This window comes from Methylocella tundrae (assembly GCF_038024855.1).
In the GTDB taxonomy this organism is placed as follows: Bacteria; Pseudomonadota; Alphaproteobacteria; order Rhizobiales; family Beijerinckiaceae; genus Methylocapsa; species Methylocapsa tundrae.
In genome coordinates this window covers 397057-622489 of sequence record NZ_CP139089.1, presented here as the reverse complement: position 1 = coordinate 622489, position 225433 = coordinate 397057, and the positions used below count along the sequence as shown (strand labels likewise).

At 62.0% G+C, this 225433-nt stretch carries 215 protein-coding genes, 3 tRNA genes, 1 pseudogene and 1 riboswitch (1 of these 220 cut by a window edge); of the genes and pseudogenes, 133 read left to right on the top strand and 86 right to left on the bottom strand.

The window, feature by feature from the left end; all coding sequences use genetic code 11:
* The first annotated feature begins 285 nt into the window (after window positions 1-285).
* Entirely contained in the window at window positions 286-828 is a 543-nt protein-coding gene (locus tag SIN04_RS05370; RefSeq protein ID WP_134486954.1) for a hypothetical protein, read from the top strand.
* Between the two features lie 19 nt (window positions 829-847).
* Here SIN04_RS05370 and SIN04_RS05365 read toward each other — a convergent pair whose 3' ends face one another.
* Window positions 848-1822: a glycine--tRNA ligase subunit alpha gene (locus tag SIN04_RS05365; RefSeq protein ID WP_134486950.1), complete on the bottom strand. Its 975-nt coding sequence runs from the start codon at window positions 1820-1822 to the stop codon at window positions 848-850.
* Between the two features lie 304 nt (window positions 1823-2126).
* On the opposite strand from SIN04_RS05365, the gene SIN04_RS05360 reads away from it, so the two are divergent.
* Window positions 2127-2435: a hypothetical protein gene (locus SIN04_RS05360; protein WP_134486947.1), complete on the top strand. Its 309-nt coding sequence runs from the start codon at window positions 2127-2129 to the stop codon at window positions 2433-2435.
* 139 nt (window positions 2436-2574) lie between these two features.
* Window positions 2575-2802, top strand: a complete 228-nt coding sequence (locus SIN04_RS05355) for a hypothetical protein (RefSeq protein ID WP_134486943.1) — start codon at window positions 2575-2577, stop codon at window positions 2800-2802.
* Window positions 2803-2871: 69 nt separating this feature from the next.
* Here SIN04_RS05355 and SIN04_RS05350 read toward each other — a convergent pair whose 3' ends face one another.
* Both SIN04_RS05350 and SIN04_RS05345 read right to left on the bottom strand, forming a co-directional pair.
* Entirely contained in the window at window positions 2872-3645 is a 774-nt protein-coding gene (locus SIN04_RS05350; protein ID WP_134486940.1) for a tRNA1(Val) (adenine(37)-N6)-methyltransferase, read from the bottom strand.
* Window positions 3638-3862: a DUF2007 domain-containing protein gene (locus tag SIN04_RS05345; RefSeq protein WP_134486937.1), complete on the bottom strand. Its 225-nt coding sequence runs from the start codon at window positions 3860-3862 to the stop codon at window positions 3638-3640. The genes SIN04_RS05350 and SIN04_RS05345 overlap by 8 nt, the downstream gene beginning before the upstream one ends.
* Before the next feature lie 163 nt (window positions 3863-4025).
* Between SIN04_RS05345 and SIN04_RS05340 the strand changes: the two genes are divergently transcribed.
* The 4 genes from SIN04_RS05340 to SIN04_RS05325 all read left to right on the top strand — a co-directional run bounded on the left by SIN04_RS05340 (window position 4026) and on the right by SIN04_RS05325 (window position 9714).
* Window positions 4026-5036: a polyprenyl synthetase family protein gene (locus SIN04_RS05340; protein WP_134486933.1), complete on the top strand. Its 1011-nt coding sequence runs from the start codon at window positions 4026-4028 to the stop codon at window positions 5034-5036.
* 139 nt (window positions 5037-5175) lie between these two features.
* Window positions 5176-6447: a cell wall hydrolase gene (locus tag SIN04_RS05335; RefSeq protein WP_134486930.1), complete on the top strand. Its 1272-nt coding sequence runs from the start codon at window positions 5176-5178 to the stop codon at window positions 6445-6447.
* A 277-nt stretch (window positions 6448-6724) separates the two neighbouring features.
* Entirely contained in the window at window positions 6725-8602 is a 1878-nt protein-coding gene (locus tag SIN04_RS05330; RefSeq protein WP_134486927.1) for a tetratricopeptide repeat protein, read from the top strand.
* A gap of 236 nt (window positions 8603-8838) precedes the next feature.
* Window positions 8839-9714: a 4-(cytidine 5'-diphospho)-2-C-methyl-D-erythritol kinase gene (locus SIN04_RS05325; RefSeq protein WP_134486924.1), complete on the top strand. Its 876-nt coding sequence runs from the start codon at window positions 8839-8841 to the stop codon at window positions 9712-9714.
* Between the two features lie 83 nt (window positions 9715-9797).
* Here SIN04_RS05325 and SIN04_RS05320 read toward each other — a convergent pair whose 3' ends face one another.
* Window positions 9798-10448 (bottom strand): c-type cytochrome, encoded by a 651-nt coding sequence (locus SIN04_RS05320; RefSeq protein ID WP_341264271.1) that lies wholly within the window; start codon window positions 10446-10448, stop codon window positions 9798-9800.
* A 400-nt stretch (window positions 10449-10848) separates the two neighbouring features.
* Between SIN04_RS05320 and SIN04_RS05315 the strand changes: the two genes are divergently transcribed.
* From SIN04_RS05315 to SIN04_RS05305, 3 genes are all read left to right on the top strand, one after another.
* Window positions 10849-11496, top strand: coding sequence for a c-type cytochrome (locus tag SIN04_RS05315; RefSeq protein ID WP_134486921.1), 648 nt, complete (start codon window positions 10849-10851; stop codon window positions 11494-11496).
* Between the two features lie 60 nt (window positions 11497-11556).
* Entirely contained in the window at window positions 11557-12168 is a 612-nt protein-coding gene (locus SIN04_RS05310; RefSeq protein WP_134486918.1) for a c-type cytochrome, read from the top strand.
* Window positions 12169-12391: 223 nt separating this feature from the next.
* Window positions 12392-12465: transfer RNA gene (locus tag SIN04_RS05305), tRNA-Gly, on the top strand.
* Between the two features lie 77 nt (window positions 12466-12542).
* On the opposite strand, the gene SIN04_RS05300 is transcribed toward SIN04_RS05305, so the two are convergent.
* The 5 genes from SIN04_RS05300 to zwf all read right to left on the bottom strand — a co-directional run bounded on the left by SIN04_RS05300 (window position 12543) and on the right by zwf (window position 17960).
* Window positions 12543-12827, bottom strand: a complete 285-nt coding sequence (locus tag SIN04_RS05300) for a hypothetical protein (RefSeq protein ID WP_134486915.1) — start codon at window positions 12825-12827, stop codon at window positions 12543-12545.
* Between the two features lie 208 nt (window positions 12828-13035).
* Window positions 13036-13704: a class II aldolase/adducin family protein gene (locus tag SIN04_RS05295; protein ID WP_134486912.1), complete on the bottom strand. Its 669-nt coding sequence runs from the start codon at window positions 13702-13704 to the stop codon at window positions 13036-13038.
* A 115-nt stretch (window positions 13705-13819) separates the two neighbouring features.
* Entirely contained in the window at window positions 13820-14467 is a 648-nt protein-coding gene (gene eda / locus SIN04_RS05290; RefSeq protein ID WP_134486909.1) for a bifunctional 4-hydroxy-2-oxoglutarate aldolase/2-dehydro-3-deoxy-phosphogluconate aldolase, read from the bottom strand.
* Window positions 14468-14604: 137 nt separating this feature from the next.
* Complete coding sequence (edd, locus tag SIN04_RS05285; protein ID WP_134486906.1) at window positions 14605-16416, bottom strand: phosphogluconate dehydratase; 1812 nt, start codon at window positions 16414-16416, stop codon at window positions 14605-14607.
* Window positions 16417-16487: 71 nt separating this feature from the next.
* Window positions 16488-17960 carry a glucose-6-phosphate dehydrogenase gene (gene zwf, locus SIN04_RS05280; protein ID WP_134486903.1) on the bottom strand — a complete coding sequence of 491 codons (1473 nt, stop codon included), beginning with the start codon at window positions 17958-17960 and terminating at the stop codon, window positions 16488-16490.
* Here zwf and SIN04_RS05275 point away from each other — a divergent pair.
* From SIN04_RS05275 to SIN04_RS05225, 11 genes are all read left to right on the top strand, one after another.
* Window positions 17947-18270 (top strand): hypothetical protein, encoded by a 324-nt coding sequence (locus tag SIN04_RS05275; protein WP_134486900.1) that lies wholly within the window; start codon window positions 17947-17949, stop codon window positions 18268-18270. The two genes, zwf and SIN04_RS05275, sit on opposite strands and share 14 nt — an antisense overlap.
* A gap of 47 nt (window positions 18271-18317) precedes the next feature.
* Complete coding sequence (locus tag SIN04_RS05270) at window positions 18318-19799, top strand: leucyl aminopeptidase family protein (protein ID WP_341264270.1); 1482 nt, start codon at window positions 18318-18320, stop codon at window positions 19797-19799.
* Between the two features lie 15 nt (window positions 19800-19814).
* A complete protein-coding gene (locus tag SIN04_RS05265; RefSeq protein ID WP_134486894.1) occupies window positions 19815-20678 on the top strand; it encodes an NlpC/P60 family protein in 864 nt (287 codons plus the stop codon).
* A gap of 186 nt (window positions 20679-20864) precedes the next feature.
* The gene (locus SIN04_RS05260; RefSeq protein WP_134486890.1) at window positions 20865-21089 is read left to right on the top strand and encodes a hypothetical protein; all 225 of its coding nucleotides are present in this window, start codon (window positions 20865-20867) and stop codon (window positions 21087-21089) included.
* Window positions 21090-21348: 259 nt separating this feature from the next.
* Entirely contained in the window at window positions 21349-21837 is a 489-nt protein-coding gene (locus tag SIN04_RS05255) for a hypothetical protein (RefSeq protein ID WP_134486887.1), read from the top strand.
* A gap of 113 nt (window positions 21838-21950) precedes the next feature.
* Complete coding sequence (gene def / locus SIN04_RS05250; protein WP_134486884.1) at window positions 21951-22538, top strand: peptide deformylase; 588 nt, start codon at window positions 21951-21953, stop codon at window positions 22536-22538.
* Between the two features lie 153 nt (window positions 22539-22691).
* On the top strand, window positions 22692-23633 hold the full coding sequence (gene fmt, locus SIN04_RS05245) for a methionyl-tRNA formyltransferase (RefSeq protein WP_134492295.1): 942 nt from the start codon (window positions 22692-22694) through the stop codon (window positions 23631-23633).
* Window positions 23620-24378, top strand: coding sequence for a tRNA pseudouridine(38-40) synthase TruA (truA, locus tag SIN04_RS05240; RefSeq protein ID WP_134486881.1), 759 nt, complete (start codon window positions 23620-23622; stop codon window positions 24376-24378). The genes fmt and truA overlap by 14 nt, the downstream gene beginning before the upstream one ends.
* Before the next feature lie 340 nt (window positions 24379-24718).
* A complete protein-coding gene (locus SIN04_RS05235) occupies window positions 24719-25039 on the top strand; it encodes a PepSY domain-containing protein (RefSeq protein WP_134486878.1) in 321 nt (106 codons plus the stop codon).
* Between the two features lie 71 nt (window positions 25040-25110).
* Complete coding sequence (locus tag SIN04_RS05230; RefSeq protein WP_134486875.1) at window positions 25111-25887, top strand: hypothetical protein; 777 nt, start codon at window positions 25111-25113, stop codon at window positions 25885-25887.
* Between the two features lie 42 nt (window positions 25888-25929).
* The gene (locus tag SIN04_RS05225; protein ID WP_166795852.1) at window positions 25930-26490 is read left to right on the top strand and encodes a DUF2380 domain-containing protein; all 561 of its coding nucleotides are present in this window, start codon (window positions 25930-25932) and stop codon (window positions 26488-26490) included.
* A gap of 58 nt (window positions 26491-26548) precedes the next feature.
* Here the strand turns inward: SIN04_RS05225 and pgeF are convergent, their stop codons facing one another.
* Genes pgeF through lgt form a run of 3 tightly spaced genes read right to left on the bottom strand, consistent with a single transcriptional unit; the run spans window position 26549 to window position 29236 of the window.
* Window positions 26549-27325 (bottom strand): peptidoglycan editing factor PgeF, encoded by a 777-nt coding sequence (pgeF, locus tag SIN04_RS05220; protein WP_134486868.1) that lies wholly within the window; start codon window positions 27323-27325, stop codon window positions 26549-26551.
* Window positions 27318-28421, bottom strand: coding sequence for a class I SAM-dependent methyltransferase (locus SIN04_RS05215; protein ID WP_341264269.1), 1104 nt, complete (start codon window positions 28419-28421; stop codon window positions 27318-27320). The genes pgeF and SIN04_RS05215 overlap by 8 nt, the downstream gene beginning before the upstream one ends.
* Window positions 28418-29236: a prolipoprotein diacylglyceryl transferase gene (gene lgt / locus SIN04_RS05210; protein WP_134486862.1), complete on the bottom strand. Its 819-nt coding sequence runs from the start codon at window positions 29234-29236 to the stop codon at window positions 28418-28420. The genes SIN04_RS05215 and lgt overlap by 4 nt, the downstream gene beginning before the upstream one ends.
* Before the next feature lie 368 nt (window positions 29237-29604).
* On the opposite strand from lgt, the gene SIN04_RS05205 reads away from it, so the two are divergent.
* The 6 genes from SIN04_RS05205 (at window position 29605) to SIN04_RS05180 (ending at window position 34373) form a co-directional block, all read left to right on the top strand.
* Window positions 29605-29871: an accessory factor UbiK family protein gene (locus SIN04_RS05205; RefSeq protein ID WP_134486859.1), complete on the top strand. Its 267-nt coding sequence runs from the start codon at window positions 29605-29607 to the stop codon at window positions 29869-29871.
* Window positions 29872-30244: 373 nt separating this feature from the next.
* Window positions 30245-30745 (top strand): YbjN domain-containing protein, encoded by a 501-nt coding sequence (locus tag SIN04_RS05200; RefSeq protein ID WP_134486856.1) that lies wholly within the window; start codon window positions 30245-30247, stop codon window positions 30743-30745.
* 1 nt (window position 30746) lies between these two features.
* Window positions 30747-31568, top strand: a complete 822-nt coding sequence (proC, locus tag SIN04_RS05195; RefSeq protein ID WP_134486853.1) for a pyrroline-5-carboxylate reductase — start codon at window positions 30747-30749, stop codon at window positions 31566-31568.
* A 2-nt stretch (window positions 31569-31570) separates the two neighbouring features.
* On the top strand, window positions 31571-32023 hold the full coding sequence (locus tag SIN04_RS05190) for a hypothetical protein (RefSeq protein ID WP_134486851.1): 453 nt from the start codon (window positions 31571-31573) through the stop codon (window positions 32021-32023).
* A 279-nt stretch (window positions 32024-32302) separates the two neighbouring features.
* Window positions 32303-33043, top strand: a complete 741-nt coding sequence (locus tag SIN04_RS05185; RefSeq protein ID WP_134486848.1) for a TetR/AcrR family transcriptional regulator — start codon at window positions 32303-32305, stop codon at window positions 33041-33043.
* A 313-nt stretch (window positions 33044-33356) separates the two neighbouring features.
* Window positions 33357-34373, top strand: coding sequence for a C39 family peptidase (locus SIN04_RS05180; protein ID WP_134486845.1), 1017 nt, complete (start codon window positions 33357-33359; stop codon window positions 34371-34373).
* A gap of 1 nt (window position 34374) precedes the next feature.
* On the opposite strand, the gene SIN04_RS05175 is transcribed toward SIN04_RS05180, so the two are convergent.
* The gene (locus SIN04_RS05175; protein ID WP_166795851.1) at window positions 34375-34896 is read right to left on the bottom strand and encodes an FxsA family protein; all 522 of its coding nucleotides are present in this window, start codon (window positions 34894-34896) and stop codon (window positions 34375-34377) included.
* Window positions 34897-35038: 142 nt separating this feature from the next.
* Here SIN04_RS05175 and SIN04_RS05170 point away from each other — a divergent pair, with 142 nt between their 5' ends.
* From SIN04_RS05170 to SIN04_RS05125, 11 genes are all read left to right on the top strand, one after another.
* Complete coding sequence (locus tag SIN04_RS05170; RefSeq protein ID WP_341264268.1) at window positions 35039-35773, top strand: Tim44/TimA family putative adaptor protein; 735 nt, start codon at window positions 35039-35041, stop codon at window positions 35771-35773.
* A 27-nt stretch (window positions 35774-35800) separates the two neighbouring features.
* Window positions 35801-36862 carry a murein transglycosylase A gene (locus SIN04_RS05165; protein ID WP_341264267.1) on the top strand — a complete coding sequence of 354 codons (1062 nt, stop codon included), beginning with the start codon at window positions 35801-35803 and terminating at the stop codon, window positions 36860-36862.
* Window positions 36859-37467 (top strand): Smr/MutS family protein, encoded by a 609-nt coding sequence (locus SIN04_RS05160; RefSeq protein WP_134486837.1) that lies wholly within the window; start codon window positions 36859-36861, stop codon window positions 37465-37467. Before SIN04_RS05165 ends, SIN04_RS05160 begins: the two co-directional genes overlap by 4 nt.
* A 78-nt stretch (window positions 37468-37545) precedes the next feature.
* Entirely contained in the window at window positions 37546-37965 is a 420-nt protein-coding gene (locus SIN04_RS05155; RefSeq protein ID WP_134486834.1) for a metallopeptidase family protein, read from the top strand.
* A gap of 159 nt (window positions 37966-38124) precedes the next feature.
* Window positions 38125-38730 carry a 3-isopropylmalate dehydratase small subunit gene (gene leuD, locus SIN04_RS05150; RefSeq protein ID WP_134486830.1) on the top strand — a complete coding sequence of 202 codons (606 nt, stop codon included), beginning with the start codon at window positions 38125-38127 and terminating at the stop codon, window positions 38728-38730.
* Window positions 38731-38963: 233 nt separating this feature from the next.
* Entirely contained in the window at window positions 38964-39041 is a 78-nt protein-coding gene (gene pqqA, locus SIN04_RS20230; RefSeq protein WP_134492293.1) for a pyrroloquinoline quinone precursor peptide PqqA, read from the top strand.
* A gap of 43 nt (window positions 39042-39084) precedes the next feature.
* Window positions 39085-39984, top strand: coding sequence for a pyrroloquinoline quinone biosynthesis protein PqqB (gene pqqB, locus SIN04_RS05145; RefSeq protein ID WP_134486827.1), 900 nt, complete (start codon window positions 39085-39087; stop codon window positions 39982-39984).
* On the top strand, window positions 39981-40745 hold the full coding sequence (gene pqqC / locus SIN04_RS05140; RefSeq protein WP_134486824.1) for a pyrroloquinoline-quinone synthase PqqC: 765 nt from the start codon (window positions 39981-39983) through the stop codon (window positions 40743-40745). Before pqqB ends, pqqC begins: the two co-directional genes overlap by 4 nt.
* On the top strand, window positions 40742-41026 hold the full coding sequence (gene pqqD, locus SIN04_RS05135) for a pyrroloquinoline quinone biosynthesis peptide chaperone PqqD (protein ID WP_423135994.1): 285 nt from the start codon (window positions 40742-40744) through the stop codon (window positions 41024-41026). Before pqqC ends, pqqD begins: the two co-directional genes overlap by 4 nt.
* Entirely contained in the window at window positions 41023-42144 is a 1122-nt protein-coding gene (gene pqqE / locus SIN04_RS05130; protein ID WP_134486821.1) for a pyrroloquinoline quinone biosynthesis protein PqqE, read from the top strand. The genes pqqD and pqqE overlap by 4 nt, the downstream gene beginning before the upstream one ends.
* Before the next feature lie 206 nt (window positions 42145-42350).
* Window positions 42351-45869, top strand: coding sequence for an indolepyruvate ferredoxin oxidoreductase family protein (locus SIN04_RS05125; RefSeq protein ID WP_341264266.1), 3519 nt, complete (start codon window positions 42351-42353; stop codon window positions 45867-45869).
* Between the two features lie 134 nt (window positions 45870-46003).
* Here the strand turns inward: SIN04_RS05125 and SIN04_RS05120 are convergent, their stop codons facing one another.
* From SIN04_RS05120 to SIN04_RS05110, 3 genes are all read right to left on the bottom strand, one after another.
* Complete coding sequence (locus SIN04_RS05120) at window positions 46004-47434, bottom strand: homospermidine synthase (protein WP_134486818.1); 1431 nt, start codon at window positions 47432-47434, stop codon at window positions 46004-46006.
* Window positions 47435-47625: 191 nt separating this feature from the next.
* Window positions 47626-48213, bottom strand: coding sequence for a GNAT family N-acetyltransferase (locus tag SIN04_RS05115; RefSeq protein WP_134486815.1), 588 nt, complete (start codon window positions 48211-48213; stop codon window positions 47626-47628).
* Window positions 48214-48366: 153 nt separating this feature from the next.
* On the bottom strand, window positions 48367-49497 hold the full coding sequence (locus tag SIN04_RS05110; protein ID WP_134486813.1) for a type III PLP-dependent enzyme: 1131 nt from the start codon (window positions 49495-49497) through the stop codon (window positions 48367-48369).
* Window positions 49498-50251: 754 nt separating this feature from the next.
* Here SIN04_RS05110 and SIN04_RS05105 point away from each other — a divergent pair.
* The 3 genes from SIN04_RS05105 to SIN04_RS05095 are packed head-to-tail and all read left to right on the top strand — an operon-like array spanning window position 50252 to window position 53243.
* On the top strand, window positions 50252-51823 hold the full coding sequence (locus SIN04_RS05105; protein ID WP_134486810.1) for a glucan biosynthesis protein: 1572 nt from the start codon (window positions 50252-50254) through the stop codon (window positions 51821-51823).
* Between the two features lie 27 nt (window positions 51824-51850).
* Window positions 51851-52306, top strand: a complete 456-nt coding sequence (locus SIN04_RS05100) for a GNAT family N-acetyltransferase (RefSeq protein ID WP_134486807.1) — start codon at window positions 51851-51853, stop codon at window positions 52304-52306.
* A 22-nt stretch (window positions 52307-52328) separates the two neighbouring features.
* Entirely contained in the window at window positions 52329-53243 is a 915-nt protein-coding gene (locus SIN04_RS05095) for an FkbM family methyltransferase (protein ID WP_341264265.1), read from the top strand.
* 58 nt (window positions 53244-53301) lie between these two features.
* Here SIN04_RS05095 and SIN04_RS05090 read toward each other — a convergent pair whose 3' ends face one another.
* On the bottom strand, window positions 53302-54108 hold the full coding sequence (locus SIN04_RS05090) for a creatininase family protein (RefSeq protein WP_134486801.1): 807 nt from the start codon (window positions 54106-54108) through the stop codon (window positions 53302-53304).
* Window positions 54109-54273: 165 nt separating this feature from the next.
* Here SIN04_RS05090 and SIN04_RS05085 point away from each other — a divergent pair, with 165 nt between their 5' ends.
* From SIN04_RS05085 to SIN04_RS05065, 5 genes are all read left to right on the top strand, one after another.
* Window positions 54274-55239, top strand: coding sequence for an ABC transporter substrate-binding protein (locus tag SIN04_RS05085; protein WP_134492289.1), 966 nt, complete (start codon window positions 54274-54276; stop codon window positions 55237-55239).
* A gap of 31 nt (window positions 55240-55270) precedes the next feature.
* A complete protein-coding gene (locus tag SIN04_RS05080; protein WP_341264264.1) occupies window positions 55271-56032 on the top strand; it encodes an ABC transporter ATP-binding protein in 762 nt (253 codons plus the stop codon).
* Window positions 56029-56811 carry an ABC transporter permease gene (locus tag SIN04_RS05075; protein WP_134486795.1) on the top strand — a complete coding sequence of 261 codons (783 nt, stop codon included), beginning with the start codon at window positions 56029-56031 and terminating at the stop codon, window positions 56809-56811. The genes SIN04_RS05080 and SIN04_RS05075 overlap by 4 nt, the downstream gene beginning before the upstream one ends.
* A 60-nt stretch (window positions 56812-56871) precedes the next feature.
* A complete protein-coding gene (locus SIN04_RS05070) occupies window positions 56872-57873 on the top strand; it encodes an adenosine kinase (RefSeq protein WP_134486792.1) in 1002 nt (333 codons plus the stop codon).
* 242 nt (window positions 57874-58115) lie between these two features.
* On the top strand, window positions 58116-58832 hold the full coding sequence (locus SIN04_RS05065) for a DUF1796 family putative cysteine peptidase (protein ID WP_341264263.1): 717 nt from the start codon (window positions 58116-58118) through the stop codon (window positions 58830-58832).
* Window positions 58833-58839: 7 nt separating this feature from the next.
* On the opposite strand, the gene hemA is transcribed toward SIN04_RS05065, so the two are convergent.
* Window positions 58840-60153 (bottom strand): 5-aminolevulinate synthase, encoded by a 1314-nt coding sequence (hemA, locus tag SIN04_RS05060; protein WP_134486786.1) that lies wholly within the window; start codon window positions 60151-60153, stop codon window positions 58840-58842.
* Window positions 60154-60474: 321 nt separating this feature from the next.
* Here hemA and SIN04_RS05055 point away from each other — a divergent pair, with 321 nt between their 5' ends.
* Window positions 60475-61485, top strand: a complete 1011-nt coding sequence (locus tag SIN04_RS05055) for an NAD-dependent epimerase/dehydratase family protein (RefSeq protein WP_134486783.1) — start codon at window positions 60475-60477, stop codon at window positions 61483-61485.
* A 58-nt stretch (window positions 61486-61543) separates the two neighbouring features.
* On the opposite strand, the gene SIN04_RS05050 is transcribed toward SIN04_RS05055, so the two are convergent.
* On the bottom strand, window positions 61544-62245 hold the full coding sequence (locus SIN04_RS05050; RefSeq protein WP_134486780.1) for a hypothetical protein: 702 nt from the start codon (window positions 62243-62245) through the stop codon (window positions 61544-61546).
* A gap of 487 nt (window positions 62246-62732) precedes the next feature.
* Between SIN04_RS05050 and SIN04_RS05045 the strand changes: the two genes are divergently transcribed.
* The 11 genes from SIN04_RS05045 (at window position 62733) to SIN04_RS04995 (ending at window position 70892) form a co-directional block, all read left to right on the top strand.
* A complete protein-coding gene (locus SIN04_RS05045; RefSeq protein WP_134486777.1) occupies window positions 62733-63872 on the top strand; it encodes an ABC transporter substrate-binding protein in 1140 nt (379 codons plus the stop codon).
* Window positions 63873-63898: 26 nt separating this feature from the next.
* The gene (locus SIN04_RS05040; RefSeq protein ID WP_341264262.1) at window positions 63899-64777 is read left to right on the top strand and encodes a branched-chain amino acid ABC transporter permease; all 879 of its coding nucleotides are present in this window, start codon (window positions 63899-63901) and stop codon (window positions 64775-64777) included.
* 296 nt (window positions 64778-65073) lie between these two features.
* A complete protein-coding gene (locus SIN04_RS05035; protein ID WP_341264261.1) occupies window positions 65074-65412 on the top strand; it encodes a hypothetical protein in 339 nt (112 codons plus the stop codon).
* A gap of 194 nt (window positions 65413-65606) precedes the next feature.
* Window positions 65607-66026 (top strand): helix-turn-helix domain-containing protein, encoded by a 420-nt coding sequence (locus SIN04_RS05030; RefSeq protein ID WP_244605678.1) that lies wholly within the window; start codon window positions 65607-65609, stop codon window positions 66024-66026.
* Window positions 66023-66313 carry a helix-turn-helix domain-containing protein gene (locus SIN04_RS05025; protein WP_134486771.1) on the top strand — a complete coding sequence of 97 codons (291 nt, stop codon included), beginning with the start codon at window positions 66023-66025 and terminating at the stop codon, window positions 66311-66313. Before SIN04_RS05030 ends, SIN04_RS05025 begins: the two co-directional genes overlap by 4 nt.
* A gap of 193 nt (window positions 66314-66506) precedes the next feature.
* A complete protein-coding gene (locus tag SIN04_RS05020; protein ID WP_174512954.1) occupies window positions 66507-66770 on the top strand; it encodes a DUF1488 domain-containing protein in 264 nt (87 codons plus the stop codon).
* Window positions 66771-66799: 29 nt separating this feature from the next.
* On the top strand, window positions 66800-67021 hold the full coding sequence (locus SIN04_RS05015) for a hypothetical protein (protein ID WP_134486765.1): 222 nt from the start codon (window positions 66800-66802) through the stop codon (window positions 67019-67021).
* A 183-nt stretch (window positions 67022-67204) separates the two neighbouring features.
* Complete coding sequence (locus SIN04_RS05010; protein WP_341264260.1) at window positions 67205-68056, top strand: branched-chain amino acid ABC transporter permease; 852 nt, start codon at window positions 67205-67207, stop codon at window positions 68054-68056.
* A complete protein-coding gene (locus SIN04_RS05005) occupies window positions 68053-68847 on the top strand; it encodes an ABC transporter ATP-binding protein (RefSeq protein ID WP_341264259.1) in 795 nt (264 codons plus the stop codon). Before SIN04_RS05010 ends, SIN04_RS05005 begins: the two co-directional genes overlap by 4 nt.
* The gene (locus SIN04_RS05000) at window positions 68844-69560 is read left to right on the top strand and encodes an ABC transporter ATP-binding protein (RefSeq protein WP_341264258.1); all 717 of its coding nucleotides are present in this window, start codon (window positions 68844-68846) and stop codon (window positions 69558-69560) included. The genes SIN04_RS05005 and SIN04_RS05000 overlap by 4 nt, the downstream gene beginning before the upstream one ends.
* Before the next feature lie 93 nt (window positions 69561-69653).
* Window positions 69654-70892, top strand: a complete 1239-nt coding sequence (locus SIN04_RS04995) for an MgtC/SapB family protein (protein ID WP_134486756.1) — start codon at window positions 69654-69656, stop codon at window positions 70890-70892.
* Window positions 70893-70941: 49 nt separating this feature from the next.
* On the opposite strand, the gene ppk2 is transcribed toward SIN04_RS04995, so the two are convergent.
* The 3 genes from ppk2 to lepA form a co-directional block, all read right to left on the bottom strand.
* The gene (gene ppk2 / locus SIN04_RS04990; RefSeq protein ID WP_134486753.1) at window positions 70942-71757 is read right to left on the bottom strand and encodes a polyphosphate kinase 2; all 816 of its coding nucleotides are present in this window, start codon (window positions 71755-71757) and stop codon (window positions 70942-70944) included.
* 11 nt (window positions 71758-71768) lie between these two features.
* Window positions 71769-72245, bottom strand: a complete 477-nt coding sequence (locus SIN04_RS04985) for a hypothetical protein (protein ID WP_134486750.1) — start codon at window positions 72243-72245, stop codon at window positions 71769-71771.
* 96 nt (window positions 72246-72341) lie between these two features.
* Complete coding sequence (lepA, locus tag SIN04_RS04980; RefSeq protein WP_134486748.1) at window positions 72342-74147, bottom strand: translation elongation factor 4; 1806 nt, start codon at window positions 74145-74147, stop codon at window positions 72342-72344.
* A 197-nt stretch (window positions 74148-74344) separates the two neighbouring features.
* Between lepA and SIN04_RS04975 the strand changes: the two genes are divergently transcribed.
* The gene (locus SIN04_RS04975; RefSeq protein WP_341264257.1) at window positions 74345-75409 is read left to right on the top strand and encodes an SDR family oxidoreductase; all 1065 of its coding nucleotides are present in this window, start codon (window positions 74345-74347) and stop codon (window positions 75407-75409) included.
* A 40-nt stretch (window positions 75410-75449) separates the two neighbouring features.
* Here the strand turns inward: SIN04_RS04975 and SIN04_RS04970 are convergent, their stop codons facing one another.
* Both SIN04_RS04970 and SIN04_RS04965 read right to left on the bottom strand, forming a co-directional pair.
* Window positions 75450-76451: a tyrosine recombinase XerC gene (locus SIN04_RS04970; protein WP_341264256.1), complete on the bottom strand. Its 1002-nt coding sequence runs from the start codon at window positions 76449-76451 to the stop codon at window positions 75450-75452.
* Window positions 76452-76593: 142 nt separating this feature from the next.
* Window positions 76594-76911 (bottom strand): DUF1476 domain-containing protein, encoded by a 318-nt coding sequence (locus SIN04_RS04965; RefSeq protein ID WP_134486745.1) that lies wholly within the window; start codon window positions 76909-76911, stop codon window positions 76594-76596.
* Window positions 76912-77325: 414 nt separating this feature from the next.
* Between SIN04_RS04965 and purC the strand changes: the two genes are divergently transcribed.
* From purC to grxD, 6 genes are all read left to right on the top strand, one after another.
* Entirely contained in the window at window positions 77326-78120 is a 795-nt protein-coding gene (gene purC / locus SIN04_RS04960; protein WP_134486742.1) for a phosphoribosylaminoimidazolesuccinocarboxamide synthase, read from the top strand.
* Between the two features lie 329 nt (window positions 78121-78449).
* Window positions 78450-78689, top strand: coding sequence for a phosphoribosylformylglycinamidine synthase subunit PurS (gene purS, locus SIN04_RS04955; protein ID WP_134486739.1), 240 nt, complete (start codon window positions 78450-78452; stop codon window positions 78687-78689).
* Window positions 78690-78767: 78 nt separating this feature from the next.
* Window positions 78768-79472, top strand: a complete 705-nt coding sequence (purQ, locus tag SIN04_RS04950) for a phosphoribosylformylglycinamidine synthase subunit PurQ (protein WP_134486736.1) — start codon at window positions 78768-78770, stop codon at window positions 79470-79472.
* Between the two features lie 147 nt (window positions 79473-79619).
* Window positions 79620-81833 (top strand): phosphoribosylformylglycinamidine synthase subunit PurL, encoded by a 2214-nt coding sequence (purL, locus tag SIN04_RS04945; protein ID WP_341264255.1) that lies wholly within the window; start codon window positions 79620-79622, stop codon window positions 81831-81833.
* 112 nt (window positions 81834-81945) lie between these two features.
* Entirely contained in the window at window positions 81946-82179 is a 234-nt protein-coding gene (locus tag SIN04_RS04940; RefSeq protein WP_134486733.1) for a BolA/IbaG family iron-sulfur metabolism protein, read from the top strand.
* A gap of 52 nt (window positions 82180-82231) precedes the next feature.
* Window positions 82232-82570, top strand: a complete 339-nt coding sequence (gene grxD / locus SIN04_RS04935) for a Grx4 family monothiol glutaredoxin (RefSeq protein ID WP_134486730.1) — start codon at window positions 82232-82234, stop codon at window positions 82568-82570.
* 147 nt (window positions 82571-82717) lie between these two features.
* Here the strand turns inward: grxD and tlpA are convergent, their stop codons facing one another.
* Window positions 82718-83392 carry a thiol:disulfide interchange protein TlpA gene (gene tlpA / locus SIN04_RS04930; RefSeq protein ID WP_134486727.1) on the bottom strand — a complete coding sequence of 225 codons (675 nt, stop codon included), beginning with the start codon at window positions 83390-83392 and terminating at the stop codon, window positions 82718-82720.
* Window positions 83393-83448: 56 nt separating this feature from the next.
* Here tlpA and argH point away from each other — a divergent pair, with 56 nt between their 5' ends.
* Together argH and SIN04_RS04920 are read left to right on the top strand one after the other, a co-directional pair.
* The gene (argH, locus tag SIN04_RS04925) at window positions 83449-84888 is read left to right on the top strand and encodes an argininosuccinate lyase (protein WP_134486725.1); all 1440 of its coding nucleotides are present in this window, start codon (window positions 83449-83451) and stop codon (window positions 84886-84888) included.
* Window positions 84872-85546, top strand: a complete 675-nt coding sequence (locus SIN04_RS04920) for an alpha/beta hydrolase (RefSeq protein WP_341264254.1) — start codon at window positions 84872-84874, stop codon at window positions 85544-85546. Before argH ends, SIN04_RS04920 begins: the two co-directional genes overlap by 17 nt.
* A 22-nt stretch (window positions 85547-85568) precedes the next feature.
* Here SIN04_RS04920 and SIN04_RS04915 read toward each other — a convergent pair whose 3' ends face one another.
* Window positions 85569-86495, bottom strand: coding sequence for a LysR family transcriptional regulator (locus SIN04_RS04915; protein ID WP_134486723.1), 927 nt, complete (start codon window positions 86493-86495; stop codon window positions 85569-85571).
* A gap of 102 nt (window positions 86496-86597) precedes the next feature.
* Between SIN04_RS04915 and SIN04_RS04910 the strand changes: the two genes are divergently transcribed.
* From SIN04_RS04910 to SIN04_RS04815, 20 genes are all read left to right on the top strand, one after another.
* Window positions 86598-87656, top strand: a complete 1059-nt coding sequence (locus SIN04_RS04910; protein WP_341264253.1) for a class 1 fructose-bisphosphatase — start codon at window positions 86598-86600, stop codon at window positions 87654-87656.
* A 124-nt stretch (window positions 87657-87780) separates the two neighbouring features.
* On the top strand, window positions 87781-88695 hold the full coding sequence (locus tag SIN04_RS04905) for a phosphoribulokinase (protein WP_134486712.1): 915 nt from the start codon (window positions 87781-87783) through the stop codon (window positions 88693-88695).
* A complete protein-coding gene (tkt, locus tag SIN04_RS04900; protein ID WP_134486709.1) occupies window positions 88670-90682 on the top strand; it encodes a transketolase in 2013 nt (670 codons plus the stop codon). Before SIN04_RS04905 ends, tkt begins: the two co-directional genes overlap by 26 nt.
* Window positions 90683-90857: 175 nt before the next feature.
* Window positions 90858-91943: a class II fructose-bisphosphate aldolase gene (fba, locus tag SIN04_RS04895; RefSeq protein ID WP_134486706.1), complete on the top strand. Its 1086-nt coding sequence runs from the start codon at window positions 90858-90860 to the stop codon at window positions 91941-91943.
* A 25-nt stretch (window positions 91944-91968) separates the two neighbouring features.
* Complete coding sequence (locus SIN04_RS04890; protein ID WP_134486703.1) at window positions 91969-93426, top strand: form I ribulose bisphosphate carboxylase large subunit; 1458 nt, start codon at window positions 91969-91971, stop codon at window positions 93424-93426.
* Window positions 93427-93440: 14 nt separating this feature from the next.
* Window positions 93441-93860, top strand: a complete 420-nt coding sequence (locus SIN04_RS04885) for a ribulose bisphosphate carboxylase small subunit (RefSeq protein ID WP_134486700.1) — start codon at window positions 93441-93443, stop codon at window positions 93858-93860.
* A 242-nt stretch (window positions 93861-94102) separates the two neighbouring features.
* Window positions 94103-95023 carry a CbbX protein gene (cbbX, locus tag SIN04_RS04880; RefSeq protein ID WP_134486696.1) on the top strand — a complete coding sequence of 307 codons (921 nt, stop codon included), beginning with the start codon at window positions 94103-94105 and terminating at the stop codon, window positions 95021-95023.
* Window positions 95024-95037: 14 nt separating this feature from the next.
* A complete protein-coding gene (rpe, locus tag SIN04_RS04875; RefSeq protein WP_134486693.1) occupies window positions 95038-95721 on the top strand; it encodes a ribulose-phosphate 3-epimerase in 684 nt (227 codons plus the stop codon).
* A gap of 180 nt (window positions 95722-95901) precedes the next feature.
* Complete coding sequence (gene rpmH, locus SIN04_RS04870; protein WP_012590238.1) at window positions 95902-96036, top strand: 50S ribosomal protein L34; 135 nt, start codon at window positions 95902-95904, stop codon at window positions 96034-96036.
* Window positions 96037-96137: 101 nt separating this feature from the next.
* Window positions 96138-96620 (top strand): ribonuclease P protein component, encoded by a 483-nt coding sequence (rnpA, locus tag SIN04_RS20225; RefSeq protein ID WP_134486690.1) that lies wholly within the window; start codon window positions 96138-96140, stop codon window positions 96618-96620.
* A gap of 112 nt (window positions 96621-96732) precedes the next feature.
* Window positions 96733-98550 carry a membrane protein insertase YidC gene (yidC, locus tag SIN04_RS04860; protein ID WP_341264252.1) on the top strand — a complete coding sequence of 606 codons (1818 nt, stop codon included), beginning with the start codon at window positions 96733-96735 and terminating at the stop codon, window positions 98548-98550.
* A complete protein-coding gene (gene yihA, locus SIN04_RS04855; protein WP_341264251.1) occupies window positions 98550-99230 on the top strand; it encodes a ribosome biogenesis GTP-binding protein YihA/YsxC in 681 nt (226 codons plus the stop codon). The genes yidC and yihA overlap by 1 nt, the downstream gene beginning before the upstream one ends.
* Before the next feature lie 75 nt (window positions 99231-99305).
* Window positions 99306-100190 (top strand): acetylglutamate kinase, encoded by an 885-nt coding sequence (gene argB, locus SIN04_RS04850; protein WP_174511532.1) that lies wholly within the window; start codon window positions 99306-99308, stop codon window positions 100188-100190.
* Window positions 100191-100216: 26 nt separating this feature from the next.
* On the top strand, window positions 100217-100960 hold the full coding sequence (locus SIN04_RS04845) for a pyrimidine 5'-nucleotidase (RefSeq protein ID WP_134492285.1): 744 nt from the start codon (window positions 100217-100219) through the stop codon (window positions 100958-100960).
* 104 nt (window positions 100961-101064) lie between these two features.
* Window positions 101065-101922, top strand: coding sequence for a 2,3,4,5-tetrahydropyridine-2,6-dicarboxylate N-succinyltransferase (gene dapD / locus SIN04_RS04840; protein ID WP_341264250.1), 858 nt, complete (start codon window positions 101065-101067; stop codon window positions 101920-101922).
* A complete protein-coding gene (locus tag SIN04_RS04835) occupies window positions 101922-102413 on the top strand; it encodes a hypothetical protein (RefSeq protein WP_341264249.1) in 492 nt (163 codons plus the stop codon). The genes dapD and SIN04_RS04835 overlap by 1 nt, the downstream gene beginning before the upstream one ends.
* Window positions 102414-102518: 105 nt before the next feature.
* A complete protein-coding gene (locus SIN04_RS04830; protein ID WP_134486684.1) occupies window positions 102519-103391 on the top strand; it encodes a chorismate mutase in 873 nt (290 codons plus the stop codon).
* Between the two features lie 22 nt (window positions 103392-103413).
* Window positions 103414-104565, top strand: a complete 1152-nt coding sequence (gene hisC, locus SIN04_RS04825) for a histidinol-phosphate transaminase (protein ID WP_244605675.1) — start codon at window positions 103414-103416, stop codon at window positions 104563-104565.
* Window positions 104558-105508: a prephenate/arogenate dehydrogenase family protein gene (locus SIN04_RS04820; RefSeq protein ID WP_244605674.1), complete on the top strand. Its 951-nt coding sequence runs from the start codon at window positions 104558-104560 to the stop codon at window positions 105506-105508. The genes hisC and SIN04_RS04820 overlap by 8 nt, the downstream gene beginning before the upstream one ends.
* Before the next feature lie 130 nt (window positions 105509-105638).
* Window positions 105639-106187 carry an invasion associated locus B family protein gene (locus SIN04_RS04815; RefSeq protein ID WP_166795848.1) on the top strand — a complete coding sequence of 183 codons (549 nt, stop codon included), beginning with the start codon at window positions 105639-105641 and terminating at the stop codon, window positions 106185-106187.
* 146 nt (window positions 106188-106333) lie between these two features.
* Here the strand turns inward: SIN04_RS04815 and SIN04_RS04810 are convergent, their stop codons facing one another.
* From SIN04_RS04810 to SIN04_RS04730, 17 genes are all read right to left on the bottom strand, one after another.
* Window positions 106334-107563: an alpha/beta hydrolase family esterase gene (locus tag SIN04_RS04810; protein ID WP_134486659.1), complete on the bottom strand. Its 1230-nt coding sequence runs from the start codon at window positions 107561-107563 to the stop codon at window positions 106334-106336.
* Window positions 107564-107635: 72 nt separating this feature from the next.
* Entirely contained in the window at window positions 107636-108055 is a 420-nt protein-coding gene (locus SIN04_RS04805) for a CopG family transcriptional regulator (protein ID WP_134486656.1), read from the bottom strand.
* A 706-nt stretch (window positions 108056-108761) separates the two neighbouring features.
* Window positions 108762-110309 (bottom strand): aminomethyl-transferring glycine dehydrogenase subunit GcvPB, encoded by a 1548-nt coding sequence (gene gcvPB, locus SIN04_RS04800; protein ID WP_134486654.1) that lies wholly within the window; start codon window positions 110307-110309, stop codon window positions 108762-108764.
* Window positions 110303-111649 carry an aminomethyl-transferring glycine dehydrogenase subunit GcvPA gene (gcvPA, locus tag SIN04_RS04795; RefSeq protein WP_134486652.1) on the bottom strand — a complete coding sequence of 449 codons (1347 nt, stop codon included), beginning with the start codon at window positions 111647-111649 and terminating at the stop codon, window positions 110303-110305. The genes gcvPB and gcvPA overlap by 7 nt, the downstream gene beginning before the upstream one ends.
* A gap of 56 nt (window positions 111650-111705) precedes the next feature.
* Window positions 111706-112083, bottom strand: coding sequence for a glycine cleavage system protein GcvH (gene gcvH, locus SIN04_RS04790; RefSeq protein WP_134486649.1), 378 nt, complete (start codon window positions 112081-112083; stop codon window positions 111706-111708).
* Complete coding sequence (gene gcvT, locus SIN04_RS04785) at window positions 112083-113216, bottom strand: glycine cleavage system aminomethyltransferase GcvT (RefSeq protein ID WP_134486646.1); 1134 nt, start codon at window positions 113214-113216, stop codon at window positions 112083-112085. Before gcvT ends, gcvH begins: the two co-directional genes overlap by 1 nt.
* A gap of 186 nt (window positions 113217-113402) precedes the next feature.
* Window positions 113403-113500, bottom strand: a riboswitch (glycine riboswitch).
* Window positions 113501-113638: 138 nt separating this feature from the next.
* On the bottom strand, window positions 113639-114277 hold the full coding sequence (locus SIN04_RS04780; RefSeq protein WP_134486643.1) for a hypothetical protein: 639 nt from the start codon (window positions 114275-114277) through the stop codon (window positions 113639-113641).
* Between the two features lie 102 nt (window positions 114278-114379).
* Window positions 114380-115696 (bottom strand): glycosyltransferase family 2 protein, encoded by a 1317-nt coding sequence (locus SIN04_RS04775; protein ID WP_341264248.1) that lies wholly within the window; start codon window positions 115694-115696, stop codon window positions 114380-114382.
* Window positions 115697-116097: 401 nt separating this feature from the next.
* Window positions 116098-116886 (bottom strand): SDR family NAD(P)-dependent oxidoreductase, encoded by a 789-nt coding sequence (locus SIN04_RS04770; protein WP_134486637.1) that lies wholly within the window; start codon window positions 116884-116886, stop codon window positions 116098-116100.
* 1 nt (window position 116887) lies between these two features.
* Window positions 116888-117334: a MaoC family dehydratase gene (locus SIN04_RS04765; protein ID WP_134486634.1), complete on the bottom strand. Its 447-nt coding sequence runs from the start codon at window positions 117332-117334 to the stop codon at window positions 116888-116890.
* Window positions 117327-117782 (bottom strand): hypothetical protein, encoded by a 456-nt coding sequence (locus tag SIN04_RS04760; protein ID WP_134486632.1) that lies wholly within the window; start codon window positions 117780-117782, stop codon window positions 117327-117329. The genes SIN04_RS04765 and SIN04_RS04760 overlap by 8 nt, the downstream gene beginning before the upstream one ends.
* Window positions 117779-119002 carry a beta-ketoacyl-[acyl-carrier-protein] synthase family protein gene (locus SIN04_RS04755; protein WP_134486629.1) on the bottom strand — a complete coding sequence of 408 codons (1224 nt, stop codon included), beginning with the start codon at window positions 119000-119002 and terminating at the stop codon, window positions 117779-117781. Before SIN04_RS04755 ends, SIN04_RS04760 begins: the two co-directional genes overlap by 4 nt.
* Window position 119003: 1 nt before the next feature.
* On the bottom strand, window positions 119004-119273 hold the full coding sequence (locus SIN04_RS04750; protein ID WP_134486626.1) for an acyl carrier protein: 270 nt from the start codon (window positions 119271-119273) through the stop codon (window positions 119004-119006).
* 367 nt (window positions 119274-119640) lie between these two features.
* A complete protein-coding gene (locus tag SIN04_RS04745) occupies window positions 119641-120126 on the bottom strand; it encodes a L,D-transpeptidase (protein ID WP_134486623.1) in 486 nt (161 codons plus the stop codon).
* Window positions 120127-120410: 284 nt separating this feature from the next.
* Window positions 120411-122348: an acetate--CoA ligase gene (gene acs / locus SIN04_RS04740; RefSeq protein ID WP_134486620.1), complete on the bottom strand. Its 1938-nt coding sequence runs from the start codon at window positions 122346-122348 to the stop codon at window positions 120411-120413.
* Window positions 122349-122463: 115 nt separating this feature from the next.
* The gene (locus tag SIN04_RS04735; RefSeq protein ID WP_341264247.1) at window positions 122464-123156 is read right to left on the bottom strand and encodes an invasion associated locus B family protein; all 693 of its coding nucleotides are present in this window, start codon (window positions 123154-123156) and stop codon (window positions 122464-122466) included.
* 309 nt (window positions 123157-123465) lie between these two features.
* Complete coding sequence (locus SIN04_RS04730) at window positions 123466-124194, bottom strand: DUF1223 domain-containing protein (protein ID WP_244605673.1); 729 nt, start codon at window positions 124192-124194, stop codon at window positions 123466-123468.
* A 352-nt stretch (window positions 124195-124546) separates the two neighbouring features.
* On the opposite strand from SIN04_RS04730, the gene SIN04_RS04725 reads away from it, so the two are divergent.
* Genes SIN04_RS04725 through SIN04_RS04715 form a run of 3 tightly spaced genes read left to right on the top strand, consistent with a single transcriptional unit; the run spans window position 124547 to window position 126659 of the window.
* The gene (locus tag SIN04_RS04725) at window positions 124547-125101 is read left to right on the top strand and encodes a LemA family protein (RefSeq protein ID WP_134492279.1); all 555 of its coding nucleotides are present in this window, start codon (window positions 124547-124549) and stop codon (window positions 125099-125101) included.
* Entirely contained in the window at window positions 125098-126051 is a 954-nt protein-coding gene (locus tag SIN04_RS04720) for a TPM domain-containing protein (protein WP_341264246.1), read from the top strand. The genes SIN04_RS04725 and SIN04_RS04720 overlap by 4 nt, the downstream gene beginning before the upstream one ends.
* Window positions 126051-126659, top strand: a complete 609-nt coding sequence (locus SIN04_RS04715) for a TPM domain-containing protein (protein WP_134486614.1) — start codon at window positions 126051-126053, stop codon at window positions 126657-126659. The genes SIN04_RS04720 and SIN04_RS04715 overlap by 1 nt, the downstream gene beginning before the upstream one ends.
* 33 nt (window positions 126660-126692) lie before the next feature.
* On the opposite strand, the gene SIN04_RS04710 is transcribed toward SIN04_RS04715, so the two are convergent.
* Both SIN04_RS04710 and cpdR read right to left on the bottom strand, forming a co-directional pair.
* Window positions 126693-127922: a lytic murein transglycosylase gene (locus SIN04_RS04710; RefSeq protein ID WP_423135993.1), complete on the bottom strand. Its 1230-nt coding sequence runs from the start codon at window positions 127920-127922 to the stop codon at window positions 126693-126695.
* Between the two features lie 41 nt (window positions 127923-127963).
* Window positions 127964-128362 carry a cell cycle two-component system response regulator CpdR gene (cpdR, locus tag SIN04_RS04705; protein WP_174511552.1) on the bottom strand — a complete coding sequence of 133 codons (399 nt, stop codon included), beginning with the start codon at window positions 128360-128362 and terminating at the stop codon, window positions 127964-127966.
* 278 nt (window positions 128363-128640) lie between these two features.
* Between cpdR and SIN04_RS04700 the strand changes: the two genes are divergently transcribed.
* On the top strand, window positions 128641-129594 hold the full coding sequence (locus tag SIN04_RS04700; RefSeq protein ID WP_134486608.1) for an N-formylglutamate amidohydrolase: 954 nt from the start codon (window positions 128641-128643) through the stop codon (window positions 129592-129594).
* A gap of 260 nt (window positions 129595-129854) precedes the next feature.
* On the opposite strand, the gene SIN04_RS04695 is transcribed toward SIN04_RS04700, so the two are convergent.
* Window positions 129855-130421, bottom strand: coding sequence for an invasion associated locus B family protein (locus SIN04_RS04695; RefSeq protein WP_244605672.1), 567 nt, complete (start codon window positions 130419-130421; stop codon window positions 129855-129857).
* Window positions 130422-130764: 343 nt separating this feature from the next.
* Between SIN04_RS04695 and coxB the strand changes: the two genes are divergently transcribed.
* The 6 genes from coxB to SIN04_RS04665 all read left to right on the top strand — a co-directional run bounded on the left by coxB (window position 130765) and on the right by SIN04_RS04665 (window position 136352).
* Window positions 130765-131655, top strand: a complete 891-nt coding sequence (coxB, locus tag SIN04_RS04690) for a cytochrome c oxidase subunit II (RefSeq protein ID WP_134486605.1) — start codon at window positions 130765-130767, stop codon at window positions 131653-131655.
* Window positions 131656-131691: 36 nt separating this feature from the next.
* Window positions 131692-133356 (top strand): cytochrome c oxidase subunit I, encoded by a 1665-nt coding sequence (gene ctaD, locus SIN04_RS04685; protein ID WP_134486602.1) that lies wholly within the window; start codon window positions 131692-131694, stop codon window positions 133354-133356.
* Window positions 133357-133560: 204 nt separating this feature from the next.
* A complete protein-coding gene (locus SIN04_RS04680) occupies window positions 133561-134511 on the top strand; it encodes a heme o synthase (RefSeq protein WP_134486599.1) in 951 nt (316 codons plus the stop codon).
* 4 nt (window positions 134512-134515) lie between these two features.
* Window positions 134516-134683, top strand: coding sequence for a hypothetical protein (locus tag SIN04_RS04675; RefSeq protein ID WP_166795847.1), 168 nt, complete (start codon window positions 134516-134518; stop codon window positions 134681-134683).
* Window positions 134684-134693: 10 nt separating this feature from the next.
* Complete coding sequence (locus SIN04_RS04670; protein ID WP_134486596.1) at window positions 134694-135305, top strand: cytochrome c oxidase assembly protein; 612 nt, start codon at window positions 134694-134696, stop codon at window positions 135303-135305.
* Between the two features lie 180 nt (window positions 135306-135485).
* Entirely contained in the window at window positions 135486-136352 is an 867-nt protein-coding gene (locus tag SIN04_RS04665; RefSeq protein ID WP_134486593.1) for a cytochrome c oxidase subunit 3, read from the top strand.
* Window positions 136353-136405: 53 nt separating this feature from the next.
* Here SIN04_RS04665 and SIN04_RS04660 read toward each other — a convergent pair whose 3' ends face one another.
* From SIN04_RS04660 to SIN04_RS04640, 5 genes are all read right to left on the bottom strand, one after another.
* Window positions 136406-136894 carry a cupin domain-containing protein gene (locus SIN04_RS04660; protein ID WP_134486590.1) on the bottom strand — a complete coding sequence of 163 codons (489 nt, stop codon included), beginning with the start codon at window positions 136892-136894 and terminating at the stop codon, window positions 136406-136408.
* Window positions 136895-137188: 294 nt separating this feature from the next.
* The gene (locus SIN04_RS04655; RefSeq protein ID WP_341264245.1) at window positions 137189-138304 is read right to left on the bottom strand and encodes a RuBisCO large subunit C-terminal-like domain-containing protein; all 1116 of its coding nucleotides are present in this window, start codon (window positions 138302-138304) and stop codon (window positions 137189-137191) included.
* Window positions 138305-138520: 216 nt separating this feature from the next.
* Complete coding sequence (locus SIN04_RS04650) at window positions 138521-141379, bottom strand: condensation domain-containing protein (RefSeq protein WP_341264244.1); 2859 nt, start codon at window positions 141377-141379, stop codon at window positions 138521-138523.
* Complete coding sequence (locus SIN04_RS04645) at window positions 141376-149484, bottom strand: non-ribosomal peptide synthetase/type I polyketide synthase (RefSeq protein WP_134486582.1); 8109 nt, start codon at window positions 149482-149484, stop codon at window positions 141376-141378. Before SIN04_RS04645 ends, SIN04_RS04650 begins: the two co-directional genes overlap by 4 nt.
* Before the next feature lie 10 nt (window positions 149485-149494).
* On the bottom strand, window positions 149495-151429 hold the full coding sequence (locus SIN04_RS04640; protein WP_166795846.1) for a non-ribosomal peptide synthetase: 1935 nt from the start codon (window positions 151427-151429) through the stop codon (window positions 149495-149497).
* A gap of 924 nt (window positions 151430-152353) precedes the next feature.
* Between SIN04_RS04640 and SIN04_RS04635 the strand changes: the two genes are divergently transcribed.
* The 6 genes from SIN04_RS04635 (at window position 152354) to SIN04_RS04610 (ending at window position 160020) form a co-directional block, all read left to right on the top strand.
* Window positions 152354-152731 (top strand): DUF983 domain-containing protein, encoded by a 378-nt coding sequence (locus tag SIN04_RS04635; protein WP_134486575.1) that lies wholly within the window; start codon window positions 152354-152356, stop codon window positions 152729-152731.
* A complete protein-coding gene (locus SIN04_RS04630) occupies window positions 152728-153462 on the top strand; it encodes an SURF1 family protein (protein ID WP_244605671.1) in 735 nt (244 codons plus the stop codon). The genes SIN04_RS04635 and SIN04_RS04630 overlap by 4 nt, the downstream gene beginning before the upstream one ends.
* 151 nt (window positions 153463-153613) lie before the next feature.
* Window positions 153614-155047, top strand: coding sequence for a threonine synthase (thrC, locus tag SIN04_RS04625; RefSeq protein WP_341264243.1), 1434 nt, complete (start codon window positions 153614-153616; stop codon window positions 155045-155047).
* Window positions 155044-156312 (top strand): pitrilysin family protein, encoded by a 1269-nt coding sequence (locus tag SIN04_RS04620; protein ID WP_341264242.1) that lies wholly within the window; start codon window positions 155044-155046, stop codon window positions 156310-156312. Before thrC ends, SIN04_RS04620 begins: the two co-directional genes overlap by 4 nt.
* 13 nt (window positions 156313-156325) lie before the next feature.
* On the top strand, window positions 156326-156937 hold the full coding sequence (locus SIN04_RS04615) for a GNAT family N-acetyltransferase (RefSeq protein ID WP_134486566.1): 612 nt from the start codon (window positions 156326-156328) through the stop codon (window positions 156935-156937).
* A 209-nt stretch (window positions 156938-157146) separates the two neighbouring features.
* Window positions 157147-160020 (top strand): EAL domain-containing protein, encoded by a 2874-nt coding sequence (locus tag SIN04_RS04610; RefSeq protein WP_423136012.1) that lies wholly within the window; start codon window positions 157147-157149, stop codon window positions 160018-160020.
* A gap of 143 nt (window positions 160021-160163) precedes the next feature.
* Here SIN04_RS04610 and SIN04_RS04605 read toward each other — a convergent pair whose 3' ends face one another.
* Both SIN04_RS04605 and SIN04_RS04600 read right to left on the bottom strand, forming a co-directional pair.
* Window positions 160164-160373, bottom strand: a complete 210-nt coding sequence (locus tag SIN04_RS04605) for a hypothetical protein (protein ID WP_134486564.1) — start codon at window positions 160371-160373, stop codon at window positions 160164-160166.
* An 89-nt stretch (window positions 160374-160462) separates the two neighbouring features.
* Entirely contained in the window at window positions 160463-161071 is a 609-nt protein-coding gene (locus SIN04_RS04600) for a YqgE/AlgH family protein (protein ID WP_423135992.1), read from the bottom strand.
* Between the two features lie 2 nt (window positions 161072-161073).
* Here SIN04_RS04600 and SIN04_RS04595 point away from each other — a divergent pair, with 2 nt between their 5' ends.
* Together SIN04_RS04595 and SIN04_RS04590 are read left to right on the top strand one after the other, a co-directional pair.
* The gene (locus SIN04_RS04595) at window positions 161074-162201 is read left to right on the top strand and encodes a protein-disulfide reductase DsbD domain-containing protein (protein WP_341264241.1); all 1128 of its coding nucleotides are present in this window, start codon (window positions 161074-161076) and stop codon (window positions 162199-162201) included.
* 69 nt (window positions 162202-162270) lie between these two features.
* Window positions 162271-162756: a peroxiredoxin gene (locus SIN04_RS04590; protein ID WP_134486555.1), complete on the top strand. Its 486-nt coding sequence runs from the start codon at window positions 162271-162273 to the stop codon at window positions 162754-162756.
* Between the two features lie 30 nt (window positions 162757-162786).
* Here the strand turns inward: SIN04_RS04590 and rnhA are convergent, their stop codons facing one another.
* The 4 genes from rnhA to SIN04_RS04570 all read right to left on the bottom strand — a co-directional run bounded on the left by rnhA (window position 162787) and on the right by SIN04_RS04570 (window position 166026).
* Entirely contained in the window at window positions 162787-163251 is a 465-nt protein-coding gene (gene rnhA / locus SIN04_RS04585) for a ribonuclease HI (RefSeq protein WP_134486552.1), read from the bottom strand.
* The gene (gene thrB / locus SIN04_RS04580; RefSeq protein ID WP_134486549.1) at window positions 163248-164213 is read right to left on the bottom strand and encodes a homoserine kinase; all 966 of its coding nucleotides are present in this window, start codon (window positions 164211-164213) and stop codon (window positions 163248-163250) included. Before thrB ends, rnhA begins: the two co-directional genes overlap by 4 nt.
* A 132-nt stretch (window positions 164214-164345) precedes the next feature.
* Complete coding sequence (locus SIN04_RS04575) at window positions 164346-165080, bottom strand: DUF502 domain-containing protein (RefSeq protein ID WP_134486546.1); 735 nt, start codon at window positions 165078-165080, stop codon at window positions 164346-164348.
* Window positions 165081-165597: 517 nt separating this feature from the next.
* Window positions 165598-166026: a hypothetical protein gene (locus SIN04_RS04570; protein WP_134486543.1), complete on the bottom strand. Its 429-nt coding sequence runs from the start codon at window positions 166024-166026 to the stop codon at window positions 165598-165600.
* A 463-nt stretch (window positions 166027-166489) separates the two neighbouring features.
* Here SIN04_RS04570 and SIN04_RS04565 point away from each other — a divergent pair, with 463 nt between their 5' ends.
* Window positions 166490-168199 (top strand): MFS transporter, encoded by a 1710-nt coding sequence (locus tag SIN04_RS04565; RefSeq protein WP_244605670.1) that lies wholly within the window; start codon window positions 166490-166492, stop codon window positions 168197-168199.
* A gap of 102 nt (window positions 168200-168301) precedes the next feature.
* Here the strand turns inward: SIN04_RS04565 and SIN04_RS04560 are convergent, their stop codons facing one another.
* Complete coding sequence (locus SIN04_RS04560) at window positions 168302-168610, bottom strand: hypothetical protein (protein ID WP_166795844.1); 309 nt, start codon at window positions 168608-168610, stop codon at window positions 168302-168304.
* A 365-nt stretch (window positions 168611-168975) separates the two neighbouring features.
* Between SIN04_RS04560 and SIN04_RS04555 the strand changes: the two genes are divergently transcribed.
* Together SIN04_RS04555 and SIN04_RS04550 are read left to right on the top strand one after the other, a co-directional pair.
* Window positions 168976-169051: transfer RNA gene (locus SIN04_RS04555), tRNA-Thr, on the top strand.
* 235 nt (window positions 169052-169286) lie between these two features.
* Window positions 169287-170114, top strand: coding sequence for a hypothetical protein (locus SIN04_RS04550; protein ID WP_134486540.1), 828 nt, complete (start codon window positions 169287-169289; stop codon window positions 170112-170114).
* Between the two features lie 976 nt (window positions 170115-171090).
* On the opposite strand, the gene SIN04_RS04545 is transcribed toward SIN04_RS04550, so the two are convergent.
* Window positions 171091-171378, bottom strand: a complete 288-nt coding sequence (locus SIN04_RS04545) for a hypothetical protein (RefSeq protein ID WP_134486538.1) — start codon at window positions 171376-171378, stop codon at window positions 171091-171093.
* A 318-nt stretch (window positions 171379-171696) separates the two neighbouring features.
* Here SIN04_RS04545 and SIN04_RS04540 point away from each other — a divergent pair, with 318 nt between their 5' ends.
* The 3 genes from SIN04_RS04540 (at window position 171697) to SIN04_RS04530 (ending at window position 173586) form a co-directional block, all read left to right on the top strand.
* Window positions 171697-171951 carry a hypothetical protein gene (locus SIN04_RS04540; RefSeq protein ID WP_244605669.1) on the top strand — a complete coding sequence of 85 codons (255 nt, stop codon included), beginning with the start codon at window positions 171697-171699 and terminating at the stop codon, window positions 171949-171951.
* Between the two features lie 651 nt (window positions 171952-172602).
* On the top strand, window positions 172603-172812 hold the full coding sequence (locus SIN04_RS04535; protein WP_134486535.1) for a hypothetical protein: 210 nt from the start codon (window positions 172603-172605) through the stop codon (window positions 172810-172812).
* Between the two features lie 354 nt (window positions 172813-173166).
* Window positions 173167-173586 (top strand): CBS domain-containing protein, encoded by a 420-nt coding sequence (locus SIN04_RS04530; RefSeq protein ID WP_134486532.1) that lies wholly within the window; start codon window positions 173167-173169, stop codon window positions 173584-173586.
* A gap of 207 nt (window positions 173587-173793) precedes the next feature.
* On the opposite strand, the gene SIN04_RS04525 is transcribed toward SIN04_RS04530, so the two are convergent.
* The 4 genes from SIN04_RS04525 to SIN04_RS04510 form a co-directional block, all read right to left on the bottom strand.
* The gene (locus SIN04_RS04525) at window positions 173794-173985 is read right to left on the bottom strand and encodes a hypothetical protein (protein WP_134486529.1); all 192 of its coding nucleotides are present in this window, start codon (window positions 173983-173985) and stop codon (window positions 173794-173796) included.
* A gap of 1124 nt (window positions 173986-175109) precedes the next feature.
* On the bottom strand, window positions 175110-176216 hold the full coding sequence (gene ampH / locus SIN04_RS04520) for a D-alanyl-D-alanine-carboxypeptidase/endopeptidase AmpH (RefSeq protein ID WP_134486526.1): 1107 nt from the start codon (window positions 176214-176216) through the stop codon (window positions 175110-175112).
* A gap of 121 nt (window positions 176217-176337) precedes the next feature.
* Window positions 176338-177120, bottom strand: coding sequence for an SDR family NAD(P)-dependent oxidoreductase (locus tag SIN04_RS04515; protein ID WP_134486523.1), 783 nt, complete (start codon window positions 177118-177120; stop codon window positions 176338-176340).
* Complete coding sequence (locus SIN04_RS04510) at window positions 177117-178007, bottom strand: ChbG/HpnK family deacetylase (RefSeq protein ID WP_134486520.1); 891 nt, start codon at window positions 178005-178007, stop codon at window positions 177117-177119. Before SIN04_RS04510 ends, SIN04_RS04515 begins: the two co-directional genes overlap by 4 nt.
* A gap of 259 nt (window positions 178008-178266) precedes the next feature.
* Between SIN04_RS04510 and SIN04_RS04505 the strand changes: the two genes are divergently transcribed.
* Together SIN04_RS04505 and murJ are read left to right on the top strand one after the other, a co-directional pair.
* Window positions 178267-179271: a glycosyltransferase family 2 protein gene (locus tag SIN04_RS04505; RefSeq protein WP_134486517.1), complete on the top strand. Its 1005-nt coding sequence runs from the start codon at window positions 178267-178269 to the stop codon at window positions 179269-179271.
* Between the two features lie 7 nt (window positions 179272-179278).
* On the top strand, window positions 179279-180847 hold the full coding sequence (gene murJ / locus SIN04_RS04500; RefSeq protein WP_134486514.1) for a murein biosynthesis integral membrane protein MurJ: 1569 nt from the start codon (window positions 179279-179281) through the stop codon (window positions 180845-180847).
* 48 nt (window positions 180848-180895) lie between these two features.
* Here the strand turns inward: murJ and SIN04_RS04495 are convergent, their stop codons facing one another.
* Complete coding sequence (locus tag SIN04_RS04495; RefSeq protein ID WP_134486511.1) at window positions 180896-182278, bottom strand: M20/M25/M40 family metallo-hydrolase; 1383 nt, start codon at window positions 182276-182278, stop codon at window positions 180896-180898.
* Between the two features lie 132 nt (window positions 182279-182410).
* On the opposite strand from SIN04_RS04495, the gene SIN04_RS04490 reads away from it, so the two are divergent.
* The 5 genes from SIN04_RS04490 (at window position 182411) to SIN04_RS04470 (ending at window position 187287) form a co-directional block, all read left to right on the top strand.
* The gene (locus tag SIN04_RS04490) at window positions 182411-182749 is read left to right on the top strand and encodes a DUF1491 family protein (protein WP_134486508.1); all 339 of its coding nucleotides are present in this window, start codon (window positions 182411-182413) and stop codon (window positions 182747-182749) included.
* 96 nt (window positions 182750-182845) lie between these two features.
* Complete coding sequence (locus SIN04_RS04485; protein ID WP_134486505.1) at window positions 182846-183250, top strand: lysozyme inhibitor LprI family protein; 405 nt, start codon at window positions 182846-182848, stop codon at window positions 183248-183250.
* Window positions 183251-183332: 82 nt separating this feature from the next.
* Window positions 183333-183779, top strand: a complete 447-nt coding sequence (locus SIN04_RS04480) for an acyl-CoA thioesterase (RefSeq protein WP_423136011.1) — start codon at window positions 183333-183335, stop codon at window positions 183777-183779.
* A 108-nt stretch (window positions 183780-183887) separates the two neighbouring features.
* Window positions 183888-184286, top strand: coding sequence for a hypothetical protein (locus tag SIN04_RS04475; RefSeq protein WP_341264240.1), 399 nt, complete (start codon window positions 183888-183890; stop codon window positions 184284-184286).
* A 724-nt stretch (window positions 184287-185010) separates the two neighbouring features.
* On the top strand, window positions 185011-187287 hold the full coding sequence (locus tag SIN04_RS04470) for a polysaccharide biosynthesis tyrosine autokinase (RefSeq protein WP_134486502.1): 2277 nt from the start codon (window positions 185011-185013) through the stop codon (window positions 187285-187287).
* Window positions 187288-187543: 256 nt separating this feature from the next.
* Here SIN04_RS04470 and SIN04_RS04465 read toward each other — a convergent pair.
* A tRNA-Tyr gene (locus SIN04_RS04465) sits at window positions 187544-187628 on the bottom strand.
* Between the two features lie 267 nt (window positions 187629-187895).
* On the opposite strand from SIN04_RS04465, the gene rlmB reads away from it, so the two are divergent.
* Window positions 187896-188708 carry a 23S rRNA (guanosine(2251)-2'-O)-methyltransferase RlmB gene (rlmB, locus tag SIN04_RS04460; RefSeq protein WP_134486500.1) on the top strand — a complete coding sequence of 271 codons (813 nt, stop codon included), beginning with the start codon at window positions 187896-187898 and terminating at the stop codon, window positions 188706-188708.
* Window positions 188709-188750: 42 nt separating this feature from the next.
* Here the strand turns inward: rlmB and yidD are convergent.
* Window positions 188751-189053: pseudogene (yidD, locus tag SIN04_RS04455) on the bottom strand (membrane protein insertion efficiency factor YidD); the annotation flags it as partial.
* A 119-nt stretch (window positions 189054-189172) separates the two neighbouring features.
* On the opposite strand from yidD, the gene SIN04_RS04450 reads away from it, so the two are divergent.
* On the top strand, window positions 189173-190012 hold the full coding sequence (locus SIN04_RS04450; RefSeq protein WP_166795843.1) for a MipA/OmpV family protein: 840 nt from the start codon (window positions 189173-189175) through the stop codon (window positions 190010-190012).
* 68 nt (window positions 190013-190080) lie between these two features.
* Here the strand turns inward: SIN04_RS04450 and SIN04_RS04445 are convergent, their stop codons facing one another.
* Entirely contained in the window at window positions 190081-190524 is a 444-nt protein-coding gene (locus tag SIN04_RS04445) for an iron-sulfur cluster assembly scaffold protein (protein WP_134486494.1), read from the bottom strand.
* Window positions 190525-190748: 224 nt separating this feature from the next.
* Between SIN04_RS04445 and folE the strand changes: the two genes are divergently transcribed.
* The 3 genes from folE to SIN04_RS04430 all read left to right on the top strand — a co-directional run bounded on the left by folE (window position 190749) and on the right by SIN04_RS04430 (window position 193547).
* A complete protein-coding gene (gene folE / locus SIN04_RS04440) occupies window positions 190749-191390 on the top strand; it encodes a GTP cyclohydrolase I FolE (RefSeq protein ID WP_134486491.1) in 642 nt (213 codons plus the stop codon).
* 132 nt (window positions 191391-191522) lie between these two features.
* Window positions 191523-191972 (top strand): phosphoribosyl-AMP cyclohydrolase, encoded by a 450-nt coding sequence (hisI, locus tag SIN04_RS04435; protein ID WP_134486488.1) that lies wholly within the window; start codon window positions 191523-191525, stop codon window positions 191970-191972.
* 555 nt (window positions 191973-192527) lie between these two features.
* A complete protein-coding gene (locus SIN04_RS04430) occupies window positions 192528-193547 on the top strand; it encodes a patatin-like phospholipase family protein (RefSeq protein ID WP_134492261.1) in 1020 nt (339 codons plus the stop codon).
* A 12-nt stretch (window positions 193548-193559) separates the two neighbouring features.
* Here SIN04_RS04430 and SIN04_RS04425 read toward each other — a convergent pair whose 3' ends face one another.
* From SIN04_RS04425 to SIN04_RS04410, 4 genes are all read right to left on the bottom strand, one after another.
* Window positions 193560-194033, bottom strand: a complete 474-nt coding sequence (locus SIN04_RS04425) for an HXXEE domain-containing protein (protein WP_134486485.1) — start codon at window positions 194031-194033, stop codon at window positions 193560-193562.
* A gap of 108 nt (window positions 194034-194141) precedes the next feature.
* Window positions 194142-194573, bottom strand: a complete 432-nt coding sequence (locus SIN04_RS04420) for a CBS domain-containing protein (RefSeq protein WP_134486482.1) — start codon at window positions 194571-194573, stop codon at window positions 194142-194144.
* A 349-nt stretch (window positions 194574-194922) separates the two neighbouring features.
* Entirely contained in the window at window positions 194923-195651 is a 729-nt protein-coding gene (locus SIN04_RS04415) for a carbonic anhydrase (RefSeq protein ID WP_134486479.1), read from the bottom strand.
* A 309-nt stretch (window positions 195652-195960) separates the two neighbouring features.
* The gene (locus tag SIN04_RS04410) at window positions 195961-196182 is read right to left on the bottom strand and encodes a hypothetical protein (protein ID WP_134486477.1); all 222 of its coding nucleotides are present in this window, start codon (window positions 196180-196182) and stop codon (window positions 195961-195963) included.
* Window positions 196183-196353: 171 nt separating this feature from the next.
* Here SIN04_RS04410 and SIN04_RS04405 point away from each other — a divergent pair, with 171 nt between their 5' ends.
* Window positions 196354-197277, top strand: coding sequence for a cation diffusion facilitator family transporter (locus SIN04_RS04405; protein WP_134486475.1), 924 nt, complete (start codon window positions 196354-196356; stop codon window positions 197275-197277).
* A gap of 52 nt (window positions 197278-197329) precedes the next feature.
* On the opposite strand, the gene SIN04_RS04400 is transcribed toward SIN04_RS04405, so the two are convergent.
* Window positions 197330-199144 (bottom strand): ABC-F family ATP-binding cassette domain-containing protein, encoded by a 1815-nt coding sequence (locus tag SIN04_RS04400; RefSeq protein ID WP_134486473.1) that lies wholly within the window; start codon window positions 199142-199144, stop codon window positions 197330-197332.
* Window positions 199145-199568: 424 nt separating this feature from the next.
* Here SIN04_RS04400 and SIN04_RS04395 point away from each other — a divergent pair, with 424 nt between their 5' ends.
* Both SIN04_RS04395 and SIN04_RS04390 read left to right on the top strand, forming a co-directional pair.
* Window positions 199569-201290: an adenylate/guanylate cyclase domain-containing protein gene (locus SIN04_RS04395; protein WP_166795842.1), complete on the top strand. Its 1722-nt coding sequence runs from the start codon at window positions 199569-199571 to the stop codon at window positions 201288-201290.
* Between the two features lies 1 nt (window position 201291).
* Complete coding sequence (locus SIN04_RS04390; protein WP_134486469.1) at window positions 201292-202008, top strand: Crp/Fnr family transcriptional regulator; 717 nt, start codon at window positions 201292-201294, stop codon at window positions 202006-202008.
* Window positions 202009-202113: 105 nt separating this feature from the next.
* Here SIN04_RS04390 and SIN04_RS04385 read toward each other — a convergent pair whose 3' ends face one another.
* From SIN04_RS04385 to leuS, 8 genes are all read right to left on the bottom strand, one after another.
* Window positions 202114-202515 (bottom strand): F0F1 ATP synthase subunit epsilon, encoded by a 402-nt coding sequence (locus SIN04_RS04385; protein ID WP_134486468.1) that lies wholly within the window; start codon window positions 202513-202515, stop codon window positions 202114-202116.
* A gap of 101 nt (window positions 202516-202616) precedes the next feature.
* Entirely contained in the window at window positions 202617-204068 is a 1452-nt protein-coding gene (gene atpD, locus SIN04_RS04380) for a F0F1 ATP synthase subunit beta (protein WP_134486466.1), read from the bottom strand.
* Between the two features lie 27 nt (window positions 204069-204095).
* Entirely contained in the window at window positions 204096-204974 is an 879-nt protein-coding gene (locus SIN04_RS04375; RefSeq protein ID WP_134486464.1) for a F0F1 ATP synthase subunit gamma, read from the bottom strand.
* A 54-nt stretch (window positions 204975-205028) separates the two neighbouring features.
* Complete coding sequence (atpA, locus tag SIN04_RS04370; RefSeq protein ID WP_134486462.1) at window positions 205029-206558, bottom strand: F0F1 ATP synthase subunit alpha; 1530 nt, start codon at window positions 206556-206558, stop codon at window positions 205029-205031.
* Window positions 206558-207121, bottom strand: coding sequence for a F0F1 ATP synthase subunit delta (locus SIN04_RS04365; RefSeq protein ID WP_134486460.1), 564 nt, complete (start codon window positions 207119-207121; stop codon window positions 206558-206560). Before SIN04_RS04365 ends, atpA begins: the two co-directional genes overlap by 1 nt.
* A 273-nt stretch (window positions 207122-207394) precedes the next feature.
* The gene (holA, locus tag SIN04_RS04360; RefSeq protein WP_341264239.1) at window positions 207395-208417 is read right to left on the bottom strand and encodes a DNA polymerase III subunit delta; all 1023 of its coding nucleotides are present in this window, start codon (window positions 208415-208417) and stop codon (window positions 207395-207397) included.
* A gap of 51 nt (window positions 208418-208468) precedes the next feature.
* The gene (lptE, locus tag SIN04_RS04355; protein WP_244605667.1) at window positions 208469-209008 is read right to left on the bottom strand and encodes an LPS assembly lipoprotein LptE; all 540 of its coding nucleotides are present in this window, start codon (window positions 209006-209008) and stop codon (window positions 208469-208471) included.
* The gene (gene leuS, locus SIN04_RS04350; RefSeq protein WP_134486458.1) at window positions 208995-211622 is read right to left on the bottom strand and encodes a leucine--tRNA ligase; all 2628 of its coding nucleotides are present in this window, start codon (window positions 211620-211622) and stop codon (window positions 208995-208997) included. The genes lptE and leuS overlap by 14 nt, the downstream gene beginning before the upstream one ends.
* A 244-nt stretch (window positions 211623-211866) precedes the next feature.
* On the opposite strand from leuS, the gene SIN04_RS04345 reads away from it, so the two are divergent.
* Window positions 211867-212496, top strand: a complete 630-nt coding sequence (locus tag SIN04_RS04345) for a YggS family pyridoxal phosphate-dependent enzyme (protein ID WP_244605929.1) — start codon at window positions 211867-211869, stop codon at window positions 212494-212496.
* A gap of 19 nt (window positions 212497-212515) precedes the next feature.
* Here SIN04_RS04345 and SIN04_RS04340 read toward each other — a convergent pair whose 3' ends face one another.
* Window positions 212516-213121: a L,D-transpeptidase family protein gene (locus SIN04_RS04340; RefSeq protein ID WP_134486454.1), complete on the bottom strand. Its 606-nt coding sequence runs from the start codon at window positions 213119-213121 to the stop codon at window positions 212516-212518.
* A 193-nt stretch (window positions 213122-213314) separates the two neighbouring features.
* Here SIN04_RS04340 and SIN04_RS04335 point away from each other — a divergent pair, with 193 nt between their 5' ends.
* The gene (locus SIN04_RS04335) at window positions 213315-214001 is read left to right on the top strand and encodes a response regulator transcription factor (protein WP_134486452.1); all 687 of its coding nucleotides are present in this window, start codon (window positions 213315-213317) and stop codon (window positions 213999-214001) included.
* A gap of 36 nt (window positions 214002-214037) precedes the next feature.
* A complete protein-coding gene (locus SIN04_RS04330) occupies window positions 214038-214520 on the top strand; it encodes a cyclic nucleotide-binding domain-containing protein (protein ID WP_134486450.1) in 483 nt (160 codons plus the stop codon).
* Between the two features lie 82 nt (window positions 214521-214602).
* Here SIN04_RS04330 and xth read toward each other — a convergent pair whose 3' ends face one another.
* Window positions 214603-215412 (bottom strand): exodeoxyribonuclease III, encoded by an 810-nt coding sequence (gene xth / locus SIN04_RS04325; protein WP_134486448.1) that lies wholly within the window; start codon window positions 215410-215412, stop codon window positions 214603-214605.
* 265 nt (window positions 215413-215677) lie between these two features.
* Window positions 215678-216379, bottom strand: a complete 702-nt coding sequence (locus SIN04_RS04320) for an outer-membrane lipoprotein carrier protein LolA (protein WP_134486446.1) — start codon at window positions 216377-216379, stop codon at window positions 215678-215680.
* 318 nt (window positions 216380-216697) lie between these two features.
* On the opposite strand from SIN04_RS04320, the gene metB reads away from it, so the two are divergent.
* Window positions 216698-217855: a cystathionine gamma-synthase gene (metB, locus tag SIN04_RS04315; protein ID WP_134486444.1), complete on the top strand. Its 1158-nt coding sequence runs from the start codon at window positions 216698-216700 to the stop codon at window positions 217853-217855.
* A 76-nt stretch (window positions 217856-217931) separates the two neighbouring features.
* On the opposite strand, the gene SIN04_RS04310 is transcribed toward metB, so the two are convergent.
* Window positions 217932-220595 carry a DNA translocase FtsK gene (locus SIN04_RS04310; RefSeq protein WP_341264238.1) on the bottom strand — a complete coding sequence of 888 codons (2664 nt, stop codon included), beginning with the start codon at window positions 220593-220595 and terminating at the stop codon, window positions 217932-217934.
* Window positions 220596-220874: 279 nt separating this feature from the next.
* On the opposite strand from SIN04_RS04310, the gene rpmB reads away from it, so the two are divergent.
* Window positions 220875-221165: a 50S ribosomal protein L28 gene (rpmB, locus tag SIN04_RS04305; protein ID WP_134486442.1), complete on the top strand. Its 291-nt coding sequence runs from the start codon at window positions 220875-220877 to the stop codon at window positions 221163-221165.
* Between the two features lie 428 nt (window positions 221166-221593).
* The gene (locus tag SIN04_RS04300; protein ID WP_134486440.1) at window positions 221594-221836 is read left to right on the top strand and encodes a hypothetical protein; all 243 of its coding nucleotides are present in this window, start codon (window positions 221594-221596) and stop codon (window positions 221834-221836) included.
* 14 nt (window positions 221837-221850) lie between these two features.
* On the opposite strand, the gene SIN04_RS04295 is transcribed toward SIN04_RS04300, so the two are convergent.
* Window positions 221851-222648, bottom strand: a complete 798-nt coding sequence (locus tag SIN04_RS04295) for a M48 family metallopeptidase (protein ID WP_134486439.1) — start codon at window positions 222646-222648, stop codon at window positions 221851-221853.
* Window positions 222649-222723: 75 nt separating this feature from the next.
* Window positions 222724-224013 carry a polyhydroxyalkanoate depolymerase gene (locus SIN04_RS04290; RefSeq protein ID WP_134486437.1) on the bottom strand — a complete coding sequence of 430 codons (1290 nt, stop codon included), beginning with the start codon at window positions 224011-224013 and terminating at the stop codon, window positions 222724-222726.
* A gap of 434 nt (window positions 224014-224447) precedes the next feature.
* Here SIN04_RS04290 and SIN04_RS04285 point away from each other — a divergent pair, with 434 nt between their 5' ends.
* Window positions 224448-225433, top strand: partial view of an ActS/PrrB/RegB family redox-sensitive histidine kinase gene (locus tag SIN04_RS04285; RefSeq protein ID WP_134486435.1) — the 5' portion only. Its footprint extends 355 nt past the window's final position; 986 of the gene's 1341 nt are visible here — the first part of the coding sequence; its start codon is at window positions 224448-224450; its stop codon lies off the right edge, out of view.

Here is a 225433-nt window from a genome sequence, read left to right as displayed (position 1 = left end):
ATTTCCTCGGAAAACAATTCAAGAAGGAGGTCGGGCATGATCTCGTTTCGGTTTGGGGTCAGTCTTCGCGACCTCGACCGGAGGAAACCAGCCGGGCATGCGTCCGCCGCTCGAACCGTTGACTAAGCTCTGAATTTCGCTTCGCCAAGCGGAAATTTGGTCTCAGAGCACCCCGCACCGGGAGTGCTTTGGAGTTGATCACGCAGATTGTGCATTCAATTCGGGCGCCCCGAGGGAACATGGAAAGCGTCCAGGCGTTGCCATAGCTCCTATGGAGGCATTGCTATGAATACTCCAAGATTTCTTGCGCTTTCCGGCGCGGCCTTGATTGCCTTGACCTCGGGCGTTTCCGCGGGTCCCATGAGCATAGCGACCAGCGGTGTGGTGGCGCCGACGCAGTCTCAGCTCGAAACGGTCGCCTACCGCCGCCATTACCGCCATTACGCCCATCGGCGCCATTACCATCACTACGCCTATCGGCGCCACTACTACGGCGTGAATCCCGGCGCGGCTATCGCGGGCGCGGCGCTCGGCGCACTTTCGCTCGGCGTGACAGCAGCGACGCTTGGCGACTGCGGCTTTTATGGCTGCGGATATGGCTATGGCGGCCCATATTACGGCGGCTACTATGGCGGCGGGCCCTATTATGGCGGCGGCTATTACGGCGGACGCTATGCGGGATGGGGCGGCGGAATGCGCACCGGCCGCAGCGTCGGCTTTGGCCATGCGGGCGGTTTCCATGGCGGCGGATTTCATGGCGGTGGGTTCCACGGCGGCGGCGGAGGCTTCCATGGCGGAGGTTTTCATGGCGGCGGCATGCACCGCTGACCCCTTGCCGCGCGCCTGATCAGTCCTGAACGAGACCATCTCCGCCGCCGGCCGCCGTCTTGAGCCAGGCGGCGCCGCAGGCCTTGGCGAGTTCGCGAACGCGCAAAATGTAACTCTGCCGCTCGGTGACGGAGATGACCCCGCGCGCATCGAGCAGATTGAAGAGATGCGAGGCCTTGAGGCATTGGTCATAGGCGGGCAAAGCCATCAGATGGCGCCCGCCCTGATCGCCCGCTTTCAGCAGAGCCGCGCATTCGGCTTCGGCGTCGCGGAAATGCTGGAAGAGAAGCTCGACATTGGCCGCTTCGAAATTATAGCGCGAGTATTCTTCCTCGGCCTGCTTGAAGACATCGCCGTAAGTGACCTTGCTGTCTCCTTCGCCGCCGTTGAAATTGAGATCAAAAATGCTTTCGACGCCCTGCACATACATGGCGAGGCGCTCCAGCCCATAGGTCAATTCACCTGAAACCGGAGCGCATTCGATCCCTGCGACCTGCTGAAAATAGGTAAATTGCGAGACCTCCATGCCGTCGCACCAGCACTCCCAGCCAAGGCCCCAGGCGCCGAGCGTCGGGCTTTCCCAATCATCCTCGACGAAGCGTATGTCGTGCAGGCGCAGATTGACGCCAATCGCCTCGAGCGAACGCAGATAGAGCGACTGAAGATCGGGCGGCGACGGCTTCAGGATCACCTGAAACTGGTAGTAATGCTGCAGCCGGTTGGGGTTTTCGCCGTAACGCCCATCCTTTGGCCGGCGCGAGGGCTGCACATAGGCCGCCTTCCACGGCCGCGGACCGAGCGAGCGCAGGGTCGTGCCCGGATGAAATGTCCCGGCGCCGACTTCCATGTCGTAAGGCTGCAGGATGACGCAGCCCTGCGCCGCCCAGAATTGCTGCAGGGTCAGCAGGAGGCCTTGAAACGAACGTGATGGAGCGAGCGCTTGGGGCGCCGCTTTTTGGGTGGATAAGGAGGTTTCGTGCGCAAGGTCGGTCATGAGGCGCCTTGTATCGCTACTCGGGATCGCATGGAAGAGCGATTGCGCCAGCGACGCGTCGACGGAACGATAAGCTCAAAAGGTCAAGATGGCGGTTCAGACAGCATGATGATCGAAGTCACGGTCGCGCCTGGGCAATTGTCAAGGCTATGTCATAATACTTTAAGTTGAAAAACAAAATGCCTGTAAAAACAAGTTTCCCATTGCGTGATGCTAACTTTCAATGCACGCTTTCATGGGAGATGATTGTTGCAAGTCAACTGGTCTCTTGATCCTCCAACGCTTGCGCTTCCGGGAGGGATAAATGAAATTTCATTGCCTATTGGCTTCCGCCGCCCTCGCCGCTTCAGTGTTTTTCATAGGCGACGTCGCCGTCCAGGCTGTTCCGGCCTCCGGTCTTTCACAGGCCGGGTCCAGCATCCGCGCTTTGGAAACGCCCGTCGCTCAGCAAGGCGTCGAAAAGGCCTATTACTACCGTCGCTATTACCATCGGCGCTATTACCACCCTTATTATCGCCATTACTATCGGCGCCATTACTATCGCCCTTATTATCGCAGACATTATTACCATCCATACTATCATCGCTACCGCTATTATCGTCCGTTTTACTGATAGACAGGCCAGAGTGCTTTCCGCCTGAATGAAATCATTGGAGCGATTGAAATCGCTCCAATATCAGAAGTTTGAGCATATTCTTGTCGATCAGATTAAAACGATCTGATCGGAATATGCTGTGGATAGGGATGAAAACATGCGTAGATTTGCAAAGATTTTGTGGGTCGCAGGAGCGCTTTGCGGCTTCGGTTTTGGCCTTGCGGGGCTGGCGCAGGCAATGCCGATGGCGGCCAGCGGGATCACGACCGCCGGGAGCCCGGCCTCCGCCGCCGTGGAAAAAGCGCATTATTATCACCGTCACTATAACTATCACCACCATTACTATCATCACCATCACCACTACTATCATCGCAGGGGTTGGTGACGAGGGAGGCTCATCAAAGGAGGCGTCTCCGCCGGAGGCGCCTTCGCGATCAATAAACCCCCGGAGTTGCTACCAATCAATCGCCGCGTCGCCGCGGTGAATTGCTTCGGCAATCGCCGTGAATCGCGATCCTTCGTGTAGCGTCAGCGCCGGCGCGATCGACAAGGGCGCGCGGCTGCCCTTTTTCGCGCGCAGAAGAATGCGGATCGCCGGCGCGCCCTCGCGCGCATGCACGGGCAAGACGGTGACGCCCCCCGCGCGTCCCTCAAGGCTCGCAAGAATCGCGGCGAGATTTTCCGGCCGGTGAATAAGGATGAATGATCCGCCGGGCCGGGCGAGCGCGAGGCAGGCGGCGATCCATGCCTCGAGCGCGCCCGCGCCCTCGCCCGGCATCACATGGGCGCGGCGTTTGCCCTCGTCGGGCGATGGGCGCGACCGGCGCGCATCGAAAAAAGGCGGATTGGAGATCACAAGTCCCGCGCTTTCATCGGCGAGGCCGGCGGCCCGGCGGCTTCGCGGAGAAAGCGCATCGGCTTCGAAGACCTGCCCGCGATCCGGCATTCCGTTGAGAACGAGATTTTCCCGCGCGAGATCCGCGGTCCGCGGATCATTCTCGATCAGACCGACTTTCGCGCCTCGCCGCGTCAAGGCGAGCGCGAGGCCGGCGGCTCCGACGCCCGAACCCACGTCAAGCGCCAAATCGGCATATTCCGCTGGCGCCGCGGCGGCGAGCAAGATCGCGTCGGTGCCGGCGCGATGGCCGCGCTCAGGCTGGCGCAGGAAGAGCCGCCCGCCCAGAAATGCGTCCGGCTCGCCTGAGGGGGCCTGCGCCGGTTCATCCATCGGATAATTCCTCGGAGAGCCCCCCCTCGGCCAACGCCGCGCGGGCCTCCGCCGCATCGTCCTCCAGGACCAGAACACGCCGCGGCAGAAAGCCCAGCGATCCCTCCAGCGCGCTCATATGCTGATCGGCGATGAAGATATCGATGCCGGCTTCACGAAGGATTGCTTCGACCAGAGAAATCAGCACAAGGTCGTTGGTGCGCAGCAGTTCGACCAATAGGCCTCCTTGAAATCACGTGTGCGCGCAAGACGCCGGAGCGCGGCTACAAGACCTCGCATGCGGCAAAAGAACCGGCAAGATGGTTCGCGCGGCTGTCACGAGTTGAAAAGTGTCGGGGAGCGCCCTAATAAGCGCAGGCGGATCCGCGGAGTGTTGGATATTGGGCGTTGTCATTCCTTTAGAAGAAAAAGCAGAGCCCGGCATCGAGCCGCTTCTTGGCCTTGTCGGCGCGGACATGGACCGCGTCAACCAGACCATCCTCAGCCGCTCGGCTTCCGACGTGTCGATGATACCGGAAGTCGCGAACCACCTGATTTCCTCCGGCGGCAAGCGCCTTCGCCCCATGCTCACGCTGGCGACCGCCGGCTTATGCGGCTACCAGGGCTCCGGCCACATCAAGCTCGCCGCCTCGGTGGAGTTCATGCACACGGCGACGCTTCTGCATGATGACGTTGTCGACGAGAGCGACATGCGGCGCGGCAAGCTCGCGGCGCGCATGCTCTGGGGCAACGAGGCAAGCGTCCTCGTCGGCGATTTCCTGCTCGGCCAAGCCTTCAAGATGATGGTCGAGGTCGGCTCCTTGCCCTGCCTTGACGTCTTGTCCTCCGCCGCCGCCGTGATCGCGGAAGGCGAAGTCATGCAATTATCCGCCGCGAAGGATACGCAGACGAGCGAAGATGACTACCTCGCGGTGATCCGCGCCAAGACCGCCGCCTTGTTCGGCGCGGCTTCCGAGGTCGGGCCCTTGCTGGCGGGGCGCCCAAAGGCTGAAATCGCCGCCTGCCGCGGCTATGGCCTCAATCTCGGCATCGCCTTTCAGCTGATCGACGATGCGCTCGATTATGGCGGCACCTCAGCCAAGCTCGGCAAGAATGTTGGCGACGACTTCCGCGAAGGAAAGATCACCCTGCCGGTGGTGCTCTCCTTTCGCCGCGGCACGACGGAACAGCGCGAGTTCTGGCGCCGCACGCTGGAAAAGGGCGAGATCGAGGACGCCGATCTCGAAGCCGCGATCGCCACCATGCACAAGCACCGAGCCCTCGAAGATACGGTTGAACGGGCGCGCCATTATGGCGCGATGGCGCGCGACGCGCTGGAGCTCTTTCCGTCGTCTCCCTGGAAATTCGCGCTGAGCGATGTCGTCGACTTTTGCGTCAACCGCGCTTTTTAAACGGCCTGCTCCATTCTGGTACGGCGCCGCCCGTTCAGCGGTAATGGTTTCTCAAGCGTAACCGAGAATATTCAAATCGAGTGGCGGAATTGGCGCTTCGCAAGACGCCGCGAGAGCTCGGGATGAGCGTGAGACGCGTATGGGTGGGTCACGGTTCGGTTGGGCGGTGGGCGCGATCGCCCCTTGGTGGCTAGGCGTCGCGCTCGCGCTATCAATGCCTGCCGACGCGGAACAGGAAGCCGTCTCCGGCGCTTCGCTCGCGGCTTTGTCCCTGCGCGCCCCGGCTCCTCCGCAAGAGTTGATACCCCCTCAAATTCCCGGACTGGCTGGCGCGCTCCGCCAGAGGCCGGCCGCTGACTCAACTGGACGAGCAGACGCTTTCGGCTCGATGCCGCGCCTGCTGCGCGAGGCGAGCCTTGTCGTCGGCGAGGCGGACCGTTCCGAGCGCCTTCCCGACGAGATTGAGCCGCGCTCTGATCTTAAGCGCAATGCCGGGAAATTCCCGACGCTCGACCGCAGCCGCAGGGCGGATCCGGTCGTCGGGCTTCGTCCGACCTTCGACACGCGCCTGCGCCAACGCGGCGGCCTCGCCAATCTGCGGGCGCACGATCTCCTGTTCGAACACGATGAAGCGTGGCCGGTCAGCGGCTTTGACGTATCAGAAGGCGATTTCGCCGGGCCGGACAGCGTCTCAGCCTTCGAGCCCTGGCCCGATGGCGAAACCCCAACGACCGCGCCCTCAGCCGCCGACGCCTCCCCGCGTCAGAACGGCGGCTCCCAGACGATGCGCCCTGCGGCGCTCACCGAGCGTCTGATGCAAGGCGCGACGCCCGAGGTCCGCCGCGCCGAGGCGCTCGCGTCAACGACGCCTGCTCCGGCTGATTCGACGCCGGTTGAGGTCGCCGCCATCGCAGCGCCGCCTCAGGTCGAAGCTCCAGACGACAGCACCGCGTCCTACGTCCCGTCGCGGCCCGGCTTTGCCGCTCTGATCGGCCACGATCGCGCCGCGCAGGAGCAACGCTGCCTTGCCGAAGCCATCTATTTCGAAGCGCGCGGCGAATCCGACGAAGGACAAGCCGCGGTAGCGCAAGTCGTCATGAACCGCGTCTCAAGCGGCCTTTATCCGCCGACGATCTGCGGCGTCGTCTTCCAGAACCGGCATCGCCGCAACGCCTGCCAGTTCTCCTTCGCCTGCGAAGGCAGGGCGCTGCGCATCACCGAAGCAGATGCCTGGCGCAGGGCCGTAAGGATCGCGGGGGAAGTCACCGCCGGCACGACCTATGTGTCAGACGTCGGAGGCGCGACCCATTATCACGCCAATTATGTCAGGCCGCGCTGGGCCAGAAGTCTTGAAAAAATGGATGTGATCGGGCATCATATATTTTACAAGCTCAGGCCGGGCCAGACTTGACGCTGATTTGGCATTCTGACCGTTTTAGCCTCAAGGCATGGCTCTAGACTTCAGCCGCTGGACGTCAATACGCGCGCTTTTTATCGGCGACGCGAAAAAAATCAGCCGATCGGCTGTGAATTTGCTGGCGCCATTCTTTCGCCGATCGCGAAAACGTGGCCGGACGAGCAAATCCACGCACTTGCTTGGCCGACGCAAAACGGCCATGTTCGGCGTGAGAACTCACCCTGAACTCATCCCCCTCGGGGCGCCGCCTCTGGTACGGAAAAACGATCGCATGTCGCTTACGCACACATCAGTACGCAGAGAGTGTAACGAGGCCATTGCTGGCCAGCCTGCCGCCGCTCATTTCGCTCAGCGCGCCGCCACCAAGGCGCTGAACTGGCGCGGCGTAGCCCTTGGCGGTTTCGTTCTGGCGGTTCTCACGAGCTTTTTCTTGCCGGTGACCCTCGCCAGCGCCGAAGCGCGAGCGCGCGAGAATCTGGCCATCGCAGCGCCGTTCGAAGTCGGCGAGAGTCCGGCGGGCAATTACCTCGCGGCGCTTGTCGCCGGCGCCGAACGCGACACCGTCGCAGCGGCGACGTTCTTCCGTGAGGCTCTGCGATTCGATCCGCATAATCCGAAACTGATCGAGCGCGCCTTTGTCGCCTCCCTGTCAAACGGCAATATGGACGACGCCTTCAGCCTGGCGCAGCGTCTTGTCACGCGTGAGCCCGACAACAGCCTCGCCCATCTCGCGCTCGGCGTCGAAGCGATCAAGAATAAGCAGTTCGCCGCCGCGCGCGCGCATTTTGGCAGAGGCGGCGCCGGACAGCAGCGCGATATCACCGCGACGCTGCTCACCGCCTGGTGCTACCTTGGCGAGGGCAATCCCAAAAAAGCGCTGGAGCTGGTCGACCGCTTGCGCGACGAGAATTTTGCGGTGTTCCGCGACTATCATGCAGGCCTTATCGCGAATGTCGCCAATAATATCCCCGAAGCGACGCGACGGCTGAAGGCCGCTTACGAGGCGGACAAGAATACGCTGCGCCTCGTCGATACTTACGCCCGCTTTGTCGCCAAGCGGGGCGATCCCGCCCAAGCGACCAAGATCTATGAGGCTTTCGACCAGATCCTGCCGAGTCATCCGATCGTTGTCGCGGCGCTTGCCGACCTCAAGGCGGGCAAGCCCCTCGATTTGCTGGTCAAGAACGCGGAACAGGGCTCTGCCGAAGTCCTTTATGGCCTGGGCGCCGCCGGCGGGCGGCAGGGCGATGAGCTCGCTGCGATGATCTATCTGCGGCTGTCGCTCTACCTTGCGCCACAAAACAGCCTCGCCATCATCAGCCTCGCGGACATATACGAGCGCATCAAACAAAACGAGCAGGCGATCGACGTCTATGCGCTGGTTCCGGCAAAGGATCCGCTGCGCACCACCGCCGACGTTCAGACCGGCCTCATCCTTGAGACGCTGGGGCGCACGGACGAATCGGCGACGTTCCTGAAGCGCATCGTCGATGAGCATCCGGACAATGGCGACGCTCTCTCGGCGCTCGGCAATCTGCAGCGCGCGCACAAGCAATATGCCGAAGCGATCGCGACCTATACGCGAGCGATCGACCAGGCCAATAAAACCGGGAAAGCGAGCTGGGCGCTTTACTATTTCCGGGGCATTTCCTACGAGCGCGACAAGAAATGGCCGCTCGCCGAGGCCGATTTCAAACAGGCTTTGACGCTTTACCCTGATCAGCCGCTCGTTTTGAATTACCTCGGCTACAGCTGGGTGGATCAGGGCGTCAATCTCGATGAAGCCTTCACCATGCTGCACAAGGCAGTCGAACTGCAACCGACCGACGGCTACATCGTCGACAGTCTCGGCTGGGCCAATTACAAGCTGGGCCGCTACGACGAGGCAGTGAAGGAGCTGGAGCGCGCCATCGACCTTAAATCATCGGATCCGGTCATCAACGATCATCTCGGCGACGCCTATTGGCGCGTGGGACGCAAGCTCGAAGCGCACTTTCAATGGAATCACGCGCGCGATCTCGGCCCCGAACCGGATGATAAGGAAAAGATCCTCGACAAGATCGAGCATGGCCTGCCGGACGATCCAAAGCCCGCCGCGGCGGAGGCCACTCCGAAGGAGCAAGAGCCCAAAAAGGAAAATGGCGGCTGAGGGCGCGAAGCCTTCTCTTTGACCGCCAAAGTCGGAAGCCCGCGTCCCGGGCGCCTCGGGATTGCGTGAGGGCGCCGAGGCTATTGACCACGAGTTGCCTTGCTAGAGCATATTCCGATCGGATCGGTTCAATCTGATCGATAAGAACATGTTCAAGCTTTTCAAACCCGGTCAGTTTCCCTCGCGCCTTGCTCCGACTGACGCTTTCACAACGAAATCCATTGCAGCGAAATCCATTGCCTAGACTTCTCAGAGAACGCGCGCCCGCGAAAATCAATCTCACTCTGCACATCCTCGGCCGTCGCGAGGACGGCTGGCATAGGCTAGAGAGCTTTGTCGCTTTTTCCCGCACGGGCGACCAGTTGTCCTTTGTCGAGGATCAGCCCCTGGCGCTATCGATCGAAGGTCCTACCGCCCCCGCGGCGGGAAACATCGCCGACAATCTCGTGCTGCGCGCGGCGCGGCATTTCGCTGAGAATTTTCCGGGCGCAAAACTCGGCGCGTTCCATCTTGTCAAACGCCTGCCGGTCGCAGCCGGGATTGGCGGCGGCTCGTCGGACGCCGCGGCGGCCCTCCGGCTTCTCGCCCGCGCCAATGGCGTTTCGCTCGACGATGAAAGATTGATCGCGGCCGCGCGCAAGACCGGCGCGGACGTTCCCGTGTGTCTTGCAGCGCGCGCCCGTATGATGCGGGGGCTTGGCGAAGAACTCGGACCTTTGCTGAAGCTGCCGCCGCTCATTGGCCTGATCGTCAATCCCGGCGCGCCGCTCGAGACCAGACATGTATTCGCGCGCATGAATATCCCGCCGGGCGGCTCGACTGCCTTCGGCGGACATCCCGAGCTTTCTTCCGGCATGCATGTCGAGGATTTGGTCGGCGCCTTGGGCAAGGGCCGCAACGACATGGAATCGGCGGCTTGCCGCCTCGCTCCCATCATCGGCGACGTGCTCGCGGTCTTGAGCGCCGCGCCCGGATGCCGCCTCGCGCGGATGTCGGGATCGGGGGCGACCTGCTTCGCCCTTTTCAAGGATTGCAAATCCGCCGCGCGCGCGAAAAAAGCAATTCTTCGTGCGCATCCGGGCTGGTGGGTCAAGAGCTGCGTCTTGAACTGAGGCAAGCCGACCGGCTTTTCGAGGTCTTTCCGGGGCATGCGGAGCCGCCCGTGACGGCCTTCGCGATGAGCCAAGGATAAGGATTACTCCAGATAACTGAGATAGGCGGCGACGGCTGCTATTTGCGCCTGCGTCAGCTTGTGTGCAATCGGCTCCATGATAGCTGATGTGTCTGGATGCGCTGGATCCTGACCTCGCTCTTTGGTCCAGTTCGTCAGCTTGTTGAAGATGTAGTCATTGAGCTGGCCGGCTAGGCGGGGAAACGACCCGTCGCCTTTAGCCTCCGGACCGTGACAGGAAGCGCATGGGGGAACATCGGCGCTGGGAAGTCCGTCCTCGAAGATCGTTTTACCCTCGGCGACAAGCTCCTTCGGAGCGCCGCCCAATGGTTTGGGATTGAGTTCCTTGAACCGCTCGGCCAGGCTATCGATCATCGACGGGCTCAACACATGGGCCACGTTGAACATAACGGGGTTCGTGCGCCTGCGCTCGATAAAGGCCCGCAACTGATTCTCGATGTACTCGGGCTGCTGACCGGCAAGCCGCGGCATGGGATAAGCTCCGCGAAAACCCTGCCCTGACACCCCATGACATGTTCTGCAATAATCAAACTTGGCCTGGAGCTCCTGCGCCGGAATGGTGTCCTTATGGGTTTCTTCCGCGTGACCAGCTGTTGTGAAAGCAATTGCGAGAATTGCGGCGCGCCACGGGGACATTGAGCTTATGATTTTCATGATCCGGCCTCCAACAGTCTCACGCCGCGACATGACTGACGCGCTGATCGAGACCGAGGCGCCAGCTTGGGGCGCCGGCCGCTGACAAAGGCCTCCCTCTTCCGCGCTGGCGCCTCGAACATCTTTTTCAGTCATAACCGAGAGCGGCCCAACTGAAAAACTGAACTTCCCCACCAATTCGCTTTTACGCTCGGAAAACAGTTCTTCTTAGTGGACGGCGGTGAAACAAGAATTATTCTACATCAAAGGGCATTGTAGAAGGATACGATAATTGTTAGCGCGCGCAATTACCTTCGGCTCTATCGCGCCACAGCAAGCTGACGCCGCTTAAGTCCGGTTTCCACTGATGGCGGGAAGGTCAGTTGGCCAATAATATAGAGCAAGGGGCGGAGGCCGGGTCATGAAGGTCATTAGCTTACGATTGGCGTTTCAAACAGCAATCCTTGCATTGGTGTTCGCCGCGCCGGGTCGCGCGGAAGCGAAAGGCCCGACCGACTCTTCGCCGCAAGGGCTGCAGGCGAAGCTGACATATTGCAAAACCTGCCACGGACTGTCGGCGGAGGGCTACCGCGGATATTATCCCATGCCGCGACTCGCGGGGCAGCAGCCGGTATACATCGAGAATCAGTTGCGGGCCTTTATCGAGCGCAGGCGCACGAACCCCGTCATGTTCAACGTAGCCCATGTGTTGAGCCCGGAGATGGTCGCGGCCCTGGCCGCGCATCTCAAGGAGCTCAATCCCGCTCCATACGGCGGCGCTCCGAAGGGATCTCTAGCCTTGGGAAAGACAATCTTTGAGCAAGGATTACCTGAGTCCAACGTTCCTGCGTGCTCCGCTTGCCACGGTCCGGAGGGCAACGGTAAAGACGAAATTCCCCGGTTGGCGGGTCAGCTCTTCTGGTACACCGAAAAAACAATGACGAACTGGACCAAAGAGCGAGGTCACGGCTCTGTGAAAGACACATCGGCCATTATGGTGCCGACCACGCACGACTTGAGCCAATCACAGATTGCCGCCGTCGCGGCTTACGTAAGCTACCTGAAGTGAATCCGATCGTTTTATAGGGCGCCGGTTTCGATGAATGCATGAAGCGCGAGAACTCGGATCATGAAGCTCATCAGGTCAAAACTAGCAATTCTGGCGATCGTTTCCGTTGCTGCCGGTCCGCTGTCGGCGGATGAGTCCCTGCCCGTGCGAAATTGCACCTGGTGCCACGGGTCCTCGGCGCAAGGATTTATGATGGCGCCACGACTGGCCGGACAGAGAGATCAATACATTGAAAATCAGCTTCTGAGCTTTCGCGACCATATCCGGGATAATCCGCTTTCGAGGCAATATATGTGGGGCGCCGCGGCAAACCTCAGTCCCCAGACCGTGCATGATTTATCAGCTTATTTTTCGACCTTGCCGACCCTGCCCGCCAATGATGGAGATCGGCAGCTGGCAGCCGCGGGAAGAACGATCTACGAGCAGGGAATCGCCGAATCCAACATCGTGTCCTGCCTCGTCTGTCATGGCCCAAATGCAGAAGGGGTCAGAGAAATTCCCCGTTTGGGAGGACTATCCTATTCCTACCTAAAAAGAAGGCTCGAGCAGTGGGGCGAAGGGTTTCACGCAGCCGCTGGCCCGATGCCGCACATTGCAAGCACATTGTCTCCAAACGAAATTGACGCCCTCGCCTCATACCTGAGCTTCGTCGGATCCGCTTCCGTGGAATGATTGTGCGGCGACATCTTTTTCCGCGCGCGTTTTGGCGTTGAGGAGTCGGATCGCAGAAGGCGCCCCTTGGCCGCCCGAGCCCTTATCTTCTGGTCGCTGCTGTTTTGATGCGCCGAACAGGGCTCTTTCGATGGCCGCTCCGGTTGGCGTCGGCCGAGTTTCAAACGTGCCGCGCGCCATCGCCATTGAAATGGCGATGGCTGTGGGCTAAGGTTTCGCCGTCGCGGGCGTAGTTCAATGGCAGAACGGAAGCTTCCCAAGCTTCATACGAGGGTTCGATTCCCTTCGCCCGCTCCACGCCTTCCGCGAGGCGGCTTGATAGCCGGCAGCCGTTCCCCCAACGCCACCCATTGCCAGAAGCACGAGTATCCGCGTCAGTGTGACGACTGGGCGCTCGCTTCAGTGTCGGGGCTGGCTTTAACGCGAAGCACGGCCGGGTCATCAAGATCGCGCCCGGTTTGGATCCTGAAAGCCTCCGCGAGCAAAAATGCGTCGCGCTCGATCGCGCCGGAGGGCGCCATCCGAACGGCGCCGATGCGTTCAAGCGTAATCGTATCTTGCGCTGAAGCCGCGCCGATCATGGCCTGAAGACCCAGCGCCGCGAAGAGGTGAGCGAGCAACCGAGGTTTGATCTTCATGTCGTAAATATTCAAAGTCACGGCACGATCTCCTTTCACGCGTCGCTGGGCTTTGCCCAAGCGCGCTTCTGTCCTGGCGACTGATCGCCAGAGACGCAGCGCTCCCGCGAGGGCCGCGCCAACAAATTTCGAGGATGATATTTTTAGCTTGCGGTAAGCTTGCGCTGCACAATGCTGTTTTGCAACGCACCAAATTGTCTCAGGGGGATGCTGCCCCAGCCTGGCTTTCTCAAGCGCTTTTGGGGTTTCGCCTGCGCCGCAGGCCGTAGTCCCTGAATTTCTCGACCGTTCTCGCAACCTCGGCATCGCTGAGAATATGCGGCGTCCCAATTTGCAGCGCCGCCGCATATTGCCGGGCAAGCGTCTCCAATTCGACCGCCAGCCACAGCGCCTCGCTGAGATCAGGACCTGTCGCGATCATGCCGTGATTGGCGAGCAGCGCGCAGGCGCGGTCCTCAATCGCTTCCAGAACCGCGACAGAGAGTTCCGGCGTGCCATAGCTTTCATAACGCGCGCACCGGATCGTCGGGCCGCCCGCCGCAGCGATCATGTAATGCGCCGCCGGAATTTCCATGCGGCACATGGCGAAGGCCGTGCAATAGACCGGATGTGCGTGCACGACCGCGTTGACCTCGGGCCGATGGCCCAGAATATCGCGATGGAACCGCCACTCGGAGGAAGCGACGAGATCGTGCTCGTAGACGCCATCCATCGTCATGAAGACGATGTCGTCGGCGCTCATCTCATCATACGGCAGGCCGGACGGCGTGATCAAAAGCCCGTCGGTCCAGCGAACCGAAATATTGCCCGCGGTTCCCTGATTGACCCCCAGCCGCGCCAGGCTGCGGCAGCCGTCGATGATGGATTGTCGAACGGCGAATTCTCTGGTTTTCGCCAATTTCCCTCTCTCAACGCAAATCACGCTATGATCTGGGGGCCCATTTCTGAACTGGCCTTGCGGCAAAGGAGAACACGAGGGCCGAACGAGCCGGCCTTCTCAAGGCGATGATACTCTAAACGGGAGCCCGAAGCGCGCAAGCTTCCTTCGCCAGACGCTCGACGGCGGCGTAATCGCCGGCGTTGATCAGCGCGGGCGCGACCATCCATGAGCCGCCGACGCAAGCGACATTGCTGAGCTCGAGATAAGCCTTGGCTTTCTCCGGATTGATGCCTCCGGTCGGGCAAAAGACAAGATCCGGCAAGGGCCCGGCAAGCGACGAGAGATATTTCACGCCGCCCGCGGCTTCGGCCGGGAAGAACTTCATACAGCGAAACCCATGCTCATGAAGCGTCATCGCTTCGGACGCGGTGGCGACGCCGGGGAGCCAGGGAATCGGCGATTTCCGCGCCGCCTTCAAAAGTCGCCGCGTCATTCCAGGGCTGACGAGAAAGGCCGCGCCCGCGTCGATCGCCGCCTCCATCTGATCCGCGTCTGTGACCGTCCCGGCGCCAATGATCGCTTCCGGGAAGGCGCGCGTCAGCATCTCGATGGATTTCAGCGCCGCCTTGGTGCGTAGCGTAATTTCGAGCACGGTGAGGCCGCCGCCGATCAATGATTTCGCCTGGGCCAACGCATCCGCCGCATCGGCGACCTGCATGACGGGGATCACCGGCGCTTGCTTCATCAAAGCCAGGGTGGCATCGGTGTGTTGGTATTGCATAGATCCGCGCCCCTCCGCAGCGATGAATCATTTTCAGGCGAAGCACACTTCTGGTTCGCGTCAAGAAAATGCGATCGAACCGAGAGATAAAGATTTTTCTGATTTTGTGAATCGGAAAATCGCGGGTCGGCGCCGCGTCAGCTGATGCTGCTCGCGCCGAGTTCAGGCCCGCTCGCAACCATGCGAAACATATGGAAAAGTTCGCGGCCATATCCATGCTGATATGAGTCAAGATCGCAGGTCACGAGTTCGCGCTGCTCGAATTCCTCGGGGGAAACATCAGCGCTCAAGAGTCCCGCGACGGCGTCGAGAGTGATGATGTCGCCGTCGCGCAATTTCGCGATCGGTCCGCCCGCTTGCGCCTCCGGCGTCACATGGATCGCCGCCGGGACTTTTCCCGAGGCTCCCGACATGCGCCCGTCGGTGACGAGCGCGACCTTGTGGCCATGCGCCATTACCGACGCCAGAATTGGCGTCAGCTTGTGCAGTTCCGGCATTCCGATCGCCTTGACGCCCTGAAAGCGCACCACCGCGATGAAATCCCGATTGAGCTCGCCGCGCTTGAACGCCGCCTCGACCTCCTCCTGCGCATGAAAGATCAGCGCTGGCGCGCGCACGATATGGCGCTCGGGCGCGACCGAGCTGATCTTGATCACCGCGCGGCCGAGATTACCGTCCAGCACTTTGAGGCCGCCATCGGCCGAAAAGGGGTTCGCCAAGGGGCGCAACACTGACCCGTCGTGGCTCTCAACCGGCGCGTCGCGGAACCTGAGTTCGCCGTCTTCGAGATAAGGCTCTTTTGCATAGTCCGCGAGCGGCGTTCCCGTGACTGTGTTCGCATCGGGATGCAACAGCCCTCCCTTCAGCAATTCACCGATGAGATAGCCCGTGCCGCCAGCGGCGCTGAAGTGGTTCACGTCGGCCGTTCCATTAGGATAGATGCGCGTCAGCAAAGGAACGATCTTCGAAAGCTCGCCGAAATCCTCAAGCGTCAGGATCATTCCGCCCGCGCGCGCCATGGCGACGAGATGGATCACATGATTGGTTGAGCCGCCGGTCGCATGGAGAGCGACGACGCCGTTCACGAAAGCGCGCTCGTCGAGGATCTTCGAGGCGGGCGTATAGTCATTCCCGAGCGCTGTGATGGCGAGAGCGCGCTTGGCGGCGGCGCGGGTGAGCGCATCGCGCAGCGGCGTATTCGGGTTAACGAAGGAGGCGCCGGGCAAATGCAGTCCCATCGCCTCCATCAGCATCTGGTTGGAATTGGCCGTTCCATAGAAGGTGCAGGTTCCGGGCGCATGATAGGAGGCGGCTTCGGCGTCCAAAAGTTCGGCGCGTGACACCTTTCCTTCCGCGTAGAGCTGGCGGATCTTCGATTTTTCGTCATTGGGAATGCCGGACGGCATCGGGCCTGCGGGAATGAACACGGCCGGCAGATGGCCATAGGCTTGCGCCGCGATGACAAGGCCCGGCACGATCTTGTCGCAGATGCCGAGAAACACGGCGGCGTCGAACATGTCATGTGAGAGGGCGATCGAGGCCGAGAGCGCGATGACGTCGCGCGAGAACAGCGACAACTCCATGCCGGCGCGGCCCTGCGTGACACCGTCGCACATGGCGGGAACGCCGCCCGCGACCTGCGCGACGCCGCCCGCCTCCCGCGCCGCCTGTTTGATGATCGCAGGAAAACCTTCATAAGGCTGATGCGCCGAGAGCATGTCATTGTAGGCGGTGACGATGGCAAGGTTCGGCGCGATGTCGGCGCGCAGCTCCTGCTTGTCGTGGACGCCGCAAGCCGCAAAGCCATGCGCGAGATTGGCGCAGCCGAGCGCCCCGCGGCGCGGCCCCTTGCGCGCCATCGCCTCCATGCGCGCGAGATAGGCCTCTCTTGTCGGCCGGCTGCGTTCGACGATGCGCGCCGTCACGCTGGCGACTGTCTGATGAACCATAGCGCCTCTCGATCTTTTCTGCCGTGCATGAAATCGGGCCGCGGGGAGCGCGCTCCGGCAAGCCAAGAAGCTTAACTCGTCTCCTCGTACCAGCTTCTTCCATCCCGCTCAACGAGGGCGGTGGCGGAGGCCGGCCCCCACGTGCCGGCAAGATAGAAACGCGGCTCCAATGGCGATTGGTTCCATGCCTCACGGATCGGATCGATCCAGCGCCACGCCGCCTCGACTTCGTCCCGGCGCATGAACAAGGTCGCATTGCCGCGGATAACGTCCATCAGCAGGCGTTCATAGGCTTCCGGCGCGTAGATCTTGAACGCTTTGGCGAAGTTCATGTCGAGCGGCACATGGCGCATGCGCATCCCGCCGGCCCCCGGCTCCTTCAGCATCAGCCAAAGCTTGATCCCCTCATCAGGCTGGAGCCGGACAACGAGCCGCGTCGGCAAGATCTTCACATCCGCCCCGAAGATCGAATGGGGCACGTTGCGGAACGACACGATAAGCTCGGACACCCTCTTTGGCAGGCGCTTTCCGGTGCGCAAATAGAATGGCGTGCCGGCCCAACGCCAATTGGCGACATTCACCTTCAGCGCGACGAAAGTTTCGATCTCCGTCGCCGGATTGCCGACCTCCTCCGGGTATCCTGGGACGGCTCCCGCGGCGCTGGCGCCGGCGCGATATTGACCCCTGACGGTCAGCGTCTCGGCGTTGCTTGCGTCGATCGGCGCCAGCGCCTTCAGTACTTTGAGCTTTTCGTCGCGCACGGCGTCGGCCTCCATCGAGGCGGGCGGCTCCATGGCGACGAGGCAAAGAAGCTGGAGGAGATGGTTCTGCACCATATCGCGCAAAGCGCCGGAGGATTCATAATAGGCGCCGCGGCCTTCGACGCCGATCGCCTCGGCGACGGTAATCTCGACATGGTCGATATGGGCCGCGTTCCACAAGGGCTCGAACAGAGCGTTGGCGAAACGCAGCGCCATCAGGTTCTGCACGGTTTCCTTGCCGAGGTAATGATCGATTCGATAGATCTGACTTTCGGCGAAGACCGCGCCGATGGCGTCATTGATCTTCGCCGCCGAGGCGGCGTCGCGGCCGATCGGCTTTTCGACGATGATGCGGGAGCTTGGCGTAATCAGCCCGTAGGCGGCGAGCTGGGCGGAGATGGCGCCGAACCTGTCCGGCCCGGTCGCCAGATAAAAGGCCCGGATCGGCGTCGAATTTTCCGGAAATTTCATGCCGAGGACGTCCCATCCGGCGTCCGTTCCAATATCGAGGCTGACATAATCAACTATGCGCAGAAAAGCGTCGACGGCCTCCGCTTTGGTGCCTTCGGGCGCATATTGGCGCAGGGCCTTGGCGATCGTCTGCCGGAAAGCCTCCCCGTCATAATCGTGGCGCGAGGCGCCGATGATGCGCGTCGGCTCGGAGAATTGCCCGTCGAGGAAGCGCCTGAACAAGGCGGGAAATAGCTTGCGGTAAGCGAGATCGCCCGTCCCGCCAAAGACGACGAGATCAAAAGGATCGACCTTTACAATGCGCGAAACCATCGCTTGCCTTTCCTCCATCGTTGACGCGAACACTGCAAGATCCGGTCCGCAGGGCCGATATGATTTCCTTATCTCCGGCAAGCGTCTATCGTCGCCGCAGGCATCATTTCCGGCTAATGGACGCCGGTTCCCGGATCAAAATGATGCGAAATCAATAAATTCCGAGCGCGAGTGCGTTGGCGGACAAGGTGCAAACCTGCCCGGCGGGCGAACGCGCGCCAGAGATGCCCAAGGATTCGGCGTCATCGCACCGACTCGCCGAGCTTTTGCTTTGCAAGCCGCGCCGCGAAACGCTAACCCTGAAACGTGACGATGGCGCCGCCCTTCGACGATTTTGCGGCTTTGGGGAGTTTTTCAATGTCTCTTCTTCGTGAACCTTCGGCAGAGGCTACGCCGATCTGGTTCGTCACGACCGAGACATGGCCGGAGATTCGCGCCGGCCTGCCTCCCGCGGCGGCGGCTTTCGCAGACGCCAATGGCTTTGAGCCAAAGCCCGGGCGCAGTCAAATCCTGCCGAGCGAGGCCGGCGCGATCGCCGCCGTGCTGTTTGGCATTGAGGGCCATGGCGCGCGCGCAAAAGACCTGCTTTTGCCGGGAAAGCTGGCGACCTTGCTTCCGCCGGGACTCTACCGTTTCGCCAACGGCCCGCATGATTCCACACTCGCCGCGCTGTCCTGGCTGCTGTCCGCCTATCGATTCGACCGCTATAAAGCTAATCCGTCCAAGCTGCCGCAGCTCGCAGCGCCAGACGGGATCGACATTGCCCGCATTGAGCGCATCGCCAAGGCCGTGGCTTTCGGGCGCGACCTCATCAGCACGCCCGCCAATGATCTTGGCCCCGCGGCGCTGGAGGCCGCGGCTTTGAGCGTCGCGGCGCAGTTTCAGGCGAGCGCGTCAGTGACGCGCGGCGAAACTTTGCTGGCGGCGAGGCTGCCGCTCATTCACGCCGTCGGCCGCGCCGCCGAAGAGGCCCCGCGCCTCGTCGATTTCAGCTGGGGTGATCCGGCCTATCCGAAGCTCACTCTTGTGGGGAAAGGAGTCTGCTTCGATTCAGGCGGCCTCGACATCAAGCCTTCGGCGGGCATGCTTTTGATGAAGAAAGACATGGGCGGCGCGGCGACGGCCTTGGCGCTCGCCTCGATGATCATGGAGGCGGGATTGAAGCTGCGCCTTCGCGTGCTGCTGCCGATCGTCGAAAACGCCATCGCCGGCAACGCTTTCCGGCCGGGCGACATCTACCCGAGCCGCAAGGGTCTTTCGGTCGAGATCGGCAACACGGACGCGGAAGGACGCCTCATTCTCGCCGACGCGCTGGCGCTGGCCGATGAAGACGCGCCGGACCTCCTCATTGATTTCGCGACCTTGACCGGCGCGGCGCGGGTCGCGCTCGGCCCCGATCTGCCGCCCTTCTATACGGCGGACGAGCAGCTTGCGGCGGAGATTGCCCGCTTCGGTGCCTTGAGCCAGGACCCCGTGTGGCGGCTACCGCTTTGGGACGCCTACGACAAAATGCTCGATAGCAAGGTCGCTGACATCAACAATGTCGGCGGCGGGCCCTTCGCCGGCTCGATCACGGCGGCGCTGTTTCTGCGGCGTTTCGTGGAGCGCGCCAAATCCTGGGTCCATTTCGATGTTTACGGCTGGGCCCCGGCGCAACAATCCGGCCGGCCCGAGGGCGCCGAGATCCAGTCCGCGCGGCTGCTCTATGATCTGGTCGAGGCGCGCTTTGGCGCCCCGGAAGGAGACAGCCCGAGGATCGTCCATCACATCGTCGCCCATATAGACGAGAGCGAGGAAGAATTCGAAGAAGAGATCGGCCACGATGACAAATCGCCGTAACGCTTCGACTTGCTTATGCCCATTCTCGATCGCCGCCTGACCCCTGCCCGCCCCGACCTCGCCGCCGCGCATCTGCGCGGAAAAGTCGAGGCGGACGACTTCGTCGAAGGCCGGCGCGTCACAATCCGCGCGGGACTCGCGGATCTGCGCCCCGAGCCCGCCAATGACGTCTCGATCGACACGCAGGCGCTCTATGGCGAAACCGCGATGCTCTATGAGGACAGCGAGGGGTTCGGCTGGCTTCAGCTCGAGCGCGATGGTTATGTCGGCTATGTTTCGATGGTCGCGGTCGGGGAGTTTGATGCGCCGCCCACCCATCGGGTAAAGGTCAACCGCAGCTTCATTTATCCAGCACCGAACATGAAGCTTCCCATCATCGACGCCCTCCCGCTGGGCGGGAGAGTCAGCGCCGGCGAAACGAGCGGGTCTTTCGTCGCGCTCCAGGGCGGCGGCTTTATGTTCGCCGATCATCTCAGGCCTTTGAACGAGCCTGACCGCGACTTCGTGGCCGTCGCCGAGCGTCTTTTACATGCGCCCTATCTCTGGGGCGGCAAATCGAGCCTTGGCGTCGATTGCTCGGGCCTCGTGCAGATCGCGCTCGACGCGGCGGGCGTAAAATCGCCGCGCGACACGGATTTGCAGGAAAAGGCGCTTGGGGTTCCGCTGGCCGTAAGTGACGATCTCAAAGGTCTCGCGCGCGGCGATCTTGTCTTCTGGCGCGGACATGTCGGCGTCATGCGCGACGCGCAAACGCTTCTGCACGCCAATGCGCATCATATGCAGGTCGCAAGCGAACCCCTCGCAGAAGCGCGGGCGAGAATCGCGGCGGGGACCGGCGCCGCGATTACATCGATCCGGCGGCTGGAGCCGGCCGGCTGACAGGGCCGAGGCCTCGAGATATGGCCGGCTCCGCGCTGGCCTCTGCAAAGTCTGAGCTTAGTCCATTATTGCCGCGGGAAACATAATGTAGTGCAATTATAATACATTATCGCCAAGCTGCTGGATATCTATGTATCTCTCGTGGTCTTGAGACAGGGTCTTCTCAAGATCTGAGGAGATATCAAAATGAAAATGATCAAACTCTCTATCGCCGCGCTGGCTCTGGTGTCGTCTCTTTCAGCCGCTTCAGCCAAAGATGCTTACGTGGAGCATGCCAATAAAGCGGCTACACTGATGACGGGCCGCTCCATCGGCGCCGATAGCGCCGCCAAAGAGGCGCCCGACCCTCTGCATCAGCAGATTTTCCACCGCGGCTGCACGCAGAATTACGGCACTGGCTATTGCGATTGATCGCGCCTCCGCGAATCAATCGGACATTCCCCCAAATAGCGCTGGTCCCGTCCCTGGTTCTGGGACGGGCTGGCTCTTCGTTCAGCGCCGCACGATGGCGCTTCTTTCCTGGTCTTGGGCCCGAACAGAGGTTTTGGCCGCACGGACAGTTGTTCGAGCAGTGAGGAAACCGCAGCGAGCGACGCGGCGTTATCGTGCTAGACGCATGGTGCGACTCATCGCGGAACTGGAGATGCGGACGATGCGCTGGGGACAACATATGGCAATCGTCTTGGCGTTCGTGGCGCCCGCGGTGACGGTCGGGTCCCCTTCGATGGCCTCGCCCCGCGCGCGTCACATAAGCACGCATCATGTCGAAGTCCGTAGCGTCGTCGGCGGCAAATACGCCTCGCACGGCATGCGCGGGCGGCTCACAACGGTTCGGCGGCATGGCCACTTTGCCGAACTGGTCGGTGATCCGGGCAGCGGATATGGCTTTTACCCCTTGCCCTGGGCCTATCGCGCCGGCGCGTGGCGCGCGCGGCAAAGACGGGCGATGGCCTCCGCCGAGGCCATTGGCGTCGCCGTCGCAAGCACGGCCATTTACAGCTATGGCTTCCCCTATGGCGACGATTACGGTTTTGGTCATCACCACGGGGTGTTTAATCCCATTGACGGCTATGGCACGCCCTTTTTCGCGGGCTACTACGGCCCCGCCGGCGGCGCCGGCCAGGAACGCGGACCATTCGGAAACCCGTACAACAAATAGATAATCGATCCCCGATTTCGCGTAACGACTCGAAATCAAGGAATCCCCGGCTGGCGGGCCACTCGCTTCATTAGCAAATTGATTTTCAAGCTCCGCCGCCTTATTTCTTTGTCATGTCGCTTCGCCCCATCATCATTCTGCCCGATCAACGTCTGCGCCTCGTCGCCAAGCCGGTCGTCGCCGTCGACCACGGCGTTCGCACGCTGATGGACGATATGCTCGAGACCATGTATGACGCGCCCGGCATCGGCCTGGCCGCGACGCAAATCGCCGTCGATCAGCGCGTCATCGTGCTCGACGTCGCCAAGCGCAAGGACGAGGGGACGGCGCGGGAACCTATGTGCTTCGCCAATCCCGAAATCCTCTGGGCCTCGGAGGAACTCTCTGTCTATGAAGAGGGCTGCCTCTCGATTCCCGAATATTACGAGGAGGTCGAGCGCCCTGCCCGCGTGCGCGTCGGCTATTTCGACCGGGAGGGACGGCGCTGCGAAATCGAAGCCGACGGCCTTCTGGCGACCTGCCTGCAGCATGAGATCGATCATCTCGACGGCGTGCTGTTCATCGACCATATTTCGCGGCTGAAGCGCGAGCGCGTCGTCAAGAAATTCACCAAAGCGGCCAAGCTGGAGGCGCCCGAACGCAAACGCGCGCCAAAGCCAGAGCGCGCAGCGAGCGCCTCAAGCGGCGGCGAGATCAGATAAAGGCCTCAAAGATCGAGGCGCATTGAACGTCATCCGCGTCATTCTGAGCAAGGCCAAGCCAAGACACGAGCCAGATACGCTTGCTAAAGCTTCTTCACTTCGAAACGGACTTTCCCTCCATCATCCCGGGCTCACCCTTTGCGCATCGTCTTCATGGGAACGCCGGAGTTTGCGGTTCCCGTCCTCACCGAGATCGTCGGCCAGGGCCATCAGGTTGCCGCTGTCTATACGCGCGCGCCAAAACCCGGCGGACGGCGCGGCCTCGAGCCGACGCTCTCCCCGGTCCATGCGGCCGCGCTACGCTTTGGACTTCCCGTTCTAACGCCATCGAGCCTACGCACCGAGGACGCCGCTGCGACCCTCACGGCGCTCGAGCCGGACGCCATCGTCGTCGTCGCCTACGGGCTCATACTTCCGAAAGCCATTCTGGAGATTGCGCCGCGCGCGTGCCTCAATCTGCATGCCTCCCTGCTGCCGCGCTGGCGCGGCGCGGCGCCAATCCAGCGCGCCATCATGGCCGGAGACGATGAGACCGGCGTCATGGTGATGGCGATGGAGGAAGGTCTCGATACCGGCCCCGTGGCGATGGTCGAACGCATCGAAATCGGCCCGGAGGCGACGGCGGACGAAATCCATGACAGGCTCTCCCTGATTGGCGCCGATCTGATGGTGCGCGCGCTAGCGGCCCAAAATCGCGGCAGCCTGCATTTTACGCCTCAAGCCGAAGAAGGCGTCACTTACGCGAAGAAAATTGAAAAGACCGAGGCGCGGATCGATTGGGAGAGGCCGGCCGCCGAGGTGCATAATCTGATCCGCGCGCTCGCGCCTTTTCCGGGCGCCTTCTTCGAGGCCGATCTCGGCAAGGGTTCCGAGCGCATCAAGATTTTGCGCGCCCATCTCGTTGATGGATCAGGCGAACCCGGCGAAGCGCTTGATGATGCGCTGACCATCGCCTGCGGCGAAGGCGCGATCGCAATCATTGAGCTTCAACGCTCGGGCAAGGCGCCGATGTCGGCCGCCGATTTTTTACGTGGCGCGCGCCTTTCGGCAGGAAGCCGGCTCGCGGTGCAAAAAAGCTCCGATGCCGCGCTATAAGCTCATCATCGAATATGATGGCGGGCCTTTTGTCGGCTGGCAGAGACAGGCCAATGGCCTTGCCGTGCAGGAGGCGATCGAGACCGCGCTGCATGCGCTGACCGGCGACAGGGGGGCGATTCGCGGCGCGGGGCGCACCGACGCCGGCGTTCACGCCAGAGGCCAGGTCGCCCATGCCGATCTGACGAAAGACTGGCGTCCTGACGTCTTGCGCGATGCGCTCAATGCCTATCTGCGTCCCTGCCCTGTCGCGATCCTTGCCGCGGAGCGGGTCGCCCACAGCTTCGATGCGCGTTTCTCGGCGGTGCGGCGGCATTATCTTTACAAAATCACCAATCGCCGCGCGCCGCTGACATTGGAGGCCGGCCAAAGCTGGCTGGTCAAAAGGAGGCTTGACGCAGGCGCCATGCATGAGGCCGCGCAAATGCTGCTCGGCTACCATGATTTTACGACCTTTCGAGACTCAGAATGCCAGGCGCAAAGTCCGTTGCGAACGCTCGAACGGTTCGACGTCATGCGCACGCACGAGGAAATTCACATCTTCGCGGCGGCGCGATCCTTCCTGCATTCGCAGGTGCGCTCGATGGTCGGCTCGCTGGAGCATGTCGGCTCCGGCAAATGGAGCATCCATGACCTCGTCGCCGCGCTGGAGGCGCGCGATCGCCGCCGCTGCGGCATGGTGGCGCCGCCCGATGGGCTCTATCTCATGCAGGTCGATTACGCGGACGAAAACCCGGCGGATTAAGCAAACGGCATTGATGCGCCACAGCGCTCTTGCGCGATTTACATGATGTACATCATTTCATATGGAAACATCGCGGCCGCCTTTAGAAAACTGGCGCCTGAACCTGCGGGAATAGCGCAGCGCGCCGTTCATTCTTTCGCGTGGTCGAGGGCGCAACAAAGACGATCGAAATAATGCGAAGAATTAAGGGCGGCCACAGCGCGATGAACGCAAGGGCGTCCGGCTTTTCCGTCAGTACATTGCAGACCGCGGCGCCGAACATTCTATTCATATTACGTTCAGTTCGTCCCTGTCATGCTCTCAACGTTGAAAGTTATGATCGGCGAATCTGGAGACACATATGATTATAAATATCTTGCGGCGCGGCGGCCTCGGCTGCGCGGCTTTGAGCCTCGTTGCATTGGTTTCATCGCCGGCATTTGCCTACACTGGCGAGAAGCTGGCCGGGGAAGCAAAAGTGACCATCGATCAGGCCCGCGCGATTGCCTTGAAAGCGCATCCGGGCAAGATAACGGATGAGGAACTCGAACGGGAGTCCGGTGGGACTGGCCTTCGCTATTCATTCGATATCAAAAGCGGCGGCATTGTACAGGAGGTCGGCGTGGATGCTAAAACCGGCCAGCTATTGGAGAACGCCAAGGAAGGTCCACACCCCGACTGAGATACAACTTAATGCGCCTGAGCGGGCCGACTGTCTGCTCGCAGCCTGGCTGACAAAACGGGGCCCGTCGCGTGAATCGTATTCCTTCGGCTGGATTGAGCAAGGTTCCTGAAGTCACCCTCGTCTTCTGGATCATCAAGATTCTCGCGACGACTCTCGGCGAAACGGGCGGCGACGCGGTATCCATGACGATGAATCTGGGCTATGCGGTCAGCAGCGTCATTTTCATCGGCATCTTTGCCGTCGCCGTCGCCGCCCAGATTGCCGCGAGATCCTTCCATCCGTTCCTGTACTGGGCCGTGATCGTCGCCACCACGACCGCGGGCACGACGATGGCGGATTTTGCCGACCGCTCGCTCGGCGTTGGCTATGCCGGAGGAGCGTCGGTCCTGTTTGTGCTGCTTATGGCTTCGCTCGCTGTGTGGCGCTGGTCCGCCGGGTCCGTTTCAGTTGACGTCATCACTTCGCCGAAAGTTGAAATGTTTTATTGGGGGACCATCCTGTTCTCGCAGACCCTGGGCACGGCGCTGGGCGACTGGATGGCCGACACGACCGGGCTCGGCTATGAAGGCGGGGCGCTCGTATTCGGCGCTGGCCTGTTGTTCATCGCATGGGCGTATTTCTATACGAATGTGTCGCGCACGCTGCTGTTCTGGGCCGCATTCATCCTGACGCGGCCACTCGGCGCAACGGTAGGCGATCTGCTCGACAAGCCACTGGCCGACGGCGGGCTCGCCTTCAGCCGCCTTTATGCTTCGGCTATTCTCGCGGCCGTTATCATCGCCTGCATCCTGTTTCTCCCGCAAAAGGCCGGCAAGCATCCGGAAGCGCGCGAGCAGAGCATATGAATGGGTGATTCTTGGGTTGAGGCCGATCATGGGAGAAAGCGAATGGATGGATTGCGGGATCGGATCGCCGGCGCCTGTCACAAGGCAACGCGCGAGGCCACGCGGACGTCAGCCATTTTGGCTCGATGGACGCTCATAGCTTTCGCGCTCGCCTCTAGCGATAGCGCGGTCGCGGCGGAGCGGAGCGACCCCACCGCCGTCGGGGTGGCTGAGTTCAGCTATGTGGACACTTCTGGGGAAGAACGCGATCAGCGCGCGGACCATGCGGCGCGCATCGCCGCGTTTTCGGAGACGCTTCGCGCTTCTCTTACTGACGGCGGCTCCCGCGTCGTGGCGCCGCTCACCTGCCGCGAAGTCCCCTGCTCAACGCCTGAAAGTCTCATCGAGAGCGCGCGTCAGGCGCGCGCCAGAATTCTGATCTATGGCGGCATCCATAAAATGAGCACGCTCGTGCAATGGGAGCAGCTCAATGTCGTCGACGTCGATGACGGAAAGCCTGTCTTGGCGCGCCTTCTGACCTTTCGCGGCGATAATGACGAGGCTTGGCGAAAAGCCGCGCTCTACACCGAAAATCTGGTTAATGAGATGATCTCGACGCGCTGATGGCGCGGCTCGACCCGAATGCGGGTCCAAAAAGTCAGCAACTTTACGGCGTCATGCCCTAAACCAGCGCGATCGCCGAAATCTGGCGGCCGTAGTCGGGCTCCTGCCTGTGCACCGACCGCCGGTAGGAAAAGAACTGCTCGGGCTCGGCGTATGTGTCGCGGCCAAGATCCTCGAAGGCGCCGACGCCGGCCTGCCGCAGGCGCAGGGCGATAAAGGCCGGGAGGTCGAACATGAAGCGGCCCCAGTTCTGCGACGGCCTGAAGAAGTCCGCATAGGCTTGGGCGGTCTCGACAAAACGATCGTAAAACTCCGGCCCGACCTCATAGCTGTTCTGGCCGATCGCCGGTCCCAGAGCCGCGATGATCGAGGACCGCGATGCGCCAAGGCCTTCCATGGCGAAGAGGGTCGCTTCGAGCACGCCGGTCAGCGCGCCCTTCCAGCCCGCATGGGCGGCGCCGATCACCCGCGCTTTGGCGTCGGCGAAAAGGATCATGCCACAATCGGCCCCGGTCACGCCAAGCGCGACGCCTGGCGTCGAGGTCACAAGGCCGTCGCAATGCGGACGCCCTTCAACGGGGCCCGAAATGACAAGGACATCCGGCGAATGGACCTGGTAGGGTACGATGAGCCTCTCCGCATCGACGCGCAGAACCGCCGCCATCCGGCGCCGGTTTTCCGCCACCGTTTCCGGCGCGTCCCTCGATCCCACTCCGCCATTGAGGCTGGCGTAGACCCCACTCGATACGCCGCCCCTGCGCGTGAAAAACCCATGCGAGACGCCGGCGATCTGCAACACAGGGGCGAACAGGGCATCTGCTTTCAACTCATCCATTGCTTGCCTCTTCGAAGCCCGGCGGCGGATCGAACTCGCGCCGGGTCACGGCGAGGACTTTGAAAAGTCGCGCCATGTCGGTCGCGCGATCGAGGCCCGGCCCCTCCCCCGCAAGGCGTTCCCGCGCCGCGTCGATGGCCGCGCTTTGCGCCGGACTCGCATGATGCTTCAGCATCGCCGCGCGCTCGAATATGCCAAGGCGGGTCAAAAACCGGCCCTGCTCCACGGGGCCATGTACGGCGGCGCCCGCCCCCCGCGCGGAGCGCATAAGGCCGGAGAAATTGACATGGGTTGTAAGGTCCGCCTCGCCGGGATCAGCCAAAGGATCGACGAATTGATGCGCGCGCATGGCCTGCAGCGTTTCGCCGCGCGCCGGCTCCGTGTAGCCATAGTCGATCGCGAGCAGCGCGCCGCCCTGGGTCACGATCCGCACCGCAAGCTGCGTCATCAGGCGCGCGGCGGCGACGCCGACCTCCAGAATGTCGTCGGGCTCGCCGCGGGCGGCGATCGCAGTTTCATGGGCCACTCCAAGGCCAAAGGCGAGACGCCCATCCTCGTCGAGGCCAATGAGCCTTTCGCGCCAGCCGCCATCCCGATGAACGTAATGCCGCACCGGAAGAGCGTCGAAGAATTCATTGGCGATGAAAATGGCCGGCCCCGGAGGAACCTCGTCGACGCTCGCATGCCAGACGACCTTGACCCCACGCCCTTCCAGCGCCGCGCGCTGGGCTTCGCGCAGCGGCAGGCTGATCTCGACCAGGTGAACTTCGAGCGCGGCGAGAAAATCAGGCGCGACCTTCACGGCGCGCAACGCGTCGGCCATCAATGTGCCGCGGCCAGGACCAAGTTCAACAAGACGGACGGCCTCAGGCGCCCCCATGAGGCGCCAGACTTCGACGCACCAGAGTCCGAGCAGTTCGCCGAACATCTGGCTGATCTCCGGCGACGTGATGAAGTCGCCCTTGGCGCCGATCGCCTCTTTCGATCTGTAATAGCCATGAACGGGATGGCTCAGCGCCAGCGTCATATACCGTTCGAGGCTGATCGGACCACCTTCGAGGATCAATTCGCTGAGGATGGTTTCGAGCGCGGTCATGCGAGCGCCGCCTTCTGACGGGCCGTCCGCAGGATCAAGACAACCCCCACAGCGATCAGGGGCAGCGACAGCAGCATTCCCATGGTTGCTCCTCCGAATAGAAAGCCGAGCTGAGGATCGGGCTCACGAAAAAATTCGCAAATAATCCGCGCGACGCCGTAACCCACCGCGAAAATGCCGGTGACGAGGCCCGGGCGACGCAGCGCGCCAAGCCGCACGGCGATAAATAAGATAAGGAACAGAACCACGCCCTCAAGCGCCGCTTCATAGAGCTGGCTCGGATGGCGAGGCACGGGGCCGGCGCCGGGGAACGCCATCGCCCAGGGAACGTTGCTCGAGCGGCCCCAAAGCTCCGGCTTGATGAAATTGGCGATGCGGCCGAGGAAAAGCCCGATCGGAACGACGGCGCTGACCACATCGCCGAGGCGCAGCACAAGAATGCCGCGACGGCGCGCGAGGACGTAGACCGCGACCACCGTTCCCGCGAAGCCGCCATGAAAAGACATCCCGCCCTGCCAGACTTTGAAAACATCAACTGGATGGTCGAGATAAAAGGCCGGATTGTAAAACAGCACGTAGCCGAGACGCCCGCCGAGGATGACGCCGATGGCGGCGTAGACGAGAAGATCGTCGATGCAGGTGGCGTCGGGACGTGGCGAGGGCCCCCAAAGTGACGGCCGCCGAACGAGATATTGCGCATAAGCCCAACCGATGACGAGCCCGGAGATATAGGCGAGGGCGTACCAGCGGATCGGAAAAGGCCCGATCGAAATCAGCACCGGATCAATGACGGGATAGGCGATAACAAATGGCATCTGCGCTCCGAAGTCGTGGCGTGATGCGACGTCGGCGCCGCCGCGTCAAGCTGCACGCCGGTCCCGCGGCAAAATCGTAACGACCCCATGTCAGGGGCTGCAAGCCGTGCTAGATCGTGATTCTGCCGGAGAGCCGGCGGCGGCCGCTGTTGGCGCCGGACGCTAGAGTGTGACGCCGAAAAGCGGAACCGGCTTTGTGACGACTCATGCTCTAACCTATTGATGAGAGACGGACTGAGACTTTTGACGCAATCGCATTGTGATTCCGGCCAAACTCATCCGGCTCCAGGACAAGCCGCAGGACGTCACGGCTTCGAAGTCGAGGCTGGCCGCCTTCACGCCGGAGCGCGGCCGATCGGAGGACAAAAATGGCTCAGAACAAGGTTTTCGAGGATTTGACCCGCCTGATGGCGGATGCGACAGAGATGGCGCAGGGCGTGCGGCGCGAGGCCGAGACCGCCATGAAGAGCCAGCTCGAACGGCTGCTCGCGACGATGGACGTCGTGACGCGCGAGGAATTCGAGGCGGTTAAGCAAATGGCGGCCAAAGCGCGCGACGAAAACGAAAGGCTGAGCGCACGACTCGCGGCTTTCGAGGCTGAACTCGCTCAAAAAGCCAAAGCAGCGGGCAATTAGAGCGTCGCGGCCCGCATTTTTATCGGCGCGCCCAGAAGCTCGCGCAAGAGTTGCTTTCGGGACAAAATCGGTCTTTTCGCGGCCGAATCGCGATTTTAAGGGCGTCTAAAGCGCCAAAAGACGGATTCTTATCTTTCGCGAAACTGCTGGGGCGCTGCCCTGGGGCTTGCTAGGCAGGGGACAACCACCCCCCGCCCAGTTGCGCAGGGACGCCACCTTGTGATTCCTTCGTGTTCAGTGATCGAACGGGGTTTTTGAGTCGGCGCCGCGGCGCCAAGCCACCGCTCAATGTTTGAATGCGCGTCGCCGCGCCGTGCCGTCGCGTCCGGGAGTGTAAATGCTCCCTGGCCGCATTGTCTTCAAAGGCCCTGGAATGTCGCTTTTGCAATTCGAAGCCGTCCGCTCGGAACATCCCGTGGATCTCATCGAGAGGCTGGCCGCGCATAATCAGTGGCCTTTCGACCGCGACGAAGAGGATGAAATCTCCATTACCGTCGCGGGCAGCTGGACCGATTATAATGTCGCCTTCACCTGGCTCGAGGATCTTGAGGCGCTGCATGTCGCCTGCGCGTTCGACCTCAAGGCGCCGTCGGCGCGCAAGGCCGAAGTCGTTGCGCTGATCTCGCTCATCAACGAGCAATTGTGGCTTGGCCATTTCGACATCTGGCCGGACGATGGCGTCGTCATGTTCCGCCACGCGATTGTTCTGTCCGGCGGCGCCGAGCTCAATGGCCACCAGTGCCAGACCGTCCTGACCAGCGCGGTGCGCGCTTGCGAGCGCTATTACCAGGCGTTTCAATTCGTCGTCTGGGCCGGCAAGAACGGCCGCGAAGCGATCGAGACGGTCATGCTCGAGACCAAGGGCGAAGCCTAGAATGACGATGACGCAGAAGCCCCGCTTTCCCGCCTCTCTGGTTCTCGCCGGCGCCGGAAAGATGGGCGGAGCTTTGCTGCGCGCCTGGCTCGATCGGGGCTTTGACCCCGCTGGGCTTTATGTCCTCGATCCGAACGCGAGCGAAGATATCGCGGAGCTTTCAGCAAAGAGCGGCTTTGCGCTGAACGCGCCGGCGCAGGCGCCGGAGGTGCTCGTCCTTGCGATCAAGCCGCAGGCTCTCGATGAGGCGAGATCGCTCGCAGCGCTCGCGGGGCCGCAAACGCTGGTCATCTCGATTCTCGCCGGCAAGACGATCGCCAATCTCGCGGCGCGGCTGCCGGACGCCGGGGCGATCATCCGCGCCATGCCGAACCTTCCCGCATCCGTCGGTCGCGGCGTCACCGGGCTCGCCGCCAGTGCGGGACTGACCGAAGCGCAGCGCGGCGCCGCCGAAGCCCTTATCGGCGCGACCGGAGCGTTCGAATGGGTCGACAACGAGCGCCTGATCGACGCCATCACCGCCATCTCCGGCTCGGGGCCAGCCTATGTGTTCTATCTCGTCGAATGTCTTGCCGAGGCGGGCGCGGCTCTTGGCCTGCCTGCGGAGGTCGCCGCGCGGCTGGCGCGCGCGACTGTTGCCGGCGCCGGCGAATTATTGTTCCAAAGCGAGAGTTCTGCCGCCCTCCTGCGCGAAAGCGTCACCTCGCGCGGAGGAACGACCGCCGCGGCCCTCGAAGTGCTGATGGCGGACGATGCGCTGGCTCCTTTAATCCTGCGCGCCGTCAAGAAAGCGCGAGACCGGGCCGAGGCGCTCTCCGGCTAGCCATGACGCCAAATCCCGCCTTGGCTCTTCGGTTTGCGATCGTCTTCACGACTATGCTGACCACAGGGCTGACGCTCTTCGCGTCCTCTGGCGTGAGCGTCGCGGCGGATGCGTTTCTCAGCTTGCGCGCGGCGACGCCAGGCGCCTTCAATTACGCGCGGCTATCCGACATCCAGGTTTTTCTGGACGCCAGTCCGACCCGCTGCAGCGTGCTGCTGACTGATGGTCTGGAGATCAAGGCCTTTCAGAAATGCGCCTCGATCACCGAGCATCTGGAACAGATCGGGTTGGTGACATTCCCGAACGCTTTTGGCTCGGTTCTGCTCGCGCCCTCATTCGTCTCGAGTCTCATCGCCACCAATAATGGCGGATGCCGGCTGAACCTCAGAAACGGCAGATGGGTTCCTGTCAGCCTCTCCTGCGACGCCGTTCATGACAAGCTGTCGCATCCCTGACTTTCCCTTTCTGACCGAGACATTGAATGGCGCGAACCACGGCTTCGCTCCCGCATCAAAATGATGCGGCAAGCGTCTGAACTGATGGCATGTCTTGAAGTTATGCAAAAAGAGAGCGCCGCCGGCGCAAAGCGCCGCGCGGACGGGGCGAGCCCTTGGAAGCGGCGTCCACACCCGCTAGACTGATCTTGGGGAGCGCAAGGCTCTCGGGTAAAGCCGCTGACCATCCGACTGCTCGCTTTGCGGGACAGCAGTTCGGCGTTCAGCCGGGAGGCGACGATGATCGATCATAAAGAAGACGTCGGGAAGAGCGGCGCTGGCGACAAGAGCGCCAAAGATATCAAGACGACGCCGAAGGATCCGAAAGACGCCATTCTCGAAGCGCTGGTGGAGCTCGCCGGCGAACGCGAGTGGAACGACATCACGATTTCCGACATCGCCGCCAGGGCCAATGTCTCTCTCTCGACCTTCCGCGATTTTTTCCCCGCGAAGGGCGCGATCCTTCCGCTTTTCTTCCGCAAGATCGACAAGGCGGTTCTCGAAAGCGGCGGCGACGAGCTGGTTGGCGAGCCCGCCAAGGAACGTTTGTTCGACGTGTTGATGCGCCGTCTGGACGTTTTGAGACCCTATAAGCTCGGGGTGGAGGGGATTTTTGACTGGACGCGCGGCGATCCCATCGCCGCCGCGGCGGTCAATCGTCTTACCGTCAATTCGATGCGCTTCATGCTGGAAGCGGCTGGAATTGATACGGAAGGCCCTGTCGGCGCCATCAAGCTGCAAGGGCTGGCGCTCGCCTGGGCGCGCATCCTGCCGATCTGGTTTCGCGATGACGACGCGGGACTCGCCCCGACGATGGCGGCGCTCGACCGCGAATTGACCCAAGGCGAACGGCTCGTCGCCCGCGCGGAGGATCTGAACCGTCTCGCCACGCCGCTGCTGACGCTGACGCGTTCTCTCTTCGAGCGGCGTCGCCCAAGTCCGACGCGCGCCCACCCAATGAAGGAGGACGCCGACGGCTAAGGGACGCGGAAAAATTTCGCCGAAGGCCCGCGAACGCAGTCCCTTTAGATCACGATATGGGCGCACTTTTAGGGTCGCGGCGTCCCGTTTCGCTGGATCGGGCGCCTTGTGCCCAACCGCACGGCGCTTTCGAGCGCAAGCGCCTAGCTTTGCCGCGTCCGCTGTTCCAGCACGGCCTGGAATGGCGCGAACAATGCAAAGTCCGCGGATGCGCTGCTTCTCCTGACGTCAAAGCATCAACGCCGACGCGGATCATTCTGAAGCGGAAGCGTCCGGCCGGCGGGGCGGCGCATGACGTCACGGAGGAAGTGCGATGGCGAGCTTTGAACTTCCGAACGGGGACGGACAGAATTTCCTCACGAACTCCAACGGAGAGCGCGTTGTCTGGCTGCACGTCGGCTCTCAGATCCTGATGGATTTCGTGACGCCGGCCGGCGCATCATCGCCTGACCGACGCAATGTCATCTCGCCCTTGCCGAGCGTTTCCGTTGCAGTTACAGCTAGATCCACAGCAACACTCAGCTTTTCCATCAAGGCGAGCGCGGCTCAAGCTCTGACGCTCGAGGGTCATGACGCCAATGGAGACATCAAGGCGAAGCTGGCGGTGTTCGCTGGGGATTTCAAGAATCAGCCGGGCATGGAGATAGATCTGCTCGCGAATGCCTGCCGCGGGTCGGACCCTGTCAAAATCGCCAAAATTCAGCATCTTCTGATGGGTTTTGACGACAACATCTTCGATCAGAACAATAGCGCAAATAAAAAGAAGTTCGGACCCATGATGTGCGGCGCGGTCGCCAAGGGGCGCTCGCAAGAACTGTTCGGCGACACCAGCCTGCTCTTGTACGAAAAGCCCTATCATGAGCCGCTTGACGCCGTCACGGAGCGCTACGACGTCAAGTATAAGTCAGACACGATCGCGAGAGTAAGGCTTGCAATCAAGGCTTTGTTGGCGAAAGGCGTGCCTGTTCGCGTCGGCGTTCTTGATTCTCCGGTCGGCATGCATGTGGAACATCACAAGATCATCGCCTGGTATGCTGGAGGACATACCGTCGTCATCGTCGGCTGCGACAAGTCGGCGTCGGAATTTCTCTATATCGACCCTTGGGGCGGTGGTTCGAAGATGAAATATGAGGGCGGCATCGCCGGCGCCGCTCCCTCCGTCGAATGTCCCTATATGGGCATGTTCATCGCACAATCGAACGGAACGCGACGGGTCGAGGCTGTCGATACGGACGAACCTAACGTTCTCGTCCAGAAATGGACGACCTACGGATCGTTCAGCAGCGTTGGCGGCAATTATCTTGAGATCGTCTCCGGACCGCCTATCTGAGCTACGCGCCCTGCGGCGGCCGCGGCCGCGCTTTCGTCGCTCTCAATTTAGGCTGAGGCGCCGCGGCCCCAGGGTTGTCCAGTCGCGACCATTCCTGCGGATCGAGATCGACGAGCGCCGGACCGGCTTTGCGCCCGCCCTGGCCACGGCTCGTGCCGCCTTTTTGAATTCTGTCGCTCAACCACCCCCGCACCGAGGGCGCGGCCAAAGCAAGGCCAAAGAAGTCCGACACAAATCCGGGAAGAATCAACAAAATCGAGCCGACGCCGACGAGCGTGCCGTCCACCACGGCCTCACGCGACAGGCCGGCTTCCTCATGCGAGCGCGTCGCCATCGCCCGGCGCAGCCTGAAAGCGGTGGAAAGACCGAGGCGCCGCAGCATCGCGACGCCGACAAGGCTGGTCAGCAGGCAAAGGAACATCGCCCCGCCGAAGCCGGCCGCATGCGCGACGACGGCAAAGGCGACGATCTCGGCGACGAGCCAAAGAGCCATATAAAGCGGAAGCCGGGCGCTGAGGCGCATTCGAAAGCCGTTCAAGTGAGTGGAAGGTCCGCCGCCGCCCGATCTGGACTTTAGCGATCCGCCTTCCCAGATACGAATATATGATAAGGATAGACTGGCGGCGCAACTGGCCGCGACCGGACCTGGGGCGTCAAGCGCAACGATGCAAAATTCTTTTGATTTGACGACGATCATTTTCGCTTTCCTCGCCGCTTTCATCGTGTGGAAGCTGCGCAGCATTCTCGGCACGCGCACAGGCGAGGAGAAGCCGCCGAGAAACCCCTTCATAAATGACGCGCGCGGCGCCGCGCCGCGAGCGGCGGGCGATTCCGAGGCAAAAATCATTTCGCTGCCGGGAGCAGCGGCGCCGAACGCCGCGCCGCCCTCGACGGTTACCCCAACCGATACGGCCGAGCGCTGGAGGCCCTATGCCGAGCCGGGCTCCAAAGCATGGGTGGGCCTCGACGCCATAGCAGCGGCCGATCCGTCTTTTGCGATCAAGCAGTTCCTCGACGGCGCCAAAGCCGCTTATGAAATGATCGTGACGAGCTTCGCCGATGGCGACCGGCAGGTTCTGCAAAATCTTCTCGCCAAGGACGTCTACGACAGCTTCGCCGCGGCCTTGAGCGAGCGCGAAAAGCGCGGCGAAAAGGTCGAGACCACTTTTGTCGCCATCGACAATGGCGGCATTGGCGACGCCGCCCTGCGTGGCCGCATTGCCGAGATCGCGGTGCGCTTCTCCGCCCAGATGATTACCGCGACGCGCGATTCGACCGGCGCCGTGATCGAGGGCAGCGCGGACAAGGTTGTCGAAATCAATGACACATGGAGCTTCGCGCGCGATGTCGGCTCGCGCGATCCGAATTGGAAGGTCGTCTCGACCGGAGCCGGGCATTGACGGGCGCCTGATTATCGCTTCGCGCTCATGCCAACAGGAGCGTCCCTCAATTACGGCTTCTCGCCTCTCGCCTTCGCTGATCTGCGCGGATTCGCGGAGGACGACCATGCTGACGCTTTCGCCGTTTTTCAACGCTCCTGCGTCCGCGTCATCGAGGGACGGCCGAGCTTGCGCAAAGCCGTCGCGCCCTCGCCCGCGCTCATCGAGATCTGCCGGCGCGCCCTCGCGCCGCGCTCGATCGGGAGGCGCGAAGCACGACAGTTTTTCGAGCGGCATTTTCGACCGTTCAGGGTCACACCGCCGCACAACCCCGCGCCTTCCGGTTTCTTCACCGGCTATTATGAACCGATCGTCAACGGATCTTTGAGTCCTTCGGCCGATTTTGCCGCGCCGCTTCTATCGGCTCCCGGGCCTTTGTCTGCACGCTTCCCTTTGCCGGATCGCGCAGCGATCGAAGCCGGAGCGATTGCTGATGGGGCGCGCCCGATCGTCTGGCTGCGCGACCGCGTCGAGGTGTTTTTGATTCAGGTGCAGGGCTCCGCCCGCGTGCGTCTTGAAGACGGGCGATCGCTGCGCCTCGTCTATGCTGGCCGCAATGGGTGGCCCTATACGTCGATCGGGCGAATCCTGATCGACACCCGCGAGATCGCCCAGGACTCCATGTCGCTCGCCGCGCTGAAACAATGGATTCGCGCGCATGGGCAACGTCCGGGCGAAGAAGGCGCCGAACTGATGCGCCGCAATCAATCCTATGTTTTCTTCGCTCTCGCGCCGGACCTCGATGCCGAGGCGGGACCGATCGGCGGCGCGGGGCTGAGCCTTACCCCTTTGCGGTCACTCGCGATCGACCGGGACATCTATCCTTATGGCGCCCCGATCTGGGTCGACGCCGACATCCCCGGGGCTCTGCCCGAAGGACGCCTGCGACGCCTGATGATTGCGCAGGACACCGGCTCTGCTATTGTTGGACCGGCGCGCGCGGACATTTTCTTCGGATCAGGAGATGAAGCGGGCGCGCGCGCCGGCGCCGTTCGACATGCCGGCGAATTCATTGTTTTTCTTCCCGTCGAAGAGGGTTCGCTCCGGTGAAGGAAAGCGCTTCGTCTTTCGGCAAGGGCCGGCTGCGCCTGTTGAGCGCCGAAGAAATCTCGCTCTGGCTGGCGGTGACCAAATCGGTCTCGCCACGGCCCTCCAGCGTTCTTCCTCAGGCGCCTGCTCCGCCAGCCGCGAACGGCGCCGGCGTCAAAGCGCAGGCTCCCCTCCAGCTGGCGAGCAAGCCCCCGCCGAAACAGCCGCTCGCCGAGCGGGCCAAAGCCCCGCCGCTGGCGCCGCTGGAGCGCAGGCTTCGGCAAAAACTCTCACGCGGACGCGTGGCGCCGGACGCAGTGATCGATCTGCATGGCCTTCGCCGTCAGGAGGCTTTCGTCGCCCTGCATCAGTTCCTGACGCGAGCGCAGCGCGATGGCGCCAAACTCGTTCTCGTCGTGACCGGCAAAGGCGGACGCAGCCTCCCGGCCGACAGCGGCGCATTTGACGATGACTCGTCTGGCGTCCTGCGCAGGAGCGTGCCGCAATGGTTGCGCGGTCACGAATATCACACGATCGTCGTCGGATTCGAGGAAGCGTCGCGGCCGCATGGCGGCGCAGGAGCGCTTTATGTGCGCATCAAGCGCCGCCGCCCCCTGCACGAGTAAGCTGCCTCTTTCCGCGAGGATATCACCGCATTATACTGTAAATATTAAATATTCCTGTCCCAACGATGAGAGCTGCCGATGACTTCCCGCAATCTCGACTGGACAAATATTGCCGCGCCCTCGATCGAAGACTTCGATCTGATAGCAAGGGACGCGTTCGCCGAACTGCCGGAAGAGTTTCGCCGTCTGTGTGAAGGCGTCATCATCCGGGTCGAGGATTTTCCCGACGAGGAGACCCTGAAAGACATGGATTGCGAGACCGAGTTCGACCTGCTCGGGCTTTTTCGCGGCCGCGGCCTCGCGCAGGGCGCCTCCACGCTCCAGACTGGGCAGTTTCCCAATATGGTCTGGCTCTACCGCCGCCCGATCCTCGATTTCTGGGCTGACCAGGAGGATACGCTAGGGGCAATCATCACCCATGTGCTGGTGCACGAGATCGGGCACCATTTTGGGTTGTCGGACGCGGATATGGAGGCGATTGAGGAGTCGATGCGCTGAAGCGTCAGATTTCGGGCCGCTGGCGTTTGCCTGCCGCAGAACGCTTTGATAAGAGCTTCGGATAAACGCTGGACGCCCGCGCGCCAGGCGGGAAAGCGCAGCAAATCCTTCGGCGCGCCCTCATGGAGGCGCCGCCCGCAGGCGATCAGGACGAACACAATGGAAAAATTCACTTCCCTCAGCGGCGTCGCGGCGCCGCTGAAAATCACCAATGTCGACACCGACATGATCATTCCGAAACAATATCTGAAGACCATCAAGCGGACCGGCCTCGGCAGCGGACTGTTCGCGGAATTGCGCTATAATGAAGATGGTTCAGAAAATCCGGATTTCGTGCTGAACAAGTCCGCTTATCGCAACGCGAAGATCCTGGTCGCCGAGGATAACTTCGGCTGCGGCTCATCGCGCGAGCATGCGCCTTGGGCTTTGCTCGATTTCGGCATCCGCTGCGTGATTTCGACAAGCTTCGCAGATATTTTCTACAATAATTGCTTCAAAAACGGCATTCTGCCGATCGTCGTCGCACCGGAAGACCTTGAAAAGCTGATGGATGACGCCGAGCGAGGCGCCAACGCCACTCTGTCCATCGACCTCGAATCGCAGGAGATTCGCGGACCGGACGGCGGCGTGGTCAAATTCGACATCGACCCCTTCCGCAAGCATTGCCTGATGAACGGGCTGGACGACATCGGCCTTACCCTCGAGAAGGCCGCCCACATCGAATCCTATGAAAAAAACTCCGCCGCGGCGCGCGGATGGCTCTGAAAGGCTCCATCGGGCGCGGCTATGGTTTTCATCGAATATAACGTCGCGCCCAGGAAATGAGCTTTAATCCCCTCAATATCAAAGGGTTGGCGCCCAAAAACCGCAGATGTCAAAAAAAAATGCGTGGCGAGATGCCACACGCGATGTTATATGCGTCTGGAACGGGCTGAGACCTGTTCAAGGTAGGAAACTTTAACTCGGCTCAATGCCCGGCAATTCTAAGGAGGCTTAATATGGCTTGGTCAACCCCCGTCATCACAGAAGTTTGCGTCGGCATGGAAGTCACCAGCTACGCTTCTGCTGAAATCTGAAGCTTGAAGCTGAAGCTTCTGTAAACGCTGATCGGCTCGCGCCTTGCGCATTCTCGTTCTCGGCTCGGCGGCGGGCGGTGGCTTTCCGCAATGGAACTGCAACTGTCCCGTCTGCCAACTTGCATGGAGCGGCGATAAACGCGTCAAGGCGCGCAGCCAGTCCAGTTTGGCGGTGAGCGCTGACGGCGAGCGTTGGGTTCTTCTCAACGCCTCGCCTGATCTCCGCCAGCAAATCATCAATTCTCCGGCGCTGCATCCGCGCGGCGCCAGCAGGCAATCGCCGATTTCGGCGGTCTTTGTCACCAATGGCGACATCGATCATCTCGCTGGTCTTTTGACGCTGCGCGAACAACAGGCTTTTACGCTGTTCGGCAGCCACGCGACCTTGGCGCAAGTGGCGAACTCGAGTGTTTTCGGGGTTTTGAATAAAGCCCTGGTCCAAACCCGCGCCGTGGATCTCGAGTCCACCGTCGATACGGGCATCGGATTAAAAATCACGCCCTTCGCCGTGCCCGGCAAGATCCCGCTTTATCTCGAGGAAGACGTCGTGGACGTCGGCGCCGAAGGCGAATCGACCGTTGGCCTCGAAATCAGCGACGGAGCGAAGAGCTTCTTTTACGTTCCCGGCTGCTCCGACGTGAATGAGCGCGTCTTCAAGCGGTTGCAGGGCGCCGATCTCGTTTTCTTCGACGGCACGACCTATACGGACGATGAAATGGTGGCCCTCGGCCTTTCGCCGAAGACGGCTCACCGCATGGGCCATGTCGCGCTGAGCGGAGAAAACGGCTCGCTGGCGCGTTTCGCCTCTAGCGGAATCGCCAGAAAAATCTATGTGCACATCAATAATACGAATCCCATTCTTATCGAGGATTCGAAAGAGCGCGAAAGCGTCGAAAAGGCAGGGTGGGAGGTCGCCTATGATGGCATGGAGGTCAAGCTATGACGGATGATTCGGCAAAACTGACCGCCGAAGAATTGGAAGCGCGGCTGCGCCAGGTCGGCGCGGAACGCTACCATAATCTGCATCGCTTCCATCGCCGCCTGCACAGCGGCGGCTGCGCCTATGAAGAGGTGCAGGCCTGGGCGCTGAACCGCTACTATTATCAATCCATGATTCCGATCAAGGATGCGACCGTGCTGACGCGTCTCTCCAATGCGGAAGACCGCCGGCAATGGCGCAAACGGATCGAGGACCATGACGGCCTGCGCGAAGGCGACGGCGGCATCGAGCGCTGGCTGAAGCTCACCGACAGCCTCGGATTTTCACGCGACTATGTGATCTCGACGGAGGGCATTCTGCCCGGAACGCGCTTCGCTGTTGAAGCCTATGTCGAATTTTGCCGGACCCGCAGCGTGACCGAAGCCGTCGCCTCGTCTTTGACGGAATTGTTCTCGCCAAACATCATTGGCGAGCGTGTCGCCGGCATGCTGGCGCATTATAGCTTCGTCAGCTCCGAGACGCTCGCCTATTTCTCGCAACGTCCCCCGCAGGCCAAGCGCGACGCAGAATTCGCCCTGAATTTCGCCGTTCAGCACGCCAAAACGCGCGCCGATCAGGACCTCGTCGTCAAGGCGCTCGAGTTCAAATGCTCGGTGCTGTGGGCGCAGCTTGACTCTTTGTGGAGCGCCTATGTGGAAGGTGCGGTCCCTCCCGGCGCTTGGGAGCCCGGCTCAGTCGCCAAGGCGCGCGGAGAAGCGGCGTGAACGAAACGGCGCAGACGAGCGGCCTGATCCCGCGCATGCCGCGCGGCGTAAGATTGAAGCAGGATGAGACTCGGGGCGAATGGCTGCTGCTCGCCCCCGAGAGGGTTGTGAAGATTGACGCGATCGCGGTGGCGATCCTGCAGCGCGTCGATGGCGAGACGACGATCGAGACGATCGTCGATGATCTGGCGGCGGCTTACGCAGCCGATCGTGCGCGAATCGATGCCGATGTGCGCGCCCTTTTGAATGGTCTTGCCGCCAAACGCATGGTGGACCTATGAATGCTCCGGTCAAAACGCCAAATCCTGTCGGCCTTCTCGCCGAACTGACGCATCGCTGCCCGCTCGGCTGCCCTTACTGCTCCAACCCGCTGGAACTCGACGCGCGCGCGGACGAGATCGACACGGCGGCGTGGAAGAAGGTGTTTTCGGAAGCCGCGGCTCTCGGCGTCCTGCACGCGCATCTGTCCGGCGGCGAGCCCGCCGCGCGGCGTGATCTTCTGGAAATCGTCGCGCATTGCGCGTCTGTTGGCCTCTATACCAATCTCATCACGTCGGGCATCGGCCTGACGCGGGAGCGCGTCAAGGCGCTTGCCGACGCGGGGCTCGATCACGCCCAGCTCTCTATCCAGGATTCGATCGGGAAATCCGCCGATCGCATCGCCGGCTATGAGGGCGCCTTCGCGCGCAAGCAGGCGGCTGCCGGCTGGATTATCGAGGCTGGTCTGCCGCTCACGGTCAACGCCGTCATTCATCGCGCCAATATTTCCCGCGCCGGCGAGATGGTGAAACTTGCCGTAGCGCTCGGCGCAAGGCGCGTCGAGATCGCTCATACGCAGTATTACGGCTGGGGCATGGTCAACCGGGCGGCGCTGATGCCGACGAAAGCGCAGGCGGACGCTGCGATAGCCGAAGTTGAGGCGCTGCGTGAGACCTACGCTGGCGTCATCGTCATCGACCATGTGATTCCAGACTACCACGCGCAATATCCCAAGGCCTGCATGGGTGGCTGGGCCAAACGGACGCTGAACGTCACGCCCAGCGGCAAGGCTTTGCCTTGTCATGCCGCGGAAACGATTCCAGGACTGGAATTCTGGAATGTGCGCGATCATTCCCTTGAGGACATCTGGTTCCGATCGCCGGCGTTCAACGCGTTTCGCGGCACGGAGTGGATGCAGGAGCCCTGCCGCTCCTGCCCCCGCAAGGAGATCGACTTCGGCGGCTGCCGCTGCCAGGCGCTCGCCCTCACCGGCGATGCGCGCGCCGCTGATCCCGTCTGCCACCTCTCGCCCCATCATGACAAGGTGGCCGCGATTGCCGCACACGCCAGCGAGGAAGAAGCCGCCACCGAGGCTCCTTACGTCTATCGCGCCATAAAATCGCCCCTGCCAGCGGAATAAGCTTCCTCGCTGGCCGGTTTCCGCCGGCGCGGCGCGCATCAGCGGTGGAAAACTCGGCAAAGCCGCTTCGATCAGCGCCTCATAGGGACCCGAGGCTTTGCGCCCTTACGTGACAATGCTCTAGAATCTTGGCAAGCGCACTGTCCCGGCCTATAGGTTGGACGATGCAGTTTGGCTGGCGGGCCCCCGGCAGGAGAAAAAGAGCGATGGCGGAGGTGGTGAAAGGCCCGCTCGATCGCATCGTGGAGCCGAAGCTCATTTCTGCCGCCGACGTCTCCCTCGCCGATAAATATGACCTCGCGAGACAAAGAGTGTTTGTCTCGGGTCCGCAGGCGATCGTCCGGCTTTTGCTCATGCAAAGGGAACTCGACCGCCGCGCCGGATTGAAGACGGCGGGGTTCATCTCAGGCTATCCCGGTTCTCCCCTCGGCGGCCTCGACCATAATTTCCTGCGCGCGAAAAGCGTGCTGGAGCCGAACGACATTCTGTTTCAGCCGGGCCTCAACGAGGATCTCGCCGCCACAGCCATCTGGGGCTCGCAGCAAGCCGAGATGCGCGGCGAAGGCGCTTTCGACGGCGTTTTCGGGCTCTGGTACGGCAAAGGCCCCGGAGTCGACCGCAGCGGCGATGTGTTTCGGCACGTCAATCTCGCTGGCGCGTCCAAATATGGCGGGGTTCTCGCCCTGATGGGCGACGATCATACGGCCGAGTCCTCAACGACCGCGCATCAGTCGGAGTTCAACTTCATCAACGCCATGATGCCTATTCTCTCGCCGGCGGGCGTGCAGGAGATCATTGATTACGGGCTTTTTGGCTATGCGATGAGCCGCTACGCCGGCGTATGGGTCGGCGTGAAGCTCGTGAAGGAGACCGTCGAATCGACCGCCTCGATCGAGGCTTCGATCGACCGCGCAAGGCCCGTCACGCCGGCTGATTTTGTCATGCCGCCCGGCGGCCTCAACATTCGCGCACGCGATCCGGTCCTCGAACAGGAACGAAGACTGCACAATTTCAAGCGCGACGCAGTGCTCGCCTGGGTTCGGGCAAACCGCCTGAACAGGATCATCACTTCGGGCGGGACCAATGCAAAAATTGGCGTGATCGCCGCGGGCAAATCCTATCTCGACGTGCGCCAGGCGATGGACGAACTCGGCCTCGACGAAGTCGGCGCCAATGCGCTTGGCCTGCGCATCCTCAAGATCGGCTGCGTCTGGCCGCTCGAGCCCATCGCCTTGAGGCAATTCGCGCAAGGACTCGATCTCATCATCGTCGTCGAGGAGAAGCGTTCGCTGATCGAGGCGCAGTTGCGCGAAGAACTCTACGGATCGCCAAACCAGCCGACGCTGATCGGTAAAAAGGATGAAAACGGCCGCTGGCTGTTTCCAGCCGCTGGCGCTCTTGACGCGAATGACATCGCCATCGCCATCGGGCGTCGCCTGCTGCGCGCCAATCGGAGCGAGAGGCTCGAGCAGCGCCTCGAGGCGCTTGAGCGCGCGCAGGCGATGCTCGGCTCCGGCGAGACGCTTCCGGCGCGCTCACCCTATTTCTGCTCTGGCTGTCCCCATAATAGTTCGACGCAGGTGCCGGACGGCATGCGCGCTTATGCCGGCATCGGCTGCCACTATATGGTCCAGTCGATGGACCGCGCCACCGAGGGGGTTACCCAGATGGGCGGCGAAGGCGCCAATTGGGTCGGCGAAGCGCCTTTCTCTAAACGCCCGCATGTTTTCCAGAATCTTGGCGACGGCACCTACAATCATTCCGGCATTCTCGCCTTGCGCTTCGCCGTCACGGCGCGCGCCAACATCACCTATAAAATCCTCTTCAACAGCACGATCGCCATGACGGGCGGCCAGCGGCTCGAAGGCGACCTTTCGGTGGACCGCATCGCGCGGCAGGTCGCCGCCGAAAACGTCGCCCGCATCATCGTCGTGACGGATGATCCAGAGAAATATCCGGCCAACCTCAAATGGCCCCCCGGTCTTTCCGTCCGCCATCGCCGCGAACTTGACGAGGCGCAGCGCGAACTCGCCGCCGTTTCGGGCGTCACCGTGCTGATTTATGATCAGACATGCGCCACCGAGAAGCGCCGGCGCCGCAAGCGCGGCGAATATGCCGATCCCGAAAAGCGCGTCATCATCAACGAACTCGTCTGCGAGGGCTGCGGCGATTGCGGCGTGAAATCGAATTGCGTGTCCATTCAGCCTCTCGAAACTGAATTCGGGCGCAAGCGTGTCATTGATCAATCAAGCTGCAACAAGGATTTTTCCTGCGCTGAAGGCTTTTGTCCTTCCTTCGTGACCGTTCACGGCGCCACGCTCAAAAAAGCGTCGGGGCGGCAGGATTTCGACGCCCCGGCTCCGCCGCGTCCGCGGTTGCCCGCGATCGGGCCGCGTCCTTATGGCATTCTCGTCACCGGAGTCGGCGGTACGGGAGTCGTGACCATCGGCGCCATTCTCGGCATGGCCGCGCATATCGAAGGCAAGGGCTGCGGCGTCATCGACATGGCAGGGCTCGCGCAAAAGGGCGGCGCCGTGATGAGCCATGTCAAGATCGCCCAAAATCCCGCCGACATTCACGCCATTCGCGTCGCCGCCGGCGAAGCCGATCTCATTCTCGGCTGCGATCTTGTCGTGTCGGGGTCGGCTCAGGCGCGCGCCGCCATCCGCAGAGGCGAGGCTGGCGTCGTCATCAACACCGCCGAAATCTACCCCGGCGAGTTTACGCGCGACGCCGATTTCACTCTGCCAAGCGCGGCGATCAAACGCGCCATCGAGCAGGCCGCCGGCGATGGCGCGCACTTCATCAACGCCACCGGAATGGCGACAGCGCTGCTCGGCAATTCGATCGCGGCCAATATGTTCATGCTCGGCTACGCATGGCAGCACGGTTTTGTGCCCCTTGACGACGCATCGCTGCTTCGCGCCATCGAACTGAACGGCGAAGCGGTCGAGATGAACAGCCAGGCGTTTTTGTGGGGGCGCCGCGCCGCCGCGGATATGGAGGCTGTCGCAGCCTTCATCGGCGGGCTGGGTCGGAGCCCGCTGGCTCCAAAGGCGACGCAAACGCTCGAAGAACTCATCGCGTCGCGCGCCGCTTTTCTTTCGGCTTACGAGAACGCCGCTTACGCCAGGCGTTACCTGTCCACGGTGTCCTTCATCAAAGACGCTGAGCGCGAACGGACCCCTGGAAGCCTGGAATTGACGCAAGCGGTCGCGCGCGCTCTTTTCAAACTGATGGCTGTCAAGGACGAATATGAGGTCGCGCGGCTCTATACGGACGGGAGCTTTGCAAAGCAGGTCGCCCAAACCTTCGAGGGCGATCTCAGATTCGAATTCCATCTCGCGCCTCCCATTCTCGGCCGAAAGAACGCCAGAGGCGAAGCGGTCAAGACGAGCTTTGGCCCCTGGATGATGACGGCGTTCAAAGCGCTCGCACGGCTGAAGTTCTTGCGCGCAACGCCGTTTGATATCTTCGGCTATACGGCGGAGCGTCGGCTGGAGCGCAAACTCATCGCCGATTATGAAATATTGCTCAATGAGATCGTCGAAAGGCTATCGCCCGACAATCACACGCTCGCCGTCGCGCTGGCGGAGGTTCCGCAGAAGATCCGCGGCTTCGGGCATGTGAAGCTGCGCAGTCTCGAAGCCGCGAAGAACGAAAGCCATGCCCTGCTCGACCAGTTTCGACAGGAAACGAGATCGATGAAAATCGCGGCGGAATAGACCGGACCCGTCCGGCGCCTCAAGCCCTCATAGCGAAGAGGCCCCAAAGGGGCCTCTCTACCCACGGGGCGGGCTTGCTCCGTTGGCTCACACCTTCAAGACGCGCCCTTGGGGCGCTTCTCGGGATGTGCTTTTTACCGCACGATGACGTTCTTGAATTGCCACGGGCTATCCGTGTCGAGGTCTTCGGCGAACAAAACGCCCCTGTCCTTCAGCGGCGTCCAATCGGTATATTCGCCGACGACAGGCCCGAGATAGGGGCGCTGAACTTCAAGGCAACGCTGAAAATCGAGTTCGTCCGCCTCGACAATGCCAGCGCGCGGATTCTCCAGCGCCCAGACCATGCCGGCGAGGACAGCCGAGCTTACCTGCAGCCCGGTGGCGTTCTGATAGGGCGCAACGCGGCGCGTTTCCTCGACCGAGAGCTGCGAGCCATACCAATAGGCGTTTTTCGCATGACCATAGAGAAGCACGCCGAGTTCATCGATGCCGTCGACGATCTCGTCCTCCTCCAGAATGTGCGATTCCTCCTGTGCGCGCCATTGCGCGCCCGCCATCTCATCGAGCGATAAAACGGCGTCGTCAGCCGGGCGATAGGCATAGTGGCAGGTCGGCCGGTAAACCACCTCGCCGGCTTCGCGCACGGTAAAATAGTCGGCGATCGAAATCGATTCATTATGCGTAATCAGCCAGCCATGCTGCGCTTTCGCCGTCGGCGTCCAGGAGCGCACCCGCGTGCCGGCGCCGGGACGCATCAGATAGATCGCGCAATCGGGGCCGAAAGCGTGCCGCTTGCCCTCTGGGGGCAAATGCTTCTCATGCGTGCCCCAGCCGAGTTCGGCTGGCTGCAGGCCTTCCGAGATGAAGCCTTCGACCGACCAGGTGTTGACGAAAACCCCCATCGGCTTGGGCGAACGCGCGCGCTGCGTGTCGCGCTCGGCGATGTGGATGCCTTCGACTCCGACCTGGCGGGCGAGGTCCGCCCAGTGCTGACGTGTCGTCGGAGCCTCGGCCTCTATTCCGCAATCAGCGGCGACATTCAAAAGCGCCTGCTTGACGAACCAGGACACCATGCCAGGATTGGCGCCGCAGCAGGAAATCGCCGTGGGTCCGGGACCGATCGCCCTGCGTAAATCAAGCACCGCCTCGCGCAGCGCATAGTTCGAGCGTTCGGACTGCGTCAGCCGCGTGTCGGTATAAAATCCAACCCAGGGCTCGGCGACCGTGTCGATATAGAGCGCGCCGACCTCATGGCAAAGACGCATGATCGCAGCTGAGGAGACGTCGACGGAGAGATTGACGAGAAAAGCCTGGCCCTCGCCCTCGGTGAGCAAGGGCTTCAGGAGATCGACGAAGTTTCCCCGCGTGACGGCTTCCTTCACGAAAGCGATGCCGCGCTCATCGAGCAGATGACGGTCCTTGTCTTCGGGGTCGATGACGGTGAAGCGCGCCTTGTCGAAGGTGAAATGCCGCTCGATCAGGGGCAATATTCCGCGCCCGATCGAGCCGAAGCCGATCAGGACGATCGGACCTGTAATCGCGCCATGCACGGGCCATTGCGACATTCATTTATCTCCAGATAGAGTTGAGGATGCAAACGCGCCTCTCCTCGCGACTATGCAACGCGGACAGCCAAGTCAAGGATAAGGACTCACGGCGCCGAGACCGGGGACCAAGTTACAGCCGCTCATCGCAGCCGGAAGCCGACTGAAGATGAAAGCACACTCCCGTGTCGCCCTCATGACCAGGAATCCGATCAGGCGGCCTCGCGCAGACCCACGCCGGCGGCAGGACCCGTCGGCGTGACGAGACCTTTCGCGCGCCGCAACGCGCCCGCGACGAGTTCGAGGCCGAGGAACCGAGCCTCATCGACCGGCCCCGGCAGGATGAGGTTTTGCGTGTGGCGGCGCGAAAATCCGAACGCTTCGTAATAGGGCGCGTCTCCAACCAGCAGCACCGCGCTATGTCCCGAAACGAAAGCGCGAAACAGCGCTTCAGCCATCAGCCTGCGGCCGAATCCGCGTGAGCGATGCGATGCCGCGATCGCGAGCGGCCCCAGCAGCAGGGCGTCGACGCCGCCGGCGTCGACATGCCACAGACGCAGCGTCCCGATCAGCGCGTCGGCGTCCTTCATGACCAGCGCCAGCCCGTCGGCGGGCGCCCGACCTTCACGCAGCCGCTCGGCGGTTTTTTCGAATCGCGCCGGGCCGAAAGCTACGTCAAGCAACGCCTCCCGCGCAAAAAAATCGGCGCCGGCTTCGTCGGCGATATAGATCTGAGGTTCGCTGACGCGTCCGATAACGACAGGCGCCTCAGCTACGAAATGGTTCAGGATCAAGGTCATCAGAGCCTCCGCCGGCTGCGCCGGGATGCGCGACGACCCTCGCACCGTGCAGGCGTTTCAAGCGCCTGCCGGCCGTACGGGACAAAGAAAGTGGATGCGGCGGGAGAGAACGCGTTCCTCGCGCCCGTTTCAGGCTAGCAGCTTAAAGCCCGTTCAAATCACATAGGATTTGAGCGGCGGAAAGCCGTTGAAGCCGACGGTGGAATAGGTCGTCGTATAGGCGCCCGTTCCCTCGATCAAAACTTTCGCTCCGATCTCAAGGCTGACGGGAAGGTCGTAAGGATCCTTCTCGTAGAGAACGTCAACCGAATCGCAGCTCGGCCCGGCCAGAACGCAAGGCTCCGTCGCATCGCCGTCGAAGGGCGTGCGGATCGGATAACGGATCATCTCGTCCATCGTCTCGGCGAGCCCATTGAACTTGCCGATGTCGAGATAGACCCACTTCACCGTGTCGGCGTCGGACTTCTTCGAGATCAGCACAACCTCCGCCTCGATCACGCCGGCGTTGCCGACCATGCCGCGACCCGGCTCGATGATCGTCTCTGGAATGTGATTGCCAAAATGGGTGCGCAGAGACTGCATGATCGACTGCGCATAGGCGTTCACCGCCGGGACATTCTTCAGATATTTGGTCGGAAATCCGCCGCCGAGATTGACCATCTGCAACGCGACGCCGCGATCAGCGAGATCGCGGAAGATCATGGAGGCGGCCTTCAGCGCGCCATCCCACTGGCCCGGATTGCGCTGCTGCGATCCGACATGGAACGACAGGCCATAGGCCTGAAGGCCGAGGCGATGCGCGTGCTCCAGCACCCGCGGCGCCAGTTCGACGTCGCAGCCAAATTTACGCGACAGCGGCCATTCGGCGCCGGCGCCGTCGCAGAGCAGCCGGCAGAACACTTTGGAACCGGGCGCAACGCGGGCGATCTTCTCGACTTCGGCTTCGCAATCGACGGCGAAGAGACGAACGCCAAGTTCAAAAGCGCGCGCAATATCGCGTTCTTTCTTGATCGTGTTGCCGTAGCTGATGCGGTCCGGCGTCGCGCCGCTTGCGAGCGCCTGCTCGATCTCGGCGACGGAGGCCGCGTCGAAGCACGAGCCGAGATTCGCAAGCAGCTCGAGCACGCGCGGATCGGGGTTCGCCTTCACAGCGTAAAAGACGCGCGTATCCGGCAGGGCGTGCACGAAAGACATATAGTTCTCGCGCACGACATCGAGGTCGAGCACAAGGCACGGCCCGTCTTCGCGGCGGTTGCGGAGAAATTCGAGGATACGATCGGTCATCGCGGCATCCCTTCGAAGGGTGCGGGCATTCCGCACCGAAACGAACAAACTTCGGGGTGAAAGGCGATGCTGAAGATCCGTCCGCGCTTTGGAGACGCGAAAGGTTCAGTTGACCCGCCATTCGCGACCGACTCCGTTTCCACGAGGCAAGACCTCGCGGAGCGTCGCCGATCCGATGCTGCGCCGTTGGACAATCACACCACGGGCCGAGCGCAAAAACGCCGTCCAGAGTGTTCATGGCCTTCGCTTGGAGTGGGAAATCCCCTCCGCACGCCCGGCAAGATAGACTAGCCTCTTCGGTAAGCCAGCTTTGGAGGCTGGCAGAGACGAAAAAGCCCGGTCCGTCGTTGCTTTAAGTCGCGTCCCCCGTTTGGCGGGGTTCGCCGGTTCGCCTCCGGCTGTCGGTCCTTTTCAGGCGGTTAACCGGCCTCTTGTCCGGATCCCCGCCAACCGACACACGACCACAGGCACGTGCGAAAATGGGCAAAGGCAGAAATAGGGAGATTCGCGCGGAACACAAGCATTTTTTTCTAAATTGATTGAAAGGAATGCGCATTTCCGCCGCGAAATTGCAATCCATAGGGTTCTGCCGCGGGAAACCGCTATTTGCCGGTTTTCAAATTCGAAATCCGCTGTGCCGGATGCCTTATATGCCTTGCTGCGGGGCCAAAAGCCCATTACCCCCATGAAAACTAAAATCCCCCCAATCAATCGTCCGCCGCGCGATCCGCGACCTTTCAAAGCCTGATTGCTCATGACCGATCTCACCCGCCGCACGCTCGTCAAAGGCCTCGTCGCGTCGAGCGCATTGACCACGCATATGAAATCCGCCACCGCGCAACCGGGCCAGCCGGCCGCGCCGCCGCCATCGAAATTCGATTTCGAGGACGTCCTGCGCCGCGCGCGCGATCTCGCGACCGCCCCCTTCGACGCCGCCGTCGCGCCGCTGCCGGAAGCACTGAGCAAGCTCGATTTCGACGCCTGGCGCGACATCCGCTTCCGGCCGGACAAGGCCTTTCTCGCCGGCAACGGCAGCCAGTTCCGGCTGCAGCTTTTCCATCTTGGCCATCTGTTCAAACGGCCGGTGACGATCAATACGATCAGGGACGGGATCCCGACTCCGATCCCTTTCACCACCAGCCTTTTCGACTATGGCCGCACCAAGCCCGAGAAGCCACTGCCGGTCAATCTCGGCTTCGCCGGGTTTCGCCTGCATTATCCGCTGAATTCGCCCAAGGTTTTCGACGAGACGATCGCCTTCCTCGGCGCCAGCTATTTCCGTTTTCTCGGCCGGGGCCAACGCTACGGCATGTCGGCGCGGGCGCTCGCAATCGGAGCGGGAACCGACGAAGAGGAGTTCCCCTTCTTCCGCGAATTCTGGATAGAGACGCCAGAACCCAACGCCGACCGGGCGACGATCTACGGCCTGCTCGACAGCCCTTCGACCACGGGGGCCTTCCGGTTCGACGTCTACCCGGGGGCCGATACGGCCATCGAGGTCTCGTCCACCCTGTTTCCCCGCAACGCCAACGTCAAATTCGGCCTCGCTCCGCTGACCTCGATGTTCTTTCTTGGCGAGAATGATCACCGCTTCAACGATGATTTTCGTCCTGAACTGCATGATTCGGACGGGCTGCTGATTCACTCCGGCACCGGCGAATGGATCTGGCGTCCGCTGCGCAATCCGGCAAAGCCCGAGAGCTCATCCTTTTTCGATCACGACATCAAAGGTTTCGGCCTGCTCCAGCGCGACCGCGATTTCGAGCATTATCAGGATCTCGATCTCGCCTATGAACTGCGGCCAAGCTATTTCGTCGAGCCGCGCGACAGCTGGGGCGAGGGCCATATCGATCTCGTCGAGCTGCCGACCGAACACGAGACCAACGACAATATCGTCGCCTCCTTCACGCCGAAAGACTCTCCAGAGCCGAACAAGCCCTTCAGCTACGGCTACCGTCTGACCGCGAGCCTCAATCTTTCGCGGCTTTCCCCGAACGCGCGAGCGCTCAACACCTATCAGACGACTGCGGCGGCGCTCGGCTCGGCGGAGCCTGTGACGCCTGGCTCGCGCCGCTTCATCATCGATTTCGTCGGCGGCGATCTGCCCTATTATTCAGCGGACCCGTCCCTCGTCGAAGTCGTTCCTTCAACGAGCCAGGGCAAGATCGTGCGCTCTTTCATCGTGCCGAATCCTCACACCAAGGGTTTCCGGGCGGCGCTCGACGTGCAGTTAGAGGCCGGTCAGTCGACGGATCTTCGCGCCTTTCTGCGCACGGGCTCGCGGGCGCTGACCGAGACATGGACTTACCCGTGGCGAGCCGAATAGGCTGCGGCAAGATTTGGAGACGACGGGATGATGGTGCGCCCGGCGACGCCCGCGGACCTGCCCACGATCGAGGCGATCGAGAACGCGGTTTTCGATGGCGATCGGCTGTCGCGCCGGAGCCTGCGCTATTTTCTGACCGTCAAGACGTCGCTGATGCTAGTGCTGGCTTCGAGCGACCATATCCGCGGCTATAGCCTTATCGGTTTCCGCAAGGGTTCGCTGAAGGCCCGGCTCTATTCCATCGCACTCGATCCGGCCGAGCATGGCCGCGGCCTCGGCCGCTTCCTGCTGCACGCCAGCGAACGCGCCGCTAAGGCCCATGGCGCTGATTTTATGCGGCTCGAAGTGCGCATCGACAACGCCGCCGCGATCGCTCTTTACGAAAAGAACGGCTATCGCGTCTTCGACCGCATCGAGGACTATTATGAGGATGGCGGCGAGGCCCTGCGATTCCAGAAGCCGCTGCCGCCGGATGGCAATTAGAAAGCGTGCCTGGCCTTGACGATTGGCGTTGAGCAATCATTGCCCAAATGTTACGACGAATTTCATTGATTGGAGGGGCGGAGCATTGCAACCCAATTGGCAAATGAATGCGTCTTCCAAAGCATCCAGCAGCGATTTGCTTGGCCGGTTTCGGGAAATCGTCTCCGATCCGATCAATCTTCTCATCGAACGCGTTCCGCAAGCCGGTTTTGTTGAAGATAATCTCGTCTGCCTACATAATGGAAATCGAGTTCAATTTTCTGGGAAGGACGCCTATTACGAAGGCTTCAGCGACATTCTTGTCATTAATCGGGGCGTTCACGAACCCCTCGAGGAATTTGCTTTCCAGGAATGTTTGAAGGTGCTTCCCCAATTTCCCTCGATGCTAGAACTCGGGGCTTATTGGGCGCACTATTCAATGTGGTTGAAGAAGAAGCGTCCCGGCGCCGCAGTGACAATGGTCGAGCCTGACGCAGACAATCTGCGCGTTGGATCGGCGAATTTCAAATTGAACAATTATCAAGGCGAGTTCAGGCAGGCCTTTGTTGGTAAAGATCACTTCGAGGTGGATGCTTTTCTTGAAAGCCGCGACGCGAGCCATCTCGACATCCTGCATTCCGACATTCAAGGCTTTGAAGTCGAGATGCTTGATGGCGCTTCGAGATCGCTGTCGCAGAACAAGGTAAATTACCTTTTCATCTCGACCCATTCTCAAGAATTGCACTATGAAGTCGCCAATAAATTGAAGTCGCTGAATTATCGGATCGAAATCTCAAGCGATTTCGAGTTCGAAACGACGTCCTATGACGGGCTTGTGTTCGCCTCTAGCCCATTGGTCGCGCCGGTGCTCGATGACCATCTGCCGTTCGGCCGTTGCGACATTCCTGGCCTCGCGCCAGCTGATTTAGTCGCCCGGCTGCGTCGCTTCCTACCGTAAGATTTACATTCTATCCTACTGGAATAAATTCCGCAGGGGCTGGCTGAAGCGGGTCCAATTACCCCCTCGGTCCCGGCTTCAGCCGCGACAGGTCGAAACCCTCGATATCCTGCAAAAGCTCGATGAAAGCCGTCGCGCCATAATCGGCATAGGCATCGCCTTTGCGCGCCGTGGCGGCGCTGGCGTCGCCCATCGCGCCCGATTCGGAAAGGTCCTGGCTCATCCAGCCAAAGCCGGTCGGCCGGCCCGCGCGCAGCCAGTTGAAATCGCTTTCGATCGCGATGCTGCCGGAGGTGAAATCACCTGCTTCTTCAAAGCGCACGAGGTCTGGACGAAAGCTCAACATGAGGGAGGTTTCGATGTCGCCGCCGTGAATGCCATGCAGTTTTTCTTCGTCCGAAAAGAGCCCGTCCGGCGCGCCGAAACGATGCCAGGTGGCCATCACGACAAACATGCCGAGCCTTGCGCGAAGGTCATGCGCGATAATGTCGAGAATCGAGACATTGCCGCCGTGGGAATTCAGCAGCACCAGCTTGCGGCAGCCGGCGCGATAAACGCATTCGGCGAGTTCCGTCCAGGCCTTGATGACGGTCGTCGCCGAGAGCGTGAGGGCGCCTGGAAAATCGCTGTGCTCGATGGAGCAGCCTGAGGTCTGAACGGGCAGAAAAAGAACCGGCAGTTCGGCGGGCAGACGCGCGAGAACTTGCGCGATATAGCCTTCCATGATGAAGGAATCGACGCCGACCGGCAGATGCGGGCCATGCTGCTCGATCGCGGCGAGGGGAAGCACCGCGATGACGTCGTCCATATCGGCCTCGTCAAAGTCGGTCCAGCTCATCTCCGACCAGAACCGCGTGTGCAGCATCGCGTTGGTGATCCTTTTGGCGCGGCGGCGGGCTCAGGGCCCAGAGCTTGCATATTTTCGAGGCGCAAGCAAATAAGCAAGCGCGCCGCGCTTCTCGCGACGCCAAGCGCTCAAGAAAGCCCTCCGTTGAGACAGATTCTTTCTCTCTTTCTTGGCTTTGCTTCGATGCTGACGGCCGCGATCCCGGCCGCCGCGCTCGATAAGGTCACTTTCGCGACCAACTGGCTCGCCGAAGCCGAACATGGCGGCTTCTATCAGGCGCTCGCCGACGGCACCTATGCGAAATACGGTCTCGACGTCACGATCCTGCAAGGCGGCCCCCAGACCAACAACAGGCTGCTGCTGGCGGCCGGAAAGATCGAGTTCAATCTCGGCGCCAATCTGATCCAGACTTTCGACGCGGCCTCCGAAAATATCCCCATCGTCGCGGTCGCCTCGATGTTTCAAAAGGATCCCTTCATTTTGATGTCGCATCCGGGCGTCGGCCTCGACCGCATGGAGGATCTTCCGAAAGCGACCGCCTTCATCGGCAAGGACGCGTTCGTCTCCGTCTATCAGTGGCTGAAGACCGCCTCTGGCTTCAGGGAAGACAAGGTCCAGCCCTATGCGTTCAACGCCGCGCCCTTCATCCGTGACAAGAACTCGATTCAGCAAGGCTATGCGACGTCAGAACCTTTTGAGATCGAGCGCGAAGGCGGATTCAAGCCGAATGTCTTTCTCATCGCCGACTATGGCTATGATTCCTATTCGACCCTGATCGAAACCCGGCGCGATCTGATCGAGAAAAACCCTGACCTCGTGCAGCGATTCGTCGACGCCTCGATCATCGGGTGGATGCATTACATCTATGGCGACAACGCCAAGGCCAATGCGCTGATCCGTCGCGACAACCCGGACATCAGCGCGGACCTTCTCGCCTATTCGGTCGCCAGGATGAGGGAGATCGGCATCGTCGATTCGGGCGCGGCTCTAAAACTCGGCGTCGGCGCGATGAGGAAACAGCGCATCGACAGTTTCTTCGCAAAAATGGTCGCGGCCGGGCTTTTCAAACAAAATCTCGACTACGACCGGGCCTATACGTTGCAATTCGTCAACAAGGGCGTGGGGCTCGATCTCAGGCCGCATCCATGAGTCCTCCACGGTTGCGTTCGCCATGCTGAAGATGAGCGGATCTCGCGCGCTCGTCTCCCTGCGCGGCGTCGGCAAACGCTTCGCCAATGGCGTGACGGCTCTCGAAGGCGTCGATCTCGAAATCCGCGGCGGCGAACTCCTGACCCTGCTCGGGCCATCCGGCTGCGGCAAGTCGACGATCTTGCGGCTGATCGCGGGGCTTGACGCGGTAAGCTCCGGTCAATTGATCCGGCGCTTTGAGGATGTCGCAGCCGCCGTAGGCTTCGTCTTCCAGGACCCGACCCTGATGCCCTGGGGCAGCGTCTTCGACAACGTCTATTTGCCGCTGCGCCTTCGCGGCCAGAGCCGCCGGGCGGCCGCGCCGGCGGTCAGCGAGGCCTTGGAGCTCGTCGGCCTCGCCGATGTCAAGACTGCCTATCCGCGCGAATTGTCGGGCGGCATGCGCATGCGCGTCTCCATCGCGCGCGCGCTCGTGCTGCGGCCTCTGCTTTTGCTGATGGACGAGCCCTTCGCCGCGCTCGATGAAATTTCGCGTTTCCAGCTGAACGATGAACTGCTGCGTCTCAAGGAGGAGAGCGGCGCGACGATCGTCTTCGTCACGCATTCGATCTATGAAAGCGCCTATCTTTCGACCCGCATCGCAGTCATGGGGCGAAAACCCGGCCGCATCACGGCCGAAATCGCCAACGACGCGCCGCGCGACGACTTTCGCTCGAGTCCGGCCTTTGCCCTGCTCTGCCAGCGGACCTCAGAAGCATTGCAGCGGGCGATGCACGATGGAGCCGCGTCATGAGAGCGCCCGACTGGCGCCGCCGCCTCGGGCCGCCCGCTGCGGTTCTCGCGGCGGCGCTGATCGTCTGGGAGGCGCTGGTGCACCTTTACGATGTGCCGCCCTATATTCTGCCGGCGCCGACGCTGGTGCTGACGACGCTCGCGACGGATCGCGCGATTCTTTTTCCGGCGCTGCTTGTCACACTTTCGACGACGCTCGAAGCGCTGGCGTTGGCGGTCGTCGGCGGCGTCCTTCTGGCCGCCCTTTTTGCCCAATCGAAATGGGTCGAGCGGGCCTTTTTGCCGGTCGCGATCATTTTGCAGGTGACGCCGATCATCGCCATCGCGCCTTTGCTTCTCATCTATCTCGACGCCGCGAGCGCCGTGCGCGTCTGCGCTTTCCTCGTCGCCTTTTTTCCCATCCTTTCAAATACCGCTTTCGGCCTTGCGTCGGTCGATCGTAATCTTGTCGATCTTTTCACGCTCTATCGCGCCTCGCGCTGGCGCACGCTGTATTTGCTGCGAATGCCCGCCGCCCTGCCCTATTTCCTCAGCGGATTGCGCATCGGCGGCGGCCTTGCGCTCGTCGGCGCGATCGCCGCGGAGCTGGCGGCCGGCGCCGCCGGCAAGGGCGCCGGCCTCGCCTTTCGCATCATTGAGGCCGGCTACCGGCTGAACATTCCGCGCATGTTCGCGGCCCTCTTTCTGATCTCGCTGACCGGCGTCGCCATCTTCGCCATGCTGTCGGCACTCTCGGGCGCCATGCTCGCCCGCTGGCATGAAAGCGCGCTTGATCGGTAGACTCCCGCGCCGCATCGGCTAAATTTCAAAGCCGCAACCCGAACCTAAAGAAAGCCGCTCATGACCTCCTGCCCTTATCACGTTCTTGGCCTCGGCAACGCCATCGTGGATGTCATCAGCCGCGCCGACGATGATTTTCTCATCGCGCAGGGCTTGCGCAAGGGCGGCATGACCCTGATCGACGAAGCGCGCGCCGAACAGCTTTTCGAGGCGATGGGGCCGGCGACGATCGTTTCGGGCGGCTCAGCCGCCAATACGATCATCGGCCTTGCGAGCCTTGGCTGCGAGACGGCCTTCATCGGCAAGGTCAAGGCCGACGACCTCGGCGGCCTGTTCGCCCATGACATCCGCGCCGCCAAGGTCGGATTTTCCACGCCGCCGGCTGATGCGGGAACGGCGAGCGCGCGCTGCCTCATCGTCGTGACGCCTGACGGCCAGCGCACCATGAGCACCTTTCTCGGCGCCTGTCAGGACCTGGCGGAAGAAGACGTCGACGAGGATCTCGTCAGACAGTCGGCCGTGACCTATCTCGAAGGCTATCTTTGGGATCCGCCAGCCGCCAAGGCAGCCTTCGTCAAGGCCTCGAAAATCGCCCGCGCCGCCGGACGGGAAGTCGCCCTGTCGCTGTCCGATTCGTTTTGCGTCGACCGCTATCGCGACGAATTTCTGGGGCTGATGCGCTCGGGCGCCGTGCAGATTATTTTCGCCAATGAAAGCGAATTGCATTCTCTCTATGAGACCGCCGATTTCGGCGCCGCTCTCGCGCAGCTCCAAAGCGAGAATGTGCTCGGCGTCGTGACGCGGTCGGAGCAAGGCTGCGTCATCGTCAAAGGCGCAGAGATTTTGACCGCGCCCGCCTTTCCGGTCGAAACAGTCGTCGACACCACAGGCGCCGGCGATCTTTTCGCGGCGGGATTTCTGGCGGGCTACACAAAGGAGCGCGATCTTGTCAGCTGCGCAAAACTCGGCGCTCTCGCGGCCGCCGAGATCATCCAGCACCTCGGCGCAAGGCCGCAGACGGACCTGGCCCAGCTCGCCGCCCAGAATGGGCTCGCGCCCTAGGGCGCTTTCCGATCGAATGGAGTCATTCGATCGATCAGAAATCGCTCCAGATTCAAAAACTTGAGCATATCCTTGTCGATCAGATCGAACCGATCTGATCGGAATATGCTCTAGCACAGGGCTTTTGTTTTACCGCATGATGTTTGTACGAAAAACCTGCAACACTTCGGCGTCATGTGTCAGGATTTGACGCAAACTGATTCCGTTGAGGCCAAGAAAGTGGTTCCTGCCGGTGCGAAGGGATGATGCGTCCTTTATGGCGACCCCTCCTTCCCTCCGCGCCGCGCCTGGTCGTCGATCGCATTATCAGCCTCGGCGCGCTGTGCGAAGTCGCGTTTCAGGGGCGCCGGCTCGGCCGCTCCGGCCGGGCTTATCCATTCGACTGGTGGATCACGCCGCTGCCAAGCGTCTCGATTGTGCTCGATCAAGGCGCGGCGGCCTGCTTCGCGCCCGAACAAATCATGAAGGTTCCCAATTACGGCGGAGAGCCAGCGCTCTATTCCTATCTCTCCCGCACGGTCCATCTGCATGAATATGGCAAGAATGTAGATTTTCTAGCGCTCGACGTCGAAACGATCGCGGAGAGGTTACAGGAAAAATATACGGCGCTTCACGCGCGCCTGCTGGCCGACTGCGCGACCGGAACAACCCTGTTCGTGCGCCAGCGGCTGCATGAGCATGACCCAACCGGACAGGATCTGGAGGATTCGCTTGAACGCCTTTGCGCGCAACTGGCCGCGATCGCAATCGACTGGCGCTTGCTGCTGCTCGATTATGAGCCCGTACGGCCGAGAGAGAGGCTGATCCAGGCTCATGCGCCAAGGCTGAGGGACGCCAACGACCTCGGCTCGGAAAAGGGCTGGAGCGCCCTCTTCCGCGCTTGCCGCATCGTCTGCCGGCGATCAGCGAGGCAATTTTCGTGGAACGATTTGCAGGAATCGTTCCGGGACCGGAGTTGACGGGCGCCTATTCGGCCGCGCGCTTGAATTCCGGGAAGGTGCATTGCGGGTCGACAGCGACCTTCTCGCGCCGGAATTCGACGACTTTCGGCTCTTCGACGAAGGGCAATTTCAGAGTCTGCCAGACGTCGACCAGAGCCTCGACGAGATCGGCGATGTGGGCGTCCGTATGCAGCGGGCTCGGCGTGATTCGCAGCCTCTCGGTTCCCTTCGCCACCGTCGGATAATTGATCGGCTGGATATATATCGAATGGCGATCAAGCAGCATGTCGGTGGCGGCCTTGCAAAGCTCTGCGTCGCCGACGAGGACTGGCACGATATGCGATGAATTCGGCATCACCGGCAGGCCCGCGGCGCTCAGCGCGTGCTTGGTCAGCATTGATTGGCGCTGATGCCGCGCGCGAAGTTCGGCGCCCTCCGCCCGCTTCAGCAGGCTGACGGCGGTCTTGGCGGCGACCGCGATGGACGGCGGCAGTGAGGTCGTGAAAATAAAGGACGGCGCATAGGAGCGCACAGCGTCGATGATCGCCGAATCGCCGGTGATATAGCCGCCGAGCGTGCCAAATCCTTTGGCGAGAGTGCCCTCGATGACGTCGATCCGCGCCATTGCGCCGTCACGCTCGCTGATGCCGCCGCCGCGTGCGCCATAAAGGCCAACCGCATGGACTTCGTCCATATAGGTCATGGCGTTGTAACGCTTTGCGAGATCGGCGATTTCATTGATCGGCGCAATATCGCCATTCATCGAATAGAGGCTCTCGAAGACGATGAGCTTGGCGCGCTCGCGCCCGGCCTCCGCCAGGAGCTCCTCGAGATGGGCGAGATCGTTGTGGCGGAAAATCCTGCGCTCCGCCTTCGAGCGGCGCACGCCTTCGATCATCGAATTATGGTTGAGCTGATCGGAAAGAATGAGACAGTCCGGCAGAATGTCGCCGATCGTTGAAATGGCGGCGAGATTTGAAATCCAGCCGGAGGTAAAGACGAGACCGGCCTCTTTGCCATGCAGGTCGGCGAGCTCGGCCTCGAGTTCGACGATTGGATGATTGTTGCCGGAGATATTGCGGGTTCCACCGGAGCCGACCCCATGCGCCGCAGCCGCGGCGCTCATGGCCTCGATCACTTTCGGATGGCGGCCCATGCACAGATAATCGTTGGAGCACCAGACCACGACGTCGACGATGGAATTCTCGGGTCCTTCTCCGCGTCGCCACAATGCGCGGGGAAAAGCTTCGGCGTCTCTCGCCAGATCGGCAAAAACGCGATAGCGCCTTTCACCCTTCAGCTTCGAAATCGCGTCATCGAAGAAGCGCCGATACTCCATTAGATCATTCCCTTGTGATCCGGCGCAATGCCGGATGGGCGGAAAAACCTCCGCTCAAGGCTCTATTGTGACAAAGTTCCTAGCGCAGGGCTTTGTAATTCCTTCGTAGTCTTCCGGGAAAGCATTTTTCAAGCGACAGATGGTCTCAGCGATGCTGCTGGCGTCCGAAATCCGCGATTTCGCCGTCAATTCGAAGTGAATGCGGGCCTGGATTGGCAATTGCGTACGAAACATGCGAGGGGATCACTCGTCATTCGGTCTTTTGCTTTAGTCAGCTTCTAGCAGGCCGTCAAATCCGTTTCGCCTCCAGCTTGTTGCACCATGCGCATTCTCGTAACCGGCAGCGCCGGATTCATTGGTTTCCATACCGCCGCCCGCCTTCTCGCCGACGGCCACGACGTCGTCGGCGTCGATGGCTTCACACCCTATTACGACCCGAAGCTCAAGCTGAAGCGGCATGAGATTTTGCAGCGGAGCCCCCGTTTTCGCGGCCATGCGATCCTGCTTGAAGACTTCGCGGCGCTTAAAGACGTTTATGGCGCCGGCTTCGACGCCGTCTATCATTTCGCCGCGCAGGCGGGGGTGAGGTACAGCCTCGACAATCCGCGCGCCTATGTCGACGCCAATCTCGTGGGAGCGTTCAACCTCCTGGAACTGATGCGCCAGTCGCCGCCGCGTCACGCGCTGATGGCTTCGACCTCATCGGTCTACGGGGCCAACGCCTCGATACCCTTCCGGGAAACCGATCGCACGGATCATCCCCTGACGCTTTACGCAGCATCAAAAAAGGCAAATGAGGAGATGGCGCACGCCTATGCGCATCTGTTCAAGATTCCGGTCACAATGCTGCGGTTCTTCACCGTCTATGGGCCTTGGGGACGTCCGGACATGGCGCTCTTCAAGTTTGCCGCGGCCCTCTTCGAAGGGCGTCCGATCGACGTTTATAATCACGGCAAAATGAAGCGGGATTTCACCTATGTCGATGATCTCGTGGAAGCCATGATTCGGCTGCTCGCGCATAGTCCTCCCGCCGTCGACGCGAGGCCTTCCCCGACGCCTGGGATAGACAGCCTGTCGCCCGTCGCGCCCTGGCGGGTCGTCAATATCGGGGCGCAAAGCCCTGTCGGACTGATGGATTTCATCGCCGCCATCGAGACGGCGACGGGCCTGCGCGCGACCTGCAATTTTCTGGAGATGCAGCAGGGCGACGTGCCCTTGACCTTCGCCGATACCGAGCTGCTGTTTCAGCTGACCGGCTTCAGGCCGACGACGCCTCTGGCTGACGGCGTCGAAGCCTTCATCGCCTGGTATCGCGCCTATTTTGGGCTCTGAGCCAAAAAAACGGCCGGGATAAACCGGCCGCTGCGCATTTCTTTCAGGCCCTTGACGGTCAGGGCGTGACCGATCCCCTCGCCCGCCCGCCCGGCACCTTGCACGAGCAACCGTTGCCGACAAAGGAGGTGTGATAGAGTTGGCAGGTCTTCACCGGCGTTGTGCAGAAGTCGCCGGCATTGCCGGTCGCGACGCTGCGCCCCGTCACGAGAGGAGCGGTCGTCACCACCTGTCCGGGAGTTGTGTAATACCCCGGCGCATAGGAATAGTTGCCATAAGCGTAGCCCGGATAGCCATAGGCGTAGCCGGGGTAATAGCCGTAAGTATCGTAAGGGTAGCCATAGTCCCAGGTGCTGGCCAGGCCGTAGCCAAGACCAAGACCGAGCAGGCCCGCGCCCAATCCATAGCCCCAGCCGTTATAACCCCAGCCGCCGTTCCAGCCGCGATTCCAGCCGCCGTTCCAGCCGCGGTTCCAGCCGCCGCCCCGCCAGCCGGCTCCACGCCATCCGCCGCCATGCCAGCCGCCGCCATGCCAGCCGCCGCCGCCAAACCCGCCGCCACGAAAACCGGCGCCATGGAAGCCGCCGCCAAACCCGCCGCCGCGAAAGCCGCCGCCATGGAAACCACCGCCAAACCCGCCGCCGTGGAAACCACCACCGCCGAATCCGCCGTGGCCGCCGCCGAAGGCCGAGGCCGGACCGCTGATGACAAGCGCGCCGCAAAGAGCAGCGGCGCTCGTCAATGCACCTAAGCGTTTCATTACGTTCTCCTTTGGAAATTGGCCCTCTGGCAACTAACTCCTGACAGAACACCATAGTTCCGCCGTCTTTCAGTCACGGTTAAGCGATCGCCTGGGGATTTTCGCCGATTTTCTGCAAGGCGCCGCGCGGGCTCGCGGACGCAGATGACCAGAGCATGTTCCGATCGGATTGTTTTATGCTGATCGAGGGGGATGTGCTCACGCTTTTGAATTTGCAGGAACATCCAGTCGACCGAATGGTCTCATCCGTCCGAGGCGCCCAAGGCATGGCGCCCCAAGGCGTGGCGCCCAAAAGTGGAAACCGGTTTTCGGGCCACATCATGCTCGAACCTATTGATGAAAGACGGATTTGGGAGGTTGGATCGAATCATGGCGCGGCGGGTGCATCCAAAGCCATCCGATCCGGCCCTAGGAATCGGCCCGGCTTCGGTTTAGACCGTTGCGACGACTCCGCCGTTCGTCCCACTCACGCCCGCGATCACGCCCGATGCATCGACTCATCAGATCCTTGTTCCGCTTTTGCGCCATCGCCGGCTGTCTTGCTCTCCCACAGCTCTCGCTGGCTGAGGGCTCGGACCCGGTGATTATCGGCGCGATCGAGATTTTGAGCGGCCCCAACGCCAAATATGGCGTCTCGATCAAGCAGGGATTCGATCTCGGGGTCGAGGAAGCCAATCGCGCAGGCGGCATACATGGGCGCCCCCTAGCGATCGCGTACCAGGATTCGGCCGGGAGCAAGGAGCAGGCGATCAACGCCGCGCGCCAGTTGCTCGGCCGCGCGAGGGTTCCGCTGCTGTTGGGGCCGACCCTGTCGACCGAGATGTTCGCCGTCGCGCCGCTCGCCATCGAGCGCAAGACCCCGATCATCGGCACCTCGACGACGGCGAACGGCATCACCGCCATCGGCCCTTATGTGTTTCGCACCTCGCTGCCGGAGGCCGACGTCATCCCCGTGACGCTGCGCACCGCGCGTGAAAAATTCGGCGTCAAAAAGGTCGCGGTGCTTTATGGCCGCGACGACGCTTTCACCAAATCGGCCTATGACGTCATGAAGGCGGCGCTGGCGGATCTGAACATCGAGGTTCTGACGACCGAAACCTTCGGCGCCAAGGATACGGATTTCTCCGCTCAACTGACCAAGATCAAGAGCCTCAACCCCGACGCGATCGTCGTCTCGGCGCTGGCGGACGCAGGCGCTGGCATATTGCTCGCCAAGCAGGCGCTGGGTTTTCCGGCCTCCGTGCGGGTTATCGGCGGCAATGGCATGAACTCGCCCAAGGTGCTCGAAATCGCCGGCGCCGCCGCCGACGGGCTGCTCGTCGGCAGTCCATGGTTCGTCGGCAAAAGCGATCCGTTGAATGAAAAATTCATCACCGACTATCGCGCCAAATACGGCGCCGATCCCGATCAGTTCGCGGCGCAGGCGTTCGACACTTTGAAAATCGTGGCGAGCGCGCTGAATGCAGCAAAGGATTTGACCGGCGATTCCATTCGCGAGGCTCTTCTGAAAACCAGAATTGATGGCGTTATGGGCGCCTTCGCCTTTACGCCGGAGCGCGATCCGGCAGTGACGTCCGGCGTCCTCGTTCTCGAAGTCGCGCAAGGCAAATTCACGATCTTGAAATAGCGGCGCAAAGAGCCACGCGGACCAGCATGCTCCTTCAGCAGATCATCAATGGCTTCGTCGCGGGATCAGCCTATGCGCTATTCGCCCTCGGCTTCACCCTGATGTTCGGCGTGCTCGGGGTCGTCAATTTGACCTATGGCTTTTACTTCTCCGCCGCCGCCTATATCGCCCTCTTTGCGACGATCAAAGGCGCGCCGCTCGCGATCGCCCTGCCGGCGGCGGCAATCGCGACCGGGCTCATCGCCGTCGTCGTCGATTTTCTGCTGCTCTCGCGTTTGCGCAAAGTCCGCGCGCCCGAGCTTGCCTCGCTGATGGTCACCCTCGGCGCAACGCTTTTCCTCTATTCGGGAATGACGGCGCTGTTTGGCTCCGAGATTCGCCGCTTTCCCATCGGCCTCGTCGATAGCGCGCCATGGACTTTCCAGGGCGCAAGCGTCTCTCTGGCGCAACTCCTTATCGTCGGCACGGTCGCCGCCCTCGCTCTCGGTCTCGTCCTGCTGCTGCGGATGACGCGGACCGGCCTCGCCATGCGCGCCCTCGCCGAAAACCCAGACGCAGCGGAACTCATGGGAATCGACACCCGCGCGATCATGAGCCAGGTCTCCTTCGTCTCGGGCGCGCTCGCCGGCGCCGCGGGCGTTCTGATCGCGCTCGAATATAACGCCATCACGCCCTATATGGGCGAAGCCATGACGCTCAAGGGCTTCGCCGTCATCATTCTCGGCGGTCTCGGCGACATCGGCGGCGCGCTGGTCGCCGGACTGCTCATCGGCGTCCTTGAGGCGCTGACGGCCGGCTATGTCTCCTCCGTTTACAAGGAGGCGGTCGGCTTTTTGCTCCTTGTGCTGACCTTGTGGATACGCCCGCTTGGCCTCTTCGGCCGGCCCAGCGCGAGACGCGCCTGACGCATCCGGATCGCCGCTCAAATTCTCTTCCACGACTGAGCGGAACGGCGGAATTCCTTTGCTTCCCTTTCGGATCATCGGCCGGTGAAATCTAATCGGCGCATGGCTTTGACCTCTGGCCTCCGCAATCAAATGTGATATTTCTTCATCTGTCGCAGCCGGGCCGTGTTTTTCGCACAGACCTGCGGCTGCCAAAGAGTTAGCCCCCATGCGCGCAATCAACATTCTGGTCACGGCCGTTATGCTCGGCGTGACGTCGGTTCCAGTGAGCCCGGCCTTCGCGCGCGGCCATGGGCATGGCGGCCACGGCCATCATGGCGGACACCACCATGGCGGTCATCGCCACGGCGGCTGGCGTCATCACGGCGGAGGATGGCATCATGGAGGCGGGCGTCACGGCGGCCATTGGGGGCACGGCGGATGGGGGCGCGGCGGATGGGGCCACGGTGGATGGGGCCACGGTGGATGGGGCTATGCACAAGGCCGAGGGTACGGCTATGGCGGATGCGCCCGGCGATGGGTGCTCGGCCCCTATGGCTGGCATTGGGCGCGGCGCTGCTGGTGAATCAGAGGCGAGCGGCTCGCTAAACCGGCGCTCGCCAGCGCGCCCGCAGATGATCCGCGCGAGCAACTGACACTCGAACGCCGAAGGCGATGCAAGGCAAGAACCTCGTTCGGGGGCGCGCGAAACCCGAACTTGAGGCGCGAGAACTGCGGCTGCGATCAGGTCAAGCCGAAACGCAGTCTTTCCGCCCCTTGATTTACCCCCCGTAGCGTATTATTTACACTTCACAGGTAATCTAACCCTTCATTGCCAATGAGGCGCAGCTTGACAGCAGAACAGCTTCGCGCCGCTCGCGCCATGCTCCGCATGGAACAGTCGGCCCTGGCGGCCGCCTCCGGCGTGTCAGTCGAAACCGTCAAGCGCCTTGAACGCATGCAAGGGCATTTGTCGGAAACCCGAGTCGCGACGATCAAAGCTTTGCGCGATGCTCTTGAAGCGGCGGGCGTCGAGTTTCTGGGCGAAAACGGCGGAGGCGTTGGCGTCAGGCTCAAAGTTCGTTCGGAGGCGGTCGCCGACCTCACGCGGCGGATCGAGGCTCTGCAAGCCGATATGACGCCGGAGCCGAGCAACGAGAAGCCCAGCCCCAGGAAGGCGATGAAGCAGTTGCGGCGCGCGCGCGACCAGAATGAATTAACGGACCTAAAGAACCGGCGCGCGACATCGCGCAGAGAGGCAAGCAAATGACCCCCGATCAATGTAGGATGGCTCGAGCCGGGCTTTCGCTTGGCGCGCGCGAACTGGCCGAAGCCGCCCGCGTCTCCGTAAACACGATAACGCGATTTGAAGCCGGCCAAGGCATTCAGGCCATGACGCTGGGGCTGATCCAGAAAGCGCTCGAAATGAAGGGCGTCGAGTTCACTTCCGACAGTTCGGGCGTCGGCGCGTGGCTCCGCAAGCAACCGGCCGCCACGACGACGCCCTTGGCCGCAGCCTCGGCGTCTCTCGACGTCCCGGCCGACGTCCCGGCGTGATCGAGCGTCGCGCCGCTGGAAACACCGGCGCGGCGTCTAATCGGTGCTTTCACGCCTCCGCGTTTCATGTTTGAGTGAATCGCGGGCGCAAATTGATCATCTAAAACAATTAAGGCCGTTCGCCGCGCTGACTGGGGATCAGCGGCGCAGTCTGACGACTCTCATCGCGCCTGCGCATTTCTGGAGGAAGCCGATGACGCTCCATTTCCCCAACGCCAGCCGCAGTTACGATCCCGTCAAGCGATGCGTCAGCTTTTGGGGTCATGAATCCACATTCGAAATCGCCTTTCATTTGGATGAGGAGGCGCTCGAACGGATTAGCCCCCAGGTGCGACGGAACGAAGCTTCCTTGTTGGAGGCGTTCGACGTCAATCGTGTCCAGATCGAGCGGGCCGCCCTCAGCGCCTATGCACGGCGCCGCCAGAGCTTCTGTCATCTTACGGCATCTGATTTCTAACGACCGCCGCAGCTTTCACCGGGGGGACAATGAACAAAGGCCTCGAAATCGAATTGCTGCCGCTCGATGAAAACCATGTCCGCGCCAAGCTCACATGGCGTGAACAGGACGTTGGCGGGAGCGTGCTGGCGGTCGAGGTCACTGTCCGGAACGAGCGGATCAAGCCGAAAGCTGACGAGAGGCTCAAGACCGACGCGCGCGCTCTCGCGGTGCGGTTGGCCCGAGCGTTCGCAGACACGATCGAAAGCTGAAATTCTGGTCGCCCGAAACGCCTGGCGGAGCCAGCGCTTCGCGAGGAATAGCGGCAAATTTTTTCCCCGTCGCCCGGATGCGATCCTCGTGTCAGCGAGAGTGAGTCTTGACGCCTTCGCGAGAGCTTGATCTTGTCCGCGCCAGGGAGCACCGGATGAAGATTGATCTCGACATGTCGCAATATGACTGGCTTTGACCTTAGCGATTTTCTCTGGACGTATCAGAGCCTCATCGCTTCGCTCGGCGTCAATGGGCTGCTGGCGCTCAGCATGTATGTTGTGCTGGCGATCGGGCAATTGTCGCTCGGCCAGGCCGCTTTCATGGGGATCGGGGCCTATGCTTCGGCCCTTCTCACTTTGCATTCCGGCCTGCCCTTCCCTCTCGTGCTCGCCGCCGCCATGCTGATTCCCGCGGCGATCGCTCTCGCGATCGGCGTGCCGACCTTGCGGCTATCCGGCGTCTATCTCGCGCTAGCGACGATCGGTCTTGGCGAAATTCTGCGCATTTTCCTCATTCAATCCGATGTAACAGGCGGCGCGCTCGGCCTTTCCGGCATTCCCGTCAAGGCTGATTTCCCGCTCATCTACGGGTGCCTTGGATCGGCGCTGCTGGCGCTGGTTTTGATCACGCGCTCCCGCGTCGGCCGCGCTTTGGAAGCCATCCGCGAGGATGAGATCGCGGCCTCCGTCAGCGGCATCCCTCTTGCGCGCTACAAGATGGCCGCTCTCGTCGCCTCGGCCATGCTCGCCGGCCTCGCCGGCGCGCTCAACGCCCATGCGTCCTCTTTCATCAGTCCGAACGACTATGGCTTTGACGCGGCGGTGACGATCTTGAGCTATGCGCTTCTCGGCGGCGTCGGTTCGCCCTTTGGTCCGCTCGCCGGCGCGATGGTGCTTACGCTACTGCCTGAAGTCTTGCGTCCGCTGCAGGACTTTCGGCTCGTCATCAACGGCCTCATCATCGTCATCGCCGTTCTTTATATGCCGCACGGCATTCTTCCCTGGCGCGCGAGACGCATTGGAGCGCGCGCTTGACCGCCGCCCTTCTGCAGATCGAGGCGTTGACGCTGCGCTATGGCGGCCTCACGGCCATCGACAACCTCGACCTTACCCTCGAGGCCGGCAGCCTCGACGCGCTGATCGGTCCGAACGGCGCCGGCAAGACGAGCTTCTTCAACCTCGTCACCGGGCTTAACAAACAACAGGCCGGGACGATCCGGCTCGACGGCGCGCGAATCGATTCGCTCTCCCCGGATCGCCGCGCGCGGCGCGGGCTGGCCCGCACCTTTCAGAATCTTCGCCTGTTCACGCAAATGACGGCGCTGGAAAATGTGCTGACCGGCATGCATCTGCATGTCGCCGAATCGCTGTTCGAGATTTTGACGCGGCTCGGGCGGTTTCGATCGCAAGAGCGCGCCGCTCTGCGCGAAGCAAAAGAGCTGCTCTCTTTCGTCGGGCTCGCCGCCGCGGCGCATAGGCCCGCGGGCGCCTTGTCTTATGGCGATCAGCGCCGGCTCGAGATTGCGCGCGCCCTTGCCTCCACGCCGAAGCTGCTGCTTCTTGATGAGCCAGCCGCCGGCATGAATCCGGCTGAGACCGCCGCACTCAAAGACCTGCTCTTGCAGATCAAGGCGCGCGGCGTTTCCATGCTGCTCGTCGAGCATGATATGAGCCTCGTCATGCGATTGTGCGACAAGATCACGGTCTTGAATTTCGGCCGCAAGATCGCTGAGGGCGCGCCCGCGGCGGTGCGCGCGGATGCGGCCGTCATCGAAGCTTATCTTGGCGTCCAAGGCGCCGGCGAATTGCGTGGGGCCGGCACATGAGCGCCGTATTGCTTGACGCGCGCGGCCTTGAGATCGGCTATGGCGCCAGCGCCGTCGTCAAGGGCGTTGATCTTGCCGTCGGCGCCGGCCAGATCGTCTGCCTCATCGGCGCCAACGGCGCCGGCAAGACCACCATCCTGCGTGGCGTCTCCGGACTTCTGAAAATCCGCGCCGGCTCCGTCACATTCGACGGCGAGGCTTTGACCAATCGTCCGGCTCATGTCATCGCGCGAAAAAAAATTGCGCATGTCCCTGAAGGCCGGCAGATTTTCGCGCAGATGAGCGTCGCGGAAAATCTTCTCGCGGGTGCCTATCTCGAACGCGACGCAGCCGAAATCGAAAGGCGGCGCGAAAAAGCGCTCGCCCGCTTTCCCCGGCTGAAAGAGCGCCTCTCTCAGAGCGCGGGGCTTTTGTCCGGCGGCGAACAGCAGATGCTGGCGATCGCCCGCGCTTTGATGGCCTGCCCGAAGCTGCTGCTCCTCGACGAGCCATCGATGGGGCTCGCGCCGCTCTTCGTCGAAGAGATTTTTTCCATCATCAAATCGTTGAAAGACGAAGGCCGCACCATTCTCCTCGTCGAGCAGAACGCCCACGCCGCGCTGGAGATCGCGGACCATGCCTATGTGCTGGAGAACGGGCGGATCAAATTGCAGGGCTCCGGCCGCGAAATGCTGGAGCATGACGACATCTCCGCCGCCTATCTCGGAGGGTGAAGAAGAGACAGGCGATCGATCGCGACCAGTAATCACCGCGTGCGCTTTGCGCCTCTGCGCTCTACAAGAAACTGTGAGGTATGAGAAAGTCGCATGCTCTGGCTTCCACCGCCCCTGTCCGGTTTTGCCGTCGCCGTTGCTCTCGGGCTGCTGATCGGCATTGAACGCGAGCGCAGTAAAGGCGCCGGTCCGTCGAGGGGGCCCGCCGGCATCCGGACCTTCACTGTCACGGCTTTGCTCGGCGCCGTCGCTTTTCATATCGGCGGCTTGCTTCTGCTGGCGATCGTAACGGGGTGCGTCGCCTCTCTCGTCGCGGTGTCCTATCTGCGGACGCCGGTCGGCGACCCCGGCCTCACGACCGAGGTCGCACTCGCCTTCATGCCCCTGCTCGGCGCGCTCGCGGTGACGGACGAGGCCCTCGCCGCCACCGTCGGCGTCGTCATCGCCATTCTTCTCGCCGCCAAGGCCCCTATCCACAGCTTTGCGACGACAATTCTCAGCAGGACCGAAGTCAACGACATGCTTGTCTTCGCTGCGGCGACGCTGGTGGTCTTTCCGCAGCTCCCGAACCGCTATATGGGGCCTTTTGAGTCGCTCAATCCGCGATCAATCTGGCTGCTTGTCATCCTTGTCCTCGCGGTCGGCGCCCTCGGCCATATCGCGCAGCGGGCCCTTGGCGCGCGCTTCGGTCTGCCCCTCGCTGGGCTGGCTTCGGGCTTCGCATCAAGCGCGGCCGCGATCGGCGCGATGGCTGGCATCGCCGCAAAAGATCCCGCATTGATGAGGCCCGCCGCCGCGGGCGCCGTTCTCTCTACGGTTGCGACTTTCACCGTGATGGGAGCGGTCGTTGCGGCGGTAAGCCTGCCAACCCTTCGCGCGCTCGCTCCGGCGCTCATCGCGGGAGGGTGCGCCGCCGTGATTTACGGCGCGATCTTCACGATGCGAGCCCTCCACGACGGCGAAGCGCAAAATCACGAACCCGCAGCCGCGTTCAGCATCAAGGCCGCCGTCCTGCTCGCGGCCACGATGTCGGTCATGCTTGTCACCGCGGCGGGGCTGAGAAATTGGCTCGGGGAAACAGGGATTCTCATCGGAGTGGTGGCCGCGGGCCTTGTCGACAGCCAAAGCGCTGCCATTTCGGTCGCCTCGCTCGCAGCGGCCGGCAAGCTTGCGCCCGCCGATGCGGCGCTGCCGATCGTCCTCGCCATGACAAGCAACACGGCGAGCAAAATCGTGCTCGCCTTGACCCTTGGGACGCGTCCCTTCGCCGAACGCGTCGTGCCCGGTCTGGTCTTCGCGATCGTTGCGACATGGGCGGGACTTCTGGCGTGACGGCTCGCAGGAAAACGCGATCGCCTCGGAGCCGCAGCCGGCGCCAGTGTCAGAATGCCTCCTCAACCCATCTGAATGGATAGTCCGGCTCCTTGTAGCCTTCCGGCTTCTGACGTTCCGGAAGCTCGACTTTCTTGCGTTCCACGTCCTCATAAGGGATATGGGCGAGAAGATGCTTGATGACGTTGAGGCGCATGCGCTTCTTGTTATCGGAGTTGGCGGCGTACCACGGCGCCCAGGGCGTATCGGTCGCAGCGAACATGGCGTCCCGCGCACGCGAATAATCGTACCAGCGGCTGTAGGATTTGAGATCCATCTCCGACAGCTTCCAGATCTTCCGCCCGTCCGTGATGCGCTGTTCGAGGCGGCGCGTCTGCTCCTCCGGGCTCACCTCAAGCCAGTATTTGAGCAGATAGATTCCAGACTGCACCATCAGCTTTTCGAAGGCGGGCGTCAGGTTCAGAAACTGCTCAGTCTGCTCTTTCGTGCAAAAACCCATGACGCGCTCGACGCCCGCGCGATTGTACCAGCTGCGGTCGAAGATCATGACTTCTCCAGCCGCCGGCAGATGGGTTACAAAGCGCTGGATATGCATTTGCGATTTTTCGCGCTCGGTCGGCGCAGGGAGAGCGATGATCTTGAAGACCCGCGGGCTGACGCGTTCGGTCAAGGCCCGGATGACGCCGCCCTTGCCGGCGCCGTCGCGTCCTTCGAAAACGATACAGACCTTCTTGCCTTCGCGCTTCACCCATTCCTGCAGCTTGACAATCTCGACGGAAAGCTTTGCAAGCTCCGCCTCGTATTGCCTGCGCTTCAGCTTGCCCGCGCCGTTCTGCGTCTCGGCGTCCTGCTCGGCCTCGGTCATGGCTTGCACTCTTACTTCCAGGTCAGGAACATTCCGACGTCGCCCGGAAAGCCCTCCGGCCATTCAATGATCATTGCCTTCAGCCCGTAGCCCAGGGGCTGGAGCTTGTCCTTCCAGATCTGGTGCACTTGAAGCGGCAAACCGATCAGCGTCTCGGGCCAGCCCTCCTCGGTGTTGTTGATCGCCCGGCCGTGGTCGGTGCAAAGTTCGGAAGGGAATCGTCCGATCAGCATTTCGCGCTCGCCACGCTCTGCCGCGAGCTTCACGCGACGCATGAAGGCGCTGATTTTTTCAGGCGTCAGGTCGATCGGCCTGGAAAGCCTTTCGATCAAATCCTTCTTCGCCTGATCGGCAGCCTGCATCGCGACATAGGATTGCGACGCCTTGGCCGATTCGACCTCGGCGACGTAAGCCTTGAGGTCGGCGACGGACATGAAGAGCTCATCGTCGACAAGTGGCCGCGCGGCGGTCGTTTCTTTCTCGCTCATGGTCGCCCTCCCTTTTTATGTAAAGGCTAGCGCGACACTCTACGCTTCAAATTGATCGGCATCAAAAAGTTTCGCCGCGAGCAGCGAGGCCAACCCTCAGCTATCCATCTTCAGTGCGGCGATGAAGGCCTCCTGCGGGATCTCGACCTTGCCGAACTGGCGCATCTTCTTCTTGCCGGCCTTTTGCTTGTCGAGCAGCTTGCGTTTACGCGTGGCGTCGCCGCCATAGCACTTGGCCGTCACATCCTTGCGCAGCGCCTTCACTGTCTCGCGCGCGATGATCTTGCCGCCGATCGCCGCCTGGATCGGGATCTGGAACATATGCTGAGGGATCAGCTCCTTCAGCTTTTCGACCATCGCCCGTCCGCGCATTTCGGCGCGCTCGCGATGCACCAGCATGGAGAGTGCGTCGACCGGCTCGGCGTTGACGAGGATCGACATTTTGACGAGATCGCCGGGACGATAGTCGGTGATCGCGTAGTCGAAGCTGGCGTAGCCTTTCGAGATCGACTTCAGCCGGTCGTAGAAGTCGAACACCACTTCATTAAGCGGCAGGTCGTAGACCGCCATCGCGCGCTTGCCGACATAATTGAGGTCAACCTGCAGGCCGCGCCGCTCCTGGCAGAGTTTCAACACCGCGCCGAGGTAATCGTCGGGCGTTAGAATCGTCGCGCGGATCCATGGCTCTTCGATCGTTTCGATCTTGGTTGGATCGGGCATATCGGCCGGGTTATGCAATTCGACGATTTCGCCGTCGCGCTGCACGATCCTGTAGATGACGGAGGGCGCGGTCGCGATGAGATCGAGATTGAACTCGCGCTCGAGGCGCTCCTGAATGATTTCGAGGTGCAGCAGGCCGAGGAAACCACAGCGAAAGCCAAAGCCGAGCGCGGCCGAGCTTTCCATCTCGTAGGAAAAGCTGGCGTCGTTCAGCCGAAGCCGTCCCATTGCGGCGCGCAGATCCTCGAAATCGGCGGCGTCGACAGGGAATAAACCACAGAAGACAACGGGCTGCGCCGGTTTGAAGCCGGGCAGCGCCTCGACGCAGGGCCCGCGCTCGTCGGTAATGGTGTCGCCCACGCGCGTGTCCGCCACCTGCTTGATCTGCGCGGTGATGAAGCCGACCTCGCCCGGGCCGAGCTCCGCCCTATCCTGCATCTTCGGACGGAACACGCCGATCCGATCGACCTCATAATGAGCGTCGGCGCCCATCATCTTGATTTTCTGATGTTTCCTCAGCGTGCCGTCGATGACGCGCACGAGCACCACGACGCCGAGATAGGCGTCATACCAGCTATCGACCAGCAAAGCCTTCAAAGGCGCCGTCTCATCGCCCTTCGGCGGCGGCAGGCGGGTGACGATGGCCTCCAGCACGAGGTCGATGCCGATGCCGGTCTTGGCCGAGATCAGTACGGCGTTCGAAGCGTCGAGCCCGATCACATCCTCGATCTGCTGCTTGATCCGCTCAGGCTCGGCGGCGGGCAGGTCGATTTTGTTCAGGACCGGCACGATCTCGTGGCCCGCGTCGAGCGCGTGATAGACGTTGGCGAGCGTTTGCGCCTCGACGCCCTGGCTGGCGTCGACGACAAGGAGCGAACCTTCGCAGGCGGCGAGCGAGCGCGAGACCTCATAGGCGAAGTCGACGTGGCCCGGCGTATCCATGAGGTTCAATATATAGGTCTTGCCGTCCTTCGACTTATACTCAAGCCGGACCGTCTGCGCCTTGATGGTGATGCCACGCTCGCGCTCAATATCCATGGAATCGAGCACCTGCTCGACCATGTCTCGCTCGGCGACGGTTCCGGTCGCCTGTATGAGGCGGTCGGCCAGCGTCGATTTGCCATGGTCGATATGGGCGACGATGGAGAAATTGCGGATGTTTTCGATGGCGTGCGTTGTCATCCCTGCGAGATAGCAGGCGGAGGCCGTGAAGAAAAGGCGACATGTCGCTTTGCCCGCCGCGACGTGATCCTCGCAGCTGCGGGAATGCGCCGCAGCGAACTGCCGCGTTCCCGGTCTGGAGCGAAAGCTTGCCGATGCTTACATACTCCGCCGGGCGCTCGCCTTGAGCCGGCGCGGGACACCGGAGACACTTTGACATGACAAGGCAGGCGCTTGTGGTCGGGGCCAGCGGCATCGTGGGCAATACGCTTGCCCGGCATTTAGCCGGAAAGGGCTGGAAGACCTATGGGCTGGCGCGGCGTCCGCCTTCCGGCCTGCAAGGGGTCGTTCCCCTCGCCGCCGATCTTCAGGATAAGGCGTCGCTGCGGGCCGCTCTGGAATCGTTGCGTCCCACTCATGTCTTTCTCGCGACCTGGCTGCGCCAGCCGACCGAAGCGGAGAACATCAAGGTCAACAGCGCCATGACGCGCAATCTGCTCGACACGCTCTCGCCGACGGGGTCGGTGCGCCATGTCGCGCTGGTGACCGGGCTGAAGCACTACCTCGGTCCTTTCGAGGCTTACGGGAAGGGAGCGTTGCCTGCGACGCCGTTCCGGGAGGAGCAGCCGCGCCTCAATGTCGAAAATTTCTATTACGCCCAGGAGGACGAGCTTTTCGCCGCGGCGCAACGCGACGGCTTCGGCTGGAGCGTGCATCGGCCGCATACGGTGATCGGCTACGCGCTCGGCAATGCGATGAACATGGGAACAACCCTCGCGGCCTACGCCACGATCTGCCGCGAAACGGGGAGGCCCTTCCGCTTCCCCGGCTCGGCCGCGCAATGGAACGGGCTGAGCGACGTGACGGACGCCCGCCAGCTCGCCAGACATCTCGAATGGGCCGCGACGACCGAAGCGGCGCGCGACCAGGCGTTCAACATCGTCAATGGCGACATCTTCCGCTGGAACTGGATGTGGCCGCGGCTCGCCAACTGGTTCGGCCTCGATCCGGCGCCCTTCGACGGCGAGCGCATCCCGTTAGAGGTCCAGCTTGCCGACGCAGCGCCGATCTGGGCGGAGATCGCCCGCAAGCATGGCCTCGTCGAATCCGACCTCTCGGTCGTCGCTTCAGCTTGGCATACCGACGCCGATCTCGGCCGCCCGATCGAGGTCGTCACCGATATGACGAAGAGCCGCAAGCTCGGCTTTCTCGACTACCAGGCGACTGATGATTCTTTTTTCGACCTCTTTGCGCGCCTGCGCGCGGATCGGGTCATTCCATGAAAACGGAAAGGACACATCGGTTTCGCCGCCGCAGCGCCGTTCAGCCTCCGCGCGGATGCGCCGAGCGATAGGCCTCGACGAGCCGGGCGCTGTCGACCGCCGTGTAAATCTGCGTCGTGGAGAGCGAGGCGTGGCCGAGCAATTCCTGGATGGCGCGAAGATCGCCGCCACGCCCGAGGAGATGGGTGGCGAAGGAATGGCGCAGCGCATGCGGCGTCGCCGTATCCGGCAGGCCGAGCGCGCCGCGCAGCCGCTCGACCGCGAGCTGGATGATGCGCGGGGACAGCGGCCCTCCCTTCGCGCCCACGAACAAATGCCGGTCCGGCGGAAGGTTATAAGGACATAGATCGAGATAGGTTTCGATCCCGCGCCGCACAGGCGCGATGATCGGCGTGTCGCGAGTCTTCTTGCCTTTGCCGACGACTCTCAGCACGTCCAGCGCGCCGACTGGCGCATCCGATCGCTTGATCGACAGGGCCTCGGAAATGCGCAGCCCCGCGCCATAGAGTAGCCCGAGAACGGCGGCGTCGCGCGCCAGAATCCAGGCGGGACGATTTTCTCCTGCCCGCGCATCGACCCCGGTCAGCGCGCGCGCGGCGCTCGCCGTCAAGGGCTTTGGCAGCCGGCGCGAGGTTTTGGGCGCGCGCACCGCCGTGAAGGCCGCGCTCTGCCCGTGTCCGTTACGCTCTAGATAGCGCGTGAAATTGCGAAGGCCCGCGAGCTGCCGCAAAAGGGAGCGGCTGCCGACGCCCGCCTCCCGGCGCGAGGCCATGAAGGCGCGCAGATCGCCCGGCGCAAGATCGCGAATCATCGTAAGCGACGGAACTGCGCCGAAGTGAATGGCGGCGAAGGCCAGAAATTGGCGAAGGTCGCGAGTGTACGCTTCGAGCGTCAGATCAGCGATCCGGCGCTCGCCCGCCAAATGCGCGAGCCAGGCGCGGGCAAGCGCCAAAAGCTCTGCGTCCGCGTGAGCGAAGAGCGCCAAATGATCGGGCAAAGCCGTCGGAACAAGGCCGATATCGGGGGTTTTTGCGCGGGACATGGCGGGCAGTCTCGCCCCGCAAGAGCTAACAATTGCTTAGGAAGCGGCGCGAACCTCGCGCGGACGCTAAGCAATCAATCGTAAGCTTTTGTTTTGCAGGATGATATCGGTCCGAAAGGCCCGTAACTTTCGTCGTCAGACTCTAGGCGCCTTTGACCTCGGCGATCGCGGCGACGAGCAATTCTTCGAGTTTGCGGCGGATCTGGTGGTCGGATAGCTGGACTCCGGCTTTGTCGAAGTCGGCGCGAACCTTCCTGAAAAACTCCTCAGCGCCTTGGGCGATGTCGGTCTGAACCACCGCGTTGGCGTAAGCTTCGGCCTCCGCGCCGGTCTTGCCGAGCATTCCGGCCGCCCAGAGCCCGAACCACTTGTTACGGCGGGCGATTGCCTTGAACTTCAGCGCCTCGTCATGCACAAGCTGAGCTTCGAAAGCCTGTTCGCGCTTGTCGAATGTCGTCATGAAATCCCATCCAATTCCGGCGAATGCCGACTTTCGCTCTTTTGCCTTGGTTAATTTTAGCATGATTTCTTGAAAAGGCCATTGTCGCATAGGCAATATGACGGCGCTTGAAGCGGGAGCGGGGTTGATTTCTTCTCTGTATCCGACGGCGGATGTCTGCTAGAACGGCCGGCGTCGGCCTCATGTGGGGGAATCATTTTTCAGCGTGATCTCAGTGCGTTGACTCAAAGCTGCGCGCGCGGGCCGCTTTTCGACGGGTTTGCCGCTTGGCTTGTCTCCGGGACAGAAAAGCGTGTAAGACCCTGCGGACCTGCGGCTTAGCCTCGACCCAACTTCACTCCTCCGCGGCTGAACAGCGCTCGATCAGCTGTTTGGACGCGGGCCCCAGGACGTTCACAGGAGCCACGGCCGCCAATGGATCCTCTCAAGCCACGGTTAATCCCAATGAATCGCCGCCGGCGCATCTATGAAGGCAAGGCCAAGGTCCTCTATGAAGGACCCGAACCCGGCACGCTCATCCAGCATTTCAAGGATGACGCAACCGCATTCAACGCCAAGAAGCATGAGGTCATTGACGGCAAAGGCGTCCTCAATAACAGAATCTCCGAGTTCATTTTTCAAAATCTGAACGACATCGGCGTGCCGACCCATTTCATCCGCCGCCTCAACATGCGCGAGCAGCTGATTCGCGAAGTCGAGATCATTCCGCTCGAAGTCGTCGTCCGCAACGTCGCCGCGGGCTCCCTTGCGACGCGCCTCGGCATCGAGGAAGGCACCCAGCTGCCGCGGTCGATCATCGAATTCTATTACAAGAACGACGAGCTCAACGATCCGATGGTGACGGAAGAGCACATTACCGCTTTCGGCTGGGCGAGCCCGCAGGAGATCGACGACATCATGGCGCTCGCCATAAGGGTCAATGATTTCCTGACCGGCCTGTTCCTCGGCGTCGGCATCCGCCTCGTCGACTTCAAGATGGAATGCGGCCGACTGTGGGAAGGCGATATGATGCGCATCGCCGTCGCGGACGAGATTTCGCCCGATTCCTGTCGGCTGTGGGACATTAAATCGAACGATAAGCTCGATAAAGACCGCTTCCGCCGCGATCTCGGCGGTCTCGTCGAGGCCTATACGGAAGTTGCGCGCAGGCTCGGCATCCTGCAGGAGAATGAACAACCTCGCGCGGCCGGACCGAAGCTCGTTCGCTAGCCGCCTCAAGAAAGCTGCCGGACGAAATGAAACGTCGAGATCTTCGATGAGGAGGCGGCCGGAACGCGCGCTTTTCAATCCCGCCTTCGGCTCCAAAGCCACCGGCAAAGCCCTTGCGGAGAGTCCCTAACCTCTCTCGCAGCGGCGCTCGCGGAAGCCTTTGCGGATGAATTCTCGCGCAAAAGCCAATCCCGAGAACAAAGATTTGCGGCTCGCCGCAAATCGAACTATCCGGAGGCTTCGGCCTCCGTTTTTGTTTCGCAGGAATTGCCCGCGCCGCGCTGGAGCAAGCGGATCGGCAGGACTTAAGCTTAAAGGGATAGACAGCAATGAAAGCCCGGGTCGTCGTCACTCTCAGAAACGGGATCCTCGATCCGCAAGGCAAGGCCATTGAAGGCGCGCTGAAGGCGCTCCATGTCAATGGGATCAAAAGCGTGCGGCAAGGCAAGATCTTCGACGTGGAACTCGACGCCGCCGATCATGGCGCGGCCGAAGCTGTGCTGCGGGAGGCCTGCGAAAAGCTTCTCGCCAATCAGGTGGTCGAAGATTATCAGGTCGAAATCCCCTAGGGCCTTGCCCTGCGCCGCGAAAGGCAAGCCCTCCGCGCGGCAGCCAGTCCGCAATTTGACGAGGAGTTCATCGGCTCCATGAACGCCGCCATTATTCTATTTCCCGGCTCGAATCGCGAAGGCGACGCCCTGCGCGCTCTCGCCTCGCATGGCGCGGCCAAAGTCGTCTGGCACGGCGACCGCGAACTGCCACAGGGGACCGACCTTGTCGTGCTGCCGGGTGGCTTTTCCTATGGCGACTATCTGCGTTGCGGCGCCATTGCGGCGCATTCGCCGGTTATGGGCGCCGTGCGCGCTCATGCCGAGCGCGGCGGCCTTGTGCTTGGCATCTGCAACGGCTTCCAGATTCTCGTCGAGTTCGGCCTCCTTCCCGGAGTTTTGATGCGCAATGCGCAGCTGCGCTTCATTTGCCGCATGCAGCATGTGCGCGTGGAGCGCAGCGATACGGCCTTTGCGTCAAGATACAAGCAGGGTCAGGCGATCAAGATCGCCATCGCCCACGGCGAAGGCAATTACGAGGCGGACGCAGAGACGATTCGCCGCCTCGAGGGAGATGGCCGCGTCGCGTTCCGCTATTGCGACGCCCAAGGCAAGCTCAGCAAGAGCGCCAATCCAAACGGTTCGACCAACGCCATCGCCGGCGTCTATTCCGAGCGCTTCAATGTCCTCGGCCTCATGCCTCACCCTGAGAATCTGATTGACCCACTGGTTGGCGGCACGGATGGCAAGGGGCTGTTCGAGAGCCTGGCGGCGTTCAAGGCCGCCGCGCCCGCCGCTGTCTAGCGAGCGGATTTGCGCGTTAACTTGTTCAATGGAGCGCCGCTGCTTAAGGAGGGCGGCTTCCTATCACTCGTGGGGCGGATCCTTCGCCTCGACCGCCGTCTCTGGCGGCCCTCCCTCCCAAGGGATCTCAATGACATAAGGCGGCCCATGTCGAGCCACAGCGAAGAACCACCCATCACCCCGGAACTGGTCGCCTCGCACGGCCTGAAGCCGGACGAATATGAGAAGATCCTCGCCTTGATCGGCCGGGTGCCGACCTTCACCGAGCTCGGCATTTTCTCGGCGATGTGGAACGAGCATTGTTCCTATAAGTCGTCGCGGCTGCATCTGCGCGGCCTCCCGACCAGGGCGCCATGGGTCATCCAGGGCCCCGGCGAGAACGCCGGCGTCATCGACATTGGCGACGGCGAGGCCTGCGTCTTCAAGATGGAGAGCCACAACCATCCCTCCTATATCGAGCCGTTTCAGGGCGCGGCGACGGGAGTCGGCGGCATTTTGCGCGATGTCTTCACCATGGGCGCGCGGCCGGTCGCCTGTCTGAACCTGTTGCGATTCGGCGCACCGGAGCATCCGAAGACGCGCCATCTCGTCGCCGGAGTCGTGGCCGGCATCGGCTCCTACGGCAATAGCTTCGGCGTGCCGACGGTCGGGGGCGCGACCGCTTTTCATAAGGGCTATGACGGTAACATCCTCGTCAATGCAATGGCCGTCGGCATCGCCCGCTCGGACGAAATTTTTTACGCAAAAGCGACGGGCGTCGGCAATCCGATTGTCTATCTCGGCTCCAAAACCGGACGCGACGGCATTCATGGCGCAACCATGGCCTCGGCCTCCTTTGAGGAAGACGCCGAGGCGAAGCGCCCGACCGTGCAGGTCGGCGATCCCTTCACCGAGAAGCTGCTGCTAGAGGCCTGCCTCGAGCTGATGCGCACCGGCGCCGTCATCGCCATTCAGGACATGGGCGCGGCCGGGCTCACCTCCTCGGCGGTCGAAATGGGGGCGAAGGGCGATCTTGGCGTCGAACTCGACCTTGACGCCCTGCCCTGCCGCGAAACCGGCATGAGCGCCTATGAAATGCTGCTCTCGGAAAGCCAGGAGCGGATGCTGATGGTGCTCGATCCGGCCAAGGAGGAAGAAGCGAAAGCCGCGTTCGTTAAATGGGGCCTCGACTTCGCCATCGTCGGCAAAACGACCGACACGCTTCGCTTCGTCGTCAAGCATGGCGGCGAAGTCAAAGCCGACCTGCCGATCAAGCAGCTTGGCGACGCCGCCCCGCTCTATGACCGCCCCCATGTTTCCAGCGCCGCGCGCGAGCGCATAGACCCCGCCCAGATCGTGCCGCCGATCTCCAACGCGGAAGCTCTGCTGCGCCTCATCGCGACGCCGGACCTTTGCTCGAAGCGTTGGGTCTACGAGCAATATGACCATCTCATTCTCGGCAATAGCGTGCAGACTCCGGGCGGTGACGCGGCGGTGATCCGTCTTGGCGACGGCCCCAAGGGCCTGGCGCTGACGACGGATGTGACGCCGCGCTATTGCGAGGCCGATCCCTTCGAAGGGGGCAAACAGGCGGTGGCGGAGGCCTGGCGCAACCTTACGGCCGTCGGCGCGCTGCCGCGCGCGGTGACGGATAATCTCAATTTCGGCAATCCCGAAAAGCCGGAGATCATGGGTCAGTTCGTCGATTGCCTCAAAGGCATTGGCGAGGCCTGCCGCGCGCTGGATTTCCCGATCGTCTCGGGCAATGTCTCGCTCTACAACGAGAGCAGCGGCAAGGCCATTCCGCCGACGCCCTCGATCGGCGGCGTCGGTGTCCTCAGCGACGTGGGGCGGACCGCGACAATAGCGTTCAAACGGCCGGGCGAGCAGATTTTCCTGATCGGAACGACGCTCGGCTGGCTCGGCCAATCTCTTTATTTGCGTGAAATCTGCGGGCGCGAGGAAGGCGCGCCGCCGCCCGTTGATCTCGGAGAGGAAAAGCGCAACGGCGATTTCGTGCGCAATCTCATCGCGCAGGGCGTGGTCGTCGCCGTTCACGACGCCTCGGACGGCGGCCTCGCCGTGGCGCTGGCGGAGATGGCGATGGCGGGAGGCGTCGGCGCCGCGATCGAAGCGCCGGCCGACGTCGCCGCTCATGCCTTCTGGTTCGGGGAGGATCAGGCGCGCTACATTGTCGCGGCGCAGACCAGCCAGGTCGAAACCGTCCTCGCTGCGGCGCTGGAAGCCGGCGTCCCGTGTCGGCGCATCGGCGAAACCGGGGGGCCAACATTGACCCTCGGCGGCGAGACCGCCATATTGTTGAGTGATCTGGTGGGGAACTATGAAGAATGGCTCCCTGAATATATGGCTGGCGCGTTATAGACATCTTCGCGTTCATACGATCGCGTTTGGCGACGCGGGCCGGTACTGATTTTGCTTGAAGCGCTTTATTCGCAGCGGCGCTTCACGCCACGCTATCTAGGACGCAACGCTCATGCCCATGGAACCTTCCGAAATCGAAAAGCTCATCAAGACCGGCATTCCGGACGCGGTCATCGACCTCACCGATCTCGTCGGCGACAAGGACCATTGGGCGGCGACGATCACCTCTTCCGAATTCATCGGCAAGACCAAGCTGCAGCAGCATCAGATCGTCTATAAAGCCCTCGGCGCCTCGATGGGCGGCCCGCTTCATGCATTGCAACTCACCACTCAAGCGCCAAAATAGAGCGCATAAATTCGCTGCGGCAATGACGGCGTTCACGTGAAAGGAATTGGCCATGGCCATCAAGGAAGAAATCCAGTCGACGATCGAAAATAATGACGTGGTTTTATTCATGAAAGGCACGCGGAACTTTCCGCAATGCGGATTTTCCGGCCAGATCGTCCAGATCCTGTCTTATCTCGACGTCCCCTTCAAGGACGTGAATTGCCTCGAAACGGACGAAATCCGTCAGGGAATCAAGGAGTTCTCCGACTGGCCGACGATTCCGCAGCTTTATATCAAAGGTGAATTCATCGGCGGCGCCGACATCACCCGCGAAATGTTCCAGAGCGGCGAACTCGCAAGCTACCTCAGCAGCAAGGGCATTGAGGTCAAGCAGCCGGCCAAAGCCTGAACCGGCGCCGGCTTTCGCCGGCGAACCCGGCGCGTCAGCGGAATTGTCGCAATTCAGCCATCGCGGCTGTCGCAAATCCGCCGTCGCTCGCCGGGGAAATGCTCTTGCGCGAGCGCGCCGGTTTTTTTTGCGGCGGAGAGAAGCGCGCTAGCTTTTTGCGGCGGACAGAAGCGCGAGAGCGTCGGGCGAATCCCATTGCGCGGGTCCGGCCATCACGCCGAGGTCGCACCCATTTTCATCAACAAGAATGGTCGTCGGCAGGCCGAGCGCCTTTCCATCCGCCTTCAGGGTCTGGAAAATATCGGCCGTGTTGTCGGCGTAGAAGCTGAGATTTTTGACGCCGATTTCGTTCAGGAAGGCCTTGGGCCGGTCCAGCTTCGCCGTGTCTATGTTGACGGCGACGACGGTGAAATCCCTGGAGCCGAGCTTGCCCTGCAGCCGGTCGAGCGCCGGCATTTCCTGCCGGCATGGCACGCACCATGTCGCCCAGAGATTCAAAAGCGTCGTTTTGCCCTTGAAATCGGAAAGCCGCGCCGGCGCGCCGTCAGCGGCGGCGAAATTAAGCTCCGGCAGCGGCCGCGGCTGCGTGGAAACGCTGAAGGCGGCGACCTCCCCATGCGCGAGCGGCGCCAGAACCGCGGCTCGAGCGCGGGCGCCCGGACAGGCGGCGCTCTCCACTTCCTTGCCGCCGGGCCCTTTCATCGCGTAAAGGACAGCCAGAACGGCGGCCGCTATCACCCCCGCCGTAATGACAAGACGGCGATTGGCGCTGGGACGATGGACATTGCGGTCCGGATCTCGTTGCGAAACAGGTTCACTCATGCGGTAAGTCTTTCAAGCCGTCTTCCAAGCTGATTTCTTCTAAAGAGCGGGACACGATGAGCAATAAAATGTGGGGCGGCCGGTTCGCCAGCGGTCCGGACGCGATCATGGAGGAAATCAACGCCTCGATCGGTTTCGACTACAAGCTCGCGCTGCAGGATATAGAGGGATCGAAGGCGCATGTCGCGATGCTGGCGCAGGCGAATATCGTCACGAAGGACGACGCCGACGCGATCGCCAAGGGACTAACCGCAATCAAGGATGAAATCGAGAGCGGAACATTCACATTTTCGCGCGCCCTCGAAGACATTCACATGAACATAGAATCGCGCCTTTCGGCGCTGATCGGCCCCGCGGCGGGCCGCCTGCATACGGCGCGCTCGCGCAATGATCAGGTCGCGCTCGACTTCCGCCTCTGGGTGCGCGACACGATCGACGCTCTCAGCGGCCAAATTCGCCAGCTGCAACTGGCGCTGGCCGAGAAAGCTCTCGCCCATGCGGGCAGCGTCATGCCCGGCTTCACCCATATGCAGTCGGCGCAGCCCGTCACCTTCGGCCATCATCTGCTCGCCTATGTCGAGATGTTCGCGCGCGATCGATCGCGCCTCACGGACGCCCGCGCGCGCCTCAATGAATGCCCGCTCGGCGCGGCGGCGCTGGCCGGCACGTCGTTTCCCATCGACCGCGACGCCACCGCCCGCGCCCTTCGGTTCGACCGGCCGACCGCCAATTCCCTCGACAGCGTGTCCGACCGCGATTTTGTGCTGGAAACGCTGAGCGCGGCGGCGATCTGCGCCGTTCATCTCTCCCGTTTCGCCGAGGAGATCGTGCTCTGGTCGACGCCGCAATTCAGCTTCGCGGCGCTGTCGGACAAATTCTCGACAGGCTCCTCGATCATGCCGCAAAAGCGCAATCCCGACGCCGCCGAGCTGGTGCGCGGCAAGGCGGGGCGCATCATCGGCGCCCTTGCCGGGCTGCTGGTCGTCATGAAAGGCCTGCCGCTGACCTATTCGAAGGACATGCAGGAGGACAAGGAAGGCACGTTCGACGCGCTGCAATCCTTATCGCTCTGTCTTGCCGCGATGACCGGGATGGTCGCCGACCTTGAGCCCAATGAAAAGCGGATGAAGGCCGCGGCCGGCGCCGGATATGCGACGGCGACGGACCTTGCCGACTGGCTGGTCAAGGCTTTGGGCCTGCCGTTCCGCGAAGCCCATCACGTCACGGGCCGGCTCGTCGCCATCGCCGCCGCGCAGAACAAGGGTCTCGAAAAACTGACCCTCGACGAGATGCTGACGGTCGAGCCGCGCATCACACACGAGGTTTTCGATGTGCTCGGCGTCGAAAAATCCGTCCGCAGCCGGGTCAGCTACGGCGGCACGGCGCCGGCGAACGTCAAGGCGCAGGCGAAGCGCTGGCTCGCGAAGCTGAAGAAGGAAACCGCCGCAGCCGAAGCCGAGGCGTCAGAGACCCGAGCCAATGACGATCGCTCTTGACGGGCCGCGAGTCCCGCCCCTCGCGGGGGGCCGTCCGGAAAGCCTTGTCGTGCTTTTGCATGGGATCGGCGCCAATGGCGATGATCTGATCGATCTTGCGCAGTACTGGGGCATGCTGCTGCCGCGCACAGAGTTCATTTCCCTGAACGCGCCGTTTCCATGCGATTTCGCGCCGGATCGGCTGCAATGGTTCAGCGTCGCCGACCGCGCGCCGGCGAAGCTGCTGGAAGGCGCCCGAACGGCGGCGAAGCTTCTCGACCCCTGTCTCGATACGCTTCTTGCCGAACGAGGCCTCGCGCCGGAGCGGCTTGCCCTCGTCGGTTTCTCACAGGGCGCAATGATGGCGCTCCATGTCGGCCTCAGGCGCAAGGAGCAGATCGGGGCGATCGTCGCCTTTTCCGGCGCGCTGCGCGACGGCGCGGCGCTGCGCGCCGAAATCGGCGGGAAGCCTCCGGTGCTGCTGATCCACGGCGAGGCCGACGACATCATTCCCTTCGCTTCGATGGCGGAGGCGAGAGCTGTTCTCGAGGCGCTGGGCGTTCCCGTCGCCGTGTTGGCGCGGCCAGGGCTTGGCCACGGCATCGATGAAGAAGGGCTCGTCGCCGGCGGCTCGTTTTTGCGCGAGCGCCTTTCGCCAGGAACGAGCGAGAGGCAATAAAAAGTCTGGAACTTTTGGGGATTTATTCCCTCGGCAGAGCGATCTTCGGCAGAAAGCCGCGTCCGTCGGAAACGACGAAATCCCACATGGTTTTCGCCGCGGGCGACAGCTCCCGGCCGCCGTGACGAACGGCGAACCATTGGCGCATGATCGGCATGCCGACGACGTCCAGAATGGCAAGGCGCCCTTCGGCCACTTCCGCCTCTACCGTATGCGCGGAGATCAGCGTCAGCCCGAGACCCGCCATCACCGCCTGCTTGACCGTCTCGTTCGAGCCGATCTCGATGTGAACGCGCGGCGGCGATGGCGCGAGCCCGCCAAAGAACGTATCAAAAACATTGCGCGTGCCCGAGCCTTCCTCGCGGATGATGAATCCCTCGTGGCAGAGCTCCGCCTTGTCTATGCCGGCGCGTTTTGCCATACTGTGCTCGGGCGGAGCAATGACGACCTGGGGATGAGGGCCGAAGACTTTGCTGAAGACCGGAAAATCGGCCGGAGGGCTGCCCATTAGCGCCATGTCGATCGCGTAGTCCCGGAGCGCAGCAACGATCGTGGCTCTGTTCCCGACCGTGACGGCAATTTCTATGCGCGGATTCCCGCGCGCGAACGCGGCGATCAGGCGCGGCGCGAAATATTTGGCGGTGGAGGCGACGCCAATTGTCACGCGTCCGGCATGCTTGTCTTTGTGCGCCGATAGCGTCGCTTTCAGTTCGGCCAGGGCCAGATCGATGCGCGTCGCGATTTTGACCACCTCCTGCCCGGCGTCGGTCAAGCGCAGCCGCCCCCCGGTGCGGTCGAACAGGGCGACGCCGACGTCATCTTCGAGAAGCTTGATCCGCGACGTCAACGCCGCCGCGGTCACGTTAAGATCGTCGGCCGCCGCGGCGATGGTTCCACTTTCAGCGACGGCGACGATGGTTTCGAGATGCTTGAGAGTAAGGCGGCGCATCGTCCCTCTTGAGATTTTCTGTTAGTGGGGCGGACTATATTCACTTTTATTTCTGATGGCTTTCGGCGATAAGGCTGAAAATTAAATGAGGAAAAGGGCGACATGCCAAGGATTTCCGGGGCGCAGGATTTCGAAGCCTATCTAAAGCAGAGCGTCGTGGCGAACCCGCGTTTGGACGCCGCTGCGAAAGCGCTCTCGGAGATCGCCGCCACCGCGGTCAAACTGTCGGACCTTATCGGGCTTGGCCAGCTCTATGGCCGCCTCGGCGCCAGCCGCGACAGCACCAACACCGACGGCGACGTGCAAAAAGAGCTCGACGTTCTCGCCGATGAGATGTTCGTCGAGGCCATGCGTCGCGCGCCGGTCTATGGCGTCGTATCCGAAGAGCTGAGCGAGGCCGTGCTTCTCGACCCCACGGCCTCCATCGTGGTCTCGATGGATCCTCTCGACGGTTCATCGAATATCGACGCGAATGTATCGATCGGAACGATCTTCTCCGTGCTTCCGACGCTGCCGGACGCGAGCAGCCTCGAAGAGCATTTTTTGCAGCCGGGAAGCGCTCAGATCGCCGCCGGCTTCGTTATCTACGGCCCACAGACGTCAATCGTCTTCGCACTCGGCGACGGCCCTGTCGAGATCTTTACGCTGGATCGCAGCGACGGCCGCTTCTTCCATGCGGTGACCGTCGGACCAATCCCCAAGGAATCGTCCGAATATGCTGTCAACGCTTCAAATTACCGCCATTGGGAGCCCTCGATACGCGCCTTTATCGAGGATTGCGCCCGCGGCGTCGAAGGACCCATGAAGCGTAATTACAACATGCGCTGGGTCGCCGCCCTCGTCGCCGAAGCCTATCGCATCCTCTTGCGCGGCGGCGTCTTTCTCTACCCCGCCGATCAGCGGCCCGGCTATGCCGACGGGCGGCTCCGCCTGCTTTATGAAGGCGCGCCGATCGCTTTCCTCATCGAACGGGCCGGCGGCGTCGCGACCGATGGCGTCAACCCGCTTCTCGACATCGTTCCAAGCGCGATCCATCAGCGGACTCCCCTGGTTTTTGGGTCGGCCGATCCGACGCGTCTTGTCGCGCGCTACCGCTCGGATCCGAAGGTCTCGGCCGAGCGCGCGCCGCTTTTCGGGGGACGAGGCCTCATTCGCGGCTAGCGCCTGGCGCTGGCTTTCTCTCATCGCATTTTCTTTGTGTGAACCGCCATAAGGGTTCAATTGAAAGTGCTCTGGATCATTCGCGGTTTAGACTCCGGCGTCCGGTTGAAGAAAGCTGAAGGCCATGTCGGCAAGATATCCGATCATTTCGGTCACCGGTTCATCAGGCGCGGGAACGACCTCCGTCAAGCGCACCTTCGAGCAGATTTTCCGGCGCGAAGGCATCAACGCGGCCTATATCGAGGGCGACGCCTTTCACCGCTATGATCGCGACGAAATGCGCCAGGTGATGGCCGACGAGGAAGCGAAGGGCAACCACCACTTCAGCCATTTCGGGGCGAGCGCCAATCTGCTCGAAGAGCTCGAGAATGTCTTCGCCACCTATAGCGCGCGCGGGACCGCCAAGACGCGACATTATGTGCATGACGAAGCCGAGGCCGCGCTTTATGGGAGCCCGCCCGGCGTCTTTACCGAGTGGAAGCCGTTGCAGGCGCACAGCGATCTTCTCTTCTATGAAGGTCTGCATGGCGCGGTCGTCACCGAAAAGGTAAATATAGCGCGGCACGCGGATCTGAAGATCGGCGTCGTTCCGGTGATCAATCTCGAATGGATTCAGAAAATCCATCGCGACCGCGCCGATCGCGGCTATACGACCGAAGCGGTAATGGACACGATCCTGCGCCGGATGCCAGATTATACGCGCTACATCTGTCCACAATTTACCGAGACGGACATCAATTTTCAGCGCGTTCCGACGGTCGACACCTCTAACCCCTTCGTCGCGCGGTGGATTCCAACAGCCGACGAATCGATGGTCATCATCCGTTTCGCGAAGCCGACCGGCATAGATTTTCCGTATCTGCATTCGATGATCCGCGACAGTTTCATGTCGCGCGCCAATTCGATCGTGATCCCCGGCAACAAGCTCGATCTAGCGATGCAGCTCATCCTGACCCCCTTCATCCTCCAGCTCGTCGAGCGGCGAAGGCGGCTAACTCATGGACGTAAATTTGATGAACGTGCTAGCGAGAGTTTCTAACAGCGCGACGCACGCGGAGATGGCCAACGCCATTCGCGCGCTGTCGATGGACGCGGTGGAGAAAGCCAATTCCGGTCACCCCGGCATGCCGATGGGCATGGCCGACGTCGCGACTGTTCTCTTCGCCCAATTCATGAAATTCGATCCCGCGGATCCGGCCTGGCCCGACCGCGACCGTTTCGTGCTGTCCGCCGGACACGGCTCGATGCTGCTCTATTCGCTGCTTTATCTGCTCGGCTATCCCGACATGAACCGGACGGAGATCGAGCGCTTTCGCCAGCTCAATTCAAGGACGCCCGGCCATCCCGAATATGGTCATACGCCGGGTGTCGAGACGACAACCGGCCCGCTCGGCCAGGGCCTTGCGACAGCGGTCGGCATGGCGATCGCCGAAAAACTGCTCGCCGCCCGCTACGGCGCCGGCATCGCCGACCATCGCACCTACGTCATCACCGGCGATGGCTGCCTGATGGAGGGGATCAGCCACGAAGCGATCGCGCTCGCCGGCCATCTTAAATTATCCAAGCTGATCGTTTTGTGGGACGATAACGGCATCACCATCGACGGCAAGGTCTCGCTCGCCGACTCGGTCGATCAGCTTACGCGGTTCGAGGCGGCGGGATGGAGCGCCTCGCGGATCGATGGGCACGACCCGAAGGCCATCGCAGCCGCCCTCGAAGCTGCGCAATCCTCCAAGAAGCCGGTGCTGATCGCGTGCCGGACGACAATCGGCTATGGCGCGCCGACGAAAGCCGGCACCCATGCCGTGCATGGGGCGGCGCTCGGCAAGGACGAAGTGGCGGGCGCCCGCGCCGCCCTCGGCTGGACTGCGGCGCCCTTTGAAATCCCGGACAACATCCAGAAAGCCTGGAGCGAGGCGGCAGGCTACGCCGCCGGCGCTCATGCCGACTGGACCGCCCGATACGCCAAGCTCGACGCCGCGACGAAGGCGCGTTACGACGCCGATCTCAGCGGCGCGATCGAGCCAGCCGTTGTGGCCGCCGTCGAATCGTTCAAGAAAGCCGCGAGCGAAAGCGGCGCGCCGCAGGCGACGCGCATCTCCTCGCAGAAGCTGCTCGACTGGCTGAGCCCGGCGCAGCCCAATCTGATCGGCGGATCAGCCGATCTGACCGGCTCCAATAATACCAGGGCCGCCGACATGAAGCCGGTGACGCCCGATGATTTTACCGGCCGCTACATTCACTACGGAATTCGCGAATTCGGCATGGCGGCGGCCATGAACGGCATCGCTCTCCACGGCGGCTTTATTCCTTATGGCGGAACCTTTCTGGTTTTCGCCGATTACAGCCGGCCCGCGATCCGCCTCGCCGCCTTGATGGGGATTCGCGTCATCCATGTCCTGACCCATGATTCGATCGGACTTGGCGAAGACGGGCCGACGCATCAGCCGGTCGAACACCTGGCCGCTCTGCGCGCAATCCCGAACCTCCTTGTGTTTCGCCCCGCCGACGCGGTCGAGACGGCGGAAGCCTGGGAGCTCGCTCTTCAGGCCAGGTCATCGCCGTCCGTTCTCGCGCTCACGCGGCAGAACCTGCCAATCGTTCGCCGCGCGCATACGACCGAGAATCTATCCGCCGCCGGCGGCTATGTTTTACGCGCGCCGGAAGGAGAGCGTGACATTACCTTATTCGCGACGGGCTCTGAAGTTTCGCTCGCGGTCGAGGCCGCCGAGCAGCTCGCCAATGAAGGCGTCCGCGCGGCGGTCGTCTCCCTGCCCTGTTTCGAGCTCTTCGCCAAGGCGCCGGCCGCCTATCGCGCCAGCGTCATCGGAACGGCGCCGCGCATCGCGATCGAGGCGGCGGTGCGTCAGAGCTGGGACATCGTGCTTGGACCGGAGGACGGCTTCATCGGCATGTCGAGTTTCGGGGCTAGTGCTCCGGCGGGCGAACTGTTCAAAAAGTTCGGCATTACGGTCGAAGCCATCATCGCCGAAGCGCGGGCCCGGCTGGCGCCGCGCAAGCGGTGATGATCCTGCCAAAGCTGCGCTGAAAGCAGCGGGATCGATCGGTTCGGCGAAGGGAGAGAAAACGGCGGTCGCGACAACGCAGCGCGATCGCCGGGGCATCGATCAGGATGGCTGGAGCGCCGGGAGAAGCCCGGCGACGAGGCCCCAAACTTCAAAGTGCGAGGGAGAATCATCCATGGCCCGAATTACGCTTCGTCAATTGCTCGACCACGCGGCCGAGCACGACTACGGCGTTCCCGCCTTCAACATCAACAATATGGAGCAGGGGCTTGCAATCGTCGAGGCGGCCGCCTCGGTCGACGCGCCCGTCATCATTCAGGCGAGCCGCGGCGCGCGCGCCTACGCCAATGACATCATGCTCGCCAAGATGATCGAAGCCTTGATCGAAATGTATCCCGACATTCCGATCTGCATGCACCAGGATCACGGCAACGGCGAAGCGACCTGCCTCAGCGCGATCCAGTATGGCTTCTCCTCTGTCATGATGGACGGCTCGCTCGAAGCCGACGCCAAGACGCCCGCCTCCTATGACTACAACGTCGCGATTACCGCGAAAGTCGCTGAATTCGCCCATCTCGTCGGCGCCTCGGTCGAAGGCGAGCTCGGCGTTCTGGGCTCGCTCGAGCATGGAACGGGCGAACAGGAAGACGGTCATGGCGCGGAAGGCCAGCTCAGCCGCGAGCAGCTTCTGACAGACCCCGATCAGGCCGTCGATTTCGTGCTGCGCACAAAAGTGGACGCGCTGGCGATTGCGATGGGAACCTCGCATGGCGCCTATAAATTCTCGCGCAAGCCCGACGGCGACATCCTTTCGATGAAGGTGATCGAAGAGATCCACGCGAAATTGCCGAACACCCATCTCGTCATGCATGGATCGTCGTCGGTGCCGCAGGATCTGCAGGATATTTTCAACGCCAATGGCGGCGCCATGCGACAGACCTTCGGCGTGCCCGTCGAAGAAATCGTGCGCGGCATCAAACATGGCGTGCGCAAGGTCAATATCGACACCGACTGCCGTCTCGCGATGACCGGGCAGCTGCGCCGCATCGCGACCGAACACAAGGACGAGTTCGATCCGCGCAAATTCCTGAAGCCGGCGATGGACGCCATGCGAGCGGTCTGCAAGCTGCGTCTCGAACAGTTCGGAACGGCCGGGAACGCGTCGAAGATCAAGGTGCTGCCGATGTCCGCGATGGCCAAACGCTACGCTTCCGGCAGCCTCGACCCGCGCGCGCAACTGCAACGCTCCGCCGCGGAGTAAGCGACGCCATCAAACGGAGAGTCACATGGCAGCCATAAAAGACCCTGTTCCCCGTTCGCGCTATTCAGCGGGCGTCATGGAATATCGCGAGATGGGCTATTGGCAGCCGGATTATGTCCCGAACGATACGGACATCATCGCCTGCTTTCGTGTGACGCCGCAGGATGGGGTCGATCCGATAGAGGCGTCGGCAGCTGTCGCGGGCGAATCTTCGACCGCGACCTGGACCGTCGTGTGGACAGACCGTTTGACGGCTTCCGACAAATACCGGGCGAAATGCTATCGGGTCGATCCCGTGCCCCATGCGCCCGGCTCCTATTTCGCTTTCATCGCCTATGAGCTCGACCTTTTCGAGCCGGGCTCGATCTCCAATCTCTCCGCCTCGATCATCGGCAATGTGTTCGGCTTCAAGCCGCTGAAGGCGCTGCGCCTCGAGGACATGCGCTTCCCCGTCGCCTATGTGAAAACCTTTCAGGGCCCCGCGACCGGCATTGTCGTCGAGCGCGAGCGCCTCGATAAATTCGGCCGCCCGCTCCTCGGCGCAACGGTCAAACCGAAGCTCGGACTTTCGGGACGCAATTACGGCCGCGTCGTCTACGAGGCGCTGAAGGGCGGTCTCGACTTTACGAAGGACGATGAAAACATCAACTCGCAGCCCTTCATGCATTGGCGCGAGCGTTTCCTTTATTGCATGGAGGCGGTGAACCGCGCGCAGGCCGCGACCGGCGAAGTCAAAGGCACCTATCTCAACGTCACAGCCGCGACCATGGAGGACATGTATGAGCGCGCGGAGTTTGCGAAGGAGCTCGGCTCCGTCATCATCATGATCGATCTCGTGATCGGCTATACGGCGATCCAGTCGATGGCCAAATGGGCGCGCAGGAACGACATGATCCTGCATCTCCACCGCGCCGGCCATTCAACCTATACGCGGCAGAAGATTCATGGCGTCTCCTTCCGCGTCATCGCCAAATGGATGCGTCTTGCGGGAGTCGATCACATCCATGCCGGCACGGTCGTCGGCAAGCTCGAAGGCGATCCCAATACGACGCGCGGCTATTATGACATCTGCCGCGAGGACTATAATCCGCAGCGGCTGGAGCATGGGATTTTCTTCGATCAGCACTGGGCGTCGCTGAACAAGCTGATGCCTGTCGCATCGGGCGGCATTCACGCCGGGCAGATGCACCAGCTCATCGATCTTCTTGGCGAAGACGTCGTGCTGCAGTTCGGCGGCGGCACGATCGGCCATCCTATGGGGATCGCCGCGGGCGCGACCGCCAACCGCGTCGCGCTCGAGGCGATGATCTTCGCGCGCAACGCCGGGCGCGACACCCTCGCGGAAGGCCCGGCCATTCTGGAAGAAGCGGCGCGCGGCTGCACGCCGCTGCGGCAGGCGCTCGATGTCTGGAAGGACGTCACCTTCAATTATACGTCAACGGATTCGCCGGATTTCGTTCCGACCGTCACCCCGGCAGAATAGGACGGATTGTTCTGATGCGCATCACGCAAGGTTGTTTCTCGTTTCTTCCAGATCTCACCGACGATCAAATCAGAACCCAGGTCCAATATTGCATCGACAAGGGCTGGGCGGTAAACCTCGAATACACGGATGATCCGCATCCCCGGAACACCTATTGGGAAATGTGGGATCTGCCGATGTTCGACATCAAGGACGCCGCCGGCGTGATGCTCGAGCTCGAAGCCTGCCGCAAGGCGCATGCCGAGCGCTACTACATCCGGCTTTCGGGCTTTGACTCATCGCACGGGTGGGAGAGCGTGCGCATCTCGTTTATTGTGAATCGGCCGAGGAACGAGCCGGGCTTCCGCCTTGTTCGCACCGAAGGCCCCGGCCGCAACCAGATCTATTCGACGCAATCCTACGCCGTCGACCGGCCGGAGTCGGAGCGTTATTAGCGCATGATCCAATGAAAGCCCCGAACGAGGAGCGCCGGCGCCGTCCTTTGACGCCCCTCGGGGCGCTTACCCGGGAAAGGACGTAATTTTTACTTTAGAGCCTTTGTTCTAACGCATGATGTGGGTCCAAAAACTCTGCGACTTTTCGGCATCATGCGCCAAGTCCCACATAGACCCAGCTGGACTCGTTGACGCTCCAACGGCGTCGGCGGAGGGGCGACATGCGATGATGCGAGGCAGCCATGGCTTCAAGCGATAATGCGACGGAGGACGCCTCTGTCTCCTCCCCTGCGACCATCGATCTTCGCGCCGAACTGCGTGAGACGCATGTGCAGGAAGTGCTCGATCAGCTCGATCGGGAGCTGGTCGGCCTCGCGCCAGTCAAGGAGCGCATCCGCCAGATTTGCGCGCTGCTCGTCGTCGACCGCGTGCGGCGGCGTCTTGGCTTCGTCGCGGAAACGCCAACGCTGCATATGTCCTTCACCGGCAATCCCGGCACCGGAAAAACCACCGTGGCGCTGCGCATGGCGGAAATCCTGCACAAACTCGGCTATGTGCGCAAAGGTCATCTTGTCTCGGTAACGAGAGACGATCTCGTCGGCCAGTATATCGGCCATACGGCTCCGAAGACGAAGGAAGTCCTCAAGAGAGCCATGGGCGGCGTGCTCTTCATCGACGAAGCCTATTACCTCTACCGTCAGGAGAATGAGCGCGACTACGGCCAAGAGGCAATCGAGATTCTGCTCCAGGTGATGGAGAATCAGCGCGAAGACTTCGTCGTGATCCTCGCCGGCTACGCCACGCGCATGGACCAGTTCTTCCGCTCAAACCCCGGATTTCGCTCGCGCATCGCCCATCATATTGATTTCCCCGATTACGGCGACGACGAGCTGATGTCGATTGCCGAGACGATGCTCGCGGCGCAGCACTATAAGTTCAGCCCCGAGGGCGCGAAAGCGTTCGAAGCCTATATTGCAACGCGGCGCCGCCAGCCTCTTTTTTCCAACGCGCGCTCCATCCGCAACGCTCTCGACCGCGCCAGATTGAGGCACGCCAACCGCTATTTCGCGCAGGAGGGTCCCGTGCTGATCGAGGATTTGATGACGATCGACGCGGCCGACGTGCTGCCGAGCCGCGTCTTCGACGCCGAAGCCTCGGGTTGAAAGGGCCAACGACCATGAATCCTCTCGTCATCGCCCCGTCAATCCTGTCGGCGGATTTCGCGAGGCTCGGCGAAGAAGTGCGCGCCATTGAAGCCGCCGGCGCCGACTGGATTCATGTCGACGTCATGGACGGACATTTCGTGCCGAACATCACGATCGGCCCGGCTGTCGTCGCCGCGCTCCGGGCGCATACGAAGCTGCCCTTCGACGTGCATCTGATGATTGCGCCTTGCGATCCCTATCTCGGCGCGTTCGCCGAAGCCGGCGCCGATCTCATCGCGATTCATGTCGAGGCGGGTCCCCATCTGCACCGCTCGCTGCAGGCTATCCGCGGCCTCGGCAAGAAAGCGGGCGTCGTCCTCAACCCCGCGACGCCCGCCGCAAGCGTCAAGCACGTGCTGGACCTTATCGACCTCGTGCTGGTGATGTCGGTCAATCCCGGCTTTGGCGGGCAGGCCTTCATCGCCTCGGCGGTCGATAAGGTCGCCGAGCTCAAGACGATGATCGGCGAGCGCCCGATCCGCATCGAGGTCGACGGCGGCATCAATCCGGAGACCGCGGCGCTGGTCGCGGCGGCGGGCGCCGACACGCTGGTCGCAGGCTCGGCCGTCTTCAAGGGCGGTCCGGATCACTATGCGGCGAATATCTCGGCGATTCGCGCCGGCGCCGAAGGAAAGCCGCGCCGCGACGCCGCCTGAATCATTATGCATAACCGATGCGCTACAGGCGCTGCTTTTCGCATGCGTAAATTGACTTTGGCGTTAGGGCGCCCTTATAAGACGCCTTCTTTGCCGGGCTTGATCGCCGCGCTCCGCTTCGATATGCGGAGATCGTGGACGCTCGGCTTTGCTGACGCGCTAGTTTAAAGGAATTGAACGGTGAAGCGGACATATCAACCGAGCAAGCTCGTGCGTAAGCGCCGGCACGGGTTTCGCGCCCGGATGGCGACCGTGGGCGGGCGCCGTATCATCGCAGCGCGCCGGGCGCGCGGCCGCAAGAAACTGTCCGCCTGAGTCTCATGCGCTGGAGCCCGCCTCCAGCAGCCGGGCATGATCTGCGGCGACGCTAAGCTTTCGTCGCGCGGTCATGCGCTCAAACTACAGGCAAATGGTCTTTGCAGGATTTTCCGCCTTCGGCAGCGCCTCAGCGTTTGAAACGACGGGCGGATTTTTTACGCGCGGCCAAGGGCAAGCGCTTTCACGCAAGGGGCTTTACCCTGCAGGCGGCGACTCAGTTCGGCCTTGAGCAGCGCGGCGTCGACCGAATCGATTTGGGGTCGCCAGCGCCACCGCCGCGATTTGGCTTCACCGTCACCAAGAAGATCGGCAAAGCGGTTCTGCGCAACCGGATTCGCCGCCGGCTCAAGGAAGCGGTTCGCACGGCGGAGGCTCTTCCCGTTCGCCCTGGGCATGATTATGTGCTGATTGCGCGCATCGAGGCCCTTCGCTTAGGCTTTCCCGCAATGCAGGCCGAGCTTGTTCGCTCGCTCGGCAGAATTGAAGCCGGAAAATCAAAGGCGCAGACACCGCGCTCGCAATCAACGTCCGCAACTGCTGCGCCTCAAGGCAAACCGGGGCGGAACGGCCGGCCGGATTGATGCTCGCCCGAAAGCTCCCATCGGGAACGGAGCCGCGCGGCCTCCGAAGGCTTTATGCTGAAGGCAGAGTTTCAAGACTTTCATTCGGGAATTTACCCAAGGCGGCGAGTATATGACGAAGGATTCTCGGAATCTTTATCTTGCGATCGGTCTGTCGTGTCTTGTGATCGTTGGCTGGAGCTATTTCTTTGCGCCGAAGCCCGATCGGGCGCGGCAGTTTCCGCAGCAGCAGGCGCAGACGGCGCCGGGCGCCGCGCCCTCCTCTTCACCCTCGACCGCCGGCGCGCCGCAGGACGCGGTTTCGCGCGATCTCTCCGCGCTTGACGCCGCGGCGCCGCAAACCCGCGCTGAGGCCCTGGCTGATTCGCCGCGCGTCAAAATCGAGACGCCGGCGATTTTTGGCTCGCTGGCGCTGAAGGGCGCGCGCATCGACGACGTCGCGCTGAAGGCCTACCGCGAGACGGTCGATCCAGACAGCCCGAACATCATCCTGCTGTCGCCGCCCGGCGCGCCTGACGCCTATTACGCCGAGGCCGGCTTTCTCTCGGGCGCCGGCGCGGCGCTGGCGCTGCCCCGCGCCGACACGCTCTGGCGCGCCGACCGCGACACGCTGACGCCGCAAACGCCGGTGACGCTGAGCTATGACAATGGCCAGGGCCTCGTCTTCCATCGCCAGATCGCGGTCGACGAACGCTATATGTTCACCATTCGCGACAGCGTCGAGAACAAGTCGGACAAGCCGGTCACGCTCGCCCCTTACGCGCTCGTGGCGCGGCACGGCCTGCCGAAAACGGTGAATTATTCGGTGCTGCATGAAGGTTTCGTCGGCGTCATCGGCGACGGCGGCGTCGAGGAGATCAAATACGACAAGATCGAGAAAGAGGATCACGCGGCGAAAACGCTGTCAGGCGTCGGCGGCTGGCTCGGCTTTACCGACAAATACTGGGCCGCCGCCGTCATCCCGGACCAGAAGGAGGCGATCGAGGCGCGCTTTTCGGCCGGGCTGACAGGGCCGATCAAAAGCTATCGCGCCGATTTCGTCGGCCCGGCGCTGGTGATATCGCCAGGCGCGTCGAGCGAAACGACGAGCCGCCTCTTCGCCGGGGCGAAGGAAGTGCATACGCTCGACGCCTATCAGGCCGATCTCGGCATCAAGAAATTCGAGCTGCTGATCGACTGGGGCTGGTTCTACTTCATCACCCGGCCGATGTTCCAGCTGTTGCACTTCCTTTATACGCTGACCGGCAATTTCGGCGTCGCCATCCTGATCGCCACGGTGATCGTCAAGGGCCTGTTCTTCCCGCTCGCCAGCAAGAGCTATCTGTCGATGGCCAAGATGAAGGCGGTCGCGCCGCAGATCGCCGCCATCAGGGACAAATATCCCGAAGACAAGATGAAGCAGCAGCAGGAAACCATGGCGCTTTACAAGCGCGAGAAGATCAATCCGGTGTCGGGCTGCCTGCCGATGCTGATCCAGATCCCGGTGTTCTTCGCGCTTTATAAGGTGTTGTTCGTCACCATCGAGATGCGGCATGCGCCCTTCTTTGGCTGGATCAAGGATCTCTCCGCCCCCGATCCGACCAATATCTTCAATCTGTTCGGGCTTTTGCCTTTCGACCCGACGCAAATCCCGATGATCGGCCATTTCCTCGCGCTCGGCGTCTGGCCGCTCATCATGGGCGTCACCATGTTCGTGCAGATGAAGGCGAACCCCGAGCCGGCCGATCCGACGCAAAAGCAGATCTTCACCTGGATGCCGGTGATCTTCACCTTCACCCTCGGCGGCTTTCCCTCCGGCCTCGTCATCTACTGGGCCTGGAACAACACCCTCTCCGTCGCCCAGCAGACGCTCATCATGAAAAGAGCCGGCGTCAAAATAGAGCTCTTCGACAATATCGCCGGAATGTTCAGAAAAAAGGCCACGAGCTGATGAGTGAAGCCTCCGGCGAGGCGGCGGCGGACGAGCCCGATTTTAACGAAATCGGGCGCAAGCTCTTCGCGCAGGAATGCGATTTTCTCTGGGCCGCGAGTTCGGCGAGCCAGCTGCCGCCGCCGGGCGCCCCGGAAATCGCTTTCGCCGGACGCTCCAACGTCGGCAAATCCTCGCTGCTCAACGCGCTGACCAACCGCAAGACTCTCGCGCGCACGTCGCACACGCCGGGCCGCACGCGCGAACTTAATTTCTTCGGGCTCGGCGGCGATGTCGACACAGCAAGGCTCCGCCTCGTCGATATGCCAGGCTATGGCTATGCGGCGGCCTCGAAGCAAAAAATCGCCTCATGGACCGATCTGATGCGGGATTTTCTGCGCGGGCGGGCCTCGCTCCTGCGCGTCTTTGTGCTGGTCGATGGCCGCCACGGCCTCAAGCCCGTCGACGCCGAGATGATGGATTTGCTCGACCGCTCCGCCATGTCCTATCAGATCGTGCTGACGAAGCGCGACGAGGTGAAGGTGGCCGAGCTAGACAAACGCGTCGAGGAGACGCTGAAAGCCATCGAAAAACGTCCCGCCGCTTTTCCCCAGGTGATCTTCACATCCTCGCAAAGTTTTGCCGGCATTCCAGACGTGCGCGCCGGGATCGCGCGGCTCATGGCCGAGCGCGGCTTTTGAAGACGGCGCGGCTCCGCGTTGAGCTTGTCGCAGCAAGCGGCTAGAAAATTTGAGCGAAGCGATCGGAACGTCGAAATGAACGATACGACCAAGGTGAGCGAGCAGGAGAAAGCTCAGGAACAGGCCGCGATCCTGATGCAGGCCCTACCGCATATGCTGCATTATGACGACGCGATCGTCGTGGTGAAATACGGCGGCCACGCGATGGGCGACGACAAGGTCGGTCGCGATTTCGCGCGCGACATGGTCCTGCTCGAGCAATCCGGCGTCAATCCCGTCGTCGTCCACGGCGGCGGCCCGCAGATCGGGGCTATGCTGAAAAAGCTCGGCATCAAGTCCGAATTCTCGGACGGATTGCGCATCACGGACAAGCCGACGGTCGAAATCGTCGAGATGGTGCTTGCCGGCTCCATCAACAAGCAGATCGTCGGCTTCATCAATGCCGAGGGCGGCCGCGCCATCGGCCTTTGCGGCAAGGACGGCAATATGGTCATCGCCAAAAAGGCGCCGCAGACGAGCGAAGCCATCGATCTCGGCTTCGTCGGCGAGCCGTCGAAAGTCGACGCCACAGTGCTCGATCAGGTGCTCGGCCGCGAACTGATCCCCGTTCTCGCGCCGATCGCACAAGGCGAGGACGGCGAAACCTACAATGTCAACGCCGACACTTTCGCTGGCGCGATCGCCGGCGCCTTGAAAGCCAAAAGGCTTTTGTTTCTGACCGACGTGCCCGGCGTCCTCGACAAGGACAAGAATTTGATCAAGGAATTGCGCGTCGACGAGATTCACGCTCTGATCGCCGACGGCACCATCACGGGCGGCATGATCCCCAAGGTCGAGACCTGCATCTACGCCCTTGAACAGGGCGTCGAAGGCGTCGTCATCCTTGATGGCAAGACGCCGCATGCGGTGCTGGTCGAGCTTTTGACCGATCATGGCGCGGGAACGCTGATCACGCAGTGAAAAAGGCGAAACAATCTTCAGTGGAAATCGAGGCCGGCGAGGCGGCGCGGGCGCCAGAACCCGCGCCCCTCGGTCAGTTCGCGCAAAAGGACATCTGGGTTTTCGATCTCGACAACACGCTCTACCCGGCTGACAGCGACCTCTGGCCGAAGATCGACGCGCGCATAACGCTGTTCCTCGCCCATCTTTTCGGCCTCGACGGCATGTCGTCCCGCGCGCTGCAAAAATATTACTACGAGCGTTACGGCACGACCCTGCGCGGCCTGATGCAGGAGCATGCGATCAGCGCCGAAGCCTATCTCGATTTCACGCATGATATCGACAGATCCGGCCTTGTTCCCAACCATTCGCTGGCCAGCGCCATCACCGCTTTGCCCGGGCGCAAGCTGATCTTGACCAATGGTTCACGCGATCACGCCATCCGCACGGCCAAGGCGCTGGGCCTCGACGCGATGTTCGAGGACATTTTTGATATCGTCGCGGCCGATTTCATGCCGAAGCCGGAAGCCGCGACCTATGAGCGCTTTTTCGAAAAGCATGACGTCGATCCAACACGCTCGGTGATGTTCGAGGATCTCGCACGCAATCTCATCGTGCCCCATGCAAGAGGAATGACCACGGCCCTCGTGGTGCCCAAGGCCGGCCAGATGGATCATCGCGAGGCTTTTGAGATCACCAGCGAGGTAGCGCCGCCGCACATTGATTTCGTCATCAGCGACCTTGAGGCTTTCCTCGTCGAGATTGTCGCGGCGTTGAACGGCGACGAATAAGGCTCGCCTCAAATACCGGCGCGAGGATCAAGCGCCGTTGATTGCGCCGCGCGAACCCTGTAACGGCTTCATCAGCTCCTTTTTGCGCAGAAAGACATTCAAAGATGACGCACACAGCCCTGGAGACGATCATCGAAGCGGCCTTCGAGGATCGCGCCAATGTCAATGCCGGGACGCAAGGCGATATCCGCAAGGCTGTTGACGCCGCGCTCCACCTTCTCGACTCGGGAAAGCTCCGCGTCGCGGAGAAAATGCCCGGCGCGGTGGGGCCCGAATCCTGGCGCGTGCATCAGTGGCTGAAAAAGGCGGTGCTCCTTTCGTTCCGCCTCAATGATATGGCGGAAATTTCGGGCGGCCCCGGCGGCGCCAGTTGGTGGGATAAGGTTCCCTCCAAATTCGCCGGCTGGGGGCCGAAGGAGCACGCCGCGGCGGGCTTCCGCTCGGTGCCGAACTGCATCGTGCGCCGCTCGGCCTATATCGCGCCGGGCGTCGTGCTGATGCCTTCCTTTGTCAATCTCGGCGCCTATGTCGACAGCAATTCGATGGTCGACACCTGGGTGACTGTCGGCTCCTGCGCGCAGATCGGCAAGAATGTGCATTTGTCGGGCGGCGTCGGCATCGGCGGCGTGCTGGAGCCTTTGCAGGCCAATCCGACGATCATCGAGGATGATTGCTTCATCGGCGCGCGCTCTGAGATTGTCGAGGGCGTCATCGTCGGCGAAGGCGCCGTCGTCTCGATGGGAACCTTCATTTCCGCCTCGACCAAGATCATTGATCGCGCCACCGGCAAGATCCACATCGGCTATGTGCCGCCCTATTCCGTGGTTGTCTCCGGCAATCTGCCAGGCAAGCCGCTGCCCGACGGCTCCCCCGGGCCGTCGCTCTATTGCGCCGTCATCGTCAAGACCGTCGACGCGCAGACGCGGGCCAAGACCGCGATCAATGATCTGCTGAGAGACTGATGGCCGCGGCGTGGTCGGCCTTCATCCGGCGCTTCGGCTTTCGCACGGATCAGGGACTTCTGGACGCAAGGACCTGGCGTGAGGGCGCCGGGCTCCTGGCCGTCATTTTTGCTTTTTTGACGACGATCTGGCTTTCTCTGGAGCCGAACGCCCATCGCCATCTGTCGCCATCGTCCGGCCTCTTCGACTGGAAGACGTTTCTGACCTTCGTCTATTTGCTGTTTTACGCCTTCGCGGTTTTATTCATCGGCATATCCTTTTATAATTTGTCTGCAAAGCGTTTGCGCGCAAGACAATTGCCGACGGGGCTCGCTGGCGCCGTACCGCTTGCGGCTCTGTTTTCCGGCTCGGCGCACTGGCTCCAGCCGCGCGTCGCCGAGGTTCTGTCCGGCTGGTACGTTGTCGGGATCGATTCGCTGCTCGTCGGCGCGATCGTCTGGACAGCGCTCGAACTCGGCTTTCGCGAGCCGCTCGACGTGGAAGCGAAGTAGCCGCTGACGGGCGGAAGCGCAAAATGCCGAACCGACGCCCCTGTTTGAACTTCCGGCGAAAAATGCGCTAAGAGAGGCTATTCGCCCATCGAGCCGACTTGGATCATGACCCATCCCGCCCGTCTTGAGACCCTGGCCGACCTCCGAGTCGAGATCGATTGCATCGATTCCGAGCTTCATCAGTTGTTGATCAAGCGCGGCGAGATCATTCACCGCCTGATCGAGGCCAAGACGCGGCAGGGCGGCGGCTCGGCGTTCCGGCCGGGGCGCGAGGCGGATATGATGCGCGGGCTCGTCGCTCGCCATCAGGGGCTTTTGCCGCTCGACACGGTCGAAAGCATCTGGCGCATCATCATCTCGACCTTCACCTATGTGCAGTCGAATTATAGCGTCCACGCCGACATTTCGGGCGGCGACGCCAAAATGCGCGATTGCTGCCGTTTCCATTTCGGATTCACCGTGCCTTACGCGCCTCATCCCGACGTTAACAGCGTCATCGCGGCGGTGGCGAACTCCAGGGGCGATCTTGGTCTCGTCCGCGTCGAGGGCGATGCCGCATCGGGGCCCTGGTGGCGAAGCCTAAGAGAGCCGTGCGCGCCGAAAATCATCGCGCGCCTGCCCTTCGTCGAAAGGCCTGACCACCCGGCGGGAATGCCGCTCTTCGTCATCGCGCAGCCGCTGGCGGAAGCCGCCGTGCGCGACGTGGTTCTCTATGCCGTCGAATGCGACGGCTGGCGGGACGCCCCGCCTTCGCATCTTGGCTTGCCCGGCGCCGAAATTGTCGGCGCCGCGCCCGACGGCGCCAGATCATCGCTTCTCGTCGCCGCCGATGGCGCTGTCAGCGCGCAGCAATTGCGCGAAACTTTGACCAAAGCCGGCGCGATCCAGCTTTCCATCGCCGAAGTCGGCGGCCATGCGGCGCGTTTCGAGGCCTCGGAGGCCCAACGCCAGCAAACGCCTTTCGTGGCGGCACGATGAAATTATATCGGAGTTCGTTTTCATGACCAAGATACAGGCGATGCCGGCGGGCGTGACGGCCAGCGTCGACGCGGGCGCGCGTCCGCGTCCGCTCGCGGGCGTTTTCGGCATCGACCCCTATGTGCCGGGCAAAAGCTCGGCACCCGGCGTCGCCAAGGTTTACAAGCTGTCGTCGAACGAGACGCCGCTCGGCCCCTCGCCTTTGGCGAAAGAAGCATTCCGGTCCGCCGCCGATCATCTCGACGCCTATCCGGATGGAACGGCGGGCGTCTTGCGCGCCGCCATCGGCAAGAGATTCGGCCTTGATCCGGCGCGGATCGTGTGCGGGAACGGCTCCGACGAATTGCTGCATCTTCTCGCCTCCGCCTATATCGGCCCGGGCGATGAAGGCATTTTCACCGAGCACGGCTTCCTTGTTTACAAGATCGCCATACTGGCGGCGGGCGGAGCGCCGGTCGTCGCCAAAGAGACCCGCCTCACCGCAAACGTCGACGCCATTCTCGGAAAGGTCACTTCGCGCACAAAAGTGGTTTTCTTCGCCAATCCGAACAATCCGACCGGCACTTATCTGCCGGTCGCGGAGGTTGAACGGCTGGCGGACAGCCTGCCGCGCGACGTGCTGCTCGTCATCGACGCGGCCTATGCGGAATATGCGACGCAGACGGACTATGCGACGGGCGAGGATCTGGTGTCGTCGCGGGAAAATGTCGTCGTGACGCGCACATTCTCAAAGATCCATGGCCTTGCTTCGGTCCGTCTTGGCTGGTGCTATGCGCCCGCTGACGTCTGCGACGCGCTGAACCGCATCCGGCCGCCTTTCAACACGAGTGGCGCGGCCATTCAGGCGGGAGCAGCCTCCCTGCAGGACGAAGCCCATATCGAAAGGGCGATCGCTCATAATGATAGATGGCGCGAATGGCTGGCGCGAGAGATCGGCGCGCTCGGCATCGAGACAACGCCCAGCGCCGGCAATTTCCTGCTGCTGCATTTCGCCGACCCGGCGCGCGCCGCCGACGCCGACCGGTTCCTGACCAGCCGGGGCCTCATTCTGCGCACGGTCGGAGCCTATGGGCTGCCGCACTGCCTGCGCCTCACCGTTGGAGCCGAGGAGGCGAACCGGCTCGTCGTCGAGGGTTTGCGCGACTTCGTCAGTCAGGGAAACGCCATTGGTTGACGGTCTCGGGCCCGCGCTTGGCGAGCCTTTATTCGAACGCGCGGCGATCATCGGCGTCGGGCTCATCGGCTCGTCGCTTGCGCGCGTCATCCGCCGCAAGGGGCTGGCGCGGGAGATCGTCGCTTTTGACGCTTCGAGCAAGGTCCGCGCGCGCCTGCGCGACATTGCGATCGCCGATCACGTGGCGGAAACCGCGGCCGCGGCCGTCGAGGGCGCAGATCTCGTAGTTCTCTGCGCGCCAGTCGGCGCGATGGGCGAAATCGCCGAAGAGATCGGACCGCGTCTGATGGCCGGGGCGACTGTCTCGGACGTTGGATCGGTCAAAGCGTCGATTGTCGCGGCGGTTGCGCCCCATTTGCCGGCGTCCGTCAATTTCATACCCGCCCACCCCGTCGCCGGCACGGAGGAATCTGGCCCCGACTCCGGCTTCGCGACGCTTTTCCTCAACCGCTGGACGATTTTGACGCCGCCTGAAGGCGCCGATCCCAAGGCGGTCGCGCGGCTCGCCGCCTTCTGGAAAGGCGCGGGCGCCAATGTCGAAACGATGGCGGCCGCCCATCACGATCTCGTGCTCGCGATCACGAGCCATGTGCCTCATCTCATCGCCTATAATATCGTCGGCACCGCCGCGGATCTCGAAGAAGTGACTCAATCGGAGGTCATCAAATTTTCGGCCGGCGGCTTTCGCGACTTTACGCGCATCGCGGCGTCCGATCCGATCATGTGGCGGGACATTTTTCTGAACAACCGGGAAGCCGTGCTCGAAATGCTCGGGCGTTTCAACGAGGACCTGACCGCCCTGCAGCGTATGATCAGGCGCGGCGATGGCGAGGGTCTTCAGAGCCTTTTCACGCACACGCGCGCAATCCGGCGCAGCATCATCGATCAAGGCCAGGAAACCGCAGCGCCCGATTTCGGCCGCCGCACGAAAGACGACGGCTGATGACGGCTCGCCTCTTCCAGAAAGGAGCAGACATTTCGAAAAAGATTGTGCTTAAAGACAAAAGGATCGCGCCCGCGATCGATTGAAGACCCACCACAAGCCATCGTGCACATTTCTGGATCGGATGAAGATGCGCCGCAGCCTGATAGCCTTTGCCTTTCTCCCGCTCGTCTGGTCGTCCGCAGGACAGGCGCAGCCCCCCTCAACGCAGGTCGCGCAGAACGAGGCCGCGCCGAAACCCGCGCCCCACAAGAAGATATTCGGCTCATGGACGCTGATTTGCGCGACGACGCCAGGGGAATCAGAGGAAAGCTGCGAAGCCGACGTCTCGCTGCAGCCAGAGGCGCAATTGCCGCCGGTTGCGAAGGTCGCCTTCGTCCGCGCTGCGAAAGACAAGCCTTTGCGCCTCGTCGCGATCGTGCAAGCCAATCTGACGCTGGCCCCCGGCGTTGAGATCGCGAGCGACCCGGCCAAACCCGGCGTTGTTCTGCCCTTCAAATCCTGTCTCAATAGCGCCTGCCTCGCCGACGCCGAACTGTCGCAAGACCAGATGCAGGCTTTTCGTTCGCAGACGCAAACCGGCCGGTTGACGATCAAGAACGCCGCGGGCGAGCAGCTGTCCTTGTCCGTGCCGTCGAAGGGTCTCGATGAGGCGCTCGCCGCCCTGCTGACGCAATAGAGCATCATGCCGAAAAGGTGCAGACTTTTCGGGCCGACATCATGCGTTAAAACAAAAAATAATGAGCACGATGGTTCCCTGCGGAATCATCATGCTTCAAAGCGAGCCAAAGCCCGGCGCGCATCATCGACGCCGGGCTTGCGCGCTCAATGCTGCAGAAAGAACCGCAGCATTTCGCGCGACGCGTCAGGACCATTCGGATCGGTGAACGAGCCCTCGGCGCGTCCGCCCGACCAGGCGTGCCCCATACCCTCTACCGCCCAGTATTCGACCTGTGGAACGCCGCTCATATCCGTGATGACGGTCCGCTCATAAGCGATGCCGCCGCCCGATCGGCCGCGCTGCTTGGTCTCGACGGCGCTGTCGAGACCAGCGCTGGCGAAGGCGACAATCAGATCCGCGTTCGACGGATGGACCGTGCGATCGGCGGCTCCCTGAAAAACGATGGTTCGCACGTTGGTCTCGGGCAGCGCCGTGGCCTCCATCGAGGCGCCGTGGCGCATCGAGGTAAAAGCGGATGCAACATCCGTCGCGGCGCCGCAGGGCAGTCCCGAATGAATGCCCGCCGCCCTGAAAAGGTCTGGATGGGTCGCGCCTAAAATCGCCGCCATAGCGCCCCCGGCGGAAAGGCCCGCGACAAAGACCTGATCGGCGTCGACGTTGAACTCCGTCATGATCTCGCGCGTCAGGCCGGCGATGATGCTCGGTTCTCCTGATTCTCGCACCTGATCCTTGCGGTTGAACCAGTTCCAGCAGCCCATCTGATTCGAGCTTGACGACTGCTTTGGATAGGCGACGAGGAAGCCGCACTGCTCCGCCAGCGCATTCATGTCTGTGCCGAGAGCGAAGTCATCGGGATCCTGCTTGCAGCCATGCAGCATGACGATGAGCGGAAGGCCCTGCCCGCGATGCGTCGCGCTTGCGGCCATGCTCGGCACGAACAGCTTATAATCTCGCGAACCCGCGGCGCAGGAATAGGTGCGCGTGAGGAATTGCGCGCCGTCGAAGGTCGCAGAACCCGGTTCGGCGCGCGCGTGCGAAGCCGACCCGAAGCCGAGCTCCGGCAGGCCGCCGGAAAGGAATCCGTTCTGCAATTGATGCATGATCTCGCCTATCGGCGAGCTTTTGCGCGCCGTCTCCGTCAAAGCTTCGACCGGCACGGGCTCTTTTTGAAGCGGCGTCAGAGCGCTCCAGATATTGCCGGCGGCTAGCCTCGATTGTCCCTTGTCCTCTCGCGCCTGCGCGCCTGAATCCGCATTTTGTCCCCACGCCTCGCCCGAGAGGGCGTTTTGAATGACCTTTGTCGCCTCGGTCAAATTCTGGCGTGACGTCAGAGCCGCGGCCTTGCGCATGGCGCCGTCGAGAATGGACTTCATTGTTTTTGATCCTTTCAGATGCGCGGCCAAGATTGGAAGTCTGCTTCGCCCAAAAAAACGACGAAAAGGTAATCAGCGGATGCGGTCGGCAAGCGCTGTCTTGACCGCTTTGCTCGCCTGCAAAGCCCCAAGGACGGTAATCGCCTCAATGGTTGCGCAGGCAAGTTCGGGAGAGACGTCATCGGCGACGATAGCGAGGCCGACGACCTTGATGCTGAGCATTTCGCCCGCAGCCTTAACCCCTTCAAGATCCTCTCTGCTGTAATGCCGCAGCCCGATCTCGAGGGTCTGCCGCACAATGGTTTGTTTGACGGCCTCCGCATGGTGCGTCAGCTGATTGCGGATCGCCGTCCTGATCAAGTCGGTGCGATTGGAGTAAAAGCCTTCGCGCACAAGCAGATCGATATGGCCAAGGTCCACATAGCCAAGGTTGATCGTGATCTTTTCGCTCTCGCACACTTTGTCACGTAAGCGATGAATTTCGGCGCCCATACCCTGTTCTCCATCCACATGGATGGTATATGGATGTTTTTGTCCTATCTCGCAAGCACGAAAGGAGGTCGGCCCGATCAAAAGAGCGGGATCAGAGGCGAGAGCCTTGATTCGACGTTCTTTTATTTTTGACAAATACGTCAAATTTATTGGTGGATCACATTCGGGCGCTCCCGGTAACGTCTGCGCTCGCGAATCGATCATGAGGCAAGGTGACGCGGCCCCGGCGCGATTGAACTAAATGAAAGGCTAAGCAACAAGCCTTTCAAAACCGTATCGGCTGGACAGATTCAGATGCGGGGCGCATTTGATTGGCGCTGGGCGCCCTGCGAGGCAAGCGCGCCGGCAGCATCCTCCGGGAAGGAGATTCATGATGGCAAAGGGTCAAGTGCGCAGCAACCGCGAAGCCAAGAAGCCGAAGAAGGAAAAGCCGAAGGAAACCGCCGTTCCGAACCTTTTGAAGACGGGGACGTCCGGAAAGAAAAAGTAACCCGGCTCGAAGGCCGCGCATTCCGCCTGCGGGGACTGCGCCGCCTTGCAATCATTCGGTCGTGAAAGGCTCGCAGAGCTGTTCGAGGAACGAACAAAGGCCCGCGGCGCCCTCAAGTCACGCTTCGACGCCATTCAAAATCGGCGATCCAAAAAAATGAGCATGATCGATTTCAATCGACCATGCTCTTGTTGCCCTTGGCAAAGGTGAGGCCGCCTATTTCGGCGCTGGCTTCGTCCATTTGAGGACGGGATTGCGCGCGGCTCTCGTCTCATCGAGCCGGCGGCGTGGCGCATGGATCGGAGCGCCGATGAAACGCTCCGTCTCGCCCCGGAGGGCCGCCTGAGCGAGGTCGCGCAAGGTCGCGATGAACAGATCGAGGGAAGCCTTCGATTCCGACTCAGTCGGCTCGATCAGCATGGCGCCATGCGCGACGAGCGGAAAATAGATCGTCATCGGATGATAGCCCTCGTCGATCATCGCTTTGGCAAAGTCGAGCGTCGTGAGGCCTGTCGGCTTCAGCCATGCGTCATCGAACAGGACCTCATGCATGCAAGGGGCGTCGCCGAAGGGCTGCGACATCAGATCATTGAGGCTGGCGCGAATGTAATTTGCGCTGAGGACGGCGTCTTCCGAAGCCTGCCGCAGGCCGTCCGCCCCATGCGAGGCCATATAACTCAGCGCCCGCACGAACATGCCCATCTGGCCATGGAACGCCGTCATGCGGCCGAAGGATTGCGAATCCCCGCCCGTGTGTTCGACGAGACGAAGCCCGCCCTCCTCCTGGCGCAGAAAAGGCGCGGGCGCGAAAGGGGCCAGCCGCCTGGAGAGCACGACCGGTCCGGCGCCGGGGCCGCCGCCGCCATGCGGGGTCGAAAAGGTCTTGTGCAGGTTGATATGCATAGCGTCGACGCCAAGATCGCCCGGCCGCGCCTTGCCGACGATCGCGTTGAAATTGGCGCCGTCGCAGTAGAAATAAGCGCCCACCGCATGCATGGCGTCGGCAATTTCCACAATGTCGCTCTCGAACAATCCACAGGTGTTTGGATTGGTCAGCATGATGGCGGCGACCTCTGGACCAAGCAAGGCGCGGAACGCCTGGAGATCGACCCTGCCGTCGGGGCCAGCCGGGACCGGGCGCACATCGAATCCGATCAGGGTCGCGCTGGCCGGATTGGTGCCATGCGCCGATTCCGGCACAAGCACGATTTTTCGCGTCGAGGCTTCGCCCTTGGCCGCGATGGCGGATTTGATCGCCATCATGCCGCAGGCCTCGCCATGCGCGCCGGCCTTTGGCGACATGGCGATCGCCGGCATGCCCGTCAGCGTCATCAGCCAGCGGGCGACTTCGCCGATCAGCTCCAGCGCCCCCGGAACGGTCGATTGCGGCTGTAGCGGATGGATATCGGCAAAGCCCGGCAGCCGCGCCATCGCCTCGTTGAGGCGCGGATTGTGCTTCATGGTGCAAGAGCCGAGCGGATAGAGCCCTGCGTCGATCGAATAGTTCTTCTGCGAAAGGCGCACATAATGGCGCACCGCCTCCGGCTCGCTGAGCCCCGGCAGACCGATCGGCGAATGGCGCTCCAGGACGCCGAGCCGCGATTCGAAAGGCTCCGGCTCGTCGAGATCAACGCCCGTGGTCTCGGGCCGGCCGATCTCGAAAATCAGCGGCTCCTCGAGTTCAAGGCCGCGATTGGAGGTGAATGTCTTCGCGCCGTGAAATGAGTCACGCGCCTCAAGCGGATGTTCCGGGCGGTTCAGCATGACAGCGCTCCTTTCAGAGCTTTGACGAAAGCCCGGCGGTCTTCGTCCGTATTGACTTCGCTCGAGGCGACGAGAATGAGATCGTCGAGGCTTTCGCCCGGCCATAAGCGCGAGGCCGGAACGCCGGCGAGGACGCCTTTTTCCGCGAGACGCTCGATCAGCGCATCGGCCCGGACCGGCACGCGAACGGTGAATTCATTGAAGAAGGACTGATTGAGAACTTCGACGCCCGGGACGCGCCGAAGGCGGTCCGCGAGATCGACGGCGTTGGCGTGATTTATTTTCGCGAGGCGCCTCAGGCCTGCTTCACCGAGCAAGCTCATATGAATGGTGAAAGCCAGCGCGCAGAGGCCCGAATTGGTGCAGATGCTGGAGGTCGCCTTGTCGCGCTTGATGTGCTGCTCCCGCGTCGAGAGCGTCAGCACGAAGCCGCGCCGCCCCTCCGCGTCGAGGGTCTCGCCGCAGAGCCGCCCCGGCATCTGCCGGAGATATTTCGAGCGTGTGGCGAAGAGGCCGACGTAAGGACCGCCGAAATTGAGGCTGTTGCCGATTGACTGACCCTCGCCGACGACGATGTCGGCGCCCATCTCGCCGGGCGCCTTGACAAGGCCGAGAGAAACCGCCTCGGTGAAGGCCACGATCAGGAGGGCGCCTTGCGCCTTGCAGATGACGGCGAGGCCGGACAGATCGCGCAGATTGCCGAAAGCATCGGGGTTTTGCACGACGACACAGGACGTGCCGGCGTCGATCTCGGCCCCGAGATTTTCGACGCCCGGCACGTCAGGCGGCAGGCTCGAAACCTCGTCGCCGGTCATCCGAGAAATGGTGCGCACCACTTCGGCGTAATGGGGATGCAGTCCGCCGGACAGGATGGCCTTGCGCCGCTTCGTGATGCGATGAGCCATCAGCACGGCCTCAATCGTCGCGGTCGAACCGTCATACATCGACGCGTTGGCGACATCCATGGCGGTCAGGGCTGCGACCTGGGTCTGAAATTCGAAGATCGCCTGCAGCGTGCCTTGCGCGATCTCCGGCTGGTAGGGCGTATAGCTCGTCAAAAACTCCGAGCGCTGGATCAGGTGATCGACGCTCGCCGGAATGTGATGCTTATAGGCGCCGGCGCCGACGAAGAACGGCCCCGACCCCGCGGCGCGGTTTTTCGAAGCCATGCCGGAGAGCAGGCGCTGCACGTCCATTTCGGCGCGGCGCAGGGGCAGATCGAGATTGCGGGAGAGCCGCTTGTTCGCGGGAATTGACTCAAACAGGACGTCGATCTTGTCGACGCCGACGCGCGCCAGCATAGCGGAGCGGTCTTCGGGAGTTAGGGGCAGATAGCGCATGGAGTTCCAATCGGGTTACGATCTTTGGTGGTCGCGCGGCGGGTGGAAAAGCGTTCTTAAGACAGCGTCTTGACGAAAGCTTCGTAGGCCTCCTCATCGAGCAGTTGGTCGAGCTCGGCGGCGTCGGCGAGCTTCAGCTTCAAAAACCAGCCCTTGCCGGTCGGGTCTTCGTTGACGAGCGCGGGCGATTCTTCCAGCTCCTGATTGATTTCGACGACTTCGCCGGAGACAGGAGCATTGACGCCGCTCGCAGCCTTGACGCTTTCGACGACCGCGGCCTCATCCCCTTTCGCGACGGTCTTGCCGATCGTCGGAAGCTCGACGAAAACAACGTCGCCCAATTGCGATTGCGCATAGTCCGTGATGCCGACAACGGCCGCGCCGCCGTCGACTCGGATGTATTCATGGTCTTTCGTGTAACGCGTGGTCGACATCAAACTCCCCTGAAATAGGCATGCGGCACGAAAGGCATCGATACGATCTTTGCCTGCGCCGACTTGCCGCGAACGATCAAATGAACAGGCGCGCCGATTTTGGCGGCCTTAGCCTCGACATAACCCATGGCGATCGGGCGCCCGAGGCTTGGCGCGAAACCGCCGGAGGTCAGGCGGCCGATTGCACGCCCCTCCGGCGTCTCGATCTCAGCGCCTTCCCGCGCGGGCGCCTTGCCCTCAACGAGAAAGCCGACGCGGCGACGGACGGGGCCCTTCGCGATCGCTTCGGCGATCTGCGCATATCCAGGAAATCCGCCCTGCTCGCGCCGCCGCTTCGGGATCGACCACAAAAGCCCGGCCTCGACGGGATCCGTCGTCGCGTCGATGTCATGGCCGCAAAGGCAAAGACCGGCTTCGAGCCGGAGCGAATCGCGCGCCCCGAGCCCGATCGGCCAGACCTCAGGATCGGCGAGCAGGGTTTTCGCAAAGTCGGGCGCGGCGGCGGCGGACATGGAAATCTCGAAACCATCCTCGCCCGTATAGCCGGAGCGGGAAATTCTGAAAGCGCCGCCCCTTGTCTCGAACTCGGCCGCAGACATGAATGTCAAACGCGAAACGCCGGATGCAAGGCGCTCCAGCGCCGCGGCGGCGCGTGGACCCTGCAGGGCGAGCAGCGCCCTGTCGTCGAGAATCGTCAGCGCGCAGTCAGGCAGGGCGCTGGCGATCAGCGCAAAGTCAGCCGCTTTGGACGCGGCGTTGACTACGAGAAAGAGGCGCTCTCGGCCCACGGCGTCGGCAAGGCGCGTGACCATGAGATCATCGAGGATATGGCCGTCGCCGTAGAGCAATTGCGTGTAGCGCATCTGCCCTGGACGCAGCGCCTCGATATCGCCCGGCGCCAGCGTTTCAAAGCGAGTCGCGGCGTTGACCCCTTCAAGGATCGCCTGCCCCATATGTGAGACGTCGAAGAGGCCCGCGTGGCCGCGCGTGTGAAGATGTTCCTGGATGATGCCTGGGGCATAGTGCACCGGCATCGAGTAGCCGGCGAAAGGCACCATACGCGCGCCAAGCGCCTGATGCAGGTCGTGGAGCGGCGTTTGCGCAAGCGCTGCGACGGAAAGATGAACGGTCATAGGGTCCCCGGACTGGATGCCAAGACGCTACGCCCGGCAAGCGCCGTGCATAGCCCTAAGCCCCCTCTGTCCTGTGACCTGAGAGTGTTCCTTCGCGACCGCCTCGGCCTTGCGGCCTCTAGCATGTGCGAAGTTGCGTCCGTCGGTGGATCTTTCGCAAGGCGAAAAATCGCTTTCCAGAGCGTCATCTTCCCAGCGGTCCATGGGCCTGAGCGTTTCCGGGGCGGTTGCGCCTTCGGCGCCGATTCTCCAATTAGAGAGCCGGACTCTTCCGCTGGGATATATTTGACTGCTAATTATCGGCGCGCGCCTGTCTTTTGTCAATGGTGCGACGCAAAATCAGACCCGCGCCGAGCACTGACATGCTGCGGACTCGGACGCCTTGCCCGGCACGCGAAAACACCCAATCGATCGTCGGCGCTTCACTCTTTGTGCTTCGCAGCCGGCTTTTCCGGCCCTTCGTCGATGCCGACCTTGATGGTGTAATCATCGTCGGCGTGATCCTTCGTGAACGGAACCAGCAGCGGCTCGGTCACAAGCGAGAATTCGGTCTGCGCCTGCCCCGCGGGAATGGTCGCGGCCACCCGGTAGAGTTTCGTGACGACGGGCTCATTGTCCTTGGCGTCGACGATGGCGACGCGCAAAGGCACGCTGAAGCTCGCCGGCGATCCGGCTGGCCCAAGCAGCACATTGCCGGAGATGCCGACTTTGATCGCAAGCTGGTCGCCCTGCTGCGAACATTCGCGCACGACGTCGCCGAGCGCATATTGATAGCGCAGATTCATGTTGGTCGGCGGCGTGCCGGCATGCACCTGGGAGGCGGCCGTGCCGTCGAGAACGAGGATCTCCGGGCAGAAGAGGTGGTGTTCCTTCTGCTGCTGCTGCTCCTGCTTATCCTTCGACCCGTGATAGGTGAAGAATTCTTTCCAGTTGAAGTTGTTGAAGCCGTTCAGCAGACCGCCCGAATCGGCAGCGGCCCCGCCGGCAAGACCGCTAAGTCCGAGCGCCGCGGCGGCGGCGAAGCCAATTCGGGCGCCGCGAATCACATTGCTCAATCGCATTCAAGACCGCTCCTGCTCACATCATGTGAAGGACTTGCTCTACATGACTACGCGCAAAAGCTCCAGATCTCTGCTTGCCGGACGCGCCGGCATGCGGATTGCTCAAAAGCGCCGGATCGGATCAGTCGGCGCAACCGGGATCGATACCGATTTCGGCGTGCGCGTCCAGGTGTCGGCGGCGCCGAAAACGGTTTTCAGAATCGAAGGCGCATTGGAAAGGCTGACGAAAATCATGAGAGGGGTGAGCGAGGCAAGCGTCGCGACGTAACGAGACACGGAGCCGCGCCGCAACACCATATAGGGCGTCAGCGTCATGCCGATGGCGACAATCGCGATCAAGGCGGCGATCACATTGATGATCGGCAGATAGGCGGTGGGATCCCCCGCCCGCAACATGATGCTTGCGAGAAGCGCTCCTGTCGCGATCGCAGCGCAGGGATAGAAAGCCTGGACGAGGATCAGGAAGCTTGCCGAGAATTTGCGGCGCACGGACCAGTCCGACGTCCAGATCTGTTTCATCAGCTTGCGGGCGACCTGCACGAATCCGTTCGACCAGCGCCTCTGCTGGACGCGCCAATGCTTGACCTGATCGGGAACAAGGCCGGGAACCGGAGGGTCCATCGAAAACAGCCCGTGCCATCCGGCTATTTCCGCGCGCACGGTGAGATCGAGATCCTCACACAGCGAATCAGACGACCAGCCTCCAGCGGCGGCGATGGCGGCGCGCCGCCATACGCCAGCGGTGCCGTTGAACTGGAACAGCCAGCCGGCGCGATAACGCGTCGCCTGCTCCAGCACGTAATGCGCATCGAGCATCAGCCCTTGCGCTCTGGTCAGCCAGTTGGCGCTCGCATTGGCGAATTCGCAGCGCGACTGAATGAAGCTCGCCTTCGGATCGGCGATGAGAGCCGGCATGACCTTGCGCAGCCAATTCGCCGGAGGACGGAAATCAACGTCGAGCACCGCGACATAGGGGGCATTCGAATGCAGGAGCCCGGCGGCGAGCGCTCCCGCCTTATAGCCCGAGCGGTCGCCGCGGCGCAGATGCAGGACGTCGAAGCCCCGGTCATGCAGCTCGCCGATCACGCGCGTCGCGACAACGCTCGTCTCGTCCGAACTATCGTCGAGCAGCTGAATGTGCAGACGGTCCCGCGGCCAGTCGAGAGCGGCGGCCGAGCGCAAGGCGCCGACGACTGTTTCTGGCTCATTGAAAACGGGAATTTGCACGAGGACATGAGGCAGGTCGCCGTCTGTCAGAATGAGATGACGAAGCGGGCGCCCAAGTTTCCTGCCGGTGAGCCGCTCGAAAACATTGATGCCGATGAGCGCCAGAAATCCGCCGCCGACGAAAAGAAGTCCCAGGACGGCAATCACAAGGGTCACGTCGCTGAGCAACGTCAAGAAATCGATTAAGGTCAAGCGTCAAGCCCCCGCGAACGTCGTCTTCTCGTCCGCGCCGCGCTCGGCCTGCCGTTGATCTTGGCGCGAACGTGGTGCCGTTCGCAGCGCTAAAATCGCCGGTCGCCTTACACGGGGATGTCGCCGCGAGGATTGACTCCAGATCTTTGCGCAACGGCGCGCCGGATGGAGCGAAGGCTCGAACGACTTCCGCGGAGAGAAACTCTCAGGCTGGAACAAGCAATAAATCGAGCAGTGGAACAACCAACAAATTGCAACAGATTGTTGCAGGAATTGAGTAGACCTTCGTGATAAAAACTTAACATTACCAAAGTCTTAAAAGCGCCGCATTTGTGATCAGGCAAACTTGCGAACGCCATTATTGACCCGCAAGAAAACAAACATCAGGCGTGAAATGGGCTCTATCGGACGCGCTCTTGCGTCTTCGGCGCTTTGACTTCAACACGCGATAAAATCTTGTCGACAAGCCGAATCGGCAAAAGCCTGCCGAGCCGGGCGACGAAGTAAAGCCGCCGTGGAAAGGCGATGACGGCTCTGCGCCGGTCGAGACCGCGGCGAATGATTCGCGCCGCTTGCGCGTCGCTGACCTCGAGCGGCTTCATGGCGTCGATACTGTCGTTCAACGGGGTTTTCACAAATCCGGCGATGATGAGGCTGACGCACACGCCTTCCGCTTCAAGCCGGCCGCGCACCGATTCGGAATAGGCGTGCACCGCCGCCTTGGTCATGCAATAGGCCGGCGAATAAGGCAGCCCACGCAACCCCGCGATTGAGCCGATGAAGGCAAGCTGCCCGTTCCTGCGGGCGCACATCGGCACGATGAGCGGTTCGACGGTATTGAGCACGCCAAGAAGATTGGAGCTCAAAATGGCGCGAACGGCTTGCGGGTCCTCCGTCAGTTCGCCTGGCGCCAGCCCTGTCGTAATTCCGGCATTGGCGACGCAGAGATCAAAGCCGCAGCGCGCGTCAGCGGCGCTGATCCAGCGCGCCATAGCGTCCTGATCGCGGACGTCGACAAGCCCGGCGTCGACTTCCGCCCCCTGCCCGCGCGCCAGCGCCGCCACGGCGTCGAGTCGTTCCTTATTGCGCCCGATGAGCGCCAGCCTGACGCCGGGTGCGGCATAGTCGAGCGCGAGGGCGCGGCCGATGCCGCTCGACGCGCCGGTGATGAGGATTGACCGGGGCTGCATGTCAAAGCGGCCAAGGCTCAAGACGCCGCACCGTCGCCTCCGCCAAAATGGCGAGATCGCCATTGGGGCCATACGCCATCAAGCGCAGGAAGAGTTCAGGCCGGGGCTCGAGAACCGCGCGCGCGACGCGCCCCGTAATGCTGATCGCGCCATCTCTGAGGACCGGACGCAGGAACTTGCCCGAAAGCCGGCAGATGATGATGTCGCGCCGCCAGTGGCGCAGCGCCGGCTCGAAACAGCTCATCATCAGCATGCCGTGCACGGGCGGCGCCTCGAGCCCGACCGCCGCGGCGGCGCTGGCGTCGAGATGCAAAGGATTGTCATCGCCGGAGACGAGGGCGTAGCGGCGAAGATGCGAGCCTGAGAAGGGACCAAAATCCGTCCGGCCTATCGTCTCTCCGACTTTCGGCCAGTTGGAAAGCGGCGCGCCGGCCGCCGCCTCACTCATTGCTGGGCGCCGCGATGGCGGCCAAAGGGACAATGCGCAGCACCGTCTCGAAGGTCGCCCATGTTCCGGCGTCCGGCGTCGATATGGCGACCTTGACGGTGAGCCGCTCCGGATCGCTCGTGCGCGTGAACGTGAAGTCCAGCAGATAATCGCGGCCGACTGCGAGAGGACGAACGTAGTCGAAGCTCTGCGCCTCATGCACCGGCAGAAAGCCGGCGCCGATCTGTCCCTCTAGTGTCGGCCGGATCTCGGGCATCGTCAGCCAGCAGAATGGATAGGTCAGCGGGACCGCGTTCGGGTCGAAGTTTTCGCCTGCGGTCTGCCCCACAAAATCGCCTGACTCACGCCGAAAGGCCGCGATTTTTTCCGCGTCGGTCCTGACCCCAACGCCACGCAGTTGGACCGGCGCATCGCCGCCCTCAGCCGCGCGCAGATCCTCCGCGATCATGCCGCCTCGGCGCGACGCACGATGAGGCTCGCGTTGATGCCGCCGAACGCGAAGGAATTGGTGAGCGCGGTGCGAATGGGCGTGGGCCGCGCCTCATTCGGCACCGCGTCGATCGGGCATTTTGCGTCAGCTTCGCGCCAATTGATCGTCGGCGGCGCGATGTTGTTGCGCACAGCGCCAATGGTGACGACGAGCTCGAGCGCGCCGCCGGCGCCGAGCCCATGTCCGTGAATCGGCTTCGTCGACGAAACCGGGATATGCGGCAGCCGCTGGCCGAACACCATGCCGAGGGCCTCCGACTCGGTCAGATCATTGACCGTCGTGCCGGTCCCATGCGCGTTGATGTAATCAATCTCCTCCTCCGAGCAGTCGGCGTCCCGCAGCGTCTGGCGCATGCAGGCCGCGGCGCCGCCGGCGTCCGGACGGACCTGATCCTTGGCGTCGGCCGTCGTGCCGTAGCCGGCGAGTTCGACCAGCGCGTCAGCGCCCCGCGCCCGGGCGACGTCTTCGCTTTCAAGGATGAAAACGGCGGCGCCAGCGCCGAGAATCATGCCGTTGCGCCCCTTGGAGAACGGGCGGCACACGTCCGGCGTCAGGACGCGAAGCGCCTCCCAGGCCAGCATCGAGCTGTTGGTGATGCAGTCTTCCGTGCCGCCGACGATGGCGCGGTCAATGAGGCCGGAGCGAATGAGATGCGCGCCGATCCCGATCGCCTGGGTCGCGGATGAACACGCGCTCGCCACCGCGAAACAGGGGCCCGTCGCGCCGTAGCGAATGCTGATATTCGACGGCGGCGAGCTCGCGATAAGACGCGGCACGGTGAGCGGCGTCGGCCGGCCCTGCTCCACCAGCGCAAGATGGAGCCCGTCCTCGATCGTATGCATGCCGCCGACGCCGGTGCCGATGATCGAGGCGGTGCGCGCGCCCATCGGCTCGGCGCGGGAAAGCCCGGCCTGCGCCATCGCTTCATCCGCGGCGGTCAACAGATATTGCGTAACGATATCGCAGAAGGGCAGCACGCTGGCTTCGATATGGGCCGCCCCGTCGAACCCTTGCACTTGCGCCGAAATCTTGATGCGGCCGCGATAGGGCCGATTGAATTGCGTTTCCCCGACGCAGGAGCGCCCGTCGCGGGCGGCGCGCCAAAGGGCGTCGGCCCCAATTCCCGCGGACGACACAGCCCCCATGCCTGTGACGACGACCCGTCGCTTGGCGCTCATATTATGATTTTTCTTTGATGATATAGGCCGCGATCGCGTCGATCAGGCTTTTGATGTCCTTCGCCTCATGGAAAGGACCATCCATGGGGATATACACGTCGAATTTTTCCTCGATGGCCGTCAAAATCATCACAATGTCGATTGATTTGAGATCAAGACTTTCAATCGTCGCATCCAGGGTGACCTTCTCGCGATCGATCATTCCTTCTTTGACGATGACATCGATGATCTGGTTGACGAGTTCGGTTTGATCGAGAGCCTTCGTTTCCACCGATTACTCCTACGCCATGCGTTCTCAGACAGTCCCGCTCGAACCGGCCCATTAGCTCGAGCAAGACGCGGCGCTCGCCGAGCGGACCGAGGCCCGCGGCGCCGACAATAGCGGCGCCCCTGGCCAAGTCGAGCACAACCCGCGGTGCGGCGTCAACTCCGCGCTCGCGTTTCCCACTGCGGAAGCTGCGGCCGCGATGCCGGTTGCGGCCGCGCTATCGCCAAGCCAAATCGTTGGTTACGCTAATCCGTCACGAAAATAAAGGGCGCGCCGCCGTCGAAGGCGCGCGACATCGCTTTCAGGCCATCACGTTCTTGACGCCATTGTCTCAAGACGTGATCCCGCCGGGGGCCAAGCGGCGCGAAAATCAGGGGATTGCAATGACGGGCGTGCCGATCCGGACGCGGCCATAGAGATCGACGACATCTTCATTCAACATGCGGATGCAGCCGTATGAGGCCGCCGTGCCGACCGACTTGCGCATGCTCTGGCTGGTGCCGTGAATCGCAACCTCAGACAAAGACAGCGTGAGCGCCGCCGCGCCCATCGGATTGCGCGGTGAGCCGCCCGGAATGACGTCGGGAAAATTGGGATGGTCGCGGCGAACGTCCGCCGGCGCCGACCACGCGGGCCGCACGAACTTGCCCGCAATATAGGCCTCGCCCCGCCACGCCTTGCCGGCCTTGCCGATCGCCACCGGATAACGGATGGCCTCGCCATTGCCCATGACATAATAGAGCTTGCGTTCGCTCTCCTTGATGACGATCATTCCCGGCGGGTAAGACAGCGGAAAAGCAACGACTTCACGCGCGAGAGCGCCGGCGGGGGCAAGGGCCGCGAGACTGGCCGCCATCGCGCCGGCGATAAGAGCGCCCTTTTTGGCCGCCGCTGCGAAGCTCGCCCGGGAAGCGCCGGAACCAGGAAAACTTACAAAATCCAACCGAAAGAAAGAGAGCCCGCCGCAGCGGCGCGTCATACCCATTGTCGTCCACCGATATTGTCGAATCGACGCTATTGGGGGCAGACCCCAACGGTCGATCCGACCATAGCAAAGACGACTTTAACCAAGCCTAAAACTCGCCCGCCGCGGCGAAAAAGCGGCGGAACCGTGGCCTTTTTGCATCAAGCCGCCGCGTCTCAGCTGGCGCGGTTGCGGATGAGATCGTCGACCACCGAGGGATCAGCGAGGGTCGAGGTGTCGCCAAGCGCCGAAAATTCCTTTTCGGCGATCTTGCGCAGAATGCGCCGCATGATCTTGCCCGACCGCGTCTTCGGCAGCCCATCGGCAAAATGAATGACGTCCGGCGAAGCGATCGGGCCAATGTCCTTGCGCACCCAGGAGACGAGTTCGGCGCGCAGCGCATCACTCGGCTCGACACCGCTCATCAAGGTCACATAAGCGTAAATGCCCTGCCCTTTCAGATCATGCGGATAGCCGACGACGGCGGCCTCGGCGACCATCACATGGGCGACGAGAGAGCTTTCGACTTCCGCCGTGCCGAGGCGGTGGCCCGAGACGTTGATGACATCATCGACGCGGCCGGTGATCCAGTAATAGCCGTCCTCGTCGCGCCGGCAGCCGTCCCCGGTAAAATATTTGCCGGGATAGGCCATGAAATAGGCCTGCACAAAGCGCTCATGATCCTGGTAGAGGGTGCGCATCTGCCCCGGCCAGGAATCGGCGATGACGAGATTGCCGCTGCAGGCGCCTTCCAGCACCTCTCCCCCGGCGTCGACCACCTGCGGCTGGACACCGAAGAAAGGCAGCGTCGCGGATCCGGGCTTCAGATCCATTGCGCCCGGCAGCGGGCTGATCAGAATGCCGCCGGTCTCCGTCTGCCACCAGGTGTCGACGATGGGGCAGCGTGATTCGCCGACAACGCGGTAATACCATTCCCAGGCTTCCGGATTGATCGGCTCGCCGACGGAGCCGAGCAGCCGCAGCGAGGCCCGGCTCGACGCCTTGACCGGCGCATCGCCGGCGCCCATCAAAGAGCGAATCGCCGTCGGAGCGGTATAGAAGATATTGACCTTGTGCTTGTCGATGATGTCCCAGAAGCGCGACACGCTGGGATAGGTCGGGACGCCTTCGAACATCAGCGTCGTCGCCCCATTGGCGAGAGGGCCATAGAGGATGTAGCTATGCCCGGTCACCCAGCCGACGTCCGCGGTGCACCAGAAGACTTCGCCCGGATGATAGTTGAAGACATATTGGTGCGTCATCGACGCGTAGACGAGATAGCCGCCAGTCGTGTGCACGACTCCTTTCGGCGCGCCGGTCGAGCCGGAGGTGAACAGGATGAAAAGCGGATCCTCCGCGTTCATCGGCTCATAAGGGCAGTCGGCGCCCACCTTCGCCAGAGCCTCGTCGTACCAGACGTCGCGGCCGTCGGTCCAGGCGACCTTGCCGCCCGTGCGCCGCACCACCAGCACCGTCTCAACGATGCCCGACGTCTTCTTGATCGCGGCGTCCGCGTTGACCTTCAGCGGCACCTTTCGGCCGCCGCGCAAGCCCTCATCCGCGGTGATGACGAGCTTCGATTTGCAGCCTTCGATGCGGCCAGCCAGCGAATCGGCCGAAAAACCGCCGAAGACGACTGAATGGATGGCGCCGATGCGCGCGCAAGCGAGCATGGCGTAGGCCGCTTCGGGAATCATCGGCAGGTAGATCGTAACCGTATCGCCTTTGCCGATTCCATGCGCCTTGAGGACGTTGGCGAGGCGGCAGACCTCGGCGTGCAGCTGCTTATAGCTGATATGTTTGGATTCGTTCGGGTCGTCGCCTTCCCAGATGATCGCAGTCCGCTCGCCGTCATCGGCAAGATGACGGTCGATGCAATTCAGCGACACATTGGTAAGTCCGTCCTCGAACCATTTGATGGAGACATTATGCGGATCGAAGGAGGTGTTCTTTACTTTCGTGAACGGCTTGATCCAATCAATCCGGCGACCGTGAGCGCCCCAGAATTGATCGGGGTCCGCCATGGAGCTTTCGTACATCGCCTTGTACTGCGCCGCGTCGACGTAGGCGTCTCTACTCCATTCCGGAACGACGGGATAAATCTTCTCGGACATTTGATCTTCCTCCCGGTGGCGCGTTTGCCGCGTCTTCCTCAGCTAAAGTCATTATGCGCCCATGAAACGCACAAGGCGATCCTTTTGCGACGTGCGCCTGCCGCCCGGCATCCTCTCAGGGGCAATCTTTTTGAACTCTCTCAAGCGCCTGCGATATCCCCGAAAGGGAGTATGTGTCGGTCGTCAGGTTCCCTTTGATCGACGGCGCTTTGATGATCAGCTTCGCGCCCTTCTTCAAAGCCTCAATAAACTGACTTTCCTCGGCAGGATTCTTGATCCAGGCGTTGGCGCCCTTGGCGACAAGATCGAAAGTCGAGCCGCCGATGTCCGCGCGCGCTTCGGCGCCGTCCTTCATGGCGAAGCCCATGATGATCGACACTTCGTTACGAACCTTCTCCGCCGGACGGTTTGAGATGAAAACATATGCGGGATCACGTTTCAGCGACGCCGGCGCCCGCTCTTTCGGCGTCGCCAGCGCATAACAGGTCTTATCCTTCGACCCCTGCGCTACGAAAGCGCCCCAGTCGCCATATGAGCCGACCTGAACCGGCTTGCCGTTTTTCTTCGAGTCGCCCGATTTGGAATCAGATTTCGAATCGTCTTTCTTGGCGTCCCCTTTTTTGGCGTCCATCGACTTTGGATCGGCCTTTTTGGCTTCGAGCCAGGCTCCGGCCTCATCCTGAGATAGCCTCGCCTTTTGCCGGAGAGACACGTCGCCGATTGCAGCAAAACCCGCGGCGGGGATAAAGGCCGCCACAAGGGCCGATGCGACGGCGACGGCCGCGCCCGGAGAGAAACGGAAATTCATGAGTCTGTAACGCTCCTTGTCGATCCGACGCATTAGAGCACTTTCCGGCGAAGCAGACACGGATTCGCGCCAGAGAAAATGCGATAAAGCAAAAAGCAGCCGAGAAAACTTTTCAACTTTCGTGGGAATTGGACAGGGCGGGAAAAGCGACGCCTTATTTATAGGAGGGAAGCTCGGCAGGGAAAAGAGCCTGTAGCGGATGATTGCGCCAAAATATCAGGTTTCGGCAGCGCACGAGAGAAGGCGGCGCTGACTGCGGCGCCCCCAAGGACGATCATGCCCCGCGCACCCGTGTCGCCTCAAAGCGCCTCAGAGGCCCGCGGTCTTGGCGGCGCCGAGAATCACGCCCGGCTTCTCCAGCGGTCCTTTTTGCAGAAGGACGACGTAGCCCTCGCCCTCTTCGCCGGTCTCGGGCAGCCTGAAGGTGGCAGTCGAGCCGGTCCAGTCGCCAAGCTTGTCGATAGCGCGCACGACATTGGTGTAAGTCACGCTGCGTCCGGCATTTTCGCCGCGGCCGATATGCACTACCTTGGAGCGCACGACGCGCAACGCCACGACCTCGGCGGGGCCGCCCTCGCCCTCCCCCACCTCGATGACAATGGCGCCGTTGGAATGCGACAGCCGCATGGGCAGCGTCAAGGCGCCTTCGCGTCCCTTGCTGGCGCGAACGGCCTCCTCGATCTCCTGGCGGTCACTGCCGACTACGCCGGCCAGTCCATTCACAACGATTTCCGGCGTATAGACATGCTGTTCGCCATGCGCCGCCGCATAGGCTTTCTGCCGCGCCGCGAAAGCTGGCGCAGCCAGCGTATCTTTCCAGCCGATATAATCCCAATAATCAACTGCGAAGGAAACCGCGATCACATCGGGCTTGCGCGCCAGCGTCGCCAGCAAGGCGTCGGCCGGAGGGCAGGACGAACAACCCTGACTGGTAAAAAGCTCCAGCACCGAATTGAGGGCGACGGCATTGTTCGAGGCCGCCTCGGCGGAGCAGCAGGCTGTGACAATGAGCGCCGCGCGCAGGATAATCCGCGACAAGGCTCCCGAACAGGAAATCAGTGGAAATCCTCTGAATAATCCCATTGATCACTTCATTGTCGTGGAAAGGCGTATCGGCATAGATGTCATGATAGTAGTGGACTGTAGTGAAACCAAAGGCTCGCGCCAGTCAAATCCTGTTGACCGGGGCGGGAGCAACTATCTGCGAGAGGGTAATAGCTATCTCTCTTTCAACCTTATCACAATTGGTTTAATTGCTGGCGACGATCGACCTCTTCTGAAGCTGGGAGACCTGGGCATGACGCTTTCTGAAAACTCGATTCAAAGTCAATCACAGGTCTCGCCGCTCGACCGACCGCTGAGACGGCTGTTGTCGGTCATCGCCGTCCTCATGCTTGGGCTGGGCCTTTCGGGATGCGGCTACAATACCATCCCGACGCTCGAAGAGCAGGCGAAAGCAAAATGGGCGGACGTGCAGAACCAGTATCAAAGGCGCGCCGACCTCATTCCCAATCTCGTCGCCACGGTCCAGGGCTACGCCAAGCAGGAAAAAGACACGCTCACCGCCGTCACTGAGGCAAGAGCGAAGGCGACCTCGATCAACATCGACGCCTCGCAGCTGACCGATCCCGTGAAACTGCAACAATTCCAGGAGGCTCAAGGCCAATTGTCAGGCGCGCTCGGCCGGCTCCTGGCGGTCAGCGAGAATTATCCGGATCTGAAATCGAACCAGAACTTCCTGGCGCTGCAGTCGCAGCTCGAAGGCACGGAAAACCGCATCGCCGTCGCACGGCGCGACTATATTGAAGCCGCGCGCGTTTATAATACCGCCCTGCAAACCTTCCCGACGATCCTTTGGGCCAAGACGGTTTTCGCAGGCAAACAGCCGCTCGCCACCTTCACCGCGAATGATGCGGCGCAGACCGCGCCCCAAGTGAAATTTTGAGCGTCGGCCTTTTCCCGCTCTGGACTGATCGCGGGGGCGGCCTCCTCGCCGCATCCGCTCCGGCTCCGCGCCGCCTCGCTCTTTCGCGGCGGATCGCAGCAGCTTTTCTATGCCTCGCCGTTTTGTTCTGCGCCGGCTTTGCTTTCGCCTATGATTTTCCGCCGCTCACGGGGCGCGTCGTCGACGCGGCCAATGTCATCCCGGCCGCGACGAAGGCCGCGATCGAGACCAAACTCGAATCGTTGGAGACCAAATCCGGCATCCAATTGGTCGTCGCCACGGTGAATTCGCTCGATGGCGACGAAATCGAGCCTTACGCCAACGCCCTCTTTCGCGAATGGAAGCTTGGCGAAAAGGACAAAAATAACGGCGTCTTGATGCTCATCGCGCCAAAACAGCACAAGGTGCGCATTGAGGTCGGATACGGCCTCGAGGGGACGCTCACCGACGCCTTGTCGAAAATCATCATCTCCAACGCGATGGCGCCGCGATTCAAGACTGGCGATTTCGGCGGCGGCGTCGAGCGCGGCGTCGATGATGTCATCACCGTGCTCACGACGGACGCCTCGGAGTGGCAAAAGCGTCCTGACCTGCGTCTCGACCGCCACGATTCGCGCAGTGATTCGCTGACGCCGTGGCTCGTCCTCGCGCTGTTCGTCATTGTCGTGCTGCTGCTGTTTCGCGCGCCCCGCCAGGGCGGGATGGCCAGCGTCTCGACGGGCGGCGATCCGCGCTGGGGCACGCAGCGCGGCGACGGCCAGGGCCAAGGCCCCGAGCGGCCGCGGAACGATCGCGATTTCTTCTGGAGCAATCTTCTGTCCTTCATCCTCGGCATGCTGGCGAATTCTGGCCGCGGAGGCGGACGCGGCGGCTCTGACGATTGGGGCGGCGGCGGCTTTTCCGGCGGCGGCGGATCGTCTGGCGGCGGCGGCGCTTCAGGGAGTTGGTGATGATCCTTTCGACCGAAGACCAGAATCGCATCAACGCCGCCATCACCGCGGCCGAATCGCGAACCGCTGGAGAGATCGTCTGCGTTCTCTCGCGCGCTTCGTCGGACTACATGACCTATGCGGTCGCCTGGTCGGCGCTGATCGCGCTCGCCGCCCCCTGGCCCCTCATCGCCATGACACAACTTTCAGTGCAGCAGATCCTGCTGGTTCAAGTTTTCATTTTCACCGCGCTCTATCTCGTTTTTTCATCGTCCGGCCTCGGACATCAGCTCGTGCCGGGCCGCGTGCGCCGCGAGCAGGCCCATCGCGCCGCGATGGAGCAGTTCATGATCAGAGGCATGACGCGCAAGACGAACCGCGCCGGCGTGCTGATCTTCGTGTCGCTCGCCGAGCATTACGTCCGCATCGTCGCCGACGACGGCATTGCGTCAAAGGTCGACCGGTCCGTGTGGCAGGGCGCGGTCGACGCCCTGCTCGCCCAGATTCGCGCAGGCGATCTCGCGACGGGATTCGTGTCCGCCGTCGAGCAATGCGGCGCGGTGCTGAACCAGCATTTTCCGCCGGGCGGCGGCAGGGACGAACTGACCGACAAGATCTATGTGATTTAGGTCTGGTGACGGCGCCGCGTCAGTCTCGCAATCTCACCGGCCCCGCGCGGCGGCGAGCACGGAAACGCTGGCGCGGCCATCCGGCGGCAGTCCGGCCTTCGCCTGAAAATCGCTGATCGCCTGCTTGGTCTTGGTCCCGATGACGCCGTCCGCCTTGCCGTCGAGGTCATAGCCGCGCCGCATGAGAAGCGATTGCAGCTCGCGCCGATCGGCCCGCGAGAGGCCGGGGTCGTTGGTTGGCCAGGGCGTCGCAAGCCCTCGGCGCCCGCGCAGCCGGTCAGACAGGAGCGCGATCGCGAGCGCGTAAGACTCCGCGGCATTGTATGAATAGATCGCATCAAAATTACGCGTCACGAGGAAGGCCGGCCCGTTCGGGCCAGCTGGCAGCAGCAGGCCGGCGTTGGGGCCGCCATCGAGCCGCGAGCCGTCGATCCGGACGATTCCGCGCGCAGCCCAGGCCGCCATCGGCTCTTTGCGGGTCCGCCCGGAGGGACCCGCGTAACGCTGCGGCAGCCGCACTTCGAAACCCCATTCGACGCCCGGCGTCCAGCCGCCCTTGCGCAGATAGGCGGCGGTCGAGCCGAGGGCGTCCGGCACGGAGTTGATGAGGTCCTTGCGCCCATCGCCGTCGAGATCGACCGCCGTGCGCAAAAAGGTCGAGGGCATGAACTGCGTTTGGCCGAACGCTCCCGCCCACGACCCGACGAACTGCTCTGGCGCTATGTCGCCATGATCGAGAATTTTGAGAGCAGCCGTGAATTCGGTCCTGAAATAGGCCTGCCGGAAGCTGCCGCATGAGAGCGTCGCGAGGGACTGTATGATTGGCCGCGTCCCGAAACTGCGGCCGAAATCGGATTCGACGCCCCAGACGGCCGCGATCGTCGCTCCGTCGACGCCGAACTTTGCCTGCGCCGTCGCCAGCGCCTGCGCCCACCGCTGCATCATCGCGCGCCCGTCGTTTACCCTCTCCTCGTCGACGAGGCCGGCGAGATAGTCCCAGATGGGCGTCTTGAACTCCGGCTGCGCCTGCGCCAGCACAAAAACGTCGGGATTGGGCTGAAGCGCGCTTGTCGCCTTATCAAACGTCGCCGCGCTGACGCCGCTCGCGAGGATGGAAGGGCGAAGCGCCGCGAGACACTCCTGGAACGAGCCGGCTTTGGCTGGAAGAAGGCCAACCGCGTTCATCGCGCCGAAAGCGACGCAAAGCGCCATGAACGGAACCCGGCGCCGCGCCGCGCGATCAGGAGCGTTTGCTGACGTCATGCGGGGAAGCATAGCAGCACGCGCGGCAAACGGAAATCGCCTCACGCCGCGAGCAGCCTTTGCACCTCGTTGACGAGATCCTTGAGATGGAAAGGCTTCGACAGGATCTTCGCCTGCGGCGGCGCATTATTGTCCGGGTTGAGCGCGACGGCGGCGAAGCCGGTGATGAACATCACCTTTATGTCGGGATCGAGCTCCGTCGCCCGCCGGGCGAGTTCGATGCCGTCCATCTCGGGCATGACAATATCGGTCAGAAGCAGCTCGAACGGTTCTTCGCGCAGCCGCCCATACGCCGAAAGTCCGTTGTCGAAGGAAGCGACGGAGTAACCGGCGTTCTGCAGAGCCTTGCCCAAAAAGCGGCGCATGTCGCTGTCGTCTTCGGCGAGCAGGATCTTGCCAAGCTGGATTTTTGATTGTGTCGGGAAATTCATGTCATTCATGGGAGCCTCGCAATGCCGGCCAAGCAAAGGCGCATTAGGTAAAAATCCCATGAAAATCTGAGGCCGCAAACGCGGCCAGGCGTGTTTGCGGCCCATCGCGGATGTTTTCCGAAAGCACGTGACAAATTTGTCCTGCCGGTCAAATCGCCGCTGCGTTTTCAACGATCAGCGCCGGTCAGTCGCTGCGATCGCGGATAGATGTGGACAGCGAGCCGCGTCCTTGGCAAATTGGCTCCCTTTAGGATTTCCCGAAGCTTCGGCTCCCTTGAGGACGATTGATGATTTCCGAGCCCCCGGGCCAACGCGGCGACATCGAACCGGAGCTCGATCCAGGCTTTGAGGTGAGCGAACCGCAGGCGCTGACCTCCGCGCTGGTGTTTTCCTCACCCCATTCGGGCGATGTCTATCCGCGGCGCTTTCTTCAGCGCACGCGGCTGAATTCGCTGCAGTTACGGCGCTCCGAAGACGCTTTCGTCGACGCCTTGTTCAATGGCTGCGTGGCGCTTGGCGCGCCGATGATCCGAGCGCTTTTTCCGCGCACCTATCTTGACCTCAACCGCGAGCCCTATGAGCTCGATCCGCGCATGTTCGAAGGACGGCTGCCGGCCTTCGCCAATACGCGCTCGATCCGGGTCGCAGGCGGGCTCGGCACAATTCCGCGCGTCGTCGGCCAGGCGCAAGAGATCTACGCCGGACGGCTCCCGCTGGAAGAAGGATTGCGGCGCATCGAGAAGCTGCACAAGCCATATCATGCCCGCCTCAGCGCACTGATCGACCGCGCGCAGCTGAATTTTGGACTGGCCGTGCTGGTCGATTGCCACTCGATGCCCTCCGCCGTGAGTCCCGCCGGCGGATTGTTTTCGAGCCACGGCCGCGAAGCGATGGCGGGCGCCCCCAAACAGAAGGCCGATTTCGTGCTTGGCGATCGGCATGGCGCCAGCTGCGCGACAGTTCTTGTCGACGTCGTCGAGGCGGAATTGCGCAGTCAGGGCTTCAGCGTCGCCCGCAACAAGCCCTATGCCGGCGGCTACATCACGGAGAATTACGGCGCGCCCGCCGCCAATCGCCACGCGCTTCAGATCGAGGTCAGCCGCGGTCTCTACATGGATGAACACAATGTGGTCCGGTCGGAGCGCTTCGAGGAGGTGCGCGCCGCCATGACGCGGGTCGCGGCCGCGCTCGCCGAGACGGCCGCCTCGCGCCTTGTCGTGCTGCGGGACGCCGCCGAATAGCCCCTCGGCTTAGCGCCGGCCCGTTCCCGCCAGCGGGTCGCCAAATGACGCCTTTTCGTGGACGACGTGATCGCCCCTTCAGTCGCTGCGACCGTCAGCCGGCTTTCAGAAAATGCGATAACCTTCGCGACAGCCAAAGGGATCACCAGGAAGCGGCCGCGCTTTGGAGCACGCCGCTGGAAAGCGGCGACGGTTTCCCGGCGACATAATACTTTGACTTTTGATGAAAGGCGCAGTCAGAGGCTGGACGAAATCCGTCTTTAGGGCAATGTGTCGAAACCTTCGCGGAAGCCCGCGAGGGCCAGCGGGATGCCGATGCCTTCTTCCGGCGTCTGGAAAATGATGAAGGTCGCGTTTGCGCCGCTCTTCATCTGGTCGATCAGTTTCTGTTCCATGACGACTTCGGCGACGCATCCCGTCGGCAGACAGCGCACGAAGCCTGCGCGGCCGACGTCGACATTATCAATTTTCAGCCCGAGACCCGACGGCAGCAGCACGCCGAGCGGAGCGATAACGCGCAGGAGCCGGCTTTTCCCATCCGCCGTCTTCAGCACGATCACGACGAGATTAATGTTCGGCTTGTCCTCGGCGGCGACGCTTTGCAGCAGCGCGCATTGTTCTTTGGAGGCGCCGGGCGGGGTCTCGCAACGCGTTTCCCAGTCGCCATTCTTGGATTTGACGACGCCTTGCGCCCGAGCTCCGCTGCCCGCGGCCAAAATCACGGCGGCGCACAGGGCGGCGCCAACGATCCAGACCCCGCTGCGCGAGGGCGTCCGGAGAGAACGCGCGAAGACATGCTTGCGATGATGTTCGACGGCGTCAGCCATGTTTTCTCCGGAACTCGACTCGCGCGCTTGATCCATTTTTTCAACATCATCACGCGCCGACCTGCTGCCTAGCAAATCGCGTCGGGCTGTCAAGTAAAGTAGGACGGATTTGCCGGCTTCGCCCTGGCCGCCGCGTTTTGCAAGGCGTTTGCGCCAAACGGCGGAGCGCCGGGGAAGCGATCGCGCGCTTATGCCGCAAGGCTGGCGCGGCCGGGTTGATTGCGCTCAAGGAAACTTTGTGGTTTTGAACTATTCTCCCCGCCCTTTCTCAGCGGCTCTGGACGAGCTGAATGGGAAATGGTAGGCGCGGAGGGTCAGCCGTGCAACCGGAGCTTCGACCTTTATGAGATTTGCCAGCACTGCAGCCCGTCTGTTTCAAACCCTTCGCTCGGGCTTGTTTCCCTCCGCTTTCTCCTTGGCGACCCTCGCGGCAGGCTCGGCCTACGCCGATGGCTTTCCGCGCCCGGGCCAGATCACCTTCGAGGAAGCCGTCACCCCTATCGCCCATGAGATGCACTTCTTCCATAATTGGGTGCTGCTGCCGATCATCGTCGGCATTACGCTTTTCGTCCTCGCCCTGCTCGCCTACGTCCTGATCCGCTTCAACGAGAAGAACAATCCTGTCGCGGCGCAGACGACACACAATTCGACGCTTGAAGTCGCCTGGACCGTGCTGCCGGTGATGATCCTCGTCATCATAGCAATCCCGTCTTTCCGGCTGCTCACGCATCAATTGGTGGTGCCCCCGGCCGACATCACCGTCAAGGTGACGGGCAAGCAGTGGTACTGGACCTATGATTATCCGAAAGATCAGGGCGGCGGCTTTTCCTTCGACTCCTATCTCATCCCCGAATCAGATCTAAAGCCCGGCGATATCCGCCAGCTCTCCGTCGACAATGAGGCCGTCGTGCCCGTCGGCAAGGTGGTGCATGTGCTGGTCACCGGCGCGGACGTCATTCATTCCTTCACGATTCCGTCTTTCGGCGTTCGCATCGACGCGGTTCCCGGCCGCATGAACGAGACCTGGTTCAAGGCTGAGCGCGAAGGCGTTTACTACGGCCAATGCTCCAAGCTCTGCGGCAAGGATCATGCTTTCATGCCGATCGCCTTCCGCGTCGTGAGCCCCGAGCAATATACGGCCTGGCTCGCCTCGGCGGCCAAAAAATTTGCTTCGAACGCGCCTCATTCGATACAATTGGCCAATACGAACGCGCCAGCGGCCGAGCTGCGCTAGGCGCGACAATAAAACAGCAATCTAGGGAGACTCCCGTTGGCGACCAGCACGACAGTCCATGAAGAGCACGGCCATCCGACCGGTTGGCGCCGCTACCTCTATTCGACCAATCACAAAGACATCGGAACGATGTATCTCATCTTCGGGATCATCGCCGGCGTCATCGGCGGCTTTCTATCTGTCCTGATGCGCATGGAGCTGCAAGAGCCCGGCATCCAGGTCTTCAATCATCTCGCCATCGCTCTCGAAGGCGCGACGCCCGACACGGCGATCGACGTGGCGAAGAACATGTACAATGTGACGATCACGATGCACGGCATCATCATGATCTTTTTCATGGTCATGCCTTCGCTCATCGGCGGCTTCGGCAACTGGTTCGTGCCGATCATGATCGGCGCGCCGGACATGGCCTTCCCGCGCATGAACAATATCTCGTTCTGGCTTCTGCCCGCGTCCTTCGCTCTCGGCGTCACCTCAATGTTCATGGAAGGCGCGCCCGGCATGCTGGGCTTTGGCGGCGGCTGGGTCATGTATCCGCCGCTGTCGAGCAATGTCGGCCATCCAGGGCCGGCGATGGACTTCCTGATCCTGTCGCTGCATCTCGCCGGCATGTCTTCGATCCTCGGCGCGATCAATTTCATCACGACCATCTTCAACATGCGGGCGCCGGGCATGACCCTGCATAAGATGCCGCTGTTCGCCTGGTCTGTCCTTGTCACCGCCTTCCTGCTTTTATTGTCGCTGCCGGTGCTCGCGGGCGCCATCACCATGCTGCTGACGGACCGCAATTTCGGCACGACGTTCTTTGATCCGTCAGGCGGCGGCGATCCGCTGCTGTTCCAGCATCTCTTCTGGTTTTTCGGCCACCCCGAAGTCTACATTCTGATTCTGCCCGGCTTCGGCATCATCAGCCACATCGTCTCGACGTTCTCGCGCAAGCCGATCTTCGGCTATCTCGGCATGGCCTACGCCATGGTCGCGATCGGCGTCGTCGGCTTCGTCGTGTGGGCGCACCACATGTTCACGGTCGGCATGTCGCTCGACACGCAGCGTTATTTTGTCTTTGCGACGATGGTCATCGCGGTGCCGACCGGCGTTAAGATCTTTTCCTGGATCGCAACGATGTGGGGCGGCTCGATCAGCTTCCGGACGCCGATGATCTGGGCCGCCGGCTTCATCCTGCTGTTCACCATCGGCGGCGTCACGGGCGTTGTCCTCGCGAACGCCGGCATCGACCGCGCTTTCCACGAGACCTATTACGTCGTGGCGCATTTCCACTACGTTCTGTCTCTCGGGGCGGTGTTCGCGCTCTTTGCGGGCTTCTACTACTGGTTCCCGAAAATGTCGGGCTACCTCTACAATGAAACCCTCGCCAACGCGCATTTCTGGCTGATGTTCGTCGGCGTCAACCTCACTTTCTTCCCGCAGCATTTCCTCGGCCTCGCCGGCATGCCGCGCCGCTATATCGATTATCCCGACGCCTACGCGCTATGGAACCGGGTTTCGTCCTTCGGCTCCTACCTCTCCTTCGCCGGCGTCATCCTGTTCCTCTATGTCGTTTATGACGCCTTCGCCAGGAAACGCCTCGCAGGCGACAATCCCTGGGGCGTCGGCGCGACCACGCTCGAATGGACCTTGTCCTCTCCGCCGCCGTTCCATACGTTCGAGACCTTGCCCCGGATTGTGAGCTCGGATCACTGAGCGGCCTTTAAGCGAGGGCGTCGTTGAAAATTTCGAAAGACAAAAGGACTTTCGAAAGAAACAAGACGCCCTCGGCCTACGGCGATCGACCACCCTTTTAGATCGATCGGCGCGTCATTCCTGACTTCTTCGCCGCAACGCCAAGGCTTTTGCCGGAGGGCGCCGGAATATGTCGTCAACTCCAACGTTGAAGCAGTCCGACACATGAGTTTCATCAGCGAGACCGGCAACGGCGCGCAGGACCTTGCGGTTTCGATCGCCACTCCCGGCGATTACATCGCCTTACTGAAGCCGCGCGTCATGTCGCTCGTGATCTTCACCGCCCTGACAGGCATGTTGATCGCGCCGACGCATGTTAATCCCATTATCGCCTTCGCCTCGCTTCTCGCCATCGCCGTCGGCGCCGGGGCGTCTGGCGCGCTCAATATGTGGTATGACGCCGATATCGACGCCGTGATGCGGCGGACCAAAAAGCGGCCGATTCCAGCGGGCAGAGTGACGAAGGAAAGCGCCTTCAGCTTTGGCGCGATCCTCACCGTCCTTTCGGTCCTGACGCTCGGCTTCGTCGCCAACTGGCTCGCGGCGGCGCTGCTGGCCTTTACGATCTTTTTCTATGTCGTCATCTACACAATGTGGCTGAAGCGCTCGACGCCACAGAACATCGTCATCGGCGGCGCTGCGGGGGCTTTTCCTCCAATGGTCGGCTATCTCGCCGTGACCGGCCACGTCAGCCTTGCGAGCCTCACGCTGTTCGCCATCATCTTTGTCTGGACGCCGCCGCATTTCTGGGCGCTTGCTTTGGTCAAGGCGGATGATTTCGCTCGCGCTGGCATTCCGATGCTGCCCAATGTGAAGGGCGCGGACCGCACCCGGCGCGACATCCTGCTTTACGCCTTCGTTCTCGCCCCGCTTGGCCTCGCGCCGTGGCTCATCGGCTTCGCCTCGCCCGTCTATGGGCTCCTCGCCTTCGTGCTCGGCGTCCTCATGCTGTTCCACGCCGCCCGCGTCTACCTTGTGCGCGACGGCGATCAGGCCAACCGGTTCGCCATGCGGATGTTCGCCTTCTCGATTATTTATCTGTTTCTGCTTTTCGCCGAAATCGTCGGCGAGCGCACTCTTGCGATGATGCAGATTGCGGTTCCTCTGTCATGGTGACTCTATGACGATCCGTAATAAACCAGAAGGCGTCCGGCTCACGCCGGAGCAGGAAAAGAGCCGGCGCCAGCGCAATGTGGCGATCGGCGTCGCGATCGCATTATTCGTTGCGCTCGTCTATGTCGTGACGATCGCCAAGCTCGGCCCCGCCGTGCTCATTCGTCCTCTTTGAGGCGCGCGCCATGAATGTTTCCCCTGAGCCGGCCGGACCATCGAAGGCGGATCGCAAAGGGCTCATCGCCGGAATCGCGGTGGCCGCGAGCCTCGGCATGCTGGCGCTCTCATTCGCAGCTGTGCCGCTCTACCGTATGTTCTGCGCCTCGACAGGTTACGGCGGCACGACACAGGTCGCGGAAGTTGCGCCGGCCCATCAAGGAAAGCGCGATCTGATCGTCCGTTTCGACGCCAATGTCGCGCCAGGGCTCGACTGGACTTTCGAGCCGGAAACGCCGCAGATCAAGCTGCGTACCGGCAAGACCGCAACGGTCTACTTCAAGGTCACCAATCTGTCCGACCACGCCCTTTCCGCACAGGCGATGTATAATGTCGGACCGAGTAGCGCGGGCGCCTATTTCGACAAGATCAGTTGCTTCTGCTTCAATGAACAAAAGCTCGACGCGCATGAAACGGTGGAGATGCCGGTCGTGTTCTTTCTCGATCCGGCGCTTGAACACGACAACAGCATGACGGACGTCGATGTGGTGACGCTGTCCTACACGTTTTTCGCCGCGAAGCCGGAGAAAGCCGTGGTCGTCGGCGATGGAAAATCGGGCGAAGCGGGAAAGCCGCTTTGAGCCTCGCAGGATCTCTTGACCAAGGCGTCCAAACTTGGCAGAGGCGATGGAATGCGCCGCGCAAACGAACGGCGTGAAAAACGGGCGGAAGCGCCAGCGATTAGTTGAGAAGCCGCGCGACGCGGTTGTGATCAATATAAGGCTCGATGAGCCTTCAGAGCGGGAAGAGGGTCAAAGCTGATGTCGGACGCCCACGCCAAACCGAACCACGATTATCACCTGGTCGATCCAAGCCCCTGGCCCGTCCTGGCGTCGATTGCCCTGTTCGTCATGGCGGTCGGCGGCATAATCTGGATGAAGCATCTTTCGGTCGGCGCGTTCAAGCCCGAAGGCCTCATCTTTGGCGTCGGCGTGATAGCCCTGCTTTTCATCGCCGCCTCCTGGTGGATCGACGTCATCAAGGAATCCAACGTCGGCTACCACACCCATGTCGTGCAGATTGGCCTTCGATACGGCATGATTTTGTTCATCGCCTCCGAGGTCATGTTCTTCGTCGCGTGGTTCTGGGCCTTCTTCAACTCGAGCCTCTTTCCGAACGAGGCGATCGAATATGCTCGCGTTCAGGCCACCGGCGGCGTCTGGCCGCCGAAGGGCATCGAGGCGATCGATCCGTGGCATTTGCCGCTGCTCAACACACTCATCCTCCTGACGTCAGGAACGACGGTGACCTGGGCCCATCACGCCCTTCTGACTGGTGATCGCAAGGGCCTGAAGGCCGGCCTCGTGCTCACCATTCTGCTCGGCGTCCTGTTCACAACCGTGCAGGCCTATGAATATATTCATGCGCCCTTTGCCTTCAAAGGATCGATCTTCGGCTCGACCTTCTTCATGGCGACCGGATTTCATGGCTTCCACGTCATTGTCGGCACGATTTTTCTGGCTGTGTGCCTGTTGCGCGCCTTGATCGGCCAACTCTCGCTCGATCACCACCTCGGCTTTGAATTTGCCGCCTGGTACTGGCATTTCGTGGACGTGATCTGGCTGTTCCTTTTCTCGTGCATTTACGTTTGGGGATCGTGGGGGGCGCCGATCGAGGCCATGAAATAGGGCTTCGCGAGCGATCGTGAAAAAGGCGCCTGTCCAGGCGCCTTTTTCTTGCGTCATCGACGAAGAAACGCTGCGATCTCAGGGTTCGCCGTCAGCGCTTCGAGATCCTCGTCGCTCGGAAGTTGCGGGCGATCGCGCTCGGCGTTGACGAGGCAGAGAAAGCCAAGCCGCTCCTTGTCGCCCGCGCGGAACTGATGCCAGGTCCAGGGCGCGATGGTGACGAGATCATGCAGACGCAGCGTCCGGATCGTCCCGCCGACGAGACACGCGCCCTCTCCGCGCAGCACCATGACCGCGTGCATGTGCTCGTGCCGCTCAAGCGTCGAGAAACCGCCAGGCTCGATCTCGAAGTAGCGCAGTTCGCCCAAAAGACGGGGATCGGAGAACAACGTCTGGCGGGAGATCGCCTTGAATGGCGCGCTTTCCGCCTCCTTATAGGGGCGATGGGAGACGCCTTCCCAGCGAAAACCCTCCAATGACCGGCGCACAGCCGGCTCGGGTTTGTGGTCGCTAATTGATCGTCCCTCGGAATTCGACAGCATTCGATGGCCCTCCGGTAACGTGGAGTTCCTCGCTCAATAAGGAACCCTTCAGCTTTGCCCAGTCACTATCGAACTGGCAGCGTCTTCACCTCGACGCATGCCGCTCCGCTCGAACCTCATGAGGCGACGCGTCAACTGAGTTCGGCATCTTATCGCGTTTTGTTGAAGCGCCCGGAAAACTCTGATCCGCGGTTTCGCGATCTTCTCGAAAATCTGTTTCAGGCAGATCGGGGGGCAGTTCCTGGCCTTGAACGCAAAGATATCGTTCGAACGGAAAGAGAATTGCTCATCAGCTCATGGCGTCGACATGCGCGGGTAGCAATGATCCGCGACCGCGCGAACGAAGCGTCCGGCCTCCGCCGCGAGGCCCTCACGCGGCGCGCTGAGCAGGCCCCCGCCAATCAGCAACATAACGTCTTCGCCATAGCAATCGAGCAGCTCCGGCGTGCGGTCGAGGCTCATGCCTCCCGCCGGCGCGGGAGCGCTTGCCGCGAGACCGCCGAAACTCTCAAGAAGTCCCGCGGCAATCGCCTTGCACGTCAGGAGCGAATAGCCGAACCGCCCGCCATAATTTGGAAAGATCGACGCGTCGGCGCCAAACAAACGGAAAAGCTGCGCGAACAAGACCGGCGAGACACGCGCGCCTGTCATTGTGGGATGGGCCAGAAATGCAAAGTCGGGATGATTGCGGCGTAAGGCGTTGAAATTCGACGGGCCGGCGACCATCGGCGCGATCAGCGCGACATCGAGCCCCTCTTCCCGCGCGAGGCCGAGCTGGCGCTCCATGTCGGCGTAAGACCCCGAGAGGCTCGGCGCGTAGCGCGTCGGATGGCCTGTGCGCTCGCTCGCCTTCCGAACCGCCGCGGCGCAGGCGCGGACACGGTCAACGAAAGGGCTATAGGATTGGTCGGCGAGCCCATGATCATCCTTGATGAAGTCGAGACCGCCCATCGTCAGTTCAAAGGCGAGCTTTCCGAGATCCTCCGCGCCGAGCCCTTGCGGCTTCAAGGCGGAGCATGTCATCGCCCTCCCCTTTGCGCCAACGCGCTCGCGAAGCCCCGACAGCCCATGCGAGGGACCGCCAAACGCGCTCAGCATCTCACTCGGAAGGATCGCGCTGGAAAGCACGACGTCATCGTGCAGAGAAGTGTTGCCGAACAGCATATTGATAAGCTGACCGGCGTCGGAACCGATCGTCGCGGCCGCTAGATCAATGGTGACGTCGAACGTGCCATTGCCGCGATCGTCAATCGCCCTAACCTGTCCGACAATGTCCGATAAGATCGAACCGTCGTGGATGGCCGAAAGCGGCATCTCGACGCTCTGCTCGACGGCGATCGCCTGCGCGCGCGCCTTGATCTCCGCGGCGCTGGCGCGAACGCCATAAACAACCGTCAGTCTCGAAGTCACGGGCGTTTTCCTCGTCTCACGGTCACAACGGCCGATTCGAGGCGCCGATCATCGAAGCGATGTCTCCCCTGAAGGAAAATCCGAGAAAATCCATACGGCCAGATCGCGGCGCAACAGCCACGCCCGGCCTTTTCTGTGAAGCAGAGATAGGATTTTCCTCATGCTTTTGGTCTGGAACTCGCCTCGATCAACCTATGCGATGGCCGGACGGCGCCGTTAGTTCGACTTGAAAGACGCAGCCGAATGGTCGCGTTCGGCGTCAACTTCTTCAAGGCGAGGCTGAAGATATTCGGCGATCAGGCGCGCGCCCTCATCCTGAAACATGTCTTCATGCCAGCCGGGAATTCGACGGATGAAAAGGCCGCCTTTGACGAGATCGGTCCAGCCCATGTTCGGATCGGCGAAATCCGTAACGATTTCGTCGCTCTGGAGAATGACGACGTTGCTTGCGGTCGGAGTAATTTTATAGGCGTTCCGCGCCGCCTCCAGCGAAAGGAGAAACAGCCAATTGTCCCGGCCACGGACTTTTTTGGCCAGTTGCGCGCCGTCGATCAGGCCTATCCAGGCCGCGAAGTCGAGAACGCGGCTTTTGCGAACAAGCGTGAAAGTCGACAAGACCTCCGCCAGCGAGAGCTTGCCCGTGCGAAGCAGATCGATGCGATGGCGCAAGGTGCGAAGCCGGTAATTGAAGTGGTAGACCAGCTTTCTGTGCAACGGATAGGCCGCGAGAAAGCCCGGCGCCCAGATATCCGAGAGAATGAGCAGCGGAACGGATTCGCCCGCCTTCCTTAGTTGCTGCGCGCATTCATAGGCGAGCGCGCCGGCGACGCAGAGGCCGCATAAAATGTATGGGCCGCGCGGCTGAGCCTCACGAATGACGCGGACGTAATCGACCGCGATCTCATTCAGCGTCCGAACTGGCGCCGGAACTCCGCCGGCCGGTTCGAGCAGGGGAATCCCGATGAACGGCCTGTCCAATCCAATCCGTCTCGCGAGATTATAATAGAGAACAGAATTGTTGATGGCGATAATAGGCGTCTTGTCGCCTTCGGGTTGGATTTGAACGAGACGGGGACTTTCCTGCGCGCCTTCGGAAATCGGCAGACGCGCGGCAAATTCCCGCAAAGTCGGAGCCTGGAACAGAGTCACGGGATCCAGCTTGACGCCAAAATCGGCGGCGACTCTCGCCATTAGCCGAATGGTAAGAAGCGAATGGCCGCCAAGTTCGAAAAAGTTCGAGTTTGGGCCAATCTCCCTAACCTTCAGGAGTTCGCGCCAGATCGACGCCAGCTTCATTTCGATGCTGTCCAGACGCGCCGCGCTCCCAGTTGCGGCCGGCGTCGCGGCAAAGGAGCCGGCGGGCGGCGGCGGCAGGGCCCGGTAATCAACGTCGCCCCGCCCATTTCGCGGCAAAGCCAGCAACACGCTGACGCCGCTCGGCGCCGTCGATCCGCCCGGCAGGGCGTCGGAAAGATAGGCGCTCAGCTTGGCGGGAAGCGTTTCGAGTGGAATGCGAAGGCCCGGAACCGGCGTGACATAGGCGTAAGGCCGCGATCGCTCACCGTAATCCAAGCCTGGGGTCACGGCCGCGTCCATGACGTCCATATGCTGGCGCAGGGCCAACTCAATGGCGTCGAGATGCGAGCGCGGCTTTGGCGCCTCGATGAGATCACGCACGGGCGGCGTCAGGGCGGACAATTTGGCGTCTGGACGCAAAATCGCGAATTCGAAGGTCGCCAGAAGAAAATCAAGCAGCCGTTCCGCCGTTCGCCGCTCGAATAGATCCGGATTATATTCCATCGCCATGCGCCAGCCGCTCGGCCAATGGACCATGAAGAAGATCAAATCATAGAGCGAGCCCGCCGACAGCGAGGGTTGCCCGTGCAGGACGAAATCCCCGTAGCTCTTATGGTCCATCACGTCGCGCAGGACGGTGAAATTGACCGAAATGAGCGGCGTCCGCTTCGGATCACGTGGCGGATTGAGAATTTCAACCAGCTTGTCGAACGGCATGCGCTGATTGATCAGCGCCTCCTGAACCGTTTGGTTCACCCGCGTCAGAAATTCGTCGAACGTCGGATCATCCGACGCGTCGAAGCGAATGACAAGATTATTGATGAACATGCCGATCATGTTCTCAAGGTCCGGATCGTCGCGCCCGGCGATCTGGGTCCCGAAGATGACGTCATTTTCACCGGTGTAGCGATGCAGCATCGCTCCCGTCACCGCGCAGCCGAAGCTGAATAAGGTCAGATTGTGCCGGCGGGCGGCTTCCTCCAATTGTTCGCCGAGTTGCGGCGGCAGAACCGCGGCCAATATCTCGCCGCGATAGGTCGGCCGGCTCGGACGCTCATGGTCGGGAACAACCTCGAAATAGGGCGCGCCGCCAAGCTTGTTCTTCCAATAGGCGGTCTCGCTTTCAAACACGCCGCTCGCGAAATATTCCTTCTGCCAGAGGCAGTAATCGCCATATTGCAGCGGCGGCTGGGGCAGATCATAGGGACGCTTGGCGTTGAGGCCTTCGGCGATGACGCCGAACTCATTAGCCAGCACGCGGATCGACCAACCATCGAAAGCGATCTGATGCACGGTGACGAGCAGGATCGCATGATCGCCGGAAAGGCGCAAAAAGGTGACCCGGATCAGCGGGGCCTGCGAAAGGTCAAAGGATTTGTGCGCCTCCCGTTCGCCTTGCGCCAAAGCCTCCTTCAGCCGCTCGGTTTCGGGCAGCATGGAGAGATCGATCACGGATAGCCTGAAGCTCACATGCTCCAACGCCTCCTGCATCGCTTCGCCGTCCTTTTCAAGGAAGCGGGAACGCAGGATTTCGTGCCTGTCGACGATCGTCTGGAACGCCTGCTCGGCCGTGGCCGGGCCGAGGCGGCCGGTCACCTCCCAGCGCAAAGCGACGTTCAGGGCCGGATTGCCAGGGCTCAACGAATTGATGAACCAGCACCGGTTCTGCGACGCCGAGCACGGAAAGATCAGATTGCCGGACGCCGGCGAGTGCTGCTCGTGTGACAAGCCGCTGTCGGCCGGAGTCCCGATCTCATCTTCACTCCGACGCATGGTCATGCGGACGATTCCTTCACTTGGCCTCGCCTGAAACTCTTCAGAGAGGGCGCCGCAGCCGATTTCCCCTCAGCGGATGGCTCGGCGCTAGCAGCCAGCGCAAGCTGTGCAATCGTCGGGAACCGCATCAAATGCCTCGCTTCAAGACCGAGATTTTGCGCCATCATACGCGCTGCAATGCGGAACAGGTGAATGGAATCCGCGCCCAGAGCGAAAATGTTGTCATGAACGCCGACTTCGTTGATCTGCAAAACTTCGCGCCAAATCGTCGCCAGCGCGGCCTCCAGCGCATCCCGCGGCGGCGTGATGATGCGGGCTTCCGCCGATTGCGCCAGGTCTGGCTGCGGCAGTGATTTGCGATCAAGCTTGCCGTTGGGCGTAAGCGGCAGCGCCTCGAGACGCATCCAGATCGCCGGAATCATGTAGTCGGGCAGACGCTGCGCCGCATAGGCCGACAGCTCCGATGACGGGATCGGACCATCCGCCGCCGCGACAGTATAGCCGATCAGGCGTGGCGTGCCGCCGACCGGCGTCTGGACCGCGGCCGCGCAGGCGAGCACGCCGGGATAGCCACGCATCACGGCTTCGATCTCCTCGAGTTCGATCCGGAAGCCGCGCAGTTTGATCTGGGAATCGACGCGGCCGAGGATTTCGACGCCGCCGTCCGGCAGCCGCCGCGCGAGATCGCCGGTGCGATAAAGCCGCTGCGGTCCAAGATCGCCGATGGAGATCTGAAGAAACGCCGCGGCGTTGAGATCGGGGCGGCGGAAATAGCCGATGGCCAGTCCCGCGCCGCCGATGAATAATTCGCCTACGACGCCGACGGGCGTCAGCTGATGAGCCTTGTCGAGAACATAGAGCTCGGTGTTCAGAACTGGCGAGCCGATCGTGATGGTCGCCGGCGCCGGCGAAACTCTCCCGATGCTCGACCAGATGGTCGTTTCGGTTGGGCCGTAGACGTTCCACAACTCGCCGCCGTTTTTCAGCAGCGTGTCGGCGAGATCGCGCGGCAGGGCTTCGCCGCCACACAGCATCCTGAGGCCGCGGCGCGGCGCAAATCCAGCCTCCGTCAGAATGCGCCAGAGCGAGGGCGTCGCCTGGACGATGGTCGCTTGCGTCTTCTCGATCAGCGTGGCGAGGCCAAAGCCTCCCCGCACGTCATCCCTGCTCGCGATGACGACCGAGCCGCCGGTGATCAGCGGCAGATAGAGCTCCAGCGCCGCGATGTCGAAGGAGATGGTCGTCGCCGCGACGAGAACGTCGCTTGGGCGAGCGTCGAGAGTCCGTGCGATCGACCACAGAAGATTGGCGACCGAGCGATGGGCGATTTCAACGCCCTTCGGCGCGCCCGTCGATCCCGAGGTGAAGATGACGTAGCAGGGGCGTGAAGCGTCGCTCTCGACGGCAGGAGCGCTCGACGGGCGGCTTGCGATAAGGCCCGCATCGGCGTCGATCCGCACCACCGGAATTCCTGGCGCCATAGCTCCCATGAACGCATTGTCGCAGACGACCGCCGAGACGGCCGCATTGTCGAGGACAAGGCGCAGCCGCGCCGCCGGATGGCCTGGATCGAGCGGCACATAGGCGCAGCCGGTCTTCATGATCGCCAGCAAGGCGATCAGCATGTCGAGCGAACGCTCCGTCGCGACGCCTATGCGGGCGGACGGATCGCTGACGACGCCGCGCAAATGATTGGCCAGCCGGTTGGCTCGTTCGTCCAGCTCGCGATAGCTGAGGGCGCCGTCGGCGAAGCGGGCGGCGACGGCGCCCGGCGTGCGCGCCGCCTGAGCGGCGATGAGTTCATGCACGGGCCGCAGGTCGAGATCGTTCGCCGCGCTCCTGTTGAGCTCCTGCGTTAGCCAATGGCGCTCTTCAGTCGAGATCAGGGGCAGCGCCGATATGGGCTGCGCAGGGCTCGCGGCGATTTCGCCGAGGAGCGTGCGATAATGGCCGATCCAGCGTTCGATCGTCGATTCATCGAAGAGGCCCGAATTATAGTCGCAGTCGACGCGCAGGCCGCCGTCCTGTTCCGTAACATTGAAGAAGAGATCGAAGATAACCGCGCTTTTCGGATTCGATTGCGTCTCAATCTCGAGCCCCGCCACATGGATCTTGTCGGCTATGCGCTCGAGATTGAATTGGGCCTCGACGAGGGGGCGACGTCCGGCCTCGCGCGGCAACGCCATCTTGCGAACCAGCGTGCCGAGCGTGAAGCTCTGGTTCTCATAGGCCGCGAGCACAATCTGGCGCGTCGCCGCCAGATGTTCGGCCATCGTCGTCTCAGCAGTCCAACGCCCGCGCAGCGGCAGAAAATTGACGCAATGGCCAACGAGATTATCGCCCTCGGCGAGAGATTGGCCAGCTGCGGGAATGCCGACGACGACTTCCTCCTGACCCGCGAGCCGGGCGAGCAGGGTTTCAAAGGCCGCGAGCAAACCGACAAACAGGGTGCAGCCCTGACGCGCCGCCGCCTTGCGGAAAAGCTGGGTCAGCTCGGGATCAATCCTCCGGGTCAGAGTCGCGCCGGCAAAGCTTTTTTGCGCCTGGCGCGGATGATCCGTCGGCAGATCCAGCGCCGGCGGCGGCGGCGTGAACTGCGGCAGCCAGAAAGCCTCGACGACGGCTCCTTCCCGCGCCTGCCGCGCGCGTTCCTCGGCGCCGTAGCGGACAAATGACAGAGGCGTCGGCAGCTCAGCGGCCGCGCCCGAGACGCCGGCCTCATAAAGCTTGGTCACCTCATCAATAATGACATTGAACGACCAGCCGTCGCAGATGATGTGATGCGCCGTCACGACTAGCGCGTGATCATCCGCCGCGAAGCGAACCAGTTGCGCCCGCACGAGCGGCCCGTTGACAAGGTTAAAAGCCGTCCTCGCATCATGGGCGAGAAGGTCGCGCCAGGCGTCCTGCGCCGCCGGTCGTGACGTCCGCTCGAGATCGCGCTCGATAAAATCGAGTTCAAGCGAGGGCAGAATGCGCATGCGCTGGCCATCGGCCTGAAAGACCGCGCGCAAGGCGTCGTGCCGGGTGATCACCTCGTTCAGCGCTTTCGTCAAAGCATTGCGGTCGAGTCGGCCGCGAAGGCGCAACGTAACCGATTCATTGAAGGCGCATGAAGCCTCGTCCGAGAGCTGGGCGGAGAGCCAGATTTCTGTCTGCGCTTCGGTCAGCGGAACGTCGGTTTCGGGCTCCGGCCCGAGGCCGGGAGGCGCCGGCATGAAGTCGGATTTTTGCATCGTTATGATGGCGTCCTCGAACGCTTCGGCGATGGCTGCGATGTCGGCCTCGCTATGCGCCGTCGTCAGGAAGCAGGGATAATGCTCCTGCACATAGACGCCGCGTTCCAGCATGTGCGGATAGAACAGGCCAGCGTAGCGCGACACATTCGAGAGATTGAAGAAGAACAGGCTGCCGAAGGTCTCGATTTGAAAATCGAGGCCGCGCTTTTTCACGAATTCATCGAGCCGCTTGACGAGCGCGGCCGTGCGCGCGCTGACCCCCTCCTGCAGGGCCGGCCCCTGCTCCTTCAGATGGTTCAGCACCGCCCACACCGCCGCCATGACGAGCGGATGGCGCACGAAGGTTCCAGCGAAGAAGGTCATCCCGACTTCGGGATAGGAATCGTCGCCATAGCTCCACATGCCGCCGTCGAGCGCGTCCATGAAGGCGGCCTTGCCCGCGAGAATGCCGACTGGAAGGCCGCCGCCGACGACCTTGCCGTAGGTCGCAAGATCGGCCCTGATGTCGAACAGGGCCTGCATGCCGCCAGGATGCATGCGAAAACCGGTGACGACTTCATCAAAAATCAATGCCGAGCCCGAGCGTTCGGTGATGGAGCGGATTTCACGCAGAAACTCGACCGGCCGAAGTTCGGGATGGCGGCTTTGCACCGGCTCGACCAGCACCGCCGCGAGATCGTCCGCATGGGCGCGGATCCACTCGAGCGATTCCGGCGCGCCATAGGGCAGCACCACCATGTTCTCGACCGACTTGCCCGGAATGCCGGCCGCAGCGGGAATGGCGCGCGCGACGCCGGAGCGCAGCGTTCCCTTGACCAGAACCTCGTCGAACTGGCCGTGATAATCGCCGGTGAACGTTGCGATCGTGTTGCGGCCTGTCACCGTGCGGGCGATTCGCATCGCCGCCATGACGGCTTCGGACCCCGTGTTGCAGAAGGTGACCCGCTCATTGCCCGTCATTTCGGCGAACAGCGCCGCGACGCGCCCCGCGAGAGCCGATTGCGGCCCGATCGCGAAACCCTCGCGCAATTGCTCGGCGACGGCGTCGACGACGAAGGGCGCCGCATGGCCGAAGAAAGTCTGGCCGTAGCCATTGACGAGATCGATGTAGGCATTGCCGTCGACGTCATAGATGCGCGAGCCTTTCGCGCGATCGCTGACGACGGGATAGACGAGATCCTTCCACTCCGAACGAAAGCCAGAGGCGGCGCGCGGATCGGCGAGAACCGACCGATATTGCGCCGTCATCCGCTTGGATTGCGCCGTCCGTTCATTGAAGCGCGCAATGAGCTCGGCGAGGGCGCGCTGCTGCCTTTCGTTCATCTCGACGGGCGGGGCGGAGCGAGACGCCGCGATCATCTCGAAACGTGACTTCGGCTCGTTCGCGGTCGGCGCGGAAGCCGCCAGGGAAATCGGCGCGGAAATCGGCGCTTTCGTCGCGGCGGCGGCCGCCCCTGCGGCCGGCTGAGGAGGAGCCGACATCGCCGGAGGGGCAGGAAGCGCGCCGGTCACGGGAGCGCCGCGCAAGGCCTCGAGTTGCTGCGCCATGAGGCGGCTCATGACGTCGAGCTGATCGCGGATCACCTGCTCGACGCCGGCCGATCCGGCGGCGGGCGGCGCGTTAGACGCCGCTTGCGACAGGGAGGGCTGCGCGGCGGCTGCCGGCGCCGGCGCTGACCGAGTGAGGGCGGTGGGAACCGCCTTGACGGCTTGCGGGGCGCGCAGTTCGGGCGGCAAATTCGCCTCGAGGTGAGCGGTGAGCGCCGGGATTGTAGAGAGATCGCCAAGCAATTGCCTGAAAGTCAGCTTGGCTTTGAACTCGCGCTGCAGCTGCTGGGTCGCCTGGCTGAGGAACAAGGAGTCGAAGCCCATCTCAAGGAACGTCGTCTCCGGCGCAAGATCGGCGATAGCCTCGCCCGACAAAGCTTCGAAAAGCTCCACGACGCGTTGACGCAGGTTCGCGCTCGTTGCGGCGGATGCGGCGGTGGAATCGCTTTGGGTCGGAGTAATGGGCGCTGCGGTCATGGGCGGGGAAATCTCTGGAAAGGATGTTTCAAACAAAGAGGCCTGGGGCAAAATTGTTTCTGTGAACGCGGCGTCGCGTGAAAATAACTCGTCAACATCGGCTGAGGCTGACGTGGAAAGGGAGGGAGCCGGGGCCCGGCGCTCATTGACCCGTTCGACAGGCGGCGCGTCGATCCAATGACGGACGCGCTCGAATGGATAGGCTGGCAGAGAAACCCGGCGCCGTTTGGCGTCCGAATGAACGCCGCGCCAATCGATCGGAACGCCGGCGCACCAGAGCTGCGCGGTCGAGCGCGCGATGACCTCGCTGTCGGAGGCTTCGCGCGCCGCGTCCGGCAACGAGGCGAGGACGGTGTCGGGCGCGCTTCCCATCCCACCCTGCCGCGCGAGCGTCGAGAGGGTCACACCAGGGCCGGCCTCAAGCAGAATGGCGTCGGGTCCGGCGTCGCGCAGCAGCGTCGCGAGCCCGGCGGCAAAGCGCACCGGGGCGCGGCAATGGGTCGCCCAATAATCGGGGGAGGTCGCCTCCGAGGCGGTCAGCCAGTCTCCTGTCGTCGACGAAATCAGGCGCATCGCCGGAGGCGCGAGCCGAACGCCCGCAAATTGCTCGCGCAGGGCTTTCGCGGCCGGCTCCATCATCGGCGAGTGGAACGCGTGCGAGGTATGCAGGCGGCGCGTCATCACGCCCCGCGCGGAGAGTTCGGCGTCGAGTTCGGCGATGGCGTCGTCGGGGCCAGCCGCGACGCAGAGCTTTGGTCCATTGATCGCGGCGAGCGCCAGAGACTCTTGCAGGAAAGGCGTCAATTCGGCTTCCGGCAGGCGCACCGCCATCATGGAGCCGCGCGGCATTTCCTGCATCAGACGGCCGCGCGCGGCGATCAGACGAAGCGCATCCTCATGCGAGAATACGCCGGCGAGACAGGCGCCGACGAATTCGCCGATGCTGTGGCCGATCATCATCTGCGGCGTCACGCCGATGCTGCGCCACAACGCCGCCAGAGCATAGCCGACGGCGAACAGGGCGGGTTGCGCGATTTCGGTCGCCTGCAGCCCTTCCGCGTCGGCGCGCTCCCCGGTCTCGCCATAGAGGAGCGCGCAGAGGTCCGCGCCGAGCGCCGGGCGCAAAATCTCGGCGCTGCGGCGCATGCTCTCGCTGAACACCGTCTCGGTCCGATAGAGCTCCAATCCCATGGCCGGATATTGCGCGCCCTGCCCGGGGAACATGAAAGCGAGCGTTCGCGCGCCGCGCGGCTCGCCCGTGATCAAGCCCTTCCCCGACTCGAGGCCCGCCGCCGCCGATTCGAGATCGCCGAGGGCGACCGCCGCGCGATGGCTGAAAGCGCGCCGCCCGGCCTGCGTCGTATAAGCGACGTCGGCCAGCGTCAGCTCAGGATGGGATTGAAGATGCGCGGCCAGATTGCGCCGCGCCGTTTCAAGAGCGATGGCGCTGCGCGCCGAAACGCAGATAATCTGCGCCGGCCGCCGGGTCGGTTCCGAAAAGGCCAAAGGGGCCTCCTCCAGCACGGCATGCGCATTGGTGCCGCCGACGCCGAAGGCGCTGACCCCAGCCCGGCGCGGTTCGTCGCCGCGTGGCCATTCGCGCCATGTGTCATTGACGTAAAAAGGCCCGCCCTCGAAAGCGATATGCGGATTGGGAGTCTCAAAAAACAGCGTCGCCGGCAGTTGCCGGTCCTGCAGGGCGAGCGCCGTCTTGATGAGGCTAGTGACGCCGGCGGCCGCGTCGAGATGACCGACGTTCGGCTTCACCGATCCGAGCGCGCAAAAGCCGACATCCTCAGTGCTGGCGCGGAAGGCGCGGGTCAGACCCGCGACCTCGATCGGATCGCCGAGCGGCGTCGCCGTCCCGTGACACTCGACATAGCTGATCGACCGCGCATCGACCTCGGCGTTGGCCAGAGCCGCCGCGATCACCTCCCATTGGCCGTTGACGCTCGGCGCCGTGAAGCCGGCCCGCGCGGCGCCGTCATTGTTCAGCGCGGCGCCGCGAATCACCGCGTAGATATGATCGCCGTCAGCAATCGCGTCCTCGACCCGCTTCAACAGAACGACGCCGGCGCCGCTGCCGAATACGGTGCCGTCCGCTTTGGCGTCGAAGGTGCGCACGCGCCCCGTCGGCGACACCATGGCGCCCTCGACCGCGAGATAGCCCCGGCGCTGCGGCAGCGTGATCGAGACGCCGCCCGCGAGCGCCATGTCGGATTCGAAAAGCAACAGGCTCTGGCACGCCTGCGCTATGGCGACGAGCGATGTCGAACAGGCGGTCTGCACGGTCATCGCCGGTCCGCGCAAGCCGAGCTTGTAGGAGACGCGCGTCGCAAAAACATCCGGCAAGGCGCCGATCAGTTCGCCGTAGCTGCCGACCTGATAATTGCTGGTGAAAAGCTCGACCGCCGCGCGATCCTGGAGAACGTTGCGCAGAAAATAGGTGCTCATGCTGCAGCCGGCGAAGACGCCGATCGCGTCTTTGTAGGCGGCCGGATCGTAGCCTGCGTCCTCCAGCGCATGCCAGGCGCATTCGAGGAACACGCGGTGCTGAGGATCGGTGAGTTCAGCCTCGCGCGCATGCATGCCGAAGAAGCCAGCGTCGAACTCCTCGACGCCCTCCAGCACCGAGCGCGCGCGGACGAAATTCGGATCGCCGCGAACGCTTGCGTCGAAAGCGTCCTCGAGCTCCGCATCGGTGAAATGGTTGATCGATTCGACGCCCGCGCGCAAGTTACGCCAGAACGAGGCGACATCGGCGGCGCCGGGAAACCGGCCGGCCATCCCAATGATGGCGATCCCCGGCGGAGCCGGCGAAGGGGCGGATGCGTTCTCTTTCATGGCGTCTGCTCTATGATGTCGAAACCACGCGACGGCGGGAGGCGCGCTTGAGCGCCTCGGCCTGACGCGCCTTGCGGCTGTTGAGATCGTCGACGGCGACTCTGTCTGTCGAGGCCTCGGCGCCCTTGCCCGCGGCGGACGCATCAAGGCTTTGCAGATGCGCCGCGAGCGAACGGATGGTCGTAAATTCGAAGAGGGCGGTCATCGGCACATCACAGAAGAAGCGCGCCTTGATTTCCTCTTGCAACGCCATCACGTCGAGCGAAGCGCCGCCGAGATCGAAAAAATTTGCGTCGACTCCGACGGAATCCGTTTTCAACAGCCGGCTCCAGACCCCGGCGAGCGTCGCCTCGATGGCGTTCAGATCCTGCGCGACGGCAAGCGGCGCCGCCCTTGCGCCGGCGAATTCGGGAAGCGACGCGCGATCGATCTTGCCATTGGGCGTGCGCGGCAAATCGCGGAGCACGACGAAATGCGCCGGGACCAAATGGTCTGGAGCAAGATCAAGCATGTGCCGCCGCAACGCCTCTGGATCGATTGATGAGTGTGAGCTGACATATGCGATGATCTGCCGATCCCCGTCTGTGCGCTTGCGCACCTGCGCGGCCGCGTCGGCGACCTGCGGCAGTCGCCGCAACAGCGCTTCGACCTCGTCAAGCTCGACCCTCTTACCGAAAATCTTCACCTGGCGATCGACGCGGCCGGTGAAGTCGATGACGCCATCCGCCCGGCGCCGGACGAGATCGCCTGTCCGGTACATCAGTTGACCCGCCTCCCCGCAGAAAGGATCGGGCAGAAACTTTTCGGCGGTGAGCTCCGGCCGCTTCAGATAGCCGATCGCCACGCCATCGCCGGCCGCGAACAGCTCGCCCTCCTCACCAGCCGGCACGGGCCGCAGGTTTTGATCCAGCACATAGACGCGGGTATGCTCGATCGGCTGCCCGATCGGCGCCGCCGCATCCGCGCTGAAATCTCGCGGCAGATCGTAGCAGCAGGTGAAAGTAGTGTTTTCCGTCGGGCCATAACCGTTGACGAGACGGCATTGCGGCAGCGCGTCGAGCACGCGCCTGACATGTCGCGGCGACAGCACGTCGCCGCCGGCGATCAGCTGGCGCAGCGGCCGTAGAATCTCGATCTGATGATCGACGATCGCATGAAAAAGGCTGGCGGTGAACCAGGCCGTCGTCACGCCGCCTTCGCGGATGGCGGCGCCGATTTCGTTGAAGCTCGGATGCGCGGCGCCAACAATGGCGAGCGCGGCTCCGTTGAGCAAGGGGCTCCAGATTTCGAATGTCGACGCATCGAAGGCCAATGGCGCGAGATGCAGGACAACATCATCCGGGCCGAGGTCGACGAAGCTGTTGAAGGCAAGGCGGGTCACGCCGCGGTGGGGAACCATGACCCCTTTCGGCCGCCCGGTCGTCCCCGAAGTGTACATGACATAGGCAAGATCATCACCCGCGACGGTTTCCGCCAGCGCGCCGCCGCTCTCGCGCGCGATGGCCTCTTCTTCCGCGTCCATCAAAAGAGTTGGCGCCGTCCATGGAAGCGCCGCCGGCGAGAACGCGACGCCGTCGGCGGCCAATCGGGCTTTGGAAAACATGTGCGAGGCCGAAACCACGATGAATGGCTCAGCGTCCGACGCGATAAAGGCGAGATGATCGGCCGGATAGGCAGGGTCAAGCGGCGCAAAGGCGGCGCCCGCCTTCAGAACGCCAAGCATCGCAATGATCGCTTCGGGCGATCGCGATAGAAACAATCCGACGATCGCGCCGGGACGAATCCCTCTCGACGTCAAGAACCTGGCGAACTGGTTCGACTTTCGATCGAGCTGCGAATATGAAAGAACACGACCGTCATATAAAACCGCCGCATGGTCCGCGTGGTCACGCGCGACTTCAATAAAAAAGGAATGAATTGTCCGGCGCACATCGAAAGCAGCCACGTCGGAATTCCCGTCTCTGCGTCCAGAATGGTGAAACATGGCAACAACCTCTCCATTCAGGGACAGCGCCGGACAGTTCCCAACCAGACTCCCGCGAGACCGCGACCGTTCGCACCTTTGGAAACTGTGAAGCGGATGTCTTCGAGTTGAGACTTAAGCCATTGAATAATAATAACTCTCCAACACACTATATATTCGCTTTGAAAACCGGCCAACTCTTTTTGGCAATATGGCGAAAATGTGTTTCTCATGCGGGAATACATCCAATCGAGATCAATGAATTGTTTTGACGCGCATCCGGGCAAAGACTCTCCGGGAGGTCCCTCTTGGGCAAAGCCCGACCCTTGCGAAAACTCATTCAGCGCTCCAATTAGTCGTCGATCAATCCGGCGAACGACGCATGCCGCCTCTCGCGGAAAGAGCGTGGGTGTAGCTGTCGCGCGCCCTCCCAATTCGCAAAAAAAATTGGACAAAGAGCCGCCCGAATGGACGCAATTCTACTAAATCTCGCTATCCTGGGAGACTCCGCGCTTAAATAGATTAGTCAAAAAATTAGGCCTTAATGCCTCGATCTGAAACCGATCCCGTCAATAAATTTAAGCTCTAAATAATAATTAGTGTTAAATGTGATTATTCATCATGGCTTCGTAGTTTCCCCGGCTGAGGAGCGCGTCCACTCAAGATGAAATCAGGGATAAACACTACCATATACCATTTACCGATACAAATGATCGCTTGTTCATAATTGTCCCGCAGCGATGTCGGCGCGCTCCTGGCGGAGGGCTAGCAAGAGCCGCTCCCTATCGGGGCGGCGTAAACTGCGCCAAGCCGTGGTATGACGTCGGACGACAGGCGGACTGCCAACTGCGCGCCGCGCAGGCTTGAGACGGGCCCCGCTTCGGATCAACCCCGTAAGGATATGCGATGACACATGAAGACGGCTATTTGCCCCCATCGCCTTTGGCCGCAGGACTGAAAGGCCGCTGTCCCCGCTGCGGAAAGGGAGCGCTCTTCAAAGGCTTCCTCACGTTCGCGCCGAAGTGCGATGTCTGTGGTCTTGATTTTGGCTTCGCCGACTCGGCTGACGGCCCAGCGGTTTTCGTTTCCCTGATCGGCGGCTTCATCGTGCTCGGCATAGCTTTATGGACGGAGCTGACGTTCGAACCGCCGATGTGGGTTCATCTCGTTGTGTTTCTGCCGCTGACGCTGATCGTCTGCATCGGACTTTTGCGTCCGCTGAAAGGCGTCCTTGTCGCGCAGCAATATCGCACCAAGGCCGAACAAGGGCGGTTCGAGCGTTGACGCGGACGTTGACGAAAGAACGGCCGGCCGGGCTGCTCTGGCCTGCGATCGCGACGCTTCTCGGCTGCGCTTTTCTGACGGCGCTCGGCGTCTGGCAATTGCATCGCCTCGCCTGGAAGGAAGGCCTGATCGCGCAGATCGAGGCCCGCGCCAAGGCGCCCCCTTCGGCGTTGCCGCCAGAGAGCCAGTGGGCGCAATTGCGCCCGGACGATTATGAGTATCGCCACGTCGAACTGACGGGCGTCTTTGACAATGGCAAGGAAGCGCTGATCTTTCGCCCAGCCGGCGGCGCGGCGAGGCAGCCGGGCTATCTCGTGCTCACGCCTCTGCGGCTCGACTCAGGCGCTTACGTCATCGTCAATCGAGGCTTCGCGCCGCTCGACCGGAAAGACCCCGGCAGCCGGCCGCAGGGACAAGTCGAAGGCGAAACCCATGTCACGGGCTTGATGCGCCAGCCGGAATCGCGAAACCTGTTCACCCCCGCCGATCATCCGGAAACGGGCGCGTATTTCACGCGCGACCCAGCCTTGATCGCCGCCCATTTCGGTCTTTCCCCGGCGGCGCCCTTCAGCATCGACGCGGACGCGGCGCCGATCCCCGGCGGCTGGCCGCAAGGGGGCGCGACGGAGCTGGTTTTTCCCAATAATCACCTCTCCTACGCGCTGACCTGGTTCGGCCTTGCTTTCGCGCTTGTCGCGGTATTCGTCGTCTTTGCATGGCAAAACCGCTAATTGCGCCATATTCTCCTGATTTTCGTTTGAGAACAATGGCGCGATTTCGTCTTATGCAACAGCGCCTGTTGCTGCCCGCCTCGCTGAATTATGTTAGACGCCTTGGCTCAATCGATAAATTCGTCGCTCCGGCGAGATCTGGATCCCTGTCTTGAAATACATCTCCACCCGCGGCGAAGCTGCGCCGCTATCCTTCACCCAGACGCTGCTCGCAGGGCTCGCGCCGGACGGCGGCCTATACTTGCCGCAAGACTATCCAAGGCTAAGCCAGGAGGAGATCGCTGATTTTGCCGGCAGATCCTATGCGGAAGTCGCTGAAGCCGTCATCTCGCCTTATGTGGCAGACGAGATCGCGGCCCCGGCCCTGCGCGGCATGATCGAGGCCGCCTACGCGAGCTTTCGGCATCCGGCCATCGCCCCCCTCGCCCAGCTTGACGATAATCTCTTTACGCTCGAACTTTTCCACGGTCCGACGCTGGCCTTCAAAGATCTCGCGATGCAGCTGCTGGCGCGCCTCGTCGAACACGCGCTGCACGCGCGCGGACAACGGGCGACAATCGTCGGCGCGACCTCTGGCGACACGGGCGCCGCGGCGATCGAGGCCTTCTCGGGCCTGCGACAGGTCGATGTGTTTATTCTTTACCCGCATGGGCGCGTCTCGGAGGTGCAGCGGCGCCAGATGACCACGGTCGGCGCCGACAACATTCACGCCATCGCCATCGAGGGCTCTTTCGACGACGCGCAGGCCGCGGTCAAAGCTCTTTTCAACAACCCGCCGCTGCGCGAGAAACTCAATCTTTGCGGCGTGAACTCGATCAACTGGGCGCGCATCCTCGCCCAGACCGTCTATTACTTCACGAGCGCCGTCGCTCTTGGCGCCCCTTATCGTCCTGTTTCCTTCGTCACGCCGACGGGCAATTTCGGCGATGTTTTCGCCGGCTGGATCGCCAAGCGCATGGGGCTGCCTGTCGACCGGCTGGTGATCGCCACCAATTCCAACGACATCCTGCCGCGCGCCCTCGCGAGCGGCGCCTATGCCCTCGGCGAGGTGCGCCCGACGCAATCGCCCTCGATGGACATTCAGGTTTCGTCCAATTTCGAGCGGCTTCTGTTTGAAGCCTATGGCCGCGACGCGCCGACGATCCGCGCCAAGATGGCGCAACTCGCCCAGTCGCGCTCGTTCGACATCGACGCCGACGCGCTGAACGCCATCCGCGCCGATTTCGACGCGTTCAGCGTCAGCGAAGCACAGACCAGCCAGGAGATCGCGCGGCTCTGGCGCGAAGCGCGCTATCTCTGTGATCCGCACTCCGCCGTCGGCGTCAGCGCCGCGCGGCGGGAGGCGCTTTCACGCGGGGCAAGAACGCCGCTCGTCGTGCTTGGCACCGCCCATGCCGCGAAGTTTCCCGACGCCATCGAGGCCGCCACGGGCCTGCGCCCGGAGCTGCCGCCACATCTCGCCGGCCTCATGGAGCGGCCCGAGCATTTCTCGGTCCTGCCCAATGATCAGGGCGAAATCGAACGCTTCATTCGCGCCGCCGTCTCGGGCGAGACGGGCCGAGAGCCTCAAAAGGCGGCGTCATGAGCGCAAAGGTCACGACATTGCCGTCCGGGCTTCGCGTCGTCACCGACGCCATGCCGCATCTCGAAACCGCCTCGCTCGGCGTCTGGGTCGGCGCGGGGTCGCGCCACGAGCGCAAGAGCGAACATGGCCTCTCCCATCTTCTCGAACACATGGCCTTCAAAGGCACGCGCCGGCGTTCGGCTCGGGCGATCGCCGAAGAGATCGAGGCCGCGGGCGGCGATCTCAACGCCGCGACGAGCACCGAACACACCGCCTATTACGCCCATGTGCTCGCCGAGGACGCGCCGCTCGCGCTTGACATCCTCGCCGACATCCTGACCGACAGCATCTTCGACGCGGAAGAGCTCGAGCGCGAAAAAGGCGTCATCCTTCAGGAGATCGGCGCGGTCGAAGATACGCCGGACGATTTCGTTTTCGACCTGTTCAACGCCTCGGCCTTTCCCGACCAGCCGATCGGCCGGCCGATTCTGGGAACGCCCGAACAGATCGCCGGCTTCAGCCGCGACGCCATCGGCGCTTATCTCGACAGCCATTACTGCAGCCGCGCGACCGTGATCGGCGCCGCCGGCGCCATCGACCATGATCGCATCTGCGCGGATGTGGAGAAGCGCTTTTCGGGCCTTGCGGCCGGCGGCGATTCCCGCGCCGCGGCGCCGGCCGCGCTTTATCGCGGCGGCGAAATCCTGATGAAGCGCCGGCTCGAACAGGCCCATATCGTCATCGGATTCGAAGGGCTCTCCTACGCCGACGAGAATTTTTACGCCCTGCAGGTGTTCGCCAACGCTGTCGGCGGCGGCATGTCCTCGCGCCTGTTCCAGGAAGTGCGCGAGACGCGCGGCCTTGCCTATTCCATCCACGCCTTTCACTGGGGCTATTCGGATACCGGCCTTTTCGGCTTTTACGCGGCGACCGGCGCCAAGGACGTCGCGGAATTGATGCCAGTCGCCCTTGATTGCCTCGGCGAAGCGGCGCAACGGCTGAGCGAGGCCGAAGCGCGCCGCGCCAAGGCGCAGATGAAGGTCTCGCTGCTCGCGGCGCTTGAATCGCCCTCCGCGCGTTGCGAACAAATCGCGCGGCAGGTGATGGCTTTCGACAGGGTCCTCTCGCGCGAGGAAATCATCGGCAAGATTGATCAGCTTGATATTGCCGCCATCCGGCAAGCGGGCGCGCGGGCGCTCTCATCGAAGCCGACGGTCGCCGCCATCGGCCCTGTTAGCAAGGTTTTTGCCCCCGACCGCGTCGCGCAGCGTCTGCGCGCCTGTTGAAGGAGTTGGCGCCGTGGCGCTTTTTCGAATCGGGCCGAACATCGAGATTCCTCACTTTGTGCGCGGCGACGGCGTCTATCTGCGGCCGCCGGAAATGCGCGACTTCGAGGCGTGGTCGAGCCTGCGCGAACACAGCCGCGATTTTCTGACGCCGTGGGAACCGACCTGGCCCGGCGACGATCTGACGCGCGCCGCTTTCCGCCGGCGCGTGCGCCGCCATCAGCAGGAGATCGAGAGCAACGAAGCCTATCCGTTTCTTGTCTTTCGCGACGATGACGTGCTGCTTGGCGGCCTCACCCTCGGCCAGATCAAGCGCGGCGTCGTGCAGGCCGCGACGCTCGGCTATTGGATCGGCGAAATTTTCGCGAATCAAGGCTTTATGACGAGGGCCGCGCGCGCGGCGGTGGCCTTTTCCTTCGGCTCGCTGCGGCTTCATCGGGTCGAGGCCTCCTGCCTGCCCCATAACGCGGCCTCGATGAGACTGCTGGAACGCGTCGGGTTCAAGCGGGAAGGCTATGCGCGCGCCTATCTGCGCATCAACGGAGTCTGGGAGGATCATTTGCTGTTCGGCATGCTCGAATCCGATCAGACGCCCTTGCGGCCGCCGCGGCAGGGCAAGTTCTGAATCGGCAAGCTATTCACCGGCGAGGCCGCGACCGGCGAAGGTTTTTGCTTGCGCGCCTCATCCGCGCATCCCAAAACCGACACGAATGACCGCTAAACCGTCTCGTTGCCGCTGGCGGACATAAGCTTCACCATTCAAGATCGCCCCTCGGCTCGAACCGCTCCTTTCGCGGGCGGCTCCATTCCACAGGTAAATCACTCTTGGCGGGCATTGCTCATTATTTTCGTTGTCTCATCCTTCTCGCGGCGCTCGCGGCGGGCTTGAGCCCAGCGCGAGCGATCGAATCCGTGCGGGTTCCACTCGATTCTCAGGTGATCGACCTCACCAAGGCGATCGAAAGCTATAATTCCGCCGGCGATCGCCTGCTCGTCTCGACGGCTCCGGGGTCGGACGGGATCGTCCGGCGCATCGAGGTGCGCGCCAGAGAACAGGGAACGCGTCCGAACTGGATCGTCTTCGCGCTGACCAACGACACCGGGGAACAGATCGAACGCCTGATCGTCGCGCCGCACTTCCGCCTCGTCGGCTCCGGCGTCATCTGGCCCGATCTCGGCGCGACGCGCATTTCCGCGATCACCGCGAGCCAGGGCTTTCCGCCGGAGCGTGAGGACAGCGAGGATGCCGATGTTTTCCGGCTGACCCTCGATCCGGGAACGACCGTCACCTATGTCGCCGAATTGCGCACGCCCAACCTGCCCCAGCTCCACCTCTGGGAGCCGGACGCCTATAAGGACAGGATGACGAGCCTTTCGCTCTACAAGGGCATCGTCATCGGCGTCGCCGGCCTCCTCGCCCTGTTCTTGACCATCGTCTTCGTCATCAAGGGCGCTGTGATCTTTCCCGCCGCGGCGGCGCTCGCCTGGACGGTGCTCGCCTATGTCTGCATCGACTTTGGCTTCTGGGGAAAGATTTTCGGCACCGAGGGCCAATCGGACCGGATCTGGCGCGCCGGCGCCGAGACCATCCTCGCAGCGACGCTGCTGGTTTTTCTGTTCGCCTATCTGAACCTCAACCGCTGGCACGTTCGGGCCTCCCACGTCGCAGCGATCTGGCTGATTTTCCTTGCCGCGCTCGTCGGCCTCTCGGTCTATGACGCGCCGGTCGCCGCGGGCGTCGCGCGCATTTCGCTCGCAACCATCGGCGTCGTCGGCTTTGTCCTCGTGTTGTATCTCGCCGTTCACGGCTACGACCGCGCGGTGATGCTGATCCCGACCTGGTTCCTGCTGCTCGCCTGGATCATCGGCGCCGCCTTTACCGTCACAGGAACGCTGACCAATGATCTCGTTTCCCCGGCGCTGATCGGCGGCCTCGTGCTGATCGTCATGCTCATCGGCTTCACCATCATGCAAAATGCGTTCGTCGGCAGCGGCCTCGCCCACGGCGCTGTGTCCGACATCGAGCGCAAGGCGCTGGCTCTGACTGGCAGCGGCGACATCATCTTCGATTGGGACGTCGCCGCCGACCGGGTCTATGTCAGTCCCGAGGTCGAGGCTCAACTGGGCCTCGCCCGCGGCGCGCTCGAGGGACCGGCCTCGAACTGGCTCGACGCGCTGCATCCGCTCGAGCGCGACCGCTACCGCGCCTGCCTCGACGCCATGCTGGAGCAGCGGCGCGGCCGCATCAATCAGGATTTCCGCCTGCGCGCCTTTGACGGCCAGCATTTCTGGTTCCGCATGAAGGCGCGGCCCGTGATCGGTCCGGACGGAGAAGTCTTGCGCATCGTCGGCGCGCTGAGCGACATCACGGAAATCAAGACCGCGGAGGAACGGCTTCTGCACGACGCCGTGCATGACAATCTGACCGGGCTGCCCAATCGCGAATTGTTCTTCGACCGGCTCGACGCGGCGCTGACCCTCGCCCAAAGCGACCCGAAAGTGCGCCCGACCGTCATCAGCATCGACATCGACCGCTTCAAGCAGATCAATGAAGCGGTCGGACTTTCGGCCGGTGATTCGATCCTCCTCACTTTGGCGCGGCGCCTTGGCCGCATCCTGAAGCCGCAGGATACGCTCGCGCGCCTTTCGGGCGATCAATTCGCGGCGCTCATCGTCTCAGAACCCGAAACCGAACAGATTACCGCGCTGGCCAATGTCGTGCGGCGCGTCGCCTCGACGCCGGTGACGTTCAGCGACAAGGAAATTCCGCTTACCGCCTCGATCGGCCTCGCCCTCTACGACCCGCAGCTCCACGCCAAGCGCGAGGACATGCTGAAGGACGCGGAAATCGCCATGCGTCACGGCAAACGGCTCGGCGGCAATCGCATTGAGGTGTTCCGGGCGACGATGCGGACCTTGCGGTCAGACCGCTTCGGCCTTGCGGCGGACCTGCGCCGGGCGCTCGATCGCGGCGAGATGAAGGTTTACTTCCAGCCGATCGTGCGTCTCGAGGATCGCACCGTCGCCGGCTTCGAGGCTTTGCTGCGGTGGGATCATCCCCGCCTTGGCCGTCTCAATCCCGGCGAATTTATCGGCGTCGCCGAAGAGACAGGCGTCATCATCGATCTCGGCATTTTCGCGCTGGAGCGGGCAGCGCGCGAACTCGCCGCCTGGCAGCGCGCGCTCGACGTAGATCCGCCGATCTTCGTCAGCGTCAACGTCTCGTCTCGGCAATTGCTGCGCCACGATCTCCTGCATGACGTCAAGACCGTGCTGTCGCGCGTCGATGTCAGCCCCGGCTCGCTAAAGCTCGAACTGACCGAGAGTCTCGTCATGGAAAACCCTGAATATGCGGCGCAGATCCTGACCCGCATCCGCGATCTCGGCGCCGGGCTATCGCTCGATGATTTCGGCACCGGCTATTCGTCGCTCGCCTATTTGCAGCGGTTTCCTTTCGACACGATCAAGATTGATCGCTCTTTCGTGCGTCAAAACGGCGCCGGGGCGAGGCCGGTCATCCTGCGCTCCATCGTAACGCTCGCGCATGATCTTGGCATGGAAGTCGTCGCCGAAGGCGCCGAGGCGGAATCGGACGCGATCGAACTTTATCAACTCGGCTGCGAATACGCTCAAGGCTTCGCCTTCGGTCATCCGATCAGCGCCGCCGACGCCCGCAAGCTTGTCGGAGCGGCGACGATCGCCGCTTGATCCGGGCGGTCCGCAGCTCGCCTCGCATCAGCACGCCGCGCCAGAGCATGACGTCGAAAAGTGGCAGACTTTTCGGGGCCACATCATGCGTTGAAACAAAGGTTTCACGAGCGAAATGCGATTCCGCTTGAACGCATTCTTCGCTAGATCCGACTAAGGGATTCAGCGGCAATCTTGCGGCAGGTGATATGCCCTTCAATCGAAGCCTCGCCTTCTCCCTCCTCGCCGGCAATGCTTTCCAGCGCCTTGCGTGCGATTTCCAGGCAATCCCTCGTATGGGACAGGGTCTTCGTCAGATGCGCGATGACCCTGTTCTTTTCGTCGAGTTCTTGAGCGTGTTCTTCGTCGGTCATCTGCTCGCCTCCCCGATAGCAAGTTGCGATTTCGGCTCCCTCCCGAACTTCGGTTGGGGGCGCGCTGAGCTTATGCGAGCGCGGCGAACTCAGGCATGGCCGAGATCCGAGGAGAGCCGCCTCAGGTCGATGCCGACTTTGTGCAGCGCACGCTCATATTTCGAGCCAAGCGCCTCATCAAAGATCAGCGAAGCGTCGGCCGGAATGTTGAGCCAGCCATTTTCCTGCATCTCGGCCTCGAGCTGACCGGCCGACCAGCCCGCGTAGCCAAGCGCGAGCAGCGCCCGGTCAGGCCCAGCCCCGCGCGCGATCGCGCGCAAGATGTCGATCGTCGCGGTCAAGGACACGCCATTATCGATCGGCAATGTCGAATTATCGATGAAGAAATCGTTGGAATGGAGAACAAATCCCCTGCCGGTCTCCACCGGGCCGCCTTTCAGGACCTGCACCGATCCGGCTTGCGCGGGCAAGCGTATCGCCTCATCGGCCTTGATCACGTCGAGCTGAACGAGGAGTTCGGAAAATGTCACCTTGCGCGCCGGGCGATTGACGATGATGCCCATCGCGCCCTCCTCGGAGTGCGCGCAAAGATAGATGACCGAACGGGAGAAGCGATTGTCGGGCATTCCGGGCATGGCGACGAGCAACTGCCCATCGAGAAACCCGCCCTGGTTCTGCCGTTCACTTTCGGGAGGCATTTTTGATCCCATTTTCTCCGCCTCATTCTGCTGAAATTGCATCGACGCCAGTATGTAACTGCTGTCTAGTCTCCATCCTTGGCTTCCACGATCGCCCGATCCCGCATTTCTATCACTTCAATGTAGGTTGCAGCTTTCGCGCACGCAAAATACCTTGTCTCTTTCTCAACAGGTTCAGCGATCAAACAAATGTCATGCAAATGTCTCTCCAGCTTCTAAATGCCGCTTCGGCGCAAACGCGCGTGTGCGCCGTCGCAGCTCTATTTGCACTGGGATTCATGGCTGAATTACGCGCTGATCCGATCACAACTGACTGGATTTACGGAAAAAAATCGGCCGCGCGGCTGATCGCCGCACCCGGCGCCGTCAAAGGCGCCTACAAGGCCGGCGTTGAAATTCGCCTCGATCCAGACGCGCTCACCTATTGGCGCTCCCCTGGCGAAACGGGTGTGCCGCCCGTGTTCGACTTCCACGATTCGGAAAACCTCAAAGAAGCGACTGTCCAGTTTCCGACGCCTTTGCGCATCGATGAGGCTGGCCTCGATGCGTTTGGCTATCGGGGCATGGTGACGTTTCCCGTCGACGTCACGCTGGCGGACGAGAACCGGCCGGCCGTTCTGTCGGTTTCAATTGAATATGCGGTCTGCGCCGCGATCTGCCTGCCTGTGAAGGCCAAAGCGAAGCTGGAGCTGCCGGCCCATCCCGGCGAAGGCGCCGCGCCGGACGAGGCCTCGCCCGAAGAAGCCATTTTCGCGGCCGCGAAAGCCAAGGTTCCACAGCGTCTCGACGCGGCCGGGCGCGACGCCAAAATCCTGATCGGGCGCGATCGCGGCGCAACCCTGCCGACATGGCGCGTGCAAGTCCGCCCGGAGCCCCAGACCGTCGCGGCGGTCTCGACCGATCCCGGCGCCGCCCAGACCGATCTCTTCGTTGAAGGCCAGGAAGGATGGTATTTCGAATCGAAGAAGGGCGAGAAGCCGAATGAGTTTCTGATCGTCGAGGTTGAAGGGCCAAAGCCGGATGGCCTGGCCGCTAGCGCCGGCAAAATTCCGGTGACGCTTACACTCGCCGGGCCACGACAAAGCTATGAATTCGCGGTAGACCTCGGCGCGATCCCGGCCTCTCCGTAAAAGCCCCGCGCGGCGCGCCATTGACGGAGGGGACGGACGCAGGCGCGCCAAAGTGGAGGAAAAGAGACAGTGACGATCAAAGCCGGCGATCGCATCCCCAAGGCGAATTTCTCGATCATGACTCCGGAAGGTCCGGCCCTGCGCTCCACGGACGAAATTTTCAAGGGGCGCAAAGTGATTCTCATCGGCGTTCCGGGCGCCTTCACGCCAACCTGCAGCAACGCCCATCTGCCAGGATTCGTGAACAAGGCCGAGGCGTTCAAGCAAAAAGAGATCGACGAAATCGCCGTCACCAGCGTCAACGACGTTTTCGTCATGGACGCCTGGGGCAAAGCCACCGATCCCGCGGAGAAGATCAGTTTTCTTGCCGACGGCAGCGGCGATTTCGCCAGGGCGCTCGGTCTGACGCTCGATCTTTCCGAGCGCGGCCTTGGCCTGCGCTCCCAGCGCTACGCGATGTTCGTCGACGACGGCGTCGTGAAAAAGCTCAATATCGAAACGTCTCCCGGAAAGGCGGACGCTTCGAGCGCCGAGACGCTGCTGGAGCAGATCTGAGGCGGCTCCACCGCGGGCGCCGCTTCCCGCTCACGCCCCTGGCGCCGCCTTCCGCTTTGTTAGGTAGGGCGCCATTCCCTGGCGCGCCAGCAAATCGGCGCGCTCGTTCATCTCATCGCCCGCGTGGCCCTTGACCCAGCGCCAGTCAATCTCGTGGCGCTCGGTCGCGGCTTCCAGCCTCTGCCAGAGTTCGACATTCTTGACCGGCTTCCTGTCGGCCGTGCGCCAGCCGTTGCGCTTCCAGCCGGCAAGCCAGGTCGTGACGCCGCCCTTCAGATAGTTGGAATCGGTGTAGAGGTGCACGGCGCACGGCCGTGTCAAAGCCTCCAGCGCCATAATCGCGGCCATCAGCTCCATGCGGTTGTTGGTCGTCGCCGCCTCACCGCCGCTGAGCTCTTTTCTGTGATCGCCGAAGGTCAGCACGGCCCCCCAGCCGCCCGGTCCTGGATTGCCGGAACAGGCGCCATCCGTAAAAATCGTCACCTCGCGGCTCATTGGGCGAGGCCAAGCTCGCGCACGTCCGTGATCTTCTGATGGAAGCGCAATTTTTGCATGTATTCGATCGGATTTTTCGGATGCACCAGCGCGCCGGCCGGCACGTGAAGCCAATCGATCAGCCGCGTCAGCGCGAAGCGCAGGGCGGCGCCTCGGGAAAGCACTGGAATCGCCGCGATCTCGAGCGGCGTCAAGGGACGAACGCGCTGATAAGCCTCAAACAGCGCGGCTGCTTTCTGGACGTTAAAAGCGCCGTCCGCCTCGAAACACCACGCGTTGAGACAAATGGCGAGATCGTAGGCGAGATCATCGGCGCAGGCGAAATAGAAATCAATCAACCCCGGCGCCTCATCGCCGAGGAAGAGAACATTGTCCGGAAAAAGATCGGCGTGAATGATGCCGCGCGGTAGGTTTCGCGGCCAATTGGCTTCAAGGAAGCCAAGCTCCGCGGCGACCGCGGCGGCAAGGCCAGGCTCGACGTCGTCGGCGCAACAGGCGACCGGCGCGAAAAGACGCGGCCATGCGGCAAGGCTCAAACTGTTGTCGCGAGAGCCTTTGAAGTCTGCGGCGGCCTGATGCAGCCGGGCGAGAGCCCCGCCAAGCCTGGCGCAATCGCTGACCGTCGGCCGGTTGTGGCAAATTCCTTCGAGGAAAGTGACGATGGCCGCGGGACGCCCCGAAAGCTTGCCGAGAGCCGCCCCCGAACGCGCCCGCACCGGCCTCGGGCAGTTAATCCCCCGGGCGCAAAGATGATCCATGAGCCCGAGAAAGAACGGCAGATTTTCTTCCTCCACGCGCTTCTCGTAAAGGGTGAGGATGAAGGAGCCCTTTTCGGTGTGGAGAAGATAATTGGAGTTCTCGACGCCTTCGGCGATGCCCTTCAGCGAACGGACGCAGCCGAGATCATAGCTGTCGAGGAAGGCGGCCAGATCCGCATCGGAGACTTCGGTATAGACGGCCATTCGGCATCCGGTGGAAAGGAAATGAGTCGCGGCCCCGGCTCCAGGCGCCGGGCGAGAGAATGGGTGTTAGCCACAAGGACGCCGCCGGTCAATTTGCGCGGCCTATTCAGGCTCAACCGGCTGCGTCGCCCTTCAGGCGGTTTCATGCTCGGGATTTCGCGCCAGGGCGGCGAGGACCGCCCGCGCGTCCGGCTGGATGACGCCGCAGGACATGATGAGTTTGGCGGCGGCGTCGGGCGCGATCGCGACCTCGATGACCTCGCGCGCCGGCAGGTAAAAATAGAAGCCTGTGGTCGGGTTCGGCGTGCACGGCAGGAACACCGACACATAGTTTTCGTCCTGAGCCAAATGGTTGCCGATGAGTTCCCCCGGCGGCGCCGAGATGAAGACGAGCGACCAGGAGCCCTTGTTCGGAAATTCGATGAGCCCGACTTTGCGGAACGTCGTGCCGGACTGTGAAAACAAGGTCTCGAAAATCTGCTTCACGCTCTTGTAGATCGACCTCACGATAGGCATGCGCGCCAGGATCGCCTCGCCGATCTTGATTAAAGTGCGGCCGGCGAGATTATGCGCGAGGAAGCCGAGAAAGGTCAGGGCCAGAAAGGCGACGACGACGCCAAGCCCCGGCACGCGGAACGACAGATAGGCGTCCGGCAGCGCATTGCCCGGGATCAGGCCGCGGACCCAATTGTCGATTGTGTCGACGAACCACCACACGATATAGGCCGTCACCGCCAGCGGACCGGCGACGACCACGCCGGTCAGAAACCAGTTGCGGATACGGGCGCCGACGCCCGATCCCCTGGCGACCGGTTCAGGCGAGTCTGCCGGCGTCTGCGGAACTATCTGCGGCGGAACCTGCGTCATGCTTTGTCCCCCGGCTCCTGCCGTCCTGCAGCCGAGCCTCATCCGTCTGTCGCAAGAATAAGGCCTCAAGCAATCCGGCCTGCGAAGGGCAAAATTCGCTCTGGGTCCAGGCGTCGCGGCCCTTGCTTTAATCCTATAGCACAGGCAATGGCGCGCGCGCGATCGGGAGAGCTGAGCCGTTGCCGTCTCGCTGAAAAATTCTTCCGCATTTATTGCTTTTTCATGGGCATTTTGCCGCATTTCGACGTGACAATGCGTCGCTCGTAGGCTACACGAGCAGCAAGCTGAAAGTGCCATTGCTGGCGACAATTCGGCGTCTTAGTCCAAGTCTCGGGAGGATGCCGGTTGCACGTCGCGCCACACGGTGGCGCACCTTGCGCTTTCCAGGGTCAGCGCGCAAATAGGCGGGGTTGAAGCCGGACTGGGGTGGGAATGCTGGGGCATTCCTGCCCCTTTCTGTTTAACCGGCCGGATCAGCGCGTTGGCGCCCGCGCTGATCTACTGCCGGGATCATCCGCTATTTGCTGTCGATTGGGTTCGCTGGGGCCGGCGGCGTCATGGCCGGCGGCGCGTCGGCCGGGACTTTTCCGTTGAACGGACGCACCGAGGAACCTGGCCTGTTCAACTGGCTGGCGTCATCGTACATTTCGATGCATGTCAGAATTTCGACATAGCTCGGCATGGGCGAAATGCCTTGAGCAACGCAATTGGCCCGATTTTCCGGCTTGTAACGGGACCAGTTCTTCTTCAGTTGCGCCAGTGCGTCGTTCTCGTCCTGCATACAGCCCTTATAGGCCAGCTTATCGTCCTGACCGCCGCCGAAGCCGAAAGCCTGCGCTTCACGGCAGGACTTTTCGACATCGAGCTTTGGCACGCCGACCGGGGCGGCGCGCGAGATCGGGGCAAGCAGCGAACATAAAGCGAGCGCCGCAAACAGGCGTTTCATGCAAATTCTCCCAATCCAGCGGACGTGCTCAGGCGGTAGCGCCTCATCACGCAGAAAATTCCGGCAAGAGCCGCAAAACTCACTCAGGAACTCCGAAGTCTCGCCTTTGGGGGCGGATCCCGCAAGGCGGACCACGAGAATTCTTCCCTTCATTGCATGGGCTTGTGTCGGGGCGCAAATAGGGCCTGCGTTGCGCGCATAAAGTCCTCCTGCGTTGCGCGCATAAAGTCCTGGCGCCTGAAGTCCCGGCCAACTCCAGCGTCGCGCGGACGAACCAAGCCGAACCCCAAACGGCGCGACGTTTCGCCGCAATTATCGTTGACAAACGTCGGCGGCGGTCATTTCCTGCTTCAAGGCTCCTCCTCAAGCTGAAGCCTGCCTGGCGCTATTCCGGGCAGCGGAATAGCGCCAGAAGGACCACAAAAAGACATGCTGCCAAGCAGCCAACAGCCAGGATAAGCACATGGCGGTAGTAACAATTTCGAGAGAGGAAATCGCCAGGCCGGCGCCCATGACGGACGCCGAGAAGCGGGTGATTCTGGCGTCCTCGCTCGGCACGGTCTTCGACTGGTATGATTTTTATCTCTACGGATCCCTGGCGAGCATCATCGGCGCTCAATTCTTCAGTCAATTCCCGAAGGCGACGGCGGATATTTTCGCCCTGCTCGCCTTCGCCGCCGGCTTTGTCGTCCGCCCCTTCGGCGCCCTCGTCTTTGGGCGGCTCGGCGATCTCGTCGGGCGCAAATACACCTTCCTCCTCACCATCCTGATCATGGGGTTTTCGACATTTATCGTCGGGTTTTTGCCAAATTACCATGCGATCGGCATTGCGGCGCCCATCATTTTGATCGGGGCCAGGCTTTTGCAGGGCCTTGCCCTTGGCGGCGAATATGGCGGCGCGGCGACCTATGTCGCAGAGCACGCCCCGGCGGGGCGGCGGGGATTCTATACATCCTGGATCCAGACGACGGCGACGCTCGGCCTGTTCCTGTCGCTTCTCGTCATCCTCTTCACGCGGAGCATCTTTGGCGAGCCCGCCTTCGCCAGTTTCGCTTGGCGCATTCCCTTCTTTGTCTCCGTGGTGCTGCTCGGCGTCTCCTTGTGGATCCGGTTGAAGCTGAACGAATCGCCAGCCTTTCTCAGGATGAAGCAAAACGGCGCAGGCTCGAAAACGCCGCTGCGCGAGGCTTTCGGCAATTGGCCGAACGCGAAGATTGCTCTGCTTGCTCTATTCGGCCTGACGATGGGACAAGGCGTTGTCTGGTATACCGGGCAATTCTACGCTTTGGTGTTCATGCAATCGATCCTCAAGGTCGACGGCTATACCGCCAATCTGCTGATAGCCTGGTCCCTGGTGCTTGGAACCGGCTTTTTCGTTTTCTTCGGTTGGCTGTCGGACAAGATCGGCCGGAAGACCGTCATCATGTTTGGCTGCCTCGCCGCGGCGGCGACCTATTTTCCGATTTTCCAGCGCATCACGACTTACGCCAATCCGGCGCTCGCGGCGGCGCTCGAGAATGTCTCCGTGACGGTCGTCGCAAACCCGGCCAATTGCGGCAGTCTGTTCAATCCTATCGGAACGCGCTCATTCACCGCGCCATGCGACATCGCACGCGATGTTTTGGCCAAAAGCTCGGTCAAATACACGCGCGTCGACACGGCCATCGAGGAGCCGGTCAAAGTCCTCATAGGATCGAAGGAAATAGCCGTCCCCGACGCGAGCGACGTCGCAGGTGATCCAAAAGCCGTCAGAGCCGCCTTCGACATGAAACTCACCGCGGCTCTGCAAGACGCCGGTTATCCGGACGCCAATGATCCAGGCATCGTCAAGATGTCGAATCCGCTCGACATTTTTCGCCCCCAGGTCGCCGGCATCATCGGGCTGCTTTTCGTGCTCGTCCTTTATGTGACGATGGTCTACGGGCCGATCGCCGCCGCGCTCGTCGAATTATTCCCGACGCGCATTCGCTACACGTCCCTGTCCCTGCCCTATCACATTGGCAATGGCTGGTTCGGCGGCCTGCTGCCGGCGACCGCGTTCGCCATGGTCGCGCAGACCGGGGATATTTATTACGGGCTCTGGTATCCGATCATCGTCGCCATGGCCTGTTTCGTCATTGGCGTGCTGTTCGTTCCTGAAACAAAGGACCGGGATATTTACGCGCAGGACTGACGGCCGAATGACCGGCCGCGCCGTCGACGCTTTGTGCTTTGAAACAAATGGGCCGCTCGTTGAGCGGCCCATTTCATCGGCGCTTAGGCGCTTTTCATGTCGTCACTCGCAGACTTGAACTCGCTGGATCACGTAAGCGTAGCCGTTCCAGACCTGTTGCGGTTCAAACCAGCAGCGGGGCGGCGGCGGCGCATAGACGGGCGCATAATATCCGTAGCCGGGCGGAGGCGGAGGAGGCGCGCCGGCGCCGGCGATGGCGCTTCCTGCGATGGCGCCGACGGCGAGCCCCCCCAGCAGACCGGCGGCGACCGCGCCGGCGTCCTGCGCTTGAGCTGGAACGCAAACCGCGGCGAAACACGCGGCGGCGACGCTCAGCGCCATCCCGGTCCTGATAGTCTTACCCAAGTTCATCGGCATTCATCCCTCCGCAGCTGACGCCGGAATGGCGCGTTCACGGTCGACGTCGAGCTTTGTCGCGCCTTCGCGGCAACATTAGGTCAAATCGCCTAATATTTGGTAGCGCGGCGCCATCTCAACCTCCGGCGGCACGGACGGCGGGCGGCAAAGAAAAAACGCCTCAGAAAACCCCGAGTCGGTGTGCGGACGCAGGCCGCCAAGGCGGTTGCCAAACAGTCGGCGCGCTGCTAGAGCATCGGCGCTTCGAGGCGATCGACCATCGCCTCTATCTCTTTGTTTTGATGCACGATCTTAACTAAAGAAATAGAAATCAACATCGAAGCGTCCATGCGCTAGCTCGCTAATGGCGGCGCCGCGAGGCCGGTTTAGCTCAGTTGGTAGAGCAACTCATTTGTAATGAGAAGGTCGCGGGTTCGACTCCTGCAACCGGCACCAAATCAACTAATTGAAATTACTTGTATTTCAGCGCAATTGCGCGACATTCCCGTAAGTGATTGCGGGGAAAATTTGCGGAACAAGCGGCGTACAAATGCGAAGTCTGGGACAGAAAGTCCCGAAACAGTCCCGAACTGACGCGGCCAATTACGCGACTCGGCCGATCAAAACAAAGATTAAGCACGAACTGAGAAGCAGGCTCGCCTGCGAAAAGGGGCCTTGCTATCCTCGGCCGATGGCCAAACGCCCCGCCCCGCCGCGCCCGCGACCGCGTAAGACAGACGTCACCGCGGAGCCGGTGGCGAGCCGCGCGGTCGTTCCGAAGCCGGCCGCGCCGGGCCGCCGTGCGATCGGATGGGCCGTAGCGCTGATGGACCGTATTCCGACTTTGCAACGTTTTACGATAGTCATCTCTATAATCGTTCTCGGGATTTTGATTTTCTGGTACCACAACAAGATAGATTTCGAGAAATCTTTGAAATCACACACAGTCGTATGGCAGAGTAAACTAGCCGTTTATACGGAATCGGAAGCAGAATTTTCGCACATTTTATTTCCACCGACGTCGGATCATATTGGGCTAGTGGTCATGAATATAAAAGTTATCAACGACTCTGACGACGAGATGAGAAATATAAAATCGATCGTACTGCGCTATACGATCGCCGGTAAGCCGAAAGAGGCTGGGCCGATCGATATGCTGACCCACACGATGTATTCGCCGCAACGTAAGACGAATATACAATACATTCGCATAAGGCATGGTTCTGTTGGAGCGGTTATTGAGGATTGGAGGAATATCTCTGATGTAGCAGCCGACACCCCGACGCTCCCGCCAAAGGGTGTGTTGTCTGGTTGCGCCGTTTTTCAATTCGATTTCAACACCGCGGAAACTCTGAACAACGTCAGCAATCCACAACTCGTTGTTAAAGAATATTCGGATCGGGAAACTGTCCTCGATTTGTCGACCAATGATTGGTCAAAAAATCACGTAGACGAACTTTCAATTGAAAACACGATAGAGTGCAAAGAAAAAGGATGCCAACCGCCGCCTCCACCGTGATGACGCGCCACTATCCCGCCTCATCCTGCCTAAAACTCTTTTATTGGAGGCAAGTATATAATCCTGGCGCCATGTCCCACCGCCCCCTCAAGCCGCGCTCGCTCCCCCGCAAGACCGACATCGTAGCGGAACAGATGGCGAGTCGGGCAATCGTCCCGAAGCGAGCCGCCAAGCGGCTCTTAGCGGGTGGAATGGATGCATCCCTCTCGCTCGGCGCTCGCGCCCTCGATCAGGTTCAAGCGAAAGCTTTGCCCGAACAAATACTGGCATTCTCCTGAAATACAGGCCCGCACGAAGAACGTCCGGCAAGTCTGGCGAACGCCTTCAAGGGATCGACGACGATCACTGTAGCTCGGGACAAGTATCTTCGGCAGGGACGCCTATATTTTAACATCCATACCCGCTAACCCGGGCGGCGAAATCCGCGCGCCCGTCGTCCAGAGCAACTGACTTCGCGCCTTGGATTCAGGCGCGTCAAAACAAGCTCCCGATCAAATAAATTCGCTCGATTCTGCGTTTGCGAGCGCGGTCGGCTCCCCCGCCATCTCAATTTCTTCGAGATTGGCTCGCGAAATTGTTCGTCGAGCGAGCGGCCTTCAGCTCAGATCTGGTTACTGTCGGGCTCATGCGATCGGGAAGCGAAAAGACAATTTTCCCACCCGCCGAATCGATCACTCGAACGGAGGTCGCGTCGAGCTGCTTCTTATGAAGGGCGAAGAGGTCCACAGCCCTTGATCGGACAGCAGCGGCGTCGCCGCGGAATTGCTCCGATTCAATGATGTCTCTGCCCTTGAGAAGTTCAATCCAGAAAGTCATAGCCCAGAAACGAGGCTGGACCGTGTCGGTTCCCCTTTTTGTTTCTGGCGGCGCCTTCTCCGCCCCAAGGCTTGAGGCCTTCCGCGTCTTCGCTGCGCCGGTTCCGCCGTGAGACGCGATAGCCGGCAAGCCGCCGCCGCCGCCCTCCCGGGCGAAGGACCTACCGGAATAGCGTGAAGGTCGGCGCGGAAGCGTTGAACTTCCTGCGAAGGAACATGGACCTGGACAGCATAGCGCGGGCGAGAGCGATAACGCCGCGGTGCGGCTTGGCGCTGCGCGGCTTGATGGCCGTTGCGGCGTCAACCGTCGATCGCCGATCTGTCGAATAGGCCGGCGGATCAAATTCGTCACCGCCAAATCTTGGGAAGACAGCCGGATCGGCGTAGCGGCTATAGCCGGTGGCGCGCGCGGCGTCGATCGGGCGGGATGCGGATGATCTCTGTTCCATGTCTTTTCAGCTATTAGTTATATAGTTGATGCGAGCGCTTATTTGGCAGGTTCCATCGGCTGTGTTTGTGCTGCGCCGCACATTTCGGAGAGGGACGCGACAGAACATGGCCTCGCGTCGGAAGATTTCAAACGACGGTGCTGCGCACAATCGATGCAGCGCCACTTAAGCGTAATTATACCATTCGACCGGCCGGGATATTCAACCGCTCCCGCAAACGCCCGAAAAAGAACATTTTTTTCACGATTACCAAGGGGATGATTTCCCTGGTGGCGGACTGCTCCCACGGACCGCTGAAACACGCGCTGGAGCACCGCAATGATGAAAAGGATTCTGATTACGGCCGCAATCGCTGGAATATCGCTCGCGCCCACCCTTGCAAACGCACAGGAGCGGCTCGGCGACGGCGCGATGGGGGCCCTGGCGGGCGCCTTGGTCGGCGGCCCGGTTGGCCTGGTCGCAGGCGGTGTCGTCGGCTACACGGCCGGCCCTTCAATTGCGTCGAGTTGGGGCCTCAAAAAACATAGGCGCTATCGCCACGCCCACAGCCGCCACGATCCTGGCCGGACCTGACAAAAGCTTCGTCTATTCCGTTTCAAATGTTCCGCTATCGCTTCAATCGCCGGGCAAACGATGGGCCCCGGCGCATTCAAGCAGCTACGGGGCCCTGCTTCGGCTATGCGAAGCGATCTGTGTTTTGAGCAGATTTTACGTGCGGGATAACATACGCTTGGCCTTCGCGGTGCTATCGCGCGGTGACGTCAAATTGTCGGCGGCGGCGTTTTGGCTTGGCAGTTTAGGCTTCCGCGCCACCGTGACTCCGCGCATGGCGGAGTCTGTTACACTGTCCCGGTGGAGTCATGGCCTCTCCATTGCAGTGGAACCGATGGGTTCTCGAAAAAGGCGCCTTCTACCTCCAACCGGCTCTTGTGAGCAACTGCGAAGGCCTTTGGATGCTGCTCCCTGTTCCAAGCATGTGTCAAATGTTTTCGTCACATATTTGCGGCCCCGTTGTCGCGCCACTGACGACACAATCGCCGTGATGCGGCGACCGCAATTGCGCGAATGTTTCAGCCCCAGCCGCCGGCCATCGTGAACGATGCGAGTTCCCGAAAAAAATGATTTGGAAATCCCACACCTCTATATTGCCAGACGCTTAAACGATCTCGGGAGTCATCATAAATAAGCAGGCTCACGCGCAGCCCCGGGAAAACGGAGGGAACGATGAAGGAATCGCAAATTATCCATATCCCATCGGATGCTTCACAAGAGGCGGTTGCTCTCACGCTTTTGCAACTGATTGTGTGCGCGGAAGGAAAAAAGTTTGACGCCTATTTCGGCAATGGCGTCCTGGTAGACAGGAAATGGCTTCTCGACACCTATGCTGAATGTCTTTCAGTCATCAAAAATCCAGTCGAGCGCAAGGGAAGCTAAGCAAAGGAAAAGCCAGATCAACTGAACGGCCGTCACAGCCGATCGGCATGCCTTGCCACTGACTGCGGATAGGCAGCGGTGAGATCCGCCATCGTGGGTGAGCGAAAGTCACCCATCGTCAGCCTCTCATTGCGGCGGTTTATTTAAATCATGCCCGGCTGGCTCTGCGCCAAAGTCTCGTTGGCGCGGAAATCCAATTTCCGATGCAACGATTGATTCGGATCAAGGACGGCGTCTCCGAACCGGTAATCATGAATCTTTTGCGCGAGCTTTGAAGTGTAGAATAACCAGCAGGGAGGCGCCCGGGATGGCGCGGTCATTTCGGCGCGGCGAGCGAACGAAAAGAGGTTTGCCATGAAAATAAAGAAAATCATGCACAAGGGAGTCGAATGGGTCTCGCCAGACACACCCGTGACAGCGCTGGCAAAAAAGATGCAGCAGTTGGACATAGGCGCCATTCCCATTGGTGAAAATGATCGCCTCATCGGCATGGTGACAGACCGTGACATCACGGTTCGAGGCGTCGCCAACGGCAAGGATCTCTCCGGGCTTACGGCCAGGGACGTGATGACCGCCGGCATAATCTACTGTCGAGACAATGAAGACGTGGATGATGTGGCGCGCATCATGGAAAGCAAGCAGGTGAGACGGTTGCCCGTTATAGACGCCAACAAGAGAATGGTCGGGATGATCAGCCTCGGCGATGTTTCGCATGCGGCCTCGCAGAAGATCGCGGCCGATGTGACGAGGGCTGTGTCGGCCCATCACGCCTGACCGAAAGAGCTTCGCCGGCGGTCCCGATGCCGGTTTATGGCGAGGCTCAGGGGTCCTGCTTGGGGTCTGTGGCCTTCGCCGGCGGCCAACCTTCGGGATTACGTAACGACGGTCGTGGCTCTCCCATGAAAGCTCGCAGGCCACGCTCTCTGTTGGTCCCCTGCGGCGGCGGCGCGTATCGATTTTGAATCGGCCCGGCTTTGCACATCAGGGAGCGTGGTTGGCGAGCCGATGGGACGGATGGCGTGCGTCGCCGCGGCGATTTCGTTGGCGGACATATGTAATTACCGCCTCCGGATGTTCAGTCTTGACCTTAAGCGCAGCGATAAGCGCGTCTTCAGCGTCCACCGCGATGTGATCTCTCTTTCCGTCAAGTTTTAGTCCCACGGTAAATTGCATTGGGCCGCTCCTCAATTCAGTCTTTTAGCTTAGCTTCCATGAAGCCGACACTATACCTTTCTGGCGGAGTTTTTGAGAGCGATGTGAACCGGGACTCGCGCAATGCTGATCCGGACAGATTGGCTCTCTGCGATGTCCAGCCGGGGTGGAGATGACGAGGCGCGCCGCGGCTGGCTCGATGCAGCCGACGTCATCAACACGCAGCCTGCAGCTCAACCGGGAAAGCTCCGATAGGCGCTGAAAGCTGCTCTCTTGGCCTGTAGGCGCGCCTGGCTCCAGAGCCATTCGGAACCTGTTGACGGCTTTTCGGCGCGCATCCTAAGCGTAGCCTTTGGCCTGTATCGCCTGTAAAATCCACGGCGCGTCGATCGCCGGTCCACATGCGCGACAAACATGCGCCGCGTATCAGAACACAAAGCGAGTTGTTCGCCATGCGTCGGCTGCGGGGCTCATTGATCCTGCCGCCGGGGATGAACAAACAGCCACGCTCTCGCCGCCGGTCCTTGCGCTCGCCCTGCATACACTTCCTCGGCCCATCGGCTTTCCCCACTATATGTGCTCGTTTGGGTCGATGTGTTGCTCGACGTGTTGCTTGAAGTTCGTGTGCCCGTGTTTCCGGAGCTTGTGTTTCCGGGACTGGCGCCGGCCGCTTGCGCTCCCGCTGACGTCATCATCAAGACGACTATAGCCGCCGCAGGCGCATTGATCGCAGAACGTTTCAACACTCGAGCCTCCGTTTACGCATTCGAAGCGCCTATGCTGCTGGATCGGGTAGTCTAACTCATGACGTGGATAGCGCCGCGTCATTTTTCTTTCCGCTCGCGATGATCTCTGAAGTTGCCCGGTTGCGGGTGGCGCAGGACGTGGGCGCAGCTCAGCCCACGGCGGACGCCACCAAACGACGCCGATGGGCGGATTTTTCTGCGATCCCACGGGGAAAATACCGTCAGCTTCATCATAAGCGGATGTATGAAGCGTCTTGATGAGCCTTGGAGGGCCACAGCCGCTGAACAGAGAGCTCATGCCCCGCATGCCGTCAGCCTTCGGCGCGGCGGCGAGCTAAAGCTGCTTAGGGGAATTCCAGCAACTCCAGCACGTGAACCGGGAGCTAAATTCTTCGCATCCTACCGCGTCGCAAGGTCTGCGATCATCCCCCTGGCCGCTTCCGTGAGCTTGCCGAACATGCCGAAATCGGCCCTGTTCACAGCGACGAAGACGCCAACGTGGCGGCCCGGCGCAAAGGCGATATAGCTCATGAAGCCGACGCCGCCGCCGCTCTTTGCGATGGTCGCCGGATGAATGCCGTCGGCGGCCGTGATCACCCAGCCGAGCCCAAGACCCGCCATCGGCCCGGCTTCATCGAACCCTATGGCGGCGGGTAGCGCCTGGCGCTGGCGATAGACGGCGTGGCTCAGCGCCAATGTCTCATTGGAGTCGTCCATGTTGTGGCGCAGCCAGCGCGCCATATCATTGGCGGTGCTGTAGAGGCCGCCGCTGCCGTCCGTCGCATGCGTATCGACGCAGGGTCCCGCGCCGCCGAGGCCGCTGCCGATCATCAGCCGCTTGCATTGCTCGGGCGTCGGCGCGAAGCCTGTGTCGGCCATGCCAAGCGGGCCGGTGACGCGCTCGCGCAAGAGATCGGGATAGGGTTTGCCGCCTGAGGTCTCAATGGCGTCGGCCAAAAGATCGAAGCCGACATTTGAATAGGCGGCGATCGTGCCAGGCGCCCAGGGCAGCTCGAAATGGCTGAGCCATTTCCAGCGGTCGGCCCGCGTCGGCCATGCGCGGGGCGCGGAATCCTCCGGCGCCTCCCCCATCTCGCGCGGCAGAGCCGCCGAATGGGTGGCGAGATCGAGCAGAGTGATCGGCCTGCCCTCGAATGCCGGCGTCCCGGCGCCACCGGCGTCGCGTTCCAGCGTATCGGTCAGGCGCAGTTTCCCGTCCGCGACAAGGGAGGCGAGCACTTCGGTCGTAAAGACCTTGGTGATGGAATTCAGCCGGACGAGACTGTTTCCGTCCGGTTTTTGGTTGTTTCCCTTTTCCGTCTCGCCATATCCAAGGACGATGCTGCTGTCGCCGCGCACCACAACGAGGACCATGCCGGGCGCGCCGGACTCGCCGAACATAACGAACCCGGCAAGGTCGGTTGCTTCCGCGAGCACGGCGTCTTCGGCGCGGGACGGGCTAGCCGCGGCCGCCATCAGGGCGAGCGCGAGGAAAATCGACCGCATATGCAAATCCCCCTGTGGCCGACGCGGCGCAACAAAACGCCATGAGTCGGGTCGAGCGGAAGATTGCACAAAGATGCGGCGAAAACTATGCATGGAATGATTGGCGCAAGGTCAGCCGCCGTCAAATATCGCGGCGCGCCCGCCGCGTCGCCAGCCGCATCAGGGGAAACAGCAGCGGATGAGGCAGCAGCCTTGCCGCCTTGAACGCATAGGCCAGCCTGCGCGGAAAGGTGATCTCGAAGCCGCCCTTTGCAAATCCATCACAGATGATCCGCGCGGCCCGCTCCGCGCTCATGATGAAGGGCATGTCGAAATCCGCGTTTGGCGCCGTCATGGCCGTTTCGACGAAGCCCGGATTGACGACCTGGACCGTCAGCCCCGCCGGCTCATGGGTCATCCTCAAAACTTCGGCGATGTAGATGAGCGCCGCTTTGCTCGCGCCATAAGCCATCGAGCCCGGTATGCCGCCGTAGCCCGCGAGCGAGGACGTGATGGCGATTTGTCCCCGCCCCCGCAAAACCATCGCTTCGAGCAGTGGGCCAAGACAATTCAGCGCGCCGCCGACATTGACCTCGAAACTGCGCCAGGCGACGTCCACATCGAATTTTTCGCGCTCGGACGGAAAATAGACGCCGGCGTTCAGGAACGCGAGCGCGACCGGCCCGTGAGCGGCTTCAATGCCGGCGATGATCGCCGCCATTTTCTGGCGGTCCGTGACATCGCCGGGAAAGCTTAAAATGCTGGGAGATTGCGCCGCCAGCGCATCGAGTTCGGCGGCCCGCCGCGCGTTGACGGCGATGGTAAATCCGCGCTCGGCGAGCAAAAGCGCCACGGCGCGGCCAATGCCGGAACTCGCGCCAGTGACAAAGGCGACCCCATCTTCGGGACGCGCGCGAAAACTCAAGCCGCGATCTCGAGTTTTGGCGGCGACATGCGCGCGAGCTTGACGCTGGCGCGCCGCAGCAAGTCGGCGAAGGCCGGAGACAACAGGAAATTCAGCTCTCTTTCGCGCGTCAGCGTCACCGGATCCGCCAGAATCAGCTCTTCGTCGCAATAGCCCGGATGACACATGATGAGGTGACGCCGCCCTGGGGCGCGAAGATAGGTTTCGAAGTCGCGAGCGTAATCGCTACAGGGATCAAATTGCGAGAAGCCGGAAAAGCCCTCATTGGTGGCAAAACCCCGCGCCGCCGCGGCGCGCGAGAATCCTTTGGCGAGCCAGGCGATCCCCAGGGCCTTTTTGAGCTCGACGCCGCGGCGCAGGATGCGGGTCGGACGATCGGCGCTGTTGCGGAGCCAGATCTTTCCCTTGAGATTGCGCGCCTCCAGTTCGTCGAGCAGCCAATGGCGGATCTGCGGCAGGATCTGCACATGCTGATGACCGTCGACGAAATCGGGAGGAGCGCCGAAATGCTCGAAAAATTCGTCGAGCTGGCGGGCGATCTCATGACGAATTTCCATTTCCGGCAGATCGCCTTTGCGCGCAGCCTTTAAAACCCGTGTAATTTCAGGTAGATGGCCGGTCGGGGCGAAGCGCGGCATGAAACTCAGCGGCGCGCCGAGCGTCAAATTGAGATGGAGGCCGATATCGGCGTTGGCCGCATATCTACGCAGCGCGCGCCCTCCTTTCGCCCAGGAGCGGCGGTTCGCCATCACGCTCGTGGCGCTGATGCGCCCCGCGTCGAGCGCCTCGATGACGCCCCGGTTGACGCCGGGAGACAAAGCAAAATCATCGGCGCAAAGGCTGATCGAAGAGCAAGCTTGGCCGCCGCCCACGCTCTGTACCCCCATGGCCTTCACTCCCTTGGCGGGAACCTTTCGAGGCTGGCCCCGGCATATCGAAACCCGATTTTAGACCCTGTCTTGCGCAATTCAATGCCAAAGCCTAGAGCATCGGATTCGAAACTGCATCTTTATCTCGTAACAACAACTTTCGAGGCGCATCGTTTCCGCGGATTCGCTGTTCCGCCTTAATCTATTCGCTTCGATACGCGATTGTGAACGGCGCCTTCGCGTCTTTGCCTGAGCTTGCGATGAGAAAGCCAAATCAATGATGAGATCCGATGCCGTCATGGCGGAAGCGGAGCTTTCCGTGGTCGTGCCGAGCTTCAATGAATCGGCCAACTTAAGGCCCCTGATCGAACGCCTGACTGCGGTGCTCGAATCCTGCGCGCGTTCGTTCGAGATCATCGTCGTCGATGACGGATCGACGGACGATACGCTGGAGTTTCTGCGCAAGGCGCATGATGGGGACCCGCGCATCCGCGTGATCGCTCTCAGCCGCAATTTCGGCAAGGAAATCGCGATCGCGGCGGGGCTTGACCATGCGAGCGGCGCCGCAACCATCATCATGGACGCCGACCTGCAACATCCGCCGGAGATGATTACCAGCTTCGTCGAGAAATGGCGGGAGGGCTACAAGAACGTCTACGGCCAGCGCGTCGACCGCGGCGCCGACACAGCCTTGCGGCGCATCCTGACGCAGCGCTTCTATCAGCTCTTCGGCTCTGTCGGGGAGACGCGTCTGCCGGAAGGCGCCGGCGACTTCCGGCTGCTCGACGCCAAAGCCGTCGCGGCGCTGCGGATGATGCGCGAGCACGCGCGCTTCTCGAAAGGTCTCTACGCCTGGATCGGCTTCAAGTCGATCGGCGTTCCTTTCGACGTCGCGCCGCGTCAGGCCGGGCACAGCAAGTTCAGCTACCGCAAATTGACCCATTTCGCGCTCGACGGCCTGATGTCGTTTACGACCATGCCGTTGAAGATCTGGACCTATATTGGCCTCGCCATATCGGTATTCGCTCTGGGCCTTGCGAGCTTTTATGTAATCCGGACAATGATTTGGGGCGTCGATGTTCCGGGCTATGCGTCCTTGATCGTGTCGATCACCTTCTTCGCCGGCATTCAACTGCTCTCGCTCGGCATTCTTGGCGAATATATCGGCCGTATCTTCGCAGAGGTGAAGCGTCGCCCCCTCTATGTCGTCGAGGAGCGCCTCGGCCTGACGCCGCTCGCGCCGGACGAGCTATCGCTCCGGCGCCGGCGCGATTGGGTCTGAGCCATCTATGTACAAAAGCCTCTTATCGGTCGGCGGCCTCACGCTTCTCTCGCGCGCCGCCGGCTTCCTGCGCGACATCATGCTCGGCGCCATTCTCGGCGCAGGCCTTCTCGCCGACGCGTTTGTCGTGGCGCAGCGGCTGCCCAACCACTTTCGCGCCATTTTCGGCGAGGGCGCCTGGAATGCGGCCTTCGTGCCGACCTATTCGCGCGTCCTGCAAGGCGAAGGCATTGGCGGAGCAAGGCTGTTTTCCGGCCAGATTTTCGTCGGCCTCCTGCTCTCGCAGCTTGCGCTGCTCGCCCTCGCCTTAGCATTTACGCCGACCTTGATCGATCTTCTCGCGCCCGGCTTTCGCGACGACCCCGAAAAATTCAAGCTGACCGTCACGCTGACGCGGATCACCTTTCCCTATCTCATGTTCATCACGCTTGTGACGCTGCAATCGGGCGCTCTCAACGCGCATGGGCGGTTTACCGCCGCCGCCTTCACCTCCGTGCTGATGAACCTTTCGGTGATGGCTTTTCTCGCCATCGCCTTCCTGTTTCCGAACGCTGGCGCCGCGGCCGCCTGGGGCCTCACCGTCTCAGGCGTGCTGCAGCTCGCCCTCACCTCCTTCGCCGCCTGGCGCGCCGGCATATTGGAGCGTTTCGCCTGGCCGAGCATGACAGCGGACGTAAAGCGATTCTTGACGATGCTCGGACCCGCCGTGATTGGCTCGGCCGGCATCCAGATCGCGCTGTTCGCCGACACGATCTTCGGCTCCATGCTGCCGACCGGCGGACCGTCCTCGATCTATTACGCCGAGCGCATTTATCAGCTGCCGCTCGGCGTCATCGGCATCGCGGCGGGCACCGTGCTTCTGCCGCAGATGAGCCGCCTGCTCGCCGCCGGAAAGCCGGACGCCGCCCTGCACGCGCAAAACCGCACCATGGCCCTGTCGCTGGCGCTGACGGCGCCTTTCTTCGTCGCCTTCATCATGATTCCCGACTTCATCATGCGCGGCATTTTTCTGCGCGGCGCCTTTACGCTTGACGCGGCGGAGGGCTCCGCCGCCGTGCTCTCGGCCTATGGCTTCGGTCTTGTCGCCATCGTGCTGGTGCGCTCCGCCATCGCGAGTTTTCAGGCCGAGGGCGACACGCGCACGCCAATGATGATTTCCCTGACCGCCGTTGGAATCAACATCGCGCTGAAGCTTGTCCTGTTCAAGCCGTGGGGCGCCGTTGGTCTTGCGAGCGCGACCGCCGCCGGCGCCTGGGTCAACCTCGTGCTGCTGGCTTTTTTCGCGCTCCGGCGAGGCTCGATGAAATTTGACCTCGTTTTGTGGAAGACCGCCACATGCGTTTCGGTGGCGTCCTGCGCGCTTTCCTTTTTCGCGCTGCTCGCCGCGCATCCCGCGCAACGCCTCGCGGAAACGATCGGCCGCTTTCCCTACGTGGTCGAGCTTCTCCTCCTCGGCTGCGGCGGAGCGCTCGTCTATGGGATCATTCTGATCGCCGGCCTGCATGTTTCCGGCGTCAAGCTGCGGCGCTCCGTTCCGGCGAGCGACAAAATCTTCGAGCCGGTCGAGGGCGCCTGAACTCCGGCTTGCCGCCGGTGGGACCCCAGCATCCCTGGAGTCTTCGCCTCATTGTGCGATCGCGCTCAACACCCGCGCCCAGCTGCGCGCGCCTTTATGGAAAGACGTCAGCTCATATTTTTCGTTTGGCGAATGCATGCGATCGTCCTCGAGGCCGAAGCCGATCATCAGCGTATCCATGTTGAGATCGCTCTTGAAATTGCCAACGATCGGGATCGAGCCGCCGCAGCCGGCGAGCACGGGATCGGCTCCCCATTCGGCCTGGAGCGCCCGGCTCGCACGCGATAGCGCCTCGGAACTGAAAGGCAATTGCAGCGCCTTTGAGCCGCCATGCGAGATGAATTCGACCTTGCAATCCTCCGGCAGGCTTTTCCGCACATAGGCGCGAAAGCTCTCCGCGATCTTGGCCGGATCCTGCGCGCCGACGAGCCGGAAAGAGAATTTGGCGCTAGCCTGCGCCGGCAGCACCGTCTTCGATCCCTTTCCGGTGTAGCCGCCGAGGACCCCGTTGACGTCGCAGGTTGGGCGCGACCAGACCATCTCGAGCACGCTGCGGCCCTGTTCGCCAGCGGGAATGGAAAGGCCGACGGCGCCAAGAAATTCCGCCTCGTTGAACTTCAGCGCGCGCCATTGCTCGGCGACCTCCTCCGGCAGCTCAGTGACGCCGTCGTAGAAGCCCGGCAGAGTGACGCGTCCGTCCTGGTCGTGAAGTCCGGCGATGATGCGCGCGAGCACATGGATCGGGTTGATCGCCGCGGAGCCAAAAATGCCCGAATGCAGATCGCGGTCCGCGCCGCGAATGATCGCCTCTTCCAGAACGAGGCCGCGCAGCATGGTGGTGATCGCCGGCGTCGCGCGGTCCCACATGCCAGTGTCGCAGACGAGCGCGAGATCGGCTTCGAGCTCTTTCTTGTTGGCGGCGAGAAAGGCGGGCAGCGACGGCGAGCCCGTCTCTTCCTCGCCTTCGAGCAGGATGGTGATCATGCAAGGCAGATCGCCGGTTTCCCTGAAGGCGCGAACCGCCTCGATGAAGGTCATCAATTGACCCTTGTCGTCGGCGACGCCGCGTCCGACGATCTGCCTGCCTGTCTCCGCTTCAACGATGCGCGCCTCGAAGGGCGGCGTTTGCCAAAGCTCCAGCGGGTCCGCCGGCTGCACGTCATAATGGCCATAAAACAGAAGATGCGGCACGTCGGGCCGCGCCGCCTTAGCGTGGGCGACGACCATCGGATGTCCCGCCGTCGGCCGCACCGAGGCTTCAAACCCCAGCCCCGTCAGTTCGTTCGCCAGCCACTCGGCGGCGGCCTTGCACTCGCCCGCGAAGGCCGGGTCCGTCGATACCGATTTGATAGCGATGAGTTGAAACAGCCGCTCCAGCGCGGAATCGAGATTGGCGTCGATTTTGTCAAGCACGGTTTCGAGCGCTGCCATGAGATCTCCTTCGCTTCGGCGAGCCGGGCTGGTTGGCAAATTGGCGACCGATCAAATACATGTCGCTTCGATATCCGGCAAAGGTGAATTTTCGATTCCCTTCCCTAACCGATAGAACAGGCAAGACGTCACATGAGGCTGCGCGCCGATTTCTGGGTTTCCGCCTATCTGCGGCGTTGCGCGCATGAGGGGGCCGTCGCGGTGCTGCGCCGGCGCGGCGCGGCCGAGGCGGGGGCGATCTTCGTCAAGGTCGATCGCCTCGACGGAGCCGCCGCGCTGTTCGGGCCGGCGCCGCAAAGCGAAGCGCAGGACGCCGGAGACCGTCTGTTCACGAGACTGCACCCTGAGCCGTGGATCGACCCGGCTGAGGCCGAAGCAAAGCTTACGCGGCAAATCAAATTCGACCCCGATCTCTGGATTCTCGAGACGGAGGATCGCGAGGGGCGGTGTTTTCTCGATCTCGTCGAGTGAGATCGCGCGCCGCCCGTCGACGTCTGTCGGCGCTTGCGCGCTGGACGGCTGCGTTTATGCTTGCGGCCATTGACGGCGTGACAGCAAGGAGAGGAAATGCGCAGCGTTACGATTTTACTCTGTTCGGCAGCCTTGCTTTCGGCTTTTCCAGCCCGCGCCGAGGACTGCGCCGGCGCCGTGACGCAGGCCGACATGAACGCCTGCGCCAGCGTCGCGCTCAAAAACACCGACGCGGAGCTGAATGCGATCTATCGAGACGTCGTCGCCCGCCTCAAAGGCAGCGAAGAGACCAGGCAGCTTCTGGTTACGGCGCAAAGAACATGGCTGCAATTCCGCGACGCGGAATGCGCTTTCTCGGCCAACGCCGTGAAGGATGGAAGCATCTATCCGACCATCCTGCAAAACTGCCGCACGGCTTTGACCGCCAGCCGCGTCAAGGCGCTCAAAGCCTATCTTACATGCCAGGAAGGCGATATGGGCTGCCCCGTGCCGTCTCAATGAGCTTTGGCTGCGCGCTTGCGGGATGACATTATCCAACCCGGTTTCGCACTCTTGAATCCGATCGAGGCGATCAATCATGACCATGGCCGACGATGCAAAACCGCACTCCGGCGGACAGCCTGATCCGAGCGAAAAGCCGCCGGCGGACGCTCCGGTCATCCGCGCGATTGCAATGCCCGCCGACACCAATCCGGCCGGCGACATTTTCGGCGGATGGCTGATGGCCCAGATGGATCTGGCGGCGGGCAGCGTCGCAGCGCGACGGGCGCGCGGGCGCTGCGCGACCGTGACTGTCGAAGGAATGACCTTTCACAGCCCGGTCTTTGTCGGCGACGAAGTCAGCCTCTATGCCCGGCTCATGAGCGAAGGCCGCACGTCCATGCGCATCAAGATCGAAGCATGGCGGCGCTACCGTGAGGAAGAGGCGGTCAACAAAGTCACCGAAGCCGTTTTTGTCTTCGTCGCCATTGGCAAAGATCGTCGCCCGACTCCCTTGCCCCCCGCCGATGACAGCAACCGCATCAAATAAAAGCTGACGGCGCCCGAGATCGCAGCCGCCGCTTTTGATTTTCCCAAGCCCCGCTTGGTCTTTGTCGAAAACTCTGCGATTTTGGAGAAAGTGCAACGGGAGGTTGAGGTGGGCTATATCCGCGGCGTCAGTCTCTTTGCGGCCGTTTTGACCGCCGGCGCGTGTTGTGAGGCCACAATCTCCAGCGCCTCGCAAAAGGTTCAGTCGGCGGCGCGATCACGCCATGACGGCGTTTACGCCGTCGACGTTTTCACGCATCAGGGCGCTTGCGACAGCGTCTACCACTGGACGATCACCGTCTTGCGCGGACGCGTCAGCTCGCCCGCCGACGGCTTCATGCAAGCATCGGGAGAGATTACGCCCCGCGGCGTCGTCTCCCTGGCGTTCCGGCGCGATAATCAAGTCGCTACTGTCGCCGGCAAAGTTAAAGGCAAGGTCGCAACGGGCATATGGTCGTCGCCGACGCTGCAATGCGCCGGATCCTGGCGCGCGGTGCGGCAAGGATAGGCGGCGGTGGGTGAGCGCGCCGACGCCAATACTGCGGCGTTTCTTTAGGCAAGAAGCCGATTGCTTTGGCGGCGTTCGTATGCTTTTTTAAGTGGGAAACTGCGCCCGCCGGGGTCAGGCATGGCGCCGATCTTGCGGTTCTTTCTGTATGGCGCGGCGGGACAGCAGCGTGCGCGACGGGAAGCCCTTTGAGGCAGGTATAGCGGACTCCCTAGCGTGGAAGCTTACGTTTGCAACCAATAAATTCGCGATCGATAGACAGAAGTTTCTTTTATTTTTTGAAAATCCTTATTTCGTTGTTAGATCAGATACATTTCTACATTTCGAGGATGCAGAGAATTAATTGCCATATTCAATCCCTCGATCATTTATAGCGGAACATTTAGCATTTCTCTTTTGATTGCAATTCCGGATCGATCTGTTAGCATGTGCAAAACGACGCTATGAACAGAGTGCTCCGGCCTGTGGCGCGGAAGGCTGTCATGGCGCGGCTGTGTGAAATGACACGGCGCGCAGACCATGCGGTCTGAATGTTGGGTTTTGGTCGGGCTATCCGTTGATCGAGAGATTACATTGATTTTTGGAAAGATGACAAGCGTGTTACTTGTCTGTTCCAGCTGTTCTCGATTTAGCTCAATCAAGACTAGCCTCAGCTTGATGCTAAACGTTCGTATATGATAATCAAAATTCGTTACCCGACCAGGCCGACAGCGAGCTGATCCCGATGCTGCAAATCAACAAACGAGCCCCCCTTGCCGGCCAAGACTCGCCAAAAGTCATTGAGCCGCTCCTCGATGCGGTTCAGAGCGCGACACGCATCGTCCGGCGTCAGCTCCCGATTGTCGTCGTGATCATGACCTGCTGCGTGGCGCTCGCCGTGCTGTATCTGGTCAACACGCCGCCGAAATTTACCGCCACGGGCTCAATGGTCATAGACACGCACAAGGTTCAGCTGCTCGAAAAGGAATCCGTATTGGGCGATGCGCAGATTGACGCTTCGACCGTGCAGACCCAGGTCGAAATGCTGAAGTCCGATAATGTCGCTCTGGCGGTGATCAAAAAGCTCCGTCTCATCGACGATCCGGAGTTTGTGCCGCCAGCCGATGAAAAGTCGAAGGGCTTGTTCAGCTTTCTGTTTCCAGCCGCGCCCGCCAAGACGCTGTCCGAGGCCGAGCGCGAACAGATCGCTCTGGGCGCCTTTGATGATCGCCTGACCGTGACGCGCGAGGGCCTCACCTATGTCATCGACGTCGGCTTCACCTCGCTCAATCCCGAAAAATCAGCGCTGATCGTCAACACGCTCGTCGAGGCCTTCGTCGACGATCAGATGGAAGCCAAATATCAGGCCGCACGCCGCGCCGGGGTGTGGCTCGCGGACCGCATCAAGGAGCTGCGCTCGCAGGCCGCCGCGGCCGAACACGCGGTGGTGGATTTCAAGAAGAAGAACAATATCGTCGACACAGGCGCGGCCATCGGAGGCGGCGCCAGCGCCTCCCGCATGCTGATCAACGATCAACAGCTTTCCGAACTGAATACCCAGCTCATCCTATCAGCCGCTGCAACCGCTGAGGCTAAGGCCCGCCTCGAACGCATTACGGCCGTGATGTCGCAGGACATTCCCGACGCGTCGATAACGGACGCCCTGAAGAGCGAAGTGATCATCAAACTGCGCCAGCAATATCTCGAGCTCGCGCAAAAGGAAGCTATTTTCTCCCAGCGTTATGGCGCCAATCATCTGGCGACGGTCAATCTGCGCACGCAAATGCAGGAGATCCGCCACAGCATCGCCGATGAAATGCGCAAGATCGCCGAAGGCTACAAGAGCGATTACGAGATCGCAAAAACGCGCGAACAAAGTCTCAGGGACAGCATGGCGAGCGCGGTTACGCAATCGCAGACCTCCGGTCAGGCGCAGGTTCAGCTCCGCGAGTTGACCAGCAGCGCCGACGCCGCCCGGACCCTCTATGACAGCTTCCTGCAGCGCTACATGGAGGCGGTGCAGCAGAAGGACGCCGTTCCGATTAGCGAAACGCGCCTGATCAGCCCGGCGTACCCGCCGATGAAAAAGAGTTCGCCGAAAACGCTCATAACCCTGCTGCTCGCGCTGGCCGGCGGCGGCGTCCTGAGCTTCGGTTTCGCTTATTTGCGGGAAGCCTCCGACGGCGTGTTCCGCACCAGCGATCAGATCGAGGATGTTCTGCGCGTCAATTGCCTCGCGATGGCGCCGGCGCTCAAATTCTCCTCGCCCCGCGGCGATTCGAGCGGTGGCGACGACAAAACGCTGGCGGGCCTGGAGTTTCTACGCAATGTCGTCGATGCGCCCTTTGGCCGCTACGCCGAGGCGGTGCGATCGGTGAAAATCGCCGCCGACCTCAATGGGGCCTTGAAATCGCACAAGGTCATCGGCCTTACCTCCACTCTGCCGAATGAAGGCAAATCCACGCTGGCCGCCAATCTGGCGCATCTCATCGCCGATGCGGGCGGCAACGTCATCCTGGTCGACGCCGATCTGCGCAGCCCTTCCCTGTCGCGCTGGCTCACTCCCGACGCTCCCGGCTTGATCGACGTCGTCATCGGCAATATTTCAATCGACGCCGCCGTCGCCACATTGCCCTCGACCCGGCTGCATTTCCTGGCCGCTGGCGCGACGGCGAAACTGCCCCACACCAATGAAATTCTCGCCTCGGCGGCGATGAAGAGCCTCATAGACGGCCTGCGCGCGAAATATGACTACATCATCGTCGATCTTTCGCCGGTCGCTCCGATCGTGGACGTCCGGACGACCGGCCACATCATCGACACCTACGTCTATGTCATCGAGTGGGGCAAGACGAAGGTCGACGTGGTCGAGCGCGGCCTTTCGGAGGCGCAGGGCGTTTATGACCGCCTGCTCGGCGTTGTCCTGAACAAGGTCGATATGGGCGCCCAAAGCCGCTACGAGCGCTATCATGGCAATCATTATTACCGGAAATATTATTCGAAATACGGCTATCTCGAATAGGACGCCGAAGCCTTTGGGGGCCCCGCGCTCAAGAAGAGGCGCGGGGCGCTCGCCGGGCGGACCGGCCAATCGATGAAGGCGCTGTAAATGCCGTGCGGACACGGCTTCTGGAGCGTTGATTCGTTTGAAGAGGCGCCGCGTGGATATCACTCGGCAATTCGGTCAAAAATAGCTTTTGGGACGCGTGCGGTCACCCTCTCAGGGCTCGCCAGTGTCTCGCCGGAGCGCGCTGGAAAAACCGCGCGCGGCGAACACGTGGTGGGGGAGGTAGGACTCGAACCTACGAAGGCGTAGCCAGCGGATTTACAGTCCGCCCCCTTTGCCGCTCGGGACACTCCCCCAAGAAAGGTCCCGCCACGCGGGAGCTTTCGTGAACGCGCTTATGCGAACCGAGCCCGCCGCTGTCAACCTAAAATCTGAAGCCAGGCGCATTGATCCACGGCGCGCGCATTGCGCAAGGCGAGCGAGCGTGACAGGAAAGTGGCGCATCGAGGCATTCTTTTCGAACGGACATCGAAGTGACGCGCGACAGGATAAAACGGTTTGGCGAGAAGGGCCCGGCTCGCACGCGCCCGAAGCCGCCGCGGCCGCCCGCGCCGGAGACAGAAATGGCCCGACGCCCTGACGCGCCACGGACGTCGGCGCCGCGCGTTCCGGCCGGCCCGGACGTCGCCTCCACAAATCCACGCGCTTTCCGCCGTCCCGCCCCGGACCTCATGGCGCTTTATGGCTTTCATGCCGTCCGCGAGGCTCTCCGCGTGAGAAAACGGCGGCTGCTCGACATTTATGCGACGAAGGCCGCCGCGCAAAAGCTTTCGGCTGACATCGAGGCCGCGGGGCTTTCCGCGCACATCGTTGAGGCGGAGGACCTCTCCCGGCGTCTCGGCGCCAACGCCGTCCACCAGGGGATCATGCTCGAAGCGCGGCCGTTCGAGCCGCTCAACATCTCCGACATAGAGTCCAAAAGCGGCGTCGTCCTCGTGCTGGATCAGATTACGGACCCGCATAATGTCGGCGCGATCTTGCGCACCGCCGCAGCTTTTCGGGTCGACGCGCTGGTAATGACCGAACGCCATGCGCCAGAGATGACCGGCGTTTTGGCGAAAGCGGCGTCGGGCGGCCTCGAACATGTGCCGATTGTCCATGTCGTCAATCTCGCCCGCGCGCTGGAGAGCTTGAGCGACATCGGTTATTTGCGCGTCGGCCTCGACTCTGAAGGCGAGACGACGCTCACCGCGGCGCCGCTAACGCGTCCGCTAGCGCTCGTCCTTGGCGGCGAAGGCAAGGGGCTGCGCCGCCTCACCCGCAAGAACTGCGACCTCGTCGCGCGTCTCGATATGAGCGGCCCCATCAAGAGCCTCAACGTCTCCAACGCCTGCGCCGTCGCCCTTACCGTCGCTGAGCTGCGCCTTGCCGGATAATTTCACGGCGTTGGCGTCGGGCTCTTGCGCGTCCGGCAGCGGTCCCCGCCACCGCCCATAGGACCACGGGCGCAACCAGTGCGCGTTCGTCGGCAAGGCTTGCGGCACAGGATCAAACCCCGCCGTGCCAAACGGCTGACACCGGCAAAGGCGCGCGAAGCCCATGAAACCGCCGGCCCAGAGCCCGTGCCGCGCGATCGCCTCGTCCATATAGGTGGAGCAGCTCGGCAAATGACGACATTGAGACCCAACCAGCGAAGAAAACGTCAGCTGGTATGCGCGAATGGAGAAGCGCGCCGCTGAACGGCCAATTGTGGAAGCGTGTCTCAAAAGGGTTTCGGGCATCAATCCCGCCTCACTTGGTACGATCGTGGCGCCACTGTGGCAGATATGCACTGGCAGGCGCGGAGAGCTGGTCTCATAGTATCGCTTCGATCCTGCGACTCAAAGCCTCCGGTGCGCCCGTGTCTTTTTCAAAACGCCTGGCTCTCTCCAGCCTTCTGTCCGTAACGACGTCAGCCGTCTTCGCGGCGGACCTGCCGACTCTTGCGCAGCCGGCCCCGGCATCGGGCTGGACCGTCACCGTCGGGCTTGGGCCCCAGGTTCAGAGCGCTTTCCCCGGCGCGCGGGCCGTCACCGTATGGCCGACTGGAACGCTGGCTCTGCGCCGGCCCGGTGAGCCCGAGCCCTTCAGTTCCCCCGACGACGGCTTTGGCATTTCGCTGCTCGACTATGGCTGGATCAAAGCCGGACCCGTCGGCCGCGTCATGCCGAACAGAGGGTTGAGCAACGGCAATGGCGCCTTCTACGGACTGCCGAATGTCGACTGGACTCTGGAGCTCGGCATTTTCGGCGAACTCTGGTACACGGAGCATTTCCGCGCCCGCGGTGAAATACGCCAGGGCGTCAATGGCCATGATGGCATAGACGCGAATATCGCCTTCGACGCGATCCAGAAATGGAACGGCTTCACGCTGGCGGTCGGCCCGCGCCTGCAGCTGGGCGACACTCAATTCATGAACGCTTATTTCTCGGTCACGCCCTATCAGGCTCTCCTTAATGGGAAAGTGACGCCTTATCAGGCCTATGGCGGCTTGACGTCGGTCGGGGTGCTCGGCTCGATCAAATACGACTTCACGCCGACCTGGAGCGCGACCGTATTCGGCGGCTATAATCGTCTCGTGAGCAGCGCGGCGGCAAGCCCGGTGCCGAACAATCTCGGCTCGCTGAACCAATATACCGGCGGCCTGATCGTCGCCCACTCTTTCAATCTGGATCTGCCGTTCTTACCCGTCGGCAACTGAGCTAAAGCGCTGCCCCTTCCGCGCGGCTCCTCAAATGAATGCAGGCAGGCTCTCGGCGGGGCGGTCATCTAACGATTGTCCGCCTGCGCCGCCTCGACCTGATTGACGCAATCGAGCGTCGCCTCGAAGGTCAGGAGAGTCGATGCATGCCGCGCCTTATAGTCGCGCACCGGCTCGAGCGCAGCAATTTCCGACCACTTCCCGTTTGGCGGCGCGCCATTTTCCTTGAGCATGGCGCGAACCTGGTCGCGCAGGGCGCGGATCTCGGCGGCGGTCGAGCCGATCACATGGCGGGCCATGATCGAGGCCGCCGCCTGCCCCAGCGCGCATGCCTTCACGTCATGCGCGAAATCCACGATCTTGCCGTCATCCATGACAACATCGACAATAACGGTTGAGCCGCACAGTTTCGAATGCGCTTTCGCCGAGGCGCTCGGCGCCGCGAGCCGGCCTTGCCGCGGGATGTTTCCCGCAAGCTCCAGTATTCGACTGTTGTATATTTCTGTCAGCATGGTCCTACGCGGAATAAAGGTGCGGGTGACGGCGGGCAACGCATACTATATAGGTGTGGCAGGGTTATGCGACGAGATTTGGCGCATTTCCAAGCGATCCTCCCGGGCTAACGTCCGCTCGGCGCATCTGGCTGCAGAGGCCGTCCCTCTTTAGTCGGATGCGACGCTCCCTCTATGTCAGGTGGGATGCAAGGGACAATTATTGATGCTTTTGGAGGCGCCACATGGATGCCGTGGTTAAGTCCTTGGTCGAACGTTCTCAGCCCCAGCGCGACAATTCAGCGCGGGAGCCCCTCCCGACGCGGGAGGAGGCCGAAGCCGCCGTCCGCGTGCTGTTGCGCTGGGCGGGCGACGACCCGACGCGCGAGGGATTGGTCGATACGCCGGCCCGGGTCGTCAAAGCCTATGAAGAATTATTCTCCGGTTACCGCGAGGATCCCACCTCGGTGCTTGCGCGCGTCTTCGAGGAAGTGCACGGCTATGACGACATTATCCTCGTGCGCGACATCCCGTTCTCGTCGCATTGCGAGCACCATGTGGTGCCTTTCGTCGGCGTGGCCCATATCGCTTATTACCCTTCCGAAGAGGGCGTCGTCGGGCTTTCCAAGCTTGCGCGCCTCGTCGATGTGTTCGCCAGGCGCCTGCAGACGCAGGAGGCGCTGACGGCCCAGATCATCGGCGCGATCGACGTTCATCTGCGTCCGCGAGGCTGCGCGATCATGATCGAGGCCGAGCATATGTGCATGTCGATGCGCGGCGTCCGCAAACAGGGCGCTCAGACCATCACCACCCAGTTTACCGGCGTCTTCCGCGACGATCCGGCCGAGCAGGCGCGCTTCCTCACCATGCTGCGGCACGGCAAATAAGCTCAAAATCTCAAGGCTTTTTTTTGGGCTGTGTCCAGCTGGCGCCGCCAGCCTATAGTCCTGTTGCGCGGAAGATGCTTTTCCCTGCCGCGCATTTTTTGGCGATGCAGGCAAGACTGAAAGGGCGGCGACATGACCGGCGAGCGTGCAACAGCGACCCCTCCCGCTCCATCGCCAACTCCGATCGGCGCCAAAGGACAGGGCGCGAAATTCGATCTTGAGGAAGGGACCGCGTTCACGCCGCGTTTTGGCCCCGACGGGCTGATCGTCTGTGTGACGCGCGCGGCCGCCGACGGCGAAATTCTGATGATCGCCCATATGAATGCCGAGGCCTTGCGCCTGACGCTTGTAACGGGCGAAGCGCATTATTGGTCGCGTTCGCGGCAGGAAATCTGGCGCAAAGGCGCGACATCCGGACAAACGCAGAAAATAACGGAAATCAGGACGGACTGCGATCAGGACGCCTTATTGCTGAGCGTTGAGGCCGGCGGCGACGGCGGCGCCTGCCATACGGGCCGGCGCTCGTGCTTCTACCGCAAGGTCGTAAGCCGCGATGGCGGAGCGGTTCTCGTCTTCGATTAGCGTGACTGGTCGGGCGCGCGGAATGGCGGTCGGCGATGCGCTCGACGCGCCAAAAGCATTGCGCCAGATCGCATCGATCCAGGATATAATTAATTTTGCCGGCCGAAAACGCCGCCTTTTAAGGGAGTGGCCATTGAAAAAGGTTTATCTCGCTTATGCGCTTCTCGGCCTGATCGTGATCCTTCTTCTGTTCGCGCAACTGGCGCGGACGGGCGCGCCGGTCTAACGCTGGGCCGTGGCCTTCGTTCTCCTCGTTGCCCGAGGATTCGCAGGTCGGGCGGCCATCGAACCGGTTCATGCTTGAGCCGCGCGCATGACGAGCCGCCGCCGCGCGGCTGCTCGGGGCAATCCCGCCAAATGGGTCTTCTTTTCGTCGGCAAGGCGGCGTCAGCTCTGAAGAAGCGCCCAAGCGCGCTTTGTTCAACAATTGTCAACTTCCGGAGCGAAACACTCAAGTGTCCTAAACCGTTCTGCTTCAGCGCCGCATTTTGTCTGTATGGCCGCGCGTTCGTTAATGCCGCGTTCTACTTCACGAGGAGCGAGAGATTGAACAAAATGCTTCCCGATCCGCGCAGGCGGCCTAACCATCCGGGCGGTGTCGATGCGCCGTTATCGGTCAAGCTACAGACGCGGCCTTCGGTCGGCGTGGCGCTCGGCGCGGGCGCGGCGCGCGGCTGGTCCCATATTGGCGTCATGCTGGAGCTTCGCGAACATGGAATTCACCCGGACGTCGTCGCCGGGACCTCGATCGGAGCTGTGGTCGGTGGCTGCTACGCGGCAGGCAAGCTGGAACATGTCGAGACATTCGCGCGGGGCCTGACGAAAAAGACCGTATTCGGCATGATGGACGTGTCTTTTTCCGGCGTTGGCCTGCTCGCAGGCGGGCATCTAAAGCGCCGGCTCCACCAGGCGCTTGGCGGGCGCCGGCTCGAAGATCTCGACAAGGGGTTCGCCGCCGTCGCGACCGAAGTCGGCACCGGCCACGAAATCTGGCTGACCAAGGGCGACGCGGTCGAGGCGATCTGCGCCTCCTATGCGTTGCCCGGCATTTTTGAGCCGGTCCGCATCAATGGACGCTGGCTTTTCGACGGCGCCCTCGTCAATCCTGTGCCGGTCACGGTCTGTCGCGCGCTCGGCGCCGAAATCGTCATCGCCGTCAATTTGATCGGCGATAATGGATTTCGCGCGACGGTGATTGATGACCGGCTCTCGCTTGAGCCGACGCTCGAAGAATTTACCGTCGCCGTCGAAGAGCTGCCTAGGCGAGGCGGGTTTTTTGGCGCTTTCCGCGGCGGTCACCGCCGTCATTTCGGCAAACGGGAGGATGGCGCGCCGGGGATCGGCAGCGCCATGATGGACGCGTTCAATATAGCGCAAGGGCGTATTTCCCGCTCTCGTCTCGCAGGCGATCCGCCGGACGTCATCATCAACGCGCGGGTCAGCAGGGTTGGTCTGTTTGACTTTCACCGCGCTGACGAATTGATCGAGATGGGTCGCGAGGCGACGCGACGCGCCATCCCCGAGATCTCTGAGTTTATCGCTCTGACGCCACGCGGCGAGGAGTCCGCGCCATAGTCTGGCGAGCATTCAGACTGTCTGCCTGAAATAAGGCCGCGACTTCGCTCGCAGCAGGATGATCGGAAAAGCCATCAACGCGGCTCCCATCGTGACCGCCGCGAAGGCGACGCCGGCGCTCAAATCGCCATCGGTCCCGGCTTGGCGGAAGGAGCCGAGGCCGATCGGACAGAAAAGGCACACGGCCGTTACCACTCCCGGAGAGAACCGCCCGCCGGTCACGATCATCGGCAGCACATGAAAAAATGTGGCGTTGATCAGCATCAGCGCGGCATAGGCGAGAAAAAGGACCGGAAGCGATGTGGAAAGTTGCGCCTGAACGACGCCAAGAACGATGACGACGGCGTTGGTGACGTAAAAATCGCTCCATTCCACCGGCAGCTTGATGACGGCCCGCGCCCAGTTTCGCCAGTCGAGCGCAAATTCCTCCAGAATATGCACAGCATAGGCGCCGACTGCGAGCCAGGACCATTCATAGTAGGACATCTGGTTCTGTCGCCGCCCAATGGGTGTTTACTGCGCGCGGACAATGCGCCTGTCAGCCACGCTAAGGCGCAGCGTGGCCTCCATGGGCTTGGCCGCAATAGCGCGCCGTCAAGCCGTGGCGATATATTCCTTCATCGCCTGGGTCTGGCGCTCCATTTCCTCGAGGCGATACTTGACCAGATCGCCGATGGAGACGAGGCCTGCCAGCGTGCCGTCCCTGACGACAGGAAGGTGACGGAAACGCTGCTTGGTCATCTTTTCCAGCGCCGCGACAACGCACTCGCTGTCGGTGGTGGTCGTGACCCGCGCGGTCATATGTTTCGAAACGACGTCATTGAGCGCGCTCGCGCCGGCCCTGCCGATCGCCCTAACGATATCGCGCTCGGACAAGATGCCGAGAACCCTGCCTTCCGCGTCGGATACCACGAGGGCGCCGATATTTTTGGCTGTCAGGACCTCCAGCGCCTCGGAGAGCGTCCGATGGGGCTGGGTGGTGCTCACGTTCCGGCCCTTCTCTGCAAGAATGCGAGCGATTGTCATTTTGGGTCTCCTTCCAAACGTTTTTGGCTTTGCGTCCTCTCCGGGGCGTCAAATCGTCACGATAAAATGAACTCCTTCGCGTGAGCGCGCAACAGAAGTTTTCGGCCTGCGCCTTGGCGGCGCGGCGGAGCGCGAGGCCAAAAAGTGGAAAGCCTTTTTTCGGCGTCATGCTAACTTATTGATAAGAGATGGATTTGATCCTTTGGACGGCGTCGCGGCGCGATTGCGTCCAAAGTCATCCGGGCCGAGAACAGAAATGCGTTCAAGCAGCGGGCGTTGGGCTCTCTAAGCCTTTTGTTTCAACGGATGATGTGGATCCGAAAACTCTGCAACTTTCCGGCATCATGCTCTAGAATCGTGGTTCGGAAAGAGCAGCGGCGTGGGCGTCCTGCGAGACCGGCAAGAATTTTCCGGCTCCTTCATCGAGCGCCAGCAACTTGCCTTCAAGGATGCCGAAATAGGCGCCGTGAAGAGTGAGGAGGCCGCGCTTTTCGAGCGTTGCAATCGCCGGAAAGGTGCGAAGATTGGCGAGGCCCTGGATGATTGAAGCGAGAGCCAGACGTTCGGAATATTCGTCGAGAGGCTCCGCGGCCGGACCGATTTTTGCGGCCGCCGGCGCGATCAGGCTGATCCATTTTCCGATGAAATCACCTGCCGATAGGGGCTTCTGGTAGGGGTCGAAATCGGCTTCCGCATACGCACGGACGCCGCCGCAACGCGCGTGGCCGAGGATTACGATGTGCTCGACGCGCAGTCCGAGCACCGCGTATTCGAGCGCCGCCGACGTGCCGTGCAGATCATCGTTGGGCGAATAGGGGGGCACCAGATTGGCGACGTTGCGAGCAACGAAAATCTCGCCCGGACCGGCGTCGAAAATCACCTCCGGAGAGACCCGCGAATCGCAACATCCAATCAGGAGAATGCGAGGGTTCTGCCCTTTCTCGGCGAGATGATGGAAACGATCCTGTTCGCGCGCGAACCGGCCGCCGAGGAACGCCTCATATCCGGACACAAGCCGGTCCGGCAGCAGCGGACGCGCCGGCGCAGCATCGATTTTTTGCACAATCGAATCAGACATGCGAGCCACTCTTACGTGCTTGATCGGTGACCCATCCGCCGATCATCGGCAGGATGGTCCGATACAAGCTTATAGAGATGCCACGAGCCAAGCAAGAAGCAGCGAAAGCGCAAAATGCGGCGGCCGCGGCATGGCGTCGGCTCCAGCAAGCCGCCGCCGCGAAGGCCGCGATCGCCTCGGCGGCGCGCCGGAGCTTTGGAACAGGCGGCGGGCGGCGGCGCATGCTCGCGCGATGGACCGTGGGGTGTCCACCGCGTGAGCTTATCGAATGGTTTGCTTGGAAAAGATTACGGCTATCAGACTCGCGCTTCAGCCGCCTGCCTTGAGCGAGCTCAGCGCCTGCGACGCAGCGCTTGATATCGGCGGCGTCGAGGCATGAGTGATGGTTTTGTAATCCCCGTCGCTATCTTTGACCCGCCCGGCGGCCGGCGCTTTATAATCCCCGTCCGCCGCTTGCGCATTGGCGGAAACAGTTTGCGTCGGCGGGGTATAAATTGTGTTTGACGTCGCGTTGAGTGCGGAAATCGACATGTGATTCTCTCTTAACAGCCTAGCGAGATCTCAACATTACGGGGCAAAGCTTGCACGAGGCTGCGAAGATTCATTCAAATCCGCCGCATGTTCGCATGCGCCATGCGACCGCCGGTCACCTGAGTAGAGTGTGTCGGCAGCGCAAGGCGGGCAATCCCCGAACGAGGACGCATGAGCGAGAGCCCAGAGCCTATCGACACACGCGCCGAACAGAATCTTTTGCGGCTTTCGATCGCCGTGACATTTGTCCTTGGCCTCATCGGCGTCAGCGCCGGCCTCGCCATCGGCTCGCGGTCGATTCTGTTCGATGGCGTTTATTCGATTGTCGACGTCGCCATGACGGGCCTCGCCCTCATCGTCTCCAAACTGCTGACGCGCGAAGGCAGCCGTCGCTTTCAGTTCGGCTACTGGCATTTCGAGCCTATGGTTGCGGCCTTCAACGGAACCATCCTGTCACTCTCCTGCATCTATGCGTTCCTGGACGCGGTCGGCCTTTTGATCCAGGGGGGCCATAGGCTCGATTTCGGCCCAGCGGCCATCTATGCGATCCTTGTCAGCGCCGCCTGCCTCGTCATGGCGCGCCGGATGCGCCGGGCGAGCGAGGCGCTCGATTCCGACCTCCTGCGCATTGACGCGCGCGGATTTTTGATGGGAGGCGCGCTGAGCCTCGCTTTGCTCGCGAGCTTCCTAGGCGCGATGGCTCTCGAACGCGCTGGCTATCGCCACCTGGCTCCCTTCGCCGATCCGGCCATTCTGATCGCGGTCACGCTGTGCCTTGCGCCGATCCCCATGTTTTCCGTCTGGCGGGCGCTGCGTGAGATTTTTCTCGTCGCGCCGCCCGATCTTGACGCGGACGTACGCAGAATTCTCGACGCGGTGACAAAGCGCCACGGATTTCAAGGCTATACCAGCTATGTCGCCAAGACCGGCCGCGCCCGCTTCATCGACGCGCATATCATCGCCCACGCGAGCTTTCCGATCGGCGGGGTCGAGGCGCTGGACAAGATCCGCGAAGAAATCGCCTCCGAGATCGGGGAAGGAGGCGCGCCGCTTTGGCTGAATGTGTGCTTTACCGCTGACCGCAAATGGACCTGACGGAGCATTGCGCGCCAAGCCGCGGCTGGCGCAACGCCGAGGGAGGCTAACTCTACCCTTCGATCTCCTCGCGACGGATTTCCAGCGCGAGCCAATCCTCCTCCGCGGTCAGCAGCTCAGCCTCGGCCTTGGCGAAAGCGGCTGAGACCTGCGCGAACCTCGACGGGTCGCGCGCGTAAAACTCCGGATCGTCGAGCAGGGCTTTCAACTTCGCCATCTGTTCGCGAAGCCCCTCCATGCGCGCCGGCAGGGTTTCGAGCGCGTACCTTTCCTTAAAGCTCAAGCGCGGTTTTCCGGCCGGTTTTTCCGCGCGAGGCTGCGGCGCGGCTTTGGGCTTTGCTCCGGAACTGGCGGCGGTGATCGGCGCCGTTCCGACGCCGGAGCCGCGCTGCGCCACCATATCGGAATAGCCGCCCGCATATTCGATCCAATGGCCGCCGCCCTCCGCGAGCAGGACCGAGGTCGCGACGCGATCCAAAAAATCGCGGTCATGGCTGACGATCAGCAACGTGCCTTTATAGTCGCCGAGCATTTCCTGCAGAAGATCGAGCGTCTCAAGATCAAGGTCGTTCGTCGGCTCGTCGAGAACGAGGAGGTTCGAGGGGCGCGCCAGCGCACGGGCGAGCATCAGCCGCCCGCGCTCGCCGCCGGACAGCCGCCCGATCGGCGTTCGCGCCTGCTCCGGCCCGAAAAGAAAATCCTTCATATAGCCGATGACATGTTTGCGCTCGCCGTTGATCTCGACGAAGTCGCTACCCCCGCCGGTCAGCGCGTCCTTCAATATGGTGTCGGGATCAAGGCTCGCGCGGCCCTGATCAAGCGTCGCCAGTTCGACGTTTGCGCCGAGGCGGACATGGCCCGAATCCGGCGAAAGCGCGCCGGTCAGCAGATTGATGAGCGTCGTCTTCCCTGCCCCATTGGCGCCGATAACGCCGAGCCGGTCTCCACGCAAAAGACGCATCGAGAAATTCTGAACGATGGGACGTTCGCCGAAAGATTTCGAGATAGCCTCGGCTTCGATGACGAGCTTGCCGGAAACCTTGCCTTCCGTGGCGACGAGCTTGACGTCGCCTGTCGCGGCCTGGCGCTGGCGCCTCTCGCTGCGCATCGTGTTCAGCCCGGCGAGGCGCTTCTGGTTGCGCTTTCTGCGCGCGGTCACGCCATAGCGCAGCCAATGCTCCTCTGCGACGATCTTGCGGTCGATCTTGTGCTGCTGGCGCTCTTCTTCTTCGAGTTCCTGATCGCGCCAGGCCTCGAATTCGGAAAAGCCGCGCGCCAGCGTTCGCGTGCGGCCCCGATCGAGCCAGACCGTGCTGCGCGACAGATTTTGCAGAAAACGCCGGTCGTGACTGATGATGACGAGCGCCGAACGCAGCCCCTTGAGTTCGGCCTCGAGCCATTCGATGGCGGGCAGATCGAGATGGTTCGTCGGCTCGTCGAGCAGCAAAATATCGGGCTCCGGCGCCATCACCCGCGCCAGCGCCGCGCGGCGCGCCTCGCCGCCGGAAAGACGCGCCGGCTCCTCGTCGCCGCTGAGGCCGAGCTCGTTCAGGAGCTGTCTTGCCCGATAGGGATCATCGAGCGGACCGAGCCCCGCCTCGACATAAGCGAAGGCGGTCGGGAAGGCGGAAAGATCCGGCTCCTGCGGCAGATAGCGCACGCTCGCGTCCGGCTGCATGAAGCGCGTCCCGCCGTCGGCTTCGAGAAGCCCCGCTGCGATTTTCAAAAGAGTCGATTTTCCGGAGCCATTGCGGCCGACAAGACAAAGACGCTCGCCCGCCGAAACGGACAGCTCCGCGCTCTCAAGGAGGGGCCGCCCGCCAAGGGTCAGTGAAATGTCCTGCAGCAGCAGAAGAGGAGGCGCCATCCGGGCGAAAATCCTTGCGGTTTACGAAAACGAACCGACGATCTACAGCATTTTGCAGAAGTTGGAGCCGGTAAAATCATCTTGAACGCGACGGCCGCGTCCTTTTGACCAAAACCCCGGAAGCTGAGCAGCTTCGCGCGAGCGGCGGCGTCAAGGGCGCGAAGGTCAAGATCAGCGATTTTGCTTTCCGCCCGGCGAAGATCGCGGGCAAGCCCCGGGGCCGTGGCGCCCCTCCACGATCATGCGGAATTCCGCGCGCCGTCGCGGCGGCGGATTTCCACTTTCCCCGCTGGATACCAGCGATCGCTTCTCCTACACTTTCTCGAGGGCAGGAACCGGCGCTTGCAATGCAACTTGGCCGCGCATGCGCGGCCATTGCCGGCGAACGCGAAAACCGCCCTGAGAATGATGGAGGATGATGCGCGTGACGCAGGCCCCAGAAGCTATAGAGGGCGCCCCCGTCAAGGCGTCCCGTTTTCCGCCGGTGGAGCGAACGCTCCGGATGACGACCGGCCTTATCCTGTTCAGTTTCGCGACGACTCATTTTCTGAACCACGCCTGCGGCGTGCTGCGCCTCCCAACGATGGAGGCGATCAGGCTCGTCCTCTTATGGCCGTGGCGAACCTATGTCGGCCAGACGCTGCTCTACGGGTCGCTGCTGACGCATGGCAGCCTCGGCCTCTTCGCGATCTATCGCCGCCGTCATCTGCGGATTCCGCCGGCCGAACTCGCGCAAATCCTCCTCGGCCTGTCGATTCCACCGCTCATCATCCTTCACGCGGTGAATGTCCGCGTCGGTCATTTTCTATTCGGCCTGCCCGAGAGCTACCCATGGCTGATCTATCGCTATTGGCATCTGTCGCCCTTTGTCGGCGTGCCGCGGCAATTCCTTTTGCTGCTCGTGCTCTGGATCCACGGCTGTATCGGGCTGCGCAGCGCGATGCGCTTCAAGCCCTGGTATCCGAAATGGATGCCGGTTCTCGCCGCCCTCGCGACCGTGATTCCGCTTCTCGCCATCAGCGGCATCATCGACGCGGGTCATGATTTCGATGCGACCGCCGCGCAGGATCGGAATTTTCTCGCCTCGTTCAACCTTCAGAGCCCGGCTCAGGCAGCGATGCTCGCCAAGATCGGCGAGCTGTCGATTCTTGTCTACATCGGCCTCGTCGGCGCGGTCTTCGCGGGTCATGGTTTGCGGGAATGGCTGCAGCGGCGCTATCGCGCCGTGACGGTGACCTATCCTGGCGGCAAGCAGGCCGTGGTGCCGCGCGGCTTCTCGATTCTCGAAGCGAGCCGCTGGGCCGGCGTCTCGCATATGTCGATGTGCGGCGGCCGTGGACGCTGCTCGACCTGCCGCGTGCGCGTCCGGGCCGGCCTCGAAACGCTGCCTTCGCCCAATGTGGCGGAAGCCAACACCCTCGCCGCGATCCAGGCCGAGACCAATATTCGACTGGCGTGTCAGGTTAGGCCGCATGGAGACGTCGACGTCACGCCGCTTCTTACTCTCGGGCGGTGGGAGACAAAAGCGCTCGCCGCCAACCTCAGCGCATCAATGGAACATGAGATCGCGGCTCTTTTCATCGATCTGCGCGATTCGACCAAACTCGCCGATGGACGCCTCCCCTATGACGCATTCTATGTCATTGATCGTTATGTAGGCGCGGTTTGCCATGCGGTCGAAGCGAGCGGCGGCCATGTCACCAGCATCGCCGGCGACGGCGTCATGAGTTTTTTCGGTGGCGACCGTGACGCGCGATCCGCATCCCGCGCGGCGATTTTCGCGCTTCAAGAGTTGTGGAGAACGCTGGACGCGCTCAGCACCGAATTCGAGTCCGCCTTCGATTTCCCGCTGCGTTTCGGCGCCGGCTGCCATCTCGGTCTTGCCGTCGTCGGCGCACTGGAGAGCCGGCAGACGGCGCAGTTTCTTGGCGAGGTCGGCAATATCGCGTCACGGCTCGAGAGCCTAACCAAGGAGCTGAAATGCACAATGATTCTCTCGCGCGAGATGGTCGAGCGCGCAGGCTTTGCGATGCCGCCGGTCGAGACCCGCCGCGTGCAGATCCGTAGCGTCTCCAGGCAAATCGAATTGATCGTGTTTCGCACGAAGGACGATCTCGATCATCTGATCGCGCAGGAGGCCAATTGACATGACGACCATCAGGCCATCTGAAACGCTCGCGCGCGTCGAACTTTTCCACTCCCTGCCGCCAGACACCATCGCCCGGCTCGACACACGCTGTATCTGGCGGCGCGCGCGGGCCAAGGAATGGATCATCGACTATCAGGACGAGAGCACGGACGTATTTTTTCTCATCACCGGCGTCGCTCGCGTGATGATCCGGTCGATTTCCGGCCGTGAGACGATCCTGCGCGATATCGAGGCCGGCGCATTTTTCGGCGAACTCGCCGCGATCGATGGCCAGACGCGGTCCGCCAGTATTCTTGCCATCACCGATGCGACGATCGCAAAAATGACGGCCACGACATTCATCGAAACGGTCACGAGCCACCCCGATGTCAGCCTGCGCCTGCTCCGCTTCATCACCGGGCAGGTTCGCATGCTGGCCAATCGCGTGAATGAATTCACGACTCTCGCGATTCGAGAACGGCTGATCACGGAGCTGCTGCGGCTCTCGCGGGCAAATCGCGCAGATCCTCGAGAAGCGATCGTCTCGCCTCCTCCCGTCCACGCGGATCTTGCCGGGCGCATCAGCACCCGCCGCGAAACCGTCACCAAGGAATTGAGCGCAATGGAACGCGAGGGGCTCGTGCGGCGCGGGCGCGGCGCGCTGACCCTCGTCGACGTGCCCCGCCTGGTGGCGATGATCGGCGATAAGGAGGATGCGCTGGATTTCAAGACATAGGCCGACCGCGGCGCGGATCATGTTCGCCGCAGTGAGGACGGGCGTCCCTTTACCGTCGCCGCCAGCGTCCGCGCTCGAGGCTAGGCGGCTTGTCCGCGCAGCCAGTCATATCTTGAGAGCGTCTCTGAGCTCGAGCAGTTGATCACGCTTTTCGGTCGCAAGGCGGCGGCTCTCGTCATTCTTCGCGTCGGCGACGTCTTCTTCCGCGTCTTTGATATCAGCCGCGATCTTGGCCGCGTCGACCTCGTCGAGCGGGATGGCCTGTTCCGCCAAAATCGTGAGGCCCGCGGGCGACACGTCGGCGAAGCCGCCGCGAACGAAAAACCGTAGCTTGTTCGTCCGGGATTCCTCGATGTCGATCACGCCGGGCTTCAGCGTCGACATGAGCGGCGCGTGATCCTTGAGGACCGTAAACTGACCCTCGGTTCCGGGCACGACGACAGTCTGCACCTCGCCCGAAAACATCAGCTTTTCAGGCGACACGAGTTCGAAATGAAAGTCCGCCATTGCGCGTCCCTGACATTGATTTCCGCCGATCTAATGCGACCCGCGGCTCAAAAAGCGCCGCGCGGAATGATCCGCCGCGCGGCCGATTGCGATGGTGACCGTCAGGCGGCTTCCGCCGCGAGGCGCTGCGACTTCTCGATCGCCTCGTCGATTGAGCCGACCATATAGAACGCCGCTTCCGGCAGATGATCGTATTTGCCCTCGACGAGCCCCTTGAAGCCCTTGATCGTGTCGGCCAGCGACACCAGCTTGCCGGGGGAGCCGGTGAAAACCTCCGCGACGTGGAACGGTTGCGACAGGAAGCGTTCGATCTTGCGCGCGCGGGCGACGGTCAGCTTGTCTTCTTCCGACAGTTCATCCATGCCGAGAATGGCGATGATGTCCTGCAAGCCCTTATAGCGCTGCAAGATCTGCTGCACCTGACGCGCGACGCCATAGTGTTCTTCGCCGACGACGAGGGGCGACAGCATGCGCGAGGTCGAATCCAGCGGATCGACGGCGGGATAGATGCCCTTTTCAGCGATCGAGCGCGACAGCACGGTCGTCGCGTCAAGATGGGCGAAGGTGGCCGCCGGCGCCGGATCGGTCAAATCGTCGGCGGGGACGTAAATCGCCTGCACCGAGGTGATCGAACCTTTGGTCGTTGTGGTGATGCGCTCCTGAAGCGCCCCCATGTCGGTGCCGAGCGTCGGCTGATAACCGACCGCCGAAGGAATGCGGCCAAGCAGAGCCGACATTTCCGAACCCGCCTGGGTGAAGCGGAAGATATTGTCGACGAAGAACAGCACGTCCTGGCCTTGATCGCGGAAATCCTCGGCGACCGTCAGTCCGGTAAGCGCGACGCGCGCCCGGGCGCCCGGTGGTTCGCTCATCTGGCCATAGACAAGAGCGCATTTCGATCCCTCGGCCGAACCGCCATGCTCGCGCGGATCGAGATTCACCTTGGATTCGATCATTTCGTAATAAAGGTCATTGCCTTCGCGCGTACGCTCGCCGACGCCGGCGAAGACGGAATAACCGCCATGCGCCTTGGCGACATTGTTGATGAGCTCCATGATCAGCACGGTCTTGCCGACGCCCGCGCCGCCGAAGAGGCCGATCTTGCCGCCCTTTGCGTATGGCGCGAGCAGATCGACCACCTTGATGCCGGTCACGAGGATCTGCGCTTCCGTCGCCTGCTCGGCATAGGTTGGCGCCTCTTGGTGAATCGCGCGATAATCGCTCGCCTTGATCGGCCCCGCTTCGTCGACCGCTTCGCCGATCACGTTCATGATGCGGCCAAGGGTGCCTGCTCCAACCGGCACCATGATTGGTGCGCCGGTGTCGCGCACGGGCTGGCCGCGCGTCAGGCCTTCCGAGACGTCCATGGCGAGGCAGCGCACCGAGTTTTCGCCGAGATGCTGGGCGACTTCGAGGACAAGGCGGTTGCCGCCGTTGTCGGTCTCCAGCGCGTTGAGGATTTCCGGCAGATGACCGTCGAATTTAACGTCGACGACGGCGCCGATGACCTGCGTGACGTGGCCTGTGGGCGTGTTGGTTGCGGCGTCAGCCATGGTTCGTCCTCTTGCTGTCCTGGATGCTCAAAGCGCTTCGGCGCCAGAAATAATCTCGATCAGTTCTTTCGTGATCATCGCCTGACGGGAGCGGTTATACTGCATCGTTTGTTTCTTGATCATTTCGCCCGCGTTGCGCGAGGCGTTGTCCATCGCGCTCATGCGCGCGCCTTGCTCGGAAGCTGCGTTCTCGAGGAGGGCGCGCAGAACCTGGATCGACACATTGCGCGGCAGAAGCGTCGTCAGAATTTCCTCTTCGCCAGGCTCATAATCGTAAACCGCCTGCGGCTCGGCCGCCCGCCCTTCCCCGCTGACGTTCAGCGGGATCAGTTGCAGCGCCGTCGGAAGTTGCGAAATCACGCTCTTGAAACGAGCGAAGAAAAGCGTGCAGACGTCAAATTCGCCGGCTTCGAAAAGCGACACGATCTTGCGGCCGATCGCGTCGGCGTTATCGAACCCCAGCGTCTTGACGCCGCGCAGATCGACGAGTTCGATGATCTCGCGCTCGAACTGCCGGCGCAGGATATCATGACCCTTCTTGCCGACGCAGATGATCTTCACCGTCTTGCCCTGACCGATCAGCGAGACTGCGGCGTCGCGGGCCAGCCGGGCGATCGATGCGTTGAAGCCGCCGCACAGGCCGCGCTCGGCCGTGCAGACGACAAGCAGATGAACGCCGTCGCGGCCGCTGCCGGCAAGAAGCTGCGGCGCCGGCGAGCCGGGGCTTATCGAGGCGGCGAGCGAGCCCAGCACCTGCTCCATTCGCTCGGCGTAGGGCCGTGCCGCCGCCGCCGCATTTTCAGCGCGTCGCAGTTTCGCCGCCGCCACCATCTGCATGGCTTTGGTGATCTTCTGCGTCGCCTTGACCGAGGCGATCCGGTTTCGCAGATCCTTCAACGAGGGCATGGCATATCCGCCTGACTATGTCCAAAGGTCGCTTGATGCTTCACGCGAAGGTCTTCAAGCAAAGTTCTTGGCGTAGGTCTCGACGATCGACTTCAGCTGCGCGGCTGAAGCGTCGGAAAGATCCTTCGATGTGCGGATCGTATCGAGCAGGTCGGCGTGGCTCGTGCGCACCAGAGCAAGAAGCCCGTCTTCAAAGGCGCGCACGCGGTTGACCGGCAGGGCGTCGAGATAGCCGTTGACTCCGGCGTAGATCACGATCACCTGCTCTTCCATCTTGAGCGGCGAGAATTGCGGCTGCTTCAAAAGCTCTGTGAGGCGTGATCCACGCGCAAGAAGGCGCTGCGTCGTCGCGTCGAGATCGGAGCCGAACTGCGCGAACGCGGCCATTTCGCGATATTGCGCCAGTTCGCCCTTGATCTTGCCGGCGACCTTCTTCATCGCTTTCGTCTGCGCGGCGGAGCCGACGCGCGACACCGAAAGGCCGACGTTCACCGCCGGGCGGATGCCCTGGTAGAAAAGATCGGTCTCAAGGAAGATCTGGCCGTCGGTGATCGAAATCACGTTCGTCGGAATATAGGCCGACACGTCGTTCGCCTGCGTCTCGATGACCGGAAGCGCCGTCAGCGAACCGGCGCCGTTGGCGTCGCGCAGCTTGGCCGCGCGCTCGAGGAGGCGCGAATGCAGATAGAAGACATCGCCGGGATAGGCTTCGCGGCCCGGCGGGCGACGCAGAAGAAGCGACATCTGCCGGTAGGCGACGGCCTGCTTCGAGAGATCGTCATAGACGATCAGAGCGTGCATGCCGTTATCGCGGAAATATTCACCCATGGCGCAACCGGAGAATGGCGCCAGGAACTGCATCGGGGCCGGATCGGAGGCGGTCGCCGCGACGATGATCGAATATTCCAGCGCGCCGCTTTCTTCCAGCACTTTCACGAATTGGGCGACGGTCGAGCGCTTCTGCCCGACCGCGACATAGACGCAATAGAGTTTTGCGCTTTCGTCCGTGCCCTGGTTCGCGGCTTTCTGGTTGAGGATGGCGTCGAGCGCAACGGCGGTCTTGCCGGTCTGGCGATCGCCGATGATCAGTTCGCGCTGACCGCGCCCGATCGGGATCAGGGCGTCGATGGCCTTGAGGCCCGTCGCCATGGGCTCATGCACTGATTTGCGAGGAATGATGCCGGGCGCCTTGACGTCGACGCGTGAGCGACGCGTCGCGTTGATCGGGCCTTTGCCGTCGATCGGATTGCCGAGCGCGTCGACGACGCGGCCGAGCAGCTCCTTGCCGACCGGCACGTCGACGATGGCGCCGGTGCGCTTCACCGTCTGGCTTTCCTTGATGTCGCGGTCGGAGCCGAAAATGACGACGCCGACATTATCGACTTCAAGGTTCAGCGCCATGCCGCGAACGCCGTTCTCGAATTCGACCATCTCGCCCGCCTCGACATTGTCGAGGCCATAAATGCGGGCGATGCCGTCGCCGACCGAGAGCACCTGGCCGACTTCGGTGACCGAGGCCTCATTGCCGAAGCCAGCAATCTCGTTCTTGAGAATTGCAGAAATTTCTGCGGCGCGGATATCCATCAGCCGACCTCTTTCATACGTGCGCGGATCGAATTGAGTTTTGTCTTGAGAGAGCCGTCGACCATGCGAGAGCCCAGTTGGACAATGAGGCCGCCGATGATCGTCGGATCCACCTTGACGGAGACCTCGACGCGATCGCTGCCGGAGATCGCGGCGAGCGCGCTTTTCAGCGCCTCGACATGCTCATCCTTAAGCGGTTCGGCGACGGTGACCGAAGCGCGGCTGAGCCCTCTCGCATGGTCATAAAGAACGTTGAAGTCGCGGATCATATCGTTGACCGCAAACAGACGGCGCTTGGTGGCGACGAGTTTCAGGAACTTCGCCGTCGTTCCGCCAATCGACGCCCGGTCGAGCAGAGCGGTCAGCACCTTGACCTGCTCTTCGCCGGAAAAGACCGGGCTGCGCACGAAGTCTCGCAGGTCTTCGCTTTCGGCCAGGAGACCTGCGAATGTCGCGAGATCGGCCGCGACCTCGTCGGTCGTGGAGGTTTCGTGGGCGAGGTCGAACAGCGCCTGAGCGTATCGGCCCGCCATTCCGGAAACGAGGGTTTCTTGCTTCGCCAACCGATGCCCCAAATGTTCAAAATGTCCCGTGTCCGCGCGCTTCTAGAGGCGCTGGCCTTTCGCGGCAATCCGCGAAAAGGCTTAAACCGGAGACTGAGATGAAGAAGTCCGGGCGCGGCGAAGGAACGCGGCCACACCCATACAGCGAAGGGTTGCTAACATAGGATATTTTGGGGCGCAACCCTGGCATCACGGAATGGGGAGCAGCAGCGGCAAAACAACGCAAGCTCGACTTTAGCTTGGGTGGCTTCGCTGGTTCGGGACACGGAGATTTTAGCGGGGGGCGGGCTTCGGCCGGGCGGCGAGAGCGACGCTCCAAAGCGCGCGGAGAGCGATCGCTTCGGCCAGCTTCGGCTCGAGCCGCGCCTTGCCGATTGCTTCCGCCAAAATCTCGATGGCGCGCAAAAGCTTTGCCGAGGTCCAGATGCGAAGATGGGCGTCGATCGCGCGGGCGCGGCCGAAGCCGCCGCCATGCCCCTCCCCGGCCCCCATCCCCGCTTCGACGTCGAGCCGCGCCCGGCGAAGCGTCAAGGCGTGGCGGAGCGCTGCGCCAAGCAGCTGGTTGACGTCGACGGCCTGCGCGAATGTCTTGCGCGCGCCCGTCTCAAGCGCGGCGAAATCACCGTGGAAGGCGTCGTTGACGGCATGATCCAGCATCAGGCTCGACGCGTCCGAGACGATCGCTTCGACGTGATCGAGACCGATTTCTCCGGCTCCCCGCGCGTATAGAACGAGCTTGGCGAGTTCCGAGCGGGTCGCCAGCCGATCCTGGCCGAGCAGCGAAACGAGCAATATCCGGGCCTCCGGCGAGACCCTCAGTCCGGCGGCCGCGGCCTCCGCTTCGATGAGAAGGGCGACATCCTTCGCCGAATCCGGATAGCACTCGATCGCCGCGGCGTTTTTCTCGCGTTCGCAAAGCCGCCGCAGGGGCGCGTCCTTCTTCAGGGCGCCGGCCTCGATAATGATGGTGCAATCCTGTGGCGGTGCGGCGATCAGGGGCTCGATCGCGGTGACGAAGGCCTTTCCCTGCGCCTCGATCCAGATCGCGCGCCGGCCGCCGAACAGCCCTATCGTGTTGGCTTCGTCGGCCAGGCGCAGCGGATCGGCGGCAATGTCGTCCCCGCTGATGCGCAGCAATTGGAAGGGGTCCTTTGGATCATCCACCGCGTGCTGGACGATAGCGCGGGCGCGCTCGGCGACGAGACCGAAATCAGGGCCAAAGACCAGATAGAGATATATGTGCGGCGCCGGGCGCGCGAGAAATTTGTCGGCCTCGTAGGTTTTGATTGCGACCAATTTGCCGGCTTCTCCTCAAGCTGAGCCGCTCATCGCTCGCGGCGGACCGGCCTACCCCTTTTCGGCGAAAGCGGCGGCGAGATTGGTGCGGATCTGCTCCGCGAGCATGCGCGCGTCGCGGATTTCAGCATCGCGCGAGGCGCGGATATTGGCGAAACGTTGCGAGTTGCGATCGTAACTTGCGACCACGGTCGCCGTGCCCTTGGTGACCGGATCGCCCCCTTCGAGCGGCGTCAGCGTGTAATCGGCCGCGACCACGACGGTGCCGGAGGTCGGATAGCCAGTCACAGTGTCGATGAGGGGCGATTGCACGCTTTCCCGCACGCTGATCTTCAGCACATATTTCGGATCGATGGGCGCGCCCGTCCCGTTCAACCCGAAATGCAGCTCGTTTTCGAGATAATGGCCGAGGCGATCAGGGATCGGCGAGATCTTGATCGTCTGCAATCGGCTGGCGACGTCGCCGCCGCCCCCAAGCGAGCCATAAAGCGGCTGAAGGCAGCCGGCCAGGGAAAGGCTCGCCGCCGCGACGAAGGCAAGCGCCGCGCCGCGCGAAAAATGCTGGCGAAGCATAGGTTTATGCGACGACATTCACGATCCTTTGCGGAACGATGATGATTTTCTTGACGGGCCGGCCTTCAAGCGCGCGCTGAACCGCCTCCAGGGCCAGGGCCGCGGCCTCAATCGCCGGATTGTCGGCGGCGCGGTCGATGACGAGATCGGCGCGCTTCTTTCCATTGACCTGCACCGGCAACTCCATCGTCTCTTCGACAACCAGCGCCCTATCGGCGACCGGCCACGCGGCTTCGGAAACCAGTCCTTCACGGCCGAGCCGCGACCAGCATTCTTCGGCGAGATGCGGCATCATCGGGGCAAATAACGGAACCAGAATTTCAGCCGCCTCACGGAAGGCGTAGCGCAGATCCGGCGCGACAATCTCGCTGTCGATCGCGCCAACGGCCGCGCCGAGCCTGTTGGCAAGGTCATGCACCTGCGCGATGGCGCGGTTGAAGCGCAGCCGCTCGATATCCTCTTCGACCTTGATGAGCGCGCCGTGCGCCGCCCTGCGGATCGCCGCCGCGGCCGGCGAGAATTCGGCCGGCGCGGCCGACGCTTCTCCGCCGAGGAAAATCAGCTCGCCGACGAGCCGCCACAGACGCTGGACAAATTTGCCGGCGCCCTGCACCCCCTCCTCCGTCCAGATGACGTCGCGCTCGGGCGGCGAGTCAGAGAGAACGAACCAGCGCGCGGTGTCGGCGCCGAAGGTCGAAATGATCTCGTCGGGATCGACCGTGTTGCGCTTCGACTTCGACATTTTTTCTATGCCGCCGATGACGATTTCCTCGCCATCGTCGAGACGGAACGCTTTGCGCCCGTAAGCGGCGGCCTCCAGCCGGATCTCGGCCGGCGAGACCCACTCGCCCTCCTTCGAGCGGTAGGTCTCATGCACCACCATGCCCTGCGTGAAGAGGCCGGCGAAAGGCTCCTTCAATGCGCCGACATGGCCGGTCGCCTGCATGGCGCGCGTAAAGAAGCGGGCGTAAAGCAGATGCAGGATCGCATGCTCGATGCCGCCGATATATTGATCGACCGGCAGCCACCTCTCGATCGCTTCAAGGCTCGTCGGCGCGGCCTCGTTCCAGGGATCGGTGAAGCGCGCAAAGTACCAGGAGGAATCAACGAAAGTGTCCATCGTGTCCGTCTCGCGCCGGGCGGGGGCGCGGCAGATGGGACATGTGACATGTTTCCAGGTCGGATGGCGGTCGAGAGGATTGCCGGGCTGATCAAAGGTGACGTCAGCCGGCAGTTCAACCGGCAGGTCAGCGGCCGGAACGGGAACCGCCCCGTGCTCCTCGCAATGGATGATCGGAATCGGACAGCCCCAATAGCGCTGGCGCGAAATGCCCCAGTCACGCAGCCGGTAATTGACCTGGCGCTTCGCCTGTGGCCGGTTTCCGATCGTGCTCGCCTCGAGAAGCCGCGCGACCTCCTCTTTCGCGGCTTCAACGTCCATGCCGTCGAGAAAACGCGAATTGATCAGCACGCCGTCGCCGTCATAGGCGACGTCTGCGACGACGAAGCTCCGCGGATCGGCGCCGGGCGGACAAATCACCGGCGTATTGCCAAGGCCATAGGCATTGGCAAAATCGAGGTCGCGCTGATCATGCGCGGGACAGCCGAAGATCGCTCCCGTCCCGTAATCCATCAGCACGAAATTGGCGACATAGACCGGCAGCAGCCAGTTTTCGTCAAAAGGATGCCGCGCCTTGAGGCCGGTGTCATAGCCTTTCTTTTCAGCCGTCTCGATCGCGGCGAGCGAGGTTCCCCTTTGCCGGCATTCGATGATGAAAGCGGAGAGCGCCGGGTCGGCCCTGGCGCAGTCGGCGGCGAGCGGATGGTCCGGCGCGATAGCGATGAACTTCGCCCCGAACAGCGTATCCGGCCGCGTCGTGTAGACTTCAACCTCGCTCTCGCGCACGCTCAAGGTCGGCTCAAGCTCGAAGCGCACGAGCAGGCCCTCGGAGCGGCCGATCCAGTTCGCCTGCATCAGCCGCACTTTGTCGGGCCAGCGCTTCATCCCGTCGAGGGAGAGCAGCAGATCCTCGGCGTAATCGCTGATCTTGAAAAACCATTGCGTCAGTTCGCGCTGTTCGACGAGAGCGCCGGAGCGCCAACCGCGCCCGTCAATGACCTGCTCATTGGCGAGAACGGTGTGGTCGACAGGATCCCAATTGACCTTCGACTGCTTCCGGTCGACGAGACCCGCGGCCAGAAAGTCGAGGAACATCTTCTGCTGATGCTTGTAGTAGCTTGGATCGCAGGTTGCTATTTCGCGCGACCAGTCGAGCGAGAGCCCCATCGACTGCAATTGTGCGCGCATGCTCGCGATATTGGCGTAGGTCCAGGCCGCCGGATGGCTCTTGTTCTGCATGGCCGCGTTTTCGGCCGGCATGCCGAACGCGTCCCAGCCCATCGGGTGAAGAACGCTAAAGCCGCGCGCGCGCTTGTACCGGGCGATGACATCGCCCATCGTGTAATTGCGGACGTGCCCCATGTGGATGCGTCCCGACGGATAGGGAAACATCTCGAGCACATAATATTTTGGGCGCGGATCGGCGTTATCGGTCCTGAAGGTCGCCGATTCTTCCCAAATCTTGCGCCATTTGGGTTCAGTTTCGCGGGCGTTATAGCGCTCGAAGTCCATGCTGTCCGATTGTCGCTTAGAGTCTTGAAGAATACGTTTGATTTGCTGGCACACAGCATTATTTGGCGCGCGGGGTCAATTGCCTTGCAAAGGTTCCGCCTTGCGCGGCCGAGCCCCCGCTCTCATTTAAGCGGGCGCGCTTCAAAATGCGCGTCTTTAGTCTGACTGAAAGGCAAGAGGTTTGCAAAAAGCCGTGAAGAAATCGGAAAACCCGCTGGATCGGCTTGAAGAGGTGCGCGAGGCGATGGCCCGCGCGGCAAGGGACGTGGGGCGCAGGCCGCAGGACGTCACGCTGGTCTGCGTATCGAAAACCTTTCCCGCCGCCGAGGTCGAACCCTTGCTTGCCGCGGGCCAAAGAGTGTTCGGCGAAAATCGCGTGCAGGAGGCGATGGAAAAATGGCCGCCGCTGCGACAGGCCTATTGCGGGGTTGAGCTTCACCTCATCGGCCCGCTGCAATCGAACAAGGCGCATGAGGCGGTGATGCTGTTCGACGTCATCGAGACGGTCGATCGCGACAAGATCGCCAAGGCGCTGGCGGTCGAAATCCAGAAGACCGGACGCCATCCAAGGCTCTATATTCAGGTCAATACGGGAGCGGAGCCGCAAAAGGCGGGGATTTTGCCGGGGGAGGCCGATGGCTTCATCGCGCGCTGCCGGGGCGAGTTCGGTCTCGGCGTCGCGGGGCTGATGTGCATTCCGCCCGTCGATGATCAGGCCTCGCCGCACTTTGCCATGCTGAACCAGATCGCCGCGCGCAATGGGCTCAAAGAGCTCTCAATGGGCATGAGCGCCGATTTCGAGCTCGCCATTCAACTCGGCGCCACGCATGTGCGCGTCGGCAGCGCCATTTTTGGCGCAAGGCCCAAAAATTGAGAAGGACGGGTTTAACGAGTCACCTGATCGTCAGCACCGTCCGCTGCGACAGGCGCGGCAGAAGCCGGCGGAAATCATCGGCGGCAAGGGCGACGCAGCCCTCGGTCGGGGCAAAGCCAGGACGCGCGCAATGCAGGAAAATGGCGCTGCCGCGCATCTTCCGTCGCGGCATAATATTGTAGTCGAGCACAATCACGATGTCGTAGAGGTGATCGGCGCGCCACAACTTTTCATGAGATTGCCGGAAAGGCGCCACAATCGGTCGATTATACAGCCCGCTGTCGGGATCATCGCACCAGCCCATATCTTTGCGGATTGGCCGCATGGGCAGAGACGACGGCCTGATGCGTAGTTTTTCTGAGCGATAGAAAGCTGAAAGGAGACGCCAGCTTCCAGCCGGACTTGCGCGATCGCCCTCCCGCTTGTCGCGTCTGACGCCGCCGCCTCCGATGGCGCAGCGCAGAACCAGGGAGCCAGCATGCAGCCTGCCGATGGGAGGGGTTTGCCCGGGAACGCGGGTCGCCGTCAGGCGATCAAGGCAACGCTTAAGTTGAGGACGGGCTGGAGAGGGTGCGCTTGAGGTTGTCCGCAAGGGATTTCTCAAGTCTTTTGCAAGAGATTTCATAGAAGACTATGCTTTTGCCAGACGCTGATTTGCGCAAGCCAGATTTGGCGCTTGTGGAGCACAGAATGCAAATGAGCCTTTTCCGAGAAGGCTTGTTACTATGGCGTCTGGATCTGACCGAATCACGGCGCGTCAATTGCCTTCGACAGATTATGCAGGACGTGAGGATGCAAGATCAACCAAGGACGAGTCCATGACGCAGGTTCTGAAAATCTTGATCGCGGACGATGACGCCGATTTGCGCGCCGCCTTGGCCGAACAACTGTCCCTGCACGAAGAATTTTCGGCGGTCCACGCTGATTCGGCGGAGGGCGCGCTGTCCGCTTCACGTCAGGAGACGCCGGACCTGATCATCATGGATGTCGGCCTTCCGGATATGGATGGGCGCGAGGCGGTCAAACGCATGCGCGAGGAAGGCTTCAAAAACCCGATCATTATGCTCACCGGCCACGACAGCGAGTGGGACACCGTGCAGGGCCTCGACTCGGGCGCCAATGATTATGTCACGAAGCCGTTCCGCTTCGCCGTTTTGCTTGCGCGCATGCGCGCGCATCTACGCCAGCACGAAACCAACGAGGAAGCGCTGTTCCGGATCGGGCCCTATACCTTCCAGCCGGGCGCGAAGCTGTTGATCAGCGAAAAGGGCGAAAAGCTCCGCCTTACGGAGAAAGAGACCGCGATCCTGCGCTTCCTTTACCGGGCGGGACAGAGCGTCGTCGTCCGGGAAGTGCTGCTGCGCGAAGTCTGGGGCTATAACTCCAACGTCACGACGCATACGCTCGAAACCCATATTTACCGCCTGCGGCAAAAGATCGAGCGCGATCCCGCCAAGGCGCAACTGCTCATCACTGAAGCCGGCGGCTACAAGCTGCTCCCCTGATCGCCGGGCCAACGCCGCCTCGAGGAAAGCATCGCCATGGCTTTGGAGGACGACGTCGCCAAGCTTGCGCGCAACGGGATTTTCGCGGCGCTCGGCCCCGAAGCGCTGCGGCTTCTAGCTTTCTCGGCCGAAACCCGCATTTTGCGCGCGGGGGATATTCTGTTCCGCCGCGATGACGTGTCCAATGGCGGATTCGCTTTGCTTACCGGCTCGGTCGCGCTCGATCCGTCAGATCATGGCGTGGCGACGGCGCGGATCGTGCGGCCGCCCGCCCTCATCGGCGAACTTGCGCTTTTGACGCAGACGAAGCGGCCTGCGACGGCGATCGCGCGCGAACCCTCGAGCGTCCTGCGCATCTCGCAGCAGCTCTTTCGCCGTATCCTCAGCGAATATCCATCCAGCGCGGAGCGGCTGCAACAATCGCTGGCGGCGCGGCTCACCGGGTTTACAGCTGAACTCGCGGCCGTTTGGGGAGACGGGCCGGAGCCCGCCGAGGCCGCTCGATCCGAAGGCGAATAGCTGCTCAGCGTCCTGCTTTTTAAGCCAGTGTTTCGACGCATGATGCGGGACCGGAAAGTCTGCGGCTTTGCGGCGTCATGCCCTAATAATCAAGGTGGACCAGTACGGGCACGTGGTCGGAGGGGCGCTCCCAGCCGCGACTTTCGCTTAACACCCGCATGCCGCCGAGGCGCGGAGCCAGGCTTTCGCTAACCCACACGTGATCGAGCCGGCGCCCCCTGTTGGACTCAGCCCAGTCCCGCGCGCGATAACTCCACCAGGTGTAGAGCTTCTCATCGGCCGGCACATAGCGCCGCATGGCGTCGACCCACGGCCCTGCCCGCAGGACGAGACCAAGCTTCTCGACTTCGATCGGCGTATGGCTGACGACGCGCAGCAGCGCCTTGTGGCTCCAGACGTCGGCCTCGAGCGGCGCGATATTGAGATCGCCGACCATGATCGCGTCCGTGTTCGCGACCCCATCGGCGCTCATCCAGGCGACCAGTTCGTCGAGGAACGCCAGCTTGTGGGCGAATTTCGGATTAATCAGGGGGTCAGGCTCATCGCCGCCGGCGGGCACATAAAAATTGTGGAGCCTGACCGGTTTATCGGCGGCGGGCGTTAACGTCACGGCGACGTGCCTCGCGTCCCCCTTATCGCAGAAACCGCGGCGGTCAGCCTCGGTCAAGGGCAGTTTCGAGGCGATCGCAACGCCGTGATACCCTTTTTGGCCGTTGATCACGACGTGCGAATAGCCGAGCTTATGGAAGTCACCGAGCGGAAACTCGGCGTCGCGGCATTTGGTCTCCTGGAGGCACAGGACGTCGGGCGCATGCTCCTTGAGGAAACGCGCGACGAGATTGATCCGCAGGCGAACCGAATTGATGTTCCAGGTAGCGACCGTCAGGCGCATGTGACCTCCGCCCGCGATTGATCACGCTGAAGCTCGCGCCGCAAGGCGGCGCAGCGGGCAGCCCACAGAAATTGCGCGCGGCGAGTCGAAAAAAGAGGGCGCCCGGCCAGAGACCGGACGCCCTAGGAGCGAAGCTTTGCCGGGAGGGGGGGCCGGCGCAGGTCGAATCAGACGAAGCGGGGGGGAATACGTCCGATCGGCTTAATCGCTCACATAAAACAAAGATAAGCCGCCTGTTTTGCGATTCAAGCCCGAACGCTCCGCCTCAATTATTTGTGTTCGACAACCTCTCTTGGGTCAGCTGGAAAATGTTTGGGTCTGGTTTCTTGGTCAAATCAATGTTGAATAAAGAGATTACTGTTTCGTAACCTTGCGGATCGGTCACCTGCCATTGCTTCAGCGTGAACTTTGCAGGATCGAAAATCAGCTTGATTTCGGACGTCCCGCCAAAGGTCGCATTATCCTCGACCTGAATGATCACCGAACTCGGATCGCTCGCGACGCTGACGACCTTCACGTCGTGAGCAAGGTCGATGTGATCCTTGAGAAGAAACTTGAGCGGCGTCTGGCTGATGAAATAAACGTCTTTCGTCGCCGTCTTGCGGTCATGAACCGCGACGGACAGCCCGTCCGCGACAATCTCAAGCGTTGCGGGGGCGGCGTATTCAAAGCGAAGTTTTCCCGGCCGCTGGACGTAGATTTTGCCTTCCGATCGTTTTCCGTCGGGGCCGATCTGAACGAAATCGCCGACCATTGTCGTCGCCGCGTTGAAATAGTCATTCGCCTTCTGGATCGCGAGTTGGGGGTCCATCGGGACGAAGGGCTTTGGCGCGGGCGCAGGCGCGACGACAGGTTTGACCGGCTTCGGAATAACCGGAGAGGGTTCGGCGCGGGACAGTCCGGCGCCGAGCCCAACGGCGGCCACGCCAGCGACGAATGCGAGAACAAATCCTGCCGTCCGCTTCATAAAACCTTCCTTGGAGATTGCGACTTTTGACGGGGTCGCGACAATTTGAATATCACGCTTAGAAAACGGATATGGCGTCAATAGGACACCGGCCCAAGGGCGCGCGCCCCAAACGGGCAGCGGCAAAAAGAAACAGGCCGGCCGGCCCGTTGCGAATCGGATGGCGCGATTGAAAGCCTACTTTCCGTCCGGGACGCCGAACAATCAAGCTTTGCGGTTATGCGGCGGAGAGCCCTGCGAGACGATCAGCCGCTTGCGTCGCCGCTTTTGACTCTGTTCTATGAGGCGGGACTTAAAGCTTTATGCGGACAATCATCCATGAGTAAACAAAAAGCGCTCCAGACCATCGCCGCGGCCAATGGCGTCGCGGAAGACAGCGCCTACGGAGCGGTAACGCCGCCGATCTATCTTTCGAGCACCTTCGCTTTCGAAAGATTTGAGAAGGGCGGCGCCTATGAATATTCGCGCTCCGGCAATCCGACCCGCGACGTCCTCGCCGACACGCTGGCGAAGCTCGAAGGCGGCGCTGGCGCCGTCACTCTGGCGAGCGGCATGGCCGCGATCAATCTGGTGCTTGCGCCGCTTGAAGCCGGCGATCTCGTCGTCGCTCCGCATGACTGCTATTCCGGCGCCCAGAGGCTGCTGAGCGCGCATGCCGACAAAGGTCATTTCAGGCTCGAACTGATTGATCTTGCCAATGAGGACGCGCTGGCCACCGCCCTGGGCCGGCGCCCCAAACTCCTGATAATCGAGACGCCGAGCAATCCATTGATGCGCGTCACGGATCTTCGCCTCCTGTGCGGCCGCGCAAAGGAGGTCGGCGCGAAAGTCGCCGTCGACAACACATTCCTGTCGCCTGCCCTGCAACGACCGCTCACCTTCGGCGCCGATTATGTCATTCATTCGATGACGAAATTCCTTAACGGCCATTCCGATGTCGTCGGCGGCGCTGTGATCTGCGCGCATGCGGACGACGTCGAGGAAATGAAAAACTGGGCCAACATCACGGGCGTCACGGGTTCGGCCTTTGACGCTTATCTCACGTTGCGCGGCGTTCGGACTCTGTTTGCCCGCATCGAGCGCCAGCAGAAGACGGCGGGCGCGATCGCTTCCTTCCTGCAGCAGCATCCCTCGGTCGAGGCGGTGCATTATCCGGGACTTCCCTCGCACCCTTCGCATGGCGTCGCCAAAGCGCAGCAAAGCGGCTTTGGCGCCATGCTCAGCTTCGAAATCAGCGGCGGAGTCGAGGCGGTGCGCCGTCTCGTCGAGACGGTCGAGATCTTCACCCTGGCGGAATCCCTCGGCGGCGTCGAAAGCCTCATCGCGCATCCAGCCACCATGACGCATGTGAGCATGACGCCCGAAGCGCGCTCCTGCGCCGGGATCAAGGACAATCTTCTGCGGCTCTCGGTTGGCCTCGAAGATGAGGCGGATCTCATCGGCGATCTTTCGCGAGCGCTGGACGCGAGGGGGTGAACCAGCCGATAAGTTTCGGGCGGCCGCCCATAAGCGCCCAGAGGGAGCCTTCGCGAGCCATAAAGCCCACCGAAAATCACCCCTCCGCCGCGAGGTCGAATGCGCCGCGGTCGATCCCGCCGCCGACAAGAATGGCGCGCTTGCCGGAATGATTGGGGGCGCCGACGACTCCTTCCTGCTCCATCCGCTCGACCAGAGAGGCGGCCTTGTTGTAGCCGACCGAAAGACGGCGCTGAATGTAGCTCGTCGAGCATTTGCGGTCGCGCAGCACGATCGCGACGGCCCGGTCGTAGAGGTCGCCCGACTCTTCGGCGTCCATGCTGCCGGGGGAAGCGCCGCCGCCATCTTCGGCGTCGGCGACATCATCCTCTGAAGTGATCGCCTCGAGATATTCCGGCTGGCCCTGGCTTTTGAGATGGGCGACGACTTTCTCGACTTCGCCGTCGGCGACGAAAGGCCCATGCACGCGGGAGATGCGGCCGCCGCCGGCCATGTAGAGCATGTCGCCCTGGCCGAGCAGCTGCTCGGCGCCCTGCTCGCCGAGAATGGTGCGGCTGTCGATCTTGGAAGTGACCTGAAAGGAAATGCGGGTCGGGAAATTCGCCTTGATGGTGCCGGTAATGACGTCGACCGAGGGCCTTTGGGTCGCCATGATGAGATGGATGCCCGCCGCGCGCGCCATCTGGGCGAGGCGCTGAATGGCCCCTTCGATGTCCTTGCCGGCGACCATCATGAGATCGGCCATCTCATCGACGATGACGACGATGAAAGGCAGCGGCGACAGATCCATGGGCTCATGCTCATAGATCGCCTCGCCGGTCTCCCGGTCATAACCCGTCTGCACCGTGCGCATCAGAGTTTCGCCCTTGGCCGAAGCCTCAACGACGCGCGCATTAAATCCCTCGATGTTTCGCACGCCGAGCTTCGACATTTTCTTGTAGCGGTCCTCCATTTCGCGGACCGCCCATTTCAGCGCGACGACAGCCTTTTTGGGATCGGTGACCACCGGCGTCAAAAGATGCGGAATGCCGTCATAGACTGACAATTCGAGCATTTTCGGATCGACCATGATGAGCCGGCACTCCTCCGGCCGAAGCCGGTAGAGCAGCGAGAGAATCATGGTGTTGATGGCGACTGATTTGCCCGACCCGGTGGTGCCCGCGACGAGAAGATGCGGCATGCGGGCGAGATCGACGATGATCGGCTCGCCGCCGATCGTCTTGCCAAGGGCAATGGCGAGCCGATGTTTTGACTTCTCGAAATCCTCCGAACCCAATAATTCGCGCAGGAAAACGGTTTCGCGGCGCTGATTGGGCAATTCGATGCCAATGGCGTTGCGGCCCTGCACCACGGCGACGCGGGCGGAGATCGCCGACATCGAACGGGCGATGTCATCGGCAAGTCCGATCACGCGGGAGGATTTGATGCCGGGCGCCGGCTCCAGTTCGTAGAGCGTCACGACGGGCCCGGGACGCACATTGATGATCTCGCCCTTGACGCCGAAATCCTCCAGCACGCCCTCGAGCAGGCGCGCGTTCTGACCCAGTGCGTCCTCGGAGACCTGATTGCTGACGAGCTTCTTCGGCTCGGCGAGCATATTCAGCGGCGGCAGGACATAGTCGTTGCGCCCGAATCGGTCCTTCAAAGACGGATGGGCTTCTTTCTGGGCGCGCTGTCCCGGCCGGACCGGCGCCGGCGGCGGGGCGACGATGCGGCGCGCCGGCGCGGCGGCTTCGGGGCCGGCCGCTGATCTGGGCTTTTCGCCGGCTTCGCTTTTCTGGCGCGCGGCGGCGCGCGTCGCCGGCGGCGCATAGGCGGTCGCGTCAAAGCGCGGTTCGGCGATCCCCTGCTCCGGCCAGGTGAGCGGCGCCGCTCCGAAATCGAAGGGCTGATCGGATTCCACCAGCGGCTCGAAACCTTGCAATGGAGGATCAAAGTCGCGCGGCGAAAACTGCGGCGCGGTCTGCCAGGGAGCCGGAGTTGGCGCTGTGACGCGGGCCGCCCGGCGGCGCGCGATCTGGCGCGCGAGCGCCGCCTTGAGGCTGAGAAACGCGTGAATGAGAGCGCCAAGCGCGACCAGCGCAAAGCCCGGACCGCCCGAGTCGTCGTCCTCGGCGTCGGCCCGGCGCCGGACGGGACGCGCATCCTCGTCCTCGTCTTCGTCGAGATCGTCGAACTGATCGCGAAGGCCGACGCTGGCGGAGAGCGCGAGAATCGCTCCAGCGGTCAGGCCAAGGCCAAGCAAAAGAAGGCCGGGGGCGAAGCCGGCCATCAGCCTTTTCGGAATCGCCAGAAGCGCGTCGCCGATGACGCCGCCAAGGCCCGTCGGCAGCGGCCATCGCGTCGTGACCGGCAGCAGCGAGGCGACAGCCGCCGCGAGCGCGCCGCCGGCGATCCAAAGCACGAGGCGGCTCGTTATGCGTTCGAGCCGCCGCGCCGTGAGCAGGCGCCAGCCCCAGAGGCCAACCGGAATCAGAAAAGCGATCACGCCGAGGCCGAGCATCTGCATCAGCAGATCGGCGGCGACCGCGCCGGTCGATCCGAGCAGATTATGGACCGGGCCGGAGGTGGCGTGATTGAAGCTCGGGTCTTCGACGGACCAGGACAGGAGAGCGAGGATGAGGGCGATCGTTCCGGCGATGAGGCAAAGCCCGGCGAGCTCCGCCCCCCGGCGCGCTGCGAAAGCGCGCAGCGATTCGGGGATCAGGTCGAGCGCCGTCATGCTGGTTGTCGTTCGCATCCGCTTTACCGCCGCCTGCCGAGAGCCTCGCCTTCGTCCGCCGTCAGGCGAACGAAGAGCAAATTAGCAAGAGGCGGTTAAAGGTGCTTTAACCTTAAAGCGGCCCGCGACATCGCCGCGGCGGCGACTTATGCCGAGTTCCGACCTTGACGCGAGGCGTTAGGCGCTCTATGTCCTGCGCCTTCACATGCTGCATTGTTCAGGATGCGCTCGATTCCCCTGAGGTTGCGCTCAAGGGCCGCCGAGAGCGCCACGTTTTGAATTTGAAGAGGAAGCAAGATGTCCCGCCGCTGCGATTTGACCGGCAAGGCCGTACAAACCGGCAATCTGGTCAGCCATTCGAACCATAAGACGCGGACGCGTTTCCTGCCGAACCTTTGCAACGTCACGCTGATCTCCGACGTGTTGCAGCGCAAGCTCCGCTTTCGCGTCGCCGCTGCGGCCCTGCGGTCGGTCGAGCATCGCGGCGGCCTCGACGCGTTCCTCGTCAAGGCCGACGACGCCGAACTTTCGACCGGCGCCCTCGCCGTCAAGCGAGAGATCCTCAAGAAGCAGGCCGGCGCCGCCTGAGGGCAAGAGCTGCGCGCCTTAGGGCGCCAGTGCCACGCAGCCGGACGTTCGCGCTTCGGTCGGCTTGAACGGGTTTTGCCAGCGGCCTCACGGCCGCTGGTTTTGTTTTGGGTGATCGTTCCCGGACTGGTCCGCACGCTACGCCTCCGCGCTTCTGCCCGAGGCTCGCGATCATCGCGCAAAGGCGCAAGCCGCCTGCATGCAGTTGAGTTTTTCGACTCTTTCGTCCCCCGCGACGGATCCGAACCGCCAAGCTATCCATTCGCGGCGGATTGTGCTGTAATTTCATCGTCAGCCGGCCGATCCAGCCAGTTCGGTCGCCGTTGAGCCCGCCGCCAATGTTTCGGACCGAGCCCTATTCAGCCGGCTCGCGTCGCAGATCCAAACGCCATCGATTCGCACCAACCGGCCCAGCCAGGACAAATCATATGAAGAAGGCGCTCCTTGTTTCCGCCGCCGCTCTCATTGCCGTGAGCGCTGCGATCTTCTCATCGACGAAGGCCGACGCCTATGTCTGCGCGCGCGGTCCCTATCGCGCCGGCTGTGCTGGCGCGCGCGGCGGCGTTGTCGTGCGGCGGGGGCCGGCCTATTATCCACGCGGCGGCGTTGTCGTGCGGCACCATTATGGCCCCTACGGCGGTGGGGCCGTCGTTCGGCGCAGATACTACTGAAGCATCCTGAGGACTCAGTCGGCGCCGCTTTTGCCGGCGCCGAATCGAAGCAAACCCGCGCCGTTGGCTTTCAGCCAGGACTCGGCCGCCTCGACATCCGGCGACAGCCGTCCGACGACCGCCCAGAAGGCGGCCGAATGATTCATATGGACGAGATGCGCGACTTCATGCGCGGCCAGATAATCGAGCACAAAAGACGGCGCCAGAATGAGGCGCCACGAAAAGCTCAGCGCGCCGGACGCTGAGCAAGACCCCCACCGGCTGCTCGTATCGCGCAAGGTGATCTTGCGCGGCTTGACGTTGAGCCTTTCCGCGTGACGCGCGACCGCCGTCTCGATGTCGCGCCTCGCCTCGCGAATCAGGAACTCCTGCACGCGCCGCGGTGTGAAGGAGGCCTCGCCGCTGACATAAAGAATTCGCCCGGCCCCTGTTTCACCGCCAGATCCCTGCTCTTCGTGGGCGGCGGTCACCGCGCCGGTTCCGCGCGGGCCCGGCCGCAGAGCGATCCTGTGGAAAACCCCGCGCAAGGGCACAACTCCTCCGGGCTCGAAACGGATTTTCTCCGGCAGCCTGCGCAATTTCGCGCCAATCCAGGGCGCGTGGCGCTCGGCGAAGGATTTTGCCTCTTTGATGCTGGCGCGCGCCGGCAGGGTCAGCATCACGTCGCGCGTCGCCGTCCGGACGCGCAAAGTGAAACGCCGAGCCAAGGCCGTGCGCTTGATGCTAATCCGGTATGTCTCGCCGCTATGCGAGACATCAATGAAGTCAGCCCTCTTCGCCGGAGGGACATCCTTTCGGAGCAGACGCAGCATGGCCGCAAGCCTAGCTGGATGCTGCGTGAGTCGCTAGCGGCAAGTTGCGATCAAGGGCGCCCCGCGACCTTCGCGTCAGATGCGTTCGACCAAAGACAGATTACGCACCGAACGCTTGCCGTTGGCGTGAAAATCCAGAATGCGCGGGACGATCTGGTTGCGGAAACGCGATCCGTTGAAGACCCCGTAATGGCCAACCTTTTCCTGCAGATAATCAGCCTTCATGGATGCTGGAAGGTTATAGCAGAGATCATGCGCGGCCAAGGTCTGGCCAGCTCCGGAAATATCGTCGTTCTCGCCTTCGACCGTCATGAGCGCCACTCTGTGGATGGCGGCGAAGTCGACCTTCGCGCCGTGATGAGTCATCTCGCCTTTTGGCAAGGCGTGCTTCACGAATACTGTGTCGACGGTTTGCAGATAGAATTCGGCGGTCAAATCCATGACCGACAGATATTCGTCGTAAAAATCGCGATGCTTATCGGCAGAATCGCCGTCGCCTTCGACAAGGTGGCTGAACAGGTCGATATGGGCGTTGACGTGGCGATCAATATTCATCGCCATGAAGCCGGCAAGTTGTAGAAAGCCTGGATAAACCTCGCGGCCGGCGCCGTGATATCCGAGCGGCACAGTGCTGATGCAATTACGCTGGAACCACGCGCTGCCGCGCTCTTGCGCCAGAAGATTGACTTTGGTCGGGCTGCGCCGCGTATCGATCGGGCCGCCCATCAAGGTCATCGAAGCTGGAACGTGAGGATTATCCTCCGCCTCCATCAGCGCCACAGCGGCGAACAAAGGCGCCGCCGGCTGGCACACGCCGAGCGTATGCAGTGCAACGCCGTCCTTCTCCTTGCTCAAGTGCTCGCAGATGGAAATCAGGTAATCAATATAATCATCCAAGTCGAAACGGCCGGCGGACATCGGCATCAATCGGGCGTCGGCCCAATCGGTGATGTAGACGTCATAAAAAGGAAAAAAGGCCTCGACGGTTCCGCGCAGCAGGGTGGAATGGTGGCCAGACATCGGCGCAACGATCAGGAGCTTTGGTTGCGGCTCCCCCTGAATGCCTTCCAACTGCCGCTCGAAATGGATCAACCTGCAGAACGGGCGCCGCCAAACGATCTTTTCAACCACGGGCGTGCGCTTGCCGCCGACAATCGTGCTCGACAGGCCGAACGCCGGCTTTCCGTAGCGGCGCGTCATGCGTTCAAAGAGTTCGACCGTCGCGACCATGTTCTTGCCGACATGGGTATAGGACAGCAAATTGACAGGGCTCTTCAGCCAGAGCTGAGCAATATCCGAAATCGCTCGAGCAGGCGCGAGTGCGAGGTGAGAGATTTCATGCAATTCGTAAGTGAACGGAGGCATATCCCACCCTCTTTCCCGGCAGACCGGTCAATGCATCAAAATCAAAATGGATCCTCATCTCGTCCGCAATTATCAAGCTTCCTGGGCCTCGGAAGGCGAAATACCACGTCGAAGAACACTTTCCTCATTTAATAGTTCGAAATGCGCAATACCACTGCATTTTCTGTCGTTCTGTGACTGGAATCACACGATTCGGCTTCCATTCCGTACGAACCGATCCGCCATTGCACAGCTCAGGCCTAAGTTTAAGCAGGCTAACGTGCGACGCGGCGCAATGTTATTCGAAATCAGCTTCTAATACCTGAGTAGTAGGCCACGAGCCTCCACCAAGGGGGCTCCTTTTTTGAGCCGCATATGCGCCGCGGGCAAGACCCATCTGGACGTTTTGCACAAAGCAGCTTGCACAGTCGTCCGGCTCGATTAAAGCTTCGCCGATGGTTGATTTTTCCGATTTTGATCTTGGCCGCGGCTCGCGGCGCCTGCATGTCCACACGCTGGTCAAGTTGCGCTGGCTCGCCCTTCTCGGCCAGGCGGCAGCGATTCTGTTCACTTATGACGTGCTGGGGTTTTCGCTTCCGATCGGGCCATGCCTTCTTGTCGTCGCCGTTTCGGCTTTGCTGAATGTCGCGCTGCGGGTTCGCTACGGACGCGTCAATCAGCTCGACGAACGGCCCGCCGCGGCCATCCTCGCCTACGATATTATCCAGCTGACCGCCCTGCTTTACTTGACCGGAGGCATTGAAAACCCTTTTTCGATGCTCTTTCTTGCGCCGGTCATGGTGTCCGCCGTATCTCTTTCCGGCTGGATCACGATGATCCTGACGGCGTTGACGATCGCCGCCGCATCGCTCTTGACGGCGACGCATTATCCCCTGCCCTGGTTCCCCGGCGCCTCTTTGCAGCTTCCACTGGTTTACGCCACCGGCCTCTGGACGGCGCATGTGGTGAGCGCCGTCTTCATCGCAATCTATGCCTCGCTGGTCGCGCTCGAAGGGCGCAAGCTCGCCGACGCCCTGGCGGCGACGGAACGCGTCCTCGCCCGCGAACAGCATCTGTCTCAGCTGGACGGCCTCGCGGCGGCCGCGGCGCATGAACTCGGCACCCCGCTCGCCACGGTGACGCTGGTCGTCAGGGATCTCGAAAAGCAGCTGCCTTCCGCCGGCCCCATCGCCGAAGACGTCGCCCTGCTGACCCAGGAAGTCGCCCGCTGCCGAAACATCCTCGGCAAGCTCACCTCGCTTGGCGGCGACGACGGCAATATTCTCGACGAGATGACCGTCAGTCTGCTCCTTGAGGAGGTCGTCGTCCCGCAACGCGATTTCGGCGTCAAAATCACCATCGTCGAAGACGGCGAGGGACGGCAGCCCGTATCCCGGCGTAACCCCGCCATATTGTACGGGCTTGGCAATCTGATCGAAAA

What these genes read in the sequence shown, in the direction of transcription:
- SIN04_RS05370 (WP_134486954.1), top strand. Translation starts at nt 286, where the DNA reads ATGAATACTCCAAGATTTCTTGCGCTTTCCGGCGCGGCCTTGATTGCC.
- SIN04_RS05365 (WP_134486950.1), bottom strand. Translation starts at nt 1,822, where the DNA reads ATGACCGACCTTGCGCACGAAACCTCCTTATCCACCCAAAAAGCGGCG.
- SIN04_RS05360 (WP_134486947.1), top strand. Translation starts at nt 2,127, where the DNA reads ATGAAATTTCATTGCCTATTGGCTTCCGCCGCCCTCGCCGCTTCAGTG.
- SIN04_RS05355 (WP_134486943.1), top strand. Translation starts at nt 2,575, where the DNA reads ATGCGTAGATTTGCAAAGATTTTGTGGGTCGCAGGAGCGCTTTGCGGC.
- SIN04_RS05350 (WP_134486940.1), bottom strand. Translation starts at nt 3,645, where the DNA reads ATGGATGAACCGGCGCAGGCCCCCTCAGGCGAGCCGGACGCATTTCTG.
- SIN04_RS05335 (WP_134486930.1), top strand. Translation starts at nt 5,176, where the DNA reads ATGGGTGGGTCACGGTTCGGTTGGGCGGTGGGCGCGATCGCCCCTTGG.
- SIN04_RS05330 (WP_134486927.1), top strand. Translation starts at nt 6,725, where the DNA reads ATGTCGCTTACGCACACATCAGTACGCAGAGAGTGTAACGAGGCCATT.
- SIN04_RS05320 (WP_341264271.1), bottom strand. Translation starts at nt 10,448, where the DNA reads ATGAAAATCATAAGCTCAATGTCCCCGTGGCGCGCCGCAATTCTCGCA.
- SIN04_RS05315 (WP_134486921.1), top strand. Translation starts at nt 10,849, where the DNA reads ATGAAGGTCATTAGCTTACGATTGGCGTTTCAAACAGCAATCCTTGCA.
- SIN04_RS05310 (WP_134486918.1), top strand. Translation starts at nt 11,557, where the DNA reads ATGAAGCTCATCAGGTCAAAACTAGCAATTCTGGCGATCGTTTCCGTT.
- eda (WP_134486909.1), bottom strand. Translation starts at nt 14,467, where the DNA reads ATGCAATACCAACACACCGATGCCACCCTGGCTTTGATGAAGCAAGCG.
- edd (WP_134486906.1), bottom strand. Translation starts at nt 16,416, where the DNA reads ATGGTTCATCAGACAGTCGCCAGCGTGACGGCGCGCATCGTCGAACGC.
- SIN04_RS05275 (WP_134486900.1), top strand. Translation starts at nt 17,947, where the DNA reads ATGCGCGAAACCATCGCTTGCCTTTCCTCCATCGTTGACGCGAACACT.
- zwf (WP_134486903.1), bottom strand. Translation starts at nt 17,960, where the DNA reads ATGGTTTCGCGCATTGTAAAGGTCGATCCTTTTGATCTCGTCGTCTTT.
- SIN04_RS05270 (WP_341264270.1), top strand. Translation starts at nt 18,318, where the DNA reads ATGTCTCTTCTTCGTGAACCTTCGGCAGAGGCTACGCCGATCTGGTTC.
- SIN04_RS05265 (WP_134486894.1), top strand. Translation starts at nt 19,815, where the DNA reads ATGCCCATTCTCGATCGCCGCCTGACCCCTGCCCGCCCCGACCTCGCC.
- SIN04_RS05260 (WP_134486890.1), top strand. Translation starts at nt 20,865, where the DNA reads ATGAAAATGATCAAACTCTCTATCGCCGCGCTGGCTCTGGTGTCGTCT.
- SIN04_RS05255 (WP_134486887.1), top strand. Translation starts at nt 21,349, where the DNA reads ATGGCAATCGTCTTGGCGTTCGTGGCGCCCGCGGTGACGGTCGGGTCC.
- def (WP_134486884.1), top strand. Translation starts at nt 21,951, where the DNA reads ATGTCGCTTCGCCCCATCATCATTCTGCCCGATCAACGTCTGCGCCTC.
- fmt (WP_134492295.1), top strand. Translation starts at nt 22,692, where the DNA reads ATGGGAACGCCGGAGTTTGCGGTTCCCGTCCTCACCGAGATCGTCGGC.
- truA (WP_134486881.1), top strand. Translation starts at nt 23,620, where the DNA reads ATGCCGCGCTATAAGCTCATCATCGAATATGATGGCGGGCCTTTTGTC.
- SIN04_RS05235 (WP_134486878.1), top strand. Translation starts at nt 24,719, where the DNA reads ATGATTATAAATATCTTGCGGCGCGGCGGCCTCGGCTGCGCGGCTTTG.
- SIN04_RS05225 (WP_166795852.1), top strand. Translation starts at nt 25,930, where the DNA reads ATGGATGGATTGCGGGATCGGATCGCCGGCGCCTGTCACAAGGCAACG.
- pgeF (WP_134486868.1), bottom strand. Translation starts at nt 27,325, where the DNA reads ATGGATGAGTTGAAAGCAGATGCCCTGTTCGCCCCTGTGTTGCAGATC.
- SIN04_RS05215 (WP_341264269.1), bottom strand. Translation starts at nt 28,421, where the DNA reads ATGACCGCGCTCGAAACCATCCTCAGCGAATTGATCCTCGAAGGTGGT.
- lgt (WP_134486862.1), bottom strand. Translation starts at nt 29,236, where the DNA reads ATGCCATTTGTTATCGCCTATCCCGTCATTGATCCGGTGCTGATTTCG.
- SIN04_RS05205 (WP_134486859.1), top strand. Translation starts at nt 29,605, where the DNA reads ATGGCTCAGAACAAGGTTTTCGAGGATTTGACCCGCCTGATGGCGGAT.
- SIN04_RS05200 (WP_134486856.1), top strand. Translation starts at nt 30,245, where the DNA reads ATGTCGCTTTTGCAATTCGAAGCCGTCCGCTCGGAACATCCCGTGGAT.
- proC (WP_134486853.1), top strand. Translation starts at nt 30,747, where the DNA reads ATGACGATGACGCAGAAGCCCCGCTTTCCCGCCTCTCTGGTTCTCGCC.
- SIN04_RS05190 (WP_134486851.1), top strand. Translation starts at nt 31,571, where the DNA reads ATGACGCCAAATCCCGCCTTGGCTCTTCGGTTTGCGATCGTCTTCACG.
- SIN04_RS05185 (WP_134486848.1), top strand. Translation starts at nt 32,303, where the DNA reads ATGATCGATCATAAAGAAGACGTCGGGAAGAGCGGCGCTGGCGACAAG.
- SIN04_RS05180 (WP_134486845.1), top strand. Translation starts at nt 33,357, where the DNA reads ATGGCGAGCTTTGAACTTCCGAACGGGGACGGACAGAATTTCCTCACG.
- SIN04_RS05175 (WP_166795851.1), bottom strand. Translation starts at nt 34,896, where the DNA reads ATGCGCCTCAGCGCCCGGCTTCCGCTTTATATGGCTCTTTGGCTCGTC.
- SIN04_RS05170 (WP_341264268.1), top strand. Translation starts at nt 35,039, where the DNA reads ATGCAAAATTCTTTTGATTTGACGACGATCATTTTCGCTTTCCTCGCC.
- SIN04_RS05165 (WP_341264267.1), top strand. Translation starts at nt 35,801, where the DNA reads ATGCCAACAGGAGCGTCCCTCAATTACGGCTTCTCGCCTCTCGCCTTC.
- SIN04_RS05155 (WP_134486834.1), top strand. Translation starts at nt 37,546, where the DNA reads ATGACTTCCCGCAATCTCGACTGGACAAATATTGCCGCGCCCTCGATC.
- leuD (WP_134486830.1), top strand. Translation starts at nt 38,125, where the DNA reads ATGGAAAAATTCACTTCCCTCAGCGGCGTCGCGGCGCCGCTGAAAATC.
- pqqA (WP_134492293.1), top strand. Translation starts at nt 38,964, where the DNA reads ATGGCTTGGTCAACCCCCGTCATCACAGAAGTTTGCGTCGGCATGGAA.
- pqqC (WP_134486824.1), top strand. Translation starts at nt 39,981, where the DNA reads ATGACGGATGATTCGGCAAAACTGACCGCCGAAGAATTGGAAGCGCGG.
- pqqE (WP_134486821.1), top strand. Translation starts at nt 41,023, where the DNA reads ATGAATGCTCCGGTCAAAACGCCAAATCCTGTCGGCCTTCTCGCCGAA.
- SIN04_RS05125 (WP_341264266.1), top strand. Translation starts at nt 42,351, where the DNA reads ATGGCGGAGGTGGTGAAAGGCCCGCTCGATCGCATCGTGGAGCCGAAG.
- SIN04_RS05120 (WP_134486818.1), bottom strand. Translation starts at nt 47,434, where the DNA reads ATGTCGCAATGGCCCGTGCATGGCGCGATTACAGGTCCGATCGTCCTG.
- SIN04_RS05115 (WP_134486815.1), bottom strand. Translation starts at nt 48,213, where the DNA reads ATGACCTTGATCCTGAACCATTTCGTAGCTGAGGCGCCTGTCGTTATC.
- SIN04_RS05110 (WP_134486813.1), bottom strand. Translation starts at nt 49,497, where the DNA reads ATGACCGATCGTATCCTCGAATTTCTCCGCAACCGCCGCGAAGACGGG.
- SIN04_RS05105 (WP_134486810.1), top strand. Translation starts at nt 50,252, where the DNA reads ATGACCGATCTCACCCGCCGCACGCTCGTCAAAGGCCTCGTCGCGTCG.
- SIN04_RS05100 (WP_134486807.1), top strand. Translation starts at nt 51,851, where the DNA reads ATGATGGTGCGCCCGGCGACGCCCGCGGACCTGCCCACGATCGAGGCG.
- SIN04_RS05090 (WP_134486801.1), bottom strand. Translation starts at nt 54,108, where the DNA reads ATGCTGCACACGCGGTTCTGGTCGGAGATGAGCTGGACCGACTTTGAC.
- SIN04_RS05085 (WP_134492289.1), top strand. Translation starts at nt 54,274, where the DNA reads ATGCTGACGGCCGCGATCCCGGCCGCCGCGCTCGATAAGGTCACTTTC.
- SIN04_RS05080 (WP_341264264.1), top strand. Translation starts at nt 55,271, where the DNA reads ATGAGCGGATCTCGCGCGCTCGTCTCCCTGCGCGGCGTCGGCAAACGC.
- SIN04_RS05075 (WP_134486795.1), top strand. Translation starts at nt 56,029, where the DNA reads ATGAGAGCGCCCGACTGGCGCCGCCGCCTCGGGCCGCCCGCTGCGGTT.
- SIN04_RS05070 (WP_134486792.1), top strand. Translation starts at nt 56,872, where the DNA reads ATGACCTCCTGCCCTTATCACGTTCTTGGCCTCGGCAACGCCATCGTG.
- SIN04_RS05065 (WP_341264263.1), top strand. Translation starts at nt 58,116, where the DNA reads ATGATGCGTCCTTTATGGCGACCCCTCCTTCCCTCCGCGCCGCGCCTG.
- hemA (WP_134486786.1), bottom strand. Translation starts at nt 60,153, where the DNA reads ATGGAGTATCGGCGCTTCTTCGATGACGCGATTTCGAAGCTGAAGGGT.
- SIN04_RS05055 (WP_134486783.1), top strand. Translation starts at nt 60,475, where the DNA reads ATGCGCATTCTCGTAACCGGCAGCGCCGGATTCATTGGTTTCCATACC.
- SIN04_RS05050 (WP_134486780.1), bottom strand. Translation starts at nt 62,245, where the DNA reads ATGAAACGCTTAGGTGCATTGACGAGCGCCGCTGCTCTTTGCGGCGCG.
- SIN04_RS05045 (WP_134486777.1), top strand. Translation starts at nt 62,733, where the DNA reads ATGCATCGACTCATCAGATCCTTGTTCCGCTTTTGCGCCATCGCCGGC.
- SIN04_RS05040 (WP_341264262.1), top strand. Translation starts at nt 63,899, where the DNA reads ATGCTCCTTCAGCAGATCATCAATGGCTTCGTCGCGGGATCAGCCTAT.
- SIN04_RS05035 (WP_341264261.1), top strand. Translation starts at nt 65,074, where the DNA reads ATGGCGGCCACGGCCATCATGGCGGACACCACCATGGCGGTCATCGCC.
- SIN04_RS05025 (WP_134486771.1), top strand. Translation starts at nt 66,023, where the DNA reads ATGACCCCCGATCAATGTAGGATGGCTCGAGCCGGGCTTTCGCTTGGC.
- SIN04_RS05020 (WP_174512954.1), top strand. Translation starts at nt 66,507, where the DNA reads ATGACGCTCCATTTCCCCAACGCCAGCCGCAGTTACGATCCCGTCAAG.
- SIN04_RS05015 (WP_134486765.1), top strand. Translation starts at nt 66,800, where the DNA reads ATGAACAAAGGCCTCGAAATCGAATTGCTGCCGCTCGATGAAAACCAT.
- SIN04_RS05010 (WP_341264260.1), top strand. Translation starts at nt 67,205, where the DNA reads ATGACTGGCTTTGACCTTAGCGATTTTCTCTGGACGTATCAGAGCCTC.
- SIN04_RS05000 (WP_341264258.1), top strand. Translation starts at nt 68,844, where the DNA reads ATGAGCGCCGTATTGCTTGACGCGCGCGGCCTTGAGATCGGCTATGGC.
- SIN04_RS04995 (WP_134486756.1), top strand. Translation starts at nt 69,654, where the DNA reads ATGCTCTGGCTTCCACCGCCCCTGTCCGGTTTTGCCGTCGCCGTTGCT.
- ppk2 (WP_134486753.1), bottom strand. Translation starts at nt 71,757, where the DNA reads ATGACCGAGGCCGAGCAGGACGCCGAGACGCAGAACGGCGCGGGCAAG.
- SIN04_RS04985 (WP_134486750.1), bottom strand. Translation starts at nt 72,245, where the DNA reads ATGAGCGAGAAAGAAACGACCGCCGCGCGGCCACTTGTCGACGATGAG.
- lepA (WP_134486748.1), bottom strand. Translation starts at nt 74,147, where the DNA reads ATGACAACGCACGCCATCGAAAACATCCGCAATTTCTCCATCGTCGCC.
- SIN04_RS04975 (WP_341264257.1), top strand. Translation starts at nt 74,345, where the DNA reads ATGACAAGGCAGGCGCTTGTGGTCGGGGCCAGCGGCATCGTGGGCAAT.
- SIN04_RS04970 (WP_341264256.1), bottom strand. Translation starts at nt 76,451, where the DNA reads ATGTCCCGCGCAAAAACCCCCGATATCGGCCTTGTTCCGACGGCTTTG.
- SIN04_RS04965 (WP_134486745.1), bottom strand. Translation starts at nt 76,911, where the DNA reads ATGACGACATTCGACAAGCGCGAACAGGCTTTCGAAGCTCAGCTTGTG.
- purC (WP_134486742.1), top strand. Translation starts at nt 77,326, where the DNA reads ATGGATCCTCTCAAGCCACGGTTAATCCCAATGAATCGCCGCCGGCGC.
- purS (WP_134486739.1), top strand. Translation starts at nt 78,450, where the DNA reads ATGAAAGCCCGGGTCGTCGTCACTCTCAGAAACGGGATCCTCGATCCG.
- purQ (WP_134486736.1), top strand. Translation starts at nt 78,768, where the DNA reads ATGAACGCCGCCATTATTCTATTTCCCGGCTCGAATCGCGAAGGCGAC.
- purL (WP_341264255.1), top strand. Translation starts at nt 79,620, where the DNA reads ATGTCGAGCCACAGCGAAGAACCACCCATCACCCCGGAACTGGTCGCC.
- SIN04_RS04940 (WP_134486733.1), top strand. Translation starts at nt 81,946, where the DNA reads ATGCCCATGGAACCTTCCGAAATCGAAAAGCTCATCAAGACCGGCATT.
- grxD (WP_134486730.1), top strand. Translation starts at nt 82,232, where the DNA reads ATGGCCATCAAGGAAGAAATCCAGTCGACGATCGAAAATAATGACGTG.
- tlpA (WP_134486727.1), bottom strand. Translation starts at nt 83,392, where the DNA reads ATGAGTGAACCTGTTTCGCAACGAGATCCGGACCGCAATGTCCATCGT.
- argH (WP_134486725.1), top strand. Translation starts at nt 83,449, where the DNA reads ATGAGCAATAAAATGTGGGGCGGCCGGTTCGCCAGCGGTCCGGACGCG.
- SIN04_RS04920 (WP_341264254.1), top strand. Translation starts at nt 84,872, where the DNA reads ATGACGATCGCTCTTGACGGGCCGCGAGTCCCGCCCCTCGCGGGGGGC.
- SIN04_RS04915 (WP_134486723.1), bottom strand. Translation starts at nt 86,495, where the DNA reads ATGCGCCGCCTTACTCTCAAGCATCTCGAAACCATCGTCGCCGTCGCT.
- SIN04_RS04910 (WP_341264253.1), top strand. Translation starts at nt 86,598, where the DNA reads ATGCCAAGGATTTCCGGGGCGCAGGATTTCGAAGCCTATCTAAAGCAG.
- SIN04_RS04905 (WP_134486712.1), top strand. Translation starts at nt 87,781, where the DNA reads ATGTCGGCAAGATATCCGATCATTTCGGTCACCGGTTCATCAGGCGCG.
- tkt (WP_134486709.1), top strand. Translation starts at nt 88,670, where the DNA reads ATGAACGTGCTAGCGAGAGTTTCTAACAGCGCGACGCACGCGGAGATG.
- fba (WP_134486706.1), top strand. Translation starts at nt 90,858, where the DNA reads ATGGCCCGAATTACGCTTCGTCAATTGCTCGACCACGCGGCCGAGCAC.
- SIN04_RS04890 (WP_134486703.1), top strand. Translation starts at nt 91,969, where the DNA reads ATGGCAGCCATAAAAGACCCTGTTCCCCGTTCGCGCTATTCAGCGGGC.
- SIN04_RS04885 (WP_134486700.1), top strand. Translation starts at nt 93,441, where the DNA reads ATGCGCATCACGCAAGGTTGTTTCTCGTTTCTTCCAGATCTCACCGAC.
- cbbX (WP_134486696.1), top strand. Translation starts at nt 94,103, where the DNA reads ATGGCTTCAAGCGATAATGCGACGGAGGACGCCTCTGTCTCCTCCCCT.
- rpe (WP_134486693.1), top strand. Translation starts at nt 95,038, where the DNA reads ATGAATCCTCTCGTCATCGCCCCGTCAATCCTGTCGGCGGATTTCGCG.
- yidC (WP_341264252.1), top strand. Translation starts at nt 96,733, where the DNA reads ATGACGAAGGATTCTCGGAATCTTTATCTTGCGATCGGTCTGTCGTGT.
- yihA (WP_341264251.1), top strand. Translation starts at nt 98,550, where the DNA reads ATGAGTGAAGCCTCCGGCGAGGCGGCGGCGGACGAGCCCGATTTTAAC.
- argB (WP_174511532.1), top strand. Translation starts at nt 99,306, where the DNA reads ATGAACGATACGACCAAGGTGAGCGAGCAGGAGAAAGCTCAGGAACAG.
- dapD (WP_341264250.1), top strand. Translation starts at nt 101,065, where the DNA reads ATGACGCACACAGCCCTGGAGACGATCATCGAAGCGGCCTTCGAGGAT.
- SIN04_RS04835 (WP_341264249.1), top strand. Translation starts at nt 101,922, where the DNA reads ATGGCCGCGGCGTGGTCGGCCTTCATCCGGCGCTTCGGCTTTCGCACG.
- SIN04_RS04830 (WP_134486684.1), top strand. Translation starts at nt 102,519, where the DNA reads ATGACCCATCCCGCCCGTCTTGAGACCCTGGCCGACCTCCGAGTCGAG.
- hisC (WP_244605675.1), top strand. Translation starts at nt 103,414, where the DNA reads ATGACCAAGATACAGGCGATGCCGGCGGGCGTGACGGCCAGCGTCGAC.
- SIN04_RS04815 (WP_166795848.1), top strand. Translation starts at nt 105,639, where the DNA reads ATGCGCCGCAGCCTGATAGCCTTTGCCTTTCTCCCGCTCGTCTGGTCG.
- SIN04_RS04810 (WP_134486659.1), bottom strand. Translation starts at nt 107,563, where the DNA reads ATGAAGTCCATTCTCGACGGCGCCATGCGCAAGGCCGCGGCTCTGACG.
- SIN04_RS04805 (WP_134486656.1), bottom strand. Translation starts at nt 108,055, where the DNA reads ATGGGCGCCGAAATTCATCGCTTACGTGACAAAGTGTGCGAGAGCGAA.
- gcvPB (WP_134486654.1), bottom strand. Translation starts at nt 110,309, where the DNA reads ATGCTGAACCGCCCGGAACATCCGCTTGAGGCGCGTGACTCATTTCAC.
- gcvPA (WP_134486652.1), bottom strand. Translation starts at nt 111,649, where the DNA reads ATGCGCTATCTGCCCCTAACTCCCGAAGACCGCTCCGCTATGCTGGCG.
- gcvH (WP_134486649.1), bottom strand. Translation starts at nt 112,083, where the DNA reads ATGTCGACCACGCGTTACACGAAAGACCATGAATACATCCGAGTCGAC.
- gcvT (WP_134486646.1), bottom strand. Translation starts at nt 113,216, where the DNA reads ATGACCGTTCATCTTTCCGTCGCAGCGCTTGCGCAAACGCCGCTCCAC.
- SIN04_RS04780 (WP_134486643.1), bottom strand. Translation starts at nt 114,277, where the DNA reads ATGCGATTGAGCAATGTGATTCGCGGCGCCCGAATTGGCTTCGCCGCC.
- SIN04_RS04770 (WP_134486637.1), bottom strand. Translation starts at nt 116,886, where the DNA reads ATGCAGCCCCGGTCAATCCTCATCACCGGCGCGTCGAGCGGCATCGGC.
- SIN04_RS04765 (WP_134486634.1), bottom strand. Translation starts at nt 117,334, where the DNA reads ATGAGTGAGGCGGCGGCCGGCGCGCCGCTTTCCAACTGGCCGAAAGTC.
- SIN04_RS04760 (WP_134486632.1), bottom strand. Translation starts at nt 117,782, where the DNA reads ATGATCGCGGAGGATCTGCGCGCGGCTGAGGGCGGCGATGCGCCGGTC.
- SIN04_RS04755 (WP_134486629.1), bottom strand. Translation starts at nt 119,002, where the DNA reads ATGAGCGCCAAGCGACGGGTCGTCGTCACAGGCATGGGGGCTGTGTCG.
- SIN04_RS04745 (WP_134486623.1), bottom strand. Translation starts at nt 120,126, where the DNA reads ATGGCGGCCAGTCTCGCGGCCCTTGCCCCCGCCGGCGCTCTCGCGCGT.
- acs (WP_134486620.1), bottom strand. Translation starts at nt 122,348, where the DNA reads ATGTCCGAGAAGATTTATCCCGTCGTTCCGGAATGGAGTAGAGACGCC.
- SIN04_RS04735 (WP_341264247.1), bottom strand. Translation starts at nt 123,156, where the DNA reads ATGAATTTCCGTTTCTCTCCGGGCGCGGCCGTCGCCGTCGCATCGGCC.
- SIN04_RS04725 (WP_134492279.1), top strand. Translation starts at nt 124,547, where the DNA reads ATGCTTGGGCTGGGCCTTTCGGGATGCGGCTACAATACCATCCCGACG.
- SIN04_RS04715 (WP_134486614.1), top strand. Translation starts at nt 126,051, where the DNA reads ATGATCCTTTCGACCGAAGACCAGAATCGCATCAACGCCGCCATCACC.
- SIN04_RS04710 (WP_423135993.1), bottom strand. Translation starts at nt 127,922, where the DNA reads ATGACGTCAGCAAACGCTCCTGATCGCGCGGCGCGGCGCCGGGTTCCG.
- cpdR (WP_174511552.1), bottom strand. Translation starts at nt 128,362, where the DNA reads ATGAATGACATGAATTTCCCGACACAATCAAAAATCCAGCTTGGCAAG.
- SIN04_RS04700 (WP_134486608.1), top strand. Translation starts at nt 128,641, where the DNA reads ATGATTTCCGAGCCCCCGGGCCAACGCGGCGACATCGAACCGGAGCTC.
- SIN04_RS04695 (WP_244605672.1), bottom strand. Translation starts at nt 130,421, where the DNA reads ATGGCTGACGCCGTCGAACATCATCGCAAGCATGTCTTCGCGCGTTCT.
- coxB (WP_134486605.1), top strand. Translation starts at nt 130,765, where the DNA reads ATGAGATTTGCCAGCACTGCAGCCCGTCTGTTTCAAACCCTTCGCTCG.
- SIN04_RS04680 (WP_134486599.1), top strand. Translation starts at nt 133,561, where the DNA reads ATGAGTTTCATCAGCGAGACCGGCAACGGCGCGCAGGACCTTGCGGTT.
- SIN04_RS04675 (WP_166795847.1), top strand. Translation starts at nt 134,516, where the DNA reads ATGACGATCCGTAATAAACCAGAAGGCGTCCGGCTCACGCCGGAGCAG.
- SIN04_RS04670 (WP_134486596.1), top strand. Translation starts at nt 134,694, where the DNA reads ATGAATGTTTCCCCTGAGCCGGCCGGACCATCGAAGGCGGATCGCAAA.
- SIN04_RS04665 (WP_134486593.1), top strand. Translation starts at nt 135,486, where the DNA reads ATGTCGGACGCCCACGCCAAACCGAACCACGATTATCACCTGGTCGAT.
- SIN04_RS04660 (WP_134486590.1), bottom strand. Translation starts at nt 136,894, where the DNA reads ATGCTGTCGAATTCCGAGGGACGATCAATTAGCGACCACAAACCCGAG.
- SIN04_RS04650 (WP_341264244.1), bottom strand. Translation starts at nt 141,379, where the DNA reads ATGACCATGCGTCGGAGTGAAGATGAGATCGGGACTCCGGCCGACAGC.
- SIN04_RS04645 (WP_134486582.1), bottom strand. Translation starts at nt 149,484, where the DNA reads ATGAAAGAGAACGCATCCGCCCCTTCGCCGGCTCCGCCGGGGATCGCC.
- SIN04_RS04635 (WP_134486575.1), top strand. Translation starts at nt 152,354, where the DNA reads ATGACACATGAAGACGGCTATTTGCCCCCATCGCCTTTGGCCGCAGGA.
- SIN04_RS04620 (WP_341264242.1), top strand. Translation starts at nt 155,044, where the DNA reads ATGAGCGCAAAGGTCACGACATTGCCGTCCGGGCTTCGCGTCGTCACC.
- SIN04_RS04605 (WP_134486564.1), bottom strand. Translation starts at nt 160,373, where the DNA reads ATGACCGACGAAGAACACGCTCAAGAACTCGACGAAAAGAACAGGGTC.
- SIN04_RS04600 (WP_423135992.1), bottom strand. Translation starts at nt 161,071, where the DNA reads ATGCCTCCCGAAAGTGAACGGCAGAACCAGGGCGGGTTTCTCGATGGG.
- rnhA (WP_134486552.1), bottom strand. Translation starts at nt 163,251, where the DNA reads ATGAGCCGCGAGGTGACGATTTTTACGGATGGCGCCTGTTCCGGCAAT.
- thrB (WP_134486549.1), bottom strand. Translation starts at nt 164,213, where the DNA reads ATGGCCGTCTATACCGAAGTCTCCGATGCGGATCTGGCCGCCTTCCTC.
- SIN04_RS04575 (WP_134486546.1), bottom strand. Translation starts at nt 165,080, where the DNA reads ATGACGCAGGTTCCGCCGCAGATAGTTCCGCAGACGCCGGCAGACTCG.
- SIN04_RS04570 (WP_134486543.1), bottom strand. Translation starts at nt 166,026, where the DNA reads ATGAAACGCCTGTTTGCGGCGCTCGCTTTATGTTCGCTGCTTGCCCCG.
- SIN04_RS04565 (WP_244605670.1), top strand. Translation starts at nt 166,490, where the DNA reads ATGGCGGTAGTAACAATTTCGAGAGAGGAAATCGCCAGGCCGGCGCCC.
- SIN04_RS04560 (WP_166795844.1), bottom strand. Translation starts at nt 168,610, where the DNA reads ATGAACTTGGGTAAGACTATCAGGACCGGGATGGCGCTGAGCGTCGCC.
- SIN04_RS04550 (WP_134486540.1), top strand. Translation starts at nt 169,287, where the DNA reads ATGGCCAAACGCCCCGCCCCGCCGCGCCCGCGACCGCGTAAGACAGAC.
- SIN04_RS04545 (WP_134486538.1), bottom strand. Translation starts at nt 171,378, where the DNA reads ATGGAACAGAGATCATCCGCATCCCGCCCGATCGACGCCGCGCGCGCC.
- SIN04_RS04540 (WP_244605669.1), top strand. Translation starts at nt 171,697, where the DNA reads ATGATGAAAAGGATTCTGATTACGGCCGCAATCGCTGGAATATCGCTC.
- SIN04_RS04535 (WP_134486535.1), top strand. Translation starts at nt 172,603, where the DNA reads ATGAAGGAATCGCAAATTATCCATATCCCATCGGATGCTTCACAAGAG.
- SIN04_RS04530 (WP_134486532.1), top strand. Translation starts at nt 173,167, where the DNA reads ATGAAAATAAAGAAAATCATGCACAAGGGAGTCGAATGGGTCTCGCCA.
- SIN04_RS04525 (WP_134486529.1), bottom strand. Translation starts at nt 173,985, where the DNA reads ATGCAATTTACCGTGGGACTAAAACTTGACGGAAAGAGAGATCACATC.
- ampH (WP_134486526.1), bottom strand. Translation starts at nt 176,216, where the DNA reads ATGCGGTCGATTTTCCTCGCGCTCGCCCTGATGGCGGCCGCGGCTAGC.
- SIN04_RS04510 (WP_134486520.1), bottom strand. Translation starts at nt 178,007, where the DNA reads ATGGGGGTACAGAGCGTGGGCGGCGGCCAAGCTTGCTCTTCGATCAGC.
- SIN04_RS04505 (WP_134486517.1), top strand. Translation starts at nt 178,267, where the DNA reads ATGATGAGATCCGATGCCGTCATGGCGGAAGCGGAGCTTTCCGTGGTC.
- murJ (WP_134486514.1), top strand. Translation starts at nt 179,279, where the DNA reads ATGTACAAAAGCCTCTTATCGGTCGGCGGCCTCACGCTTCTCTCGCGC.
- SIN04_RS04495 (WP_134486511.1), bottom strand. Translation starts at nt 182,278, where the DNA reads ATGGCAGCGCTCGAAACCGTGCTTGACAAAATCGACGCCAATCTCGAT.
- SIN04_RS04490 (WP_134486508.1), top strand. Translation starts at nt 182,411, where the DNA reads ATGAGGCTGCGCGCCGATTTCTGGGTTTCCGCCTATCTGCGGCGTTGC.
- SIN04_RS04485 (WP_134486505.1), top strand. Translation starts at nt 182,846, where the DNA reads ATGCGCAGCGTTACGATTTTACTCTGTTCGGCAGCCTTGCTTTCGGCT.
- SIN04_RS04480 (WP_423136011.1), top strand. Translation starts at nt 183,333, where the DNA reads ATGGCCGACGATGCAAAACCGCACTCCGGCGGACAGCCTGATCCGAGC.
- SIN04_RS04470 (WP_134486502.1), top strand. Translation starts at nt 185,011, where the DNA reads ATGCTGCAAATCAACAAACGAGCCCCCCTTGCCGGCCAAGACTCGCCA.
- rlmB (WP_134486500.1), top strand. Translation starts at nt 187,896, where the DNA reads ATGGCCCGACGCCCTGACGCGCCACGGACGTCGGCGCCGCGCGTTCCG.
- SIN04_RS04445 (WP_134486494.1), bottom strand. Translation starts at nt 190,524, where the DNA reads ATGCTGACAGAAATATACAACAGTCGAATACTGGAGCTTGCGGGAAAC.
- folE (WP_134486491.1), top strand. Translation starts at nt 190,749, where the DNA reads ATGGATGCCGTGGTTAAGTCCTTGGTCGAACGTTCTCAGCCCCAGCGC.
- hisI (WP_134486488.1), top strand. Translation starts at nt 191,523, where the DNA reads ATGACCGGCGAGCGTGCAACAGCGACCCCTCCCGCTCCATCGCCAACT.
- SIN04_RS04430 (WP_134492261.1), top strand. Translation starts at nt 192,528, where the DNA reads ATGCTTCCCGATCCGCGCAGGCGGCCTAACCATCCGGGCGGTGTCGAT.
- SIN04_RS04425 (WP_134486485.1), bottom strand. Translation starts at nt 194,033, where the DNA reads ATGTCCTACTATGAATGGTCCTGGCTCGCAGTCGGCGCCTATGCTGTG.
- SIN04_RS04420 (WP_134486482.1), bottom strand. Translation starts at nt 194,573, where the DNA reads ATGACAATCGCTCGCATTCTTGCAGAGAAGGGCCGGAACGTGAGCACC.
- SIN04_RS04415 (WP_134486479.1), bottom strand. Translation starts at nt 195,651, where the DNA reads ATGTCTGATTCGATTGTGCAAAAAATCGATGCTGCGCCGGCGCGTCCG.
- SIN04_RS04410 (WP_134486477.1), bottom strand. Translation starts at nt 196,182, where the DNA reads ATGTCGATTTCCGCACTCAACGCGACGTCAAACACAATTTATACCCCG.
- SIN04_RS04405 (WP_134486475.1), top strand. Translation starts at nt 196,354, where the DNA reads ATGAGCGAGAGCCCAGAGCCTATCGACACACGCGCCGAACAGAATCTT.
- SIN04_RS04400 (WP_134486473.1), bottom strand. Translation starts at nt 199,144, where the DNA reads ATGGCGCCTCCTCTTCTGCTGCTGCAGGACATTTCACTGACCCTTGGC.
- SIN04_RS04390 (WP_134486469.1), top strand. Translation starts at nt 201,292, where the DNA reads ATGACGACCATCAGGCCATCTGAAACGCTCGCGCGCGTCGAACTTTTC.
- SIN04_RS04385 (WP_134486468.1), bottom strand. Translation starts at nt 202,515, where the DNA reads ATGGCGGACTTTCATTTCGAACTCGTGTCGCCTGAAAAGCTGATGTTT.
- atpD (WP_134486466.1), bottom strand. Translation starts at nt 204,068, where the DNA reads ATGGCTGACGCCGCAACCAACACGCCCACAGGCCACGTCACGCAGGTC.
- SIN04_RS04375 (WP_134486464.1), bottom strand. Translation starts at nt 204,974, where the DNA reads ATGCCCTCGTTGAAGGATCTGCGAAACCGGATCGCCTCGGTCAAGGCG.
- atpA (WP_134486462.1), bottom strand. Translation starts at nt 206,558, where the DNA reads ATGGATATCCGCGCCGCAGAAATTTCTGCAATTCTCAAGAACGAGATT.
- lptE (WP_244605667.1), bottom strand. Translation starts at nt 209,008, where the DNA reads ATGTCGTCGCATAAACCTATGCTTCGCCAGCATTTTTCGCGCGGCGCG.
- leuS (WP_134486458.1), bottom strand. Translation starts at nt 211,622, where the DNA reads ATGGACTTCGAGCGCTATAACGCCCGCGAAACTGAACCCAAATGGCGC.
- SIN04_RS04345 (WP_244605929.1), top strand. Translation starts at nt 211,867, where the DNA reads ATGGCCCGCGCGGCAAGGGACGTGGGGCGCAGGCCGCAGGACGTCACG.
- SIN04_RS04340 (WP_134486454.1), bottom strand. Translation starts at nt 213,121, where the DNA reads ATGAAATCTCTTGCAAAAGACTTGAGAAATCCCTTGCGGACAACCTCA.
- SIN04_RS04335 (WP_134486452.1), top strand. Translation starts at nt 213,315, where the DNA reads ATGACGCAGGTTCTGAAAATCTTGATCGCGGACGATGACGCCGATTTG.
- SIN04_RS04330 (WP_134486450.1), top strand. Translation starts at nt 214,038, where the DNA reads ATGGCTTTGGAGGACGACGTCGCCAAGCTTGCGCGCAACGGGATTTTC.
- xth (WP_134486448.1), bottom strand. Translation starts at nt 215,412, where the DNA reads ATGCGCCTGACGGTCGCTACCTGGAACATCAATTCGGTTCGCCTGCGG.
- SIN04_RS04320 (WP_134486446.1), bottom strand. Translation starts at nt 216,379, where the DNA reads ATGAAGCGGACGGCAGGATTTGTTCTCGCATTCGTCGCTGGCGTGGCC.
- metB (WP_134486444.1), top strand. Translation starts at nt 216,698, where the DNA reads ATGAGTAAACAAAAAGCGCTCCAGACCATCGCCGCGGCCAATGGCGTC.
- SIN04_RS04310 (WP_341264238.1), bottom strand. Translation starts at nt 220,595, where the DNA reads ATGCGAACGACAACCAGCATGACGGCGCTCGACCTGATCCCCGAATCG.
- rpmB (WP_134486442.1), top strand. Translation starts at nt 220,875, where the DNA reads ATGTCCCGCCGCTGCGATTTGACCGGCAAGGCCGTACAAACCGGCAAT.
- SIN04_RS04300 (WP_134486440.1), top strand. Translation starts at nt 221,594, where the DNA reads ATGAAGAAGGCGCTCCTTGTTTCCGCCGCCGCTCTCATTGCCGTGAGC.
- SIN04_RS04295 (WP_134486439.1), bottom strand. Translation starts at nt 222,648, where the DNA reads ATGCTGCGTCTGCTCCGAAAGGATGTCCCTCCGGCGAAGAGGGCTGAC.
- SIN04_RS04290 (WP_134486437.1), bottom strand. Translation starts at nt 224,013, where the DNA reads ATGCCTCCGTTCACTTACGAATTGCATGAAATCTCTCACCTCGCACTC.